204 protein-coding genes, 4 tRNA genes, 3 rRNA genes, 9 pseudogenes and 1 riboswitch (2 of these 221 cut by a window edge) are annotated in these 230,686 nt (G+C 52.5%); of the genes and pseudogenes, 130 read left to right on the top strand and 90 right to left on the bottom strand.

The annotated features are described in order from the left end of the window. Nucleotides 1-543, bottom strand: partial view of a ribulokinase gene (araB, locus tag QEN31_RS19320; RefSeq protein WP_000951802.1) — the 5' end (the start) only. It extends 1,167 nt beyond the left edge of the window; only the first 543 of its 1,710 coding nucleotides appear in the window; it begins with the start codon at nucleotides 541-543; its stop codon lies beyond the left edge, outside the window. A gap of 340 nt (nucleotides 544-883) precedes the next feature. Here araB and araC point away from each other — a divergent pair, with 340 nt between their 5' ends. After that, nucleotides 884-1,729: an arabinose operon transcriptional regulator AraC gene (gene araC, locus QEN31_RS19315; RefSeq protein ID WP_000852387.1), complete on the top strand. Its 846-nt coding sequence runs from the start codon at nucleotides 884-886 to the stop codon at nucleotides 1,727-1,729. A gap of 118 nt (nucleotides 1,730-1,847) precedes the next feature. Then, entirely contained in the window at nucleotides 1,848-2,615 is a 768-nt protein-coding gene (locus QEN31_RS19310) for a DedA family protein (protein WP_001148369.1), read from the top strand. Nucleotides 2,616-2,653: 38 nt separating this feature from the next. Here QEN31_RS19310 and thiQ read toward each other — a convergent pair whose 3' ends face one another. The 4 genes from thiQ to sgrR form a co-directional block, all read right to left on the bottom strand. Then, a complete protein-coding gene (gene thiQ / locus QEN31_RS19305) occupies nucleotides 2,654-3,361 on the bottom strand; it encodes a thiamine ABC transporter ATP-binding protein ThiQ (protein WP_000915965.1) in 708 nt (235 codons plus the stop codon). After that, on the bottom strand, nucleotides 3,345-4,955 hold the full coding sequence (thiP, locus tag QEN31_RS19300) for a thiamine/thiamine pyrophosphate ABC transporter permease ThiP (protein ID WP_000235634.1): 1,611 nt from the start codon (nucleotides 4,953-4,955) through the stop codon (nucleotides 3,345-3,347). The genes thiQ and thiP overlap by 17 nt, the downstream gene beginning before the upstream one ends. Beyond that, a complete protein-coding gene (gene thiB, locus QEN31_RS19295) occupies nucleotides 4,931-5,914 on the bottom strand; it encodes a thiamine ABC transporter substrate binding subunit (RefSeq protein ID WP_000915326.1) in 984 nt (327 codons plus the stop codon). Before thiB ends, thiP begins: the two co-directional genes overlap by 25 nt. 31 nt (nucleotides 5,915-5,945) lie before the next feature. Continuing rightward, nucleotides 5,946-6,045: riboswitch (TPP riboswitch) on the bottom strand. 46 nt (nucleotides 6,046-6,091) lie between these two features. After that, entirely contained in the window at nucleotides 6,092-7,750 is a 1,659-nt protein-coding gene (gene sgrR / locus QEN31_RS19290; protein WP_001139040.1) for an HTH-type transcriptional regulator SgrR, read from the bottom strand. Nucleotides 7,751-7,842: 92 nt separating this feature from the next. Here sgrR and sgrT point away from each other — a divergent pair, with 92 nt between their 5' ends. Next, nucleotides 7,843-7,965 (top strand): glucose uptake inhibitor SgrT, encoded by a 123-nt coding sequence (gene sgrT, locus QEN31_RS19285; RefSeq protein ID WP_001248755.1) that lies wholly within the window; start codon nucleotides 7,843-7,845, stop codon nucleotides 7,963-7,965. A gap of 335 nt (nucleotides 7,966-8,300) precedes the next feature. Here the strand turns inward: sgrT and leuD are convergent, their stop codons facing one another. From leuD to leuL, 5 genes are all read right to left on the bottom strand, one after another. Next, nucleotides 8,301-8,906 (bottom strand): 3-isopropylmalate dehydratase small subunit, encoded by a 606-nt coding sequence (gene leuD / locus QEN31_RS19280; protein WP_000818267.1) that lies wholly within the window; start codon nucleotides 8,904-8,906, stop codon nucleotides 8,301-8,303. Nucleotides 8,907-8,916: 10 nt separating this feature from the next. Continuing rightward, nucleotides 8,917-10,317: a 3-isopropylmalate dehydratase large subunit gene (gene leuC / locus QEN31_RS19275; protein ID WP_001140629.1), complete on the bottom strand. Its 1,401-nt coding sequence runs from the start codon at nucleotides 10,315-10,317 to the stop codon at nucleotides 8,917-8,919. Between the two features lie 2 nt (nucleotides 10,318-10,319). Continuing rightward, nucleotides 10,320-11,411, bottom strand: coding sequence for a 3-isopropylmalate dehydrogenase (gene leuB / locus QEN31_RS19270; RefSeq protein WP_000042325.1), 1,092 nt, complete (start codon nucleotides 11,409-11,411; stop codon nucleotides 10,320-10,322). Continuing rightward, on the bottom strand, nucleotides 11,411-12,982 hold the full coding sequence (leuA, locus tag QEN31_RS19265; protein WP_000082819.1) for a 2-isopropylmalate synthase: 1,572 nt from the start codon (nucleotides 12,980-12,982) through the stop codon (nucleotides 11,411-11,413). Before leuA ends, leuB begins: the two co-directional genes overlap by 1 nt. 87 nt (nucleotides 12,983-13,069) lie before the next feature. Next, a complete protein-coding gene (gene leuL, locus QEN31_RS19260; RefSeq protein WP_001575587.1) occupies nucleotides 13,070-13,156 on the bottom strand; it encodes a leu operon leader peptide in 87 nt (28 codons plus the stop codon). A gap of 656 nt (nucleotides 13,157-13,812) precedes the next feature. On the opposite strand from leuL, the gene leuO reads away from it, so the two are divergent. The 23 genes from leuO to mutT all read left to right on the top strand — a co-directional run bounded on the left by leuO (nucleotide 13,813) and on the right by mutT (nucleotide 41,186). Continuing rightward, nucleotides 13,813-14,757, top strand: a complete 945-nt coding sequence (gene leuO, locus QEN31_RS19255; RefSeq protein WP_001115420.1) for a transcriptional regulator LeuO — start codon at nucleotides 13,813-13,815, stop codon at nucleotides 14,755-14,757. 321 nt (nucleotides 14,758-15,078) lie between these two features. Next, on the top strand, nucleotides 15,079-16,803 hold the full coding sequence (gene ilvI, locus QEN31_RS19250; RefSeq protein ID WP_000425604.1) for an acetolactate synthase 3 large subunit: 1,725 nt from the start codon (nucleotides 15,079-15,081) through the stop codon (nucleotides 16,801-16,803). Between the two features lie 2 nt (nucleotides 16,804-16,805). After that, the gene (gene ilvN, locus QEN31_RS19245) at nucleotides 16,806-17,297 is read left to right on the top strand and encodes an acetolactate synthase small subunit (RefSeq protein ID WP_001563086.1); all 492 of its coding nucleotides are present in this window, start codon (nucleotides 16,806-16,808) and stop codon (nucleotides 17,295-17,297) included. 283 nt (nucleotides 17,298-17,580) lie between these two features. Further along, complete coding sequence (gene cra, locus QEN31_RS19240) at nucleotides 17,581-18,585, top strand: catabolite repressor/activator (RefSeq protein ID WP_000762406.1); 1,005 nt, start codon at nucleotides 17,581-17,583, stop codon at nucleotides 18,583-18,585. Between the two features lie 605 nt (nucleotides 18,586-19,190). Then, nucleotides 19,191-19,649, top strand: coding sequence for a division/cell wall cluster transcriptional repressor MraZ (mraZ, locus tag QEN31_RS19235; protein WP_000488294.1), 459 nt, complete (start codon nucleotides 19,191-19,193; stop codon nucleotides 19,647-19,649). Nucleotide 19,650: 1 nt separating this feature from the next. Beyond that, nucleotides 19,651-20,592: a 16S rRNA (cytosine(1402)-N(4))-methyltransferase RsmH gene (gene rsmH, locus QEN31_RS19230; protein WP_000970444.1), complete on the top strand. Its 942-nt coding sequence runs from the start codon at nucleotides 19,651-19,653 to the stop codon at nucleotides 20,590-20,592. After that, nucleotides 20,589-20,954 (top strand): cell division protein FtsL, encoded by a 366-nt coding sequence (gene ftsL, locus QEN31_RS19225; protein ID WP_000625651.1) that lies wholly within the window; start codon nucleotides 20,589-20,591, stop codon nucleotides 20,952-20,954. Before rsmH ends, ftsL begins: the two co-directional genes overlap by 4 nt. Before the next feature lie 15 nt (nucleotides 20,955-20,969). Beyond that, nucleotides 20,970-22,736 carry a peptidoglycan glycosyltransferase FtsI gene (gene ftsI, locus QEN31_RS19220; protein WP_000642235.1) on the top strand — a complete coding sequence of 589 codons (1,767 nt, stop codon included), beginning with the start codon at nucleotides 20,970-20,972 and terminating at the stop codon, nucleotides 22,734-22,736. Next, nucleotides 22,723-24,210, top strand: a complete 1,488-nt coding sequence (gene murE, locus QEN31_RS19215; protein WP_099949716.1) for a UDP-N-acetylmuramoyl-L-alanyl-D-glutamate--2,6-diaminopimelate ligase — start codon at nucleotides 22,723-22,725, stop codon at nucleotides 24,208-24,210. Before ftsI ends, murE begins: the two co-directional genes overlap by 14 nt. Beyond that, nucleotides 24,207-25,565: a UDP-N-acetylmuramoyl-tripeptide--D-alanyl-D-alanine ligase gene (gene murF / locus QEN31_RS19210; protein ID WP_000626630.1), complete on the top strand. Its 1,359-nt coding sequence runs from the start codon at nucleotides 24,207-24,209 to the stop codon at nucleotides 25,563-25,565. Before murE ends, murF begins: the two co-directional genes overlap by 4 nt. Continuing rightward, nucleotides 25,559-26,641 (top strand): phospho-N-acetylmuramoyl-pentapeptide-transferase, encoded by a 1,083-nt coding sequence (gene mraY, locus QEN31_RS19205; protein WP_000964141.1) that lies wholly within the window; start codon nucleotides 25,559-25,561, stop codon nucleotides 26,639-26,641. The genes murF and mraY overlap by 7 nt, the downstream gene beginning before the upstream one ends. Nucleotides 26,642-26,643: 2 nt before the next feature. Further along, nucleotides 26,644-27,960 carry a UDP-N-acetylmuramoyl-L-alanine--D-glutamate ligase gene (murD, locus tag QEN31_RS19200; protein ID WP_000796445.1) on the top strand — a complete coding sequence of 439 codons (1,317 nt, stop codon included), beginning with the start codon at nucleotides 26,644-26,646 and terminating at the stop codon, nucleotides 27,958-27,960. Next, on the top strand, nucleotides 27,960-29,204 hold the full coding sequence (gene ftsW, locus QEN31_RS19195; RefSeq protein WP_001239803.1) for a cell division protein FtsW: 1,245 nt from the start codon (nucleotides 27,960-27,962) through the stop codon (nucleotides 29,202-29,204). Before murD ends, ftsW begins: the two co-directional genes overlap by 1 nt. After that, nucleotides 29,201-30,268, top strand: a complete 1,068-nt coding sequence (gene murG / locus QEN31_RS19190; protein ID WP_000016613.1) for an undecaprenyldiphospho-muramoylpentapeptide beta-N-acetylglucosaminyltransferase — start codon at nucleotides 29,201-29,203, stop codon at nucleotides 30,266-30,268. The genes ftsW and murG overlap by 4 nt, the downstream gene beginning before the upstream one ends. Before the next feature lie 118 nt (nucleotides 30,269-30,386). Then, a complete protein-coding gene (gene murC, locus QEN31_RS19185) occupies nucleotides 30,387-31,862 on the top strand; it encodes a UDP-N-acetylmuramate--L-alanine ligase (protein WP_001096070.1) in 1,476 nt (491 codons plus the stop codon). Further along, on the top strand, nucleotides 31,855-32,775 hold the full coding sequence (locus tag QEN31_RS19180) for a D-alanine--D-alanine ligase (protein ID WP_000763905.1): 921 nt from the start codon (nucleotides 31,855-31,857) through the stop codon (nucleotides 32,773-32,775). Before murC ends, QEN31_RS19180 begins: the two co-directional genes overlap by 8 nt. Before the next feature lies 1 nt (nucleotide 32,776). Further along, nucleotides 32,777-33,607: a cell division protein FtsQ gene (gene ftsQ / locus QEN31_RS19175; protein ID WP_000075728.1), complete on the top strand. Its 831-nt coding sequence runs from the start codon at nucleotides 32,777-32,779 to the stop codon at nucleotides 33,605-33,607. Beyond that, the gene (gene ftsA / locus QEN31_RS19170) at nucleotides 33,604-34,866 is read left to right on the top strand and encodes a cell division protein FtsA (protein ID WP_000588463.1); all 1,263 of its coding nucleotides are present in this window, start codon (nucleotides 33,604-33,606) and stop codon (nucleotides 34,864-34,866) included. The genes ftsQ and ftsA overlap by 4 nt, the downstream gene beginning before the upstream one ends. 60 nt (nucleotides 34,867-34,926) lie before the next feature. Next, nucleotides 34,927-36,078 carry a cell division protein FtsZ gene (ftsZ, locus tag QEN31_RS19165; RefSeq protein ID WP_000462785.1) on the top strand — a complete coding sequence of 384 codons (1,152 nt, stop codon included), beginning with the start codon at nucleotides 34,927-34,929 and terminating at the stop codon, nucleotides 36,076-36,078. Between the two features lie 100 nt (nucleotides 36,079-36,178). Further along, complete coding sequence (gene lpxC / locus QEN31_RS19160; protein WP_000595487.1) at nucleotides 36,179-37,096, top strand: UDP-3-O-acyl-N-acetylglucosamine deacetylase; 918 nt, start codon at nucleotides 36,179-36,181, stop codon at nucleotides 37,094-37,096. A 278-nt stretch (nucleotides 37,097-37,374) separates the two neighbouring features. Next, the gene (gene secM / locus QEN31_RS19155) at nucleotides 37,375-37,872 is read left to right on the top strand and encodes a secA translation cis-regulator SecM (protein ID WP_000014333.1); all 498 of its coding nucleotides are present in this window, start codon (nucleotides 37,375-37,377) and stop codon (nucleotides 37,870-37,872) included. Between the two features lie 61 nt (nucleotides 37,873-37,933). Then, nucleotides 37,934-40,639 (top strand): preprotein translocase subunit SecA, encoded by a 2,706-nt coding sequence (gene secA, locus QEN31_RS19150; protein ID WP_000905756.1) that lies wholly within the window; start codon nucleotides 37,934-37,936, stop codon nucleotides 40,637-40,639. 151 nt (nucleotides 40,640-40,790) lie between these two features. Next, nucleotides 40,791-41,186, top strand: a complete 396-nt coding sequence (gene mutT / locus QEN31_RS19145; RefSeq protein WP_099949715.1) for an 8-oxo-dGTP diphosphatase MutT — start codon at nucleotides 40,791-40,793, stop codon at nucleotides 41,184-41,186. Nucleotides 41,187-41,219: 33 nt separating this feature from the next. On the opposite strand, the pseudogene QEN31_RS19140 reads toward mutT, so the two are convergent. Beyond that, nucleotides 41,220-41,372: pseudogene (locus tag QEN31_RS19140) on the bottom strand (aldo/keto reductase); the annotation flags it as partial. Nucleotides 41,373-41,400: 28 nt separating this feature from the next. Between QEN31_RS19140 and QEN31_RS19135 the strand changes: the two are divergent. Beyond that, nucleotides 41,401-41,511 (top strand): annotated as a pseudogene (locus QEN31_RS19135) (LysR family transcriptional regulator); the annotation flags it as partial. On the opposite strand, the gene yacG reads toward QEN31_RS19135, so the two are convergent. Genes yacG through coaE form a run of 3 tightly spaced genes read right to left on the bottom strand, consistent with a single transcriptional unit; the run spans nucleotide 41,508 to nucleotide 43,072 of the window. After that, nucleotides 41,508-41,699: a DNA gyrase inhibitor YacG gene (gene yacG, locus QEN31_RS19130; RefSeq protein WP_001286419.1), complete on the bottom strand. Its 192-nt coding sequence runs from the start codon at nucleotides 41,697-41,699 to the stop codon at nucleotides 41,508-41,510. The pseudogene QEN31_RS19135 and the gene yacG sit on opposite strands and share 4 nt — an antisense overlap. A 9-nt stretch (nucleotides 41,700-41,708) precedes the next feature. Continuing rightward, complete coding sequence (zapD, locus tag QEN31_RS19125) at nucleotides 41,709-42,452, bottom strand: cell division protein ZapD (protein ID WP_000557441.1); 744 nt, start codon at nucleotides 42,450-42,452, stop codon at nucleotides 41,709-41,711. Next, nucleotides 42,452-43,072, bottom strand: coding sequence for a dephospho-CoA kinase (coaE, locus tag QEN31_RS19120; RefSeq protein WP_001270913.1), 621 nt, complete (start codon nucleotides 43,070-43,072; stop codon nucleotides 42,452-42,454). Before coaE ends, zapD begins: the two co-directional genes overlap by 1 nt. A 225-nt stretch (nucleotides 43,073-43,297) precedes the next feature. On the opposite strand from coaE, the gene QEN31_RS19115 reads away from it, so the two are divergent. Then, nucleotides 43,298-44,341, top strand: coding sequence for a GMP reductase (locus tag QEN31_RS19115; protein WP_001217365.1), 1,044 nt, complete (start codon nucleotides 43,298-43,300; stop codon nucleotides 44,339-44,341). A gap of 30 nt (nucleotides 44,342-44,371) precedes the next feature. Here QEN31_RS19115 and hofC read toward each other — a convergent pair whose 3' ends face one another. From hofC to nadC, 4 genes are all read right to left on the bottom strand, one after another. Further along, a complete protein-coding gene (gene hofC / locus QEN31_RS19110) occupies nucleotides 44,372-45,574 on the bottom strand; it encodes a protein transport protein HofC (RefSeq protein ID WP_000114087.1) in 1,203 nt (400 codons plus the stop codon). Next, the gene (gspE, locus tag QEN31_RS19105; RefSeq protein WP_000650592.1) at nucleotides 45,564-46,949 is read right to left on the bottom strand and encodes a type II secretion system protein GspE; all 1,386 of its coding nucleotides are present in this window, start codon (nucleotides 46,947-46,949) and stop codon (nucleotides 45,564-45,566) included. The genes hofC and gspE overlap by 11 nt, the downstream gene beginning before the upstream one ends. A 9-nt stretch (nucleotides 46,950-46,958) precedes the next feature. Further along, nucleotides 46,959-47,396, bottom strand: coding sequence for a prepilin peptidase-dependent pilin (gene ppdD / locus QEN31_RS19100; protein WP_000414989.1), 438 nt, complete (start codon nucleotides 47,394-47,396; stop codon nucleotides 46,959-46,961). Between the two features lie 221 nt (nucleotides 47,397-47,617). After that, nucleotides 47,618-48,511, bottom strand: coding sequence for a carboxylating nicotinate-nucleotide diphosphorylase (gene nadC / locus QEN31_RS19095; protein ID WP_001135135.1), 894 nt, complete (start codon nucleotides 48,509-48,511; stop codon nucleotides 47,618-47,620). Nucleotides 48,512-48,598: 87 nt separating this feature from the next. Between nadC and ampD the strand changes: the two genes are divergently transcribed. Both ampD and ampE read left to right on the top strand, forming a co-directional pair. Further along, nucleotides 48,599-49,162, top strand: a complete 564-nt coding sequence (gene ampD / locus QEN31_RS19090) for a 1,6-anhydro-N-acetylmuramyl-L-alanine amidase AmpD (protein WP_000936329.1) — start codon at nucleotides 48,599-48,601, stop codon at nucleotides 49,160-49,162. After that, nucleotides 49,159-50,013, top strand: coding sequence for a beta-lactamase regulator AmpE (gene ampE / locus QEN31_RS19085; RefSeq protein WP_000172039.1), 855 nt, complete (start codon nucleotides 49,159-49,161; stop codon nucleotides 50,011-50,013). The genes ampD and ampE overlap by 4 nt, the downstream gene beginning before the upstream one ends. A gap of 91 nt (nucleotides 50,014-50,104) precedes the next feature. Here ampE and QEN31_RS19080 read toward each other — a convergent pair whose 3' ends face one another. From QEN31_RS19080 to aroP, 3 genes are all read right to left on the bottom strand, one after another. Next, nucleotides 50,105-51,055 carry a glycoside hydrolase family 43 protein gene (locus tag QEN31_RS19080; RefSeq protein WP_000024779.1) on the bottom strand — a complete coding sequence of 317 codons (951 nt, stop codon included), beginning with the start codon at nucleotides 51,053-51,055 and terminating at the stop codon, nucleotides 50,105-50,107. Beyond that, nucleotides 51,055-52,461 (bottom strand): glycoside-pentoside-hexuronide (GPH):cation symporter, encoded by a 1,407-nt coding sequence (locus tag QEN31_RS19075; protein WP_000357540.1) that lies wholly within the window; start codon nucleotides 52,459-52,461, stop codon nucleotides 51,055-51,057. Before QEN31_RS19075 ends, QEN31_RS19080 begins: the two co-directional genes overlap by 1 nt. Nucleotides 52,462-52,624: 163 nt before the next feature. Beyond that, nucleotides 52,625-53,998, bottom strand: coding sequence for an aromatic amino acid transporter AroP (gene aroP / locus QEN31_RS19070; RefSeq protein WP_000969487.1), 1,374 nt, complete (start codon nucleotides 53,996-53,998; stop codon nucleotides 52,625-52,627). Nucleotides 53,999-54,560: 562 nt separating this feature from the next. Between aroP and pdhR the strand changes: the two genes are divergently transcribed. From pdhR to QEN31_RS19045, 5 genes are all read left to right on the top strand, one after another. Further along, nucleotides 54,561-55,325: a pyruvate dehydrogenase complex transcriptional repressor PdhR gene (gene pdhR / locus QEN31_RS19065; RefSeq protein ID WP_000331771.1), complete on the top strand. Its 765-nt coding sequence runs from the start codon at nucleotides 54,561-54,563 to the stop codon at nucleotides 55,323-55,325. Between the two features lie 159 nt (nucleotides 55,326-55,484). Then, the gene (gene aceE / locus QEN31_RS19060) at nucleotides 55,485-58,148 is read left to right on the top strand and encodes a pyruvate dehydrogenase (acetyl-transferring), homodimeric type (protein WP_000003852.1); all 2,664 of its coding nucleotides are present in this window, start codon (nucleotides 55,485-55,487) and stop codon (nucleotides 58,146-58,148) included. Nucleotides 58,149-58,162: 14 nt separating this feature from the next. Further along, entirely contained in the window at nucleotides 58,163-60,052 is a 1,890-nt protein-coding gene (aceF, locus tag QEN31_RS19055; protein ID WP_000963612.1) for a pyruvate dehydrogenase complex dihydrolipoyllysine-residue acetyltransferase, read from the top strand. A gap of 199 nt (nucleotides 60,053-60,251) precedes the next feature. Continuing rightward, nucleotides 60,252-61,676, top strand: a complete 1,425-nt coding sequence (gene lpdA / locus QEN31_RS19050; protein WP_001519338.1) for a dihydrolipoyl dehydrogenase — start codon at nucleotides 60,252-60,254, stop codon at nucleotides 61,674-61,676. A 288-nt stretch (nucleotides 61,677-61,964) separates the two neighbouring features. Beyond that, the gene (locus QEN31_RS19045) at nucleotides 61,965-62,249 is read left to right on the top strand and encodes an outer membrane protein (protein ID WP_000765363.1); all 285 of its coding nucleotides are present in this window, start codon (nucleotides 61,965-61,967) and stop codon (nucleotides 62,247-62,249) included. A gap of 37 nt (nucleotides 62,250-62,286) precedes the next feature. Here the strand turns inward: QEN31_RS19045 and QEN31_RS19040 are convergent, their stop codons facing one another. Both QEN31_RS19040 and QEN31_RS19035 read right to left on the bottom strand, forming a co-directional pair. Beyond that, nucleotides 62,287-63,078 carry a DUF2950 family protein gene (locus QEN31_RS19040; protein ID WP_000757452.1) on the bottom strand — a complete coding sequence of 264 codons (792 nt, stop codon included), beginning with the start codon at nucleotides 63,076-63,078 and terminating at the stop codon, nucleotides 62,287-62,289. A 12-nt stretch (nucleotides 63,079-63,090) separates the two neighbouring features. Continuing rightward, entirely contained in the window at nucleotides 63,091-64,713 is a 1,623-nt protein-coding gene (locus QEN31_RS19035; protein ID WP_000174517.1) for a DUF3300 domain-containing protein, read from the bottom strand. Nucleotides 64,714-65,101: 388 nt separating this feature from the next. On the opposite strand from QEN31_RS19035, the gene acnB reads away from it, so the two are divergent. Continuing rightward, nucleotides 65,102-67,699: a bifunctional aconitate hydratase 2/2-methylisocitrate dehydratase gene (acnB, locus tag QEN31_RS19030; RefSeq protein WP_000888962.1), complete on the top strand. Its 2,598-nt coding sequence runs from the start codon at nucleotides 65,102-65,104 to the stop codon at nucleotides 67,697-67,699. 60 nt (nucleotides 67,700-67,759) lie between these two features. Here acnB and QEN31_RS19025 read toward each other — a convergent pair whose 3' ends face one another. Next, on the bottom strand, nucleotides 67,760-68,602 hold the full coding sequence (locus QEN31_RS19025; RefSeq protein ID WP_000536990.1) for an HNH endonuclease: 843 nt from the start codon (nucleotides 68,600-68,602) through the stop codon (nucleotides 67,760-67,762). A 245-nt stretch (nucleotides 68,603-68,847) separates the two neighbouring features. Between QEN31_RS19025 and yacL the strand changes: the two genes are divergently transcribed. The 5 genes from yacL to QEN31_RS19000 all read left to right on the top strand — a co-directional run bounded on the left by yacL (nucleotide 68,848) and on the right by QEN31_RS19000 (nucleotide 73,416). Beyond that, nucleotides 68,848-69,210: a protein YacL gene (yacL, locus tag QEN31_RS19020; protein WP_000384308.1), complete on the top strand. Its 363-nt coding sequence runs from the start codon at nucleotides 68,848-68,850 to the stop codon at nucleotides 69,208-69,210. Nucleotides 69,211-69,444: 234 nt separating this feature from the next. Next, nucleotides 69,445-70,398 carry a 2-keto-3-deoxygluconate permease 1 gene (locus tag QEN31_RS19015; protein ID WP_001022089.1) on the top strand — a complete coding sequence of 318 codons (954 nt, stop codon included), beginning with the start codon at nucleotides 69,445-69,447 and terminating at the stop codon, nucleotides 70,396-70,398. After that, nucleotides 70,395-71,666 carry a D-threonate kinase gene (gene dtnK / locus QEN31_RS19010; RefSeq protein WP_000782192.1) on the top strand — a complete coding sequence of 424 codons (1,272 nt, stop codon included), beginning with the start codon at nucleotides 70,395-70,397 and terminating at the stop codon, nucleotides 71,664-71,666. Before QEN31_RS19015 ends, dtnK begins: the two co-directional genes overlap by 4 nt. Then, complete coding sequence (locus QEN31_RS19005; protein WP_000448745.1) at nucleotides 71,656-72,639, top strand: D-threonate 4-phosphate dehydrogenase; 984 nt, start codon at nucleotides 71,656-71,658, stop codon at nucleotides 72,637-72,639. The genes dtnK and QEN31_RS19005 overlap by 11 nt, the downstream gene beginning before the upstream one ends. A gap of 9 nt (nucleotides 72,640-72,648) precedes the next feature. Continuing rightward, nucleotides 72,649-73,416 carry a DeoR/GlpR family DNA-binding transcription regulator gene (locus tag QEN31_RS19000; RefSeq protein WP_000678254.1) on the top strand — a complete coding sequence of 256 codons (768 nt, stop codon included), beginning with the start codon at nucleotides 72,649-72,651 and terminating at the stop codon, nucleotides 73,414-73,416. 29 nt (nucleotides 73,417-73,445) lie between these two features. Here the strand turns inward: QEN31_RS19000 and speD are convergent, their stop codons facing one another. The 3 genes from speD to QEN31_RS18985 all read right to left on the bottom strand — a co-directional run bounded on the left by speD (nucleotide 73,446) and on the right by QEN31_RS18985 (nucleotide 75,575). Further along, nucleotides 73,446-74,240 carry an adenosylmethionine decarboxylase gene (gene speD, locus QEN31_RS18995; RefSeq protein WP_000734276.1) on the bottom strand — a complete coding sequence of 265 codons (795 nt, stop codon included), beginning with the start codon at nucleotides 74,238-74,240 and terminating at the stop codon, nucleotides 73,446-73,448. Nucleotides 74,241-74,260: 20 nt separating this feature from the next. Next, nucleotides 74,261-75,121 carry a polyamine aminopropyltransferase gene (gene speE, locus QEN31_RS18990; protein ID WP_000829968.1) on the bottom strand — a complete coding sequence of 287 codons (861 nt, stop codon included), beginning with the start codon at nucleotides 75,119-75,121 and terminating at the stop codon, nucleotides 74,261-74,263. Between the two features lie 106 nt (nucleotides 75,122-75,227). Continuing rightward, a complete protein-coding gene (locus QEN31_RS18985) occupies nucleotides 75,228-75,575 on the bottom strand; it encodes a YacC family pilotin-like protein (protein ID WP_000846613.1) in 348 nt (115 codons plus the stop codon). A 201-nt stretch (nucleotides 75,576-75,776) separates the two neighbouring features. On the opposite strand from QEN31_RS18985, the gene cueO reads away from it, so the two are divergent. Further along, the gene (gene cueO / locus QEN31_RS18980) at nucleotides 75,777-77,387 is read left to right on the top strand and encodes a multicopper oxidase CueO (protein WP_099949713.1); all 1,611 of its coding nucleotides are present in this window, start codon (nucleotides 75,777-75,779) and stop codon (nucleotides 77,385-77,387) included. Between the two features lie 77 nt (nucleotides 77,388-77,464). Here cueO and QEN31_RS18975 read toward each other — a convergent pair whose 3' ends face one another. Further along, nucleotides 77,465-79,855 (bottom strand): glucose/quinate/shikimate family membrane-bound PQQ-dependent dehydrogenase, encoded by a 2,391-nt coding sequence (locus tag QEN31_RS18975; protein ID WP_000829731.1) that lies wholly within the window; start codon nucleotides 79,853-79,855, stop codon nucleotides 77,465-77,467. A gap of 205 nt (nucleotides 79,856-80,060) precedes the next feature. Here QEN31_RS18975 and hpt point away from each other — a divergent pair, with 205 nt between their 5' ends. Next, entirely contained in the window at nucleotides 80,061-80,597 is a 537-nt protein-coding gene (gene hpt, locus QEN31_RS18970) for a hypoxanthine phosphoribosyltransferase (RefSeq protein ID WP_000683342.1), read from the top strand. A 57-nt stretch (nucleotides 80,598-80,654) separates the two neighbouring features. Here the strand turns inward: hpt and can are convergent, their stop codons facing one another. Continuing rightward, on the bottom strand, nucleotides 80,655-81,317 hold the full coding sequence (can, locus tag QEN31_RS18965) for a carbonate dehydratase (protein WP_000651591.1): 663 nt from the start codon (nucleotides 81,315-81,317) through the stop codon (nucleotides 80,655-80,657). Nucleotides 81,318-81,425: 108 nt separating this feature from the next. Between can and QEN31_RS18960 the strand changes: the two genes are divergently transcribed. Then, complete coding sequence (locus QEN31_RS18960) at nucleotides 81,426-82,352, top strand: ABC transporter ATP-binding protein (RefSeq protein ID WP_000150619.1); 927 nt, start codon at nucleotides 81,426-81,428, stop codon at nucleotides 82,350-82,352. Then, complete coding sequence (locus QEN31_RS18955) at nucleotides 82,349-83,119, top strand: ABC transporter permease (protein WP_000983418.1); 771 nt, start codon at nucleotides 82,349-82,351, stop codon at nucleotides 83,117-83,119. The genes QEN31_RS18960 and QEN31_RS18955 overlap by 4 nt, the downstream gene beginning before the upstream one ends. A 116-nt stretch (nucleotides 83,120-83,235) precedes the next feature. On the opposite strand, the gene QEN31_RS18950 is transcribed toward QEN31_RS18955, so the two are convergent. The 4 genes from QEN31_RS18950 to stiA are packed head-to-tail and all read right to left on the bottom strand — an operon-like array spanning nucleotide 83,236 to nucleotide 88,167. Continuing rightward, the gene (locus QEN31_RS18950; protein WP_000794043.1) at nucleotides 83,236-84,315 is read right to left on the bottom strand and encodes a fimbrial protein; all 1,080 of its coding nucleotides are present in this window, start codon (nucleotides 84,313-84,315) and stop codon (nucleotides 83,236-83,238) included. A gap of 8 nt (nucleotides 84,316-84,323) precedes the next feature. Further along, nucleotides 84,324-86,870: a fimbrial outer membrane usher protein gene (locus QEN31_RS18945; RefSeq protein WP_001231776.1), complete on the bottom strand. Its 2,547-nt coding sequence runs from the start codon at nucleotides 86,868-86,870 to the stop codon at nucleotides 84,324-84,326. Nucleotides 86,871-86,896: 26 nt separating this feature from the next. After that, nucleotides 86,897-87,580 carry a fimbrial biogenesis chaperone StiB gene (gene stiB / locus QEN31_RS18940; protein WP_001086408.1) on the bottom strand — a complete coding sequence of 228 codons (684 nt, stop codon included), beginning with the start codon at nucleotides 87,578-87,580 and terminating at the stop codon, nucleotides 86,897-86,899. A gap of 47 nt (nucleotides 87,581-87,627) precedes the next feature. Beyond that, nucleotides 87,628-88,167 (bottom strand): Sti fimbria major subunit StiA, encoded by a 540-nt coding sequence (gene stiA / locus QEN31_RS18935; RefSeq protein ID WP_000777532.1) that lies wholly within the window; start codon nucleotides 88,165-88,167, stop codon nucleotides 87,628-87,630. Nucleotides 88,168-88,536: 369 nt separating this feature from the next. Here stiA and QEN31_RS18930 point away from each other — a divergent pair, with 369 nt between their 5' ends. Together QEN31_RS18930 and QEN31_RS18925 are read left to right on the top strand one after the other, a co-directional pair. Beyond that, nucleotides 88,537-88,977 (top strand): PTS sugar transporter subunit IIA, encoded by a 441-nt coding sequence (locus QEN31_RS18930; protein WP_000901960.1) that lies wholly within the window; start codon nucleotides 88,537-88,539, stop codon nucleotides 88,975-88,977. Nucleotides 88,978-89,038: 61 nt separating this feature from the next. Then, nucleotides 89,039-90,268, top strand: a complete 1,230-nt coding sequence (locus QEN31_RS18925) for a polysaccharide deacetylase family protein (protein WP_000245304.1) — start codon at nucleotides 89,039-89,041, stop codon at nucleotides 90,266-90,268. Between the two features lie 6 nt (nucleotides 90,269-90,274). Here the strand turns inward: QEN31_RS18925 and panD are convergent, their stop codons facing one another. From panD to thpR, 9 genes are all read right to left on the bottom strand, one after another. Next, nucleotides 90,275-90,655, bottom strand: a complete 381-nt coding sequence (panD, locus tag QEN31_RS18920) for an aspartate 1-decarboxylase (RefSeq protein ID WP_000621526.1) — start codon at nucleotides 90,653-90,655, stop codon at nucleotides 90,275-90,277. Nucleotides 90,656-90,749: 94 nt separating this feature from the next. Beyond that, nucleotides 90,750-91,604 carry a pantoate--beta-alanine ligase gene (gene panC, locus QEN31_RS18915; RefSeq protein ID WP_000905344.1) on the bottom strand — a complete coding sequence of 285 codons (855 nt, stop codon included), beginning with the start codon at nucleotides 91,602-91,604 and terminating at the stop codon, nucleotides 90,750-90,752. 125 nt (nucleotides 91,605-91,729) lie between these two features. Then, nucleotides 91,730-92,521 carry a 3-methyl-2-oxobutanoate hydroxymethyltransferase gene (gene panB / locus QEN31_RS18910; protein WP_000805487.1) on the bottom strand — a complete coding sequence of 264 codons (792 nt, stop codon included), beginning with the start codon at nucleotides 92,519-92,521 and terminating at the stop codon, nucleotides 91,730-91,732. A gap of 120 nt (nucleotides 92,522-92,641) precedes the next feature. Next, nucleotides 92,642-93,121 carry a 2-amino-4-hydroxy-6-hydroxymethyldihydropteridine diphosphokinase gene (gene folK / locus QEN31_RS18905; protein WP_000150773.1) on the bottom strand — a complete coding sequence of 160 codons (480 nt, stop codon included), beginning with the start codon at nucleotides 93,119-93,121 and terminating at the stop codon, nucleotides 92,642-92,644. Beyond that, nucleotides 93,118-94,515 carry a polynucleotide adenylyltransferase PcnB gene (pcnB, locus tag QEN31_RS18900; RefSeq protein WP_203422695.1) on the bottom strand — a complete coding sequence of 466 codons (1,398 nt, stop codon included), beginning with the start codon at nucleotides 94,513-94,515 and terminating at the stop codon, nucleotides 93,118-93,120. Before pcnB ends, folK begins: the two co-directional genes overlap by 4 nt. Nucleotides 94,516-94,676: 161 nt before the next feature. After that, nucleotides 94,677-95,573, bottom strand: coding sequence for a tRNA glutamyl-Q(34) synthetase GluQRS (gene gluQRS, locus QEN31_RS18895; protein WP_000132295.1), 897 nt, complete (start codon nucleotides 95,571-95,573; stop codon nucleotides 94,677-94,679). Between the two features lie 68 nt (nucleotides 95,574-95,641). After that, a complete protein-coding gene (dksA, locus tag QEN31_RS18890) occupies nucleotides 95,642-96,097 on the bottom strand; it encodes an RNA polymerase-binding protein DksA (RefSeq protein WP_001155232.1) in 456 nt (151 codons plus the stop codon). A 176-nt stretch (nucleotides 96,098-96,273) separates the two neighbouring features. Further along, nucleotides 96,274-96,978, bottom strand: coding sequence for a DNA/RNA nuclease SfsA (gene sfsA, locus QEN31_RS18885; RefSeq protein WP_000899412.1), 705 nt, complete (start codon nucleotides 96,976-96,978; stop codon nucleotides 96,274-96,276). A 16-nt stretch (nucleotides 96,979-96,994) separates the two neighbouring features. Next, nucleotides 96,995-97,525: an RNA 2',3'-cyclic phosphodiesterase gene (gene thpR, locus QEN31_RS18880; RefSeq protein ID WP_001294178.1), complete on the bottom strand. Its 531-nt coding sequence runs from the start codon at nucleotides 97,523-97,525 to the stop codon at nucleotides 96,995-96,997. Nucleotides 97,526-97,597: 72 nt separating this feature from the next. Here thpR and hrpB point away from each other — a divergent pair, with 72 nt between their 5' ends. The 13 genes from hrpB to stfH all read left to right on the top strand — a co-directional run bounded on the left by hrpB (nucleotide 97,598) and on the right by stfH (nucleotide 116,354). Next, on the top strand, nucleotides 97,598-100,027 hold the full coding sequence (gene hrpB / locus QEN31_RS18875) for an ATP-dependent helicase HrpB (protein ID WP_174221833.1): 2,430 nt from the start codon (nucleotides 97,598-97,600) through the stop codon (nucleotides 100,025-100,027). A gap of 140 nt (nucleotides 100,028-100,167) precedes the next feature. Beyond that, a complete protein-coding gene (gene mrcB, locus QEN31_RS18870) occupies nucleotides 100,168-102,690 on the top strand; it encodes a bifunctional glycosyl transferase/transpeptidase (RefSeq protein ID WP_000918127.1) in 2,523 nt (840 codons plus the stop codon). A 292-nt stretch (nucleotides 102,691-102,982) separates the two neighbouring features. Beyond that, nucleotides 102,983-105,172, top strand: coding sequence for a ferrichrome porin FhuA (fhuA, locus tag QEN31_RS18865; protein WP_000113219.1), 2,190 nt, complete (start codon nucleotides 102,983-102,985; stop codon nucleotides 105,170-105,172). A gap of 48 nt (nucleotides 105,173-105,220) precedes the next feature. Next, nucleotides 105,221-106,018, top strand: coding sequence for a Fe3+-hydroxamate ABC transporter ATP-binding protein FhuC (gene fhuC, locus QEN31_RS18860; RefSeq protein ID WP_001157206.1), 798 nt, complete (start codon nucleotides 105,221-105,223; stop codon nucleotides 106,016-106,018). Continuing rightward, a complete protein-coding gene (fhuD, locus tag QEN31_RS18855) occupies nucleotides 106,018-106,908 on the top strand; it encodes a Fe(3+)-hydroxamate ABC transporter substrate-binding protein FhuD (protein WP_001205361.1) in 891 nt (296 codons plus the stop codon). The genes fhuC and fhuD overlap by 1 nt, the downstream gene beginning before the upstream one ends. A gap of 14 nt (nucleotides 106,909-106,922) precedes the next feature. Further along, nucleotides 106,923-108,962 carry a Fe(3+)-hydroxamate ABC transporter permease FhuB gene (gene fhuB / locus QEN31_RS18850; RefSeq protein ID WP_023196610.1) on the top strand — a complete coding sequence of 680 codons (2,040 nt, stop codon included), beginning with the start codon at nucleotides 106,923-106,925 and terminating at the stop codon, nucleotides 108,960-108,962. A gap of 939 nt (nucleotides 108,963-109,901) precedes the next feature. Next, nucleotides 109,902-110,462 (top strand): fimbrial major subunit StfA, encoded by a 561-nt coding sequence (gene stfA, locus QEN31_RS18845; protein WP_001090554.1) that lies wholly within the window; start codon nucleotides 109,902-109,904, stop codon nucleotides 110,460-110,462. An 85-nt stretch (nucleotides 110,463-110,547) separates the two neighbouring features. After that, nucleotides 110,548-113,205: a fimbrial biogenesis outer membrane usher protein gene (locus QEN31_RS18840; RefSeq protein ID WP_000951671.1), complete on the top strand. Its 2,658-nt coding sequence runs from the start codon at nucleotides 110,548-110,550 to the stop codon at nucleotides 113,203-113,205. Between the two features lie 17 nt (nucleotides 113,206-113,222). Next, complete coding sequence (stfD, locus tag QEN31_RS18835; RefSeq protein ID WP_000982721.1) at nucleotides 113,223-113,975, top strand: fimbrial chaperone StfD; 753 nt, start codon at nucleotides 113,223-113,225, stop codon at nucleotides 113,973-113,975. A gap of 18 nt (nucleotides 113,976-113,993) precedes the next feature. Beyond that, nucleotides 113,994-114,506, top strand: a complete 513-nt coding sequence (locus tag QEN31_RS18830) for a fimbrial protein (protein WP_001250320.1) — start codon at nucleotides 113,994-113,996, stop codon at nucleotides 114,504-114,506. Further along, nucleotides 114,503-114,979, top strand: coding sequence for a fimbrial minor subunit StfF (stfF, locus tag QEN31_RS18825; protein ID WP_000737997.1), 477 nt, complete (start codon nucleotides 114,503-114,505; stop codon nucleotides 114,977-114,979). The genes QEN31_RS18830 and stfF overlap by 4 nt, the downstream gene beginning before the upstream one ends. After that, nucleotides 114,979-115,509 carry a fimbrial protein gene (locus tag QEN31_RS18820; protein ID WP_000239534.1) on the top strand — a complete coding sequence of 177 codons (531 nt, stop codon included), beginning with the start codon at nucleotides 114,979-114,981 and terminating at the stop codon, nucleotides 115,507-115,509. Before stfF ends, QEN31_RS18820 begins: the two co-directional genes overlap by 1 nt. Further along, nucleotides 115,509-116,354, top strand: a complete 846-nt coding sequence (gene stfH, locus QEN31_RS18815; protein WP_023193152.1) for a fimbrial adhesin StfH — start codon at nucleotides 115,509-115,511, stop codon at nucleotides 116,352-116,354. The genes QEN31_RS18820 and stfH overlap by 1 nt, the downstream gene beginning before the upstream one ends. A gap of 107 nt (nucleotides 116,355-116,461) precedes the next feature. Here the strand turns inward: stfH and hemL are convergent, their stop codons facing one another. Further along, a complete protein-coding gene (gene hemL, locus QEN31_RS18810; RefSeq protein WP_000045259.1) occupies nucleotides 116,462-117,742 on the bottom strand; it encodes a glutamate-1-semialdehyde 2,1-aminomutase in 1,281 nt (426 codons plus the stop codon). A 169-nt stretch (nucleotides 117,743-117,911) separates the two neighbouring features. Here hemL and clcA point away from each other — a divergent pair, with 169 nt between their 5' ends. Next, nucleotides 117,912-119,333, top strand: a complete 1,422-nt coding sequence (clcA, locus tag QEN31_RS18805; RefSeq protein ID WP_000845428.1) for a H(+)/Cl(-) exchange transporter ClcA — start codon at nucleotides 117,912-117,914, stop codon at nucleotides 119,331-119,333. A gap of 81 nt (nucleotides 119,334-119,414) precedes the next feature. Continuing rightward, nucleotides 119,415-119,759 carry an iron-sulfur cluster insertion protein ErpA gene (gene erpA / locus QEN31_RS18800; RefSeq protein WP_001278668.1) on the top strand — a complete coding sequence of 115 codons (345 nt, stop codon included), beginning with the start codon at nucleotides 119,415-119,417 and terminating at the stop codon, nucleotides 119,757-119,759. Nucleotides 119,760-119,859: 100 nt separating this feature from the next. On the opposite strand, the gene QEN31_RS18795 is transcribed toward erpA, so the two are convergent. Genes QEN31_RS18795 through mtnN form a run of 3 tightly spaced genes read right to left on the bottom strand, consistent with a single transcriptional unit; the run spans nucleotide 119,860 to nucleotide 122,011 of the window. Beyond that, nucleotides 119,860-120,483, bottom strand: coding sequence for a TRIC cation channel family protein (locus tag QEN31_RS18795; RefSeq protein WP_000964234.1), 624 nt, complete (start codon nucleotides 120,481-120,483; stop codon nucleotides 119,860-119,862). Nucleotides 120,484-120,519: 36 nt separating this feature from the next. Continuing rightward, on the bottom strand, nucleotides 120,520-121,320 hold the full coding sequence (gene btuF / locus QEN31_RS18790; protein WP_001118838.1) for a vitamin B12 ABC transporter substrate-binding protein BtuF: 801 nt from the start codon (nucleotides 121,318-121,320) through the stop codon (nucleotides 120,520-120,522). Further along, a complete protein-coding gene (gene mtnN, locus QEN31_RS18785) occupies nucleotides 121,313-122,011 on the bottom strand; it encodes a 5'-methylthioadenosine/S-adenosylhomocysteine nucleosidase (RefSeq protein ID WP_099949711.1) in 699 nt (232 codons plus the stop codon). Before mtnN ends, btuF begins: the two co-directional genes overlap by 8 nt. A gap of 84 nt (nucleotides 122,012-122,095) precedes the next feature. Between mtnN and dgt the strand changes: the two genes are divergently transcribed. From dgt to cdaR, 3 genes are all read left to right on the top strand, one after another. After that, a complete protein-coding gene (gene dgt, locus QEN31_RS18780) occupies nucleotides 122,096-123,613 on the top strand; it encodes a dGTPase (RefSeq protein WP_000146457.1) in 1,518 nt (505 codons plus the stop codon). Between the two features lie 129 nt (nucleotides 123,614-123,742). After that, nucleotides 123,743-125,170 carry a serine endoprotease DegP gene (gene degP, locus QEN31_RS18775; protein WP_000753958.1) on the top strand — a complete coding sequence of 476 codons (1,428 nt, stop codon included), beginning with the start codon at nucleotides 123,743-123,745 and terminating at the stop codon, nucleotides 125,168-125,170. Nucleotides 125,171-125,322: 152 nt separating this feature from the next. Then, entirely contained in the window at nucleotides 125,323-126,480 is a 1,158-nt protein-coding gene (gene cdaR / locus QEN31_RS18770) for a DNA-binding transcriptional regulator CdaR (protein ID WP_000929458.1), read from the top strand. Nucleotides 126,481-126,568: 88 nt separating this feature from the next. Here cdaR and QEN31_RS18765 read toward each other — a convergent pair whose 3' ends face one another. Beyond that, the gene (locus tag QEN31_RS18765) at nucleotides 126,569-126,955 is read right to left on the bottom strand and encodes a DUF3461 family protein (protein ID WP_000272193.1); all 387 of its coding nucleotides are present in this window, start codon (nucleotides 126,953-126,955) and stop codon (nucleotides 126,569-126,571) included. Nucleotides 126,956-127,201: 246 nt separating this feature from the next. Here QEN31_RS18765 and QEN31_RS18760 point away from each other — a divergent pair, with 246 nt between their 5' ends. Then, nucleotides 127,202-128,503 (top strand): MFS transporter, encoded by a 1,302-nt coding sequence (locus QEN31_RS18760; RefSeq protein WP_000017181.1) that lies wholly within the window; start codon nucleotides 127,202-127,204, stop codon nucleotides 128,501-128,503. A 36-nt stretch (nucleotides 128,504-128,539) separates the two neighbouring features. Here the strand turns inward: QEN31_RS18760 and dapD are convergent, their stop codons facing one another. The 3 genes from dapD to map form a co-directional block, all read right to left on the bottom strand. Further along, complete coding sequence (gene dapD / locus QEN31_RS18755) at nucleotides 128,540-129,364, bottom strand: 2,3,4,5-tetrahydropyridine-2,6-dicarboxylate N-succinyltransferase (protein ID WP_001186670.1); 825 nt, start codon at nucleotides 129,362-129,364, stop codon at nucleotides 128,540-128,542. Nucleotides 129,365-129,393: 29 nt separating this feature from the next. Further along, nucleotides 129,394-132,066: a bifunctional uridylyltransferase/uridylyl-removing protein GlnD gene (gene glnD, locus QEN31_RS18750; protein WP_001094520.1), complete on the bottom strand. Its 2,673-nt coding sequence runs from the start codon at nucleotides 132,064-132,066 to the stop codon at nucleotides 129,394-129,396. A 237-nt stretch (nucleotides 132,067-132,303) separates the two neighbouring features. After that, complete coding sequence (map, locus tag QEN31_RS18745) at nucleotides 132,304-133,098, bottom strand: type I methionyl aminopeptidase (protein WP_001018211.1); 795 nt, start codon at nucleotides 133,096-133,098, stop codon at nucleotides 132,304-132,306. 450 nt (nucleotides 133,099-133,548) lie between these two features. On the opposite strand from map, the gene rpsB reads away from it, so the two are divergent. The 21 genes from rpsB to tilS all read left to right on the top strand — a co-directional run bounded on the left by rpsB (nucleotide 133,549) and on the right by tilS (nucleotide 159,216). Continuing rightward, the gene (gene rpsB, locus QEN31_RS18740; RefSeq protein WP_000246886.1) at nucleotides 133,549-134,274 is read left to right on the top strand and encodes a 30S ribosomal protein S2; all 726 of its coding nucleotides are present in this window, start codon (nucleotides 133,549-133,551) and stop codon (nucleotides 134,272-134,274) included. A gap of 257 nt (nucleotides 134,275-134,531) precedes the next feature. After that, on the top strand, nucleotides 134,532-135,383 hold the full coding sequence (gene tsf / locus QEN31_RS18735; protein ID WP_000808106.1) for a translation elongation factor Ts: 852 nt from the start codon (nucleotides 134,532-134,534) through the stop codon (nucleotides 135,381-135,383). 144 nt (nucleotides 135,384-135,527) lie between these two features. Next, on the top strand, nucleotides 135,528-136,253 hold the full coding sequence (pyrH, locus tag QEN31_RS18730) for a UMP kinase (protein WP_000224567.1): 726 nt from the start codon (nucleotides 135,528-135,530) through the stop codon (nucleotides 136,251-136,253). Nucleotides 136,254-136,399: 146 nt separating this feature from the next. After that, the gene (frr, locus tag QEN31_RS18725; protein WP_000622423.1) at nucleotides 136,400-136,957 is read left to right on the top strand and encodes a ribosome recycling factor; all 558 of its coding nucleotides are present in this window, start codon (nucleotides 136,400-136,402) and stop codon (nucleotides 136,955-136,957) included. A gap of 141 nt (nucleotides 136,958-137,098) precedes the next feature. Beyond that, nucleotides 137,099-138,295 carry a 1-deoxy-D-xylulose-5-phosphate reductoisomerase gene (gene ispC, locus QEN31_RS18720; RefSeq protein ID WP_000811898.1) on the top strand — a complete coding sequence of 399 codons (1,197 nt, stop codon included), beginning with the start codon at nucleotides 137,099-137,101 and terminating at the stop codon, nucleotides 138,293-138,295. A gap of 312 nt (nucleotides 138,296-138,607) precedes the next feature. Then, a complete protein-coding gene (gene ispU, locus QEN31_RS18715; RefSeq protein WP_000947413.1) occupies nucleotides 138,608-139,366 on the top strand; it encodes a (2E,6E)-farnesyl-diphosphate-specific ditrans,polycis-undecaprenyl-diphosphate synthase in 759 nt (252 codons plus the stop codon). 12 nt (nucleotides 139,367-139,378) lie between these two features. Continuing rightward, nucleotides 139,379-140,236: a phosphatidate cytidylyltransferase gene (gene cdsA, locus QEN31_RS18710; RefSeq protein WP_000922421.1), complete on the top strand. Its 858-nt coding sequence runs from the start codon at nucleotides 139,379-139,381 to the stop codon at nucleotides 140,234-140,236. Nucleotides 140,237-140,247: 11 nt separating this feature from the next. Further along, nucleotides 140,248-141,600 carry a sigma E protease regulator RseP gene (rseP, locus tag QEN31_RS18705; protein ID WP_000949017.1) on the top strand — a complete coding sequence of 451 codons (1,353 nt, stop codon included), beginning with the start codon at nucleotides 140,248-140,250 and terminating at the stop codon, nucleotides 141,598-141,600. Between the two features lie 31 nt (nucleotides 141,601-141,631). Continuing rightward, nucleotides 141,632-144,046, top strand: a complete 2,415-nt coding sequence (gene bamA, locus QEN31_RS18700) for an outer membrane protein assembly factor BamA (protein ID WP_001240929.1) — start codon at nucleotides 141,632-141,634, stop codon at nucleotides 144,044-144,046. 122 nt (nucleotides 144,047-144,168) lie between these two features. Next, entirely contained in the window at nucleotides 144,169-144,654 is a 486-nt protein-coding gene (gene skp, locus QEN31_RS18695) for a molecular chaperone Skp (protein ID WP_000758966.1), read from the top strand. Nucleotides 144,655-144,657: 3 nt separating this feature from the next. Next, entirely contained in the window at nucleotides 144,658-145,683 is a 1,026-nt protein-coding gene (gene lpxD / locus QEN31_RS18690; RefSeq protein WP_001139265.1) for a UDP-3-O-(3-hydroxymyristoyl)glucosamine N-acyltransferase, read from the top strand. 105 nt (nucleotides 145,684-145,788) lie between these two features. Further along, nucleotides 145,789-146,244, top strand: a complete 456-nt coding sequence (gene fabZ / locus QEN31_RS18685; RefSeq protein WP_000210741.1) for a 3-hydroxyacyl-ACP dehydratase FabZ — start codon at nucleotides 145,789-145,791, stop codon at nucleotides 146,242-146,244. A 3-nt stretch (nucleotides 146,245-146,247) separates the two neighbouring features. Continuing rightward, nucleotides 146,248-147,036: an acyl-ACP--UDP-N-acetylglucosamine O-acyltransferase gene (gene lpxA / locus QEN31_RS18680; RefSeq protein WP_000565950.1), complete on the top strand. Its 789-nt coding sequence runs from the start codon at nucleotides 146,248-146,250 to the stop codon at nucleotides 147,034-147,036. Then, entirely contained in the window at nucleotides 147,036-148,184 is a 1,149-nt protein-coding gene (gene lpxB / locus QEN31_RS18675) for a lipid-A-disaccharide synthase (RefSeq protein WP_000741217.1), read from the top strand. The genes lpxA and lpxB overlap by 1 nt, the downstream gene beginning before the upstream one ends. Beyond that, complete coding sequence (gene rnhB, locus QEN31_RS18670) at nucleotides 148,181-148,777, top strand: ribonuclease HII (protein WP_000569411.1); 597 nt, start codon at nucleotides 148,181-148,183, stop codon at nucleotides 148,775-148,777. Before lpxB ends, rnhB begins: the two co-directional genes overlap by 4 nt. A 23-nt stretch (nucleotides 148,778-148,800) precedes the next feature. Beyond that, nucleotides 148,801-152,283: a DNA polymerase III subunit alpha gene (gene dnaE / locus QEN31_RS18665; RefSeq protein WP_001294820.1), complete on the top strand. Its 3,483-nt coding sequence runs from the start codon at nucleotides 148,801-148,803 to the stop codon at nucleotides 152,281-152,283. 12 nt (nucleotides 152,284-152,295) lie between these two features. Then, nucleotides 152,296-153,255 carry an acetyl-CoA carboxylase carboxyl transferase subunit alpha gene (gene accA / locus QEN31_RS18660; protein ID WP_000055753.1) on the top strand — a complete coding sequence of 320 codons (960 nt, stop codon included), beginning with the start codon at nucleotides 152,296-152,298 and terminating at the stop codon, nucleotides 153,253-153,255. A gap of 179 nt (nucleotides 153,256-153,434) precedes the next feature. After that, nucleotides 153,435-155,198 carry a chitinase gene (locus QEN31_RS18655; RefSeq protein WP_000524169.1) on the top strand — a complete coding sequence of 588 codons (1,764 nt, stop codon included), beginning with the start codon at nucleotides 153,435-153,437 and terminating at the stop codon, nucleotides 155,196-155,198. A gap of 75 nt (nucleotides 155,199-155,273) precedes the next feature. Beyond that, a complete protein-coding gene (ldcC, locus tag QEN31_RS18650; protein WP_001021052.1) occupies nucleotides 155,274-157,415 on the top strand; it encodes a lysine decarboxylase LdcC in 2,142 nt (713 codons plus the stop codon). A 55-nt stretch (nucleotides 157,416-157,470) separates the two neighbouring features. Continuing rightward, nucleotides 157,471-157,860 (top strand): VOC family protein, encoded by a 390-nt coding sequence (locus tag QEN31_RS18645; RefSeq protein ID WP_000901086.1) that lies wholly within the window; start codon nucleotides 157,471-157,473, stop codon nucleotides 157,858-157,860. A gap of 63 nt (nucleotides 157,861-157,923) precedes the next feature. Then, nucleotides 157,924-159,216, top strand: coding sequence for a tRNA lysidine(34) synthetase TilS (gene tilS / locus QEN31_RS18640; RefSeq protein ID WP_000210058.1), 1,293 nt, complete (start codon nucleotides 157,924-157,926; stop codon nucleotides 159,214-159,216). Between the two features lie 83 nt (nucleotides 159,217-159,299). Here tilS and rof read toward each other — a convergent pair whose 3' ends face one another. Further along, the gene (gene rof, locus QEN31_RS18635; RefSeq protein WP_000062330.1) at nucleotides 159,300-159,560 is read right to left on the bottom strand and encodes a Rho-binding antiterminator; all 261 of its coding nucleotides are present in this window, start codon (nucleotides 159,558-159,560) and stop codon (nucleotides 159,300-159,302) included. Next, nucleotides 159,547-159,747: a YaeP family protein gene (locus QEN31_RS18630; protein WP_001518678.1), complete on the bottom strand. Its 201-nt coding sequence runs from the start codon at nucleotides 159,745-159,747 to the stop codon at nucleotides 159,547-159,549. The genes rof and QEN31_RS18630 overlap by 14 nt, the downstream gene beginning before the upstream one ends. 197 nt (nucleotides 159,748-159,944) lie before the next feature. Between QEN31_RS18630 and QEN31_RS18625 the strand changes: the two genes are divergently transcribed. Genes QEN31_RS18625 through nlpE form a run of 3 tightly spaced genes read left to right on the top strand, consistent with a single transcriptional unit; the run spans nucleotide 159,945 to nucleotide 161,642 of the window. Next, nucleotides 159,945-160,490 (top strand): YaeQ family protein, encoded by a 546-nt coding sequence (locus QEN31_RS18625; RefSeq protein ID WP_001185319.1) that lies wholly within the window; start codon nucleotides 159,945-159,947, stop codon nucleotides 160,488-160,490. Continuing rightward, nucleotides 160,487-160,909 (top strand): alternative ribosome rescue aminoacyl-tRNA hydrolase ArfB, encoded by a 423-nt coding sequence (gene arfB / locus QEN31_RS18620; protein ID WP_000560527.1) that lies wholly within the window; start codon nucleotides 160,487-160,489, stop codon nucleotides 160,907-160,909. The genes QEN31_RS18625 and arfB overlap by 4 nt, the downstream gene beginning before the upstream one ends. A gap of 31 nt (nucleotides 160,910-160,940) precedes the next feature. After that, nucleotides 160,941-161,642, top strand: a complete 702-nt coding sequence (gene nlpE, locus QEN31_RS18615; RefSeq protein WP_099949709.1) for an envelope stress response activation lipoprotein NlpE — start codon at nucleotides 160,941-160,943, stop codon at nucleotides 161,640-161,642. Nucleotides 161,643-161,715: 73 nt separating this feature from the next. Here nlpE and proS read toward each other — a convergent pair whose 3' ends face one another. From proS to metN, 6 genes are all read right to left on the bottom strand, one after another. Then, entirely contained in the window at nucleotides 161,716-163,434 is a 1,719-nt protein-coding gene (gene proS / locus QEN31_RS18610) for a proline--tRNA ligase (RefSeq protein WP_001260683.1), read from the bottom strand. Between the two features lie 110 nt (nucleotides 163,435-163,544). Continuing rightward, a complete protein-coding gene (gene tsaA / locus QEN31_RS18605; protein WP_000093986.1) occupies nucleotides 163,545-164,252 on the bottom strand; it encodes a tRNA (N6-threonylcarbamoyladenosine(37)-N6)-methyltransferase TrmO in 708 nt (235 codons plus the stop codon). Next, nucleotides 164,249-164,653 (bottom strand): Rcs stress response system protein RcsF, encoded by a 405-nt coding sequence (gene rcsF / locus QEN31_RS18600; RefSeq protein ID WP_001202315.1) that lies wholly within the window; start codon nucleotides 164,651-164,653, stop codon nucleotides 164,249-164,251. The genes tsaA and rcsF overlap by 4 nt, the downstream gene beginning before the upstream one ends. Nucleotides 164,654-164,771: 118 nt before the next feature. Continuing rightward, nucleotides 164,772-165,587: a methionine ABC transporter substrate-binding lipoprotein MetQ gene (gene metQ / locus QEN31_RS18595; protein ID WP_000874215.1), complete on the bottom strand. Its 816-nt coding sequence runs from the start codon at nucleotides 165,585-165,587 to the stop codon at nucleotides 164,772-164,774. Between the two features lie 38 nt (nucleotides 165,588-165,625). After that, nucleotides 165,626-166,279, bottom strand: coding sequence for a methionine ABC transporter permease MetI (locus tag QEN31_RS18590; RefSeq protein WP_001287486.1), 654 nt, complete (start codon nucleotides 166,277-166,279; stop codon nucleotides 165,626-165,628). Beyond that, a complete protein-coding gene (gene metN, locus QEN31_RS18585; RefSeq protein WP_000594017.1) occupies nucleotides 166,272-167,303 on the bottom strand; it encodes a methionine ABC transporter ATP-binding protein MetN in 1,032 nt (343 codons plus the stop codon). The genes QEN31_RS18590 and metN overlap by 8 nt, the downstream gene beginning before the upstream one ends. A 189-nt stretch (nucleotides 167,304-167,492) precedes the next feature. Between metN and gmhB the strand changes: the two genes are divergently transcribed. The 8 genes from gmhB (at nucleotide 167,493) to dkgB (ending at nucleotide 174,939) form a co-directional block, all read left to right on the top strand. Continuing rightward, on the top strand, nucleotides 167,493-168,059 hold the full coding sequence (gene gmhB / locus QEN31_RS18580) for a D-glycero-beta-D-manno-heptose 1,7-bisphosphate 7-phosphatase (protein WP_001140158.1): 567 nt from the start codon (nucleotides 167,493-167,495) through the stop codon (nucleotides 168,057-168,059). Nucleotides 168,060-168,430: 371 nt separating this feature from the next. Further along, nucleotides 168,431-169,972: ribosomal RNA gene (locus tag QEN31_RS18575) — 16S ribosomal RNA — on the top strand. Nucleotides 169,973-170,041: 69 nt separating this feature from the next. Next, nucleotides 170,042-170,118 (top strand) — tRNA-Ile (locus QEN31_RS18570). Nucleotides 170,119-170,229: 111 nt separating this feature from the next. Next, nucleotides 170,230-170,305 (top strand) — tRNA-Ala (locus QEN31_RS18565). Between the two features lie 179 nt (nucleotides 170,306-170,484). After that, nucleotides 170,485-173,391: ribosomal RNA gene (locus QEN31_RS18560) — 23S ribosomal RNA — on the top strand. Between the two features lie 196 nt (nucleotides 173,392-173,587). After that, nucleotides 173,588-173,703, top strand: a 5S ribosomal RNA gene (gene rrf, locus QEN31_RS18555). Together the 16S, 23S and 5S rRNA genes with 3 tRNA genes alongside form the textbook arrangement of a ribosomal RNA operon. Nucleotides 173,704-173,894: 191 nt before the next feature. Continuing rightward, nucleotides 173,895-173,971, top strand: a tRNA-Asp gene (locus QEN31_RS18550). Between the two features lie 164 nt (nucleotides 173,972-174,135). Then, nucleotides 174,136-174,939: a 2,5-didehydrogluconate reductase DkgB gene (dkgB, locus tag QEN31_RS18545; protein ID WP_000154881.1), complete on the top strand. Its 804-nt coding sequence runs from the start codon at nucleotides 174,136-174,138 to the stop codon at nucleotides 174,937-174,939. A 20-nt stretch (nucleotides 174,940-174,959) separates the two neighbouring features. On the opposite strand, the gene yafC is transcribed toward dkgB, so the two are convergent. Then, entirely contained in the window at nucleotides 174,960-175,874 is a 915-nt protein-coding gene (gene yafC, locus QEN31_RS18540; protein WP_000648540.1) for a DNA-binding transcriptional regulator YafC, read from the bottom strand. A 104-nt stretch (nucleotides 175,875-175,978) separates the two neighbouring features. Here yafC and QEN31_RS18535 point away from each other — a divergent pair, with 104 nt between their 5' ends. The 3 genes from QEN31_RS18535 to QEN31_RS18525 all read left to right on the top strand — a co-directional run bounded on the left by QEN31_RS18535 (nucleotide 175,979) and on the right by QEN31_RS18525 (nucleotide 178,934). Then, nucleotides 175,979-177,154: an MFS transporter gene (locus QEN31_RS18535; protein WP_001127537.1), complete on the top strand. Its 1,176-nt coding sequence runs from the start codon at nucleotides 175,979-175,981 to the stop codon at nucleotides 177,152-177,154. Nucleotides 177,155-177,285: 131 nt separating this feature from the next. Beyond that, nucleotides 177,286-178,086 carry an endonuclease/exonuclease/phosphatase family protein gene (locus QEN31_RS18530; protein ID WP_001230970.1) on the top strand — a complete coding sequence of 267 codons (801 nt, stop codon included), beginning with the start codon at nucleotides 177,286-177,288 and terminating at the stop codon, nucleotides 178,084-178,086. A 77-nt stretch (nucleotides 178,087-178,163) separates the two neighbouring features. Then, the gene (locus tag QEN31_RS18525; RefSeq protein WP_000207216.1) at nucleotides 178,164-178,934 is read left to right on the top strand and encodes a class I SAM-dependent methyltransferase; all 771 of its coding nucleotides are present in this window, start codon (nucleotides 178,164-178,166) and stop codon (nucleotides 178,932-178,934) included. Nucleotides 178,935-178,989: 55 nt separating this feature from the next. On the opposite strand, the gene mltD is transcribed toward QEN31_RS18525, so the two are convergent. Together mltD and gloB are read right to left on the bottom strand one after the other, a co-directional pair. Next, complete coding sequence (mltD, locus tag QEN31_RS18520; protein WP_000644706.1) at nucleotides 178,990-180,357, bottom strand: murein transglycosylase D; 1,368 nt, start codon at nucleotides 180,355-180,357, stop codon at nucleotides 178,990-178,992. 71 nt (nucleotides 180,358-180,428) lie between these two features. Beyond that, a complete protein-coding gene (gloB, locus tag QEN31_RS18515) occupies nucleotides 180,429-181,184 on the bottom strand; it encodes a hydroxyacylglutathione hydrolase (RefSeq protein ID WP_001052773.1) in 756 nt (251 codons plus the stop codon). A gap of 34 nt (nucleotides 181,185-181,218) precedes the next feature. Between gloB and QEN31_RS18510 the strand changes: the two genes are divergently transcribed. Continuing rightward, entirely contained in the window at nucleotides 181,219-181,941 is a 723-nt protein-coding gene (locus tag QEN31_RS18510) for a class I SAM-dependent methyltransferase (RefSeq protein ID WP_000801243.1), read from the top strand. Here QEN31_RS18510 and rnhA read toward each other — a convergent pair. Beyond that, the gene (rnhA, locus tag QEN31_RS18505; RefSeq protein ID WP_000917872.1) at nucleotides 181,938-182,405 is read right to left on the bottom strand and encodes a ribonuclease HI; all 468 of its coding nucleotides are present in this window, start codon (nucleotides 182,403-182,405) and stop codon (nucleotides 181,938-181,940) included. The two genes, QEN31_RS18510 and rnhA, sit on opposite strands and share 4 nt — an antisense overlap. 63 nt (nucleotides 182,406-182,468) lie before the next feature. Between rnhA and dnaQ the strand changes: the two genes are divergently transcribed. Beyond that, complete coding sequence (dnaQ, locus tag QEN31_RS18500) at nucleotides 182,469-183,200, top strand: DNA polymerase III subunit epsilon (RefSeq protein WP_077905586.1); 732 nt, start codon at nucleotides 182,469-182,471, stop codon at nucleotides 183,198-183,200. A gap of 133 nt (nucleotides 183,201-183,333) precedes the next feature. Beyond that, nucleotides 183,334-183,410 (top strand) — tRNA-Asp (locus tag QEN31_RS18495). A 139-nt stretch (nucleotides 183,411-183,549) separates the two neighbouring features. Here the strand turns inward: QEN31_RS18495 and QEN31_RS18490 are convergent. From QEN31_RS18490 to QEN31_RS18395, 20 genes and pseudogenes are all read right to left on the bottom strand, one after another. Further along, complete coding sequence (locus tag QEN31_RS18490; RefSeq protein WP_001289298.1) at nucleotides 183,550-184,395, bottom strand: DUF4942 domain-containing protein; 846 nt, start codon at nucleotides 184,393-184,395, stop codon at nucleotides 183,550-183,552. 77 nt (nucleotides 184,396-184,472) lie between these two features. Continuing rightward, complete coding sequence (locus tag QEN31_RS18485; RefSeq protein ID WP_001537473.1) at nucleotides 184,473-184,667, bottom strand: DUF957 domain-containing protein; 195 nt, start codon at nucleotides 184,665-184,667, stop codon at nucleotides 184,473-184,475. 25 nt (nucleotides 184,668-184,692) lie between these two features. After that, nucleotides 184,693-185,184, bottom strand: coding sequence for a DUF5983 family protein (locus tag QEN31_RS18480; protein ID WP_000777708.1), 492 nt, complete (start codon nucleotides 185,182-185,184; stop codon nucleotides 184,693-184,695). Further along, complete coding sequence (locus tag QEN31_RS18475; protein ID WP_099949708.1) at nucleotides 185,181-185,558, bottom strand: TA system toxin CbtA family protein; 378 nt, start codon at nucleotides 185,556-185,558, stop codon at nucleotides 185,181-185,183. The genes QEN31_RS18480 and QEN31_RS18475 overlap by 4 nt, the downstream gene beginning before the upstream one ends. A gap of 58 nt (nucleotides 185,559-185,616) precedes the next feature. Beyond that, the gene (locus QEN31_RS18470) at nucleotides 185,617-186,261 is read right to left on the bottom strand and encodes a hypothetical protein (protein ID WP_000091992.1); all 645 of its coding nucleotides are present in this window, start codon (nucleotides 186,259-186,261) and stop codon (nucleotides 185,617-185,619) included. Beyond that, nucleotides 186,258-186,629 carry a type IV toxin-antitoxin system YeeU family antitoxin gene (locus QEN31_RS18465; RefSeq protein WP_000169463.1) on the bottom strand — a complete coding sequence of 124 codons (372 nt, stop codon included), beginning with the start codon at nucleotides 186,627-186,629 and terminating at the stop codon, nucleotides 186,258-186,260. Before QEN31_RS18465 ends, QEN31_RS18470 begins: the two co-directional genes overlap by 4 nt. After that, the gene (locus QEN31_RS18460; RefSeq protein WP_001282845.1) at nucleotides 186,601-186,969 is read right to left on the bottom strand and encodes a type IV toxin-antitoxin system YeeU family antitoxin; all 369 of its coding nucleotides are present in this window, start codon (nucleotides 186,967-186,969) and stop codon (nucleotides 186,601-186,603) included. Before QEN31_RS18460 ends, QEN31_RS18465 begins: the two co-directional genes overlap by 29 nt. 17 nt (nucleotides 186,970-186,986) lie before the next feature. Beyond that, nucleotides 186,987-187,208 (bottom strand): DUF987 family protein, encoded by a 222-nt coding sequence (locus QEN31_RS18455; RefSeq protein ID WP_000691989.1) that lies wholly within the window; start codon nucleotides 187,206-187,208, stop codon nucleotides 186,987-186,989. Further along, entirely contained in the window at nucleotides 187,205-187,495 is a 291-nt protein-coding gene (locus QEN31_RS18450; protein ID WP_001243218.1) for a hypothetical protein, read from the bottom strand. The genes QEN31_RS18455 and QEN31_RS18450 overlap by 4 nt, the downstream gene beginning before the upstream one ends. Nucleotides 187,496-187,510: 15 nt before the next feature. Continuing rightward, on the bottom strand, nucleotides 187,511-187,990 hold the full coding sequence (radC, locus tag QEN31_RS18445) for a RadC family protein (RefSeq protein WP_001249724.1): 480 nt from the start codon (nucleotides 187,988-187,990) through the stop codon (nucleotides 187,511-187,513). 10 nt (nucleotides 187,991-188,000) lie between these two features. Further along, on the bottom strand, nucleotides 188,001-188,459 hold the full coding sequence (locus QEN31_RS18440; protein WP_099949745.1) for an antirestriction protein: 459 nt from the start codon (nucleotides 188,457-188,459) through the stop codon (nucleotides 188,001-188,003). A gap of 117 nt (nucleotides 188,460-188,576) precedes the next feature. Continuing rightward, nucleotides 188,577-188,888: pseudogene (locus QEN31_RS18435) on the bottom strand (DUF932 domain-containing protein); the annotation flags it as partial. Between the two features lie 105 nt (nucleotides 188,889-188,993). Next, complete coding sequence (locus QEN31_RS18430; protein ID WP_001112363.1) at nucleotides 188,994-189,233, bottom strand: DUF905 family protein; 240 nt, start codon at nucleotides 189,231-189,233, stop codon at nucleotides 188,994-188,996. A gap of 105 nt (nucleotides 189,234-189,338) precedes the next feature. Beyond that, a complete protein-coding gene (locus QEN31_RS18425) occupies nucleotides 189,339-189,752 on the bottom strand; it encodes a hypothetical protein (RefSeq protein ID WP_000789537.1) in 414 nt (137 codons plus the stop codon). A gap of 273 nt (nucleotides 189,753-190,025) precedes the next feature. Next, complete coding sequence (locus QEN31_RS18420; RefSeq protein WP_001104019.1) at nucleotides 190,026-190,565, bottom strand: DUF4339 domain-containing protein; 540 nt, start codon at nucleotides 190,563-190,565, stop codon at nucleotides 190,026-190,028. A gap of 62 nt (nucleotides 190,566-190,627) precedes the next feature. After that, nucleotides 190,628-191,080: a hypothetical protein gene (locus QEN31_RS18415; protein ID WP_000734137.1), complete on the bottom strand. Its 453-nt coding sequence runs from the start codon at nucleotides 191,078-191,080 to the stop codon at nucleotides 190,628-190,630. Beyond that, nucleotides 191,077-191,529: a YfjS/YafY family lipoprotein gene (locus tag QEN31_RS18410; protein WP_001020194.1), complete on the bottom strand. Its 453-nt coding sequence runs from the start codon at nucleotides 191,527-191,529 to the stop codon at nucleotides 191,077-191,079. Before QEN31_RS18410 ends, QEN31_RS18415 begins: the two co-directional genes overlap by 4 nt. 36 nt (nucleotides 191,530-191,565) lie before the next feature. After that, the gene (locus QEN31_RS18405; RefSeq protein ID WP_000765650.1) at nucleotides 191,566-192,132 is read right to left on the bottom strand and encodes a hypothetical protein; all 567 of its coding nucleotides are present in this window, start codon (nucleotides 192,130-192,132) and stop codon (nucleotides 191,566-191,568) included. Beyond that, nucleotides 192,129-192,842, bottom strand: coding sequence for a WYL domain-containing protein (locus QEN31_RS18400; RefSeq protein ID WP_000075762.1), 714 nt, complete (start codon nucleotides 192,840-192,842; stop codon nucleotides 192,129-192,131). The genes QEN31_RS18405 and QEN31_RS18400 overlap by 4 nt, the downstream gene beginning before the upstream one ends. A gap of 260 nt (nucleotides 192,843-193,102) precedes the next feature. Then, on the bottom strand, nucleotides 193,103-193,978 hold the full coding sequence (locus tag QEN31_RS18395) for a GTPase family protein (RefSeq protein WP_099949707.1): 876 nt from the start codon (nucleotides 193,976-193,978) through the stop codon (nucleotides 193,103-193,105). A gap of 537 nt (nucleotides 193,979-194,515) precedes the next feature. On the opposite strand from QEN31_RS18395, the gene QEN31_RS18390 reads away from it, so the two are divergent. The 4 genes from QEN31_RS18390 (at nucleotide 194,516) to QEN31_RS18375 (ending at nucleotide 201,521) form a co-directional block, all read left to right on the top strand. Continuing rightward, the gene (locus QEN31_RS18390) at nucleotides 194,516-194,752 is read left to right on the top strand and encodes a hypothetical protein (RefSeq protein ID WP_000366610.1); all 237 of its coding nucleotides are present in this window, start codon (nucleotides 194,516-194,518) and stop codon (nucleotides 194,750-194,752) included. Nucleotides 194,753-195,115: 363 nt separating this feature from the next. Continuing rightward, the gene (locus tag QEN31_RS18385) at nucleotides 195,116-197,734 is read left to right on the top strand and encodes a protein kinase domain-containing protein (RefSeq protein ID WP_099949706.1); all 2,619 of its coding nucleotides are present in this window, start codon (nucleotides 195,116-195,118) and stop codon (nucleotides 197,732-197,734) included. A 107-nt stretch (nucleotides 197,735-197,841) separates the two neighbouring features. Then, nucleotides 197,842-200,001 (top strand): DEAD/DEAH box helicase, encoded by a 2,160-nt coding sequence (locus QEN31_RS18380; RefSeq protein ID WP_071822256.1) that lies wholly within the window; start codon nucleotides 197,842-197,844, stop codon nucleotides 199,999-200,001. Continuing rightward, nucleotides 199,998-201,521, top strand: coding sequence for a hypothetical protein (locus QEN31_RS18375; RefSeq protein ID WP_000631140.1), 1,524 nt, complete (start codon nucleotides 199,998-200,000; stop codon nucleotides 201,519-201,521). The genes QEN31_RS18380 and QEN31_RS18375 overlap by 4 nt, the downstream gene beginning before the upstream one ends. A 317-nt stretch (nucleotides 201,522-201,838) precedes the next feature. On the opposite strand, the gene QEN31_RS18370 is transcribed toward QEN31_RS18375, so the two are convergent. Continuing rightward, nucleotides 201,839-203,689: a hypothetical protein gene (locus QEN31_RS18370; RefSeq protein ID WP_000556733.1), complete on the bottom strand. Its 1,851-nt coding sequence runs from the start codon at nucleotides 203,687-203,689 to the stop codon at nucleotides 201,839-201,841. A 103-nt stretch (nucleotides 203,690-203,792) separates the two neighbouring features. Here QEN31_RS18370 and QEN31_RS18365 point away from each other — a divergent pair, with 103 nt between their 5' ends. The 5 genes and pseudogenes from QEN31_RS18365 to QEN31_RS25460 all read left to right on the top strand — a co-directional run. Next, entirely contained in the window at nucleotides 203,793-203,972 is a 180-nt protein-coding gene (locus tag QEN31_RS18365) for a helix-turn-helix transcriptional regulator (RefSeq protein WP_071530570.1), read from the top strand. 69 nt (nucleotides 203,973-204,041) lie between these two features. Continuing rightward, a pseudogene (locus tag QEN31_RS18360) lies at nucleotides 204,042-204,986 on the top strand (DUF3987 domain-containing protein). Next, on the top strand, nucleotides 204,983-205,567 hold the full coding sequence (locus QEN31_RS18355) for a DUF3987 domain-containing protein (RefSeq protein WP_252311930.1): 585 nt from the start codon (nucleotides 204,983-204,985) through the stop codon (nucleotides 205,565-205,567). Before QEN31_RS18360 ends, QEN31_RS18355 begins: the two are co-directional and overlap by 4 nt. Before the next feature lie 325 nt (nucleotides 205,568-205,892). Beyond that, complete coding sequence (locus tag QEN31_RS25465) at nucleotides 205,893-206,165, top strand: hypothetical protein (protein ID WP_418895953.1); 273 nt, start codon at nucleotides 205,893-205,895, stop codon at nucleotides 206,163-206,165. Nucleotides 206,166-206,207: 42 nt separating this feature from the next. After that, nucleotides 206,208-206,438: pseudogene (locus QEN31_RS25460) on the top strand (YagK/YfjJ domain-containing protein); the annotation flags it as partial. A 35-nt stretch (nucleotides 206,439-206,473) separates the two neighbouring features. Here QEN31_RS25460 and tagK read toward each other — a convergent pair. Then, a pseudogene (gene tagK, locus QEN31_RS18345) lies at nucleotides 206,474-207,237 on the bottom strand (type VI secretion system-associated protein TagK). Between the two features lie 367 nt (nucleotides 207,238-207,604). Between tagK and QEN31_RS18340 the strand changes: the two are divergent. The 10 genes and pseudogenes from QEN31_RS18340 to QEN31_RS18295 form a co-directional block, all read left to right on the top strand. Continuing rightward, nucleotides 207,605-207,745, top strand: a pseudogene (locus QEN31_RS18340) (Clp protease ClpB); the annotation flags it as partial. Next, nucleotides 207,744-208,028: pseudogene (locus QEN31_RS18335) on the top strand (integrase core domain-containing protein); the annotation flags it as partial. The pseudogenes QEN31_RS18340 and QEN31_RS18335, both read left to right, overlap by 2 nt. A gap of 763 nt (nucleotides 208,029-208,791) precedes the next feature. Next, nucleotides 208,792-209,289 carry a pilus assembly protein gene (locus QEN31_RS18330; RefSeq protein WP_099949705.1) on the top strand — a complete coding sequence of 166 codons (498 nt, stop codon included), beginning with the start codon at nucleotides 208,792-208,794 and terminating at the stop codon, nucleotides 209,287-209,289. A 107-nt stretch (nucleotides 209,290-209,396) separates the two neighbouring features. Further along, complete coding sequence (gene safB, locus QEN31_RS18325) at nucleotides 209,397-210,110, top strand: pili assembly chaperone SafB (RefSeq protein WP_000257365.1); 714 nt, start codon at nucleotides 209,397-209,399, stop codon at nucleotides 210,108-210,110. Between the two features lie 23 nt (nucleotides 210,111-210,133). Then, complete coding sequence (locus QEN31_RS18320) at nucleotides 210,134-212,644, top strand: fimbrial biogenesis outer membrane usher protein (RefSeq protein ID WP_000669614.1); 2,511 nt, start codon at nucleotides 210,134-210,136, stop codon at nucleotides 212,642-212,644. 21 nt (nucleotides 212,645-212,665) lie between these two features. Then, on the top strand, nucleotides 212,666-213,136 hold the full coding sequence (gene afaD, locus QEN31_RS18315; protein WP_000266934.1) for an AfaD family invasin: 471 nt from the start codon (nucleotides 212,666-212,668) through the stop codon (nucleotides 213,134-213,136). A 407-nt stretch (nucleotides 213,137-213,543) separates the two neighbouring features. Beyond that, a complete protein-coding gene (locus QEN31_RS18310; RefSeq protein ID WP_000119391.1) occupies nucleotides 213,544-214,365 on the top strand; it encodes a polysaccharide deacetylase family protein in 822 nt (273 codons plus the stop codon). A gap of 82 nt (nucleotides 214,366-214,447) precedes the next feature. Continuing rightward, nucleotides 214,448-214,685 (top strand): annotated as a pseudogene (locus tag QEN31_RS18305) (PerC family transcriptional regulator); the annotation flags it as partial. A gap of 494 nt (nucleotides 214,686-215,179) precedes the next feature. Further along, entirely contained in the window at nucleotides 215,180-216,127 is a 948-nt protein-coding gene (locus QEN31_RS18300) for a LysR family transcriptional regulator (protein WP_000970301.1), read from the top strand. Nucleotides 216,128-216,246: 119 nt separating this feature from the next. Beyond that, entirely contained in the window at nucleotides 216,247-216,462 is a 216-nt protein-coding gene (locus QEN31_RS18295) for a hypothetical protein (protein WP_001521596.1), read from the top strand. A 3-nt stretch (nucleotides 216,463-216,465) separates the two neighbouring features. Here QEN31_RS18295 and pagN read toward each other — a convergent pair whose 3' ends face one another. The 4 genes from pagN to fadE form a co-directional block, all read right to left on the bottom strand. Next, nucleotides 216,466-217,185, bottom strand: a complete 720-nt coding sequence (gene pagN / locus QEN31_RS18290) for an adhesin/invasin protein PagN (RefSeq protein WP_000787608.1) — start codon at nucleotides 217,183-217,185, stop codon at nucleotides 216,466-216,468. Between the two features lie 345 nt (nucleotides 217,186-217,530). Next, a complete protein-coding gene (locus QEN31_RS18285) occupies nucleotides 217,531-217,938 on the bottom strand; it encodes a Spy/CpxP family protein refolding chaperone (RefSeq protein ID WP_000788200.1) in 408 nt (135 codons plus the stop codon). Nucleotides 217,939-218,247: 309 nt separating this feature from the next. Beyond that, nucleotides 218,248-219,015, bottom strand: coding sequence for an amidohydrolase (locus QEN31_RS18280; RefSeq protein ID WP_000015789.1), 768 nt, complete (start codon nucleotides 219,013-219,015; stop codon nucleotides 218,248-218,250). 108 nt (nucleotides 219,016-219,123) lie between these two features. Then, nucleotides 219,124-221,568, bottom strand: a complete 2,445-nt coding sequence (gene fadE, locus QEN31_RS18275; protein WP_000973041.1) for an acyl-CoA dehydrogenase FadE — start codon at nucleotides 221,566-221,568, stop codon at nucleotides 219,124-219,126. 239 nt (nucleotides 221,569-221,807) lie between these two features. On the opposite strand from fadE, the gene lpcA reads away from it, so the two are divergent. Both lpcA and QEN31_RS18265 read left to right on the top strand, forming a co-directional pair. Next, entirely contained in the window at nucleotides 221,808-222,386 is a 579-nt protein-coding gene (gene lpcA / locus QEN31_RS18270) for a D-sedoheptulose 7-phosphate isomerase (RefSeq protein ID WP_000284051.1), read from the top strand. A gap of 212 nt (nucleotides 222,387-222,598) precedes the next feature. Beyond that, nucleotides 222,599-223,366: a class II glutamine amidotransferase gene (locus tag QEN31_RS18265; protein WP_000333391.1), complete on the top strand. Its 768-nt coding sequence runs from the start codon at nucleotides 222,599-222,601 to the stop codon at nucleotides 223,364-223,366. On the opposite strand, the gene dpaA is transcribed toward QEN31_RS18265, so the two are convergent. Continuing rightward, nucleotides 223,337-224,077, bottom strand: a complete 741-nt coding sequence (dpaA, locus tag QEN31_RS18260; protein ID WP_001225658.1) for a peptidoglycan meso-diaminopimelic acid protein amidase — start codon at nucleotides 224,075-224,077, stop codon at nucleotides 223,337-223,339. The two genes, QEN31_RS18265 and dpaA, sit on opposite strands and share 30 nt — an antisense overlap. 249 nt (nucleotides 224,078-224,326) lie before the next feature. On the opposite strand from dpaA, the gene dinB reads away from it, so the two are divergent. The 3 genes from dinB to prfH all read left to right on the top strand — a co-directional run bounded on the left by dinB (nucleotide 224,327) and on the right by prfH (nucleotide 227,351). Continuing rightward, nucleotides 224,327-225,382, top strand: a complete 1,056-nt coding sequence (gene dinB, locus QEN31_RS18255; protein ID WP_001226198.1) for a DNA polymerase IV — start codon at nucleotides 224,327-224,329, stop codon at nucleotides 225,380-225,382. Nucleotides 225,383-225,600: 218 nt separating this feature from the next. Continuing rightward, entirely contained in the window at nucleotides 225,601-226,740 is a 1,140-nt protein-coding gene (locus tag QEN31_RS18250) for an RNA ligase RtcB family protein (protein WP_000528883.1), read from the top strand. Further along, nucleotides 226,737-227,351, top strand: a complete 615-nt coding sequence (gene prfH / locus QEN31_RS18245) for a peptide chain release factor H (RefSeq protein ID WP_000602086.1) — start codon at nucleotides 226,737-226,739, stop codon at nucleotides 227,349-227,351. The genes QEN31_RS18250 and prfH overlap by 4 nt, the downstream gene beginning before the upstream one ends. 154 nt (nucleotides 227,352-227,505) lie before the next feature. On the opposite strand, the gene pepD is transcribed toward prfH, so the two are convergent. Then, nucleotides 227,506-228,963, bottom strand: a complete 1,458-nt coding sequence (pepD, locus tag QEN31_RS18240) for a cytosol nonspecific dipeptidase (RefSeq protein ID WP_001292977.1) — start codon at nucleotides 228,961-228,963, stop codon at nucleotides 227,506-227,508. 248 nt (nucleotides 228,964-229,211) lie between these two features. On the opposite strand from pepD, the gene gpt reads away from it, so the two are divergent. Together gpt and frsA are read left to right on the top strand one after the other, a co-directional pair. Next, nucleotides 229,212-229,670, top strand: coding sequence for a xanthine phosphoribosyltransferase (gene gpt, locus QEN31_RS18235; protein ID WP_001292018.1), 459 nt, complete (start codon nucleotides 229,212-229,214; stop codon nucleotides 229,668-229,670). An 88-nt stretch (nucleotides 229,671-229,758) separates the two neighbouring features. Next, on the top strand, nucleotides 229,759-230,686 hold the 5' portion of the coding sequence (gene frsA / locus QEN31_RS18230) for an esterase FrsA (protein ID WP_000189588.1). 317 nt of this gene lie beyond the right edge of the window; 928 of the gene's 1,245 nt are visible here — the first part of the coding sequence; it begins with the start codon at nucleotides 229,759-229,761; its stop codon lies beyond the right edge, outside the window.

Here is a 230,686-nt window from a genome sequence, read left to right as displayed (position 1 = left end):
GCACAGCTCAATCCACGAGACGGCGGCCTGCGCGACGGCGCTATCCTGCCGGGTGACGTGCAGAATCTTCGCCCAGAACCATTCGCTGGAGTAAATGCCGCCAATATAGCGGGAGTAGTCGACCTTGCCTGGCTTATGGCACAGACGAGTGATTTCGTCGGCCTCTTCCACGGCGGTGTGATCTTTCCACAGCACAAACATCGCATTCGGGTTCTCGGCGAACTCTGGACGCAGCGCCAGGACGTTACCGTCGGCGTCAATCGGCGCTGGCGTAGAGCCGGTGCTGTCAACGCCAATGCCAACGACATTTGCGCGTTGCGCGGCGCTTAATTGTGCCAGAACGGCTTTCAGCGCGGCCTCCATTGACTCCATGTAGTCGCGCGGATGATGACGGAACTGGTTGTTCGGGCCGTCGCAATAACGGCCTTCTTGCCAGCGCGGATACCACTCTATGCTGGTGGCGATCTCGTCGCCGGTGGCGCAGTCCACTGCCAGAGCGCGCACTGAATCACTGCCAAAATCGAGGCCAATTGCAATTGCCATCGTCTTACTCCATCCAGAAAAACAGGTATGGAGAAACAGTAGAGAGTCGCGGCAAAAACCGTCAGGCAGGATCCGCTAATCTTATGGACAAAAATGCTAATGCTTTGCAAAGTGTGACGCTGTGCAAATATTCAATGTGGACATTCCAGCCATAGTTATAGACACTTCTGTTACTTAATTTTATCGCCTGAACTGTACGCTTTTGTTACAAAGCGCTTTTCACAAGCGGGGTTGATACGTGCTTTCATCAAGCGCAAAGTCTTGCGGAGACGGAAGCTCTGTCGTCCTGGTCGATATGGACAATTTGTTTCTTCTCTGAACATCGGGGGGTAGAGAAATCATGGCTGAAACGCAAAATGATCCGCTATTGCCGGGATATTCATTTAATGCCCATCTGGTCGCCGGGCTGACGCCAATTGAAGCGAATGGATATCTGGATTTTTTTATCGATCGTCCGTTGGGCATGAAGGGATATATTCTTAACCTGACCATCCGCGGAGAGGGCGTCATTAATAATAATGGCGAGCAGTTTGTCTGTCGGCCTGGCGATATATTATTGTTTCCGCCGGGCGAGATTCATCACTATGGACGGCATCCGGACGCCAGCGAGTGGTATCACCAGTGGGTTTATTTCCGGCCTCGCGCCTACTGGCAGGAGTGGCTGACCTGGCCGACAATCTTTGCCCAGACAGGATTTTTCCGCCCGGACGAGGCGCGCCAGCCGCATTTCAGCGAACTGTTCGGGCAGATCATCAGCGCCGGGCAAGGGGAAGGTCGCTATTCTGAGCTACTGGCGATCAATCTGCTGGAGCAGTTGTTGCTCAGACGTATGGCGGTAATTAATGAGTCGTTGCACCCGCCGATGGATAGCCGTGTGCGCGATGCCTGCCAGTATATCAGCGACCATCTGGCGGACAGCCATTTTGATATCGCCAGCGTCGCCCAGCATGTCTGCCTGTCGCCCTCCCGGTTATCACATCTGTTCCGCCAGCAGTTAGGCATTAGCGTATTGAGCTGGCGCGAAGATCAGCGTATCAGCCAGGCGAAACTTCTGCTTAGCACTACGCGAATGCCGATAGCGACCGTTGGGCGCAATGTTGGATTTGACGATCAGCTCTATTTTTCGCGGGTATTTAAAAAATGCACCGGGGCAAGTCCTAGCGAGTTCAGGGCCGGATGTGAATAAAAAGTGAATGATGTGTCCACAAAGATGTCATAAGCCGTAACTATTCGGATAATTGACGGCTTGACGAAGGGGGACGGGGTAAGCAGAATCCCTGCTTCATCACGCTGACGGACACACTATGCAAGCACTGCTGGAACACTTTATCACCCAATCCACTCTGTATTCGCTCATCGCCGTGTTGCTGGTCGCCTTCCTGGAATCGCTGGCGCTGGTGGGGTTGATTTTACCCGGCACGGTACTGATGGCGGGGCTGGGCGCGCTTATCGGCAGCGGCGAGCTCAATTTTTGGCATGCCTGGCTGGTGGGTATTATCGGCTGTCTGATGGGCGACTGGATTTCGTTCTGGCTGGGGTGGCGCTTTAAAAAGCCGCTACACCGCTGGTCTTTTATGAAAAAGAACAAGTCGCTGCTGGATAAAACCGAACACGCGCTGCATCAGCACAGTATGTTCACGATCCTGGTCGGACGTTTTGTCGGTCCGACGAGGCCGCTGGTGCCGATGGTGGCAGGGATGCTGGATCTTCCCGTGGCGAAATTTATTGGGCCGAACTTGATTGGCTGTTTGCTGTGGCCGCCGTTTTATTTCCTGCCGGGCATTCTGGCGGGAGCGGCAATCGATATTCCTTCCGATATGCAGAGCGGAGATTTCAAATGGCTGCTGCTGGCGACGGCGTTGCTGCTGTGGGTCGGAGGCTGGCTATGCTGGCGGCTGTGGCGCAGCGGCAAAGCGGCAGTCGATCGTTTAACCGCGTATTTCCCCCGCAGCCGTTTGCTGTATCTGGCGCCGTTGACGCTCGGGATCGGCGTGGTCGCGCTGGTGGTGCTGGTTCGCCACCCGCTGATGCCGGTATATATCGATATTCTGCGCAAAGTTGTGGGTTACTAACGATTCCTTTGCCGGATGGCAGCTTCGCCTTATCCGGCCTACAAAATATGGGATTTGATGCCCAATAGCGCTGAGGCGCTGGCTTGACCGCTTAGTAGCTCGTCTGTTTTGCCTTGCCACGCGATACGCCCGTCGGCCACGACGATTGACCGGGGCGCAATTCGCGCCGCATCTTCCACGCTGTGCGAGACCATCAACAGCGTGAGCTGTCGCTCGCGGCAGATATCGCTGACCAACGTCAGCATCTCCTGGCGCAGCGCGGGATCGAGCGCGGAGAACGGTTCATCCAGCAGCAGTACCGGCTGTTCGCGTACCAGGCAGCGCGCCAGCGCTACCCGCTGACGCTGGCCGCCGGACAGTTCGCCCGGTAAACGCGTCATCAGACTCTCAATGCCCATCTGATGTGCGATAGCGTCCCGTTTTTCCCGCTGGCTGGCGTTGAGCGTTAACCCAGGGTTTAGCCCCAGACCGATATTTTGCTGCACATTCAGGTGGCTGAATAAATTATTCTCCTGAAACAGCATTGAGACCGGACGGCGTGAGGGCGGCGTAAGCGTATGATCGTCGCCGGCAATCAGTAGCGTACCGCTGGCAGGCGCAAGAAAACCGGCAATTAAATTCAACAACGTGCTTTTCCCCGCGCCGCTGGGGCCAAGAATCGCCACCTGCTCGCCGCGTTCTACCGCCAGCGTAAAACGCATCGGCAAATGATGGTAAAGCCAGGTGATATCAATCAGTTTTAGCATGTCGGCCCGGTAGTTTCTCTATGAGGGTAAATAACGTAAAGCAGAGCAGCAGCAGTATCAGCGCGGTCACTGCGCCGTCCTGGCTGCGGTAGGAGCCGATCTGCTGATACAGATAAAACGGCAGCGTGCGGAAATTGTCATTGCCGAAAAGCGCGACGACGCCAAAATCACCGATAGAAAGTACGCAGGCAAACGCCAGCGCCTGCGCCAGCGGACGTTTCAGCGCCCGCAGTTCCACGATCTTTAACCGCGACCAGCCTTCAATTCCTAATGACTGGCACAGCATTCCATAACGGGCGGTAATATCGCGCATTGGGTTTTCCAGGACTTTTAGCGCGTAGGGGATTGCCATCAGCGCATTGGTGAAAATCACGATGCCGTCGGCGGATTCCGGTAAGCCAACGCTGTTATTGAGCAGTAAAAAGAAGCCTGTCGCCAGCACGATCCCCGGCATCGCGAGGATCAACATTCCGCTGAGTTCCAGCGTTTGTCCGGCGAATAGTTGCTGGCGTTGGCGTAGCTCGCGGCTACTCCACAGCAGCATCATGGTCAGCACCACACACAGAACGCCCGCCGCCAGCGCAATGCGTAGCGATGTCCAGACAGCCTGCCACAGAATGGGTTGCGCCAGCACCTCCGGCAGGCTGCGGTTGACGCCATCGACCACCACGGCGACCAGCGGCGGAAGCAGCAGCAGCAGCGCCAGCACGATTAATAAGGCGTCCGTCAGACGGCTGTGGAGACGATCGTCAGGATCGCGCCAGCCCTGCGTCAGCGTCATCCCCGGCGCAATCGCTTTGCTCAACCGTTGGCTTAGCAGTACCAGCGCCAGGCAGCAGACCATCTGGATTAATGCCAGCATCGCCGCGCGGGCGGGATCGTAGTCATAACTGAGCGCCTGAAAGATAGCCAGTTCGATAGTGGTGGCCTGCGGGCCGCCGCCGAGCGACAGAACCGTTGCGAAACTGGCGAAGCAGAGCATAAAAATCAGCGCCGCGACAGGCGGAATTTGGCGGCGCAGCCACGGCCATTCGACAAAACGGAAAAAATGCCAGCCGCGCATACCGAGCTGGGCGGCGAGCTGGCGCTGCTCGCCGGGAATGCTTTCCAAAGATTGCAGCAACAAACGGCTCGCCATTGGCAGGTTAAAAAAGACGTGCGCCAGTAAAATGCCCTGCAAGCCGTAGGGGGAGAATGTCCACTGAAGCCCCAGCATCTGCCACAGCGAGGCCAGCCAGCCCTGACGGCCATACACGCTAAGAATGCCGAACACGGCAACCAGTACCGGCAGAATCAGCGTCATGGCGCACAGACGCAGCAGCGCCAGACGTCCAGGAAAACGGCGTCGATAAAGCGCGCGGGCGAGAAAAACCGCCGGGACCACAGACAGCACTGCGGACAGAAACGCCTGCCAGAATGAGAAGCGCACCACATGCCACAGGTAGCTATCCCGCCAGATTGTCGACCACGCGCCCGACGGCGCATTCAGCCAAAGCGCCAGAAAGGCCGCCAGCGAGACGGTTATCATCAGCGCGGCGGCGCACAGCCCCGGAATCAGCCAGCCGGGAATTAACGGCTGACGGCGCGTTGCCATTCGCTAATCCATGCCTGGCGTTGTGCTGCCACTTGTTGCGGCGTGAATTCCAGCGTTGTGGCGGGTTTGGCCAATGATTCAAACCCTGCGGGTAAGGCGACGTCCGCTACCGGGTACATCCAGTTGCCGGTGGGTATGGCGTTCTGAAACGCCGGAGAAACCATAAATTTGAGGAATTTCTCCGCCAGTTCCGGCTGCTTACTGGCGACGGTACGCGCCGCGACTTCTACCTGTAAGTAATGGCCTTCGCTGAAGTTCGCGGCGGCGTAATTGTCCTTCTTCTCTTCAATAATGTGATACGCCGGAGAGGTGGTGTAACTGAGCACCAAATCGCTTTCACCTTTCAGAAATAAACCGTAGGCCTCGCTCCAGCCTTTCGTCACCGTCACCGTTTTGGCCGCCAGTTTTTGCCAGGCCTGCGGCGCGTTATCGCCATAGACTTTGCGCATCCACAGTAACAGCCCCAGCCCTGGCGTACTGGTACGTGGGTCCTGATAAATCACCCGCCATTTTTGATCGCTCTCGACCAGTTCTTTCAGGCTTTTCGGCGGATTTTTCAGCTTGCTTTTATCGTAGACAAAGGCGAAATAGCCGTAATCGAATGGCACAAATGTGTCGTTTTTCCAGCCGCCGGGCACCTTGACCGCTTCATTCGCCACGCCGCTTTTGGCAAAGAGTTTAGTTTGCGTGGCCGCTTCCAGCAGATTGTTGTCCAGCCCCAACACCACATCGGCTTTGCTGTTCTTCCCCTCCATCCGCAGGCGGTTGAGCAGCGAAACGCCATCCTCCAGCGCCACCAGTTTCAGCTCGCAGTTGCAATCGGCTTCAAACGCTTTTTTCACCGCCGGGCCTGGCCCCCAGTCGGCGGCGAACGAGTCGTAGGTATAGACGGTGAGAACGGGTTTGGCGAAAGCAGGCGCCGCGCACAGGAGTAAAAGTGGAAGATATTTTTTTAACACTTTGCACCTCAGTTAAAGAGTGGCAAAGGACTTGAGAGGTAGCCTCAAATCCCTTCGCCGGCATTATCCGGATCAGGTTCGACGGGTATTTTCTCAGCGCGCGCATGAGCGCGGCACCCCGTTGAGTTCGGCGTTAGTGTAGTGATTTTGTTGCCGGGCAGCAATCAAGAGCTGGCGTTAAGGATCTGGCGGCGCAAACCACGCCGATTTAAAATCAAACCAGCCGAGGGTATTCATGCGCAGCCCGCGCATACTGCGCTGTCCCTGGATAATCAGCCAGTGGTGGATCAACGGCACAATCGCTTTGTTGGCCAGCAGTTGCTGGCACCAGTTCGCCAGGTTCATCTCGCCAGCGCGCCACTGCGCGGCGTCGCCCTGCCAGTCGCGCGGAATGCAGTTCTGCAAGAGCGGTACTTCGCACAAGTGCGCGAACAGCGAGAAATCCAGCGGCAGCGTAAAGTTAGCGCTATTGAGCCAGATATCGCTTTCGATCTCGCCGGCGTGCCATTGATCGTAGTCGATCTCCTGAATATGCAGATGCACCTGATGTTCAGCCAGAAGCGCGCTCATGATACGGGCGATAACCCGGTGCTCAATGTGTTCGCGATAGAAGGTCAGCGTGAGGGTTTCCAGCCCGGCGGGTTTTTCGCCCGGGCCTGGACGGGCGTGATGCCAGCGCGGTAAAAGCCCATAGGCCGGGAACCAGAGCTGCTGTAGCGGTTCATCGGCATGATAGAGTAAATTGGTGGGGGAGAGGACGTGGCTTACCCATTCTCTGACCTGCGGATGTGCGCCGCGCGGCGTTCTGGCGTCGAATAGCAGGTAATAGCACCCCTCTTCCAGTCGGCTTTCTATCGCTTTTTCACCGCCTTGTATCGGCCCTTCCAGCATCAAGCCGCAGGCCGGTTCTTCACTGATATCCGGCAGTACCCAGACGTTCACTTCGTCTATCAACGCCCGATAGCCGAAGTAATCATCAAAGGCGAGTATCTTGAGCTGGTTTGGCGTATTACGCCGCACGGCATAAGGCCCGGTGCCGATAGGGTGGCTGGCGAAATTAGCCAGCGTTTCCCACTCCCGCGGCAAAATCATCGCCGGGACCTGGCCCAGCAGCCACGGCAACCAGCGATCCGGCTGGGAAAGATGAATATCCAGCGTCCACGCGGTAGGGGAGTCTATCTTTGTGATGTGCGAGTAAAGCGGAAGCGTATTGATACGCGTCAGCGAGGAGATGACATCTTCCATCTCCAGCTCGCGGCCATGATGAAAATGAATGCCGGGGCGCAGGTAGAAGCGCCACAGTAAAGGGGAAATTTGCTGCCAGTGGTGCGCAATGTCCGCTTCCAGTTCCCCGTTTTCCTCATTTACCCGCGTGAGCGAACTGAAAATTTGCCGGGCAATATGAGTTTCCGAGCGACGTAATGCGGTTCCCGGCAGAAGATTGTGCATCGGACGATAGTAAAGAACCCGCAGAATATGCCGCCCCTGGCGGAAGCTGCGTCCCAGATGGGAAATCAGCATTTGCCTGACAGCGCTTTTATCGCCGACCAGTTGTACCAGTTGATCGATTCGATCTTGTTCCAGCAGGTCTTCCGCCCGCTGCTGTTGCAGCGCCAGTCCGGTATACAGGAACGTCAGACGCGAACGCTTTCCGCGTCCAACCTCGGCTTCCCATGTTAGCCAACCGCGCGCCTGCATCGTATTTAGCAGCGTACGCATATGGCGACGCGAACAGTTCAGCAGATCCGCCAGCTCATTAAGCGTGGTGTCTTGCGTTTTACCGTCACAACATTGCCAGAGACGGATAAATTGTTGTTGCAGGCGACCTGAGGGCATAAAAGGGGAACTCCGATGAAAAACTCAGCAATTTTATTATCCCTATATTAGGCCAATAATATCTTTCGATGAAGCAAGAGGAAGAGGTCACTATGCGCCAGTTCTGGTTGAGATATTTTGCCGCGACGGAAAAAACGTCCTGGCTGGCTTGCCTGAGCGCACCGCAGCGCTTAAAAATGCTCGCGGAACTGATGCAGTGGGAGGCGACCGATTGAAGCCAATTGCAGACATCATGTGTGACTGAGTATTGGTGTAGGCGATAGCCTAAAATCACCCGCCAGCAGATAATATCTGCTGGCTTTTTTTATTTCGGCTGTTTCTGGATGACGATGATGGGACGGCGTTTCAACGGGATTTATACGGCGGTTTCTGTGGTCACGCAGGTGGTGACCGGGCGAGTAAAAATCGTATAAAAAATGCCGGAATATCCCCGGCATGAGCGACTGATGAGTAACCCGGAGCTTGATGGCGCTACGCTTATCAGGCCTACAGAATATAATGGCAACCGGGTGATATTGCATAACCTGTAGGCCCGGTAAGGCGTCAAGGGTTACCGCATAAATGCCGGTTGTTTATTTTCGTAGGCGGCAATCGCGTCTTCGTGCTGCAGCGTCAGCCCAATGCTGTCCAGACCGTTCAACATGCAGTGGCGGCGGAAGTCGTCGATTTTAAAGCTGTAGGTTTTATCGCCTGCTTTCACCACCTGTGCTTCCAGATCCACTTCAAATTTAATGCCCGGATTGGCTTTCACCAGGGCAAACAGCTCATCGACCTGTGCGTCGCTCAGGGTTACCGGCAGCAGTTGATTATTGAAACTGTTGCCGTAGAAGATGTCGGCGAAGCTTGGCGCGATCACCACTTTAAAGCCGTAATCGGTCAACGCCCACGGCGCGTGCTCGCGTGACGAGCCGCAGCCAAAGTTTTCCCGCGCCAACAGTATCGACGCGCCTTGATATTCCGGAAAGTTCAACACGAATTCCGGATTTGGCTGTTGGCCCTTTTCGTCCAGGAAACGCCAGTCGTTAAACAGATGGGCGCCAAAACCGGTGCGCGTAACCTTCTGCAAAAACTGTTTAGGGATAATTGCATCGGTATCGACGTTGGCGGCATCCAGTGGGACAACCAGGCCGGTATGCTGGGTAAATTTCTCTGCCATGGTAGTTTCCTTATTTGATGCTGCGAATGTCGGCGAAGTGGCCGGTAACGGCGGCAGCGGCGGCCATCGCCGGGCTGACTAAATGCGTGCGACCCCCGCGGCCCTGACGACCTTCAAAGTTACGGTTGCTGGTGGAGGCGCAGCGCTCGCCCGGGTTCAGGCGGTCGTTATTCATGGCCAGGCACATGGAACAGCCCGGTAAGCGCCATTCAAATCCTGCTTCGATAAAGATCTTGTCCAGACCTTCCGCTTCCGCCTGCGCTTTCACCGGACCTGAACCCGGCACCACCAGCGCCTGCACGCCCGGCGCAACTTTGCGCCCTTTGGCGACTTCCGCCGCCGCGCGCAAATCTTCAATGCGTGAATTGGTACAAGAGCCGATAAAGACTTTATCGATAGCAACGTCCGTTAACGGTACGCCCGGCTGTAAGCCCATATAAGCCAGCGCTTTTTCGGCGCTGGCGCGCTCAACCGGATCGCTAAAGGAGGCGGGATCGGGGATGATGTCGGTGACGGAAATCACCTGGCCCGGATTCGTGCCCCAGGTCACCTGCGGCGCGATCTCTTCTGCTCGCAGGGCGACGACAGTATCAAAGGTCGCGCCGTCATCGGTTTTCAGCGTTTTCCAGTACTCGACGGCTTCGTCAAAATCGCGGCCCTTCGGCGCGTGCAAACGCCCTTTTACGTAGTTGAAAGTGGTTTCATCCGGGGCGACCAGACCGGCTTTGGCGCCCATCTCAATCGCCATATTGCACAGCGTCATGCGGCCTTCCATACTCAGCGCGCGGATAGCGTCGCCGCAAAATTCAACCACGTGTCCGGTGCCGCCGGCGCTACCGGTTTTACCGATGATCGCCAGCACGATGTCTTTGGCGGTAATGCCCGGCGCGGCGTTGCCCGTGACTTCAATCTTCATGGTTTTAGCGCGTCCCTGTTTCAGGGTTTGCGTCGCCAGTACATGTTCTACCTCAGAAGTGCCGATGCCGAAGGCCAGCGCACCAAACGCGCCGTGGGTGGCGGTGTGGGAGTCGCCGCAGACGATGGTCATGCCCGGCAGGGTGACGCCCTGTTCCGGCCCCATCACATGGACGATGCCCTGATATGGGTGATTCAGGTCATACAGCTCGACGCCGAACTCGTTACAGTTCTTAATCAGCTCCTGCATCTGGATACGCGCCATTTCACCGGAAGCATTAATGTCTTTAGTCTGCGTCGAGACGTTGTGATCCATCGTAGCGAAGGTTTTCCCTGGCTGACGTACCGGACGATGGTGCGCGCGCAGACCGTCAAACGCCTGCGGAGAGGTGACTTCATGCACCAGGTGGCGGTCGATGTACAGCAGCGGCGTTTCGTTTGGCGCCTCAAAGACCACGTGGGCATCAAATAATTTTTCGTATAACGTTTTGGCCATGATTACACCCCTTCTGCGACATAGCGGGCGATAATATCGCCCATCTCATCGGTACTGACTGCGGCAGCGCCCCTGGCTAAATCGCCGGTGCGAACGCCCTCTTCTAATGCGCGATTGATCGCCTGTTCAATGGCCGTTGCCGCATCGTTGGCATCCAGGCTGTAGCGCAGCAGCAGCGCCAGTGACAGGATCTGCGCAATTGGGTTGGCGATATTTTTCCCGGCGATATCCGGCGCGGAGCCGCCAGCCGGTTCATACAGGCCAAACCCTTGCTCGTTCAGGCTGGCGGAGGGCAACATCCCCATTGAGCCGGTGATCATGGCGCATTCGTCGGACAGAATGTCGCCGAACAGGTTAGAGCACAGCAGTACGTCAAACTGCGACGGGTCTTTAATCAACTGCATGGTGGCGTTATCGATATACATGTGCGCGAGTTCCACATCGGGATACGTTTTCGCGACATCATTGACGATTTCACGCCACAGGATAGAGCTTTGCAGTACGTTGGCTTTATCAATAGAGGTGACTTTACGGCGGCGTTTACGCGCCGATTCAAAGGCGATACGGGCAATGCGCTCGATCTCAAAGCGGTGATAAACTTCGGTATCAAAGGCTTTTTCGTACTGACCGCTGCCTTCACGGCCTTTTGGCTGTCCGAAATAGATCCCGCCGGTCAGCTCGCGCACGCACAGGATATCGAAACCGTTAGCGGCGATATCGGCGCGCAACGGGCAAAATGCTTCCAGTCCCTGATACAGTTTCGCCGGACGCAGGTTACTGAATAATTTGAAATGTTTGCGCAGCGGCAGCAGGGCGCCGCGCTCCGGCTGGCTTTCCGGGGGCAAATTTTCCCATTTCGGGCCGCCGACGGAGCCAAACAGAATGGCATCCGCCTGCTCGCACCCTTCAACGGTGGCTTTCGGCAGTGGATGACCATGATTGTCGATAGCAATACCGCCGACGTCATAGTGGCTGGTGGTTATACGCATATCAAAACGGCTGCGTACCGCATCCATAACTTTCAGGGCTTGCGCCATGACTTCCGGGCCGATACCGTCGCCCGGCAGTACGGCAATATGATAGTTCTTCGACATTACACGGTTTCCTTGTTGTTCTCTTTATTTTGAGCTTTGCGTTGCAATTCTTTTTCAACTTCGGCGGCGCGCCAGATATTGTTCAGTACGTGCACCATCGCTTTGGCGGAGGATTCGACGATATCCGTCGCCAGCCCGACGCCGTGGAAGCGGCGACCATGATGGTTCACGACGATATCGACCTGACCCAGCGCGTCTTTGCCCTGGCCTTTGGCGTTCAGGTCGTATTTAACCAACTCAACGTCGTAGCCAGTGATGCGGTTAATCGCCTGATAGATGGCGTCGACCGGACCGTTGCCGTTCGCCGCTTCGGCCTTGATCTCTTCACCACAGGCCAGCTTCACGGAAGCGGTGGCGATATCGCTGGAGCCGGACTGCACGCTGAAGTAATCCAGACGGAAATGCTCTGGTTCTTCTTGCTGTTTATTAATAAACGCCAGCGCTTCCAGGTCATAGTCGAACACCTGGCCTTTTTTATCCGCCAGCTTCAGGAACGCGTCGTACAGGTGGTCCATGTTGTAGTCTGTGTCCTTGTAACCCATCTCTTCCATGCGATGTTTCACGGCGGCACGGCCAGAGCGGGAGGTCAGGTTCAGCTGTATCTGGTTCAGACCGATGGACTCTGGCGTCATGATTTCATAGTTTTCGCGGTTCTTGAGGACGCCATCCTGGTGGATGCCGGAAGAGTGGGCGAAAGCGCCGCTGCCGACAATCGCTTTGTTGGCTGGGATCGGCATGTTACAGATCTGGCTGACGGTCTGGCTGGTGCGCCAGATTTCGTGGTGATTGATGTTGGTGTGTACGTTCATGATGTCTTTGCGCACTTTAATCGCCATGATCACTTCTTCCAGTGCGCAGTTACCGGCACGTTCTCCGATACCGTTCATCGCGCCTTCAACCTGACGCGCGCCCGCATGTACTGCCGCCAGCGAGTTGCCTACTGCTATCCCTAAATCGTCGTGGGTATGAACGGAGATGATAGCTTTGTCGATATTGGGGACACGTTCATACAGGCCGGAAATGATTCCCGCAAACTCAAACGGCATGGTATAGCCCACGGTATCGGGAATATTAATGGTTCTCGCGCCGGCGTTTATAGCGGCTTCCACCACGCGCGCCAGATCGTCAACAGGCGTCCGGCCAGCATCTTCGCAGGAGAACTCTACGTCATCAGTGTAATTACGCGCCCGCTTAACCATGTATACCGCGCGTTCGATAACCTCATCCAGCGTGCTGCGCAGCTTGGTGGCGATGTGCATTGGCGAGGTGGCGATAAAAGTATGGATGCGAAACGCGTCGGCGACCTTCAGCGCCTGTGCCGCGACGTCGATGTCTTTTTCTACACAACGCGCCAGGGCGCAAACGCGGCTGTTTTTAATGGTGCGGGCGATGGTTTGGACGGATTCAAAATCACCCGGAGAAGAGACCGGGAAGCCTACTTCCATGACATCAACACCCATGCGCTCAAGGGCCAGGGCAATCTGCAGCTTCTCTTTCGCGCTCAGGCTGGCCTGTAACGCTTGTTCGCCGTCGCGTAAGGTCGTATCAAAAATAATGACTTGCTGGCTCATGATGTGGTCCTTGTCTCCAGGGGCGCCTTGCGTCAGGCATAAAAAAACCCGCGCAACGGCGCGGGTTTTGTTTGACTTCGAGCTGACTTAATGTTGAATGCCGCCCACCGGTCTACCGCGCACAATAAATGCGTTGAGTAGTAGTAGCCCAGTGAAACGAACGATATGTGACATTAATTCAGCTCCAGCGAATGCGTTATGCTTTTAGTGGTACTGGATATGCCGTTTAATGTCAACTCTATTTTCTGTCGCCATTGCATTTTGTTGACGATATCCGGATACGTACTTTAGCTAATTGTGCTGGGCTGCGCGTCCAATAAAGGATAAAAGAACGAGTGGACATTCATACTTTTCATTGTTTGAAATATTTAGGCATTTTTGTTTGCAAATTGGTTAGGGGAATGGCCTGTTAAAGGTATGCTAAAGGTTTGGTTTATCTTTTTGATTTGTTTTATATTTTAACAAATAACCTTGTTTGCTTAATGGATAAGGATAAAGTTATTGATAAATTAATGTTAACTTTTTAGCTATTAATAATATAAACATTTAATTGAAACTTAAATGATCATTCACTTGGTGTATGATTGTGTATTCGCCATAGTTATGGTTATATTGCTTGCGTAATTTAAACATTATGAATCGCAATGGTGTGACTCAGGACACATTACGCTTGCGCTGGCATTCTATTTGTCTCTGTCAGCGTCTTTATGTTTTCCGAATTTTAACGCTTTCCCTTTTTCTTATTTTATATGCATGGTAAATCATATTTTCAGGAATTATTTCTGCCTTCAGCCAGAAAAAGGGAGTTAAGCGTGACAGTGGAGTTAAATATGCCAGAGGTCAAAACCGAAAAGCCGCATCTTTTAGATATGGGCAAACCACAGCTTCGCATGGTTGATTTGAACCTATTGACCGTGTTCGATGCGGTAATGCAAGAGCAGAATATTACGCGCGCCGCCCACACGCTGGGAATGTCGCAGCCTGCGGTCAGTAACGCCGTAGCGCGTCTGAAGGTTATGTTTAATGACGAACTTTTTGTTCGATATGGACGAGGAATTCAGCCGACTGCCCGTGCATTTCAGTTATTTGGTTCAGTCCGTCAGGCGTTGCAATTGGTGCAAAATGAATTGCCGGGATCGGGGTTTGAGCCGACCAGCAGCGAACGTGTATTCAATCTTTGCGTGTGCAGTCCGCTGGATAATATCCTGACGTCACAGATTTATAATCGTGTAGAAAAAATTGCGCCAAATATTCATGTCGTTTTTAAAGCGTCGTTGAATCAGAATACTGAGCATCAGTTACGCTATCAGGAAACCGAGTTCGTTATTAGTTATGAAGAATTCCGTCGTCCTGAGTTTACCAGCGTACCGCTATTTAAAGATGAAATGGTTTTAGTCGCCAGCCGAAAACACCCGCGTATTAGCGGCCCGCTACTGGAAGGCGATGTTTATAATGAACAACATGCGGTTGTTTCCCTCGATCGTTATGCGTCATTTAGTCAGCCGTGGTATGACACGCCGGATAAACAGTCGAGCGTGGCTTATCAGGGCATGGCGCTTATCAGCGTTCTGAACGTGGTTTCGCAGACGCATTTGGTCGCTATTGCCCCGCGCTGGCTGGCGGAAGAGTTTGCGGAATCGCTGGATCTGCAAATATTGCCGTTGCCTTTAAAACTGAATAGCCGGACATGCTACCTTTCCTGGCATGAAGCGGCTGGGCGTGATAAAGGGCATCAATGGATGGAAGATTTATTAGTCTCTGTTTGTAAGCGATAAAACCGGGCAGAATAAATCAGAAACAAATTCTGGTTTATTCTGCTTTTTAGCGTATATCAAAAATTTTATGCTGAATTAACGGTGAGCGATGCTTTTCGTCGCTGTGAAAAATAGATGAATTGCTGTAAGTCTGCATTTATAAGCGATTATTTATTACCAGGTGTGATTCAGACGGAGTATTTCTCCATTTCTTCTCTTCTTGCCTCCTGATTATTCTAACCTTCCCCATCTTTACGTCATTCCACCCAATTGCCAGGCGTGATAGCGAGCGGTTAAGGTGTCCGTCAAACCGTGATGACAGGTATAAAGTGGAGGCAAGCCGTGGAAATGTTGTCTGGAGCCGAGATGGTCGTCCGATCGCTTATCGATCAAGGCGTAAAGCAGGTGTTCGGCTATCCTGGAGGCGCAGTGCTTGATATTTATGATGCGCTACATACCGTTGGAGGGATCGATCATGTGCTGGTGCGTCATGAGCAGGCCGCGGTGCATATGGCGGATGGCCTGGCGCGAGCCACTGGCGACGTTGGCGTGGTGCTGGTGACTTCCGGACCGGGAGCGACCAATGCGATTACCGGGATTGCTACGGCCTATATGGATTCCATTCCGCTGGTGATTCTTTCCGGCCAGGTCGCCACCTCATTGATTGGCTATGATGCCTTTCAGGAGTGCGACATGGTGGGGATTTCCCGACCGGTGGTCAAACATAGCTTCCTGGTCAAACAGACGGAAGATATTCCCCTGGTGCTTAAAAAGGCCTTCTGGCTGGCGGCAAGCGGACGTCCTGGGCCGGTGGTCGTGGATTTGCCGAAAGATATTTTGAATCCGGCGAAAAAAATGCCGTATGCCTGGCCGGAGACGGTCAGTATGCGCTCTTACAATCCCACAACATCAGGACATAAAGGACAAATTAAGCGTGCCTTGCAAACGCTGGCGTCGGCAAAAAAGCCGGTGGTCTACGTTGGGGGAGGGGCGATAAGCGCGGCCTGCTATGCGCCGTTGCGCCACATCATTGAAACCTTTAACCTGCCGGTGGTCTCTTCATTAATGGGACTGGGCGCGTTTCCTGCTACTCATCGCCAGTCGTTAGGAATGCTGGGAATGCATGGCACTTATGAAGCCAATATGACCATGCATAACGCCGACGTGATTTTCGCTGTTGGCGTACGATTTGACGACCGCACGACGAATAATCTCGCTAAATATTGTCCGAACGCGACGGTATTACACATCGACATTGACCCGACGTCCATATCCAAAACGGTTAACGCTGATATCCCGGTGGTGGGCGATGCCCGCCTGGTACTGGAACAAATGCTGGAGCTACTGGCGCAGGATGCGCCGTCTCAGCCGCAGGATGATATTCGCGACTGGTGGCAGCAGATAGAGAGCTGGCGCGCCCGTCAGTGCCTGAAATATGACGCGGAAAGCGAAAGCATTAAACCCCAGGCGGTGATTGAAACCCTCTGGCGTCTGACGAAGGGCGATGCGTACGTGACGTCCGATGTAGGACAACACCAGATGTTTGCCGCCCTCTATTACCCGTTCGATAAGCCACGTCGCTGGATTAATTCCGGCGGGCTCGGCACGATGGGTTTTGGCCTACCGGCTGCGCTGGGCGTTAAAATGGCCCTGCCGAAAGAAATGGTGGTCTGCGTGACCGGCGATGGCAGTATACAGATGAACATTCAGGAGCTGTCGACAGCCTTACAGTATGAACTGCCGGTACTGGTTTTGAACCTGAACAACCGTTATCTGGGGATGGTGAAACAGTGGCAGGATATGATCTATTCCGGTCGCCATTCTCAGTCTTATATGCAGTCGTTACCGGATTTTGTGCGCCTGGCGGAAGCATATGGCCATGTCGGGCTGCAGATTAACCGTCCGGATGAGCTGGAAAGTAAACTCAGCGAAGCCCTTGAGCATGTGCGTAATAACCGACTGGTGTTCGTCGATGTCACCGTTGATGGCAGCGAGCATGTCTATCCGATGCAGATTCGCGGGGGCGGGATGGACGAAATGTGGTTAAGCAAAACGGAGAGGACCTGATGATGCGCCGGATTTTATCGGTATTACTGGAAAACGAATCTGGGGCGTTATCGCGGGTTATCGGCCTCTTTTCGCAACGCGGATATAATATTGAAAGCCTGACCGTCGCGCCGACAGACGATCCGACGTTGTCGCGCATGACTATCCAGACGGTAGGCGATGAAAAAGTGCTTGAGCAAATTGAAAAGCAACTGCACAAGCTGGTTGATGTGCTGCGCGTCAGCGAGCTGGGACAGGGAGCGCACGTTGAGCGGGAAATCATGCTGGTGAAAATCCAGGCCAGCGGCTACGGACGGGAAGAGGTGAAGCGTAATACGGAAATTTTCCGTGGTCAGATTATTGACGTTACGCCAACGCTGTATACCGTTCAACTGGCGGGCACCAGCGATAAACTGGATGCTTTTCTGGCCTCGCTGCGCGACGTGGCGAAAATTGTTGAAGTGGCGCGTTCAGGCGTCGTCGGGCTTTCGCGCGGCGATAAGATTATGCGCTGAGCAGATTCGCCGGATGACGACGCGCGTGCGTTTTATCCGGTCTACTGGCTGATATCTGGCCCAGGTCCGATAAGCGTAGCGCCATCAGGCAGGTTTGCCGGATATCAGCCAACAGGAATTATCGCCCAACCCAATATCATCGGTTGGGCTTTTTTTTGCGAAATCCGTGGTAACCCGGAATAAAAGCGGTTGCCGGAGTGATCAAACTGCGCTTAGATGTTAACGATTTTAACCCATGCCGACATAAAGGTTATGGTTTGTACAATTTACACAAGGGGCAATTGTGAAACTGGATGAAATCGCTCGGCTGGCCGGTGTCTCGCGCACAACTGCAAGCTACGTTATAAACGGTAAAGCAAAGCAATACCGCGTGAGCGACAAAACCGTAGAAAAAGTCATGGCGGTAGTGCGTGAGCACAATTACCATCCTAACGCTGTGGCTGCCGGGCTGCGTGCTGGACGCACACGTTCCATTGGTCTGGTGATCCCGGACCTTGAAAACACGAGCTACACCCGTATCGCAAACTATCTTGAGCGCCAGGCACGCCAGCGTGGCTACCAACTGCTGATCGCCTGTTCTGAAGATCAGCCGGATAACGAAATGCGCTGCATTGAGCACCTTTTGCAACGCCAGGTGGATGCAATCATTGTTTCAACTTCGTTACCGCCGGAGCATCCCTTCTATCAGCGCTGGGCCAACGATCCGTTCCCCATCGTCGCGCTCGACCGCGCGCTGGATCGCGAACATTTCACCAGCGTGGTCGGCGCCGATCAGGATGATGCCGAGATGTTGGCGGAAGAGCTGCGTAAATTCCCGGCGGAAACGGTGCTTTATTTGGGCGCGCTGCCGGAGTTGTCCGTCAGTTTCCTGCGCGAGCAGGGGTTCCGCACCGCATGGAAAGACGATCCGCGGGAGGTGAATTTCTTATATGCCAACAGCTATGAGCGCGAAGCCGCCGCGCAGTTGTTTGAGAAATGGCTGGAAACGCATCCTATGCCGCAGGCGCTCTTTACGACATCGTTCGCGCTATTACAGGGCGTGATGGACGTAACGCTGCGGCGCGATGGAAAACTGCCTTCGGATTTAGCGATTGCGACCTTCGGCGATCATGAGCTGCTGGATTTTCTGCAATGCCCGGTACTGGCGGTGGCGCAGCGTCATCGTGATGTCGCGGAACGCGTGCTGGAGATTGTGCTGGCAAGTCTTGATGAACCGCGTAAACCGAAACCCGGCTTAACGCGTATTCGGCGAAACCTTTATCGTCGCGGCATTCTGAGCCGTAGCTAAAGGACCGGCGGTAAAAGACTCTCTCTTCTGCCGCCGTCAAACAAATGCGTATCAGTAAAAATATCCCTTAAATAATTAAGATTATTCCTTAAAATTATCCGAAAATTCTTTTTTATTACCTTTCTTTTGTCCGAAATCGTCCACATTCCACTAATTAAGACGTAACGAGTCTTTTCCTTTGTATTGTTTTGTTACAAGCAGGCAAGAAATCGTCGAATTAACAGCCACTTTTTGTCTTTGGCGCGACAGTCGCTCGTAGGCGCTGGTATAGCAGGCACCGCACACGTTAAACAGGCACTGTTAACACGGTGCAATATGTCCTAAAATGCCGCTCGCGTCGCAAACTGACACTTTATATTTTTCTCGGATTATATTGAGTCCGTTTTAAACGGCGGTGGGCCTTTGGTTTTTTTCTTACAAATATTCATAACGTTAATTTGGCTTGCACGCTGGGCGGAAATTAATCAACGCAGATATTCGCCGTAAACATTGGCTTTTTTACTTAGGTAAGCGTTGTGACTTGCTTGACAAGCTTTTCCTCCGCTCCGTAAACTCCTTCGAGTGGGAATTTGTGGGATAAAGTGGTAAGAAGGGGTGAGACTGGCATGTTCCGGGGGGCAACGTTAGTCAATCTCGACAGTAAAGGGCGCCTGACCGTGCCGACCCGTTATCGGGAGCAACTGATCGAGAGCGCTACCGGTCAAATGGTATGTACCATTGACATCCATCACCCATGCCTGCTGCTTTACCCCCTGCCTGAATGGGAAATTATTGAGCAAAAGTTATCTCGTCTGTCGAGCATGAACCCGGTAGAACGTCGCGTACAGCGTTTACTGTTGGGCCATGCCAGCGAATGTCAGATGGATGGTGCAGGTCGATTACTGATCGCGCCAGTTCTGCGGCAACATGCCGGACTGACGAAAGAAGTGATGCTGGTTGGACAGTTCAACAAATTTGAGCTGTGGGATGAAACGACCTGGTATCAACAGGTCAAGGAAGATATCGACGCTGAACAGTCAGCTACCGAAACGTTATCGGAGCGGCTGCAGGACTTGTCTCTATAAGATGATGGAAAATTTTAAACACACTACGGTACTGTTGGATGAAGCCGTTAATGGGCTGAATATTCGTCCGGATGGTATCTATATTGATGGCACATTTGGTCGCGGCGGCCACTCGCGCCTGATCCTCTCGCAACTGGGCGAAGAGGGGCGCTTGCTGGCGATCGATCGCGATCCGCAGGCGATCGCCGTTGCGCAGACCATTAATGATCCTCGCTTCTCCATCATTCATGGACCTTTTTCCGCGCTGGCTGATTATGTAGCCGAGCGCGAGCTTACCGGCAAGATTGACGGGATCCTTCTCGATCTTGGCGTCTCTTCTCCGCAGCTTGACGATGCGGAGCGCGGTTTTTCATTTATGCGCGACGGTCCGCTGGATATGCGAATGGACCCGACGCGCGGCCAGTCTGCCGCCGAGTGGTTACAAACGGCGGAGGAAGCGGATATCGCCTGGGTGCTGAAAACATTCGGCGAGGAGCGTTTTGCCAAACGTATTGCTCGCGCCATTGTTGAGCGCAATCGCGAACAGCCGATGACCCGCACCAAAGAGCTGGCGGAAGTGGTTGCGGCGGCGACCCCGGTAAAAGACAAATTCAAACATCCCGCGACCCGTACCTTCCAGGCGGTGCGCATCTGGGTAAACAGTGAACTGGAGGAGATAGAGCAGGCGCTAAAAAGCTCGCTCAGCGTACTGGCCCCAGGCGGGCGGCTTTCAATCATCAGTTTCCACTCGCTGGAAGACCGTATTGTGAAACGCTTTATGCGTGAGCAAAGCCGCGGTCCGCAGGTACCGGCGGGATTACCGATGACGGAAGCGCAGCTCAAAAAACTGGGCGGTCGTGAGTTACGAGCGTTAGGCAAGTTGATGCCGGGTGAAAAAGAGGTAGCTGAAAATCCTCGGGCCCGTAGTTCAGTTCTGCGTATCGCAGAGAGGACGAACGCATGATCAGCAGAGTGACAGAAGCCCTAAGCAAAGTGAAGGGATCGATAGGAAGCAACGAGCGCCATGCCTTGCCTGGCGTGATCGGTGACGATCTTTTGCGGTTCGGGAAGCTGCCACTCTGCTTGTTCATTTGCATCATTTTAACGGCGGTGACGGTGGTCACGACGGCGCACCATACTCGTTTACTCACCGCGCAGCGTGAACAATTGGTTCTGGAGCGCGATGCATTGGACATTGAATGGCGCAACCTGATCCTTGAAGAAAATGCGCTCGGCGATCACAGCCGGGTGGAGCGGATCGCAACGGAAAAGCTGCAAATGCAGCATGTTGATCCGTCCCAAGAAAATATTGTAGTGCAAAAATAAGGATAAACGCGACGCATGAAAGCAGCGGCAAAAACGCAAAAATCGAAACGCCAGGAAGAACAGACCAACTTCATCAGTTGGCGTTTTGCGTTGCTGTGCGGCTGTATTTTACTGGCGCTGGTTTTTTTACTTGGACGCGCGGCGTGGCTACAGATTATCGCCCCGGATATGCTGGTGCGTCAGGGCGATATGCGTTCGCTGCGTGTTCAGGAAGTCTCCACCTCACGCGGTATGATTACCGACCGTTCCGGGCGTCCACTGGCGGTCAGCGTACCGGTTAAGGCGATCTGGGCCGACCCGAAAGAAGTTCATGACGCCGGCGGCATCAGCGTTGGCGATCGCTGGAAAGCGCTTTCTACTGCGCTCAATATTCCACTCGATCAGCTCTCCGCCCGTATCAACGCCAACCCGAAAGGGCGTTTTATTTATCTGGCGCGCCAGGTAAATCCTGACATGGCGGACTACATCAAAAAACTCAAACTGCCGGGGATTCATTTGCGTGAAGAGTCCCGCCGCTACTACCCGTCAGGAGAAGTAACCGCTCACCTCATCGGTTTTACCAACGTCGACAGTCAGGGGATTGAAGGCGTTGAAAAGAGCTTTGATAAGTGGCTTACCGGTCAGCCTGGCGAGCGAATCGTGCGTAAAGACCGCTATGGCCGCGTGATTGAGGATATCTCCTCCACTGACAGTCAGGCAGCGCACAATCTGGCGTTAAGCATTGATGAACGCTTACAGGCGCTGGTTTACCGCGAACTGAACAACGCGGTGGCGTTTAACAAGGCGGAATCCGGTAGCGCGGTGCTGGTCGATGTCAATACCGGTGAAGTACTGGCGATGGCGAATAGCCCTTCCTATAACCCCAACAACCTTGCCGGTACGCCGAAAGACGCGATGCGTAACCGTACCATCACCGACGTGTTTGAACCGGGTTCTACGGTTAAGCCGATGGTGGTGATGACTGCGCTTCAGCGCGGTATCGTCAACGAAAATACGGTGTTGAATACCGTTCCATACCGAATTAACGGCCACGAAATTAAAGACGTGGCGCGCTACAGCGAATTAACCCTGACCGGGGTTCTACAGAAGTCGAGTAACGTCGGTGTATCCAAACTGGCGTTAGCGATGCCGTCCTCAGCGTTAGTAGATACTTACTCACGTTTTGGGCTAGGAAAGGCGACCAATTTGGGGTTGGTCGGAGAACGCAGTGGCTTATATCCTCAAAAACAACGGTGGTCCGACATAGAGAGGGCCACCTTCTCTTTCGGCTACGGGCTAATGGTAACGCCGTTACAGTTAGCGCGAGTCTATGCAACCATCGGCAGCTATGGCATTTATCGCCCGCTGTCGATTACCAAAGTTGATCCGCCTGTACCCGGCGAACGCATCTTCCCTGAATCCACCGTACGCACCGTGGTGCATATGATGGAAAGCGTGGCGCTGCCGGGCGGCGGCGGCGTGAAGGCAGCGATTAAAGGCTACCGTATCGCGATTAAAACCGGTACGGCGAAAAAAGTGGGGCCGGACGGTCGCTACATCAACAAATACATTGCTTACACCGCAGGCGTCGCGCCTGCGAGTCAGCCGCGCTTCGCGCTGGTGGTTGTCATCAACGATCCGCAGGCGGGTAAATACTACGGCGGCGCCGTTTCCGCGCCGGTATTTGGTGCCATCATGGGCGGTGTTCTGCGCACCATGAACATCGAACCGGACGCGCTGGCAACGGGCGAAAAAAATGAATTCGTAATTAATCAAGGCGAGGGAACAGGTGGCAGATCGTAATTTGCGCGACCTTCTTGCTCCGTGGGTGGCTGGACTACCCGCGCGAGAACTGCGAGAGATGACGCTCGACAGCCGTGTGGCTGCGGCGGGCGATCTCTTTGTGGCAGTGGTGGGTCATCAGGCGGACGGGCGTCGATATATCCCGCAGGCGATAGCGCAAGGCGTAGCTGCCATTATTGCAGAGGCGAAAGACGAGGCGAGCGACGGTGAGATTCGCGAAATGCACGGCGTACCAGTCGTCTATCTCAGCCAGCTCAATGAGCGTTTATCTGCGCTGGCGGGCCGCTTTTACCATGAGCCATCTGAAAACATGCGTCTGGTGGCGGTGACCGGCACCAATGGCAAGACCACCACCACCCAACTACTGGCGCAGTGGAGCCAGTTGCTCGGCGAAACCAGCGCAGTGATGGGAACGGTAGGCAACGGACTGTTGGGTAAAGTGATCCCGACGGAGAACACAACCGGTTCCGCTGTGGATGTTCAGCATGTGCTGGCCAGTCTGGTTGCGCAGGGCGCGACCTTCGGCGCGATGGAAGTCTCTTCTCACGGCCTGGTGCAGCATCGCGTGGCGGCGTTGAAATTTGCCGCCTCCGTGTTTACTAATTTGAGCCACGACCATCTCGACTATCATGGCGATATGGCGCATTACGAGGCGGCAAAATGGATGCTTTATTCCACCCACCATCATGGTCAGGCAATCGTCAACGCCGATGATGAAGTTGGACGCCGCTGGCTGGCGTCGCTACCCGATGCGGTCGCGGTATCAATGGAAGGGCATATCAACCCTAACTGTCACGGTCGTTGGCTGAAAGCGGAGGCGGTGGAGTACCACGACCGCGGAGCGACGATTCGTTTTGCTTCAAGCTGGGGTGAAGGCGAAATCGAAAGCCGCTTGATGGGCGCGTTTAACGTCAGCAACTTACTGCTGGCATTGGCGACGCTACTGGCGCTGGGCTATCCGTTAACGGATTTGCTGAAAACCGCCGCGCGTTTGCAGCCGGTTTGCGGGCGTATGGAAGTGTTCACTGCGCCAGGCAAACCGACGGTGGTGGTGGATTACGCGCACACGCCGGATGCGCTGGAAAAAGCGTTGCAGGCGGCGCGTCTGCATTGCGCCGGAAAATTGTGGTGCGTCTTTGGCTGTGGCGGGGATCGTGACAAAGGTAAGCGCCCACTCATGGGGGCCATTGCCGAAGAATTCGCGGATATCGTCGTGGTGACTGACGATAACCCGCGTACCGAGGAGCCGCGCGCCATTATCAACGATATTCTGGCCGGAATGCTGGACGCCGGGCAGGTCAGGGTAATGGAAGGCCGCGCTGAGGCGGTAACCAATGCCATTATGCAGGCAAAAGACAATGACGTCGTGCTGATTGCAGGTAAAGGGCACGAGGATTACCAGATTGTCGGCACGCAGCGTCTTGATTATTCAGACCGCGTGACCGCAGCGCGTTTGCTGGGGGTGATCGCATGATTAGCGTAACGCTCAGCAAAATTGCCGATGTCCTTGGCGCCGAACACCGCGGGGCGGATCTCACGCTCGATACGGTCATTACCGACACACGGAAAGTGACGCCGGGATGCCTGTTCGTGGCGCTGAAAGGGGAACGCTTTGATGCGCATGATTTTGCTGATAAAGCAAAAGCGAACGGCGCTGGCGCCCTGCTGGTCAGTCGTCCTCTGGATATCGATCTCCCGCAGGTGATTGTAAAAGACACGCGTCAGGCATTTGGCCAACTGGCCGCCTGGGTACGTATGCAGGTACCGGCGCGGGTGGTGGCGTTAACCGGTTCGTCCGGCAAAACCTCGGTCAAAGAGATGACCGCCGCGATTCTTAGCCAGTGCGGAAATACTCTGTATACCGCAGGCAATTTTAACAACGACATCGGCGTGCCGATAACGCTGCTGCGCTTAAACCATGATTATGACTATGCGGTAATCGAGTTAGGCGCTAATCACCAGGGAGAAATCGCCTGGACCGTTAGCCTGACGCGCCCGGAAGCGGCGCTGGTCAATAACCTGGCGGCGGCGCATCTGGAAGGCTTCGGCTCGTTGGCCGGCGTGGCGAAAGCGAAAGGCGAAATCTATACCGGTTTGCCTGAGAACGGTATCGCGATTATGAATGCCGATAATAATGACTGGCTGAACTGGCAAAGCATTATTGGCGATCGTCTGGTGTGGCGCTTTTCGCCGAATGCGGCAAACAGCGACTTTACCGCTGCGAATATCCACGTGACGTCACACGGTACCGAATTTACCCTGCAAACGCCGATGGGCAGCATTGATGTGCTGCTGCCGTTGCCGGGGCGGCACAATATTGCCAACGCGCTGGCGGCCGCTGCTTTATCAATGGCGGTGGGGGCTACGCTGACGGCGATTAAAGCAGGGCTGGCGGCGTTAAAAGCCGTACCCGGGCGTCTGTTCCCGATTCAGCTAAGTGAAAACCAACTGGTACTGGATGACGCTTATAACGCCAACGTTGGTTCGATGACCGCCGCAGTGCAGGTCCTTTCTGAAATGCCCGGCTACCGCGTGCTGGTGGTAGGCGATATGGCCGAGCTGGGCGCAGAAAGCGAAGCGTGCCACCTCCAGGTTGGTGAGGCCGCAAAAGCGGCGGGTATTGATCGCGTGTTAAGCACCGGAAAACTCAGTCAGGCTATCAGCCACGCCAGCGGCGTCGGCGAACATTTTGCCGATAAAGCCGCGCTCATTGCGCGTTTACACGCTCTGCTTCAGGAGCAACCAATGATGACTATTTTAGTGAAAGGATCACGCAGCGCCGCGATGGAAGATGTGGTTCATGCGTTACAGGAGAAAGGTTCATGTTAGTTTGGCTGGCCGAGCATTTGGTCAAATATTATTCCGGCTTTAACGTCTTTTCTTATCTGACGTTTCGCGCCATCGTCAGCCTGTTGACCGCGCTGTTCATCTCTTTATGGATGGGCCCGCGTATGATCGCTCGTCTGCAAAAACTCTCTTTTGGCCAGGTGGTACGTAACGATGGCCCGGAATCGCACTTCAGTAAACGCGGTACGCCGACGATGGGCGGCATCATGATCCTGACGTCGATTGTGATTTCCGTTCTGTTATGGGCTTACCCGTCTAACCCGTACGTCTGGTGCGTGCTGGTGGTATTGATCGGCTACGGCATTATCGGTTTTGTCGATGACTACCGCAAAGTGGTGCGGAAAGATACCAAAGGGCTGATTGCGCGCTGGAAATATTTCTGGATGTCGGTTATCGCGCTCGGCGTGGCCTTTGCGCTTTATCTCGTCGGGAAAGACACGCCCGCGACCCAACTGGTGGTGCCGTTCTTTAAAGATGTTATGCCGCAATTGGGGCTGTTTTACATTCTGCTGTCCTACTTTGTCATCGTCGGTACGGGTAACGCCGTGAACCTGACCGACGGGCTTGATGGTCTGGCGATTATGCCGACTGTCTTCGTTGCCGCCGGCTTTGCGCTGGTGGCCTGGGCGACCGGGAACATGAACTTCGCCAATTACCTGCATATTCCGTATTTACGCCATGCGGGCGAGCTGGTGATTGTCTGTACGGCGATTGTCGGCGCGGGATTAGGATTCTTGTGGTTTAACACCTATCCGGCGCAGGTTTTTATGGGCGATGTCGGATCGCTGGCGTTGGGCGGTGCGTTGGGCATTATCGCCGTGCTGCTGCGTCAGGAATTTCTGCTGGTGATCATGGGCGGCGTCTTTGTGGTGGAAACTCTGTCGGTCATCCTGCAGGTGGGTTCCTTTAAACTACGCGGACAGCGTATTTTCCGTATGGCGCCTATCCATCACCACTATGAACTGAAAGGCTGGCCGGAACCGCGCGTGATTGTGCGCTTCTGGATTATTTCGCTGATGCTGGTGCTGATTGGCCTGGCAACGCTGAAGGTACGTTAATCATGGCTGATTACCAGGACAAAAACGTCGTCATTATTGGTCTGGGCTTAACCGGACTCTCTTGCGTGGACTTTTTTCTCGCCCGCGGCGTGACGCCGCGGGTGATGGATACTCGCGTGACGCCGCCGGGTCTGGATAAGCTGCCGCAAGAGGTTGAGCGTCACGTTGGCGGCCTGAACGACGAGTGGCTCTTAGCGGCGGATTTAATCGTCGCCAGCCCTGGTATTGCTCTGGCGCATCCCTCTCTTAGCGCTGCCGCCAGCGCTGGAGTGGAAATTGTCGGCGATATCGAACTGTTTTGCCGCGAAGCGCAAGCGCCGATTGTGGCCATCACCGGCTCGAACGGCAAAAGCACCGTGACCACCTTAGTGGGCGAGATGGCGAAAGCGGCGGGCGTCAATGTCGGCGTTGGCGGCAATATCGGTCTTCCGGCGCTGATGCTGCTGGATGCCGATCGCGAATTGTACGTGCTGGAATTATCCAGTTTCCAACTGGAAACTACCTCAAGTTTGCAAGCGGCGGCGGCAACGGTGCTCAACGTCACTGAAGATCATATGGACCGGTATCCGTTTGGTTTGCAACAGTACCGGGCGGCGAAACTGCGCGTCTACGAGAAGGCGAAAGTGTGCGTAGTGAATGCCGATGACGCGTTGACGATGCCGGTACGCGGGGCCGATGAACGCTGCGTTAGCTTTGGCGTCAATATGGGCGATTATCACCTTAATCGTCAGCAGGGCGAAACCTGGCTGCGAGTCAAAGGCGAGAAGGTGCTGAACGTGAAAGAGATGAAGCTTTCCGGTCAGCATAACTATACCAATGCGTTAGCGGCGCTGGCGCTGGCGGATGCCGTAGGTCTGCCGCGCGCCAGCAGTTTGAAGGCGTTGACGACATTTACCGGTCTGGCGCATCGCTTCCAGCTGGCGTTGGAGCATAACGGCGTACGTTGGATCAACGACTCGAAAGCGACCAACGTCGGCAGTACCGAAGCGGCGCTAAACGGTTTGCATGTGGACGGTACGCTACATCTGCTGCTGGGCGGCGACGGTAAGTCGGCAGACTTTTCTCCGCTGACACGCTATCTGACCGGCGATCGTATCCGCCTGTATTGCTTTGGGCGCGATGGCGCGCAGCTTGCCGCACTGCGTCCGGAAATCGCCCAACAGACTGAGACGATGGAAGAGGCGATGCGTTTGCTGGCGCCGCGCGTTCAGCCGGGTGATATGGTGCTGCTGTCGCCCGCTTGCGCTAGCCTCGATCAGTTTAAAAATTTTGAGCAACGGGGCGATGTCTTTACCCGTCTGGCGAAGGAGTTAGGTTGATGCGTTTATCTCTCCCCCGTCTGAGAATGCCGCGCGTACCAGGCTTTGGCCTCCTGGCCTGGCTGTTTGCGGCGCTTAAAGGCTGGGTGATGGCTTCGCGCGATAAAGACGCCGACAGTCTGATCATGTATGACCGCACGCTGCTATGGCTGACCTTCGGGCTGGCGGCGATTGGTTTTGTCATGGTGACGTCGGCCTCCATGCCAGTCGGGCAGCGCCTGGCGAACGATCCGTTTTTGTTTGCCAAACGTGATGCGCTCTATATCTTCCTGGCATTTTGTCTGGCGATGGTCACGCTACGTTTGCCCATGACCTTCTGGCAAAAATACAGCACGACGATGCTGATTGCGTCGATCATTATGCTGCTTATCGTGTTGGTCGTCGGGAGCTCGGTTAACGGGGCGTCGCGCTGGATTGCGCTGGGGCCGCTGCGTATTCAGCCTGCGGAGTTTACCAAGCTGTCGCTGTTCTGCTACCTCGCGAACTATCTGGTGCGTAAGGTTGATGAGGTGCGAAATAACCTGCGCGGCTTTTTAAAACCAATGGGCGTGATTCTGGTGCTGGCGGTGTTACTGCTGGCGCAGCCTGACCTCGGGACGGTGGTCGTACTGTTTGTCACCACGCTGGCGATGCTGTTTCTCGCCGGGGCGAAATTATGGCAGTTCATCGCCATTATCGGGATGGGCATCTCGGCGGTGATTCTGTTAATCCTCGCCGAACCGTATCGTATTCGTCGCGTTACTTCGTTCTGGAACCCCTGGGAAGATCCGTTCGGCAGCGGTTATCAGCTGACGCAGTCGCTGATGGCTTTTGGTCGCGGTGAGATATGGGGGCAAGGGCTGGGGAATTCGGTGCAGAAACTGGAGTATTTGCCGGAGGCGCACACCGATTTCATCTTCGCCATTATTGGGGAAGAACTGGGTTATATCGGTGTGGTATTGGCGCTTTTAATGGTATTCTTCGTCGCTTTTCGCGCGATGTCGATTGGCCGTAAGGCATTGGAGATTGACCACCGTTTTTCCGGATTTTTAGCGTGTTCTATCGGTATCTGGTTTAGTTTCCAGGCGCTGGTAAACGTTGGCGCGGCCGCGGGGATGCTGCCGACCAAAGGTCTTACGCTGCCGCTGATCAGTTATGGCGGGTCGAGTCTGTTGATTATGTCGACGGCCATTATGTTTTTATTACGTATTGATTATGAAACGCGTCTGGAAAAAGCGCAGGCGTTTACACGAGGTTCTCGATGAGTGGTCAACCGAAGCGGTTAATGGTGATGGCGGGCGGTACCGGCGGGCACGTGTTCCCGGGACTGGCCGTTGCGCATCATTTAATGGCCCAGGGCTGGCAGGTTCGCTGGCTGGGTACCGCCGATCGTATGGAAGCGGATTTAGTGCCGAAGCATGGCATCGACATTGACTTTATTCGGATCTCCGGTCTACGCGGTAAAGGCGTAAAAGCGCTTCTGGCGGCGCCGCTGCGGATTTTTAACGCCTGGCGGCAGGCGCGGGCGATCATGAAGCGGTTTAAGCCGGATGTCGTGCTGGGAATGGGCGGTTATGTTTCCGGCCCCGGCGGTCTTGCCGCATGGTCATTGGGTATTCCGGTCGTCTTGCATGAGCAAAACGGTATCGCCGGGCTAACCAATCAGTGGCTGGCCAAAATCGCGACCACAGTGATGCAGGCGTTTCCCGGTGCGTTTCCGAACGCGGAAGTGGTGGGTAACCCGGTGCGTACCGACGTACTGGCGTTGCCGTTGCCGCAGGTGCGTCTGGCCGGTCGTGACGGCCCGATTCGCGTGTTGGTGGTCGGCGGTTCTCAGGGGGCGCGAGTCCTGAACCAGACGATGCCGCAGGTTGCCGCCAGACTGGGCGATACGGTTACAATCTGGCATCAAAGCGGAAAAGGCGCGCAGCTCACGGTAGAGCAGGCATATGCCGGGGCGGGACAACCGCAGCATAAGGTAACGGAATTTATCGATGACATGGCCGCCGCCTATGCGTGGGCGGATGTAGTGGTATGTCGTTCCGGCGCTTTAACGGTGAGCGAGATCGCCGCCGCCGGGTTACCGGCGATATTCGTGCCGTTTCAGCATAAAGACAGGCAGCAGTACTGGAATGCGCTGCCGTTAGAAAACGCCGGCGCAGCTAAGATTTTTGAGCAGCCGCAGTTTACTGTAGAGGCTGTCGCCGACACCCTGGCGGGGTGGTCGCGCGAGGCGTTGTTAACCATGGCGGAGCGTGCCCGCGCGGTATCCATTCCGGATGCTACCGAGCGCGTCGCCAGTGAAGTTAGCCGGGTTGCCCGGACATAATTTGTGGCGGTGCCTTTTGCATCGCAGGGTTTTTCTACCCTCAATAATTTGGGTTGCAGGCAAGCCAACGCATCTGCAATTTGAAGTATGGCGGGTATTGGAGTTAATGGCGTAAAGAATGAATACACAACAACTGGCAAAACTGCGTTCCATCGTGCCCGAAATGCGTCGCGTTCGGCACATTCACTTTGTCGGCATCGGTGGTGCTGGTATGGGCGGTATTGCCGAAGTTCTGGCCAATGAAGGGTATCAGATCAGTGGTTCCGATTTAGCGCCGAATCCGGTGACCCAGCAGTTGACGAGCCTGGGGGCGACGATTTTCTTTAACCATCGTCCGGAAAATGTGCGTGATGCCAGCGTGGTCGTCGTTTCCAGCGCAATTTCCGCGGATAACCCGGAAATTGTCGCGGCGCATGAAGCGCGTATTCCGGTTATTCGCCGTGCGGAAATGCTGGCGGAACTGATGCGTTTTCGCCACGGCATCGCCATTGCCGGGACGCACGGAAAAACCACAACGACCGCGATGGTGTCCAGTATTTATGCCGAAGCGGGGCTGGACCCGACTTTCGTGAATGGCGGACTGGTGAAAGCCGCAGGCGTTCATGCGCGTCTGGGCCATAGTCGTTACCTGATTGCCGAGGCAGATGAGAGCGACGCGTCCTTCCTGCATTTGCAGCCGATGGTCGCGATCGTCACCAACATCGAAGCCGACCATATGGATACCTATCATGGCGACTTTGAAAATTTAAAGCAGACGTTTATTAACTTCCTGCATAACCTGCCGTTCTACGGTCGCGCGGTAATGTGCGTCGATGATCCGGTCATCCGCGAGTTGCTGCCGCGGGTGGGGCGTCAGACCACGACGTATGGCTTTAGCGAGGATGCTGACGTCCGCGTAGAAGATTATCAGCAGATAGGGCCGCAGGGGCACTTTACGCTGTTGCGCCAGGGAATGCCGGATCTGCATGTCACGTTGAATGCGCCGGGTCGCCACAATGCCCTGAATGCCGCGGCGGCAGTGGCGGTAGCGACCGAAGAAGGCATCGCCGATGACGCTATCCTGCGCGCGCTGGAAAGCTTCCAGGGGACCGGGCGTCGTTTTGACTTCCTCGGCGAGTTCCCGCTTGAGCCGGTGAATGGTAAAGCCGGGACGGCGATGCTGGTGGATGACTATGGTCATCATCCGACTGAAGTAGATGCCACCATTAAAGCTGCGCGAGCAGGGTGGCCGGATAAAAACCTGGTGATGCTGTTTCAGCCGCACCGTTACACGCGCACGCGCGATCTGTATGACGATTTCGCCAATGTGCTGACCCAGGTCGATGCGCTGCTGATGCTGGACGTTTACCCGGCGGGTGAAGCGCCGATTCCGGGCGCGGATAGCCGTTCTTTATGTCGTACGATTCGTAATCGGGGAAAAATTGACCCGATTCTGGTTTCCGATCCGGCTCAGGTTGCGACAATGTTAGCGCCGGTGCTGACGGGTAACGACTTGATATTAGTGCAAGGCGCAGGAAATGTTGGCAAAATTGCGCGTTACTTATCTGAAATCAAGCTGAAGCCGCAAATCCAGGAGGAAGAGCAACATGGCTGATAAAATCGCGGTCCTGTTGGGCGGAACCTCTGCGGAGCGGGACGTTTCGTTAAATTCCGGCGCGGCAGTGTTGGCCGGGCTACGTGAAGGCGGCATTAATGCGCATCCCGTCGATCCGCAAGAGGTCGATGTCGCGCAGCTTAAAGCAATGGGCTTTCAGAAGGTCTTTATTGCGTTGCATGGCCGTGGCGGTGAAGATGGCACCTTACAGGGAATGCTTGAACTGCTCGGCCTGCCTTATACCGGTAGCGGCGTGATGGCCTCGGCGCTTTCCATGGATAAACTGCGCAGTAAATTGCTGTGGCAGGGCGCAGGCTTACCGGTTGCGCCGTGGGTCGCGCTGACGCGCGCTGAGTTTGAAAAAGGTCTTAGCGAAGAACAAAAAGCGCGAATTTCGGCGCTGGGTTTACCGCTGATCGTCAAACCCAGCCGTGAAGGCTCCAGCGTCGGTATGACGAAAGTAGTAGAAGAAAATGCTTTACAGGGTGCGTTATCATTGGCTTTTCAGCATGATGACGAAATACTGATTGAGAAATGGCTGTGCGGTCCGGAATTTACAGTGGCGATAGTTGGCGAAGAAATTTTACCGTCAATTCGTATCCAACCGGCAGGAACCTTCTATGATTATGAGGCGAAGTATCTCTCTGATGAGACTCAGTATTTCTGCCCTGCCGGTTTAGATGCGTCCCAGGAAGCCGCGCTACAGTCTCTCGTCCTGCAGGCATGGAAAGCTTTAGGCTGCACGGGATGGGGGCGTATTGACGTCATGCTGGACAGCGATGGTCAGTTTTATCTGCTGGAAGCCAATACTTCTCCGGGGATGACCAGCCATAGTCTGGTGCCGATGGCGGCGCGTCAGGCGGGAATGAGCTTCTCGCAGTTAGTGGTACGAATTCTGGAGTTGGCGGACTGATATGTCGCAGGCTGCGCTGAACACGCGAAACAGTGATGAAGAGACGCCTTCTTCACGCCGCAATAATGGAACGCGTCTTGCAGGAATTTTATTCCTGCTGACGGTACTGTGCACCGTGTTTGTTAGCGGGTGGGTCGTGTTAGGGTGGATGGAAGATGCGCAGCGTTTACCGTTATCAAAGCTGGTATTAACCGGCGAGCGTCACTACACGCGTAACGATGATATCCGTCAGGCGATACTGGCTCTGGGCGCGCCGGGAACCTTCATGACGCAGGATGTGAACATTATCCAGAGCCAGATTGAGCGTTTGCCGTGGATTAAACAGGCCAGCGTCAGAAAACAGTGGCCTGATGAATTGAAGATTCATCTGGTTGAATATGTGCCGATTGCGCGTTGGAATGATCAACATATGGTCGATGCTGAAGGGAACACCTTCAGCGTGCCGTCAGACCGCATCGGCAAACAGGTTTTACCCATGTTGTATGGCCCGGAAGGCAGCGCGAGTGAAGTGTTGCAGGGATACCGCGAGATGGGGCAGGTGCTGGCTAAGGATAAATTCACTCTAAAGGAAGCGGCGATGACCGCACGTCGCTCCTGGCAATTGACGCTTAATAACGGCATTAAGCTCAATCTCGGCAGGGGCGATACGATGAAAAGGTTGGCTCGCTTTGTAGAACTCTATCCGGTTTTACAGCAGCAGGCGCAAACCGATGGCAAACGGATTAGCTACGTTGATTTGCGTTATGACTCAGGTGCGGCAGTTGGCTGGGCGCCGCTCCCCCCTGAGGAATCTAATCAGCAACAGAATCAGGCACAGGCAGAACAACAATGATCAAGGCGACGGACAGAAAACTGGTAGTAGGACTGGAGATTGGCACCGCGAAGGTTGCCGCTTTAGTAGGGGAAGTTCTGCCCGACGGTATGGTCAATATCATTGGCGTGGGCAGTTGCCCATCGCGGGGTATGGATAAAGGCGGGGTGAATGACCTTGAGTCAGTGGTGAAATGCGTTCAGCGCGCCATTGACCAGGCGGAATTGATGGCCGATTGCCAGATCTCCTCGGTATATCTGGCGCTTTCCGGCAAACATATTAGCTGTCAGAATGAAATTGGTATGGTGCCCATTTCCGAAGAGGAAGTGACGCAAGAAGATGTGGAAAACGTCGTGCATACTGCGAAGTCAGTGCGCGTGCGCGATGAACATCGCGTGCTGCATGTGATTCCTCAGGAGTACGCCATTGACTACCAGGAAGGCATTAAAAATCCGGTCGGTCTTTCCGGCGTGCGTATGCAGGCGAAAGTACATTTGATTACCTGCCACAACGATATGGCAAAAAACATTGTCAAAGCTGTTGAACGTTGTGGTCTGAAAGTTGACCAACTGATATTTGCCGGACTGGCGGCCAGTTATTCCGTGTTAACGGAAGATGAACGTGAACTGGGCGTCTGTGTCGTGGATATCGGCGGTGGTACAATGGATATCGCCGTTTATACTGGCGGCGCGCTGCGTCATACCAAAGTGATCCCTTACGCGGGGAACGTGGTGACCAGCGATATCGCTTATGCCTTTGGTACGCCGCCGAGCGATGCTGAAGCCATTAAAGTTCGCCACGGTTGCGCGCTGGGTTCCATTGTCGGTAAAGACGAGAGCGTTGAAGTACCGAGCGTAGGCGGGCGTCCGCCGCGCAGCCTGCAACGCCAGACGCTGGCGGAAGTGATTGAGCCGCGTTACACCGAGCTGCTCAATCTGGTCAACGAAGAGATATTGCAATTACAGGAACAGCTTCGCCAACAAGGGGTAAAACATCACCTGGCGGCGGGGATTGTGTTAACCGGCGGCGCGGCGCAAATCGAAGGGCTTGCTGCTTGCGCTCAGCGCGTGTTTCATACGCAGGTGCGTATCGGCGCGCCGCTGAATATCACCGGTCTGACGGATTATGCCCAGGAGCCGTATTACTCAACGGCGGTGGGATTGCTTCACTACGGGAAAGAGTCCCACTTAAACGGTGAAGCAGAAGTGGAAAAACGTGTTACGGCATCAGTTGGCTCGTGGATCAAGCGACTTAATAGCTGGCTGCGAAAAGAGTTTTAATTTTTATGAGGCCGCCAGATATTACGGCCTCAGGCGACAGGCACATGACGGAGAGAGATTATGTTTGAACCTATGGAACTAACCAACGACGCGGTGATTAAAGTCATCGGCGTCGGTGGTGGCGGCGGTAACGCTGTTGAACACATGGTGCGCGAGCGCATCGAAGGTGTTGAATTCTTCGCGGTGAATACCGACGCTCAGGCGTTGCGTAAAACGGCGGTTGGCCAGACCATTCAAATTGGTAGCGGCATTACCAAAGGTCTGGGCGCTGGCGCTAACCCGGAAGTCGGTCGTAACGCGGCGGACGAAGACCGTGAAGCGCTGCGTGCGGCGCTTGAAGGCGCAGACATGGTATTTATCGCGGCAGGCATGGGCGGCGGTACCGGAACCGGCGCGGCGCCAGTGGTTGCTGAAGTGGCAAAAGATTTAGGTATTCTGACCGTTGCCGTGGTGACTAAGCCTTTCAATTTTGAAGGCAAAAAGCGCATGGCATTTGCGGAGCAGGGTATCACCGAGCTGTCCAAGCATGTGGACTCGTTGATCACCATCCCGAACGACAAGCTGCTGAAAGTGCTGGGCCGTGGTATCTCCCTGCTCGACGCGTTCGGCGCGGCTAACGACGTGCTGAAAGGCGCGGTTCAGGGCATCGCAGAGCTGATCACCCGCCCGGGTCTGATGAACGTCGACTTTGCTGACGTGCGTACCGTGATGTCTGAAATGGGCTACGCAATGATGGGCTCCGGCGTGGCGAGCGGTGAAGACCGTGCGGAAGAAGCGGCTGAAATGGCTATTTCTTCTCCGCTGCTGGAAGATATCGACCTGTCCGGCGCGCGCGGCGTGTTGGTCAACATTACTGCGGGCTTCGACCTGCGTCTGGATGAGTTCGAAACCGTCGGTAACACCATCCGTGCCTTTGCATCGGATAACGCCACCGTGGTTATCGGTACTTCTCTGGACCCGGATATGAACGACGAACTGCGCGTGACCGTTGTTGCCACTGGAATTGGTATGGACAAGCGTCCTGAAATCACTCTGGTCACCAATAAACAGGTGCAGCAGCCGGTGTTGGATCGTTATCAGCAGCACGGTATGGCGCCGCTGACGCAGGAGCAAAAAACGGTCGCGAAAGTGGTTAACGACAATACACCACAGGCGGCGAAAGAGCCGGATTATCTGGATATCCCCGCATTCCTGCGTAAGCAAGCTGATTAAGAATTAGCTGGAATTTGGGATTCTGGGCTCTTTGTGCTAAACTGGCCCGCCGAATGTATAGTACACTTCGGTTGGATAGGTAATTTGGCGAGATTATACGATGATCAAACAAAGGACACTTAAACGTATCGTTCAGGCGACTGGCGTCGGTTTACACACCGGCAAAAAAGTCACCCTGACATTACGCCCTGCGCCGGCCAATACCGGGGTCATCTATCGTCGCACCGACTTGAATCCACCGGTAGATTTCCCGGCCGATGCCAAATCTGTGCGTGATACCATGCTCTGTACGTGTCTGGTGAATGAGCATGATGTACGGATTTCAACCGTTGAGCACCTGAATGCTGCTCTGGCGGGCTTAGGTATCGATAACATCGTTATTGAGGTTAATGCCCCGGAAATCCCGATCATGGATGGCAGTGCCGCTCCGTTTGTCTACCTGCTGCTTGATGCCGGTATTGATGAACTGAACTGCGCCAAAAAATTCGTACGCATCAAAGAGACTGTTCGGGTTGAAGATGGCGATAAATGGGCTGAATTCAGACCGTACAATGGTTTTACGTTGGATTTCACCATCGACTTTAACCATCCGGCGATCGATTCCAGCAGCCAGCGCTACGCGATGAACTTCTCTGCGGATGCGTTCATGCGCCAGATCAGCCGTGCGCGTACCTTCGGTTTTATGCGTGATATCGAATATCTGCAGTCCCGCGGCCTGTGCCTGGGCGGCAGCTTCGATTGTGCCATCGTTGTTGACGATTATCGCGTATTGAACGAAGACGGCCTGCGTTTTGAAGATGAATTCGTTCGTCACAAAATGCTTGACGCGATCGGTGACTTGTTCATGTGTGGTCACAATATTATTGGTGCGTTTACCGCGTATAAATCCGGTCACGCATTGAATAATAAATTGTTACAGGCAGTCCTGGCAAAACAGGAAGCCTGGGAATTTGTGACCTTCCAGGACGACGCAGAACTGCCGTTGGCTTTCAAAGCGCCTTCGACGGTACTGGCATAACGACATACGCTGTCGTATAAAATTCGACTGGTTAACCTGGCACTCTCTCCGGCCAGGCGAGCCAGTCGTTTTTTTTACTATCCTTTATCTGCGCTTTCCTTAATACAGCCATTTTGACAGGGTTAAATGGAAACACGGCGCGTTCGCTGTTTTCTTAGCCGATTTTCACCTTAGCTTCTCGTCATTACTGCTGTAGCGCGTACGCTTTAATGATAAGATTTGTGCGCAAATTGTTTTGATTCCGTAAGCCCATGAGGGGCATATCAGGTGGCAATGACGTGAGTGGAATACTGACGCGCTGGCGACAGTTAGGCAGACGATACTTCTGGCCGCATCTCTTATTAGGGATGGTCGCGGCGAGTTTTGGTTTGCCCGCGCTCAGTAACGCCGCTGAAACCAATACGCCTGCAAGGACGACCGCCAGCACCGCGTCTAAAGTTAACTTTAGCCATTTTGCGCTGTTAGAAGCCTCTAACCGTCGTCCCAATTTCACCGTAGATTACTGGCATCAGCACGCTATTCGCACGGTGATTCGCCACCTTTCTTTTGCAATGGCGCCGCAAACGCTGCCCGTTGCCGACGCGCCGTCGCCATTACAGGCGCATCATATCGCCTTACTGAATACGCTCAGCGCGATGCTCACGCAGGAGGGCACGCCGCCGGCGATTGTTCGTCGCCTCTCCCTGGCGTATTTTGCGCCACAAACCGCATTTAGCATCCCGGCCTGGATAAGTCAGGCGCAGGGTATCCGCGCCGGTCCGCAACGTCTCAGCTAACGAAAAAAGACCCTTTTACTTTATTTGTAGCTCCGCGGCGCGGGGCATTTGAGACTTTATTATGCTAATCAAATTATTAACCAAAGTATTCGGTAGCCGTAACGATCGTACGCTGCGTCGTATGCGTAAGGCCGTCAGCCTTATTAATGCGATGGAACCGGAGATGGAAAAACTCTCCGATGACGAACTGAAAGCGAAAACCAACGAATTTCGCGCCCGTATTGAAAAAGGCGAAAGCGTAGAGAGCCTGATTCCGGAAGCGTTCGCGGTGGTGCGTGAAGCCAGTAAACGCGTCTTTGGGATGCGTCACTTCGACGTTCAGCTATTGGGTGGTATGGTGCTCAACGATCGTTGTATCGCCGAAATGCGTACTGGTGAAGGTAAGACGCTGACCGCAACGCTGCCAGCCTACCTGAACGCGCTGTCCGGCAAAGGCGTTCATGTGGTAACCGTGAACGACTATTTGGCGCAGCGTGACGCCGAAAACAACCGTCCGCTATTCGAATTCCTCGGTATGTCCGTTGGTATCAACCTGCCAGGTATGCCTGCGCCAGCCAAACGTGAAGCTTACGCTGCCGACATCACTTACGGCACTAACAACGAATACGGTTTTGACTACCTGCGCGACAACATGGCGTTCAGCCCGGAAGAGCGCGTGCAGCGTAAACTGCATTATGCGCTGGTGGATGAGGTCGACTCCATCCTGATCGATGAAGCGCGTACGCCGCTGATCATTTCCGGCCCGGCGGAAGATAGCTCGGAAATGTACAAAAAAGTGAACAAAATCATTCCGCACCTGATTCGTCAGGAGAAAGAAGATTCTGACACTTTCCAGGGCGAAGGCCACTTCTCCGTTGATGAGAAAGCGCGCCAGGTTAACCTGACCGAACGCGGTCTGGTGCTGATTGAAGAGCTACTGGTGCAAGAAGGCATTATGGATGAGGGCGAGTCGCTCTACTCGCCTGGCAATATTATGCTGATGCATCACGTCACCGCCGCGCTGCGCGCGCACGCGCTGTTTACCCGTGACGTGGATTACATTGTGAAAGACGGCGAAGTCATCATTGTTGATGAACATACCGGTCGTACCATGCAGGGGCGTCGCTGGTCTGACGGTCTGCACCAGGCGGTAGAAGCGAAAGAAGGCGTTGAAATTCAGAATGAAAACCAGACGCTGGCGTCTATCACCTTCCAGAACTACTTCCGTCTGTATGAAAAGCTGGCCGGTATGACCGGTACGGCGGATACTGAAGCCTTCGAATTTAGCTCTATCTATAAGCTGGACACCGTCGTTGTTCCGACCAACCGTCCGATGATCCGTAAAGATTTGCCGGATCTGGTCTACATGACCGAAGCGGAAAAAATCCAGGCCATTATCGAAGATATTAAAGAACGTACCGCGAACGGTCAGCCAGTGCTGGTCGGGACGATTTCTATCGAGAAATCTGAAGTGGTCTCCAGAGAGCTGACCAAAGCGGGCATCAAACATAACGTACTGAACGCAAAATTCCACGCCAACGAAGCAGGCATCGTTGCGCAGGCTGGTTATCCAGCGGCGGTCACTATCGCTACCAACATGGCGGGTCGTGGTACTGATATTATGCTGGGCGGTAGCTGGCAGGCGGAAGTCGCCGCGCTGGAAGCGCCGACGGAAGAACAGATTGCGCAGATTAAAGCGGACTGGCAGGTACGCCATGACGCGGTTCTGGCTGCCGGCGGTCTGCATATCATTGGCACCGAGCGCCATGAATCCCGCCGTATCGACAACCAGCTGCGTGGCCGTTCCGGTCGCCAGGGCGATCCGGGTTCTTCCCGTTTCTACCTGTCGATGGAAGATGCGCTGATGCGTATTTTCGCCTCCGATCGTGTCTCCGGTATGATGCGTAAACTGGGAATGAAGCCGGGCGAAGCGATTGAGCACCCGTGGGTGACGAAAGCTATCGCTAACGCGCAGCGTAAAGTAGAAAGCCGTAACTTCGATATTCGTAAGCAACTGCTGGAATATGATGATGTGGCGAACGATCAGCGCCGTGCAATTTATACCCAGCGTAACGAACTGCTGGATGTGTCTGACGTGAGCGACACCATTAACAGCATTCGCGAAGATGTCTTTAAGGCGACTATCGACGCCTACATTCCGCCGCAGTCGCTGGAAGAGATGTGGGACATCCCGGGTTTGCAGGAACGCCTGAAAAACGACTTCGACCTGGAGATGCCGATTGCCGAATGGCTGGATAAAGAGCCGGAGCTGCATGAGGAGACGCTGCGTGAGCGCATCCTGGCGCAGTCCATCGAGGTGTATCAGCGTAAAGAAGAGGTGGTTGGCGCTGAAATGATGCGTCATTTCGAAAAAGGCGTGATGCTGCAAACGCTCGATTCCCTGTGGAAAGAGCATCTGGCGGCGATGGATTACCTGCGTCAGGGTATTCATCTGCGTGGCTATGCGCAAAAAGATCCGAAGCAGGAATACAAGCGCGAATCCTTCGCTATGTTCGCCGCGATGCTGGAATCGCTGAAATATGAAGTAATCAGTACCCTGAGCAAAGTCCAGGTACGTATGCCGGAAGAGGTCGAAGCGATGGAAATGCAGCGTCGCGAAGAGGCGGAGCGCCTGGCGCAGATGCAGCAGCTAAGCCATCAGGATGACGATGCCGCCGTGGCTGCCGATCTGGCCGCCCAAACCGGCGAACGTAAGATTGGACGTAACGATCCTTGCCCTTGCGGTTCTGGTAAGAAATACAAACAGTGTCACGGTCGCCTGAGCTAATGCGATAAACTTACCGGCCTGATAAGACATAATGTGTTGCCATCAGGTCAGTACTGGCATTATTGCCGAAGGGCGCTACGCTTATTCGGCCTGGCATTGAACACAGATAAAAAGGCGCAGGCGACTGCGCCTTTTTTATGGATGCAACAAGATGAAAAAACTGCAAATCGCGGTTGGGATTATCCGCAACCCGAACGACGAAATTTTTACTACCCAACGCGCCGCTGATGCGCATATGGCGAACAAGCTGGAATTTCCCGGCGGAAAAATTGAAGCCGGCGAAACACCAGAGCAGGCGTTGATCCGGGAGCTACAGGAAGAGGTGGGGATTACGCCAACACAGGTGACACTATTCGACACTCTGGAATATCAATTCCCGGATAGACACATTACGCTGTGGTTTTGGCTGGTTGAACGCTGGGAGGGCGAACCGTGGGGGAAAGAAGGACAGCCGGGACGGTGGATCGCGCAGAACGCGTTGAGTACGGACGATTTTCCGCCGGCCAATGAACCGATTATTCGTAAATTACGCCAATTTGCGCTTTAGTGGGGGATCGCAACACGATCCCCATCGATCTTATTAGCGATTTAATGTCGACATAATTTCCGGCCAGTAGCGGGGGCCGGCCGCGGCGTCGTGAGGAAAAACCGCCTCAATTGCCGTCAGCTCCTGCGGGCTTAGGGTCAGTGATAACGCGCCGAGGTTTTCATCCACCCTGGCGCAGTGGCGGCTACGTTTCTGTTATAGCCTAATCTCGCCGGTTTATTTGTATTATCCCGGCCGCGCGCATATGGCACCAAAACTACGCGTATTTATTGATTATTTTTGTCATAAGGCGATATTGCCGTCTCAACAGAGCCATCACCGTTAGCGCTCTTCGCTCCAGTCGTCGCTATCAGACTGATCGCCGCTGCTGGCGATTCGTTTCTCTTCGGCGGCCCATTCGCCCAAATCAATTAACTGACAGCGTTTAGAACAAAATGGGCGGAAGGGGCTAATTTCCCCCCAGACGACCGGTTTACCGCAGGTCGGACAGTTTACGACGGTCACGTCAGACATTTTTACTCCTTAGCAACAGGCCAGTTCAAAATCAAGACGCTCCGGCACCAGACCATTTTCACTATCCAGCGGCATAAAGCGAATGGCAAAACGGCTCTTATGGCCGGAAATTTGCGGATAAAGTTGTGAATCGAGCGTCAGCATAAGACGCAGCAAATCGGCGTCGTCCCCGTTATCCTGATAAAAACCGTTCAGGCTGGTTTGCTTACGGAAAGGCGCTGAATTACGGATCAGATCAAGCACCAGCGTCAGCGCCTGGGTGAGGGGATTCAGGCTGGCAAGCCAGCTTTCAATCTGGGCATCGCGCTGCGCCTGTTGTAGGTGCAACCAGATATGCAGAGTGGGTAAATCGAAACTGCAACAGCCGCCAGGAATACTTAAGCGTTGACGCACAAGAGCAATCAAGCGATCTTCGCGTAGCTGCTGGCCAATCCTCGGGGCGGAGATCAGCACGCTGCCCGCCGATTTTAACTGCTGGCGCAGGGCTTCAATACGGTCTTGATCGACGCCGGGAACCTCAACCCAGGCCTGTAATTTACGCTGCTGGCGCTCCAGTTCTTTCAGCAGTTCGGTACGGACTTCGCCCCGTTCGAACACATCCAGTAGATCGCTGATATTACGGAAAAAATGCAGTGCGCCAGCATGGTCTGCAATTGGCAGGTTGATGGAGAGCTGTTGGATCAAAAACTCTATGCGCAGCCACGTACGCATCTTCTCATTGAGAGGGTGTTCAAATAGGACCTGGGTGTGCATTACGGTTTTTCCTGTGAGACAAACTGCGACGCGAGCTTAAGATAACTGGCGTGCAGGCGGGCCACATCTGATGCGATAGCATCCGGTGCGCCGTTATTATCAATAACATCGTCCGCCACGGCAAGGCGCGCTTCACGCGTCGCCTGCGCAGCGAGAATGTGTTCAACATGCTCGCGCGTAACATCATCACGCTGCATTGTGCGTATGAGCTGCGTTTCGGGCGTCACGTCAACCACCAGTACGCGGTTGGCTTTTTGATACAGCCTGTTTTCAACCAGCAGAGGCACAACCCATAACACATAGGGCGACGTAGCCTGCTGAAACTGTCGTTGGGTTTCCTGCTGAATTAAGGGATGAAGCAGAGCGTTAAGCCAGGCTTTTTCTTCCGGATGCGAAAAAATACGCTCACGCAGCGCCCGGCGACGTAACGTGCCGTCGGCGGCGATAAGTTCAGAACCAAAATGTTCCGCTATTGCGTTCAGGGCGGGCTGCCCTGGCTCAACCATCTGGCGCGCGATAATATCCGCGTCGATGACGGTTATTCCGAGGTCAGCGAAGGCATCAGCGACGGTACTTTTACCGCTGCCAATACCGCCGGTTAAGGCTACGGTATACCTCATATCTCCAGCTTCCGGAATTTTAGTTTGATAATCAAAAGGTTAAATTTTAAACATACAAAGACGATACGCTCTGAGCATTAACCTACTATTCGCCAGGTAAATTTATGGGATTGTAACGTAAAAAAAGAGAATTTCGCAGTCTTGTACGGCCATGATTAGTGCGTATGATAGCGTCACTGGAGTTGTGAGTTTCGATTTTTCGCCATTAACCCCAGGAATCCGTACATGCGTATTGAAGAAGATCTGAAGTTAGGTTTCAAAGACGTTCTTATCCGTCCTAAGCGTTCTACCCTCAAAAGCCGTTCCGATGTCGAACTGGAACGTCAATTCACCTTTAAACACTCAGGTCAGACCTGGTCTGGCGTACCGATTATCGCGGCCAATATGGATACCGTCGGGACGTTTGAAATGGCGCAAGCATTGGCCGGGTTTGATATTCTGACTGCTGTACATAAACATTATACCGTTGAAGAATGGGCAGCTTTTATCAACACGGCCTCGGCTGATGTTCTGAAGCATGTGATGGTTTCCACCGGGACCTCTGATGCTGATTTCGAAAAAACCGTGCAGATTCTGGCGCTGAATCCTGCGCTGAACTTTGTCTGTATTGATGTGGCCAATGGCTATTCAGAACATTTTGTGCAGTTCGTCGCAAAAGCGCGTGAAGCATGGCCGACAAAAACAATCTGCGCAGGCAATGTGGTAACGGGCGAGATGTGCGAAGAGCTTATCCTCTCCGGCGCCGATATCGTGAAAGTGGGAATTGGTCCCGGCTCCGTATGCACGACGCGTGTAAAAACCGGCGTTGGTTATCCGCAACTGTCGGCGGTTATCGAATGTGCTGACGCGGCGCATGGCCTGGGCGGTATGATCGTCAGCGATGGCGGCTGCACCATGCCAGGCGACGTAGCAAAAGCCTTTGGCGGCGGCGCGGATTTCGTTATGTTGGGCGGCATGCTGGCGGGGCACGAAGAGAGCGGCGGCAGCGTGGTAGAAGAGAACGGCGAGAAATTTATGCTGTTCTACGGCATGAGTTCGGAATCTGCGATGAACCGTCATGTCGGCGGCGTTGCGAAATACCGCGCGGCAGAAGGTAAAACGGTTAAATTGCCGCTGCGTGGGCCGGTGGGCAATACTGCCCGCGATATCCTGGGCGGTCTACGCTCAGCCTGCACTTATGTCGGCGCGTCTCGCCTGAAAGAGTTGACCAAACGCACCACCTTTATTCGGGTGCAGGAACAAGAAAACCGCATTTTCAATAGCCTCTAATATTCTGGCTGGCGTAAATGTGCGCCAGCCTTATCCCATCCCGCTCATCGCGTCTCCCAGATGAAAAATCGGCAAATACATCGCCACTACCAGCGTACCGATAATTAAGCCGGTGATGATCAATAACGCCGGTTCCAACAGCGACGCCAGATTATCGGCCAGCGCCAGCGTAGTTTCACTGTGGTGACGGGCAAGGTTATGCAGCATGATATCGAGTGAACCGGACGCTTCGCCCGTTCTGACCAGTTGCAGGCATAGCGGACTAAATTCCTGGGTATTTTTTAGCGCCAACCAGACCGGATTGCCCGCGGCGATCTCCTGATGTACCTGCGTTAAACGCTGTGACCAGTAAGGGCAGCCGAGACTATCGATAGCGCTTTCCAGTCCCTGAAGAAAAGGAATACCTGCGCTTTGGGTTAATGCCAGTACGGTGAATATTTGCGCTAGTTTCTGGCCTCTTATCAGGCGACCCATAACGGGAAGCCGTAGCAGAAGACGCTGCCGCTGCGCTTGCCAGGACGGCTTTTGTTTTACCCTGCGGTGAGCGATAGCAACGAGCATCGTCAGGAACAAGATGAGCCAACCCCATGCCGACCCCCATTGCGCTATCGCAATAATACCGCGTGTCAGAAGAGGAAGCGGGGTATTGAAGCTACGGTAAATGGCGGCAAATTCCGGCAGGACAAAGTGCAGCATGGCGAAAACGACCAGGGCGGCCATTGTTAGAATAATGGCGGGATAGCGCAGCGCCTTTTTCACGCTAACCGTAATCTGCCGTTGCGCTTTTTGCTGACGGGCCAGTTCAAAGCAGCATTCGGCCAGTTTGCCGGTCAGTTCTCCGGTGCGGATCATCGTCTGGTAGAGCGGCGGAAATACCTGCGGCCAGGAGACTAATGCGCTGGAAAAAGGGACGCCCTGTTCAAGCTCGTGAGCCAGCGTGCGCAACAGCGCTTGCCATTGTCGGTGGGGATGCTGTTTCGCAAGGAGTTCCAGCCCTTCTGAAAGCGTCAGCCCGGCATGAATGAGCGTGGCCAACTGATGAATAATTTCAGCGCTTTGCTCTTCTTTCCACAGTGCGGCGTTAACGCCCATGCGCTTGATGCGAAGCGGCATAATGCGCTGATGTTGCAGGGTGATGATCAGCGCCAGACGATTGTCCGCCCATACAACGTCTTGTTCCAGTTGACCTTTATCGTTAACGCCTTGCCAGCGCCAGAGCTGTTTAACGCTCATGGGGCATTCCCAGAACGCGCAGTATCTCTTCAAAGGACGTCATGCCTTGCTCAACGGCGCGACAGCCATTTTCAAAAAGCGTCCCTGTACCGGTCTGTTGGAGGTGGGCTTCCAGTGCTTGCGCCGATGCGCCGCTCGCAATTAACTGACGTAATGCCGGGGTAACGGTTAACACTTCGAATAACGCGGTTCGGCCATAAAAGCCGTGGTAGCAATGCTGACAGCCGCTTGCCTGCCAGCGCGGTATCGCGCTGGGCCAAAGATTGGGCGATAGCACCACGGGATCGCTCAGACGCTGTTTGCAGTGCGGGCAAAGCTTCCTTACCAGGCGTTGCGCTACCACCAGCGTAAGCGCCGATGAGATCATCCAGCGTGCTACGCCCATTTGCTGCAAACGTATCAGGGTTTCGCTGGTGGAGTTCGTATGGAGCGTTGAAAGTACCAGATGGCCCGTTTGTGCCGCCTTAATGGCGATTTCTGCGGTGTCGCCGTCACGAATTTCACCTACCATGATGATGTCAGGGTCCTGGCGTAAAAGCGCGCGCAGCACATTTTGAAAGGTGAGCCCGGCGCGGGGATGGATCTGCGTCTGGTTAATCCCATCCAGTGGAATTTCTATCGGATCCTCAACGCTACAGAGGTTGATACCCGGCGTATTCCGGGTTTGTAGCGCGCTGTATAGCGTGACCGTTTTTCCGCTACCGGTGGGGCCAGTCACCAGTACCAGCCCCTGAGGTTGCTGTAGGGCTTGTCTAAAAGCGGTAAGTTGTGCCCCGTACATGCCCAGCGTGTCCAGATCCAGCGTTTGTTCAACCTGATGCAACAACCGTAAGACGACTTTTTCGCCTTCTTTACAGGGAAGCGTGGCGATACGAAAAGAGATGCTGTCGCCCGCCAGGTCAACGGTAAATTGCCCGTCCTGCGGCAGTCGATGTTCAGCGATGTCCAAATTTCCCAGGACTTTCAATCTGGCCGTCAGCGCAAGCCCCGTCTCTTTGGCGATGTCCTGCAGAATATGAAGAACGCCGTCGATGCGGAGTCTTATTCGGTAGCGGCTGGCGCCGGGTTCGAGATGGATATCAGAGGCGCGTTTCGCCATCGCCGAGCGTAATGTCTGATTGAGAAGCTGGGCTGCGGTTTCTCCGCCTTTCGCGGCGTTTGCCGAGGGTGCCTGATCCGGCTTATGCCGATGATTTTCCATTTGCTGGCGAGTCCAGCACACAATATCAATCTGTTTTTGCGTGGCGAAATGCAGAGCGTCCAGTAACGCATGAGAGGGCGCGTCGACCACCGCAACAGTGATACTGTTGCTGGCGCTATTGATCAGTACAGCCTGATGACGTTGACACAAGGTGTTGAGCTGAGCGTCTTTCATCTTGTCTCCTTAGTTGGCGTCAAAACGGAAGACATCTTCACAAGCCTGTTGTAACGCGCTGTCGCTTTGAATATTGCAGTTACGCGTCCAGCCAGTAATGCCGTTAGCATTGTCCCAGGCGGGCGTCATGATGACGCTAAGCCCGCTCAGACTCTCCTGGCCGGTAAGCGTGATGACGCCTTTTTCCACGCTCATGCCCGAAACATAACGGGTGATGACGGGCGAGGGGATACCGTTGACGCCCGCATCGCATGTGCTCGTCCCACCATGTTCCAGAGCGCAGAGTTCGACGGCAGTACGGTAGGGGACAAACGTTTGCAACATATCCGTCAGCGCCGCTTTACGCAGATAGTTCTGGTAAGCCGGAATGCCAATGGCGCTTAAAATGGCGATGATGCCAATAACGACCATCAGTTCGATAAGCGTGAAACCGCGTTGTTTTTCCATTGTTCGCTCCTTGAGTTAGCTGGCGCTACTGTGGCAAACGCGGGAAGAGCGGGCGAGCGGCAAAAGGTAAAACGGGAAGGCGGATTCTGAAGATTTTCGCTGCGTTACATGACACGGCAACGTTATTGCGAGGCGCTACGAATATTTTACCGAATAATGACGCGGATCTACGGACAGGTGATTTATAGACCCGACGGCGCAGCGCCATCGGGTGGAGAGGATCAGCAAAAACGCATGGAGAGATCGAGCGCGCGCACGTGCTTGGTCAGCGCGCCAACGGAGATGAAATCCACCCCGGTTTCAGCAAATTCGCGTAAGGTTTCCGCGGTGACGTTGCCGGATACTTCCAGCCGCGCCTGGCCGTTGACGCGTTTCACCGCCTCGCGCATCTGGTCGGTGTTGAAATTATCCAGCATGATAATATCCGCGCCTGCTTTCAGCGCATCGTCCAGTTCATCCAGATTTTCGACCTCGACTTCTACCGGCACGTCCGGATGTAGCCAGAACGCTTTTTCCACCGCCTGACGAACCGAACCGGAGGCGATAATATGGTTTTCTTTAATCAGGAACGCGTCAGTGAGGCCCAGACGATGATTGGCGCCGCCGCCGCATAAAACCGCATATTTGAGCGCGGTGCGCAGACCCGGCAGCGTTTTACGCGTGTCGAGCAACTGGGTTTGGGTGCCAGCCAACAGTCCAACGTAGCGGCGTACTTCACTGGCGACGCCGGAAAGGGTCTGGACAAAGTTTAGCGCCGTGCGCTCGCCGGTCAGCAATACGCGAGCCGGGCCGTTCAGTTCAAACACTGTTTGGTTGGCGTGAATGGCGTCGCCGTCATCGACATGCCAGGTGAGGCGCACATCATCGCCCGCCAGTTGGATGAAGACCTCTTCAACCCAGCGCTTGCCGCAGAAAACGCCGTCTTCACGAGTGATCACCGTGGCATGGGCTTGCGTATCTGCCGGCAAAAGTTGCGCGGTGATATCGTTGCCAGCATCGACTTCTCCACCTAAATCTTCACGCAGCGCCTGAGCAACGGCGGCAGGGATATCGAGATTAATGCGTTCCAGTAGCGCGTCACGTCGGTCGTCTGGGTTATAACGGCGAGGCGGCATGATAAAACTCCAAATTGCTAACGAATCATAAGGTAGAAACATGCTACTCTGAAGCAGCTATAAGCACCACTCAAAAGGAGACTCCGCATGTTGCCAGATAAGGGTTGGTTGGTAGAGGCGCGACGCGTCCCTTCTCCGCATTATGATTGCCGTCCGGATGACGAAAAACCGTCCTTGCTGGTGGTGCATAATATTAGCCTGCCCCCCGGCGAGTTTGGCGGTCCGTGGATCGATGCATTATTCACCGGAACGATAGATCCAGACGCCCATCCTTTTTTTGCAGAAATCGCTCATCTTCGTGTTTCGGCCCATTGTCTGATTCGTCGCGACGGTGAAATCGTCCAGTATGTGCCTTTTGATAAGCGTGCGTGGCATGCGGGCGTGTCAAACTATCAGGGGCGGGAACGTTGTAATGATTTCTCCATTGGTATTGAGCTGGAGGGGACGGATACGCTGGCTTATACCGATGCGCAGTATCAGCAGCTAGCCGCCGTGACGCGCACGCTTATCGCTAGCTATCCGGCGATCGCCGACAATATGACCGGACACTGCAACATTGCGCCTGACCGCAAAACGGACCCTGGCCCTGCCTTTGACTGGCCGCGCTTTCGCGCTTTGGTAGCCCTCTCGTCGCACAAGGAGATGACATGACGCTGTTTACGACATTACTGGTGCTGATTGTCGAGCGCCTGTTTAAGCTGGGCGAGCACTGGCAGCTCGATCATCGGCTGGAGGCGCTATTCCGTCGGATTACGCATTTTTCGATGTTGCGCACGATGGGAATGACGGCGATCGCGATGGTGGTGACTTTTCTACTGCTCCAGGCGTTAAAAGGGCTGCTATTTAACGTGCCGACGCTGGTGGTGTGGATTCTCCTGGGCGTGCTGTGTATCGGCGCGGGCAAAGTGCGAGTACATTATCACGCCTGGCTGAAAGCGGCGTCCCGTAACGATCCGCATCCTTGCGAGGCGATGGCCAGCGAGCTTACGCTGATTCACGGCGTGCCGCCGGATTGTAATGAGCGTGAATTTTTGCGTGAGCTGCAAAATGCGTTGTTATGGATAAATTTCCGTTTTTACCTCGCACCGCTATTTTGGTTTATCGTTGGCGGTCCGTGGGGGCCGGTAACGCTGGTGGGCTATGCGTTTTTACGGGCCTGGCAGACCTGGCTGGCGCGCTATCAGACGCCGCACCAACGTTTGCAATCCGGCATTGACGCTATTCTTCATGTGCTGGACTGGATTCCGGTACGTCTGGCGGGCGTAGTGTATGCATTACTGGGGCATGGCGAGAAAGCGTTGCCGGCCTGGTTTGCCTCGCTGGCGGATCTGCATACTTCGCAATATCAGGTGCTCACACGTCTGGCGCAGTTCTCACTGGCGCGCGAACCGCATACTGACAAAGTAGAAACCCCCAAAGCGGCGGTGTCGATGGCGAAGAAGGCCTCGTTTGTGGTGGTGGTGATTATTGCGTTGCTCACCATTTATGGGGCATTAGTGTAGCGTTGTGCCGATGGCGCTAACGCTTATGCTGCCTACAATGGAAAAATCTGTAGGCCCGGTAAGCGTTAGCGCCACCGGGCAGTGCAACGGCTTAGATCGTATCGGCTGGCGGCACGCCAAAATCAGGCATCCCGTTTTCGTCCCAGCGCACCCGTTTCAGACGCGTATGGCGGTTGGGATCGTACAACGGATCGCCTTCAATTTCGGTGTAATTTCTCGCGTGGTACACCAGTACATTTTCACCTTCCGGCGTTTGCGTAAAGCTGTTGTGTCCCGGTCCATACTGGCGATTCTCATAGCTGGTGGTAAAGACCGGGCGCGGTGATTTATGCCAGTTGGCCGGATCGCGCGGATCGTCGTTTACGTTAATCCACAGTAATCCCATACAGTAGTTTTCATCGGTGGCGCTGGCCGAATAGCTGATAAACAGCTTGTCGCCATGCACCACGACGGCCGGACCTTCGTTAACCCAAAAACCCCGACACTCCCAGTCGTACTCTGGCTTACTGAGTCTTACCGGCTCGCCTTTAATCGTCCACGGATTTTCCAGTTCAGCCAGATAAATATTTGAGTTACCGGCAATATCCGGCGCTTTTTGCGCCCACAGATACCACTGCTTTCCCTGATGATAAAAAGTGGTGGCATCGAGGGCGAAGGTATCAAACGGTGTTTTAATTTGACCTTTCTCCGTCCACTTGCCGGTGAGTGGGTCGGCATCGGCGCACTCCAGGGCAAACATGCGATGCTGGAACATTCCCAGCTTATCAAGCGCTTGAGTATGGGTAGCGGCAAAATAGATGTACCACTTGCCGTTGATGCGGTGCATTTCCGGTGCCCAGATGAGCTGGCTCATCGGGCCGCTTTCCGGTTTACGCCAGACGACAACGGGGTCGGCGGCGCGCAACCCTTCCAGCGAATTAGCCCGGCGGATTTCCAGCCTGTCATATTCCGGTACGGAGGCAATAAAGTAGTAATCGCTGCCGTCGCGTAAAATAAACGGATCGGCACGTTGTTCAATAAACGGGTTTGGCCAGTTTGCCATCAGGCTTTCCTTACGCTTTCAGCGGCGTTGAGCTCCTGCAACTCACTCAATTCGCGGTAATTAGTGCGACGTTTTTCCAAATCGTCCTGGATTTTTTTCATCAGTTCACGGTCAACTTTCAGCAGACGTACCACGCCTGCGGTAATCAGATAGCCAACGCCGGGGATAACGGTAAACAACAGCATAATACCGTTCATCGCCGAGGCGCTTTGCGCTTTGGCGCTGGCGTCATAACCGTACCAGGAGAGCAAAAAGCCGACCATCGCCCCGGCAATCGCCAGGCCCAGTTTCAGGAAGAACAGGTTACCGGAGAAGCTGATACCGGTAATGCGTTTGCCGGTTTTCCATTCGCCGTAATCATCGACGTCCGCCATCAGCGACCAGTGCAGCGGGGAAGGGATCTGATGCAGAATATTGAGCAGGAAGTAGAGCGCCACTATCATCACGGTGGCTTTCGGATCAAAGAAATAGAACGCGCAGGAGAAAATCGCCAGCGCAATATTGGTCCAGAAAAATACCTTCAATTTACACCAGCGATCGGTTAAGACTTTTGCCAGCATACTGCCGATCATCATACCGACCACGCCAAGACTAATAAAAAGCGTAGCGAAATGGGTGCTTTGTCCCATCACCCAGGTGACGTAATACATGGTCGCCGCCATACGGATAAACCCCGGGCAGACGTTACATAAGGTCAATAGCAGAATGCGTACCCATTGATCGTTTTTCCACACATCTTTGAAATCATTCTTCATATCATCGTGCGTCGGAACGGCAGGGCGGACGCGTTCGCGGACGCTGGCAAAGCAGAACAGAAACATACCCATGCCGATAATCGCCAGCACGGTCATCGCCAACTGATAGCCTTTGGCTTTGTCGCCGCCGCCAAACCAGTCCACCATCGGCAATAGCGTTAACGATAGCAACAGCGTCGCGATGCCGACTAATACGAAGCGATAAGCCTGACAGGCCACGCGCTCTTTTGGATCGTTAGTGATCACGCCGCCCAGTGAGCAATAGGGAATATTGATGGCGGTGTAGGTCACGGAAAGCAGAAAATAGGTGACGAAAGCATAGACAACTTTGCTGTTATAGCCCCAGTCCGGCGTCGTGAACATCAGAACGCTGAACAGCGCGTAGGGAAATGCAATCCACAGTAGCCAGGGGCGGAAACGACCATATTTACTTTGGGTACGATCGGCAAGCGCGCCCATCACCGGATCGGTAACGGCATCGATAACGCGTACTGAAAGGAGTAAAACACCGACTAACGCCGGGGCAAGACCAAAAATATCCGTATAAAAGTAATTAACAAACAGCATGATAGCGCCAAAAATAATGTTACATCCGGCGTCACCCATGCCATACCCGATTTTCTCTCTTACCGAAAGTCTGCCCTTATCCATTGAGACTTCTCCCCATCAGATGATGGCGGTAATTATTCGCCTGCGAGCTTTTTTTTGCGTAGCAGGATCACGCCGCTGATATGGATAAAATGGTTATACGTGGGAAACTGTGAGGCAGATAACACCCTCCCCGGACGGGGAGGGCGGAAAAGTAACGCCACGATCAGTGGGCTTTCACCGTTTTTGCCGTTTTTTCTTTACACAGGTAGCCGACGCCCAGGATGAGCAGCCATACCGGAATCAGCCACACGGAGATCGCCATACCTGGCGTCATCAGCATAATGATCAATACCGCCGCCATAAACAGCAGGCAGAGAACATTGCCGAACGGATAAAACAGGGCCGGGAAGCGGGTTTTCACGCCCTGCTGCTGTTTCGCGCGACGGAACATCATATGGGCAAGGCTAATCATCGCCCAGTTAATGACCAGCGCGGAGACCACCAGCGCCATCAGCAGTCCGAATGCGGACTCTGGGGCCAGGTAGTTGAGCAGCACGCACAACGCAGTCACGACGGCGGAAACCAAAATGGAGCTCACCGGCACGCCGCGTTTGTCGACGTTCAGCAGCGCTTTCGGCGCATTTCCCTGCTGGGCCAGACCGAACAGCATACGGCTGTTGCAGTAAACGCAGCTGTTATAAACCGATAGCGCGGCGGTGAGAACCACGATATTCAGCGCATTGGCGACAAACGTATCGCCCAGCTCATGGAAGATAAGGACAAATGGGCTGGTATCGGCGGTGACGCGAGTCCATGGCAGCAGCGAAAGCAGAACCGCCAGCGAGCCGATATAAAAAATCAGGATGCGATAGATAACCTGATTAGTGGCTTTGGGGATGCTCTGTTCCGGGTTATCGGCTTCAGCGGCGGTGATCCCTACCAGCTCCAGTCCGCCGAACGAAAACATAATAATGGCCATCATCATCACCAGCCCGGTCCAGCCATGCGGCAGAAAGCCGCCCTGTTCCCACAGGTTGCGCACGGTGGCCTGCGGACCAGCGGTATCGCTGAAGAGTAACCACGCGCCGAACAGAATCATAGCGATGACGGCGATCACTTTAATAATGGCGAACCAAAACTCCATCTCACCGAACACTTTAACGTTGGTCAGGTTGATGGCGTTGATAATCACAAAGAAGGCTGCCGCAGAAGCCCAGGTGGGGATCTCCGGATACCAGAACTGGATATATTTACCCACTGCGGTCAGTTCCGCCATGGCAACTAATACGTACAGCACCCAGTAGTTCCAGCCGGAAGCGAATCCGGCAAAGCCGCCCCAGTATTTATAGGCGAAGTGGCTAAAAGAGCCGGCGACCGGTTCTTCAACCACCATCTCCCCCAGCTGGCGCATAATCAGAAAGGCAATAAAGCCTGCAATCGCATAGCCCAGGATAATTCCTGGCCCCGCCGACTGAATAACGGAGGCGCTTCCCAGGAACAAGCCTGTCCCTATCGCGCCGCCCAATGCGATAAGCTGAATATGGCGGTTTTTCAGGCCGCGCTTGAGCTGCTCGCCGTGCTGCTGACTGTCCATCATAAAACCTCGTGTATCGGGCGCGGTTTATTCATAACGCGCTTATTTTGAACGATGCAGTAGTGCGTGTGTAAGTTTGCAATTCCGCTTTTTGTATTGATTTATTTACAAGCTCGTTTTTTAAAATGTCACTTCAACTCTTTCGTCTTGATCAGAATAATGGTATGTGGCCGCGAATGCACCTGCTTTGTGCAGGGGTGATGACGAGTTGCGTAAAAAGAAAGCACTTGTAAATACCTCCTTTTATTTTCCCTTACAGATGTTAATTTGTTTTTATTCATTATTTATGCATAAAAATGCATTTAATCTACTGTTGAATCGGTTCAGATGAGATTTTTTATCGTTTCAAATACGTTAAATCTACCTCCTGGTGGGTAAATTTAACATTTGTGCACAGTTACAGTTTTGAAACATGATTTCTGTAAAATTGTTAAAATGTGCCTCCTTTACTGATTTCAATCAAAACCTGTATGGACAGAAGGTGAATACTTTGTTACTTTAGCGTCACAGACATGAAATTGGTAAGACCAATTGACTCCGGGCAAATGGCTTAAGACAGGAAATCATGGCCTACAGCAAAATCCGCCAACCAAAACTCTCCGATGTGATCGAGCAGCAGCTGGAGTTTTTAATCCTTGAGGGAACATTGCGTCCCGGAGAAAAACTCCCACCGGAACGTGAACTGGCAAAACAGTTCGACGTCTCCCGTCCCTCCTTGCGCGAGGCGATTCAACGTCTCGAAGCGAAGGGATTGTTGCTTCGTCGTCAGGGCGGCGGAACCTTCGTGCAGAGCAGCCTGTGGCAGAGCTTTAGCGACCCGCTGGTGGAACTGCTCTCCGATCACCCTGAATCCCAGTTTGACCTGCTCGAAACGCGCCATGCGCTGGAAGGCATTGCGGCTTATTACGCGGCGCTGCGCAGCACCGACGAAGATAAAGACCGTATTCGCGAGCTGCACCATGCTATTGAGCTGGCGCAAGAGTCCGGCGATCTGGATGCCGAGTCCGAAGCCGTGCTCCAGTATCAAATCGCCGTCACCGAAGCGGCGCACAACGTGGTATTGCTTCATCTGCTAAGGTGTATGGAGCCGATGCTGGCGCAAAACGTGCGGCAGAACTTCGAATTGCTGTATGCGCGTCGGGAGATGCTGCCGCTGGTGAGTACGCATCGCACCCGTATATTTGAAGCCATTATGGCCGGAAAACCAGAAGAAGCGCGTGAAGCGTCACACCGACATCTGGCGTTTATCGAAGAGATTATGCTGGACAGAAGCCGTGAGGAGAGCCGTCGTGAACGCGCTTTACGCCGCCTGGAACAGCGCAAGAATTAGTTTTTTCTGGCAGAACGTTAACCAGAAGATGTTGTGAATAACGCGCAAAAATGTGCGCGGCAACTAAACGCAGAACCTGTCTTATTAAGCTTTCTCACGAAAGTTTAATGGGACAGGTTCCAGATAACTCAACGTATTAGATAGATAAGGAATACCCCCATGTCAGAACGTTTCCAAAATGACGTGGATCCGATCGAAACTCGCGACTGGCTACAGGCGATCGAATCGGTCATCCGTGAAGAAGGTGTTGAGCGCGCTCAGTATCTGATTGACCAACTGCTTTCTGAAGCTCGTAAAGGCGGCGTGAAAGTCGCGGCAGGCGCAGGGGCCAGTAATTACATCAACACTATTGCCGTTGAAGACGAACCGGAATACCCGGGTAATCTGGAGCTGGAACGTCGCATTCGTTCTGCGATCCGCTGGAACGCCATCATGACCGTGCTGCGCGCGTCTAAAAAAGACCTTGAGTTGGGCGGCCACATGGCGTCCTTCCAGTCTTCCGCCACGATCTATGATGTCTGTTTTAACCATTTCTTCCGTGCGCGCAACGAACAGGATGGCGGCGACCTGGTGTACTTCCAGGGCCACATCTCTCCGGGCATCTACGCTCGCGCGTTCCTGGAAGGTCGTCTGACCCAGGAACAGATGGATAACTTCCGTCAGGAAGTTCACGGCAATGGCCTCTCTTCCTATCCGCACCCGAAACTGATGCCGGAATTCTGGCAGTTCCCGACCGTCTCTATGGGTCTGGGCCCAATCGGTGCTATCTACCAGGCGAAATTCCTGAAATATCTGGAACACCGCGGCCTGAAAGATACCTCTAAACAAACCGTTTACGCCTTCCTCGGCGACGGCGAGATGGATGAGCCGGAATCCAAAGGCGCGATCACCATCGCCACCCGTGAAAAACTGGACAACCTGGTCTTTGTTATCAACTGTAACCTGCAGCGTCTTGACGGCCCGGTCACCGGTAACGGCAAGATTGTTAACGAACTGGAAGGCATCTTTGCAGGTGCTGGCTGGAACGTTATCAAAGTCATGTGGGGCGGTCGTTGGGATGAACTGCTGCGTAAAGACACCAGCGGTAAGCTTATCCAGCTGATGAACGAAACCGTTGACGGCGACTACCAGACCTTCAAATCCAAAGACGGCGCTTACGTGCGTGAGCACTTCTTCGGTAAATACCCGGAAACCGCAGCCCTGGTGGCCGACTGGACCGATGAGCAGATTTGGGCGCTGAACCGCGGTGGTCACGATCCGAAGAAAGTCTATGCTGCACTGAAAAAAGCGCAGGAAACCAAAGGCAAAGCGACCGTAATCCTGGCCCATACCATTAAAGGTTACGGCATGGGCGACACCGCGGAAGGCAAAAACATCGCTCACCAGGTGAAGAAAATGAACATGGACGGCGTGCGTTACGTCCGCGATCGTTTCAACGTGCCGGTTGCCGATGCTGATCTCGAAAAACTGCCGTACATTACCTTCCCGGAAGGTTCTGAAGAACACAAATACCTGCATGAACGCCGTCAGGCGCTGCATGGCTACCTGCCAAGCCGTCAGCCGAACTTCACCGAGAAGTTAGAGCTGCCTCAACTTTCAGATTTCGGCGCGCTGCTGGAAGAGCAAAGTAAAGAGATTTCCACTACGATCGCTTTCGTGCGTGCCCTGAACGTGATGCTGAAGAACAAGTCGATCAAAGATCGTCTGGTTCCGATCATCGCCGACGAAGCGCGTACTTTCGGTATGGAAGGTCTGTTCCGTCAGATTGGTATCTACAGCCCGAACGGCCAGCAGTACACCCCGCAGGACCGTGAGCAGGTTGCTTACTACAAAGAAGACGAGAAAGGCCAGATTCTGCAGGAAGGTATCAACGAGCTGGGCGCAGGCGCATCCTGGCTGGCTGCGGCGACCTCTTACAGCACCAACGATCTGCCGATGATCCCGTTCTACATCTACTACTCTATGTTCGGGTTCCAGCGTATCGGCGACCTGTGCTGGCAGGCTGGCGACCAGCAGGCTCGCGGCTTCCTGATCGGCGGGACTTCCGGTCGTACTACGCTGAACGGCGAAGGTCTGCAGCACGAAGATGGTCACAGCCACATTCAGTCGCTGACTATCCCGAACTGTATCTCTTACGACCCGGCTTACGCTTACGAAGTGGCTGTCATCATGCATGATGGTCTGGAGCGTATGTACGGTGAGAAACAAGAGAACGTTTACTACTACATCACCACGCTGAACGAAAACTACCACATGCCGGCCATGCCAGCAGGTGCCGAGGAAGGTATCCGTAAAGGTATCTACAAACTCGAAACCCTCGAAGGTAGCAAAGGTAAAGTTCAGCTGCTGGGCTCCGGTTCTATCCTGCGTCACGTGCGTGAAGCAGCACAGATCCTGGCGAAAGATTACGGCGTAGGTTCTGACGTATATAGCGTGACCTCCTTCACCGAACTGGCGCGTGATGGTCAGGATTGTGAACGCTGGAACATGCTGCACCCGCTGGAAACCCCGCGCGTTCCGTACATCGCTCAGGTGATGAACGACGCTCCGGCTGTAGCATCTACTGACTATATGAAACTGTTCGCCGAGCAGGTTCGTACTTACGTACCGGCTGACGACTATCGCGTACTGGGTACGGATGGCTTCGGCCGTTCCGACAGCCGTGAGAACCTGCGTCACCACTTCGAAGTTGATGCTTCTTATGTGGTTGTTGCAGCGCTGGGCGAACTGGCTAAACGTGGCGAAATCGACAAGAAAGTGGTAGCGGATGCGATTACCAAATTCAACATCGATGCAGATAAAGTTAACCCGCGTCTGGCGTAAGAGGTAAAAGAATAATGGCTATCGAAATCAAAGTACCGGACATCGGGACAGATGAAGTTGAAATCACCGAGATTCTGGTCAAAGTGGGCGACAAAGTGGAAGCTGAACAGTCGCTGATCACCGTAGAAGGCGACAAAGCCTCTATGGAAGTCCCGTCTCCGCAGGCTGGCGTCGTGAAAGAGATCAAAGTCTCTGTCGGCGACAAAACCGAGACCGGTGCACTTATCATGATTTTCGATTCCGCCGAAGGTGCAGCCGACGCTGCACCTGCTAAGGCAGAAGAGAAGAAAGAAGCGGCGCCGGCAGCAGCACCTGCTGCGGCAGCGGCGAAAGACGTTCACGTTCCGGATATCGGCAGTGACGAAGTTGAAGTGACTGAAGTGATGGTGAAAGTGGGCGACACCGTAGAAGCTGAACAGTCGCTGATCACCGTCGAAGGCGACAAGGCCTCTATGGAAGTTCCTGCTCCGTTTGCAGGCACCGTGAAAGAGATCAAAGTGAACACCGGTGATAAAGTCTCTACCGGCTCTCTGATTATGGTCTTCGAAGTGGCGGGTGAAGCAGGCGCAGCAGCACCAGCGAAAGCGGAAGCCGCTCCGGCTGCGGCTGCTCCAGCAGCAGCGACGGGCGTGAAAGACGTTAACGTACCGGACATCGGCGGCGACGAAGTTGAAGTCACCGAAGTGATGGTCAAAGTCGGCGATAAAGTTACCGCTGAACAGTCGCTGATCACCGTAGAAGGCGACAAAGCCTCTATGGAAGTTCCGGCTCCGTTCGCGGGTACCGTGAAAGAAATCAAGATCAGCACCGGCGATAAAGTGAAAACCGGTTCTCTGATTATGGTCTTCGAAGTAGAAGGCGCAGCGCCTGCGGCCGCTCCGGCTAAACAGGAAGCGGCGGCGCCGGCTCCGGCGGCGAAAGCTGAGAAGCCTGCTGCCCCGGCTGCAAAAGCGGAAGGCAAATCTGAGTTCGCTGAAAACGACGCGTACGTTCACGCTACTCCGCTGATTCGCCGTCTGGCGCGCGAGTTTGGCGTCAACCTGGCGAAAGTGAAAGGCACCGGTCGTAAAGGCCGTATTCTGCGCGAAGACGTTCAGGCTTACGTGAAAGACGCTATCAAACGCGCGGAAGCTGCGCCGGCTGCTGCGGGCGGCGGTATCCCGGGTATGCTGCCGTGGCCGAAAGTGGACTTCAGCAAGTTTGGTGAAGTTGAAGAAGTGGAACTGGGCCGTATCCAGAAAATCTCTGGCGCGAACCTGAGCCGTAACTGGGTGATGATCCCGCACGTTACGCACTTCGACAAAACCGATATCACCGATCTGGAAGCGTTCCGTAAACAGCAGAACGCCGAAGCTGAGAAGCGCAAACTGGATGTGAAATACACGCCAGTGGTCTTCATCATGAAAGCGGTTGCCGCTGCTCTGGAACAGATGCCGCGCTTCAACAGCTCTCTGTCCGAAGACGGTCAGCGTCTGACCCTGAAGAAATACATCAACATCGGCGTGGCGGTTGATACCCCGAATGGCCTGGTGGTTCCGGTCTTTAAAGACGTGAATAAGAAGAGCGTGACCGAGCTGTCTCGTGAACTGACCACCATCTCCAAAAAAGCGCGTGATGGTAAGCTGACCGCTGGCGAAATGCAGGGTGGTTGCTTCACTATCTCCAGCATCGGCGGCCTGGGAACTACCCACTTCGCGCCGATTGTTAACGCGCCGGAAGTGGCTATCCTCGGCGTTTCTAAGTCGGCGATGGAACCGGTGTGGAATGGGAAAGAGTTTGTGCCGCGTCTGATGATGCCTATCTCTCTTTCCTTCGACCACCGTGTGATCGATGGTGCTGATGGTGCGCGTTTCATTACCATTATCAACAATATGTTGTCTGACATTCGCCGTCTGGTGATGTAAGCGAAAAGCCGGCCCGACGGCCGGCTTTTTTTGATAATCTCATGGAGTTTGTGAGGTTATTAGCGAAAGCGATAATTCGTGATCCGTTTGTTGTTTCAAAATTGTTAACAATTTTGTAAGATACGGGCGGATAGAACGACCCGGTGGATGATGGGCGATCAAGTACCCCGGACCGCCGGATACAAATAAAGAGGTCATGATGAGTACTGAAATCAAAACTCAGGTCGTGGTACTTGGGGCGGGCCCGGCAGGCTATTCTGCCGCTTTCCGTTGCGCTGATTTAGGTCTGGAAACCGTAATTGTAGAACGCTACAACACCCTTGGCGGTGTTTGTCTGAACGTCGGCTGTATCCCTTCTAAAGCGCTGCTGCACGTAGCAAAAGTTATCGAAGAAGCCAAAGCGCTGGCTGAACACGGTATCGTCTTCGGTGAGCCGAAAACCGATATCGACAAGATTCGTACCTGGAAAGAGAAAGTGATCACGCAGCTGACCGGCGGTCTGGCGGGTATGGCCAAAGGCCGTAAAGTGAAAGTGGTCAACGGTCTGGGTAAATTCACCGGGGCGAACACCCTGGAAGTGGAAGGCGAAAACGGCAAAACCGTGATCAACTTCGACAACGCGATCATCGCGGCAGGTTCTCGTCCGATCCAATTACCGTTTATTCCGCATGAAGACCCGCGCGTATGGGATTCTACCGACGCTCTGGAACTGAAAGAAGTGCCGAAGCGTATGCTGGTCATGGGCGGCGGTATCATCGGTCTGGAAATGGGTACCGTATACCACGCGCTGGGTTCAGAGATTGACGTGGTTGAAATGTTCGACCAGGTTATCCCGGCGGCTGATAAAGACATCGTTAAAGTCTTCACCAAGCGCATCAGCAAGAAATTCAACCTGATGCTGGAAACCAAAGTGACTGCCGTTGAAGCGAAAGAAGACGGTATCTACGTTTCGATGGAAGGCAAAAAAGCCCCGGCTGAAGCGCAGCGTTATGATGCGGTTCTGGTGGCGATTGGTCGTGTGCCGAACGGTAAAAACCTCGACGCGGGCAAAGCTGGCGTGGAAGTTGACGACCGTGGCTTTATCCGCGTGGACAAACAGCTGCGCACCAACGTGCCGCACATCTTCGCTATCGGCGATATCGTCGGTCAGCCGATGCTGGCGCATAAAGGCGTTCACGAAGGCCACGTTGCCGCTGAAGTTATCGCCGGGAAGAAACACTACTTCGATCCGAAAGTTATCCCGTCTATCGCGTACACCGAGCCAGAAGTGGCATGGGTTGGCCTGACCGAGAAAGAAGCGAAAGAAAAAGGCATCAGCTATGAAACCGCCACCTTCCCGTGGGCAGCTTCTGGCCGTGCTATCGCTTCTGACTGTGCAGACGGTATGACCAAACTGATTTTCGACAAAGAATCTCACCGCGTGATCGGCGGGGCGATTGTCGGTACCAACGGCGGCGAGCTGCTGGGTGAAATCGGTCTGGCGATCGAAATGGGCTGTGACGCGGAAGACATCGCGCTGACCATTCATGCGCACCCGACTCTGCACGAGTCCGTCGGTCTGGCTGCTGAAGTGTTCGAAGGTAGTATTACCGACCTGCCGAACCCGAAAGCGAAGAAGAAATAATCTTCTGTAGGTGGCAATGCGCCACCCGATACAAAAAAGCGGCTTTACAGCCGCTTTTTTTATGCATGGCAAATCAGATGTGTCAAATGATGGCGAAGGATAACGAAACCGCAAAATTTATCGTTTCCGCAGCAGTACGTTTTTCAAAGCTTATGCCGTCGGTAGTGCCTTTGTCTGTCATTTTCGACCAACTAATTGTTTCATAAGAAATACCTCTCCTTACTTTGTCATCATCCTGAAATTGGTAACGCTATAAAATAATAGCGAGCTAATTATGAGGTTTGATATATGAAACTTTTTCTGACAACAGCAGCGCTAACTGCGACCTTGATTTCCGGCATGGCATTTGCCAGCGATCCCGTCATCCCCTGGGCGACTAACAGCGGCGGTACGGAAAGCACGCATATTGCGGCAATGGGCGAGGATTTGAATGCGCAGCATCAGCAGATCACCCACACGCATGAAGGCGTATGGGCGGCTAATTCCGGCAGCATTCAGGCTGATGAAGCTGCGCTGACCAGCAACAAGCCGCCGGTACAAGGCCATCCGGAATTAATGCCGCATCAGGGCTAATGATCATGGCCTGGCGATAACGCCAGGCGCTTACGGGTTATTCGGCGACCTGCCACTGTGCGTCTGGCGCAAAACGCGTGATAGCCTGAACTTTACTCTCCGTCTCCTTGCCTAAATCCGCCTGATAAATACGATCGTCCTGGTTGACCATAAAACTCATCACCCCGGTTTCGCCGTAATGCATCGGCCAGGCCAGAAGCGCCGCGCCGTGACCGTCGTTATCGCTGATAATACGGAAATGGTAGCCGTGGTAACCCTCGTCTGGCGCTGCGGGACTAAAGTTTGGGCCTAACGGACTGGGGACGTCGCCTGCTTTGGTTGGCCAGTACAGGCCATCTTTTTGGCCTTCGCTACTGATTATCCTGTGCGCCCAGCGATGGTTTTGTAAGTAATAATCCTGCTGCGCATCAACGTAAGCATGCATGGCCTGTAAGGTAGAAAGTTCATTTCGCCCAATAGTACGGGTGAGGATCTCATTCCCGGCTGCCGCCATATCAAAGCGCCAGCCGCCAGTCTCTTTCACCATGGGCACCGGGAGCTGCCAGTCTTCTCGTCCGACATTCAGGTGCGCCGTATTGTCTTTTTGTACAATGCGATGGCCTTCGCGCCAGTCACGATTGAAGCGGGCCACGGCCTCGGGATCGGCACCTTCCGGCGGCAGAAATTGCCGCCAGTCATCGCCCAGTAGCGCGGTAAGCTGCGTTTCGTTTTTTCCGGCTACCGCCGCGGCGAAGGCGCTGGCGGCCGCTTCCGGGGAGGGGAACCGTTCCTGCGCGTAGCCCAGCAAGGGTAACGACAGTAACAGAGCGCTTAACATAACCTTTTTCATTATCTGCTCCGGTTAACGGCGATGAAATTCATGATGTTCAGAAAAATGTTCCCGCGCGGCGGCGCGTTGCTCGGTGTTTAAGTGACTGCCGCGACGGCTTTCCAGGCCGCGTAGCTGTTGCGATTGCCATGACGGCGATCGACTGTCGTTCCCGCTAAACACATTGGCGTGCATATTCTGGCGAAATGCCTGACGCTGCTGCGGCGTAGAGGATTCAATACGCTGGCGGGCGGTGTCTCTCTGCTGTTGTGAAACAGGGTGCTGCTGGGCTTTAGCCTTCAGCTCGGAACGATGCTGCTGCGTGGTGGATTTATTCAGTGTCTGCTGCGCCGCCTCGCGACGACTGCTGTTTTGTGTTCCGTCATAGCCACGGTAATTATTACGCTGGGCAATTTGATTTAACTGCTGCGATGCCGCCTTACGCTGGGCATCGCGGGTGCCTGGCGCTGGCAAAGAAGCGTTGGCCGTATGGCTGCGCTGTTGAAATTGCGTCATGGCCGCCTGGCGCTGACTGTCGCGAGACACTGGCGCTTGCTGCGTTGCGCTTAACCCGCCGCTAACATTGGTGGGATGGAACCGTTGCGCAACGGTATTATTCGGATAGGGGACGCCATTGCGCCAGGCGGGATTATGCTGCCAGCCCATCGTTTGGCCCGGCAGGTTTTGCCCGGATATCCGGTTGAAATTATTGACATTGATGTTGATATTATCGCCATTATGTTGATAACCGTTACCACCATGATGGTAATCATCATCATGGTGGTCGTCGTCATGGTGGTGATGATCGTCATCATCCCAGTCTATGCTGCTGAACAACGCATAGGTGGTGGCGACGCCCAGACTATAACCAAAACCTTTAACAAAACTGTCGGCAAACTGCTGCCCCGGAGGGGGCGGTAAATACACCGGCGGATAAGCGGTATTGGGCCAGGCGCCATACACCGTCGCGGGGTTATAGTTCGGCACGTACACCACCTGCGGATTCGCGGGTTCAATTTTTATAACGGTCGACGGTGTCGCTGGCGTACTGGCGGATGTGGTGGTTGTCGTCGTGACGGCGGTAGAAGCGCTGGACTTCGGCACGCTGGTGACGGTTTGCTGTGGCGTGGATTTTAGCGAACCGGTTTGTTGAGCGAGCAGACGCAGCCTTTGCACCGCATCCATCACATCCTGTGGCTGGGCTAAGAACGCATCGCCCAGGTTTTGCACCCATTGCGGATTCTCGCCCATAAGCGCCATCAACTGGGGAAAGGCGACCAGTGATTTGACGCTGGGGTCCCACGGTTGGCTGGCCACCGCCTGAATAGCGGCATCGCCCTGCAGCGTAGGGTTATCGCGCGACCACTGGACGGCCTGAACTACGTTCGCCGGGTAGGTGGAGGCCATGAGCACCTGCGAAAGCAGGGCATCGGGATAAAGCGCGACAGGCGCGACCCATTGATCAATTTGCGCAGTGGTAAAGGTCGTTTTCGCGACAGGCGCGGGCACAGCGGTCTGCGTTGGCTCAGAGGCGGGAGCTGCCGCCTGCGCGGGCGCTTCGGGAGCGCGGCTTTTAACATACAGTACGCCCGAAGCGGCAAATAACCCGGCACTGCACACAAGGGCAATGAGATGGGGTTTAAAGGGCAACGTCATTTTATCTCTCCCGATTCCAGAGAATCGCTATGGTCATTATGCCTGCCGCCGACGGGGTGCAGTTTGGCGTGAGTATAAAGGGACGATAGTTTAATTTTTAGCTAATGTTGGGATCGGTAACGTTACGTGACGATCAAAGCACGAAATGAGGTAAGCATTTATGGCTGCAGCTCCCGTCTCAGTAGAGCATTAGACCATCCTTAACGATTCAGCCACTTTTTTATGTTGCTTTTTTGTAAACAGATTAACACTTAAAGAAAATCCTGTTATTGTGCCTTATGCGGTACCGGGCATTTACCCTACTAACTACTGTCTCACAGGAGCGTGAAGAGAATCGCCCATCAACAAAAGCGCCGCATTATGACAATGAGAGCGAGGAGATATCGTCGTGCTAGAAGAATACCGTAAGCACGTAGCTGAGCGTGCTGCCCAGGGGATTGTGCCAAAACCTTTAGACGCAACCCAAATGGCTGCGCTTGTCGAGCTGCTGAAGACCCCGCCTGTGGGCGAAGAAGAATTCCTGTTAGACCTGTTGATCAACCGCGTTCCTCCTGGCGTAGATGAAGCCGCTTATGTTAAAGCCGGTTTTCTCGCTGCTGTCGCGAAAGGCGACACCACCTCCCCGCTGGTCTCCCCAGAAAAAGCCATTGAACTGCTGGGCACCATGCAGGGTGGTTACAACATTCATCCGCTGATTGATGCGCTGGACGATGCGAAACTGGCGCCGATTGCTGCCAAAGCACTGTCCCACACCCTGCTGATGTTCGATAACTTCTACGACGTAGAAGAGAAAGCCAAAGCGGGCAATGAATATGCCAAACAGGTGATGCAATCCTGGGCCGACGCCGAATGGTTCCTGAGCCGTCCGCCGCTGGCGGAAAAAATCACCGTCACCGTTTTCAAAGTGACCGGCGAAACGAATACCGACGATCTCTCTCCGGCGCCGGATGCGTGGTCGAGACCGGATATCCCGTTACATGCGCAGGCGATGCTGAAAAACGCCCGTGAAGGCATTGAGCCGGATCAGCCAGGCGTTGTCGGCCCGATCAAACAAATCGAAGCATTGCAGAAAAAAGGCTACCCGCTGGCTTACGTGGGTGACGTGGTGGGCACCGGTTCTTCCCGTAAATCCGCGACCAACTCCGTGCTGTGGTTCATGGGCGATGACATCCCGAACGTGCCGAATAAGCGCGGCGGCGGTCTGTGCCTCGGCGGCAAAATTGCGCCTATCTTCTTTAACACTATGGAAGATGCGGGCGCGCTGCCGATTGAAGTTGACGTTTCTAACCTGAATATGGGCGATGTGATTGACGTCTACCCGTACAAAGGCGAAGTACGCAATCATGAAACCGGCGAGCTACTGGCAACCTTCGAACTGAAAACCGACGTGCTGATTGACGAAGTGCGTGCCGGTGGTCGTATTCCGCTGATTATCGGCCGTGGCCTGACCACCAAAGCGCGTGAAGCGCTGGGGCTGCCGCACTCAGACGTTTTCCGTCAGGCAAAAGACGTGGCGGAAAGCAGCCGTGGCTTCTCGCTGGCACAGAAAATGGTCGGTCGCGCCTGTGGTGTGAAAGGTATCCGTCCGGGCGCGTACTGCGAACCGAAAATGACCTCCGTCGGTTCTCAGGATACTACCGGCCCGATGACCCGCGACGAGCTGAAAGACCTGGCCTGTCTGGGATTCTCCGCCGATCTGGTCATGCAGTCGTTCTGTCACACCGCAGCCTATCCGAAGCCGGTTGACGTCACCACGCACCACACGCTGCCAGACTTCATTATGAACCGTGGCGGTGTCTCTCTGCGTCCGGGCGACGGCGTGATTCACTCCTGGCTGAACCGTATGCTGCTGCCGGATACCGTCGGTACCGGCGGTGACTCCCATACCCGTTTCCCGATTGGTATCTCTTTCCCGGCGGGTTCTGGTCTGGTGGCGTTTGCCGCCGCGACCGGCGTGATGCCGCTGGATATGCCGGAATCCGTGCTGGTGCGCTTCAAAGGCAAAATGCAGCCGGGCATCACCCTGCGCGATCTGGTACACGCCATCCCGCTGTACGCCATCAAACAGGGCCTGCTGACCGTTGAGAAGAAAGGCAAGAAAAACATCTTCTCTGGCCGCATCCTGGAAATCGAAGGTCTGCCGGATCTGAAAGTCGAGCAGGCGTTTGAGCTGACCGATGCTTCCGCCGAGCGTTCCGCTGCCGGTTGTACCATCAAGCTGAACAAAGAGCCGATTGTTGAATACCTGACCTCCAACATCGTCCTGCTGAAGTGGATGATCGCCGAAGGCTACGGCGACCGCCGTACGCTGGAACGTCGTATCCAGGGCATGGAAAAATGGCTGGCGGACCCGCAGCTGCTGGAAGCCGATGCTGACGCAGAGTACGCGGCGGTGATCGACATCGATCTGGCGGATATCAAAGAGCCAATCCTCTGTGCGCCGAACGATCCGGACGACGCGCGTCTGCTGTCTGACGTGCAGGGCGAGAAGATCGACGAAGTGTTCATCGGCTCCTGCATGACTAACATCGGCCACTTCCGTGCAGCCGGCAAGCTGCTGGACAACCATAAAGGCCAACTGCCGACTCGCCTGTGGGTGGCGCCGCCAACCCGTATGGACGCCGCGCAGCTGACCGAAGAAGGTTACTACAGCGTGTTCGGTAAGAGCGGTGCGCGTATTGAGATCCCTGGCTGTTCCCTGTGTATGGGTAACCAGGCGCGTGTGGCTGACGGTGCGACGGTGGTTTCCACTTCTACCCGTAACTTCCCGAACCGTTTAGGTACCGGTGCGAACGTCTTCCTGGCTTCTGCGGAGCTGGCGGCGGTTGCGGCGCTGATCGGCAAACTGCCGACGCCGGAAGAGTACCAGACCTACGTGGCACAGGTGGATAAGACGGCGGTGGATACTTACCGTTACCTGAACTTTGACCAGCTTTCTCAGTACACCGAGAAAGCAGATGGCGTGATTTTCCAGACTGCGGTTTAATTTACATTTTAAGGGGGCTAATTGCCCCCTTTTTATTCATATTATATGTTTCTGTATTTTCTATCTTTTTAAGATGTTGCGTATTTTTATTTTAGCTTCTTCATATTGTAGGTTTTCCTCTCTTAAGTATATATGAACAGCTTTGTGACAATTTGGGCAAAGTAATGCAAAGTCAGTTTTCAATATTCTGTGCTCACCGGTAAAAGTATGTATTGGTATTTTGTGGTGGGCCTCAATATAGTTTTTACCATATTTATCTAAGAATTTAATCTCACAAATATCACAAACCCATTGCGAGTTATCTTTTATTTCATCTATTATTTTTCTATTCCGCTCAGATAACATATGAGTTATGTATTTAATTTTTCCTTCAGTGTGCTCGTTTTTATACAAAATGACGTCATCATTGTCACTATTCTTATCATTTAGACTTGGGAAACTTATCATTTTTTCTAAGATGACTGCTTTTTCTAGTATGTCTATGATTTTAAAGCATCCCTGAAATTCCCATTTGTTAGATGAATCAGTAAATAACAAAATTGGATAGTTGCTTATCGGTTGGTTAATTAGAACCCGGTTCGCAGAATCATTAAAGTTAATGATGCCTTTTGCTGCTTTAAATGAGTAAGAGTATATGGTTTTTTCATTATTTTTCCAGCCATCATCAGCGTAAGAACCATCCTTTGTTTTTATTATTACTGCTTTGATATTGGGATGTTCTCCTATCCAATTTATTCCTTGTTGAGGTGTGTTTTTAATTATCCAATCCTTGCCTTCCCAATTTTCACTGTCATCTTTTTTAGATTTTTGGATGAGCTGGGATAAATTTTGTTTGTTAATTATATCTGAGATAGTTAATGAAAGAAGTTGAGATGGATATTGAATAAGCTTTAAGGTTCCCATTATATTCCTATACTATAAAGTGTATAATAATTATCATTATACATGCTAGCAGTGTAAATTTACTACATTCATAATGATAGCATGGGACGATGCTACTTGTGGAACCAGAATGCAGATAACCCGATCTTCTTATTGATAAATTTACGACAATTAGACGTATCCACTTTTTTTCCTCTACATAGCTGCGATAATTACCCATAGGTACAATGCAGCGGTGACGCATTGCCTTTGTAGAGGAACAGATCATGGATTACGAATTTCTGCGCGACGTTACCGGAGGGGTAAAAGTACGAATGTCGATGGGCCACGAGGTGGTCGGTCACTGGTTTAATGAAGAGGTTAAAGACAACCTCTCGCTACTGGATGAAGTAGAACAAGCCGCGCGTACGGTCAAAGGCAGCGAACGCTCCTGGCAACGAGCAGGGCATGAATACACGATCTGGATGGACGGCGAAGAAGTGATGATTCGCGCCAATCAACTGGATTTTTCCGGCGATGAGATGGAAGAGGGGATGAGTTATTACGATGAAGAGAGTTTATCCCTGTGCGGCATGGAGGATTTTCTGCGGGTCGTCGCCGCGTATCGGGAATTCGTCAGTAAAGCCTGACCCTCTCTTCGTTATTGTCCCACAACGCCAGTCGACGGACAGTTGGGGGCGGTAGTGGAAACGAAGTCGCCAAACATTCCAGCCGGGAGTATCCCGGCTTTTTTATAGCAGAATGATTTTTTGATTTTTATTAATCATTTTAAAACTGTGATCTGACGCGTTTGTGATCTTAATTTGATTGAATATAATCGTTATGATTTTATTCAATCACAACAAGCAACAGGCGGTAAGACCATGAACATCAAAAAAGCAATAGAGCGCGTACCCGGCGGCATGATGGTCGTACCGCTCGTTATTGGCGCAGTCATTAACACCTTCGCCCCGCAGGCGCTTGAGATCGGCGGTTTTACCACTGCCTTATTTAAAAACGGCGCGGCACCGCTGATTGGCGCTTTTCTGCTGTGTATGGGAGCCGGTATCAGTGTGAAAGCCGCGCCCCAGGCGTTATTGCAGGGCGGGACGATTACGCTCACTAAGTTGCTTGTCGCCATCGGCATTGGTCTGGGCGTGGAGCATCTTTTCGGCGCGGAGGGTATTTTTGGCCTGAGCGGCGTGGCGATTATCGCGGCGATGAGCAATTCAAATGGCGGACTTTATGCTGCGCTGGTAGGCGAATTCGGCAATGAGCGCGACGTCGGCGCTATCTCTATTTTGTCTCTTAATGATGGCCCTTTCTTTACGATGATTGCGCTGGGCGCGGCAGGGATGGCGAACATTCCCATTATGGCGCTGGTGGCGGTGCTGGTTCCGCTGGTTGTCGGCATGATCCTCGGCAATCTTGATCCTCATATGCGCGATTTTTTGACCAAAGGCGGCCCGCTGCTCATTCCTTTCTTTGCTTTTGCGCTGGGGGCGGGCATCAATCTGGAAATGTTACTGCAAGGCGGACTTGCCGGAATTCTGCTCGGCGTGCTGACAACGTTCGTTGGCGGTTTCTTTAATATTCGCGCAGATCGTCTGGTTGGCGGAACTGGCATTGCCGGGGCGGCGGCCTCCAGCACCGCGGGTAATGCCGTTGCGACGCCGCTGGCTATTGCGCAGGCCGACCCTTCGCTCGCCGAGGTGGCCGCTGCTGCCGCTCCGCTGATTGCCGCCTCGGTGATCACCACGGCAATCCTGACGCCAGTGTTGACCTCCTGGGTTGCGAAAAAACAGGCGCGTCAGGCTTCTTTGGAGAAAAACGCATGAAAATGATAGTTATCGCCGATGATTTTACCGGATCGAATGATACCGGCGTCCAGTTGGCGAAGAAGGGGGCGAGAACGGAAGTCATGTTGAGCGCGTCGCAAAAACCGTCCCGCCGCGCCGATGTGTTAGTCATTAACACCGAAAGCCGGGCGATGCCCGCAGATCAGGCGGCATCTGCCGTTTATGCCGCGCTTTCGCCGTGGTGTGAGACATCGCCAGCGCCGCTGGTGTACAAAAAAATCGACTCCACATTTCGCGGCAATATCGGCGCCGAAGTGACGGCGGCCATGCGCGCCAGTCAGCGAAAACTGGCCGTTATCGCCGCCGCGATCCCTGCGGCCGGACGCACGACGCTTGAAGGAAAATGTCTGGTTAATGGCGTCCCGCTACTGGAAACCGAATTTGCCAGCGATCCGAAAACGCCCATTGTCTCTTCCCGTATTGCCGAGATAGTGGCGTTGCAAAGTGAGATCCCTGTGTATGAAGTCTTTTTGCAGGATGTCCGACGCGGCGGGTTAAGCGCCTTACTTACGGCTTATGCGGCTGAGGGCGAAGGGATTATCGTCGTGGATGCGGTGGAAGAGCGGGACCTGACGTTGATTGCGCAAGCGGCGTGTGAACAACCGTCGATGCCGCTGCTCGTCGGCGCAGCGGGTCTGGCGAATGCGTTGCCGGTTGAACTTTTTATGCAAGACCGGCAGCGGCTGCCGGTGCTGGTGGTGGCCGGTTCGATGAGCGAAGCCACGCGACGTCAGGTGGATAATGCGCTGTGCCGGGGACGTGCGGAGGTCGTGGATATCGATGCCGCGCGCATGGTGTCGGATAGCGCGGAACAGGAAATCGCGTCTGTCGTAGAGCAGGCCTGCGCGCTGTTAAGTCAGCATCGACATACGATTTTACGCACCAGCCGTCGCGCAGAAGATCGACAGTTAATCGACGCGTTGTGCGAAAAATCCGCGATGAGCCGTCAGCAATTGGGCGAGCGACTGAGCCAGCGGCTTGGCGTCGTCACGTTAAACATTATCGAGCAGGCGCGGATTGGCGGGCTGTTTCTGACCGGCGGCGATATCGCTACCGCCGTCGCCGGCGCGCTTGGCGCTGAAGGTTATCGCATTCAGAGCGAGGTGGCGCCCTGTATTCCCTGTGGAACGTTTGTAAACAGCGAAATTGACGATCTGCCGGTCATTACCAAAGCGGGCGGATTCGGTTCAGACAGTACGTTGTGTGACGCGCTTTATTATATTGAGGAGATGTATTGTGGAGACTAAAACCGTTGCCATTACCATGGGCGATCCAGCGGGCATTGGGCCGGAAATTATTGTTAAAGCGCTAAGCGAAGACGGTCTCAACGGCGCGCCGCTGGTGGTTATTGGATGCCTCGCAACGTTGAAACGTTTACAGGCGAAGGGCATCACGCCGAACGTCGAGTTACGGGCCATTGAACGGGTCGCCGAAGCGCGTTTTGCGCCCGGCATCATTCATGTGATTGATGAGCCGCTGGCGCAGCCGGAGGCGCTGGAGGCCGGGAAAGTTCAGGCGCAGGCGGGGGATTTAGCGTATCGCTGCGTGAAGCGCGCCACCGAGTTAGCGTTACGGGGCGACGTACAGGCTATCGCTACCGCGCCGCTGAATAAAGAGGCGCTGCACCTGGCGGGGCACAACTATCCGGGCCATACCGAGCTGCTCGCGACCCTGACCCATAGCCGCGATTACGCGATGGTACTTTACACCGATAAACTAAAAGTGATTCACGTTTCAACGCATATCGCGCTGCGTAAATTCCTTGATACGTTAAGTACCGCGCGTGTCGAAACGGTGATTGGCATTGCTGATACTTTCCTCAAGCGTGTGGGTTACGTTAAACCGCGTATCGCCGTGGCAGGCGTGAATCCTCATGCGGGCGAGAATGGCCTGTTTGGCGATGAAGAGACGCGTATCCTGACGCCAGCCATTACCGATGCCCGCGCAAAAGGTATGGACGTTTATGGGCCGTGCCCGCCGGATACTGTATTTCTCCAGGCTTATGAGGGGCAGTATGATATGGTGGTGGCGATGTATCATGACCAGGGGCATATCCCGTTGAAATTGCTTGGCTTTTATGATGGCGTGAATATCACCGCGGGGCTGCCGTTTATTCGGACCTCTGCTGATCATGGCACCGCATTTGATATCGCCTGGACGGGAAAAGCAAAATCTGAGAGCATGGCCGTATCGATCAAACTGGCAATGCAACTGGCATAATTCCCTGTTATGAAAGGACAACACCGTCTGGATCTCATTGTGGCGTATCTGAAAAACCATACGCTGGTTACGGTAGAACAGCTGGTTGAGGCGGTTGACGCATCGCCAGCCACTATCCGTCGCGATTTGATCAAGCTGGATGAGCAGGGCGTGATCAGCCGTAGTCATGGCGGTGTGGCGCTGCGACGTTTTGAACCCGCCCAGCCCACCACCAATGAAAAACAACTGCGATCGCCCGCTGAAAAACGGGCGATCGCACGCGTTGCCGCATCGCTGGTCAATGCTGGCGATGCCGTCGTGCTGGATGCCGGTACGACAATGATGGAACTGGCGAAATGCTTAACCCATCTTCCGCTGCGGGTCATCACCGTCGATCTGCATATTGCGCTGTTTTTAGCTGAGTTCCGGCAAATTGAAGTGACGATTGTCGGCGGTCGTATCGATGACAGCAGTCAGTCCTGTATCGGTGAGCATGGGCGCAAGCTGTTGCGCAGCGTTTACCCGAACATCGCGTTTATGAGCTGTAATTCATGGGGGGTAAAAACGGGCGTGACGACCCCAACGGAAGATAAGGCCGGGCTTAAACAGGAGATTATTGCTAATGCGCAGCGCAAAGTGTTGCTGGCGGACAGCAGTAAGTATGGCGCGCATTCGCTCTTTAATGTGGTGCCGCTTGAGCGCTTTAATGACGTGATTACCGACGTCAATCTGCCGCCGTCAGCGCAGGTTGAACTGAAAGGGCGCGCTTTTGCGCTAACGCTGGTGCAGCCGGAGTGACAGCGCCGTCAGGCGCTGCCAGTGGTGAATCAGACCGCAGAAATATTGCGGCCGTAGTAAATCTCGCGCATCTCTTTCCACAGCGCGGCGGTGATCTCCTGGCGTTCGGTTTCAGTGAGATCTTCCGGTTTGGTGTGAAACATGTAGTGCTTAAGATCGAACTCTTTAAGCAGCATCTTGGTATGGAAAATATTTTCCTGATACACGTTTACATCCACCATGTCATACAGCGACTTCATATCTTCCGACATAAAATTCTGAATAGAATTAATCTCATGATCGATAAAGTGCTTCATACCGTTGACGTCGCGTGTAAAGCCGCGCACGCGGTAATCGATGGTGACGATATCGGACTCTAGCTGGTGGATCAGGTAATTGAGCGCTTTTAGCGGTGAAATCACCCCGCAGGTTGACACTTCGATGTCGGCGCGAAAGGTGCATAGCCCGCCTTCCGGATGGCTTTCCGGATAGGTATGCACGCAGATATGGCTCTTATCGAGGTGCGCCACCACGGTTTCCGGCAGCGGGCCGGGATGTTCGGTTTGATCGATAAGTTTCGGGTCGATCGGCTCTTCGCTCACCAGAATCGTGACGCTGGCACCCTGGGGTTCATAATCCTGACGGGCGATGTTCAGGATGTTTGCGCCGATAATGGAGCAGGTCTCCGACAGGATCTCGGTCAGTCGGTTGGCGTTATAGAGTTCATCGATATAGGCGATATAGCCATCGCGCTCTTCTGCGGTTTTGGCGTAGCAGATATCGTAAATACAAAAACTCAGGCTTTTCGTCAGATTGTTAAAGCCATGCAGTTTCAGCTTTTTCAATTTTTATCACCTCCTTAACGTCACTGTGCGGACAGTGCGTCATGTAGATATTGCGGTAGCGCAAATGCAGCGGCATGAATAGCCGGGTTGTAATAGCGACATTTGAGGCCGGCGGCATGAAAACGTGCCTGAATAATTTCGCTCGACAGGTGGCGAAGAGCGTCGTTGTCCGTCGCCCAGGCGAAGGTCATAATGCCGCCGTAATAGGTCGGAATCGCCGCCTGGTAGAAGCCGACATCGCTGAAGTAATGACTCAGCTTGCGGTGGCTGTCGAGCGCTTCATCCTGCTGCAGGAAGCACACGCCGTTCTGGGCGACAAAAATGCCGCCCGGATTCAGGCAACGCTTACAGCCTTCATAAAAGGCGGAGGTAAACAGGCTTTCGCCGGGGCCTATCGGATCGGTACAGTCGGAAATGATCACATCAAAGGTCTGATGGGTTTGATTGACGAAATTCACGCCGTCGTCGATTACCAGCGTAAAGCGCGGATCGTCGTAGCTGCCGGCATTGTGGTTGGGTAAATACTGGCGGCAAAACGAGACTACGCCAGCGTCTATCTCTACCATGGTGATGGTTTCGACGTTTTTATGCCGGGTAACTTCACGTAGCATTGCGCCGTCGCCGCCGCCGATAATCAGAACGTGTTTCGCATGACCGTGCGCCAGCAGCGGGACATGGGTCATCATTTCATGATAAATAAACTCGTCGCGTTCGGTGGTCTGTACCACGCCGTCCAGCGCCATCACGCGGCCAAAAGCGGCGTTTTCAAAGATGATTAAATCCTGGTGATCGGTTTTTTCATGATACAGAACGTTGTCTACGGCAAAGTACTGACCAAACTGGTCGTGTAGCGTTTCATGCCACATCGTATTTTCGGCCATTGGCTGATACCTCCATTGTTAACACCCGTAAAAAAAGGGCGCAACATCATAGCTAACAATGACCGTGGATGCACGGTCATTATTTCAGCAATAGGATCACGGAGGATTATTTAACGTAGGCTAACAGGCTCAGAGAATCGCGGGCCAGAGCTTTGCATTTTTTAGCGACCGGAATACCGATGCCGCTAAGATCGCGGTAGCTGTCTTCGCCCAACGATTTCATATCGAAGGTGTCGTAGTTACTCAGGTCCCACTGATTTTGCTGGGCAAAAAAGACCAGCGCACGGCGAATCTGGCTGTTGGGTAAATTTTGGTAACCACAGTCATTTTTCAGAAAAACGAAAACTGCCGTTAAATCGGCCATATCTTCAGCTTCGGATTCAGTAAGCGCATAGCTATTTGCGCATAAGGCCATCAGGCTGCCAAACAACACGGGTCTGAAAAACGTCTTCATTGCTTCTACCACGGCATCAGGGAAAGTCAACGTTAGCATACTGAGAACGTAGCGACGACTTTTATTATCAGGATTGGTCGCGGCGTTTTCATTCTTATTGTATTGCTGTCAGGAATGGTAAAGACGTGTTGCTGGCTTGACCTTCCCGTTAGGGCAGGGTCTAAGCTTAGACACCCGCCTGTTCATTATAAGGAAATGATTATGTTACGCCGTGATTTCTTAAAATATTCAGTGGCGCTGGGGGTTGCATCAGCGCTGCCGCTGTGGAGCCGCGCCGCTTTTGCCGCCGAACGTCCCGCGTTGCCTATTCCTGACCTGTTAACGGCAGATGCGAGCAACCGTATGCAGTTAATTGTTAAAGCCGGACAGTCGACATTCGCCGGTAAGAACGCGACAACCTGGGGCTACAACGGTAATTTGCTGGGGCCAGCGGTACAGCTTCACAAAGGAAAAAGCGTGACCGTTGATATCCATAACCAACTGGCCGAAGACACGACGCTTCACTGGCATGGTCTGGAGATTCCGGGCATCGTCGACGGCGGCCCGCAGGGGATTATTCCCGCAGGCGGAACCCGCACGGTGACGTTTACGCCGGAGCAACGCGCCGCGACCTGCTGGATTCATCCGCACAAACACGGCAAAACCGGGCGCCAGGTGGCGATGGGCCTTGCCGGGCTGGTGCTGATTGAAGATGACGAGATTCGCAAATTGCGCCTGCCGAAACAGTGGGGCATCGACGATGTGCCGGTGATCATTCAGGACAAACGCTTCTCCGCCGATGGCCAGATTGATTATCAACTGGATATTATGACCGCCGCCGTCGGCTGGTTTGGCGATACGCTGCTGACCAATGGCGCTATCTATCCGCAGCATTCCGCGCCGAAAGGCTGGCTACGTCTGCGCTTGCTAAATGGCTGTAATGCGCGCTCGCTGAATATCGCCGCCAGCGATAATCGCCCGCTTTATGTGATCGCCAGCGACGGCGGCCTGCTGGCGGAGCCGGTGAAAGTCACCGAACTGCCGTTATTAATGGGCGAGCGTTTTGAAGTGCTGGTGGATATCAGCGACGGGAAAGCCTTTGATCTGGTGACCCTGCCGGTCAGCCAGATGGGAATGGCGATCGCTCCGTTTGATAAACCGCATCCGGTGATGCGTATCCAGCCGCTGCGGATTACCGCCTCCGGTACGCTGCCGGATACGTTGACGACGATGCCGGCGCTGCCGTCGCTGGAAGGGCTGACGGTGCGCAACCTGAAACTGTCGATGGACCCGCGCCTTGATATGATGGGGATGCAAATGCTGATGAAGAAATATGGCGCTCAGGCGATGAGCGGCATGGATCATGACAGCATGAACGCGCATATGCAGGGCGGCAATATGGGGAATGGCGAGATGGATCATGGCAACATGGATCACAGCGGGATGAATCATGGCGCGATGGGCAATATGAATCACGGCGGAAAATTCGACTTCCATAACGCTAACTTTATCAACGGCCAGGTCTTCGATATGAACAAACCGATGTTCGCGGCGCAAAAAGGCCGACATGAACGTTGGGTGATTTCCGGCGTGGGTGACATGATGCTGCATCCTTTCCATATTCATGGCACCCAGTTCCGTATTTTGTCAGAGAACGGCAAAGCGCCAGCGGCGCACAGAACGGGCTGGAAGGATACGGTACGCGTTGAGGGCGGTATCAGCGAAGTGCTGGTCAAGTTCGATCACGACGCGCCGAAGGAACATGCCTATATGGCGCACTGTCATCTGTTAGAACATGAAGATACGGGAATGATGTTAGGATTTACGGTCTGACCGATGTCTGTGACGCAGGCCGGGTAAGGCGAAGCCGCCACCCGGCACAATGCCCGGCATACGCCGGGCATTAATGGTTATTTCGCGTCGTCAGGCAAAGCATAGGCCACGATATAGTCGCCCATCTTCGTACCAAACGAACCGTGGCCTCCGGCAGAAACGACCACGTACTGCTTACCGTTTACCTCATAGGTCATAGGCGTTGCCTGGCCTCCGGCGGGTAAACGTCCCTGCCACAGTTTTTCCCCGTTGCTCATGTTATAAGCGCGCAGGTAGTTGTCGGCGGTCGCGGCAATGAACAGCACATTACCGGCGGTTGAGATTGGCCCGCCCAGCATGGGCATCCCCATGTTGAACGGCACCGGAACCGGCATCGGGAACGGCATACTGTCGCGCGGCGTCCCTATACGTTTCTTCCACACGATTTCATTGGTCTTCAGATCCAACGCGGAAATATAGCCCCAGGCCGGTTGTTTACACGGCAGGCCAAACGGCGAAAGGAACGGATTCAGCGTGACGCCGAATGGTACGCCGTACTGTGGCTGAATACCCGCTTCTGTACCGGTACCTTTCGCGTCTTTCGGCGGCTCCATTGGATTACCCGGGCCGCGTGGGATCAGCTTCGAGACAAACGGCAGCGCCATCGGGTTAGCGATAGCGACCTGACGGTCTGGATCGACGGAAATACCGCCCCATTCAAACATCCCCAGGTTGCCAGGGAATACCAATGTCCCCTGCTCGGACGGCGGGGTGAAGATACCTTCATAGCGCAACTGGTGGAACATGACGCGGCACACCAGTTGGTCGAACATGGTCGCGCCCCACATATCCGCGCCGGAGAGATCTTTTTTCGGGCGGAAGGTTAAATCAGAGAACGGCTGAGTTTTGGCGACGTAATCGCCTTTTGCCGCGCCCTGCGGGACCGGTTTTTCCGGGGCGGGCACGACCAGCTCGCCATTACGTCTGTCCAGCACAAAGATATTACCGGTTTTCGCTGGCGCATAGATAACCGGAACGGTAGTACCGTCAACGGTAATATCCGCCAGCGTCGGCTGTGCCGGCAGGTCCATATCCCACAGATCGTGATGGACGGTCTGATAACTCCAGGCCAGTTTCCCGGTGGTGGCATTCAGCGCCAGGATGGAGCTGGCATAACGCTCCTGCTCCGGCGTGCGGTTACCGCCCCAGATATCCGGCGTGGTCACGCCCATCGGCAGATAGACCAGATCCAGTTTCGCATCATAGGCGGCAGGCGCCCAGGAGTTCGGCGAGTTAAAGGTAAAAGCGTGCTCATCGGCTGGAATCGCGTTCGGATCTTTCGCCCCCGGATCGAAGGCCCACATGAGTTTACCGCTATTAACATCAAAACCTCGGATAACGCCGGACGTTTCGCGGGTAGAGAAGTTATCCGTGACCGAACCGGCAATGACAATTGTTTTATCGGTGATAATCGGCGGCGACGTCGGTTCATACAGTCCCGGTGTGGTATCCGGCATATTGGTTTGCAGATTCAGGACGCCTTTGTTGGCGAAGGTTTCACACAGCTTGCCGGTTTCGGCATTCACCGCGAAAAGGCGACCGTCGTTGACCGGGAGGATAATACGGCGCGGACAGTCGGCGATGACCTCCGGCGAGGCGGTATCCGCTTTGGCCTCATGATAAGAGACGCCGCGGCAGGTCACATGCTGGAAAGACGAATCGGTCTTCAACTGAGGATCAAAATGCCACTTCTCTTTACCGCTGGCGGCGTCCAGCGCGAACAGACGCTGGTGAGCTGTACACAGATAAAGCGTATCGCCGACTTTTATCGGGGTCACTTCGTTGGTGATTTCACCCGGATCGTTGGGTTGTTTCAGATCGCCGGTGCGGAAGACCCACGCTTCTTTCAGTTGGTGAACGTTATCCGCAGTGATCTGTTTCAGCGGCGAATAGCGTTGGCCTTCCTGATTGCGCCCATAGGCCGGCCAGTCTTCGTCGGCGATCGACGAACTTGTTGCGGCGGGCGTGGCGTCGGCGCGAAGCGTACCGTTGATCTCCTGCGGGTCGTTGAAGCCGGCCCAGGTCAGAATGCCGCCGCTAATCAGCAACGCCACGACCAGCGCCGCCACTGCGCCACTGGAAGGAACCACCAGCCGATGCCAGACAAACGGTAATATTAGCCAGATGCCGAAAAACACCAGGATATCGCTACGCGGCGTGAGCGCCCAGAAGTCGAACCCGACTTCCCACACGCCCCAAATCATTGTCGCCAGCAGCAGGGCGGCATACAGCCACAGTGCGGCACGTTTACTGCGCCATAGCAATCCGGCCACAACCAGCATCACGAGGCCCGCGATGGGGTAGTACCAGGAACCGCCAATAGCAACCAGCCAGACACCTCCGATAAGAAGATACAGCCCACAAAGTGCTGCAAAGAGGGCCGTCAGCGTCACGAGTAATCGTGGCGATCGTGCGTTATTTTCTGCCATAAAAAGACACCATCCCAAATTGTTAATTTTTTAGTAGCAATTAAGTATAGGAATTAACATGTGTGATCGTCATCACAAAATGAGCTTTCTTATCAAATGCCGCGAATGAATACGTTTGCTGTTATACTGCGTGCCTTGCGCGTCAATGCGGCGTTATTAGTCACCGGCATTGAGTGATTTGTTTTTAAATCATATGGTTATAAATATGAAACATACTGTTGAAGTCATGATCCCCGAAGCGGAGATCAAAGCACGTATTGCCGAGTTGGGTCGTCAGATTACCGAACGTTATAAAGACAGCGGCAGTGAAATGGTGCTGGTAGGTCTGTTGCGTGGCTCATTTATGTTTATGGCGGACCTGTGCCGTGAAGTCCAGGTTCCTCATGAAGTCGATTTTATGACCGCCTCCAGTTATGGTAGCGGCATGTCCACCACCCGCGACGTGAAAATCCTCAAAGATCTGGATGAAGATATTCGTGGTAAAGACGTGCTGATTGTCGAAGACATTATTGATTCCGGTAATACGCTGTCGAAGGTCCGTGAAATCCTGGGCCTGCGCGAGCCGAAATCGCTGGCGATTTGTACGCTGCTGGATAAACCTTCTCGCCGCGAAGTGGACGTGCCGGTTGAGTTCGTTGGCTTTTCGATTCCGGACGAATTTGTAGTCGGTTACGGTATCGACTACGCTCAGCGTTATCGCCATCTACCGTATGTTGGTAAAGTGGTGCTGCTGGACGAGTAAGCGCAGAAATGCCGGATGGCGTCGCTAAAGCGACTTATCCGGCCTATAGCTAATGGCTTATTGGTGGGGAATGTATTTCAGACTTAGGGCGGAAATACCCTTATGATAGCCGTTCTCCAGCGTTTCTCTGTTGGTGGCGGTGACGTCAAGATCGCGCAGCAGGCCATCATTGATACTGTACGCCCAGCCGTGAATGGTCACATTCTGACCGCGTTTCCACGCTGACTGCATAATGGTGGAATGCCCCAGGTTATAGACCTGTTCCATGACGTTCAATTCATAGAGCGCGTCCAGACGTTGCTCTTCGGGCATTTTTCCCAACAGCGAGCTATGTTTAAGCCAGATGTCGCGGATATGCAGCAGCCAGTTATTAATCAAGCCCAGCTCAGGGTTTTCTACCGCAGCCTTGATACCGCCGCAACCGGAGTGGCCGCAAATGATAATATGCTCAACTTCCAGAACATCTACCGCATACTGAACCACGGAGAGACAGTTCAGATCGGTGTGAATAACCAGGTTAGCCACATTACGGTGAACAAACAATTCGCCCGGTTCAAGCCCGGTTAAACGCTCTGCGGGAACGCGGCTGTCGGAACATCCAATCCATAGAAAGCGCGGTTTTTGCGCTTGCGCCAGTTTCTCAAAAAATCCGGGGTCCTCTTCCACCAGCATTTTTGACCATAGTGCATTGTTGCTGATGAGTGTATCTATGTCTTTCATGGAAGTTAACGACCTGTAACCAAATAAGTGCGTTGGGCTAATATAGGGCAACTCCGTAATTATTTAAACCATATATAAAGTGTAAGAACGTAAAGTAAGTGAGAATTTATGACCATTGCGCTGGAACTTCAACAACTTAAAAAAACCTATCCCGGCGGCGTTCAGGCGTTGCGCGGCATAGATTTGCAGGTCGAAGCGGGGGATTTTTACGCGCTTCTGGGGCCAAATGGAGCAGGGAAATCGACCACCATCGGTATTATCAGCTCATTGGTTAATAAAACGTCCGGGCGCGTTAACGTTTTTGGTTACGACCTGGAAAAAGACGTGGTTAACGCCAAGCGACAGCTTGGACTGGTGCCACAGGAGTTTAACTTTAACCCGTTTGAAACGGTGCAACAGATCGTAGTGAATCAGGCGGGTTATTACGGCGTGGAACATAAAGAGGCGGTTTTACGTAGCGAAAAGTATTTAAAACAGCTCGATCTGTGGGAAAAACGTCATGAACGCGCGCGGATGCTCTCCGGTGGGATGAAGCGCCGCCTGATGATCGCCCGCGCGCTGATGCATGAGCCTAAACTATTGATTCTCGATGAGCCGACGGCGGGCGTCGATATCGAATTGCGTCGCTCGATGTGGGGATTCCTGAAAGATTTAAACGCCAAAGGCACCACGATTATTCTTACCACCCACTATCTGGAAGAGGCAGAAATGCTGTGCCGCAATATCGGTATTATTCAGCACGGCGAGCTGGTGGAAAATACCTCCATGAAAAATCTGCTTTCAAAGCTGAAATCGGAGACGTTTATTCTGGATTTAGCGCCAAAAAGCCCGCTACCTAAGCTTACGGGTTATCAATATCGTCTGGTGGATACCTCGACTCTGGAGGTGGAAGTGTTACGCGAGCAGGGGGTTAACAGTGTCTTTAGCCAACTGAGCGAGCAGGGGGTTCAGGTATTAAGTATGCGTAATAAAGCCAACCGTCTGGAAGAACTGTTTGTGTCGCTGGTGCATGAAAAACAAGGAGATCGCGCATGATGCAGCTTTACTGGGTTGCCCTTAAAAGCATCTGGGCGAAAGAGATCCACCGCTTTATGCGGATCTGGGTGCAAACGCTGGTGCCGCCCGTCATCACCATGACGCTCTATTTTATTATTTTCGGTAACCTGATTGGTTCGCGCATCGGCGAAATGCATGGTTTTAGCTATATGCAATTTATTGTGCCGGGCCTGATTATGATGGCGGTCATTACTAACTCCTACGCGAATGTCGCGTCGTCATTTTTTAGCGCCAAGTTTCAGCGCAATATTGAGGAACTGCTGGTCGCGCCGGTACCAACGCACGTGATCATCGCCGGATTTGTCGGCGGCGGCGTAGCGCGCGGGCTGTGCGTAGGGATTCTGGTGACGGCGATTTCGCTCTTTTTCGTGCCTTTCCAGGTGCATTCCTGGGTATTTGTCGCGCTAACGCTGATTCTGACCGCGATTCTGTTCTCGCTGGCCGGACTGCTGAACGCCGTGTTTGCGAAAACCTTTGACGATATCAGTCTGATCCCGACCTTTGTGCTGACGCCGCTGACCTACCTCGGCGGGGTATTTTACTCGCTGACGCTGCTGCCGCCGTTCTGGCAAGGGCTGTCGCACCTGAACCCGATCGTCTACATGATCAGCGGTTTCCGTTATGGTTTTCTGGGTATCCATGATGTGCCGCTGGTGACGACGTTTGGCGTACTGGTGATCTTTATCGCTGCTTTCTATCTGCTGTGTTGGTCGCTGATCCAGCGCGGGCGCGGGTTGCGCAGTTAAGCGCTGACTGGGGAGATGGGGCGTTGGGTTGCGCTTCGCTTCACTTCATCTACGGGTCCGTAATATCAATGGGTTACGGGTCGGTAGGTGAGGCTTGTCGAAACCCAACGCTTCTCTCAGCGAATCTGAATCTCCAGCGTGGCGGTGGCCTGGTATTCTCCGGTGTGGGGAACATGTCCGGTGGTATTGACCGGCGCGGCGGTGAACTCGGTGCTGCCTCTACCGTCAGTGTAATCTTCAATCGGCAATTCGGCGCTGCCGCCGGGAACGATGGTATTATCGTATTTATCGGAAATCCGTATCCCCAAATTCTCATTGTCAGTTTTCAGGTAGTCCGGGTTGTGCGGATCGGTTGCGCCATTTAATGACATTGACAGGTTGGTGCCGTCCGCCACGTTGCTACAGGTAAAGTTTACCTGAGTGGTGACGTGCGAGTTCTGCGGGCTGTCGCCGAGGTGACGAATATCTTTGCCCTCAATATCCGGTAGCCTGACCTCGATAACCTGCCCGGCGTTGATGGAGCAGGACTGCGGCACGGTAATGGTCCCGGACATGGTGACGTGCGCCATCGGTGGAACGGAAGGGGGAATATTATCTCCGCTGCTGCCCGGCGTTTTTGACAAATAGAGATTCATAATCGTCGTCTCAGGAATGGTGATTTCACCTACCAATGGGTGAGTAATATAAATACGCACGTTACCCTTATTCCCTGCGGACATTTTGTTTATGTCCGCGCCCGTACACCCGCCTGCGGTGGGGTCCTGATTACTGATCGCTGAAAAGGGAACGGGGATATACTGTTTCAGGTTACCGACGATGTAGGTTTCCGTACCAATCTCCAGCTTACCCGCGACCAGAACATAAAAATCCATCTGTTGCCCATTGCTACCCGCTTCGCTGTACGTTCCTTTTTGTGTTAAATCGCCGGTCGTGGCGGTGAAATAGTTAACGCCCTGATAATCTTTATTATCGCAGTCGCACCTGGCGCTGTATTCGCCGCCGACCGACCAACTCTCTTTGACTATTTTCCCTGCCTGGTTCTCATCCGTATCGGTAATGGTCTGGTCAAGGGGAAAAAAGAAATTATGCGTGCCGCTGGTGGGTTGACACCAGCCGCTTCCGTTGCCCATCGTTCCGTCTGCCAGCGCATGGCCTGAAAATAGCGATAGCGCCAGCAGCATCCATAAATTCTTCATTGTGTTCCTCACTGGCAGACGGCGTTCGCCATCACTATGCCGTTCATATTTTTGCTGATATCCAGGCGGTAATCCGCGCGGCAAGAGGCGCTTCCCCAGTTCACCAGCAGCAGGCCCTCTTCCGGCAGGCCGCTGAGGAAGACCTGGCCTTTATCGCCGACGATACTGGCCAGGTTCGCATCCTGCCCATCGACGCTTGCCGTCGCGCCAAAGGGCACGGGCTCGCCATTGCTGCGCGTCAGCGTTAACAACACGCGATAGCCCTTATGCGTGTCATACGCCGCGCGCACCACCGCATTACGCGTCGGGTAGACGGTCTGGTTGTTGAGCGGAATATCCACGTTGTCAGCAAACGTGCTGCTGTCGAGCGAGATATCGTAGCGATAATACGGCGTGACGTTGGGGATCACCGTATAACCCCGGAAGTCGGTGGCGACGCCGGTCTGGTTTTCAACCGAAACGCCGCTGGCGCCGGGCGCTTTAATTAAAATCGCCGCGCCGGTAATCGGCTGGCTCAGGGTAATACCGTTTTCGTGCGCCAGAATGCCGCCGCTGATGCCGTAGCTGACTTGTTGGCTATCTGGCGACTGATTGTAACCGGCGTTGAGGTTGGCATAAGTGCCTTTATAGCTGGCGTTTACCCCGCCGGAATCACCGTCTTGTGTGCTGTGGCTTTGCTGTAACGACCAGTTCAGGTTTCTGTCACGCAGCGCGGTGCCGCTAAGGGTGGTGCTGTTCACCGTGGCATCGTGCTTACGCGTGTTCAGCATATAGCTGGCGTATAGCCTGGAATCGAACACCGTAAACGGAACGTGCAGCGACAGCGTGAACAGCCGATCGTTCTGGTTATAACGATCGTCGTCGTTGTCATCATCGTCATTGTCCGAACGGTACTGGTAGGTGTTTTTGTTATAGCTGTAGCTCAGCGTATAGCTCACCGGACCCCAGCTATTGTTGTAGCTGGCGCTCAGGGATTCCATCTGCTGCGCGCTGTGCCAGTAATCTTCTTTGACCCAACTTAGCGTTAAGGAACCGAGCGTATTGCTAATTTGCTGGTTGACCGAAGCTTCGAAACGATTATGGCGCTTGCCGTAGTTATCATAAAAATCGTCGTCCGGGTTGATCACCTCGCTCAGCGAATTGTAGTTTTCGCTGGCGTAACGATAGCCGGCCAGCGAAAACGTGGTGCCCGTACTGACGACGCCCTTGCTGTAGCGGACGTGCCAGGATTGCCCGATTTCTTTGCGGCCATCGTCAAATTTGGCGTGCGACCAGATGCCGTCCAGGGAAATGGCCCCCAGCATCTGCATATTTTGCCCGACGCCGAAGGCGACGGACTGGTATTTATCGCCGGCAATCTGGCTGCCGCCGTACAGGGTGATGCCCCACGGCAGGCCGTACAGCAGGGTCGCCTGGCCGAAGTCGTCCAGCGCGTGGTTGTTATAATCGCGATATTTACCCACGGTCACGCTGTATTTTGCCCGTCCGGTGCGCTGCAGAATCGGCAGCGAAGAGTAGGGCACGATAAAATGCTGTTCGCTGCCGTCGGCTTCTTTTACCGTCACGTCATAGTCGCCGTTGCTGCCGGTGGGAAACATATCGTTGATTTCAAATTCGCCCGGCGAAACGGCGGTCTGATAGGCGATATAGCCGTTTTGCCGCACGATAACCTGCGCGTTTGAGCGGGCGATGCCGCGAATCGTCGGGGCGTAACCACGCTGGCTGTTGGGCTGCATTTGATCGTCAGAGGTGAGCTGGAGGCCGCGAAAAGGTACGCTGTCGAACACGTCGGATGGCGTATTGCTGTCTCCGGCGGTGAACTGGCTTTTCAGCGCGATAATGTCGCGCTGTAAATAGTTATAAACGCTGTTCCAGCTACCGTTCTCGCCGTTATTTGAACTCCAGTTACTGTAGTTGCGAAAACGCCACGGCCCGAGGTTAAAACCCGGCTGGAGAGCGAGATACTTCGATTCCGCATCGTCGGAATCCTCACTGGAACCGTACTCTTTATAGCCGCTGAAGCTGTAGTTCAGCATCAGCGCGGTAATCCCCTCCTGCCACTTTTCCGGCGGTACGTAGCCGCGTGCGTTATTGGCGATGTAGAGTTGCGGGATGCTTACTGATAATGCCTGTTGCTGAAAATCAAACCGCTGGCTGGCGCCGGGGATAACGCTGAGATCGACGCAGCCTTTTTCACTCTCCAGCGTTGGAAAAAGGTCGGTTTTGACGCCGTTATCTTTTAGTTCCTGGAGCCGTAAACAGCCCTGTAATGCCTGTTGACCGTCACTGAGCGTCGCGAGTTGAAAATCAACGTTTCGTGCGCCGATTTCTGTTTTATTGATATTGATAGTGACGTAATAGGTGCCAGGCAGCTGGCTTTTGTCGTTATCAAATGTCGACAGATCGACGCTTGTGCGATTCGCCTGCCCATGGTTTTCAATAAATGCCGGATTGAAATAGTCGCGCGCCCATGCAACGTGTGTGAACGTGCTGCCCAGCGCGATACACACAGCGCAGCGCGATAAATAAAATACCCGGTGTTGCCTTTTGCGCATCGGCACTCTCATCCCTGTCACTCTTCTCAAGGCGTTTGTTTATGTTCGGGGCCAGTACCGCCAAAATCGTTGATGATAGACCAGACAATCGGGCCGCTGGCGGCGGCAGGCAGCGTGTACTGCGCGTTGCCGAAAGGCGCCACATAGCGCGGGGCTTTCACTTTTTGACTGCCAACGGAAAGGGTGGCGAAGTTCATATAATAGGGCGTGGGGTTCTTCACGGTGAGCGTGCGACCCTGACGCGACCACGTTAACCGATCGGCAACCTCTTCTGGTTTTTGGGTTAACGCTTTTGGCCGGTAAATCAGCTTAAATTCCGCTTTAACGGCCAGCATGAGTGTGTTGTGTTTATTGTCCGGATTGCTGCTGGGAATCGATTTAATATCCAGCCAGTACAGCGACTCGCGATCTTCCGGCAAATTGCCGCCGGTACGGATAATTCGTAGTACGTTCTTTTGCCCGCCATTAAGGCGAAAAAGCGGCGGGGTGACCATAAACGGCGCATCACCGCTCGCCCCGGTTTCACTGATCGATTGCGCCCAGGACTGAATTAAATAGGGAACGTTGTCGCTATTGCTTATCGATATGGACGCATCTTTGGCATCGCCGTGAAAAATAACCCGCGTTGTGCCGATGTTTATCCCTGCGGCATGCGCCAGCGAACCGCACAACAGGCAACAAAGCAACCCTGCTTTAGCCAATGAATTCATTGATGACCTCAATAAACAAAGGGGCCAGCCGACGCTGGCCACCAGGATCAGTTATATTGCAGATAGAATGTTGCGGTTGCATCGACCGTTCCCGACTTAACGGGAACCGCGGTGGCGATATAGCGGGCGGTGAAAGGCATTGAGAGTTCCGTCACCCCCTCTGCTGTAGGGAGGTTGACTGGGGCAGACCATGCCTGAAGATCGTTAAAGGTCATAGGGGTGCTAGTTTTATCAAGAATTTGCACGCCAATATTCTCAGCATCATCCTCATTTTTCAGGATGGTCGCATCGGTTCCGTCGAGTGTGCCTTCAAAGCGCGCCTGTACACTGCTGTAGACGTTTGCGTCGCAGTTTTCGAGTTCGATGGTGAAGTCTGTATCCCCTGCCGTCTGCCCTGCGGCAGTGAAAAGAGAGGCAAATTCTTCCTGTAATGTCACCTCTACTGAATCCGTTTTTACCGTACAGGCGTTTTGCTTAATGAGGCCGGTGATATGTACGGTGCCGTCTTTGGCGGTGTCTGCCAGCGCGGCGGGGGAGAGGGTGATGGCGGCCAGTGCCACAGTGAGTGTTTTTAAGGAGAGTTTCATTATCTTTGATCCTTTAAGATATTATAAATATTGACATAGTAACAATATCTATAGTGTGGAAAGTTATTGTTCTTTTTATTCCCGAATGAGTAAATATAATGTCCGATGATTTTTACGGCGCGAAGAAAAATTCAGAATACATAAATATGAAATATTTATAATATATATTTAATCAATTATTTTGGTGAGTGTTTGTTTAATTGAATCGCCGTGATTACCCTTTAATGGGCCAGATTCTATGAAGGCTGCTAACAATTTTAAAAATAATGCAAATTTTTTTGAATAAAAAATGATCGTGGTCATAGTGTGTTGTCGGCCAAAAAAACATGCTGACATCATGCAGGATTGGAGCTCAATGGAGGAGAAGTTATGCTGGGATGGGTCATTTCCTGTCATGACGATCGGGCGCAGGAAATGCTCGAAGGTCTTGAAAAGAAGTATGGGCCGTTGGCGCAGTGTCGGGCGGTCAATTTCTGGCGTGGGTTAAGCGTAAATATGCTCAGCCGCATGATGTGTGACGCCCTCCATGCCACCGACTCCGGTGAAGGCGTGATATTTTTAACCGACATTTCCGGCGCGGCGCCTTATCGTGTAGCGTCGCTGATGAGCCATAAACATTCTCAATGTGAAGTTATTTCCGGTGTCAGCTATTCATTGATGGAGGAAATGATTACCTGGCGAGAGTCAATGAGCAGTTCAGCATTTCGCGACCAGATTGTCGCGCTTGGCGCGCCGGATGTCACCAGTCTCTGGCATCAGCAGCAGAAAAATCCGCCTTTTGTATTGCTGCATGATTCGTATGAGTTTTGATCAATACCATTGACGACGCTTTTGCTACAATGACGGCGTTTTTTCGCCTCGGTTATGATATATGGTTATGCGCGTTGTTCTTATCTTGCTGTTCTTTTTCGCCGGTAATGTGTTGGCTGCCTTGCCCGCTCGTTATATGCAAACGACGAAAGATGCCGCCATCTGGTCGCAGATTGGCGACAAAATGGTGACCGTAGGGAATATCCGCGCCGGACAAATTCTTTCCGTAACGCCTGTTGCGGCTGATTATTATGCCTTTAAATTCGGCTTCGGTGTGGGCTTTATCGATAAAGGCCATCTGGAATCCGTGCAGGGAAAACAAAAAGTGGAAGATGGCCTGGGCGATCTTAACAAGCCGCTCAGCAATCAGAATCTGGTGACCTGGAAGGACACGCCGGTGTATAACGCGCCGGACATCAGTAGCGCCCCGTTTGGCGTATTGGTGGATAATTTGCGTTACCCCATTATTAGCAAGCTGAAAGGCCGGCTACATCAAACCTGGTATCAGATCCGTATTGGCGACAGGCTGGCTTATGTCAACGCCATGGATGCGCAGGAAGACAACGGCATTCCGATTTTGACCTATCATCACATTTTACGTGATGAAGAGAATACCCGTTTTCGCCATACCTCCACCACGACTTCGGTTCGGGCATTCAGCAACCAAATGACCTGGCTTCGCGATCGCGGCTATGCCACGTTGACGATGTACCAACTGGAGGATTACATCTATAACCGCGCTAATTTCCCGGCGCGCGCGGTGGCTATCACCTTTGATGATGGCCTTAAATCGGTGAGTCGCTATGCGTATCCGGTATTAAAGCAGTACGATATGAAAGCGACGGCATTTATTATCTCATCGCGTATTAAGCGCCATCCGCAAAAATGGAATCCCAGGTCGCTGCAATTTATGAGCGTGTCCGAATTGCGCAAGATAAGCGATGTTTTTGATTTTCAGTCGCATACCCATTTTTTACACCGGGTAGACGGGCATCGCCGCCCGATTTTATATAGCCGCAGCTACCATAATATTCTGTTTGATTTTGAACGCTCGCGGCGGGCGCTCGCACAGTTTACTCCGCACGTATTTTATCTTTCTTATCCCTTTGGCGGTTATAACGCGACCGCGATCAAAGCAGCAAAAGACGCCGGTTTCCATCTGGCGGTAACCACGGTGAGAGGGAAGGTGAAGCCGGGAGATAATCCGATGCTGCTCAAAAGGCTGTATATTCTGCGCACGGATTCGCTGGAAACCATGTCGCGGCTGATCAGCAACCAGCCGCAGGGATAAGGACTATCAGGCAACCTGTACCGGAATAGCTTTCGCGGTGCGCTTCATTTCGTTGTCGCCTTCAAAATAGGCCACTTTCGGACGCCATGTACGCGCTTCTTCATCAGACATGGTGACGAAGCTGGCGATAATCACAATGTCGCCAACTTCAGCGCAGTGCGCCGCCGCACCGTTCACCGAGATGATTCTGGAGCCGCGTTCAGCCGCAATCGCATAGGTTGAGAAACGTTTCCCATTGGTCACGTTCCAGATATCAATCGCTTCGTTTTCCAGAATACCGGAGGCATCAAGGAAATCCTGGTCAATGGCACAGGAACCTTCGTAGTGCAGGTCCGCCTGCGTGACTTTTACGCGGTGGAGCTTGCCTTGCAGCATGGTGCGAATCATAACTTCTTTACCCTGTCGTTTACCTTGGCTAAGCAGGCGCTTGTGGCCTGCTTTGGAAATTCTCAGGCAGTATTGCCCGATTTTTAACCCCTGTCTACTGGGCTAATGTAACGCTTTGATTATCGATCAGACGCGCCTGACCCAGCCAGGCGGCAGCCAGAATCACTGCGCGTTTGCTGGTTTCCGTCAGCTCCAGCAGCGTGTCGGCATCACGGATTTGAATGTCGTCGGCACGGAAGCCTTTTTCATTCAGTTCCTGTTCGGCAATGGCAATAATCTCTTGCAGCTCACGATTACCCGCAATCAGTTTTTCAGCGATGCTATTCATCACGTTGTATAGACCCGGCGCAATTTTGCGCTGCTCTGCGGTCAGATAAGCGTTACGTGAGCTGAGCGCCAGACCGTCTTTAGCGCGAATAATCGGCACGCCGACGATCTCAATGTCATAACTCATATCCGCCACCATTTTGCGGATCAGCGCCAGTTGCTGGAAATCCTTCTCGCCAAAGCAGGCGATATCCGGCTGGATCAGGTTGAACAGCTTGCTGACGATAGTCGAGACGCCGCGGAAATGACCTGGACGGCTGGCGCCTTCCAGCATGGTAGAGAGGCCGGGAACATCAACGTACGTCTGGCCTTCCAGCCCATGCGGGTAGATTTCCTCAACGGCTGGCGCAAAGACATAATCGACTTTGCGTTTGTTCAGCTTTTCACAATCTTCCTGCAGCGTGCGCGGATAACGCACCAGATCGTCCGGCCGATCAAACTGCATCGGATTGACGAAAATGCTGACGATCACCACATCAGCCCGGGCTTTTGCCTCATCGACCAGCTTCATATGGCCGTCGTGCAGGTTGCCCATGGTGGGAACCAGTGCGACGCGTTTACCTTCCTGACGCAGACGACGAATATGCTGGCGCAGCAGCGGCAGGGTTTCAATGATTAGCACAACAAAACTCCTTGAGTTGCTTGATGATCCTGCCCGATGGCGCTGCGCTTATCAGGCCTACATCCGTTGAGGATCTGTAGGCCGGATAAGACGCGTCGCGTCGCCATCCGGCACGGTCAGAAAAATTAGTGAAAGCTGTGTTCTTCGCCCGGATAAACGCCGGACTCCACTTCAGCCATATACTGCTGTACGGCGGCGCGCATGTCGCCCGCTTCGGCGAGGAAATTTTTCGCGAATTTTGGAATATGACCGCCGGTGATGCCAAACGCATCGTGCATCACCAGGATCTGACCGTCGGTGACGTTGCCCGCGCCGATGCCGATCACCGGAATCGACAGCGCTTCCGTGACGCGCTTCGCCAGCTCAACCGGCACGCACTCCAGCACCAGCAGTTGAGCGCCAGCGGCTTCTAAAGCCAGCGCGTCATCCAGCAGCACTTGTCCTGCATCTCCACGGCCCTGAATTTTATAGCCGCCGAAGATATTCACCGACTGGGGCGTTAACCCCAGATGACCACAAACCGGCACGGCGCGTTCGGTGAGCATTTTCACCGTATCAACCAGCCAGGCGCCGCCTTCAATTTTGACCATATTGGCCCCCGCACGCATCACGATAGCCGCGTTTTCACATGCCTGTTCCGGGGTGGCGTAAGCCATAAACGGCAGGTCGGAGAGCAATAGACAGTTGGGCGCGCCGCGGCGTACCGCGCGGGTGTGGTAGGCGATATCTTCCACGGTGACAGGCAGGGTGGAGTCGTGCCCCTGAATTGTCATGCCCAGAGAGTCGCCAACCAGCATCACATTGATACCTTCGTCGGCAAATAACTTAGCGAAGCTGTAGTCGTAGGCGGTAATTGTCGCGAAGCGTTTTTTCTCTTGCTTGCATTTCTGCAGCAGTGAAATGGTGGTGGGTTTCATAACGTTTCCTGATGGTAAAAGTTATATTTCCCGGCATTCTAACAGTCATATTCAGGGGGGCAATTGATTTAAGCAATCGTTTGGCGCTAAAGCAGTAAACGCTAAAGGGGAGGCGATGTTTTACCAGTGGGCGGGTTTTGCAGCACCAAGATGGGTGAGATGCTGATGCAGGCTGATACCATCCGGAAAGATCAGATCAGGAGCGATTTCGAATAACGGCCACAGCATAAAACCGCGGTTTTTCATGTCGTAGTGCGGCACGGTCAGACGGTCGGTGTTAATGACTTCATCGCCAAACAGCATAATGTCGAGATCCAGCGTGCGCGGCCCCCAGCGTTCGGCTTTGCGCACCCGGCCCTGTTGCAGCTCAATGCGCTGGGTATGGTTAAGCAATTCTTCGGGGGCGAGAGCGGTATCCAGCGCCACCGCAGCGTTCAGGTAATCGGGCTGATCCTGTGGGCCAAGCGGCGGCGTGCGGTAAAACGAAGAAACCGCGACGATACGGCTATCGGGAATGTCGGCGATAGCCTTCAGGGCGGCATTGACCTGCTCCAGCGGAGAGGCCAGATTACTGCCAAGCGCGATATACGCGATCGTCATACGGTGCCCTCGCGGCGCGGCGCGCGTTTGCGCGGACGTGAACGACGGCGGCGTGGAGCAGGATCGTCGTCCAGCTCGTTGAGCATCCCTTTTTGTTCCGGCGGCGCGGAAGCCTGAAACTCGGCCCACCACTGCGCCAGACGTTGCAGTTCAGTATTATTTTCCACCTGAGCGCGCAGCTCCAGTAAATCAAACGCGGCGCGGAATTTGGGATGTTCCATCAGTTTCCAGGCGCGTTTGCCCTGACGTCGCGACATGCGTAACTGAAGCTGCCAAATATCACGGGTAAGCGTGGTAAGGCGTTTCGGGATCGCCAGTGAACGGCAGGCCTCATCCAGCACATCATTCATGGCCAGCGCGAAAGCGTCGTAATAGGCCAGACCGCTCTCCTGAGCGATTTTTTGCGCCATCTCCAGCAGCGGATACCAGAACATGGCGGCAAACAAAAATGCCGGATTAACGCGCATCTCGTTACGGATGCGGTTATCCGTATTCTTCAACACCTGCGCAATGATGCGTTCCATTGCGCTGTCGCCGTTTTCGGTGAAATAACGCGTAATGGTAGGAAACAACGGCTGGAAGAGGTGGTATTCCCGCAGTTGTTGATAGGTTTCGTAACCGTTCCCCGCCTGCAACAGCTTCAGCGACTCTTCGAACAGGCGCGCGGGAGGAATGTCGTTTAGCAAGGTTGCCAGACGCGGGATTGGCTCAGCCGTTTCAGGGCTGATATGCATATTGAGCTTCGCAGCGAAACGCACGGCGCGCAGCATTCGAACCGGATCTTCGCGGTAGCGCGTTTCCGGATTGCCGATCAGGCGAATCACGCCTTCTTGCAGATCCTGCATCCCGCCGACGTAATCGCGCACGGTAAAATCCGCCACGCTGTAGTAAAGGCTGTTGATGGTGAAATCGCGGCGCTGGGCATCTTCTTCGATAGAGCCGAAGATGTTGTCGCGCAGCAGCATACCGTTTTGCCCACGCTGGGAGGTCGTACGGTCGCTTTCACTGCCTTCATGATGACCACGAAACGTTGCCACTTCGATAATTTCCGGGCCAAACATCACGTGAGCCAGGCGGAAACGACGTCCCACCAGACGGCAATTGCGGAATAATTTCCGTACCTGATCCGGTGTTGCGTTGGTAGTCACGTCGAAATCCTTCGGCTTTTTGCCGAGCAGGAGATCGCGGACGCCGCCGCCGACCAGGTAGGCTTCATAGCCCGCTTTGTTCAGCCTGTACAGTACCTTGAGGGCATTTTCACTGATATCTTTGCGGGAGATAGCGTGCTGTTCACGCGGGATAATCGTCATATGTGGACGGGCGACGGCTTGTTCTGCCTCGCTCTCCTCGCGGCTTAACACCTTACGGCAAAAATTAGCGACTCGGGTAAAAATAGCGCACCTCGGTAGTGTCATACATTAATAAGATCAACTTACTCTATGTCTTTCGCATTACGGCAGACGGGCGTAAGAGAGCAACGCGACCTGGGCTGTAAGCATCATTAACGCCGCAGCAATGCGAAAGACGATGAGCAAAAATAGCGGCTAATCATAGCTCAGCGAGACGCATTTGAGAATGCCGGATTTACATTAGCCGATGTGGGTACGGCTGTAAGCCTCCAGTGCGCCACTGCAAAGCGCAGCAACTCCTCAACAGACATCTCCTGCCACGCTACGACGTCGCGTTGGCCTAAAAAGCGCAATGCCTGGACCAGTACCGGGCGCGGATCGCCTGTCGCAAGCGCAGGGGCATGATTTTGCTTGGAAAGTTTAGCGCCTTGTTCGTTGAGCGCCAGCGGAAGGTGCACGTAGCCTGGCGCACGCCAGCCAAACTGTTTATACAGCGAAAGTTGTCGGACAGTGGGTTCGATTAAATCTGCGCCGCGGACGATCTCCGTCACCCCCTGAAAATGATCGTCGACCACCACGGCCAGATTATAAGCAAACAGTCCGTCGCGGCGGTGGATAATAAAATCTTCGCTCGCCAGCTGTGGGTCAGCCTGGATGTCGCCGCGCAAGGCATCATGGAAATGCATCACCGGATGCTGCTGTTTAATTCTGACGGCGGCATTCTCCGGCCCGTGGCATAACGTCCGACAATGGCCGTCGTAAATACCGCCCAGACGTTGAATGCGCGAGCGGGGGCAAGTGCAGTAGTAGCTCAGTCCCTGCTCGTGAAGCCAGGCCAGCGCCTCGCGATAAGCCTCATGACGCTGTGATTGCCATAAGACCTCGCCATCCCAGTGCAGGCCGTAATGTTCCAGCTGGCGCAGAATGGTCGCTGCGGCACCGGGAACTTCACGTGGGGGGTCGATATCCTCGATGCGAACGCGCCAAATTCCGCGTTGCGCACGGGCTTGTAGATAGCTGCCGAGGGCGGCGATTAACGAGCCGAAATGCAGTTCGCCGGATGGCGACGGCGCGAAACGGCCAATATAGTGTGAGTCAGTCATGCTGCGGGCAATAAAGAATAAGGCGGGAAAACTCCCGCCTGTCATAAATAGGGTAGAAACGAACGGGATTAACCCGCCATCTGTTTTTCGCGAATTTCAGCCAGCGTTTTGCAGTCGATGCACAGATCGGCTGTTGGACGCGCTTCCAGGCGGCGGATACCAATCTCCACCCCGCAGGACTCGCAATAACCGAAGTCTTCATCTTCCACTTTCTTCAGCGTCTTCTCGATCTTTTTGATCAGTTTGCGCTCACGGTCACGATTACGTAACTCCAGGCTAAACTCCTCTTCCTGCGCGGCGCGATCGACCGGATCGGGGAAGTTGGCGGCTTCGTCCTGCATGTGCGTCACAGTGCGATCGACTTCATCCCGGAGTTGATTACGCCATGCTTCAAGAATACGCTTGAAGTGCGATAGCTGGGCTTCGTTCATATACTCTTCGCCCGGTTTCTCCTGGTACGGCTCCACCCCAGCGATGGCGAGAATACTCAGGGACGATGTTTTACGGTTTTGCCCTTCTTGCATGTTGCTTCTCCTTAACACGCACTATCGATCCCCATGTTCGGGGGAAAATCAGGTCGCTATAAATAGCAGATGCTTTTCCGGATAGCAATTATCTAAACGTAACACTTGACAACCCTGTGAGGAAAAGCGTATTTACGCACGCGGCCAGAATACTTAATAATCAGGCTGTTATTCCACTACAACGTTATGGGTACTGGTTCGTTCAGTTCCATTTTTTGGGCTGAAAGTTCTGCTTTATAAGCTAAAACTTCCACGCCTTTATTCTGAGCCTCGCTCAATAGCTGCGCGTATTTTATATCGATATGACGTGCGGGGGAAAAACGTGTAATGGCGGAGTGCAGCACCGCGAACACCACCACTGCGCGATGACCTGCCGCCGCAACGCCCATCAATTCCCGAAGATGTTTTTGCCCTCGTTCGGTGATGGCGTCGGGAAAATAACCGTTTTCTTTTTCCGCTAACGTGACCGATTTCACTTCAATATAGCAGTCCGGGCGGAAATCTGCCTGTAACATAAAATCTATACGGCTGCGCTCGGCGCCATATTTGACTTCACTTTTCAGAATATTGTACCCCGCCAGCGCCGGCAGGCGATTCTCCTGAATCGCTTCTTTCGTTAGCTGGTTCGCCCGCAGCGTATTCACGCAAATGAATGCGCCGGATTGCGTTTCAGTCAATTCCCAGGTATGCGGATATTTGCGTTTAGTATTTTCTGATGTCGAATACCAGACGGTATCGCCAGGCGTGGCGCAGCCGGTCATCGCGCCGGTATTAGGACAGTGCAGCGTAAGCGTCGTACCGTCAGGGGTGATCACATCGGCTAAAAAACGTTTATAGCGCTGAATCAGCGTAGCGCGTTGTAAAGGGGGTGAAAATAGCATCGACATTCCTTCATTATTATTCGCCCAGCGTCCAGCGCTGCAGCTCGGCATAGCGGGTACGGCCTTGCCCATACGAAGAGGCGTAAAGCGCAAACGACGTGACCGGAAATGACCAGCAAAAGCCCGGCGGCGGGATAGCCACCGTATGGCTGGCGTCGCGCAGCAGCGTAATATGCGGGTGAAAAGGCTGCGGGCTTTGGTAACAACCGCTGCGGGCGGCCTGCGCGCGCAGCATATTAGCCAACTGCAACAACCCGCGCGGCGGCTGGCGCATCCCCAGCCACACCACGCGCGAACGCAGCCACTGACCGGCGTCATCCAGATGTAGCGTAAAGCCCGGCTGTCGAATTCGTCCGGCCAGTTGCGCAAGCGCGCGCTGCTTATCGCTACTGACGTCGCCTAAAAAGGCCAGCGTCAGGTGCAGGTTCGCCGCTGCCACGGGGCGTCCGTCTTCAGACGCAAAATGGGCGGCGCGCCAGGCGATAATTTGCGCGCGCGCGTCGTCGGGTAAGTCAATCGCAAAAAACAGCCGTTTTGGCTCAGACATAGGGATACTCGGTTATGGATTAACACGATGCTACAATGCGGCGCAAAGAAAGTTAACCCCGTGGAGCCGTTTGTGACGTCATTGCCCGTTGCCGCCGTATTGCCTGAATTGTTGACAGCCCTAAAAATCGCGCCGCAGGTTTTGTTGTCCGCGCCTACCGGGGCGGGGAAATCCACCTGGCTGCCGTTGCAACTCCTGCAACAGGGGCCGGTTGCTGGAAAAATCCTCCTGCTTGAACCGCGTCGTCTGGCGGCGCGTAATGTCGCACAGCGTCTGGCGGAAGCGTTGAATGAAAAGCCTGGCGAAACGGTAGGTTACCGGATGCGCGCGCAAAGCTGCGTGGGGCCGCGTACCCGGCTGGAAGTGGTGACCGAAGGCGTATTGACCAGAATGATTCAGCGCGATCCCGAATTACGCGGCGTGGGGCTGGTGATACTGGATGAATTTCATGAGCGCAGTTTACAGGCGGATTTAGCGTTGGCGCTGTTGCTGGATATCCAGCAAGGGCTCCGTGACGATCTCAGGCTGTTAATCATGTCTGCGACGCTGGATAACGACAGGCTTTGTCAGCGACTGCCTGATGCGCCGACGATCGTCTCGGAGGGGCGCGCGTTCCCGGTGGAGCGACGTTATCAGCCGCTTGCGGCGCATTTGCGTTTTGATGAAGCCGTCGCGATGGCGACAGCGGAACTGCTGCGCAATGAAAACGGTTCGCTGCTGCTATTTTTACCCGGCGTAGGCGAAATACAGCGCGTTCATGAACATCTGGCGTCGCGGGTAGGGAGCGATGTCCTGCTTTGTCCGCTGTATGGCGCATTGTCTCTGGAAGCGCAACGCAAAGCGATTGTTCCGGCACCCGCCGGGATGCGTAAAGTGGTGTTGGCGACTAACATTGCCGAAACCAGTTTGACGATTGAAGGGATTCGTCTGGTCGTCGATAGCGCTCAGGAGCGCGTGGCGCGATTTGACGCGCGAACGGGACTGACGCGGCTGGTTACGCAGCGTATCAGTCAGGCATCAATGACGCAGCGCGCGGGGCGCGCCGGACGACTGGCGCCGGGTATCTGTTTACATCTGCTGGCCAAAGAACAGGCGGAGCGGGCGGCGGCGCAAAGCGATCCGGAAATCTTACACAGCGACCTTTCCGGTTTATTTATGGAGGTGTTGCAGTGGGGATGTCACGATCCGGCATCGCTTTTCTGGCTGGACAGGCCGCCGGAGGTGAATCTTCAGGCCGCCCGCCGTTTATTATTGATGTTAGGCGCGCTGGAGGGCGAGCGGTTAAGCGCGCGGGGCCGGAAAATGGCGGCAATGGGTAACGATCCGCGCCTGGCGGCGATGTTAGTCAACGCCGGCGAGGGCGATAGCGCCGCCACTGCCGCCATGCTCGCGGCCATCCTTGAGGACCCGCCGCGCGGCGGCGGTACGGATTTAAGCGTAGTATTTTCGCGGCGACAGCCGGGCTGGCAGCAGCGTAGCCAGCAGCTTTTAAAACGGCTGCAGGTGCGTAATGGCGAGCCGGATAGCGCGCTTATTATGCCGCTGTTGGCCAGAGCGTTTAGCGACCGCATCGCGCGGCGTCGTGGTCAGGAAGGGCGCTATCAGTTAGCCAATGGTATGGGCGCGATGTTAGATGCGGATGACGCGTTGGGACGTCATGAATGGCTGATCGCGCCGCTGTTACTGCAAGGTAGCGCCTCGCCGGACGCCCGAATATTGTTGGCGCAGCCGCTGGATATTGCCTCGCTGATTCAGGCGTGTCCTGATTTACTGCGCCAGTCCGACACGGTTGAATGGGACGAGGCGCAGGGAACGTTGAAAGCATGGCGCAGAATGCGTATTGGACAGTTGACGGTTAGCGTTCAGCCACTGGCGAAGCCGTCTGAAGAGGAGCTTCATCAGGCGATGCTGAACGGCATCCGCGATAAAGGTCTGTCCGTCCTTAACTGGACGCCGGAAGCGGAGCAGTTCCGTCTGCGTCTGCACTGTGCGGCGAAATGGCTGCCGGAATATGACTGGCCTGCCGTGGATGAGGCGTCGCTGCTGGCGACTCTGGAAAATTGGTTGCTGCCGCACATGACAGGCGTACAGTCGTTACGAGGGCTAAAATCCCTGAACGTTAATCAGGCGTTACGGGGACTGCTTGACTATGCCATGCTGCAACGTCTGGATAGTGAACTGCCTGGGCATTACACTGTGCCGACGGGAAGCCGAATAACGATTCGTTATCATGAAGATAACCCGCCCGCGCTGGCGGTCAGAATGCAGGAAATGTTTGGCGAAGCGAAGACCCCAACCATCGCTCAGGGCCGCGTGCCGCTGGTGCTGGAACTGCTTTCGCCAGCGCAGCGACCGCTACAGATTACGCGCGATTTAAGCGCTTTCTGGCAGGGGGCGTATCGCGAAGTGCAAAAAGAGATGAAGGGCCGTTACCCCAAACATGTCTGGCCGGACGATCCGGCGAATACGGCCCCAACGCGGCGCACGAAGAAGTATTCGTGACGTGTTATACGTTGCCTCCAGGCCAGATAAGGCGTTAATCGCCATCCGGCAAAAGAGTAAATTGAGAGATTTCTTCTTCTGTCGTCTGGCGGAAGAATAGAGAATCGGGCCTTTGCGCCTGTATGTTGCGGAGAAAAAGCATGGCGGGGAATGACCGCGAGCCGATTGGACGTAAGGGGAAACCGTCACGTCCTGTGAAACAAAAGGTGAGCCGTCGTCGGCAGCATGACGACGATTATGATGATGACTATGAGGATGAAGAACCGATGCCGCGTAAAGGTAAGGGCAAAGGGCGTAAGCCTCGTGGCAAGCGCGGCTGGCTGTGGCTATTGCTAAAACTGTTTATCGTTTTTGTGGTGCTGTTCGCCATTTACGGCGTCTATCTGGATCAAAAAATCCGCAGCCGTATCGATGGCAAGGTCTGGCAGCTTCCGGCGGCGGTATATGGCCGGATGGTGAACCTTGAGCCAGACATGCCTGTCAGCAAAAACGAGATGGTGAAATTGCTGGAAGCGACGCAGTATCGTCTGGTGACGAAGATGACCCGTCCCGGCGAATTTACCGTGCAGGCCAATAGCATTGAGATGATCCGTCGTCCGTTTGACTTCCCGGACAGCAAAGAAGGGCAGGTGCGCGCGCGGCTGACGTTCAGTGACGGGCGTCTGGAAACCATCGTCAATCTGGATAACAACCGCCAGTTTGGCTTCTTCCGTCTCGATCCGCGGCTTATCACCATGCTTTCTTCGCCAAATGGCGAGCAGCGTTTATTCGTCCCGCGCAGCGGTTTCCCGGATCTGCTGGTCGATACGCTGTTGGCGACGGAAGACCGTCATTTCTATGAGCATGATGGCATTAGTCTTTACTCTATCGGGCGTGCGGTGCTGGCCAACCTGACGGCGGGACGCACGGTGCAGGGGGCCAGTACGCTGACCCAGCAGCTGGTGAAGAACCTGTTCCTCTCCAGCGAAAGATCATACTGGCGTAAAGCGAATGAAGCCTACATGGCGCTGATCATGGATGCCCGTTACAGTAAAGATCGTATTCTTGAGCTGTACATGAACGAGGTCTACCTCGGTCAAAGCGGGGACAATGAAATTCGCGGTTTTCCGCTGGCGAGCCTGTATTACTTTGGTCGTCCGGTAGAGGAACTGAGCCTCGATCAGCAGGCGTTACTGGTGGGGATGGTAAAAGGGGCGTCGATTTATAACCCGTGGCGTAACCCGAAACTGGCGTTGGAGCGTCGTAACCTGGTGTTACGCCTGTTACAGCAGCAGAAAATCATCGATCAGGAACTCTATGACATGCTGAGCGCGCGTCCGCTTGGCGTACAGCCGCGCGGCGGCGTTATTTCACCGCAGCCAGCGTTTATGCAGATGGTTCGTCAGGAACTGCAGGCGAAGCTGGGGGATAAAATTAAAGATCTCTCCGGCGTGAAGATCTTCACCACCTTTGACTCCGTGGCGCAGGATGCCGCAGAAAAAGCCGTTGTCGAAGGTATTCCGGCGTTGAAGAAGCAGCGTAAATTGAGCGATCTGGAAACCGCGATGGTGGTAGTGGATCGCTTTAGCGGCGAGGTGCGCGCGATGGTTGGCGGGGCGGAGCCGCAGTATGCCGGCTATAACCGTGCCATGCAGGCGCGCCGTTCCATCGGGTCGCTGGCGAAACCGGCGACCTATCTGACCGCGTTAAGTCAGCCGAACTTATACCGTCTGAACACCTGGATTGCCGATGCGCCGATTTCTCTGCGCCAGCCGAATGGTCAGGTCTGGTCGCCGCAGAACGACGATCGTCGCTACAGCGAAAGCGGGAAAGTGATGCTGGTGGATGCGTTAACTCGCTCAATGAACGTACCGACGGTCAATCTGGGGATGGCGTTAGGTCTACCGGCAGTAACCGATACCTGGACGAAGCTCGGCGTGCCGAAAGATCAGCTCAATCCGGTTCCGGCGATGCTGTTAGGGGCGCTGAACCTGACGCCGATCGAAGTGGCGCAGGCGTTCCAGACTATCGCCAGCGGCGGAAATCGCGCGCCGTTATCAGCGCTGCGTTCGGTTATTGCGGAAGATGGTAAGGTGCTGTACCAAAGTTATCCGCAAGCTGAACGCGCCGTACCGGCACAGGCGGCTTACCTGACGCTCTGGACAATGCAGCAGGTCGTCCAGCGTGGTACGGGGCGTCAGCTTGGCGCGAAATATCCGGGTCTGCATCTGGCGGGTAAAACCGGGACGACAAACAACAATGTCGATACCTGGTTTGCCGGTATCGACGGCAGCCAGGTGACTATCACCTGGGTAGGCCGTGATAACAACCAGCCGACGAAATTGTACGGCGCCAGCGGCGCGATGGCGATTTACCAGCGCTATCTGGCGAACCAGACGCCGACGCCTTTAGTTCTGACGCCGCCGGAAGATGTGGTGGATATGGGCGTTGATTACGACGGTAATTTTGTCTGTAGCGGCGGTATGCGCACTCTGCCGGTCTGGACGGACGATCCAAATACGCTGTGCCAGCAGGGCGAGATGATGCAGCAACAGCAGCAGCCGTCAGGCAATCCGTTCGATCAGTCGTCTCAGCCGCAGCAGCCTGCGCAGCAACAGCCGCCGAAAGAAGAGAAGAGCGACGGCGTTGCCGGCTGGATTAAGGAGATGTTCGGCGGCAATTAATCACGGTAATAGTGCCGGGTGGCGCTGTGCTTACCCGGTCTACACCGTTACGACTCCATTATGTGCGACGTAGGCCGAATAAGACGCTTACGTCGCCATCCGGCAAATCCTCCATAAATAACATTTCAGTCTAATTTATTAACCCTTCCTTTTCATCTGGTTGTTTCTTAACCCCTTAGTTTTCGTAGGGCCGCGTATCGCTTGCCATTGCGACGATATTTCGCCTATCATGCTGCGGTTATAATAATAATTATCGTTTACGTTATCATTCACTTTCATCAGAGATATACCAATGGCGCGTCTTAAAACTGCTCAGCCAAACTCCTCACTGCGTAAAATCGCAGTTGTAGTAGCCACAGCGGTTAGCGGCATGTCTGTCTATGCACAGGCGGCGGTTCAACCGAAAGAAGAAACCATTACCGTAACCGCAGCGCCTGCCGCGCAGGAAAGTGCCTGGGGACCGGCTCCGACCATCGCCGCGAAGCGTTCCGCCACCACCACCAAAACTGATACACCTATCGAAAAAACGCCACAGTCGGTTTCGGTGGTCACTAACGAAGAGATGCAGATGCATCAATTCCAGTCAGTAAAAGAAGCGTTGGGTTACACGCCGGGTGTAACGGTAAGCAGCCGCGGCGCTTCCAATACCTATGACTTCGTGATTATCCGTGGCTTCTCTTCCGTCGGCCTGAGCCAGAACAACTATCTGGATGGCCTGAAATTGCAGGGGAACTTCTACAACGATGCGGTTATTGATCCCTACATGCTTGAGCGTGTTGAGTTGATGCGTGGCCCAACGTCCGTCCTCTACGGTAAGAGCAACCCGGGCGGTATCATTTCGATGGTTAGCAAGCGGCCGACTACTGAGCCGCTGAAAGAAATTCAATTCAAAATGGGGACGGACAATTTGTTCCAGACCGGTTTTGATTTTAGTGATTCCCTGGATGACAACGGTGAGTTCTCATATCGTCTGACGGGACTGGCGCGTTCGACAAATGAGCAGCAAAAGAGTTCTGAGTCGCAGCGCTATGCGATTGCGCCCTCTTTTACCTGGCGTCCTGATGAGAAAACGAATTTTACGTTCCTTTCTTATTTCCAGAACGAACCAGAGACCGGCTACTACGGCTGGCTGCCGAAAGAAGGAACGGTTGAACCGTTACCGAATGGTAAACGCTTGCCAACAGATTTTAATGAAGGGGCGTCAAACAACACCTATTCTCGTAACGAGAAAATGGTGGGATACAGTTTCGAGCATGGCTTCAACGACACCTTTACCGTGCGCCAGAATTTACGTTTTGTCGAAATGAAAACCGCGCAAAAAAGCGTCTATGGCACGGGGATTGCGGCGGACGGACATACGCTTAACCGCGGTACTATCGTTGACAACGAGCGTTTACAGAATTTCAGCGTAGATACACAACTGGAAAGTAAATTCGCGACCGGCGATATTGATCATACGTTGCTGACGGGTGTCGATTTCATGCGTATGCGTAATGATATTAACGCGACGTTTGGTAGCGCGCCGTCAATCGATCTCTATAACAATTACCATCCTGAATACTTTGCTTTCGGCGGCGCTGAGCCGTACCAGATGAACGAAAGTAAACAAACAGGCCTCTATGTTCAGGATCAGGCGGAATGGAATAAGTGGGTATTTACTCTCGGCGGCCGCTATGACTGGTCTAAACAAGCGACAACGGTGCGTCAGAATTCCACTACGCCGACAGAAGGATATATTGAACGTAATGACCACCAGTTCACCTGGCGCGGTGGCGTAAACTACGTATTCGATAATGGAATTTCACCTTACTTCAGCTATAGCCAATCTTTCGAGCCAAGCGCCTTCGATTTGTGGAGCACCCCACGCGTTTCTTACAAGCCGTCAAAAGGCGAGCAATATGAAGCAGGGGTGAAATATGTACCGAAAGACATGCCGGTTGTTGTTACGGGTGCCGTTTATCAGCTGACCAAAACCAATAACCTGACCGCCGATCCAACCAACCCATTAGCGCAGGTGCCGGCAGGCGAAATTCGTGCGCGAGGTGTAGAGCTGGAAGCCAAAGCAGCATTGACGGCTAACATCAATATGACGGCGTCTTACACTTATACTGATGCTGAATACACGAAAGACACTAATCTGAAAGGGAATACGCCAGAGCAGGTGCCTGAACACATGGCGTCGTTGTGGGGCGATTACACCTTCAACGACGGTCCGTTGTCAGGTTTAACGCTGGGAACAGGCGGTCGTTTTATTGGTTCCAGTTACGGCGATCCGGCTAATAGCTTCAAGGTAGGCAGCGCAGCGGTGATGGATGCGGTCGTCAAGTACGATCTGGCGCGTTTTGGTATGGCGGGCTCCAGCATTGCGGTTAACGTTAATAATCTGCTCGACCGCGAATACGTCGCCAGCTGCTTCCAGACCTACGGCTGTTTCTGGGGCGCAGAACGTCAGGTCGTTGCAACGGCAACCTTCCGTTTCTAATTTCTTTTTGGGCACGGCTTGCCGTGCCCGTTTTACAAGTTGGCTGCGATGCAGGAAAACCACATTCATTCCGATACCACCTTTGCGCTGCGAAGCGTCGCCTTTCGTGTGCCGGGCCGCACGCTTTTACACCCTCTCTCGTTAACGTTTCCCGCAGGTCGCGTCACCGGACTTATCGGTCATAATGGTTCCGGTAAATCCACGCTGTTAAAAATGCTGGGCCGCCATCAGCCGCCTTCCGAAGGGGATATTCTGCTCGACAATCAGCCGCTGGCGAGCTGGAGCAGCAAGGCGTTTGCCCGCAAAGTTGCCTATCTGCCTCAACAATTGCCGCAGGCGGAAGGAATGACGGTGCGCGAACTGGTGGCGATTGGCCGCTATCCGTGGCACGGCGCGCTGGGACGCTTTGGCGTCGCGGACCGGGAAAAAGTAGACGAGGCGATTACGCTGGTCGGCTTAAAACCGCTGGCGCATCGTCTGGTAGACAGCCTTTCCGGCGGCGAGCGCCAGCGCGCGTGGATTGCCATGCTGGTCGCGCAGGACAGCCGTTGTCTGCTGCTGGATGAGCCGACGTCAGCGCTGGATATCGCCCATCAGGTGGACGTGCTGGCGCTGGTGCATCGTTTAAGCCAGCAGCGCGGGCTGACGGTGGTTGCGGTGCTGCACGATATCAACATGGCGGCCCGCTACTGTGATTATTTAGTCGCGCTACGCGGCGGTGAAATGATTGCGCAAGGAACGCCTGCGGAACTGATGCGCAGTGACACGCTGGAACGGATTTACGGTATCCCGATGGGTATCCTTCCGCATCCGGCGGGCGCGGCACCTGTGAGTTTTGTGTATTAATGCGTGATTTATATCCTCTGACTCGCCGCCGTTTATTAACGGCGATGGCGCTCTCGCCGCTGCTGTGGCAAATGAATACGGCGCAGGCTGCCGCTATCGATCCCCGCCGGATTGTGGCGCTGGAGTGGCTGCCGGTTGAGCTGCTGCTGGCGCTCGGTATTACGCCTTATGGCGTGGCGGACGTGCCAAATTATAAGCTGTGGGTTAGCGAACCGCCGTTGCCGGATTCGGTGATTGATGTGGGTCTTCGCACTGAACCCAATCTCGAACTACTGACGGAGATGAAGCCGTCGTTTATGGTCTGGTCGGCAGGTTACGGTCCCTCGCCGGAAAAACTGGCGCGGATCGCGCCGGGGCGCGGGTTCGATTTTAGCGACGGCAAAAAGCCGCTGGCGGTAGCCCGACGCTCGCTGGTTGAACTGGCGCAGACGCTGAATCTGGAAGCTGCGGCAGAAAAACATCTGGCGCAATACGATCGCTTCATCGCCAGCCAGAAGCCGCATTTTATCCGCCGCGGGGGGCGTCCGTTACTGATGACGACGCTTATCGATCCGCGGCATATGCTGGTGCTCGGCCCGAATTGCCTGTTCCAGGAGGTGCTGGACGAGTATAGCATTGTCAATGCCTGGCAGGGTGAAACCAACTTTTGGGGCAGTACGGCGGTTAGCATCGATCGGCTGGCGATGTATAAAGAAGCGGATGTGATCTGCTTCGATCACGGGAATAGCACCGATATGAACGCGCTGATGGCAACGCCGCTGTGGCAGGCCATGCCGTTTGTCCGCGCCGGGCGCTTTCACCGGGTGCCCGCCGTTTGGTTCTATGGCGCGACCCTCTCCACGATGCATTTTGTCCGCATCCTGAATAACGTGTTGGGAGGCAAAGCGTGAGCAGAAAACGTGAAATGCCGGATGGCGGCGTGAAAAACGCCTTATCCGACCTACGGTTCGGGCGCTTTGTAGGCCGGATAAGGCGAAGCCGCCATCCGGCGTTGCTGTTATTGGCGCTGTTTGTTGCCGCCTGCTGGCTGACATGGGTTAACTTCTCCGTTGCGCTACCGCGCAGCCAGTGGCAACAGGCTATCTGGTCACCGGATATCGACATCATTGAGCAGATGATTTTTCATTACAGCCTGTTGCCAAGACTGGCGATTTCGCTGCTGGTGGGCGCGGGGCTTGGGCTGGTAGGCGTCCTGTTCCAGCAAGTATTGCGTAACCCGCTGGCGGAACCGACCACGCTGGGCGTGGCGACCGGCGCGCAATTGGGGATCACGGTGACTACGCTTTGGGCGATTCCCGGCGCGCTGGCGACGCAGTTTGCCGCCCTGACGGGAGCCTGCATCGTCGGCGCGCTGGTGTTTGGCGTAGCGTGGGGCAAACGCCTGTCGCCAGTGACCCTGATCCTCGCCGGGCTGGTGGTCAGCCTTTACTGTGGCGCAATCAACCAGTTACTGGTGATTTTCCACCACGATCAGTTGCAAAGCATGTTTTTATGGAGCACCGGAACGCTAACGCAAACCGACTGGAGCGGCGTGCAGCGTCTGTGGCCGCAGTTGCTGGGCGGTGTGATGCTCACGTTATTGTTGTTACGTCCGATGACGCTGATGGGGCTGGATGACGGCGTTGCGCGTAATCTGGGTCTGGCGCTGTCGTTAGCGCGTCTGGCGGCGCTGTCGCTGGCGATTGTGTTGAGCGCTCTGCTGGTCAACGCGGTGGGCATTATCGGTTTTATCGGCCTGTTTGCGCCGCTGCTGGCGAAAATGCTTGGCGCAAGACGTCTGCTGGCGCGCCTGATGCTGGCGCCGCTCATTGGGGCGCTTATTTTGTGGCTATCCGATCAGATTATCCTTTGGCTAACCCGCGTATGGATGGAGGTTTCCACCGGGTCAGTGACGGCGTTAATCGGCGCGCCGCTGCTCCTGTGGCTGCTGCCGCGGCTTAAAAGCATGAGCGCGCCGGATATGAACGCCAGCGATCGTGTGGCGGCGGAACGTCGGCACGTTCTTGCTTTTGCCGTTGCCGGTGGCGCGCTCCTGCTGCTGGCAACATGGGGCGCGCTCTCTTTTGGTCGCGACGCGCACGGCTGGACGTGGGCGAGCGGAACGCTGCTTGAAGAACTGATGCCGTGGCGCTGGCCGCGGATACTGGCGGCGTTAATGGCGGGCGTCATGCTGGCGGTGGCGGGCTGCATTATTCAGCGTCTGACCGGTAATCCAATGGCCAGTCCGGAAGTGCTGGGGATCAGTTCCGGAGCCGCGTTTGGCGTGGTGTTGATGCTGTTTTTGGTGCCGGGGAATGCTTTCGGTTGGCTACTGCCTGCCGGAAGCCTGGGCGCGGCGGCGACACTGCTGATTATTATGTTAGCCGCCGGGCGCGGCGGTTTCTCGCCGCAACGGATGTTGCTGGCGGGGATGGCGCTCAGCACCGCGTTTACCATGCTGCTAATGATGCTCCAGGCGAGCGGCGACCCGCGGATGGCGGAAGTGTTGACCTGGATCGCAGGATCTACCTATAACGCCACTGGCGGGCAGGTTACGCGAACCGCGATCGTGATGGTGATTTTGCTGGCCATTGTGCCGTTGTGTCGCCGCTGGTTAACGATTTTGCCCCTGGGCGGCGATGCCGCGCGCGCGGTGGGCATGGCGCTTACGCCGTCGCGTATCGCGCTGCTGGCGCTGGCGGCGTGTTTGACGGCAACCGCGACGATGACCATTGGGCCGCTGAGTTTCGTTGGACTGATGGCGCCGCATATTGCGCGGATGCTCGGTTTTCGCCGGACGATGCCGCATATGGTCATCTCGGCGCTGGCAGGGGGCGTTTTACTGGTCTTTGCCGACTGGTGCGGCAGGATGGCGCTATTTCCGTATCAGATCCCGGCGGGACTGCTTTCAAGCTTTATTGGCGCGCCGTATTTTATCTATTTGCTACGTAAACAGAGCCGGTAAAAAAAGGCTGTGCCACATTTATGTCGGGTGGCAGCCATGCTCAACCCGACCTACAAATTACACAATATCAATATGTTGTGGCAATATTTTGTAGACCTAAAAATAGCTGAACGCTATCAGGTGCGAGAGCTGTCCTGTCACGTTTTATCGAGGGAATTCTGCTTTTATTTTCAGCAAGAAGCAGGTGTTATTTCTGTATCGATAAGTCATGTGCTATTTCAGTGGCGCGCTGCTGTCTTCTGAACAGGGTGACTAATTTCAACATATCCAGGCCCGAAACGTTGATGATAAATTGCGGCATGATCTATTCAATAATAAGAATTACCGGTTTCGGTATTAAGCCTTTTTAAATATTAAGATGTGGATGCCGCATCTTTAATGCATCTCGTAAATCAATTTTAATTTAATAATAAATTTTCATTATAAAACTTCGATAATAAAATATTATTTTTTTATCGAAGTAATAAAAAACAACTCTATTAAAATAAATTAATTGCCACGAGTAAACAAAAAAAATGTAATTTAGCATTTTTTGTTTTTTTTAATGAAATTTATACCAAAAATAAATGTTACGCGTCATTGCTATATATTCAGTACTGTAATTCTGATCTTTTTTTATTCATTTTGACATGTTTATTGCTTTTTTGGCTCTCCCGTCTTGCTTGCTTTGTTTGTTTTTTGAACGGTAAAAATATTTATTATTTAATTCTGATAATCCTTTAAATAAAAAACACTTGTCTTTGGGTTTTTAATGGAAAATACTTCACCGCGCCTAAGGGATGTTATTTATTAACGTGTTGTTTGCTTCTTTTGAATGTTGCATCGGCAATTTCATAACTCGTCATATAATATATATCTACTAATATAAACATGGGGTATTGAGTATAACTCCGTGTGAATAGCGTAAAAATACTCACCAACTTTTAATAAGGATGAAAAATGAATACAGCAGTAAAAGCTGCGGTTGCTGCCGCACTGGTTATGGGTGTTTCCAGCTTTGCCAATGCTGCAGGCAGTAATACTGGTACGGTGACTTTTACCGGTACTATTGAAGATTCACCGTGTTCAATCGTGGTTGGCGACGAACACCAGACCGTTAACCTGGGCCATATCGGTACCGGTTCTCTGATGGGCGGTAAAGAATCTTCAAAAGTCGATTTCCATATCGGTCTGGAAAACTGCGCATTCACCACTGAGAAAGAAGCGTCTACCGTTTTCTCTGCCATCGGTAACGAATCCAGCGCTAATCCGGGTAGCGTTGCGCTGATGCGTATCGGCGGCGGCGAAATGGCGGGTTCCAGCATTGTCATCGGCAACCACCTGGGTTCCGCGATCAAATTGGGCGACGCTTACAGCGAAAATCTGACGATGAACGGCAGCGTTGCGGCGGCGAAACAGACTCTTAACTTCAAAGCCTGGGTGAAAGGCGATTCCGCTGCCACCACTATCGATACCGGCGAATTCAGCAGCACCGTAAACTTCACGATCAGCTATCTGTAAGTGAAATATCATCCTGCGGCAGTCTGCCGCAGGATAATGCTTAAAGTAAAAAAATAGATTATATATTTCAGGGATAGATTGTCTGATGGCTCACTATAAAAAATTTCGTCTGAGCACGCTTGCGGCCGTGGTGGGTATTGTTCTGGCTGTCGGTCCGGAAAATAGCTATGCGGAAGCGCCCATTCAATTTAATACCCGATTTCTTGATGTTAAAGATGATGCCAGCCTGGATCTCTCCCGTTTTTCCCGTAAAGGCTACATTATGCCGGGGAGCTATCATCTCCAGGTGTTGGTCAACCAGAGTCAAATTGCCCAGGATAATGTTATTACGTATTCCGTTGATAATAACGATCCTGATAACACCTATCCCTGTTTATCGCCTGAACTGGTATCGCTGCTGGGGTTAAAACCTGAAATAGCAGATAAAATGATCTGGATAAATGCCGGTCAGTGTCTGCAACCAGATCAACTGGAAGGGATGGAAACCCAAACGGATTTAAGCCAGTCAACGCTGACGGTGATTATTCCGCAGGCCTATCTGGAATACAGCGATGAAGAGTGGGATCCACCTTCCCGCTGGGATGAAGGGATTCCCGGCGTATTATTTGACTACAACGTTAACAGCCAGTGGCGACATGCTGAACATGATGACGGCGATGAATATGACATCAGCGGCAACGGCACGGTGGGTGCCAACCTCGGCGCGTGGCGTCTGCGCGCGGACTGGCAGGCTAACTATCGTCACGAAAATGACAGCGAAGATAAAGACAACTTTGGCTCCAGTTCCGAACAGAACTGGGACTGGAACCGCTATTACGCCTGGCGGGCTATCCCGCAACTTCAGGCGCAGCTAACGCTGGGCGAAGGATCGCTGGAATCCGATATTTTCGACGGCTTTAACTATGTCGGCGGCAGCCTTATCACCGACGATCAGATGTTACCGCCTAATCTGCGCGGCTACGCCCCGGATATATCAGGCGTGGCGCGCACCAACGCCAAAGTTACCGTGACCCAGCGCGGGCGGGTGATTTATGAGTCGCAGGTCCCGGCGGGGCCGTTTCGCATTCAGGACATTAATGAAACGGTATCCGGCGATCTACACGTCAAAATTGAAGAACAAAGCGGTCAGGTACAGGAATATGACGTCAGCACCGCCTCCATTCCGTTTCTGACCCGTCCCGGCCAGGTGCGCTACAAGTTGGCCGCCGGGCGACCGCAGGACTGGGATCACAATATGGAAGGCGGCTTTTTCACTTCAGCCGAAGCCTCCTGGGGGATTGCTAACGGCTGGTCGCTGTACGGCGGCGCCATCGGCGAGCAGGATTATCAGGCGCTGGCGTTAGGACTGGGGCGCGATCTGGCGCTGCTGGGCGCGTTTTCCGTCGATGTCACCCATTCCCGTGCGACGCTGCCAGAGGGTAGCGCCTACGGCGACGGCACCATTCAGGGTAACTCGTTCCGTGCCAGCTACGCTAAAGATTTTGATGATATAGACAGCCGTCTGACGTTTGCTGGTTATCGCTTTTCCGAAGAAAACTACATGACGATGGACGAGTTTATCGATACGCATAATGACGATAACGATCGTCAGCGCACCGGCCACGATAAAGAGATGTATACCCTGACGTACAGCCAGAACTTTTCGGCAATAAACGTTAACGCCTATATCAACTACACCCATCGCACCTACTGGAATCAACCCAACCAGGACAGCTATAACCTGACGCTGTCGCACTATTTCGATGTCGGTGAAGTGCGCGGGATCAGTCTGTCGGTGAACGGTTTTCGCAATGAATATGATGATGAGCGAGATGACGGCGTGTACGTCTCGCTCAGTATTCCGTGGGGCAACAACCGCACGCTGAGCTACAACGGCTCCTTTAGCGATGACAACAACAGTAATCAGGTCGGCTATTACGAGCGCATTGACGATCGCAATAACTACCAGATCAACGCTGGCCGCGCGGATAACGGTGCGACTCTCGACGGCTATTACCGTCATCAAGCGAGCTATGCCGACATTGACGTCAGTGCAAACTATCAGGAAGGCGACTATACCTCCGGCGGGCTGAACATCCAGGGCGGCGCGACGCTGACTGCTAAAGGCGGGGCGCTGCACCGCACCAGCGTCAACGGCGGCTCGCGGCTGCTGGTGGATGTCGGCGATGAAGCGAACGTACCCATCTCCGGCTACAGCACGCCGGTATATACCAACGCGTTTGGTAAAGCCGTCATTGTCGACGTCAACGACTACTACCGCAACCAGGTGAAAATCGACATTACCCAGTTGCCGGAAGACGCGGAAGCAATCCTCTCCATCGCTCAGGCGACCCTGACGGAAGGGGCGATCGGTTATCGCCGCATGGAGGTGCTCAGCGGTAAAAAAGCCATGGCCAGTATCCGCCTGCGCGATGGCGGCACGCCGCCCTTCGGCGCAGAGGTTTACAACAGCCGCCAGCAACAGTTAGGGATCGTCGGCGAAGGCGGCAGCGTTTATCTGATCGGCATTAACCCCGGCGAGCGGTTGCAGGTGACATGGGAAGGTAAAACGCAGTGTGAAGCGGCGTTGCCCGATCCGCTGCCGGGCGATCTGTTTAGCGGCCTGTTGCTGCCGTGCATCGGCGACGCTTCATCACCTGAGGCAACGCAGCCCGAAGAGAAACCATTACTCCAGCTTCATACGCAGCGGCGGACGTCTTCGACGCAACCCGAAGCGCTCTCTTCTCGTTATCCAACACATTGATTCAGGAAACCGCATTCATGATGCCATTAAAACGTTATAACCTGGCCGCTGTTTTGCTGCTTTTGCTGGGCGGCTACGGTAGCGCCCAGGCTGCCATCGCGCCCGATCGCACCCGCCTGGTGTTTCGCGGCGAAGATAAATCGATAAGCGTCGATCTGAAAAACGCCAACAGCAAACTGCCCTATCTGGCGCAGTCCTGGGTGGAAGATGAGAAGGGCGTCAAAATCACCTCGCCTTTAATCGTCGTCCCACCGGTCCAGCGCATTGAGCCGTCGGCAATCGGACAGGTCAAAATTCAGGGGATGCCGGCGCTGGCGTCGCTCCCTAAGGATCGGGAAACCCTTTTTTATTACAACGTGCGCGAAATTCCGCCGCAAAGCGACAAGCCCAATACGCTGCAAATCGCCCTGCAAACGCGCATCAAAGTTTTTTACCGCCCGCAGGCGCTATCGAAAATCGATATGCAGCATCCCTGGCAATACAAGATCACCCTTCAGCGTCAGGGCAATGGCTATCAGGTGAGCAATCCGACCGGTTACTACGTGGTGTTAAGCAACGCCAGCAACCGCATGGACGGCACACCAGCCAGAGGCTTTAGCCCTTTAGTGATTGCACCAAAAAGCAACGTGACGCTGGGAGGGGACGCCAGTGAATTAGGTCACTCGCCTGTGCTGACTTACGTCAACGATTATGGTGCGCGGTTACCGCTGATTTTTAACTGTACTGACAACAGTTGTGCGGTAGATGAAGCAAAAAGCAGAAAGTCGTAACCGACAAGGAGACGCAAGATGAGGCAATGGCGGTTACGGCTGGGCACGGTAACGTGTGCGGCCATGCTGAGTGCGGTCAGTATGCCGCTGGCAGCGGGAAGTAAGACGGTCAACATGACGCTGACGATAGTCGTTAATGCCGCGCCGCCCTGTACTGTGACTGGCGGTGAGGTGGAATTTGGCAATGTGTTGACGACGAAAGTGGATGGGGTGAATTATCGGCAGGCGGTGGGCTATAGCCTGAGCTGTAACGGCAGAGTGAGTGATTACCTGAAGTTACAGATTCAGGGGAATGCGGTGACTATCAATGGTGAGCCGGTATTGCAAACCGATGTCGATGGATTGGGTATCCGTCTGCAAACCGCCACGGATGGCGAGCTGATTTCACCCGGCAATACGCAATGGTTGTCATTTCAATACAGCGGTGGCAGCGGTCCGGCCATCGAGGCGATTCCTGTCAAAGATAATGGCGTAACGTTAACAGGTGGCGCGTTTAACGCAGGCGCTACGCTGGTGGTGGATTACCAATGAAAAAAATGGCTTTGATGGTGTTAATAAGCAGCAGTTTTGCCGCGCAGTCGGCTGAGAATCTTAAGTTTCACGGTACGTTAATATCACCGCCGAATTGCACGATTAGCCATAATCAGACGATCGAAGTTAAGTTCGGTAACATGCTGATTAGTAAAATAGATGGTACGCGTTACGCACAGAATGTTCCGTATGAGATCACCTGTGATTCAGCGGTGCGCGACGATACGATGACAATGACCCTGACACTAAGCGGCTCTGTGACTGATTTTAATCAGGCGGCGATAAACACCAGCGTGGCGGGGCTGGGGATTGAACTCAGGCAGAACGACCAACCGTTTACGTTGGGGTCCACCATTACTGTAAATGAGCAGTCGGCACCTGTTCTGAAAGCCATACCGGTTAAAAAGAGCGGAGCCTCGCTGACAGAAGGCGACTTCGATGCGACGGCAACATTACAGGTGGATTATCAGTAATGGTTAAAAAACAGACGTTATTACACGGCGTGGCCTTCATCCTCTGGGGAACGCTGATATTGCCGGTCTCAGCGGCAGATAATCTGCATTTTTCCGGTAGTCTGGTCGCCAGTCCGTGTACCTTAACAATGCAGGGAGCCGATATTGCTGAAGTCGATTTTTCATCGCTTGATGCTTCTGACTTTATTCCCGGCGGCCAGTCTGCCCGCAAACCTGTGGTGTTTGAACTAACGGATTGCGATTCGGCGCTGAGTAACGGAGTGCAGGTAATTTTCACTGGAACCGAAGCGACCGGAATGCGCGGTATCCTGGCCATCGATAGCTATTCAGGCGCTTCCGGGATCGGGATTGGCATTGAAACGCTATCCGGCGTTCCCGTGGGCATGAACGATAAAGAGGGTGCGATATTCACGCTGGTGACGGGGAATAACGCGCTAAACCTGAATGCCTGGGTACAACGCCTTCCTGGCGAGGACCTGGTTCCGGGAACGTTCTTCGCAAGCGCACTAGTTACCTTTGAGTATTTATGATGAAAATAATACGGACTTTATTTTTGCTGCTGATTGCCGTTTATGGTGGTTCGGTATCGGCCAGACCCATGCTGAAAGCGACGTTTGGGAGCACCACGCTATATTATGGTATTGGCCCTAGTTATGCGGATAGAGCGGTTATACTGAACTCTACAGTAACCACGCCTGATGGCGTGTACTATGGTTCCTGGAAATTCTCAGGAATGGCAAGAAAAGGAGCTACTGCGACCTTACTCTCCTGGACCGGGCCTGACCCCGCACCGACTATTGTTCTGCGGGATTTTGATAACAGCATTTCGAAATCCAACTGTAAAAACCTCCCCTCAAGTTGGAATGGCTGCGGTTATTATACCGTTGATATTACCGTACAAAGCGACAATTATGGTTGCCCGTGGCTGGCCGCCACTCATAGCACCGCTGAGGATCTGGTTTCTGGGGAAACCTATAGCGCGCCGGATACGCGCAGCTCAGTTTGCCCGAAAGTTCCCGTTGATACTTTTGATATCTCCTGGGATGCAAACGTTTCGAAACAGAAAACAACCCTCATGCTTGATGCCACCGGTGGCACGGTGAATCGCACGTTACATACCTATTTGATGGAGGGGGGGAAACTGTGCGATGGCAGCAAATTTGACAACCGTGGCGCTTATTGCCGTTTTGTCTCATCGGGTATTACGCTCAATGTGCTGGGCTGCGACCAGTCGAGCGTCACGACCAGCGCCGTTGATCATCCGATAACCGATGTTGAGCTTCATGACATTAATGTAGCGGTGAACACCCGCAACATTGGCTCCGGGCAGTTCACGTCGACCTGTAGCTTCCAGTATATTATTGATGAGATTTAGGTTGTCTGGGTGTTTGGCGAAGATTCACGCTAACCTGGTATGAACCAAAAAAAAGCCGGGTGGCGGCTTCGCCTTACCCGGCCTACGTTGTTTCTGGACGTTCTCTTTTACAGTTTCGCAAACACCCGACGCGCGGCGTCGATGGTGTTATTGATATCTTCTTCACTGTGCGCCACGGACATAAAGCCTGCTTCGAACGCGGACGGCGCCAGATATACGCCTTCCTCCAGCATCAGGTGGAAGAAACGCTTAAAGCGTTCCACGTCGCACGCCATCACGTCCTGATAGCAGGTTACGCTCTCAGCGTCGGTGAAGAAAATCCCGAACATCCCGCCGACATGGTTGACGACCAGTGGGATCCCCACCTCCTGCGCCGCTTCGCACAGCCCTTCCGCCAGGCGGGTGGTGAGCTCATCCAGCGTTTCATGAATGCCGGGCTGGGCGACTTCATTCAGGCAGGCGAAACCGGCCGCCATCGCAATCGGGTTGCCGGAAAGGGTGCCCGCCTGGTAAACCGGGCCCGTCGGCGCCAGCGCATCCATTACATCGCGACGACCGCCAAACGCGCCTACCGGCATCCCGCCGCCGATGATTTTACCCAGACAGGTCAGGTCAGGCACGACGCCGTAGTAATCCTGGGCTCCGGCCAGCGCTACGCGAAAACCGGTCATCACTTCGTCGATAATCAGCAGCGCGCCGAACTCATCGCACAAGGCGCGCAGACCTGGCAGAAATTCCGGCAGCGGCGGGACGCAGTTCATATTGCCCGCTACGGGTTCGACGATGATACAGGCGATTTCCTGCGGATATTGTTCAAACGCCGCGCGCACTGACGTCAGATCGTTATAAGTGCAGGTCAGCGTATGTTTCGCGAAATCCGCCGGCACGCCCGGCGAGTTCGGCTGACCGAGCGTCAGCGCGCCAGAACCGGCTTTGACCAGCAGACAGTCTGCGTGGCCGTGGTAGCAGCCTTCGAATTTGATAATCTTATCGCGGCCAGTAAAACCACGCGCCAGGCGAATAGCGCTCATCGTCGCTTCGGTGCCGGAGTTCACCATGCGCACCATGTCCATGGTCGGCACCAGGTTGGTCACCAGTTCCGCCATTTTTACTTCCATTTCGGTTGGCGCGCCGAAGCTTAAACCGCGCTCCGCAGCTTCGATCACCGCATTGCGGATAGCCGGATGGTTATGCCCCAGTACCATTGGCCCCCAGGAACCGACATAGTCGATATACGCTTTGCCATCGACATCATAAAGATAAGCGCCGTCCGCTTTTTCGATAAACAGCGGAGTACCGCCTACGCCAGTGAAGGCGCGAACAGGGGAGTTCACGCCGCCGGGGATCAGCTCGCGGGCCGCGCTATAGAGATTTTCAGACTTACTCATGGAAAGATTCCTGGTTCGTAGAAAAAGTGAATACCCGCTATTCTAAGTTATTCAGAGAAGGTTATGAAAGTTTTACGCATTTGAAACAATACGATTTGCAGGGGATTTTCGCGGCGTTGGCGAGTAGAATGCCGACTTTAGATTTGTATTACCAATTAATGATCTTCTGATGAAAACAGACACTTCCACCTTTTTAGCTCAGCAAATTGTGCGCTTACGGCGCAGAGATCAGATTCGCCGGTTAATGCAGCGGGATAAAACGCCGCTGGCCATCCTGTTCATGGCGGCCGTTGTCGGCACGCTTACCGGACTGGTTGGCGTCGCCTTTGAAAAGGCGGTTTCCTGGGTACAAAACATGCGCATTGGCGCGCTGGTTCAGGTCGCGGACCATGCGTTTTTGCTTTGGCCGCTGGCCTTTATCCTTTCGGCGTTACTGGCGATGGTCGGCTACTTTTTGGTGCGAAAATTTGCGCCGGAAGCCGGCGGCTCGGGTATCCCGGAAATTGAAGGCGCGCTGGAGGAGCTACGTCCGGTGCGCTGGTGGCGCGTGTTGCCGGTGAAGTTTATCGGCGGGATGGGAACGTTGGGCGCAGGAATGGTATTAGGGCGCGAAGGGCCAACGGTGCAAATCGGGGGCAACCTGGGGCGCATGGTGCTGGATGTTTTTCGTATGCGCAGCGCCGAAGCGCGGCATACGTTGCTGGCGACCGGCGCGGCGGCGGGGCTCTCTGCGGCGTTTAACGCGCCGCTGGCGGGTATCCTGTTCATTATTGAAGAGATGCGCCCGCAGTTTCGCTACAACCTGATTTCGATTAAAGCGGTGTTTACCGGCGTCATCATGTCGAGCATTGTGTTCCGCATATTTAACGGCGAAGCGCCGATTATTGAAGTCGGCAAACTGTCTGATGCGCCGGTTAATACACTGTGGTTATACCTTATCCTCGGCATTATTTTTGGCTGCGTCGGGCCGGTATTTAATTCGTTGGTGCTGCGTACCCAGGATATGTTTCAGCGCTTTCATGGCGGCGAAATTAAAAAATGGGTGCTTATGGGCGGCGCGATCGGCGGCCTGTGCGGTATTCTGGGGTTGATTGAGCCGGAAGCGGCAGGCGGCGGATTTAACCTTATTCCTATCGCCGCGGCAGGTAATTTTAGCGTCGGGCTACTGCTGTTCATCTTTATTGCCCGGGTTGTCACGACGCTGCTTTGCTTTTCTTCCGGCGCGCCGGGGGGCATTTTCGCCCCGATGCTGGCGCTGGGAACGCTGCTTGGTACGGCCTTCGGTATGGCGGCGGCAGTGCTTTTCCCGCAGTATCACCTGGAGGCCGGTACCTTTGCGATTGCCGGGATGGGGGCGCTGATGGCGGCGTCGGTGCGCGCCCCGTTGACAGGGATTGTGCTGGTGCTGGAGATGACCGATAACTATCAGCTCATTTTGCCAATGATTATCACCTGTCTTGGCGCGACACTATTAGCCCAGTTTTTGGGCGGGAAACCGTTATACTCAACCATCCTGGCGCGCACTCTGGCGAAGCAGGATGCGGAACAGGCGGCGAAAAACCAGAATGCGCCTGCGGGCGAGAATACTTGAACGAATTACCAGGGTATTAGATAATGACTGCCAATATTGGGTGAAAATTTATCCAATTACCGATGTCGTTTGGAGCAAAATATGAGTGATGACGTAGCGCTGCCGCTGCAGTTTACCGACGCAGCAGCGAATAAAGTAAAAAGTCTTATCGCTGACGAAGATAACCCGAATCTGAAACTGCGCGTGTATATCACCGGCGGTGGTTGCAGCGGCTTCCAGTATGGTTTTACCTTTGACGATCAGGTTAACGAAGGGGATATGACCATCGAAAAACAGGGCGTTGGCCTGGTGGTTGACCCGATGAGTTTGCAGTATCTGGTGGGTGGTTCGGTCGATTATACCGAAGGCCTGGAAGGTTCCCGCTTCATTGTAACCAACCCGAATGCGAAAAGTACCTGCGGGTGTGGCTCTTCCTTCAGCATTTGATTGCTGTTCGTTGTGCCGGATGGCGACGCGAGCGTCTTATCCGGCCTACAGGAAAGATGTTCCAGGCCCGATAAGCGTAGCGCCATCGGGCAAAACAATATCAACGTCCGTTTTCATCCAGGGCAAACGTCGGCAATTTCAAATGCCAGCGAATGGCCGCCAGCCGAATGAACAGCGTGACCACCATGCCCATCATGCTGGCGCTTTCCAGCGGTACTGAAAACGTATAAAACGCGGTGGCGTGAACAATCCCGCCGATAATACAGGCCGTGGCATAGATTTCGGTGCGTAGGATCATGGGGATCTCGCGTGCCAGAACATCGCGAATAATCCCGCCGCCGACGCCGGTAATCACGCCCATACAGACAGCCACTAATGGCCCCGTTTCAGCGAGGAAGGCTTTATTCACCCCAATGCCGACAAACACCGCCAGCCCGACCGCATCCAGTACCGGCAACATCCATTTCGGTAGACGTCTTGGTTGGCGAACCAGTAGGATGGTCAGCATACTGGTGACCATGGCGACGACCAGGTCGGTAGGATCTTTAACCCAGAATACCGGGCCGTTATCCAGCGCCATATCGCGGATTGTCCCGCCGCCGACGGCAGTAACGACGCCGAGCACCAGGACGCCGAACGGATCCATACGTAATTTCCCGGCCAGCAACACGCCAGAGATAGCAAATACAGCCGTGCCTACAATATCCAGCCAATAGACGAGCATTGTCGAATCCCCACTGGGAGCCTGGTAAGACAGGCTCTAATTCACCTGTGAAAGCGCATTACAGAGTTGTTTTGCGGCGAGGATAATACGCGGGCTTGCGCGTTCAAACCAGTCGCTGTTAAGCGGAATAACCGGAATTTTTAACAGGTTTCCCCAGTATTGTTCAATTTTGAGAATTTCGCCCGCTTTTCCGGCCACGATAATGGCCTGAGGATGCCTTGCCAGCACCTGCTCACGGCTGACTTGCGGCCACGGCACGCGGCTGTCAGCAAAGACGTTTTCTCCGCCGCAGGTCGTCAAAACCTGATGTTGAATAGACCCTTTACCACTGGTAAACAGAGGATTCATGCCAAACTGAAGAAAGACGCGCTTTTTAGCTTTACCGGCATACTCGGCGTTGAGCGCGGCGTACTCGTTTAGCAATGTCTGCGCTGCCTGCTGAGCCTTTTCCGGCTGCGGGCTCCAGGCGGCCAGTTGACGGAGCGTGTCGGCGATCTGTTCGATGCTTACCGCGTCCACCCACATGACCTTAATACCTAATGACGTCAGTTGGTTTACCTGGCGTTCCGCATTACCGCCGCGCCAGGCGACGACCAGATCCGGCTTCAGCGCCACAATGCGTTCCAGATTCATTCCCTGCCAGGTAGAGACCTGTTCTATTTTTTGCGCTTCGGGCGGGTAGTCGGAATAGCTGCTGACGCCAACGGGCGTAATCCCGGCGGCAAAAGCGAGCTCCGTATTGGCGGGAGAGAGGGTAATGACGCGCGGCGCAGCGTAAAGCCACACCGGGAGCGTAAGCAGCAGGGCGACCAGCGCCCTGAACATTTGCTTAGCCATGCGCCAGTTTCTGTACCAGCGTTTCGACCATCAGAGTCGACTGTTTCGCCGCCACCGCGAGGAATTCGTCAAAGCTGAGGTGCGATTGCTGATCGGCCACGTCAGAGATAGCGCGTACCACCACGAACGGCACGTTGAAGTTATGGCAGACGTGGGCGATAGCGGTGGCTTCCATCTCTACGGCGACCGCGTCGGGGAAGTTATGCCGGATTTTCGCCAGCCCGACGGAGCCGTTAATAAACGCGTCGCCGCTAACAATAAGGCCGCATACCGCGTTCAGATTCAGCTCTCTGATGCAGGATTCCGCGGCGGCGATCAGTTTGTCATCGGCCTTAAATCCGGCCGGACAGCCCGGTAATTGCCCGTATTCATAGCCGAAAGCGGTCACATCAGCGTCGTGGTAACGCGCTTCGTCAGAGACGACGATATCGCCGACCTTCAGCGTGGACGCCAGACCGCCTGCGGAACCGGTATTGATGATCACGTCCGGCTTGCAGTGCTCCAGAAGCAACGTTGCGCCCAGCGCCGCCGCGACTTTACCGATACCGGATTTCAGCAACGCCACTTCGGTGCCGTTCAACTGGCCAGTGTAAATTTCGCAGCCGCCCAGCGTAATCGTCTGACGGTTGTCAATTTTGTCACGCAGCAGCGTAACTTCTTCTTCCATTGCGCCAATGATGCCGATTTTCATAGATTTACTCGCGATAAGTCAGTTTTGGGGGCATAGTTTATCATGCGCTTATGGGGAAGCGCATTTCTCAGGCGGGGAGAGGATATGGCATCGATCGATTTCCGAAATAAAATTAACTGGCATCGTCGTTATCGTTCACCGCAGGGCGTAAAGACGGAACATGAGATCCTGCGGATTTTTGAAAGCGATCGCGGGCGGATTATCAACTCTCCGGCTATACGCCGTTTGCAGCAAAAAACGCAGGTTTTCCCGCTGGAGCGCAATGCCGCGGTGCGTACTCGTCTGACGCATTCGATGGAGGTGCAGCAGGTGGGGCGTTATATCGCGAAAGAGGTTTTAAGCCGCCTGAAAGAGCAAAACCGACTGGAGGAGTACGGTCTGGATGCGCTGACCGGTCCCTTTGAAAGTATTGTGGAAATGGCCTGCCTGATGCACGACATCGGTAATCCGCCGTTCGGTCATTTTGGCGAGGCGGCGATCAATGACTGGTTTCGTCAGCGGCTGCATCCGGAAGATGCGGAAAGTCAGCCGCTCACGCATGATCGCTGTGTGGTTTCCTCGCTACGGCTACAGGAAGGCGAAGAAAATCTGAACGATATTCGCCGCAAGGTACGTCAGGATATCTGCCATTTTGAAGGCAATGCACAGGGAATTCGTCTGGTACATACGCTCATGCGGATGAATCTTACCTGGGCGCAGGTTGGCGGAATTTTAAAATATACCCGTCCGGCATGGTGGCGAGGGCCGGTGCCGGATTCCCATCGCTATTTAATGAAGAAACCGGGCTATTATCTTTCTGAAGAGAAGTATATTGCGAGGTTACGTAAAGAACTGCAGTTAGCGCCTTACAGTCGCTTTCCATTAACGTGGATTATGGAAGCCGCAGATGATATTTCTTATTGTGTCGCCGATCTTGAAGACGCGGTAGAGAAAAGAATCTTTAGCGTTGAGCAGCTTTATCACCATTTATATCACGCGTGGGGCCACCATGAGAAGGATTCGCTGTTTGAGCTGGTGGTAGGAAATGCGTGGGAAAAATCACGCGCCAATACATTAAGCCGCAGTACCGAAGATCAGTTTTTTATGTATTTACGGGTAAATACATTAAATAAACTGGTGCCCTATGCCGCTCAGCGTTTTATTGATAATTTGCCGCAGATTTTTGCCGGTACCTTCAATCAGGCGCTGCTGGAAGATGCCAGCGGTTTTAGCCGCCTGCTTGAACTCTATAAGAATGTGGCGGTTGAACATGTGTTTAGCCATCCGGATGTAGAACAGCTTGAACTACAGGGATACCGGGTGATCAGCGGGTTATTAGATATCTATCAGCCGCTATTAAGCTTGTCGCTTAACGACTTTCGCGAGCTGGTGGAAAAAGAACGGTTGAAACGCTTCCCTATAGAATCGCGCTTATTTCAGAAACTTTCTACGCGCCATCGTTTGGCCTACGTGGAAGTCGTCAGTAAATTACCCACGGATTCGGCGGAGTACCCGGTACTGGAATATTATTATCGCTGTCGGTTGATTCAGGATTATATCAGCGGGATGACTGACCTTTACGCATGGGATGAATATCGGCGTTTGATGGCGGTCGAACAGTAAATGGACTTTTGTAAAGATGGACAATAAATTTTTACTTTTTCCAGAAACTTTGTTCCGGAACTTCGCGTTATAAAATGAATCTGACGTACACAGCAATTTTGCGTTACCTGTTAATCGAGATTGAAACACATGAAAAAAACCACATTAGCAATGAGTGCACTGGCTCTGAGTTTAGGTTTGGCATTGTCGCCTCTGTCTGCCACGGCGGCTGAAACGTCCTCTTCAGCAATGACTGCCCAGCAGATGCCAAGCCTGGCACCGATGCTCGAAAAAGTGATGCCATCGGTGGTCAGTATTAATGTAGAAGGTAGCACCACGGTGAATACGCCGCGTATGCCGCGTAATTTCCAGCAGTTCTTTGGCGATGACTCCCCGTTCTGCCAGGACGGTTCTCCGTTCCAGAATTCTCCGTTCTGCCAGGGCGGCGGTAACGGCGGCAACGGCGGTCAACAACAGAAATTCATGGCGCTGGGCTCCGGCGTAATTATTGACGCCGCGAAGGGCTACGTCGTCACCAACAACCACGTGGTTGATAACGCCAGCGTGATTAAAGTACAGCTTAGCGATGGGCGTAAATTCGATGCTAAAGTGGTAGGCAAAGATCCGCGTTCTGATATCGCGCTGATTCAAATTCAGAATCCGAAGAACCTGACGGCGATTAAGCTGGCGGACTCCGACGCGCTGCGCGTGGGGGATTATACCGTCGCTATTGGTAACCCGTTTGGTCTGGGCGAAACGGTGACGTCAGGTATCGTTTCGGCGCTGGGGCGTAGCGGCCTGAACGTAGAAAATTATGAGAACTTTATTCAGACCGACGCCGCGATTAACCGCGGTAACTCCGGCGGCGCGCTGGTGAACCTGAACGGTGAGCTGATCGGTATTAACACCGCGATTCTGGCGCCGGACGGCGGCAACATCGGTATTGGCTTCGCTATCCCCAGTAACATGGTGAAAAACCTGACGTCGCAGATGGTGGAATACGGCCAGGTGAAACGCGGCGAACTGGGGATCATGGGGACTGAGCTGAATTCCGAATTGGCGAAAGCGATGAAAGTCGATGCCCAGCGTGGCGCGTTCGTCAGCCAGGTGATGCCGAATTCGTCCGCGGCGAAAGCGGGTATCAAAGCCGGGGATGTCATTACCTCGCTGAACGGTAAACCGATCAGCAGCTTTGCGGCGCTGCGCGCTCAGGTTGGCACTATGCCGGTCGGCAGCAAAATCAGCCTCGGTCTGCTGCGTGAAGGTAAAGCGATTACGGTTAATCTGGAACTGCAGCAGAGCAGCCAGAGTCAGGTTGATTCCAGCACCATCTTCAGCGGGATTGAAGGCGCTGAAATGAGCAATAAAGGCCAGGATAAAGGCGTTGTGGTGAGCAGCGTGAAAGCGAACTCACCCGCCGCGCAAATTGGCCTCAAAAAAGGTGATGTGATTATCGGCGCTAACCAGCAGCCGGTGAAAAATATCGCCGAACTGCGTAAGATTCTCGACAGCAAGCCGTCGGTTCTGGCTCTGAATATTCAGCGTGGTGATAGTTCTATTTATTTGCTGATGCAGTAATCACCTTTGTCCCCCTTCCGCCATGGAAGGGGGCAACACTTTTCTGTGAAACCCCCCACAACTCCATACTTATTTGCACCGTTTTGTGCATTTGCACAATGTCGAGACCTGTTATCTTCCTTATGCTTGTGCTCTGCTCACAGGAGGGATTTATGGCTGGCTGGCATCTTGATACCAAAATGGCGCAGGATATCGTGGCGCGCACTATGCGCATCATCGATACCAATATCAACGTAATGGATGCCCGCGGGCGTATTATCGGCAGCGGCGATCGGGAACGTATTGGTGAATTGCACGAAGGCGCGCTGTTAGTGCTGTCGCAGGGCCGGGTTGTGGATATTGACAACGCCGTGGCGCGACACCTGCACGGGGTGCGTCAGGGGATTAATCTTCCCTTACGTCTTGAGGGCGAAATTGTCGGCGTGATCGGCCTCACCGGCGAACCAGAGCATCTGCGTAAATATGGCGAGCTGGTGTGTATGACTGCCGAAATGATGCTGGAGCAGTCGCGGTTAATGCACCTTTTGGCGCAGGATAGCCGTTTGCGCGAAGAGCTGGTGATGAACCTGATTCAGGCCGAAGAAAATACGCCGGCGCTGGTGGAATGGGCGCAGCGTTTGGGGATCGATTTGAACCAGCCGCGTGTGGCGGCGGTGGTGGAAGTCGACAGCGGCCAGCTTGGCGTCGATAGCGCAATGGCGGAACTTCAGCAGTTGCAGAATGCGCTTACCACGCCGGAGCGTAACAACCTGATAGCCATTGTTTCTCTCACCGAGATGGTGGTGCTCAAACCCGCCTTAAACTCGTTTGGTCGCTGGGATGCTGAAGATCATCGTAAGCGCGTAGAGCAGCTTATCTCGCGAATGAAAGAGAATGGTCAGCTACGTTTTCGCGTGGCGCTGGGCAATTACTTTACCGGGCCGGGCAGTATTGCACGTTCATACCGCACGGCGCGCACTACGATGATGGTCGGCAAACAGCGGATGCCAGAAAGCCGCAGCTATTTTTATCAGGATTTGATGCTGCCGGTTCTGTTAGATAGCCTGCGTGGCGGCTGGCAGGCCAATGAGCTGGCGCGCCCGCTGGTAAAACTCAAAGCGATGGATAACAACGGGTTATTACGTCGGACGCTGACGGCGTGGTTTCGCCATAATGTCCAGCCGCTGGCGACCTCTAAGGCGCTGTTTATTCATCGTAACACGCTGGAATATCGGCTAAATCGTATTTCGGAACTGACCGGGCTGGATTTGGGAAATTTTGACGATCGGCTGTTGCTGTATGTGGCGCTACAACTGGATGAACAGCGTTAAGCCCGGCGGCGCTACGCTTATCAGGCCTACGGGGATATATCTGTAGGCCGGATAAGGCGTAACACGTCGCCATCCGGCAACACACAGCTTACTTACGGGTAAGCTTGTCCAGATCGGCTTCGATTTCACTGATCTTATTCGCGACGACGCTTTCCAGGTGGCGCAAGTCGTCGAGGATCTTACGTTTGAGATCGAGTTCTGAGCGGTCGCGCTGGCAGATTTGGTCCAGCTCGTCAATCACATAGCGTAGGTTAGGGCTAATCTCCTGTACTTCTTTATAACCCTGACCGATGCCATCGGCCACCACCGTTTTACGCTGGCGTGGATACTTAAACTTCACGCTTTTAGCAAAGAATTCACCTCTATCCTTTTGAAAATAGATTTTCAGGATATCGTTATTGGCTTCTTGCCGCAGGCTGTAACGATCGATTTCCTCAGGATTGGTAATGCCCAGACTTTTTAGATTGTCATACATAGCGGTATCCTTCATCACACTATAACTTTTGAATAATTAACGAAAAATTGGTTTTTCGCCACCAGTGTTTACAAAAAAAGCGCGGTTGATCGCAGAAGACGTCTCGGCAACGTCATGAGCAAAAGGGCGGCGGTTATTGATAGCTTAAGTAATTCAACGCGATATTCCGTTTATAGAGAAAGCGTTTGAGGTCAGTGTGGGAAATTGACCGGATGCAGTGGTCGATAACCTTGAGAGGCGGAATCTATGTCCGGAACGTATAATGCCACTATTCGCCGGGTGGTGATTTCCGCCTGGATAGGAAACTCCATTGAATATTATGATTTTCTATTATATGGCCTGGCAAGCGCGCTGGTATTTGGCCCGCTTTTTTTCCCTGGCGCCAGCCCATTGACTGCAACGTTATCTTCTTTTGCCAGTTTCGGCGTGGGATTTATTTCCCGACCGCTGGGCGCGCTATTTTTTGGCAACAGGGGGGATACGCTTGGGCGTAAAAACACGTTATTAATCACGTTAGGCGGGATGGGCGCGGTCACGTTTCTCATCGGTTGCCTGCCTTCTTACGCCAGTATCGGCGCGCTGGCGCCTGCTTTACTGGTTATTCTGCGTTTTCTACAGGGATTTATGGTTGGAGGCGAATGGGGAGGCGCCATGTTGATGGTCGTGGAATATGCTGCTGGAAAGCACCGGGGGCGGTTAAGCGCGCTATCGCAAACAGGAGGACTCACGGGACAATTATTGGCGACAGGCGTATTTATAGTCGTGACCCAATTACCGAAGGAGGCGTTGTTATCGTGGGGATGGCGTATTCCTTTTCTGCTCAGTGCGCTTTTGGTGTTGCCTGGATTATATATGCGTCATCGTCTGGATGAGACGCCTGTCTTCCGTGCGTTTAAAAAGCAGCAGGCCATTAATCATAGGCAGCAAAGAGAAGAAAGGCCGGTGGTCAAAGTAGTACGAGAACAATGGCGCAGCATTTTGCTGATTATAATTCTGCGTTTTGCGGAAAGCGTTCCCTTTTTTCTTGCTACCGTCTTCGCGGTTTCCTGGGCGACGACGCAGCTTGGGATTGCCAGCCTGACTATTCTGTACATTGTAATGTTCACCTGTCTGCTGGCGTATCCCATGCACGTGCTATTTGGCATCATGTCGGATCGGCGTGGCTGCCGTCAGGTGTATATTTTCGGCGCGCTTTTTGTCGCGGCAATGGCTTTTCCCTTTTTCTGGCTGCTGGAAAGCCGTTCGCTCATACTGATGACAATGGGCTACGTTTTGCTTATTAACATTGGTCATAATTCACTGAATGCCGTGCAACCTTCTTTTTTCGCCGGACTGTTTCATCCGCCTGTACGCTACAGCGGTTCATCAATTGGCGCTCAGTTGGGGGCGGTTGTGGCAGGGGGATTCACGCCGTTTATCGCTAAAGCGTTAAGCGCAGTCTATGATAACAGTTGGACTTTGGTTGCCGGTTATGTCGTTTTGACTGCGCTGGCTTCGGCGTTTGCGGCAAAGATTGCGCCGGAAACCGTGTTACCGCATTCGCCGTAATGCAAAGGGGGGCTGTCGCCCCCGCTTTTCACTCGCTTAATCAATAGTGCGCAATAATTCGTTAATGCCCACTTTACCACGCGTTTTGGCGTCGACTTTTTTCACGATCACCGCGCAGTACAAACTGTACTTACCGTCTTTTGACGGCAGGTTGCCGGAAACGACCACGGAGCCCGCCGGTACGCGGCCATAGTGAACTTCACCGGTTTCGCGATCGTATATTTTGGTGCTCTGGCCGAGGTATACGCCCATGGAAATGACGGAACCTTCTTCGACAATGACGCCTTCCACGACTTCAGAACGCGCGCCAATAAAGCAGTTGTCTTCAATGATGGTCGGGTTAGCCTGCAGCGGCTCCAGTACGCCGCCGATACCCACGCCGCCGGAAAGGTGAACATTTTTACCAATCTGCGCACAGGAACCCACCGTCGCCCAGGTGTCAACCATGGTGCCTTCGTCAACGTAGGCGCCGATGTTAACGTAAGACGGCATCAGCACGGTGTTGCGGGCGATAAATGCGCCCTGACGAACGGCCGCAGGCGGAACGACGCGGAAGCCTTCTTTCTGAAAACGCGCTTCGTCGTAATCAGCGAATTTCATCGGGACTTTATCGAAGTAGCGGCTTTCCGCACCGTCGATAACCTGGTTATCGTTAATACGGAAAGAGAGCAGAACCGCTTTCTTCAACCACTGGTGAGTGACCCACTGACCGTCGATTTTTTCTGCGACACGCAGCGCGCCGGAATCAAGTAGAGAAATGACCTGTTTTACCGCCTCTCGGGTCACGGTATCTACATTAGCCGGCGTAATATCGGCGCGGCGCTCAAAAGCGGTCTCAATAACGTTCTGTAACTGCTGCATTGTTAAACTCTTTCATATAAATAAACACACTACCCTTTATCGTTTGGATTGAGGGCCGCTGTCAACCGTTGTTGCACCTCAAGTTGCAGCACATTATTAAGTGCGCGCCGATCCGCTGTGGCGATTATGAATAAATCTTCTACTCGTTCACCAATGGTTGTAATTCGGGCGCCATGAAGCGAAATTCCCAGATCGGCAAAAATTTGTCCGACCCTGGCCAGCAGACCAGGCTGATCGAGCGCGATCAATTCCATGAATGATTTTCTGTCGGTATGGGTGGGCAAAAAATTGACTTCCGTTTCGACCGTAAAGTGCCGTAACTTTGCCGGTTGCCGACGCGGCTGCGGCGGCTGCCAGCTACGCTGCGTAATGGTCTGTTCAAGACCGGTGCGAATGACTTCATGGCGATCCGCCGCCAGCGGGCTGCCGTCTGGTTCCAGAACGATAAACGTATCCATTGCCATGCCGTCGCGAGTGGTAAAGATCTGCGCGTCATGGACGCTTAAATTACGCCTGTCCAGCTCGGCGCAGACGGCGGCAAACAGATAGGGTCTGTCCGGACTCCAGATAAAAATTTCGGTTCCGCCGCGCGTGGCCTGCGGACTAAGCAACACTAACGGTTGGCGCAGATCGTGCTGCAATAAATGGCGTGCGTGCCAGGCGAGCTGATTTGGACTATGACGAACAAAATAGTTAGCGCGACAGCGGGTCCAGATTTTGTGCAGCGCGGCTTCATCAATATTGTCCATTCGCAGCAGCGCCAGCGCCTGAAGCTGATGGTGACGCACGCGCTCACGCATATCCGGCGTATTTTGCATTCCGCGCCTGAGCTGTTTTTCCGTGGCGAAGTACAGCTCGCGTAGCAGGCTCTGCTTCCAGCTATTCCACAAGGTTTCGTTGGTCGCGCAGATGTCCGCGACGGTCAGGCAGACCAGAAAACGCAGCCGTGTTTCGGTTTGCACCTCTTCGGCAAACTGCTTAATGACTTCCGGATCCTGGATGTCGCGGCGCTGGGCGGTGACTGACATTAGCAGGTGTTGGCGCACCAGCCAGGCGACCAGTTGCGTTTCGCGTGAGTTCAAACCGTGCAGTTCGGCGAAGGTGAGTACATCCTGCGCGCCCAGTACCGAATGGTCGCCGCCGCGACCTTTCGCAATATCGTGGAACAGCGCGGCGATCAGGATCAGTTCCGGATGGGGAAGCCGCGGCCAGAGATCGACGCATAGCGGATGGCGCTGGCGCGTCTCTTCTTTCGCAAAGCTCTCCAGTTTGAGCATTACGCGGATGGTGTGTTCATCCACCGTGTATGCGTGGAACAGGTCAAACTGCATTTGTCCGACGATGTGCGACCACTGCGGCATATAAGCCCACAGTACGCTGTGGCGATGCATGGGCAGCAGGCCGCGGCTGACCGCGCCGGGATGGCGCAGCATACTAAGAAACAGAGTGCGCGCCTCCGGGATGTAACACAGCGGTTGGCTCAGGTGGCGGCGGGCGTGGCGCAAGTGGCGTAACGTCGTAGAGTAAATGCCGGTGATCGCGCTATTGCGCACCATCATATAAAACATGCGCAGGATCGCTTGCGGTTCGCGGATAAACAGCGTGTCGTCACGCAGATCAATAAGCGTGCCGCGCAGTTGAAACTCATCGTCAACAGGACGTGGTTTTTCATCCGCAGGCAGCGCCAGAATCGCCTCGTCAAATAGCTGAAGCAGCATCTGATTGAGTTCGCTCACCCGGCGCGTAACCCGGAAGTAGTCTTTCATCATCCGCTCAACCGGATCATTGCCCTCGCCGCTGTAGTTAAGGCGTTGAGCGACGCTTAACTGGCGGTCGAACAGCAGGCGGTTATCGTAGCGGCTGACCACCAGATGTAGCGCAAAGCGAATGCGCCACAGGATATGCAGGCACTCGTTGAGCTCCGCGCGCTCAGCGGGGGTTAAAAAGCCGAATCCCACCATCTCATCGAGCGAGGTAGCGCCGAAGTGACGTCGGGCGACCCACTGTAACGTATGGATATCGCGCAGGCCGCCGGGGCTGCTTTTAATATCCGGCTCCAGATTATAGCTGGTACCGTGATAGCGCTGGTGGCGCTGGTTCTGCTCTTCTACTTTGGCGGCGTAAAATTTGTCGGACGGCCAAAAACCTTCGCTGAAAATATGTTTTTGTAGTGCCAGAAACAGAGCGACATCACCGATCAGCAGGCGCGTTTCGATGAGGTTTGTCGCAACGGTTAAATCAGACAGACCTTCCAGCAGACACTCTTCCAGCGTACGTACGCTATGCCCGACATCCAGCTTGACGTCCCAAAGTAAAGTCAGCAGCTCGCCGACCTTTTGCGCCTGTTCATCGGGCAGCTTTTTGCGGCTTAAAATGAGCAGATCAATATCGGAAAGCGGATGCAGTTCGCCGCGTCCATAGCCGCCGACGGCGACCAGCGCCAGATCGGCAATCTGACCGAAACCGGCCTCAATCCACAGGCGTTGCAACAACTGGTCGATAAATTCGGTACGAGCTTCAATAAGCTGTTCAGCACAAATGCCGCTGTCAAATGCCTCTCCCAGCCAGTGTTGAAAGATGTCGATGCGGGCTTTGATACCGGCGACGGTCAGTTCAGCGCGCGGCCAGACGCCAGGGTTTTGCGGCTGGTCCGGGAGGGTGGGGAGTGCGGTATTCGCGTGCTGTTCAGGAAGAGTATTCATATGCGCCACCCATTAAAAAGCCGGATGGTGGCGTGAACGCCTTATCCGGCCTACGTATTTACTCTTCATCCTTCAAGTTGCTTCTACGTTGGCTGCGCTCGTTCACTCCAGTCACGTACTTATGTACGCTCCTGAAGATTCACTCTCTTGCCGCCTTGAGGCAACTCGAATGATTTTGAGTAAAGGTGTAATTTGTAGGCCTGATAAGATGCGAAGGCATCGCCATCAGGCAAAACATTATTCGTCGTGTGTGATGATCGCCGGGATGGTGTCATCTTTACGCAGCGTCAGAATTTCACAGCCGTTTTCCGTTACCACAATAGTATGCTCGTACTGAGCAGACAAGCTGCGGTCTTTGGTTTTTACCGTCCAGCCGTCTTTCATGGTGCGGATACGGTAATCCCCGGCGTTCAGCATCGGTTCAATGGTAAAGGCCATGCCAGGCTGCAACACGACGCCGCCATCGTCTGCATCATAATGCAGCACCTGCGGTTCTTCATGGAAGCCGCGACCAATACCGTGTCCGCAGTATTCACGTACCACGGAGAAACCTTCGCCTTCGGCATATTTCTGGATGGCGGCGCCAATGGTGCGCAGGCGGATGCCCGGTTTCACCATTTTGATGCCCAGATACAGGCTCTCTTGCGTGACGCGGCACAGACGCTCGCCCAGAATGGTCGGTTTGCCGACGATAAACATCTTCGAGGTATCGCCGTGGAATTCATCTTTAATCACGGTCACGTCGATGTTGACGATATCACCATCTTTCAGATGTTTAGCGTCATCCGGAATGCCGTGGCACACCACTTCATTAATAGAGATACAGACGGATTTCGGATAGCCGTGGTAGCCGAGGCAGGCGGAGATCGCGTGTTGTTCGTTAACGATGTAATCGTTACAGATACGGTCCAGTTCGCCGGTGGTGACGCCCGGTTTGATATACGGTTCGATCATTTCCAGCACTTCGGCTGCCAGACGGCCCGCGACGCGCATTTTTTCGATGTCTTCAGATGTCTTGATAGAGATAGCCATGAATTCTGTCCATCAGTGCCGATGATTTCGGCAATAATTGTGTAAGTGCTGACAATGGTATCAGTCAGGGGTGTGCCCTGCCAAATTGAGAATCATTCTGAACTTCGCCTTTCGTGCCACAGGTGCGTTGGCGACATTTTTTCACCCCAGTCACTGACTGGCCGTAAGCTCTCGGGGATGCAAAAATTTGCCGCCTGCCTGTAACACGAAATTCATCGTTCAATTCAGCACTGAGTGCCAACAATTATTGGTGTCGGTGGCGTATTTGTGGTATAAAGCGCGCCGGACTTCCGATCCATTCGAAGACTACACACGATGGACGGGAGCGACAAATCTCACTTTGTGTAACAACACACACGTATCGGCACATATTCCGGGGTGCCCTTTGGGGTCGGTAATATGGGATACGTGGAGGCATAACCCCAACTTAATCTATAGAGGTTTTAAATCATGGCAACTGTTTCCATGCGCGACATGCTCAAGGCTGGTGTTCACTTTGGTCACCAGACCCGTTACTGGAACCCGAAAATGAAGCCTTTCATCTTCGGCGCGCGTAACAAAGTTCACATCATCAACCTTGAGAAAACTGTACCGATGTTCAACGAAGCTCTGGCTGAACTGAACAAGATCTCTGCTCGTAAAGGTAAAATCCTTTTCGTTGGTACTAAACGCGCTGCAAGCGAAGCGGTGAAAGAAGCTGCTAACAGCTGCGACCAGTTCTTCGTGAACCATCGCTGGCTGGGCGGTATGCTGACTAACTGGAAAACAGTTCGTCAGTCCATCAAACGTCTGAAAGACCTGGAAACTCAGTCTCAGGACGGTACTTTCGAAAAGCTGACCAAGAAAGAAGCGCTGATGCGTACTCGTGAGCTTGAGAAACTGGAAAACAGCCTGGGCGGTATCAAAGACATGGGCGGTCTGCCGGACGCTCTGTTCGTTATCGATGCTGACCACGAGCACATTGCTATCAAAGAAGCGAACAACCTGGGTATCCCGGTATTTGCTATCGTTGATACCAACTCTGATCCGGACGGCGTTGACTTCGTTATCCCGGGTAACGATGACGCAATCCGTGCTGTTAGCCTGTACCTGGGCGCTGTCGCTGCAACCGTTCGTGAAGGCCGTTCTCAGGATCTGGCTTCCCAGGCGGAAGAAAGCTTCGTAGAAGCCGAGTAATAAGGCTTGATAACTCCCTAAAATAGTTCGAGTTGCAGGAAGGCGGCAAGCTCGAGAATTCCCGGGAGCTTACATCAGTAAGTGACCGGGATGAGCGAGTGAAGGCAACGCGCCTGCGGCTCGAAATATGAAGGGGAGAGCCCTTATAGACCAGGTAGTATCACGTTTGGTTAGGGGGCCTGTATATGGCCCCCTTTTTCACTTTTATATCTGTGCGGTTTGATGCCGGGCAGATCAAATCTTTCGAGGATTTTAGAATGGCTGAAATTACCGCATCCCTGGTAAAAGAGCTGCGTGAGCGTACCGGCGCAGGCATGATGGATTGCAAAAAAGCGCTGACTGAAGCGAATGGCGACATTGAGCTGGCAATCGAAAACATGCGTAAGTCCGGCGCTATCAAAGCGGCGAAAAAAGCAGGCAACGTGGCTGCTGACGGCGTAATCAAAACCAAAATCGACGGCAACGTCGCTTTCATTCTGGAAGTTAACTGCCAGACTGACTTCGTGGCTAAAGATGCTGGCTTCCAGGCATTTGCTGACAAAGTGCTGGACGCCGCTGTTGCTGGCAAAATCACTGACGTAGAAGTTCTGAAAGCACAGTTCGAAGAAGAGCGCGTTGCTCTGGTAGCGAAAATCGGCGAGAACATCAACATTCGTCGCGTCGCTTCCCTGGAAGGCGACGTTCTGGGTTCTTACCAGCACGGTGCGCGCATCGGCGTTCTGGTTGCCGCTAAAGGCGCTGACGAAGAGCTGGTTAAGCAGCTGGCGATGCACGTTGCGGCAAGCAAGCCGGAATTCGTTAAGCCGGAAGACGTGTCTGCTGACGTGGTAGAGAAAGAGTACCAGGTACAGCTGGACATCGCGATGCAGTCCGGTAAGCCGAAAGAAATCGCAGAGAAAATGGTTGAAGGCCGCATGAAGAAATTCACCGGCGAAGTTTCTCTGACTGGTCAGCCTTTCGTCATGGAACCGAGCAAATCTGTTGGCCAACTGCTGAAAGAGCACAACGCTGACGTGACTGGCTTCATCCGCTTTGAAGTGGGCGAAGGCATTGAGAAAGTCGAGACTGACTTTGCAGCAGAAGTTGCTGCGATGTCTAAGCAGTCCTGATTTTCCTGAGGAGCCGCCTGAGGGCGGCTTCTTTTTGCGCCTCTCTTGTAAAATCAGCCGACGCCTGGCGTCTGCGCTGAAATGCGACGTACAATGTCGCCGGAATTAACTCATATCAATCGTTGACAGTCTCAGGAAAGAAACATGGCTACCAATGCAAAACCCGTCTATAAACGCATTCTGCTTAAATTAAGCGGCGAAGCTCTGCAGGGTACGGAAGGCTTCGGTATTGATGCAAGCATACTGGATCGTATGGCTCAGGAGATCAAAGAACTGGTTGAACTGGGTATTCAGGTTGGTGTGGTGATTGGCGGTGGTAACCTGTTCCGTGGCGCGGGTCTGGCAAAAGCGGGGATGAACCGCGTTGTGGGCGACCACATGGGCATGTTGGCCACCGTCATGAACGGCCTGGCAATGCGTGATGCGCTTCACCGCGCCTATGTGAACGCCCGCCTGATGTCGGCAATTCCTTTAAACGGCGTGTGCGACAACTACAGTTGGGCCGAGGCGATTAGCCTGCTGCGTAATAACCGTGTTGTGATTCTGTCTGCAGGTACGGGTAACCCGTTCTTCACTACCGACTCTGCGGCCTGTCTGCGCGGGATCGAAATTGAAGCGGATGTCGTACTGAAAGCGACCAAAGTGGATGGCGTATTCACTGCCGATCCGGCAAAAGATCCTTCCGCGACCATGTACGATCAGCTGACCTACAGCGAAGTGCTGGATAAAGAGCTGAAAGTGATGGATCTGGCGGCGTTCACGCTGGCTCGTGACCACAAACTGCCGATTCGTGTTTTCAACATGAACAAACCAGGCGCGCTGCGTCGTGTGGTGATGGGCGAAAAAGAAGGGACGTTAATCACGGAATAATTCCCGTGAGCGCCAAATACGGGTAAGATTCTGTTCTATTGACGGGTCTTATTACCTGGCAGAAATTAAACGAGACTATACTTAGCACATCTTTGTATTGTGTGACCGTCTGGTCTGACTGAGACTAGTTTTCAAGGATTCGTAACGTGATTAGCGATATCAGAAAAGATGCTGAAGTACGCATGGAAAAATGCGTTGAAGCGTTCAAAACCCAAATCAGCAAAGTGCGCACGGGTCGTGCTTCTCCCAGCCTGCTGGATGGTATTGTCGTAGAATACTATGGCACTCCGACCCCGCTGCGCCAGTTGGCAAGCGTAACGGTAGAAGACTCCCGTACCTTAAAAATTAACGTGTTTGACCGTTCTATGGGGCCAGCCGTTGAAAAAGCGATCATGGCGTCAGACCTCGGTTTGAATCCAAGCTCTGCGGGCACCGACATTCGCGTTCCGCTGCCGCCGCTGACCGAAGAACGTCGTAAAGATCTGACGAAAATTGTCCGTGGCGAAGCGGAGCAGGCGCGTGTCGCCGTTCGTAACGTCCGCCGTGATGCGAACGATAAAGTAAAAGCTCTGCTGAAAGATAAAGCGATCAGTGAAGATGACGATCGTCGCTCTCAGGAAGAAGTACAGAAAATGACCGACGCGGCAATTAAGAAAGTGGATGCGGCGTTGGCAGATAAAGAAGCAGAACTGATGCAGTTCTGATTGATCTGTACGCAGATATAAACTCATTCCACCGCTAAACCTGGCGGATGAGTGGTGTACAAAGCGCCGCGCAGAAGACATTATCAGGTCTCCTGTGCGGCGTTTTGCTTTTTATTCCGTTTCAACACTTCTGGACGTTTCATGAAGCAATTAACCATTCTGGGCTCGACCGGCTCTATTGGTTGCAGCACACTGGACGTGGTGCGCCATAATCCTGATAGCTTCCGCGTTATCGCGCTGGTGGCGGGTAAAAATGTCGCCCGCATGGCGGAGCAGTGCCTGGAGTTCTCGCCGCGTTATGCCGTGATGGACGATACGTCGAGCGCAGAACAGCTCAAAATAATGCTTCAGCAGCATGGCAGCCGCACCGAGGTTCTGAGCGGTCAGCAGGCTGCCTGTGAGATGGCGGCGCTTGATGAGGTCGGGCATGTGATGGCGGCCATTGTGGGCGCGGCTGGTTTACTGCCGACCCTGGCGGCGATTCGCGCAGGGAAGACGATTCTGCTGGCGAATAAAGAATCGCTGGTGACCTGCGGGCGGCTGTTTATGGACGAAGTAAAACGCAGCAACGCCCGGCTTTTACCCGTCGATAGCGAACATAACGCGATTTTTCAGAGTTTGCCGCAATCTATTCAGCATAATCTGGGATACGCTGACCTTGAGCAAAATGGCGTAACGTCGATTTTGCTTACCGGGTCTGGTGGCCCGTTTCGTGAAACGCCAATGTGCGATCTGGCAGCGATGACGCCGGATCAGGCATGTCGTCATCCGAACTGGTCGATGGGGCGAAAAATCTCCGTCGACTCCGCCACCATGATGAATAAAGGTCTGGAATACATTGAAGCGCGTTGGTTATTTAATGCCAGCGCACGTCAGATGGAAGTGTTGATCCATCCGCAATCGGTCATTCATTCGATGGTGCGTTATCAGGACGGCAGCGTCCTGGCGCAGCTTGGAGAACCTGACATGCGTACGCCTATTGCGCATACGATGGCATGGCCGAATCGCGCCACGTCCGGCGCGCAGCCGCTTGATTTTTGCAAACTCAGCGCGCTGACGTTTAGCGCGCCAGATTATCAGCGTTATCCGTGCCTGAAGCTGGCGATGGAGGCGTTTGAGCAAGGTCAGGCGGCAACGACGGCGCTCAATGCGGCAAACGAAATCACCGTTGCCGCGTTTCTGGCGCAACAGATTCGTTTTACCGATATCGCCGGGCTCAATTTAGCGGTGCTGGAGAGGATGGATTTACAGGAACCGGCAAGCGTTGAGGACGTATTGCAGGTTGACGCCATCGCGCGTGAAGTAGCCAGAAAACAAGTGATACGGCTCTCACGCTGACGATTATCCCGCGACAGAAGATCGTGCTATTTGTTAGCGTTGGGCTTCGGTGATATAGTCTGCGCCACCTGATCGCAGGTTTTTGGCTTTTTTCGGTCAGGTTAGCCGTGGTTTTACACGGCTTTTTTGTGGATACACAAAATCATTCAGGACGCATCGGGACGGCAGGCGAGTACGTTCCCGGCGTGCGCAGACAGCGCACGACAGGGGCGATGACGCGCGGTCATCCGCGAAGCGAACCGAAGAGAATGTGTATAAAGGCTTCAGTATTCCTGAGTACCGCTAAATCCTTTCAGGGACAAAAAACGCGTTATGTTGTCTGCAACTCAACCAGTAAGCGAAAATTTGCCAGCGCATGGCTGCCGTCATGTTGCAATAATTATGGATGGCAATGGTCGCTGGGCGAAAAAGCAAGGGAAGATCCGGGCCTTTGGGCATAAAGCCGGGGCGAAGTCCGTCCGGCGAGCGGTCTCTTTTGCTGCCAATAACGGTATTGATGCGTTAACGCTGTATGCCTTTAGTAGTGAAAACTGGAACCGACCGGCGCAGGAAGTGAGCGCGTTAATGGAGCTGTTTGTGTGGGCGCTGGATAGCGAAGTCAAAAGCCTGCACCGCCATAACGTTCGCCTGCGTATTATCGGCGATATCAGTCGATTCAACTCACGTTTACAAGAACGTATTCGCAAATCAGAAGCGCTTACCGCCCATAATACGGGTCTAACGCTGAATATCGCTGCGAATTACGGCGGACGTTGGGATATTGTCCAGGGAGTCCGACAACTGGCGGAACAGGTGCAGGCTGGAGTGCTGCGCCCCGATCAGATTGATGAAGAGAGACTAGGCCAGCAAATCTGTATGCATGAGCTGGCGCCTGTGGATTTAGTAATTAGGACTGGGGGAGAGCATCGCATTAGTAACTTTTTGCTTTGGCAAATTGCCTATGCCGAACTTTACTTTACGGATGTTCTTTGGCCCGATTTCGATGAACAAGACTTTGAAGGTGCGCTGCATGCCTTTGCTAATCGAGAGCGTCGTTTCGGCGGTACCGAGCCTGGTGATGACAAAGCCTGATGGGGGTTGCTTTTGCTGAAGTATCGCCTGATTTCTGCTTTTGTGTTAATACCCGCGGTCATCGCTGCGCTTTTTTTATTGCCGCCGGTGGGGTTCGCCATTATTACGCTGGTTGTCTGTATGCTGGCCGCGTGGGAATGGGGACAGTTAAGCGGTTTCGCCGCGCGTTCACAGCGGGTTTGGCTGGCGGTGCTGTGTGGTCTGTTATTGGCGCTGATGCTATTTTTGTTGCCTGAGTATCATCACAACATTCGTCAACCGCTGGTTGAGATGTCGCTTTGGGCATCGTTAGGATGGTGGGTTGTCGCGCTACTGCTGGTGCTATTTTATCCCGGTTCGGCGGCAATCTGGCGCAACTCAAAAACATTGCGTCTCATTTTCGGTTTGTTAACTATTGTGCCATTTTTCTGGGGCATGCTGGCGCTGCGCGCCTGGCACTATGACGAGAATCATTACAGTGGCGCAATATGGCTACTCTATGTCATGATCCTGGTCTGGGGAGCGGACTCTGGCGCGTATATGTTTGGTAAATTGTTTGGCAAACATAAGCTGGCGCCGAAGGTTTCCCCGGGTAAAACCTGGCAAGGGTTTATCGGCGGGCTTGCTACAGCTGCCGTGATCTCATGGGGTTACGGTATGTGGGCGAATCTGGATGTTGCGCCTGTTATCTTGCTGATTTGCTCTGTGGTGGCGGCTCTGGCTTCTGTACTGGGCGACCTCACCGAGAGTATGTTTAAGCGCGAAGCAGGAATTAAGGATAGCGGCCACTTGATTCCAGGCCATGGCGGCATTCTGGACCGAATTGACAGCCTGACGGCTGCCGTACCGGTCTTTGCTTGCCTGTTGTTACTGGTGTTCAGGACGCTCTAACGGAAGGTTTTATGCTGAGTATTCTCTGGAATCTGGCTGCATTCATCATCGCACTGGGCGTGCTGATCACTGTGCATGAATTTGGTCATTTCTGGGTTGCCCGGCGCTGCGGTGTGCGAGTTGAGCGCTTTTCCATCGGTTTTGGCAAAGCGCTCTGGCGTCGTACCGATCGGTACGGCACCGAGTATGTCATCGCCCTGATCCCGCTGGGCGGCTACGTCAAAATGCTGGATGAGCGCGCCGAACCGGTAGCGCCGGAATTGCGTCGTCACGCCTTCAATAACAAAACGGTGGGCCAGCGCGCCGCAATTATTGCCGCAGGTCCGGTTGCGAACTTCATTTTTGCTATCTTTGCTTACTGGCTGGTCTTTATCATCGGCGTCCCTGGCGTTCGTCCGGTCATTGGCGAAATAACGCCCAACTCGATTGCTGCGCAGGCGCAAATTGCGCCTGGTACGGAACTTAAAGCCGTTGATGGTATCGAAACCCCTGATTGGGATGCCGTGCGTTTACAACTGGTGTCCAAAATTGGCGATCAGCAGACGACGGTGAGCGTCGCGCCGTTTGGTAGCGACCAGCGGCAGGATAAAACGCTTGATTTACGTCACTGGGCATTTGAGCCTGATAAGCAAGATCCTGTATCTTCTTTAGGGATTCGGCCCCGCGGGCCACAGATTGAACCGGTACTGTCAGAAGTGCAGGCGAATTCCGCAGCCAGTAAAGCGGGTTTGCAAGCGGGCGACAGGATCGTTAAAGTCGATGGTCAGCCGTTAACGCAGTGGATGAAATTCGTGACGTTTGTACGCGATAATCCCGGTAAGCCGTTAGCGTTAGAGATTGAAAGGCAGGGGAGCGCCTTGTCGTTGACGTTAACGCCGGATACGAAATCGGTTAACGGAAAGGCGGAAGGGTTTGCAGGCGTGGTGCCTAAAATTATTCCTCTGCCGGAAGAGTACAAGACTATACGCCAGTATGGGCCTTTTAGCGCCATCCTCGAAGCCACGGATAAGACGTGGCAGTTGATGAAGCTGACGGTCAGTATGCTGGGTAAATTGATAACCGGTGATGTGAAACTGAACAACCTCAGTGGGCCGATTTCTATCGCTCAGGGGGCTGGGATGTCAGCGGAGTTCGGGGTGATTTATTACCTGATGTTCCTTGCGCTAATCAGCGTGAACTTAGGGATAATTAACCTGTTTCCGCTGCCCGTTCTTGACGGGGGTCATCTGCTGTTCCTGGCGATTGAAAAGCTTAAGGGCGGGCCGGTATCCGAGCGGGTTCAAGACTTTAGTTATCGCATTGGCTCGATTTTGCTGGTGTTGTTAATGGGGCTTGCACTTTTCAATGATTTCTCTCGGTTGTAAGAGAGTTAGTTAGGAAGAACGCATAATAACGATGGCGATGAAAAAGTTGCTCATAGCGTCGCTGCTGTTCAGCAGCGCCACCGTATACGGTGCTGAAGGGTTCGTAGTGAAGGACATTCATTTCGAAGGCCTGCAGCGAGTCGCCGTTGGTGCGGCTCTCCTCAGTATGCCGGTGCGCACAGGCGACACGGTTAATGATGAAGATATCAGTAACACCATTCGCGCTCTGTTCGCCACCGGCAACTTTGAGGACGTCCGCGTCCTGCGCGATGGTAATACCCTTCTGGTTCAGGTAAAAGAACGTCCGACCATTGCCAGCATCACTTTCTCCGGGAACAAGTCGGTGAAAGATGACATGCTCAAGCAAAACCTCGAAGCGTCTGGCGTACGTGTTGGCGAGTCTCTGGATCGCACCACGTTGTCTGATATCGAAAAAGGTCTGGAAGACTTTTACTATAGCGTAGGTAAATACAGCGCCAGCGTTAAGGCGGTCGTCACGCCGCTACCGCGCAACCGTGTTGATCTTAAACTGGTGTTCCAGGAGGGCGTATCGGCGAAGATCCAACAGATCAACATCGTCGGTAACCATGCCTTTAGCACCGAAGAACTCATTTCTCATTTCCAGTTGCGTGACGAAGTGCCGTGGTGGAACGTCGTCGGCGATCGTAAATACCAGAAACAGAAGCTGGCGGGCGACCTTGAAACCTTGCGCAGCTACTATCTGGATCGCGGCTACGCGCGTTTCAATATTGACTCCACGCAAGTGAGTCTGACGCCGGATAAGAAAGGGATCTACATCACCGTCAATATCACCGAAGGCGATCAGTACAAGCTTTCCGGGGTTCAGGTGAGCGGTAACCTGGCCGGACATTCCGCTGAAATTGAGAAACTGACGAAAATTGAACCGGGCGAGCTCTATAACGGCACCAAAGTGACCAAAATGGAAGATGACATCAAAAAGCTTCTGGGTCGCTATGGTTACGCCTATCCGCGCGTGCAGTCACAGCCTGAAATTAACGATGCTGACAAAACCGTAAAACTGCGCGTGAACGTCGATGCGGGCAACCGTTTCTACGTGCGTAAGATCCGCTTTGAAGGCAACGATACCTCAAAAGATTCCGTTCTGCGCCGTGAAATGCGCCAGATGGAAGGGGCGTGGCTGGGCAGCGACCTGGTTGACCAGGGGAAAGAGCGTCTGAACCGTCTCGGCTTCTTTGAAACCGTCGACACCGACACGCAGCGCGTTCCGGGTAGCCCGGATCAGGTTGATGTGGTGTACAAGGTGAAAGAGCGCAACACCGGTAGCTTTAACTTCGGTATCGGTTACGGTACAGAAAGCGGCGTTAGCTTCCAGGCCGGCGTTCAGCAGGACAACTGGTTAGGTACCGGTTATTCCGTGGGGATTAACGGCACCAAAAACGACTACCAGACCTACAGCGAACTGTCCGTTACTAACCCATACTTTACCGTTGACGGCGTGAGCCTCGGTGGTCGTATCTTCTATAACGACTTCCAGGCGGACGACGCGGATCTATCCGACTATACCAACAAGAGTTACGGTACGGATGTGACGCTTGGCTTCCCCATCAACGAGTACAACACGTTGCGTGCTGGTCTGGGTTATGTCCATAACAAACTGTCCAACATGCAGCCGCAGATCGCGATGGATCGTTATCTTGAGTCGATGGGACAATCTGCTGATACCAGCAGTTTTGCCGCTGATGACTTCACCTTTAACTACGGCTGGACCTATAACAAGCTTGACCGTGGTTATTTCCCGACGGACGGTTCGCGCGTCAATCTGACGGGGAAAGTGACGATTCCAGGTTCCGACAACGAATACTACAAAGTGTCGCTGGATACCGCGACCTATGTGCCTATTGATAACGATCACAAGTGGGTGGTTCTGGGGCGTACTCGCTGGGGTTACGGCGATGGTTTAGGCGGCAAGGAAATGCCGTTCTATGAGAACTTCTATGCCGGTGGTTCCAGTACCGTGCGTGGTTTCCAGTCGAATACTATCGGCCCGAAAGCGGTCTATAAAAATGGCGCCCACACTAGTTGGGACGATAATGATGATTACGAAGACTGTACTCAGGAATCAGGCTGTAAATCAGATGATGCGGTAGGTGGTAATGCCATGGCTGTCGCCAGCCTGGAATTTATTACCCCGACGCCGTTCATCAGCGAAAAGTATGCCAACTCGGTTCGTACCTCCTTCTTCTGGGATATGGGTACCGTTTGGGATACGAACTGGGATCCGTCATCTGCGCCGTCAGATGTACCGGATTACAGCGATCCAGGCAACATCCGTATGTCCGCGGGTATCGCATTACAATGGATGTCCCCATTGGGGCCGTTGGTCTTCTCCTACGCCCAGCCGTTTAAAAAGTACGATGGAGACAAAGCCGAGCAGTTCCAGTTTAACATTGGTAAAACCTGGTAATTGTTCACTGCAAAGGAATGCATTGGTAGTGTAGCGATGACTTTTGGCGATGCCCCCAGGGATCGCCAGGCCACGCAAAGAGCTGTACCTTCGGGTGCAAATGGGATGGTAAGGAGTTTATTGTGAAAAAGTGGTTATTAGCTGCAGGTCTTGGTTTGGCGATGGTAACGTCCGCACAGGCTGCTGACAAAATTGCAATCGTCAACATGGGTAATCTGTTCCAACAGGTTGCGCAGAAGACGGGTGTATCCAATACACTGGAAAACGAATTTAAAGGCCGTGCGGCTGAACTGCAAAAAATGGAAACCGATCTGCAATCTAAAATGCAGCGTCTGCAATCCATGAAAGCAGGTAGCGATCGTACTAAGCTGGAAAAAGACGTGATGTCTCAGCGCCAGACTTTCGCACAAAAAGCGCAGGCTTTTGAGAAAGATCGCGCTCGTCGTTCCAACGAAGAACGCAACAAACTGGTGACTCGTATCCAGACTGCGGTGAAAAAAGTGGCTAACGACCAGAGTATCGATCTGGTGGTAGACGCAAACACCGTTGCTTACAACAGCAGCGATGTGAAAGACATCACCGCTGACGTACTGAAACAGGTTAAATAAGTAATGCCTTCAATTCGACTGGCTGACTTAGCAGAACAGTTGGATGCAGAATTACACGGTGATGGCGATATCGTCATCACCGGCGTTGCGTCCATGCAATCTGCAACAACAGGCCACATTACGTTTATGGTAAATCCTAAGTACCGTGAACACTTAGGTTTATGCCAGGCTTCTGCGGTTGTCATGACGCAGGACGATCTTCCTTTTGCCAAGAGCGCGGCGCTGGTAGTTAAAAATCCCTACCTGACCTACGCGCGCATGGCACAAATTTTAGATACTACGCCGCAACCCGCTCAGAATATCGCACCAAGCGCCGTGATTGATGCGACGGCAACGCTGGGTAGCAATGTTTCAGTCGGCGCGAATGCGGTGATTGAATCTGGCGTACAACTGGGCGATAACGTGGTTATCGGCGCAGGCTGTTTCGTCGGAAAAAATAGCAAAATCGGGGCGGGTTCACGCTTGTGGGCGAACGTAACGATTTACCACGACATTCAGATCGGTGAGAATTGCCTGATCCAGTCCAGTACGGTGATCGGCGCGGACGGTTTTGGCTACGCTAACGATCGTGGCAACTGGGTGAAGATCCCACAACTGGGCCGGGTCATTATTGGCGATCGTGTCGAGATCGGCGCTTGTACCACCATTGACCGTGGCGCGTTGGATGATACTGTTATTGGCAATGGCGTGATTATTGATAATCAGTGCCAGATTGCACATAACGTCGTGATTGGCGACAATACGGCAGTTGCCGGTGGCGTCATTATGGCGGGTAGCCTGAAGATTGGCCGTTACTGCATGATTGGCGGCGCCAGCGTGATCAATGGGCATATGGAAATATGCGACAAAGTCACGGTAACTGGCATGGGTATGGTGATGCGTCCCATCACGGAACCGGGCGTCTACTCCTCAGGCATTCCGCTGCAACCCAACAAAGTATGGCGTAAAACTGCTGCACTGGTGATGAACATTGATGATATGAGCAAGCGTCTCAAAGCGATTGAGCGCAAGGTTAATCAACAAGACTAACGTTCCGCCTTGTAGTTGCCATTCTTTTCCGGCCTGTCACATTCATACGATTGCGGCAGGCCGTGTTATTATTGCCTTTTTGTATATTTGGACAGGAAGAGTATTTTGACTACTAACACTCATACTCTGCAGATTGAAGAGATTTTAGAGCTTCTGCCGCACCGTTTTCCGTTTTTACTGGTCGATCGCGTGCTGGACTTTGAAGAAGGTCGTTTTCTGCGTGCGGTGAAAAATGTCTCCGTCAACGAGCCGTTTTTCCAGGGGCATTTCCCGGGCAAACCGATTTTGCCAGGCGTGCTGATTCTGGAAGCGATGGCGCAGGCAACCGGTATTCTGGCGTTTAAAAGCGTTGGTAAACTGGAACCTGGCGAACTGTATTATTTCGCGGGTATTGATGAAGCGCGCTTTAAGCGTCCGGTGGTGCCAGGCGATCAGATGATCATGGAAGTCACTTTCGAGAAAACGCGCCGTGGCCTGACCCGCTTTAAAGGGGTTGCGCTGGTCGACGGTAAAGTCGTGTGCGAAGCAACCATGATGTGTGCTCGTAGCCGGGAGGCCTGATTCGTGATTGATAAATCCGCCTTTATTCATCCTACCGCCATTGTGGAAGACGGCGCTGTAATTGGCGCTAATGCCCACATTGGTCCCTTTTGTATTGTTGGGCCGCAGGTCGAAATTGGTGAGGGAACCGTACTGAAGTCTCATGTGGTCGTGAATGGTCAAACCAAAATCGGCCGCGACAACGAGATTTATCAGTTTGCCTCCATCGGTGAAGTGAACCAGGATCTGAAATATGCGGGTGAGCCGACCCGTGTGGAAATTGGCGATCGTAACCGCATCCGCGAAAGCGTCACCATTCATCGTGGTACAGTGCAGGGCGGTGGGTTGACGAAGGTGGGTAGCGATAACCTGCTGATGATCAATGCGCATGTCGCACATGATTGTACGGTAGGTAATCGCTGTATCCTCGCCAACAACGCCACGCTGGCGGGGCACGTATCAGTCGATGATTTTGCGATCATCGGCGGTATGACGGCAGTTCATCAATTCTGCATTATCGGTGCGCATGTGATGGTCGGCGGCTGCTCCGGCGTGGCGCAGGATGTCCCGCCGTATGTGATTGCGCAGGGTAACCATGCGACGCCGTTCGGGGTAAATATCGAAGGGCTGAAGCGTCGCGGCTTTAGCCGTGAAGGGCTGGTGGCGATTCGTAATGCCTACAAACTGTTGTACCGCAGTGGTAAAACGCTCGACGAAGCGAAGCTGGAAATCGCTGAACTTGCTGAAAAGCATCCGGAAGTGAAGGCGTTTACCGAGTTCTTTGAGCGTTCAACGCGCGGTCCGATTCGTTAATGGCGGCACAGCGTCCTTTAACGATTGCCCTGGTCGCCGGTGAAACGTCCGGCGATATTCTTGGCGCAGGCTTAATTCGTGCGCTGAAAGCGCGCGTACCCAACGCCCGCTTTGTGGGCGTTGCGGGGCCGCGTATGCAGGCCGAAGGGTGTGAAGCCTGGTACGAAATGGAAGAGCTGGCGGTCATGGGCATTGTTGAAGTGCTCGGACGTTTACGCCGTTTGTTGCATATCCGCGCCGATCTGACCCGCCGTTTTACCGAACTCAAGCCCGATGTCTTTGTCGGGATTGACGCCCCTGATTTCAATATTACCCTCGAAGGTAATCTGAAAAAGCAAGGGATTAAGACCATTCATTATGTCAGCCCGTCCGTTTGGGCCTGGCGACAGAAACGCGTTTTCAAAATAGGCAGATCCACCCATATGGTGCTGGCTTTTCTGCCTTTCGAAAAAGCGTTTTACGATAAATTTAACGTCCCGTGCCGCTTTATCGGTCACACCATGGCGGATGCCATGCCGCTGGACCCGGATAAAAATGCGGCGCGCGATGTGCTGGGTATCCCGCATGACGCCCATTGTCTGGCGCTACTGCCAGGCAGCCGTGGTGCGGAAGTGGAAATGCTCAGCGCCGATTTCCTGAAAACCGCACAATTGCTGCGACAGCGCTATCCCGATCTGGAAGTGGTAGTGCCGCTGGTGAACGCGAAACGCCGCGAGCAGTTTGAAAAAATTAAAGCGGAGGTTGCGCCGGATCTCGCCGTTCATTTGCTGGACGGCATGGCGCGCGAGGCGATGATCGCCAGCGACGCGGCGTTGCTGGCCTCGGGTACGGCGGCGCTGGAGTGTATGCTGGCAAAATGCCCGATGGTCGTGGGGTATCGTATGAAGCCCTTCACTTTCTGGCTGGCGAAACGTCTGGTGAAAACGGAGTATGTGTCTTTGCCTAACCTGCTGGCGGGAAGAGAATTAGTCAAAGAGCTGTTGCAGGAAGAGTGCGAACCGCAAAAACTCGCCGAAGCGCTGTTGCCGCTACTGGCGAACGGTAAAACTAGCCATGCGATGCACGACACCTTCCGTGAACTGCATCAGCAGATCCGCTGTAATGCCGATGAGCAGGCGGCAAATGCCGTCCTGGAGTTAGCACAATGATCGAATTTGTTTATCCACACACCCATTTAGTGGCGGGTGTGGATGAAGTGGGCCGTGGCCCGCTGGTGGGTGCCGTAGTGACCGCCGCCGTGATCCTCGATCCGGCTCGCCCGATCGTCGGTCTGAATGATTCCAAAAAATTGTCTGAAAAGCGTCGTCTGTCATTGTATGACGAGATTAAAGAAAAGGCGTTAAGCTGGAGTCTGGGACGCGCGGAAGCGCATGAAATTGATGAGCTGAATATTTTGCACGCCACCATGCTCGCCATGCAGCGCGCTGTCGCTGGACTGCATATTGCGCCAGAATATGTGCTGATCGACGGCAATCGCTGTCCGGCGCTGCCTGTGCCGTCAATGGCCGTGGTGAAAGGCGACAGCCGCGTGGCGGAGATTAGCGCGGCGTCTATTCTGGCGAAAGTCACCCGCGACGCAGAAATGGCGGCGCTGGATATCGTTTTTCCTCAGTATGGCTTTGCGCAGCACAAAGGCTATCCAACCGCTTTTCATCTGGAAAAGTTGGCACAGTATGGCGCGACGGCGCACCACCGACGCAGTTTTGCGCCTGTTAAACGCGCTCTGGGACTTGTGTCCTGATTCTTGTATCGAGAAATCTGAAGATGTCTGAACCACGTTTCGTTCACCTGCGGGTGCACAGCGACTACTCTATGATCGATGGGCTGGCGAAGACCGGGCCGCTGGTGAAAAAGGCGGCCTCATTAGGTATGCCTGCGCTGGCGATCACCGATTTTACCAACCTCTGCGGTCTGGTGAAGTTCTACGGAGCGGGTCATGGCGCGGGCATTAAACCCATCGTCGGGGCGGACTTTAACGTTCACAACGAACTGCTGGGAGATGAGCTGACTCATCTGACGGTACTGGCGGCGAATAATACGGGATACCAGAACTTGACGTTGCTGATCTCGAAAGCGTATCAGCGCGGCTACGGCGCGGCAGGCCCGATTATCGAGCGCGACTGGTTGGTAGAGCTTAAAGAAGGTTTGATTCTGATTTCCGGCGGACGCATGGGCGACGTAGGCCGCTGTCTGCTACGCGGCAACCAGGCGCTGGTGGAGGAGTGCGTTGCTTTCTATGAAACGCATTTTCCCGATCGCTACTTCCTGGAACTGATCCGTACCGGCAGACAGGACGAAGAGACCTATCTCCATGCTGCGGTTGAACTGGCTGAGGCACGTGGTTTGCCGGTTGTCGCGACAAACGATGTCCGTTTCCTTGAAAGCGATGATTTTGACGCCCATGAGATTCGTGTCGCGATCCACGACGGTTTCACGCTCGACGATCCTAAACGTCCACGCAATTATTCACCGCAGCAGTATATGCGCAGTGAAGAAGAAATGTGCGAGCTGTTCTCCGATATTCCGGAGGCGCTGGAAAATACGGTGGAGATTGCCAAACGCTGCAACGTAACGGTGCGTCTGGGTGAATATTTCCTGCCGCAGTTCCCGACCGGCGATATGACCACCGAAGATTATCTGGTCAAAAAATCGAAAGAGGGGCTGGAAGAGCGTCTGGCTTTCCTGTTTCCGGACGAAGAAGAGCGCAAAAAGCGTCGCCCGGAATATGACGAGCGTCTGGATATTGAACTACAGGTTATCAACCAGATGGGGTTCCCTGGCTACTTCCTCATCGTGATGGAGTTTATCCAGTGGTCAAAAGATAACGGCGTGCCGGTAGGGCCGGGACGTGGTTCCGGGGCTGGTTCGCTGGTGGCCTACGCGCTGAAAATTACCGACCTTGATCCGCTGGAATTTGACCTGCTGTTCGAACGTTTCCTGAACCCGGAACGTGTCTCGATGCCTGACTTCGACGTTGACTTCTGTATGGAGAAACGCGACCAGGTGATTGAGCACGTCGCAGACATGTACGGGCGTGATGCGGTATCGCAGATTATCACCTTCGGTACGATGGCGGCGAAAGCCGTTATCCGCGATGTGGGCCGCGTGCTGGGGCATCCGTACGGTTTTGTCGATCGTATCTCGAAGCTGGTGCCGCCCGATCCGGGCATGACGCTGGCAAAAGCCTTTGAAGCGGAACCGCAACTGCCGGAAATTTACGAGGCGGATGAAGAGGTCAGAGCGCTGATCGATATGGCGCGTAAGCTCGAAGGCGTCACGCGTAACGCCGGTAAGCACGCTGGCGGCGTGGTCATCGCGCCGACCAAAATTACCGACTTTGCGCCGCTGTACTGCGATGAAGAGGGCAAGCATCCGGTTACCCAGTTTGATAAAAGCGACGTGGAATATGCCGGGCTGGTGAAGTTCGACTTCCTCGGTTTGCGTACGCTGACTATCATCAACTGGGCGCTGGAGATGATCAACAAGCGGCGGGCGAAGAATGGCGAGCCACCGCTGGATATCGCTGCCATTCCGCTGGACGATAAAAAAAGCTTCGACATGCTGCAGCGCTCGGAAACCACGGCGGTCTTCCAGCTTGAATCGCGCGGCATGAAAGATCTGATCAAACGTCTGCAGCCGGACTGCTTTGAAGATATGATCGCGCTGGTGGCCCTGTTCCGTCCCGGCCCGTTGCAGTCAGGGATGGTAGATAACTTCATCGACCGTAAGCACGGTCGTGAAGAACTCTCTTACCCGGACGTTCAGTGGCAGCATGAAAGCCTGAAGCCGGTACTGGAGCCGACCTACGGCATCATTCTGTATCAGGAACAGGTGATGCAGATTGCCCAGGTACTTTCCGGGTATACTCTCGGCGGCGCGGATATGCTGCGTCGTGCGATGGGTAAGAAAAAGCCGGAGGAGATGGCCAAACAGCGTTCCGTTTTTGAAGAAGGCGCGAAAAAGAACGGTATCGACGGCGAACTGGCGATGAAAATCTTTGACCTGGTGGAGAAATTCGCCGGTTACGGGTTTAACAAATCGCACTCCGCCGCTTATGCGCTGGTTTCTTACCAGACGCTATGGCTAAAGGCGCACTATCCGGCAGAGTTTATGGCGGCGGTGATGACTGCCGATATGGACAACACCGAGAAGGTCGTCGGCCTGGTGGACGAGTGCTGGCGGATGGGACTGAAAATTCTGCCGCCGGATATTAACTCCGGGTTGTACCATTTCCACGTTAATGATGAGGGCGAGATCGTCTACGGCATCGGCGCGATCAAAGGCGTCGGCGAAGGGCCGATCGAAGCGATCATCGACGCGCGTAATCAGGGCGGCTATTTCCGCGAGCTGTTTGATCTGTGCGCGCGGACCGACACCAAAAAGCTCAACCGCCGGGTGCTGGAAAAGCTGATCATGTCCGGGGCGTTCGACCGCCTGGGGCCGCACCGCGCCGCGCTGATGAACTCATTGGGCGATGCGCTGAAAGCCGCCGACCAGCACGCCAAAGCGGAAGCTATCGGTCAGGCGGATATGTTCGGCGTACTGGCGGAAGAGCCGGAGCAAATCGAGCAATCCTATGCCAGCTGCCAGCCGTGGCCGGAGCAGGTGGTGTTAGATGGGGAACGTGAAACGTTGGGGCTGTACCTGACGGGCCACCCCATCAATCAGTATTTAAAAGAAATTGAGCGCTATGTCGGCGGGGTAAGGCTCAAAGACATGCATCCGACAGAACGTGGTAAAGTCACCACGGCTGCGGGGCTCGTGATTGCCGCAAGGGTTATGGTCACCAAGCGCGGCAATCGTATCGGCATCTGTACGCTGGATGACCGTTCCGGGCGTCTGGAAGTGATGTTATTTACCGACGCGCTGGATAAATACCAGCAGTTGCTGGAAAAAGACCGCATACTTATCGTCAGCGGACAGGTCAGCTTTGATGACTTCAGCGGGGGGCTTAAAATGACCGCCCGCGAAGTGATGGATATTGACGAAGCTCGCGAAAAATACGCTCGCGGGCTTGCTATCTCGCTGACGGACAGGCAAATTGATGACCAGCTTTTAAACCGACTCCGTCAGTCTCTGGAACCCCACCGCTCGGGGACCATTCCAGTACATCTCTACTATCAGAGGGCGGATGCGCGTGCGCGGCTGCGTTTTGGCGCAACGTGGCGTGTCTCTCCGAGCGATCGTTTACTTAACGATCTGCGTGGCCTCATTGGTTCGGAGCAGGTGGAACTGGAGTTTGACTAATACAGGAATACTATGAGTCTGAATTTCCTTGATTTTGAACAGCCGATAGCAGAGCTGGAAGCGAAAATCGATTCTCTGACTGCGGTAAGCCGCCAGGATGAGAAACTGGATATTAATATCGATGAAGAAGTCCATCGCCTGCGCGAAAAAAGCGTAGAACTGACGCGCAAAATCTTCGCCGATCTCGGCGCATGGCAGGTAGCCCAACTGGCGCGCCATCCGCAGCGTCCGTACACCCTGGATTATGTCCGTCTGGCGTTTGATGAGTTTGATGAGCTGGCGGGCGATCGCGCCTATGCTGATGACAAAGCCATCGTCGGCGGTATCGCGCGTCTGGAAGGGCGACCGGTGATGATCATTGGTCATCAGAAAGGTCGTGAAACCAAAGAAAAAATTCGTCGTAACTTTGGCATGCCAGCGCCGGAAGGCTACCGCAAAGCGCTGCGCCTGATGGAAATGGCTGAACGCTTCAACATGCCGATTATCACCTTCATCGACACCCCGGGCGCTTACCCTGGCGTGGGCGCGGAAGAGCGTGGTCAGTCTGAAGCCATCGCCCGCAACCTGCGTGAGATGTCTCGTCTGAACGTACCGGTCATCTGCACCGTGATTGGCGAAGGCGGCTCCGGCGGCGCATTGGCGATTGGCGTGGGTGATAAAGTGAATATGCTGCAATACAGCACCTATTCCGTTATCTCCCCGGAAGGTTGCGCCTCTATTTTGTGGAAGAGCGCCGACAAAGCGCCATTGGCTGCTGAAGCAATGGGCATCATCGCGCCGCGTCTGAAAGAGCTGAAGCTAATCGATTCCATCATTCCGGAGCCGCTGGGCGGCGCGCACCGTAATCCGGAAGCGATGGCGGCATCGCTAAAAGCGCAGCTGCTGGAAGATTTAGCCGATCTCGATGTGTTAAGCACCGATGATTTAAAAAACCGTCGTTACCAGCGTTTGATGAGCTACGGTTACGCCTAATCATTTACCTCATTTTTCCCAGGAGGCCGGATAATCCGGCCTCTTTTTTTTGGACGAGGAAAAATGAGACGCCGATGAGTTGATGTGATTAAACGCAACGGCATGTTCTCCCTGACACTGTAGCAACTGCCAGGCGTGTGGCCAGGGCAGGCAGTGAACTACCCTTCAAGGAGAAAATTATGGGATTGCAAAAAACACTGGCGCTCAGCGCCGTGGCGGCAGGAATCATGTTGAGCTTATCCGGTGCGCAGGCCGCGCCGCTGCTTAGCAGTAGTGAGCCAATGACCATCAACGCCAGCGATCTGGCGGCGAAAGAGAAAGCGCTAACGGATTTTCCGTTAATGGAGGCCGTGAAATCCTCTATCCAGACGTTGGATAACAGCGCGGTCGAACAAATCGAACCGGGGCGCGCCGCTAACCCGGCAAACGTAAAACGCGTTGAAAGTATTCTGAAAGAGGCCGACTGGGATTATCTGTTCCCGATGCGCGCGCCGGAATACACTTACTCTAACTTCCTGAAAGCGATAGGTAAATTCCCGGCGGTTTGTGGTACCTACACCGATGGACGCGATAGCGACGCTATCTGCCGTAAAACCCTGGCTACTATGTTTGCGCATTTTGCCCAGGAGACGGGCGGTCACGAAAGCTGGCGTGACATTCCGGAATGGCGTCAGGCGCTGGTCTATCTGCGCGAAGTCGGCTGGACAGAAGGGCAGAAAGGCGGCTACAACGGCGAATGTAACCCGGATGTATGGCAGGGCCAGACCTGGCCGTGCGGTAAAGATAAGGACGGCGATTTCCTCAGCTATTTTGGTCGCGGGGCAAAACAGCTTTCTTATAACTACAACTATGGGCCTTTCTCTGACGCGATGTATGGCGACGTTCGCCCTCTGCTGGATAAACCCGAGCTGGTGGCGGATACCTGGATGAACCTGGCGAGCGCCGTCTTCTTCTTTGTGTATCCGCAGCCGCCGAAGCCGTCTATGCTACATGTGATTGACGGTACCTGGCAGCCAAACGATCGCGATAAAGCAAACGGCCTGGTATCAGGTTTCGGCGTCACCATTCAGATCATCAATGGCGGCGTGGAGTGCGGCGGCGCAGATGAGAATGCGCAGTCGCTTAACCGTATCGCCTACTACAAAGAGTTTGCCAACTACCTGAAAGTGCCGGTGCCGGCTGACGAAGTGTTGGGCTGTAAAAAGATGAAGCAGTTCGATGAAGGCGGCGCTGGCGCGTTACCGATCTATTGGGAACAAGACTGGGGCTGGAGCGCCGATACTGCGGACGGTAAAACCTATTCCTGCCAGTTAGTGGGATATCAGACGCCGTATACCGCCTTTAAAGAGGGCGACTACACGAAATGTGTACAACATTATTTCAACGTTAATGTCGTCGATGATAACGGAACCACTGAACCTGATGTCACGCCAACTCCGGCGCCAGTGACGGATGAAAACGTGGCGCCAGTCGCGCGCATTGCCGGGCCGGTCGGGGCGGTGGAAGCCGGTAGCCAGGTTTCACTCAGCGCGGAAGGATCGACCGACGCGAATGGCGACAAGCTCACCTATACCTGGATGTCGCAGGATGGCAAAACGCTGAGCGGCCAGGATAAAGCCGTTGTGATTTTCAACGCGCCGGATGTCACTCAGAACACCCAGTATGTGGTGAATCTGACCGTTAGCGACGGTACGCTCTCCAGTACAGCGGTTTATACGCTGAATGTGAAAGCGAAGGCCGCCGCTGCGGATGACGAAGATAAGACCACCAGCTACCCTGCCTGGAGCAGCAGCCAGAAATGGAATCCGGGCGACATCGTCAACAGTAATGGCGCATTGTACCAGTGCAAACCGTTCCCGGAAGGCTCATGGTGTAATGTTGCGCCTGCCTACTATGAGCCCGGCGTAGGGATTGCCTGGGCCGATGCATGGAACGCATTGTAATAAGATAAATCCTGTCGGTGCTTTGCATCGGCAGGATTGTTACTATGCTTATCTCAGGTTTTTTCAGGAGAAAGCATGAACATCATCGCCATTATGGGGCCGCACGGGGTTTACTATAAAGATGAACCCATCAAGGAGCTTGAGCGTGCATTACAATCCCTGGGATTTCAAATTATCTGGCCGCAAAATAGCGTTGACTTGTTGAAGTTTATTGAACATAACCCGCGCATCTGCGGCGTTATTTTTGACTGGGATGAATACAGTCTCGACCTTTGTAGCGAAATCAACCAGCTAAATGAATACCTTCCTCTCTACGCCTTTATCAATACCAACTCCACGCTGGACGTTAGCGTTCACGATATGCGCATGGCGCTGTGGTTTTTTGAGTATGCATTAGGGCTGGCTGAAGATATCGCGACGCGCATTCATCAATATACAAACGAATATCTCGATAATATTACGCCGCCGTTTACCAAAGCGCTGTTTACCTACGCTAAAGAAGGAAAATATACCTTTTGTACGCCGGGTCATATGGCGGGAACGGCGTATCAGAAAAGCCCGCCAGGCTGCCTGTTTTATGACTTTTTTGGCGGCAATACCTTAAAAGCTGATGTGTCGATTTCGGTGACTGAACTGGGATCGCTGCTGGATCACACCGGGCCGCATCTGGAAGCGGAAGAGTATATCGCCCGTACTTTTGGCGCCGAGCAGAGCTATATGGTGACGAACGGTACGTCGACCTCGAATAAAATTGTCGGTATGTATGCCGCGCCTGCGGGAAGTACGCTACTTATTGATCGTAATTGTCATAAATCGCTGGCGCATTTGCTGATGATGAGCGATGTGGTGCCTCTCTGGTTGAAGCCGACGCGCAATGCGCTCGGCATTCTCGGCGGTATTCCCCGAAGGGAATTTACCCGTGCAAGCATCGAAAGCAAGATAGAGGAGACCCCTCAGGCGCAATGGCCGGTGCATGCGGTTATCACCAATTCGACTTACGATGGTCTGCTGTATAACACTAACTGGATCAAGCAGATGCTGGACGTTCCCTCGATCCATTTTGATTCCGCCTGGGTACCCTATACCCATTTCCATCCGATCTACCAGGGGAAAAGCGGGATGAGCGGCGATCGGGTGCCCGGAAAAGTGATTTTCGAAACGCAATCCACCCATAAAATGCTGGCGGCTTTTTCGCAGGCGTCGCTTATTCATATCAAAGGGGAATATGACGAAGAGACGTTTAACGAAGCGTTTATGATGCACACTTCCACATCGCCGAGCTATCCCATTGTCGCCTCTATCGAGACCGCGGCGGCGATGCTGCGCGGCAATCCAGGGAAAAGATTGATTAATCGTTCGGTGGAGCGGGCGCTCCATTTTCGTAAAGAGGTACAGCGGCTACGTGAAGAGTCCGATAGCTGGTTCTTTGATATCTGGCAGCCGGAAGAGGTTGATGAGGCCGAATGCTGGCCGGTCACGCCGGGAGAAACCTGGCATGGCTTCGCCGATGCCGATGACGATCATATGTTCCTCGATCCGGTTAAGGTGACAATCCTGACGCCGGGGATGGATGAACAGGGCAACATGAGCGAAGAGGGGATACCCGCCGCGCTGGTGGCGAAGTTCCTCGATGAGCGAGGCGTAGTGGTGGAAAAAACCGGGCCGTATAATCTGCTGTTTTTGTTCAGCATAGGGATTGATAAGACCCGTGCGATGGGGCTGCTGCGCGGACTGACGGAATTTAAACGCGCCTACGATCTTAACCTGCGCGTCAAAAATATGTTGCCGGATCTGTATGCGGAAGATCCGGATTTTTATCGCAATATGCGCATTCAGGATCTGGCGCAGGGGATCCATAAACTGATCCGCCAGCACGATCTTCCGGGGCTGATGCTGCGGGCGTTCGAGGTTTTACCGGAGATGATTATGACCCCGCACCAGGCCTGGCAGCGTCAGATCAAAGGCGAGGTGGAAACCGTGGCGCTCGATCAACTGCCAGGGCGCGTTTCCGCGAATATGATCCTGCCTTATCCGCCAGGCGTTCCGCTGTTGATGCCCGGCGAGAGGATCACGCAACAGAGTCGGGCCGTGCTCGATTTTCTGCTGATGCTCTGCTCGATTGGCCAGCATTATCCCGGTTTTGAAACGGATATTCACGGCGCGAAACGGAATGAAGACGGGGTGTACCAGGTACGAGTCTTAAAACACGCCTGTTAGCTTGCCTGACGGGAATGTGACGAGTAACGTACTGATAATCAATAAAGGAGACGCTATGCTGGGATTAAAACAGGTTCATCACATCGCGATCATTGCGACAGACTATGCGGTGAGCAAGGCGTTTTACTGCGATATTCTGGGGTTCGATCTGCTAAGCGAAGCCTGGCGGGAAGAGCGTGACTCGTGGAAGGGCGATTTGGCGCTAAACGGGCAGTATGTGATTGAGCTTTTCTCTTTTCCCTTCCCTCCGGCGCGTCCAAGCCGACCTGAAGCCTGTGGCCTGCGCCATCTGGCTTTCAGCGTGGAAAATGTGGAAAACGCCGTTGCGCATCTGGAAAAGCATCAGGTTAAGTGCGAACCGATACGCATCGATCCGTATACCGGGAAGCGCTTTACTTTTTTCAACGATCCGGACGGTTTACCGCTTGAGCTGTATGAGCAGTAAGGCTTGTCATTAAGACGCTCGCCAGGTAACGTTAGCCGGGCTAAGTCACTATAAGCATGGATCATGACCACTCTCACGTTGAATACCTCGTTACTCTCTTCTCGCCGTATTCTGGCTGCCTTTAGCGGCGGCCTGGATTCTACGGTGCTGTTGCATCAACTGGTGTTGTGGCGAGAACGCCATCCTGACGTCACGCTGCGTGCTATCCATATTCATCACGGTTTAAGCCCTCATGCTGATAGCTGGGTGCGGCATTGCGAAACCGTATGCGAACGCTGGCAGGTTCCGCTGGTAGTGGAGCGGGTGACGCTGGCGGATAATGGCCTGGGTATCGAGGCCCATGCGCGTGAAGCGCGCTACCGGGCGTTCGCACAGACGCTATTGCCTGGCGAAGTGCTGGCAACCGCGCAGCACCTTGACGATCAGTGTGAAACGTTTCTGCTGGCGTTAAAGCGCGGCAGCGGTCCGGCCGGACTTTCCGCGATGGGAGAACGCTCGCCTTTTGCCGGAACTCTGCTTCTTCGCCCGCTGTTGAGAGAAACGCGGAAGACGCTGGAACAGTGGGCTGTGCGTCATGGCTTATGCTGGATTGAAGATGAAAGCAATCAGGATGACGCCTACGATCGCAATTTTTTACGCCTGCGCGCGCTTCCGCTCTTACAGCAGCGCTGGCCGCATTTTCCTGCGGCGGTAGCCCGTAGTGCGACGCTCTGCGCCGAGCAAGAAAGGCTGCTGGACGAGCTTCTGGCCAGCGATCTTACTGACTGTATCACGGCGGAGGGAACATTGCGGCTCTCTCCATTAATGTCGATGAGCGATGTACGGCGGGCGGCGATTTTGCGTCGCTGGCTGGCGATGCGTAATGCGCCGATGCCCTCTCGCGACGCGCTGGAACGTATCTGGCAGGAGGTGGCGCTGGCGCGCGACGATGCCTCTCCCTGTTTACGTTTTGGCGATCGCGAGATTCGCCGTTATCAGTCGCAACTGTGGTGGATTAAATCCGTGGCCGGACAACACGAAACGACGGTTGCCTGGCCCGTCTGGCAAACACCGCTGGCGCTGCCTGCCGGCTTAGGGACGGTACAGCTCGTTCCTGGCGGCGAACTGCGCCGACCGCGAGAGGAAGAATCCGTCAGCATTCGTTTTAAAGCGCCAGGCGTACTACATATTGTCGGGCGTAACGGCGGACGTAAATTAAAGAAAATCTGGCAGGAGCAGGGGATCCCGCCCTGGCGACGAGACACCACGCCGCTGTTGTTTTACGGCGAAACGCTGATTGCGGCTGCGGGTGTTTTTGTGACGCGTGAGGGAGCAGCAGAAGATAAAGAAGGGGTGAGTCTGGTTTGGCATGCCTGATGGCGCTGCGCTTATCAGGCCTACGTATCGCATGGAACGTAGGCCGGATAAGGTGCTTGCACCACCATCCGGCAACAAAATACTCAGGATTCGCTAACTACCACGGTACCAATTTCCGGGTGGCTGAAACTGGCGATTTTATCGAGACGAAGCTCACAAGACTCGCCGGAAACCTCGGCAAGCAGATATTCTACGTTTTTACGTAAGATCAAATCGTTCGCTTTTGCCTGCAAAACCTCGCCATCTTTTAACGTTAGCGTCAGTATTAAATGATGCATGCAGGCAAGCTCAAGACTATCGTAGTCATCGCAATTAATGGGTTGATACGTTTCATTCATTGACATAATCGCTCACCAGTAAGTTCGCGGCAGCATAAGCTGCCTTTTCCCTGACCGACTCTGAAAGGGCGCTATCTGCCGCCACTTCATTAAGCACTTTCAATACACAACCCAGCGCATCCGGGACATACCCTAAGTCTCCGCTGGCGATTTCCGCATACCGCTTGCGTACTAACTCACAATATTTTTCCACATGCCCTCCTGTCAGCATTCTGACTTAACCGTGGATGCAAGTCTAAGCCTACGAAGTTAAATCTTGTTTAGCAAGGTGACTATACCATACTCATTTGCGCAATATCAGCGCCTGACGCGAGTGGGTAAAAGATTCGTTAACAGCCTTTTAGCGCGGTTTTCGCTACAATGGGCGCCTGATTCGAAAGGAGTTTTCTCATGGCGCTTAAAGCGACAATTTATAAAGCCGTCGTCAATGTGGCTGACCTTGATCGCAACCGATTTCTGGATGCGGCATTGACGCTGGCGCGTCACCCTTCTGAAACGCAGGAGCGCATGATGCTGCGCCTGTTGGCATGGATAAAATATGCTGATGAGCGGTTGCAGTTTACACGCGGGCTCAGCGCGGAAGATGAGCCGGAGGCCTGGCTGCGCAACGATCATCTGGGCATCGATCTCTGGATAGAGCTGGGGCTGCCGGATGAGCGCCGTATTAAGAAAGCCTGTACTCAGGCGAGCGACGTCGCGCTCTTTGCTTATAACTCCCGGGCGGCGCAAATCTGGTGGCAGCAGCATCAAAGCAAGTGCGCGCAGTTCGCTAACCTGTCCGTCTGGTATCTGGATGACGGGCAACTGGCGCAGCTCAGTGAATTTGCCGATCGTACCATGACGCTACAGGCGACGATTCAGGACGGCGCAATCTGGCTTTCTGATGCTCGGAATAATCTGGAAATACAGCTAACCGCCTGGCAACAGCCCTCATGATTGCCATCTCCCGGACGGTCTCCATAGCCGATAATGAGCTGGAAATTACGGCCATTCGCGCGCAGGGCGCGGGTGGTCAGCACGTAAATAAGACCTCTAGCGCAATTCATTTGCGCTTTGACATTCGGGCCTCTGGCCTGCCAGAGTATTATAAACAGCGTTTGCTGACGGCCAGCCACCATCTGATAAGCGATGATGGCGTCATTATCATTAAGGCGCAGGAGTTCCGGAGCCAGGAGCTCAACCGGGAAGCGGCTATCGCCAGGCTGGTTGCCGTCATAAAAGAATTAACCGCGGAGCAGAAAAGCCGTCGCGCAACCCGTCCGACGCGTGCCTCGAAAGAGCGCCGTTTGTCCTCAAAGGCGCAAAAATCTTCTGTAAAGGCGCTTCGCGGCAAAGTTCGTCGTCCACTGGATTGACGGGCAGGAATAGCAATTTCATAAGGATTTTATGGTGAGAACAGCAATATTGTCAGTAGCGGCAGCCTGTACGCTATTTGCATTGATAGGGTGTAATAACCGTGCGGAAGTTGACGCCCTGCAACCTGCGCAGGCGGCGGAATTAAAACCCATGCAGCAAAGCTGGCGCGGCGTGCTGCCCTGTGCGGATTGTGAAGGTATTGAAACGTCACTATTTCTGGAAAAAGACGGCACATGGGTGATGAACGAGCGCTATCAGGGCGTGCGCGAAGAACCTTCCTCTTTTGCGTCATACGGTACCAGGGCGCGGACGGCGGATAAACTGGTGTTAACCGACAGCAATGGCGAGAAATCGTATTATCGCGCGAAGGGCAATGCGCTGGAGATGCTCGACAGAGAAGGCAATCCGGTGGCTTCGCAGCTTAATTATACGCTGGTGCCTGTTACCGCCAGCCTGCCGGTAACGCCAATGCCGCTGCGTGGTATGTATGTATACAGGGCCGATGCGGCGACCTTTACCGATTGCGCGACCGGAAAACGGCTGCCGGTCGCCAGTAACGCCCAGCTTGAGCGCGGCTATCTGGCGGCGAAAGGTGAAGCGGAAAAACCGGTGCTGCTGACGGTAGAAGGGCATTTTGTGTTTGCCGCGAACCCGGACACGGGCGAGCCGGTAAAAACGCTAATAGCCGATAAAAATGCGAAGTTTGCGCCGGGTAAAGATTGCACTCACTAATAAAAGGCCTCGCAGGGTGCGAGGCCTTTACATATCTGCCGGATGGCGCCGGGCAACCCCAACAAAATGTCGTTTAGCCTTTAATCGCCTTGACCAGATAATCAACGATATCGCCGGTTTTAATCAGCGATTTTTCACCGCTACGACGGTATTTATACTCAATATCGTCGTTATCCAGGTTGCGATCGCCAATCACGATAGTATGTGGAATACCAATCAGCTCCATATCGGCAAACATCACGCCCGGGCGCTCTTTACGGTCGTCCATCAGCACTTCAATGCCCTGCGCGCGCAATTCGCTGTACAGCTTTTCCGCCAGCTCCTGCACACGGAAGGATTTGTGCATATTCATCGGCAGAATAGCGACCTGGAAAGGCGCAATGGCGTCAGGCCATACAATGCCGCGCTCGTCAAAGTTCTGCTCGATAGCAGCGGCAACGACACGTGTTACGCCGATACCGTAGCAGCCCATTGTCAGGATCTGGTTACGGCCATCTTCACCCTGAACGGAGGCTTTCAGCGCTTCTGAGTACTTGGTACCTAACTGGAAGATGTGACCCACTTCGATACCGCGTTTGATAAGCAACGTTCCCTGACCATCCGGACTCGGATCGCCGGCGACTACGTTACGGATGTCGGCAACAACAGGCGTCGCCACATCGCGATCCCAGTTAATACCAAAGTAGTGTTTACCGTCGATGTTGGCGCCAGCGGCAAAATCGCTCATGGCGGCAACGGTGCGATCGATGATGACCGGAATCGGCATATTGACCGGGCCGAGGGAGCCAGGGCCGGCATTAATCACGGCGCGAATCTCTTCTTCGGTAGCGAAGGTCAGCGGGCTGGCAACGTGCGGCAGTTTTTCCGCTTTAACTTCATTCAGTTCATGATCGCCGCGAACCAGCAGAGCCACCAGCGGAGACTTGCTGTCTTTCACCGCTTTCACCAGCAGCGTTTTTACCGTTTTTTCAATTGGCAGGTTGAATTGTTCCACCAGCTCCGCGATGGTTTTGGCATTTGGCGTATCGACCAGAGTCATTTCCTGCGTCGCCGCTGCGCGCGGCGTTTGCGGCGCGATAGCTTCTGCCAGTTCAATGTTAGCCGCGTAATCAGAAACATCAGAGAAAACGATATCGTCTTCGCCGCTTTGCGCCAGCACCTGGAATTCATGCGAGGCGTTGCCGCCGATAGAACCGGTATCGGCCTGTACCGCGCGGAAATCCAGCCCCATACGGCTGAAGATACGGCTATACGCGGCGTACATGGCGTCATAGGTTTCCTGCAACGACTCCTGAGAGGTGTGGAAAGAGTAAGCATCTTTCATCAGGAATTCGCGCGAACGCATCACGCCAAAGCGCGGACGCACTTCATCACGGAATTTGGTCTGGATTTGGAAGAAGTTCAGCGGCAACTGCTTATAAGAGCTGAGTTCATTACGCACCAGATCGGTGATAACTTCTTCGTGGGTCGGGCCGAGTACGAACGGACGCTCGCCACGGTCGACAAAACGCAGCAGTTCCGGACCGTACTGTTCCCAACGACCACTCTCTTGCCACAGGTCGGCTGGCTGAACGACTGGCATCGACACCTCGATAGCACCGGCGTTGTTCATCTCTTCACGCACGATGTTTTCGACTTTTTTCAGGACGCGCAGGCCGGTCGGCAGCCAGGTATATAACCCGGAGGCGAGCTTGCGGATCATCCCGGCGCGCAGCATCAGCTGGTGGCTGATAACCTCGGCGTCGGCAGGTGTCTCCTTCAGAGTGGAGAGCAGGTATTGGCTAGTACGCATGTTGTTACGGTTCCAGTTGAACGATCGAACAGGCTCAATGTGAGCCTGATACAAAAAAAGTGATTTAGTTTACCAGCGTGCAAGAGATGTCAAAAGAGAAGGGCGTGAAATTACCGTGGTTCCAGCGCAAACACTTCAAATCCCGAGTTAACCACACGCCAGCGCACGTTAAAATCATGCAGCCAGACGGCATAGGTTTTGCCCGTCTCTTCACCCTTACGATAAGCCGGGCGAGGATCTTGCGCCAGCACATCGCAAATAAATGTCCGTAGCTGCGGATAACGCCTTTCCAGCGTCGTAAGCTGTTGAGCCACCTCAGCGGTAAAACTCACGGGCATTTCAGCTATCGGCGCCTGTTGCGCATAGCTGGCGGCGGCGTCCGGTAAGGCCTCGGCAAACGGTAAATACGGTTTAATATCCACGACCGGCGTGCCATCCACCAGATCCAGACTGCCTAATTTCAGAATTACGCTCTCTTTCCGGCACTCGATACCTTTTAGCGCAACGAGCGACATGCCAATCGGATTGGGGCGGAACGTGGAGCGCGTGGCAAAAACGCCCATTCTGGCGTTACCGCCAAGACGGGGCGGACGAACTGTTGGCCGCCAGCCGCCGTCCATCGTCTGATGAAAAACGAAAAGTACCCACAAATGGCTGAACGCCTCCAGGCCGCGAACGGCATCGGCCTGGTTGTAAGGCGCTATCAGATGCAGTTCGCCGCAGGCGCTTTTGACCAGACCAGGCTGGCGCGGAACGGCGAATTTTTCTTTATAGGGGGAGCGAATAACGCCGATTTGTTCAAACTGAAAGCTGCTCATTTCGCCGAAATATTCAGGGCGGACCCGATACAAACCGCCTGACGGTAGCAGCCTGGCGTGCCGCTGGTAATTTCACAGCTGTGCAGCAGGACGGCGTTGGCTTTCATTTTAGAGGCATTAATCTGCATACGCTTGCGCGCAGTTGGAATGTTAGGCGGAGAGTCTTGATTTGTCGCCTGGCAGGATTCGCCGCTAACTTCGCCAAGATCGCGGAAAGGTTTGCCGACTAAGTCTTCAGCATTGGTGTAAATCCTGACGGGAGCGGCACGCGGCGCTTTAGGTTTCTCCGGCTCCGCTTTTGGCGGGGTTGCGGTGCTTTGAACGGGTTCAACAGGGGATCTGCTTAGCATGGAACAACCGCCCAGCATGAGTGCCAATAAACAGATCGGTAAAGCACGCATAATATTTCCTCAATGAATGTTCTAATTGCCAGATATTGAATCAGGAGCTTGCATAAATGACAAGACGGGCAATAGCCCGTCCTGAATAATATTACAGATTGTGGAATCAGCCTAAAACTTACCAGCCTTTCACCGCGCCGCCATTAAAAACTTTATTTGCGGCTTCGTACACTTCATCAGACTGGTAAGCCTGAACGAATTTTTTCACATTCTCGGCGTCTTTGTTATCTTCACGCGTCACGATCAGGTTAACGTACGGAGAATCTTTATCTTCAACGAAGATACCGTCTTTCGCTGGCGTCAGGCCAATCTGGCTGGCGTAAGTCGTATTGATGACCGCTAACGCGATCTGCGCGTCATCCAGCGAACGCGGCAACTGCGGCGCTTCCAGCTCAACAATTTTCAGATTTTTCGGGTTTTCCACGATATCCAGCGAGGTAGGAAGCAGACCGACGCCGTCTTTCAGTTTAATCAGCCCTACTTTTTGCAGCAGCAACAGGGAACGACCAAGGTTGGTCGGGTCGTTAGGCACAGCGACCTGGGAACCGTCCTTGAGCTCATCCAGAGATTTGATTTTTTTGGAATATCCTGCAATGGGATAGACAAAAGTCTTACCAACGGAAACCAGTTTGTAACCGCGATCTTTGATTTGCTGATCCAGATACGGTTTGTGCTGGAAGGCATTGGCATCGATATCGCCTTTGCTTAGCGCTTCATTAGGCAGAACATAATCATTAAAGGTCACCAATTCCACGTCCAGGCCGTATTTTTCTTTCGCGACTTTCTGCGCGACTTCGGCAACTTGCTGCTCTGCGCCAACGATTACGCCGACTTTAATATGATTCGGATCTTTTTCATCCTGACCGCAACCCGCAAGTGCCAGAGAACCAATCAGAGCACCCACTGCCGCAAAGGTTTTGAATTTGAACGCCATGCTTATTTCCTTAATGAGTATTTGTGTTGTGTTTAACGTTACTTATGCGTGACAGCCCTGACGATGCGATCGCCGGATAACTGAATTAAATAAACCAGAACGACAAGTAATACCAGCACCGTATTCATCACGGTAGCATTGTATCCAATATAACCGTACTGATAGCCGATTTGACCGAGGCCGCCTGCGCCGACGGCGCCGCCCATTGCGGAGTAACCGACCAGGGTGATCAGTGTAATGGTTGCCGCATTCACCAGACCAGGCAGCGCTTCCGGTAAAAGGATTTTACGTACAATTTGCAGCGGCGTGGCGCCCATCGCTCGCGAGGCTTCAATCAGCCCGGCAGGGATCTCTAACAACGCATTTTCCACCATACGGGCGATAAAAGGCGCGGCGCCGACGGTCAGCGGTACAATCGCGGCCTGCAAACCAATGGAGGTGCCGACAATTATTCGGGTAAAAGGAATCATCCACACCAACAGGATGATAAAGGGAATCGAGCGGAAAATATTGACCACCGCAGAGAGGGAGCGATACAGCCTGGCGTTCTCCATAATCTGCCCCGGGCGCGTAACATACAGCAATACGCCAACCGGCAGGCCAATCACGAAACCGAAGAAACCGGAGACAAAGGTCATCGCCAGCGTTTCCCAGACGCCACGAACCAGTAACCACATCATTGCCTCAGACATAACCCAGTACCTCTACTTTCACATGGTGATCCTGCAGCCAGGCAATTGCGGCTTGCGTCTCTTCTTGTGTGCCGTGCATTTCCGTTAGCATAATGCCGAACTTCACACCGCCCGCGTAATCCATCTGCGCGCTGATAATATTATTGTTCACGTTGAAACGACGCGCGGTTTCAGAAAGCAGTGGGGCATCCACAGACTGCCCGGTGAACTCCATGCGCAGCATCGGCACGCTGTCAGTTTCCGGCGACGCTTTCAAACGCGCCTGGTAATCTTCCGGAATGTCCAGGTGCAGAGTGGACTGAATAAACTTCTGCGCCAGCGGCGTTTTAGGATGCGAGAAGACTTCGCTGACCGTATCCTGCTCAATAAGCTCGCCATTACTGATGACGGCAACGCAGTCGCAGATACGTTTTACGACATCCATTTCATGAGTGATAAGCAGAATCGTCAACCCCAGACGACGGTTGATATCTTTCAGCAATTCCAGAATCGAACGGGTCGTTGCGGGATCAAGCGCGCTGGTGGCTTCATCGCACAGCAACACTTTTGGATTACTGGCTAACGCGCGGGCAATCGCGACACGCTGTTTCTGACCGCCGGAAAGATTTGCCGGATAGCTGTCGTGCTTGTCGCCAAGACCGACTAAATCCAGCAGCTCTGTGACACGGCGTTTGATCTCTTCCTTTGGTGTGTTATCCAGTTCCAGCGGCAACGCGACGTTGCCAAATACGGTACGGGAAGAGAGCAGGTTAAAATGTTGGAAAATCATGCCGATTTGACGGCGAGCTTTGGTCAACTCAGACTCTGAAAGCGTTGTCAGCTCCTGACCACCGACCTGAACGCTACCTTCGGTTGGACGTTCAAGTAAGTTTACGCAGCGAATGAGCGTACTTTTACCGGCGCCGGAGGCGCCGATGACGCCGTAAATTTGTCCGGCAGGGACATGCAGGCTGACATTGTTCAGCGCCTGAATGGTGCGCGCCCCCTGCTGGAACACTTTGGTAATATTCGAAAGTTTAATCATTGATTCTTTATTATCGTAATGAAATGAGCGGAGGCATTTTCGTCTGCCTAATACGGTCAACGCCGTCAACAGAATGGATGTTAAGGCATCCAGACGTCTAAATCAATCAGGCTTTATACGATGAGCACTTTCTTGCCTGCTGAAACATGCGATACTAGCGCCACTTGCTTTACTCAGGAGCTATAAAAGGTGGCAAAGTCTGTACCCGCAATTTTTCTCGACCGTGACGGCACCATTAATGTGGATCACGGCTACGTACATGAAATCGATGCATTCGAGTTTATAGACGGTGTTATTGACGCGATGCGCGAGCTAAAAAAAATGGGCTATGCGTTGGTGGTGGTGACGAACCAGTCCGGAATCGCGCGCGGCAAATTCACTGAGGCGCAGTTTGAAACGTTAACCGAATGGATGGACTGGTCGTTGGCGGATCGCGATGTTGATTTGGACGGCATCTATTATTGTCCTCACCATCCGCAGGGCAGTATAGAAGAGTTCCGTCAGGTATGTGATTGCCGCAAGCCGCATCCAGGAATGCTTATCTCGGCGCGTGATTTCCTGCATATCGATATGGCGGCTTCTTATATGGTGGGAGACAAGCTGGAAGATATGCAGGCGGCTGCGGCGGCAAATGTCGGGACAAAAGTGCTGGTGCGTACGGGCAAACCGGTCACGGCAGAAGCAGAAAACGCGGCGGACTGGGTGTTAAACAGCCTTGCCGATCTGCCATCGGCGATAAAAAAGCAGCAAAAATAAGCGTTATGGATAAAAGATGAGCGGTTAAAACAAAAATGCATTTTTCCGCTTGTCTTCCTGAACCGACTCCCTATAATGCGCCTCCATCGACACGGCGGATGTGAATCACTTCACACAAACAGCCGGTCGGTTGAAGAGAAAAATCCTGAAATTCAGGGTTGACTCTGAAAGAGGAAAGCGTAATATACGCCACCTCGCGACGGTGAGCTGCAGGCCGCGTCGCATCTGCTCTTTAACAATTTATCAGACAATCTGTGTGGGCACTCGAAGATACGGATTCTTAACGTCCTCGGACGAAAAATGAATACCAAGTCTCAACGAGTGAACACGTAATTCATTACGAAGTTTAATTCATTGAGCATCAAACTTTTAAATTGAAGAGTTTGATCATGGCTCAGATTGAACGCTGGCGGCAGGCCTAACACATGCAAGTCGAACGGTAACAGGAAGCAGCTTGCTGCTTCGCTGACGAGTGGCGGACGGGTGAGTAATGTCTGGGAAACTGCCTGATGGAGGGGGATAACTACTGGAAACGGTGGCTAATACCGCATAACGTCGCAAGACCAAAGAGGGGGACCTTAGGGCCTCTTGCCATCAGATGTGCCCAGATGGGATTAGCTTGTTGGTGAGGTAACGGCTCACCAAGGCGACGATCCCTAGCTGGTCTGAGAGGATGACCAGCCACACTGGAACTGAGACACGGTCCAGACTCCTACGGGAGGCAGCAGTGGGGAATATTGCACAATGGGCGCAAGCCTGATGCAGCCATGCCGCGTGTATGAAGAAGGCCTTCGGGTTGTAAAGTACTTTCAGCGGGGAGGAAGGTGTTGTGGTTAATAACCGCAGCAATTGACGTTACCCGCAGAAGAAGCACCGGCTAACTCCGTGCCAGCAGCCGCGGTAATACGGAGGGTGCAAGCGTTAATCGGAATTACTGGGCGTAAAGCGCACGCAGGCGGTCTGTCAAGTCGGATGTGAAATCCCCGGGCTCAACCTGGGAACTGCATTCGAAACTGGCAGGCTTGAGTCTTGTAGAGGGGGGTAGAATTCCAGGTGTAGCGGTGAAATGCGTAGAGATCTGGAGGAATACCGGTGGCGAAGGCGGCCCCCTGGACAAAGACTGACGCTCAGGTGCGAAAGCGTGGGGAGCAAACAGGATTAGATACCCTGGTAGTCCACGCCGTAAACGATGTCTACTTGGAGGTTGTGCCCTTGAGGCGTGGCTTCCGGAGCTAACGCGTTAAGTAGACCGCCTGGGGAGTACGGCCGCAAGGTTAAAACTCAAATGAATTGACGGGGGCCCGCACAAGCGGTGGAGCATGTGGTTTAATTCGATGCAACGCGAAGAACCTTACCTGGTCTTGACATCCACAGAACTTTCCAGAGATGGATTGGTGCCTTCGGGAACTGTGAGACAGGTGCTGCATGGCTGTCGTCAGCTCGTGTTGTGAAATGTTGGGTTAAGTCCCGCAACGAGCGCAACCCTTATCCTTTGTTGCCAGCGATTAGGTCGGGAACTCAAAGGAGACTGCCAGTGATAAACTGGAGGAAGGTGGGGATGACGTCAAGTCATCATGGCCCTTACGACCAGGGCTACACACGTGCTACAATGGCGCATACAAAGAGAAGCGACCTCGCGAGAGCAAGCGGACCTCATAAAGTGCGTCGTAGTCCGGATTGGAGTCTGCAACTCGACTCCATGAAGTCGGAATCGCTAGTAATCGTGGATCAGAATGCCACGGTGAATACGTTCCCGGGCCTTGTACACACCGCCCGTCACACCATGGGAGTGGGTTGCAAAAGAAGTAGGTAGCTTAACCTTCGGGAGGGCGCTTACCACTTTGTGATTCATGACTGGGGTGAAGTCGTAACAAGGTAACCGTAGGGGAACCTGCGGTTGGATCACCTCCTTACCTTAAAGAACTGTTCTTTGCAGTGCTCACACAGATTGTCTGATGAAAAACGAGCAGTAAAACCTCTACAGGCTTGTAGCTCAGGTGGTTAGAGCGCACCCCTGATAAGGGTGAGGTCGGTGGTTCAAGTCCACTCAGGCCTACCAAATTTTCCCTGAATACTGCGTTGTGAAATAACTCACATACTGATGTATGCTTCGTTATTCCACGCCTTGTCTCAGGAAAAATTATCGGTAAAGAGGTTCTGACTACACGATGGGGCTATAGCTCAGCTGGGAGAGCGCCTGCTTTGCACGCAGGAGGTCTGCGGTTCGATCCCGCATAGCTCCACCATCTCGTGAGTGTTTACAAAAAATACTTCAGAGTGTACCTGAAAGGGTTCACTGCGAAGTTTTGCTCTTTAAAAATCTGGATCAAGCTGAAAATTGAAACACAGAACAACGAAAGTTGTTCGTGAGTCTCTCAAATTTTCGCGACACGAGAATGTTTTACGAAACATCTTCGGGTTGTGAGGTTAAGCGACTAAGCGTACACGGTGGATGCCCTGGCAGTCAGAGGCGATGAAGGGCGTGCTAATCTGCGATAAGCGCCGGTAAGGTGATATGAACCGTTATAACCGGCGATACCCGAATGGGGAAACCCAGTGTGACTCGTCACACTATCATTAACTGAATCCATAGGTTAATGAGGCGAACCGGGGGAACTGAAACATCTAAGTACCCCGAGGAAAAGAAATCAACCGAGATTCCCCCAGTAGCGGCGAGCGAACGGGGAGGAGCCCAGAGCCTGAATCAGCATGTGTGTTAGTGGAAGCGTCTGGAAAGGCGCGCGATACAGGGTGACAGCCCCGTACACAAAAGCGCATGTGCTGTGAGCTCGATGAGTAGGGCGGGACACGTGGTATCCTGTCTGAATATGGGGGGACCATCCTCCAAGGCTAAATACTCCTGACTGACCGATAGTGAACCAGTACCGTGAGGGAAAGGCGAAAAGAACCCCGGCGAGGGGAGTGAAAAAGAACCTGAAACCGTGTACGTACAAGCAGTGGGAGCACAGGTTTACCTGTGTGACTGCGTACCTTTTGTATAATGGGTCAGCGACTTATATTCTGTAGCAAGGTTAACCGTATAGGGGAGCCGGAGGGAAACCGAGTCTTAATTGGGCGTTAAGTTGCAGGGTATAGACCCGAAACCCGGTGATCTAGCCATGGGCAGGTTGAAGGTTGGGTAACACTAACTGGAGGACCGAACCGACTAATGTTGAAAAATTAGCGGATGACCTGTGGCTGGGGGTGAAAGGCCAATCAAACCGGGAGATAGCTGGTTCTCCCCGAAAGCTATTTAGGTAGCGCCTCGTGAATTCATCTCCGGGGGTAGAGCACTGTTTCGGCTAGGGGGCCATCCCGGCTTACCAACCCGATGCAAACTGCGAATACCGGAGAATGTTATCACGGGAGACACACGGCGGGTGCTAACGTCCGTCGTGAAGAGGGAAACAACCCAGACCGCCAGCTAAGGTCCCAAAGTCATGGTTAAGTGGGAAACGATGTGGGAAGGCCCAGACAGCCAGGATGTTGGCTTAGAAGCAGCCATCATTTAAAGAAAGCGTAATAGCTCACTGGTCGAGTCGGCCTGCGCGGAAGATGTAACGGGGCTAAACCATGCACCGAAGCTGCGGCAGCGACACTGTGTGTTGTTGGGTAGGGGAGCGTTCTGTAAGCCTGTGAAGGTGTGTCGTGAGGCATGCTGGAGGTATCAGAAGTGCGAATGCTGACATAAGTAACGATAAAGCGGGTGAAAAGCCCGCTCGCCGGAAGACCAAGGGTTCCTGTCCAACGTTAATCGGGGCAGGGTGAGTCGACCCCTAAGGCGAGGCCGAAAGGCGTAGTCGATGGGAAACGGGTTAATATTCCCGTACTTGGTGTTACTGCGAAGGGGGGACGGAGAAGGCTATGTTGGCCGGGCGACGGTTGTCCCGGTTTAAGCGTGTAGGTGTGTGTTCCAGGTAAATCCGGTTCACTTTAACACTGAGGCGTGACGACGAGGCACTACGGTGCTGAAGCAACAAATGCCCTGCTTCCAGGAAAAGCCTCTAAGCATCAGGTAACATCAAATCGTACCCCAAACCGACACAGGTGGTCAGGTAGAGAATACCAAGGCGCTTGAGAGAACTCGGGTGAAGGAACTAGGCAAAATGGTGCCGTAACTTCGGGAGAAGGCACGCTGACACGTAGGTGAAGTGATTTACTCATGGAGCTGAAGTCAGTCGAAGATACCAGCTGGCTGCAACTGTTTATTAAAAACACAGCACTGTGCAAACACGAAAGTGGACGTATACGGTGTGACGCCTGCCCGGTGCCGGAAGGTTAATTGATGGGGTCAGCGCAAGCGAAGCTCCTGATCGAAGCCCCGGTAAACGGCGGCCGTAACTATAACGGTCCTAAGGTAGCGAAATTCCTTGTCGGGTAAGTTCCGACCTGCACGAATGGCGTAATGATGGCCAGGCTGTCTCCACCCGAGACTCAGTGAAATTGAACTCGCTGTGAAGATGCAGTGTACCCGCGGCAAGACGGAAAGACCCCGTGAACCTTTACTATAGCTTGACACTGAACATTGAGCCTTGATGTGTAGGATAGGTGGGAGGCTTTGAAGCGTGGACGCCAGTCTGCGTGGAGCCGACCTTGAAATACCACCCTTTAATGTTTGATGTTCTAACGTGGACCCGTGATCCGGGTTGCGGACAGTGTCTGGTGGGTAGTTTGACTGGGGCGGTCTCCTCCTAAAGAGTAACGGAGGAGCACGAAGGTTGGCTAATCCTGGTCGGACATCAGGAGGTTAGTGCAATGGCATAAGCCAGCTTGACTGCGAGCGTGACGGCGCGAGCAGGTGCGAAAGCAGGTCATAGTGATCCGGTGGTTCTGAATGGAAGGGCCATCGCTCAACGGATAAAAGGTACTCCGGGGATAACAGGCTGATACCGCCCAAGAGTTCATATCGACGGCGGTGTTTGGCACCTCGATGTCGGCTCATCACATCCTGGGGCTGAAGTAGGTCCCAAGGGTATGGCTGTTCGCCATTTAAAGTGGTACGCGAGCTGGGTTTAGAACGTCGTGAGACAGTTCGGTCCCTATCTGCCGTGGGCGCTGGAGAACTGAGGGGGGCTGCTCCTAGTACGAGAGGACCGGAGTGGACGCATCACTGGTGTTCGGGTTGTCATGCCAATGGCACTGCCCGGTAGCTAAATGCGGAAGAGATAAGTGCTGAAAGCATCTAAGCACGAAACTTGCCCCGAGATGAGTTCTCCCTGAGACTTAAAGTCTCCTGAAGGAACGTTGAAGACGACGACGTTGATAGGCCGGGTGTGTAAGCGCAGCGATGCGTTGAGCTAACCGGTACTAATGAACCGTGAGGCTTAACCTTACAACGCCGAAGATGTTTTGGCGGATGAGAGACGATTTTCAGCACTGATTCAGAGTTGAGTACGCAATAATTTGCGCAGCAGCAAGGCGGCAAGCGAAGGAAAGGAAGGAGCATACAGAAGTATGTGACTGAGTTTACGAGCGCAGGCAACGCCGCTGATGCGATAAAGAATTGCGTACAGAGCACAAAGAATTTGCCTGGCGGCACTAGCGCGGTGGTCCCACCTGACCCCATGCCGAACTCAGAAGTGAAACGCCGTAGCGCCGATGGTAGTGTGGGGTCTCCCCATGCGAGAGTAGGGAACTGCCAGGCATCAAATTAGAAGTATGGCATTAACTTTCGGGGCAGTTCACTACTCGACAGAGAGTAGGACAAAAGCGAAAGCTTTTGAACGTTGCGAAGCAACGGCCCGAAGGGTGAATCACGAAGTGATTCATAAACTGCCAGGCATCAAATTGCAGTAAACCGGGATGAAAATCCGGGTTGTGACAAAGAAATTCGGTGGAGCGGTAGTTCAGTTGGTTAGAATACCTGCCTGTCACGCAGGGGGTCGCGGGTTCGAGTCCCGTCCGTTCCGCCACTTATTAAGAGCCCTGAGCATTAGCTCAGGGCTTTTTCTTTTCCTGTCATTTAATTATTGCTCAATTCGCAAAAATCCTCTGCATTTCTCGCTCTTTTTCTGCAAAGCGCTGAAGGTCATAATTCCCTCAGTTAACGAACATAGTGATTAAAAAGAGGAATTCTATGACTATCCCTGCATTCGGTTTAGGTACTTTTCGCCTGAAAGACGACGTGGTTATCGCTTCTGTTAAAACGGCGCTTGAACTGGGCTACCGTGCTGTCGACACTGCGCAAATCTATGATAATGAAGCGGCTGTTGGACAGGCGATTGCTGAGAGCGGCGTACCGCGTAGCGAGCTGTACATCACCACCAAGATCTGGATTGAAAACCTTAGCAAAGACAAGCTAATCCCAAGCCTGAAAGAGAGCCTGAAAAAACTGCGTACCGATTATGTCGATCTGACGCTGATCCACTGGCCATCTCCGGGTGATGCCGTGTCTGTCGAAGAATTTATGCAGGCATTGCTTGAAGCTAAAAAACAAGGGCTGACTCGCGAAATTGGCATTTCAAACTTCACCATTCCGTTGATGGAAAAGGCTATTGCCGCGGTGGGCGCACACAATATCGCCACCAACCAGATTGAGCTATCTCCGTATCTGCAGAATCGTAAGGTGGTTGACTGGGCGAAAGCGCACGGTATCCATATCACCTCTTATATGACGCTGGCATACGGTAAAGCGCTGAAAGATGAAGTGATTGCACGCATTGCGGCTAAACATAATGCGACCCCGGCGCAGGTTATTCTGGCATGGGCAATGGGTGAAGGTTACTCGGTGATCCCTTCATCCACCAGGCGTGAAAACCTGGCAAGCAACCTGCTGGCACTGGACCTGCATCTGGATGTCGAAGATAAAAATGCGATCGCGGCACTGGACTGCAACGATCGTCTGGTTAGCCCGGAAGGACTGGCTCCTGCCTGGGATTAATTACCCGCTCCTTTGTACCTTTACCCCTCTTTCACAGCTCCTGCGGGAGCTGTTCTTATATATTCGCTCAAAAAGTCGATAAATGCCCGAATACGTGTGCTGACGGCGCGATCGCTGTAGTAAACGGCGCTGAAAGGCATTTCTACCGGCAGACGTTTATCGGCCAGCAGTTCCACCAGTTCTCCCCGCGCGATCTCTTTATCAATCATATAATCTGAAAGACATGCAATGCCGTTACCGTTCAGGCAAAGTTGTTTTAACGTTTCCCCGCTGTTGGAAGAAATCCCACATTCGATCTCATGGAGCTGCCCATCGCTACAGGCTATTGGCCAGGTATTGAGCGAGATGGGTTCAGAGAACCCCAGGCACAGATGCCGTTTTAACTCTTCAACGCTCTCAGGCTTGCCAAAGCGGGCAATATAGTCAGGTGAAGCGATAATCTTGCGATAGCTGGTAAATAACGGGCGCGCGCGCAGACTTGAATCTGTCAACGTGCCTGCGCGTATCGCAACATCCACTTTTCGTTCAATAAGATTGATGAACGTTTCTGAGGAGACAAGAGACAACGTCATTTCCGGATACCGTTCACGAAAAGGTTTAATCAGCGGCATCAGGAAATGCAGCATTACCGGCGTTGCCGCATCGATACGCAGTAAGCCGCGCGGGGTATTACGCGACTCCATGATTTCCGTTTCTGCGGCGGCCATTTCTTGCAGTATCTGCTGCACGCGCCTGAAGTATCGCTCTCCTTCTTCAGTCAGGCTCAGCTGTCGGGTCGTACGATTAAGCAGACTGACGCCGAGCTTCATCTCCAGCTTTTTAACTGCCCGGCTGACAGCGGAATTGGCCTGTCCAAGCTGCTCTGCCGCCCGGCTGAAGCTGCCGCTTTCCACGACAGCGACAAAAATTGCGAGTTCTTCGGAGGTGGCTTTCATCTTTGCTCCTGAAGCAAAATTAAATTGATATTTTGGCTATTTTTGTCATTAAAACATCCAGGCATACTGCGTGTCATCTGATTACTGCTGTTATGGAGTTATGTATGCCTCTCGCTTTATTTGCACTGACAATAAGTGCTTTCGCTATCGGTACGACTGAGTTTGTGATTGTCGGCCTGGTGCCGACCATTGCTCAACAACTGGCTATCTCGTTACCTTCCGCCGGAATGCTGGTTTCAATCTATGCGCTGGGTGTGGCTATTGGCGCGCCGGTGCTAACCGCGCTGACCGGACGCCTGCCGCGTAAACAGTTACTGGTCGCGCTGATGGTCTTGTTTACGGCGGGGAATTTGCTGGCATGGCAGGCACCGGGCTATATGACATTAATCGTCGCCCGTCTGCTGACGGGCCTGGCGCACGGCGTGTTCTTCTCGATTGGATCTACCATCGCGACAAGTCTGGTGCCAAAAGAGAAAGCGGCTTCTGCGATCGCTATTATGTTTGGTGGTTTAACGGTAGCTCTGGTCACGGGCGTGCCGCTGGGAACATTTATCGGTCAGCATTTTGGCTGGCGTGAGACCTTCCTTGCGGTATCACTGTTAGGCGTGATTGCGCTGATGAGCAGTCAACTGCTGATCCCGGCCAACATTCCCGGTCGGGCGGCCGCCAGCATTCGTGACCAGGTGAAAGTACTGACTCATCCTCGTCTGTTGCTGATTTACGCCGTTACGGCGCTTGGCTACGGCGGGGTATTCACGGCATTCACCTTCCTGGCGCCGATGATGCAGGATCTGGCGGGATTCTCCCCGGCAGCAGTAAGCTGGATCCTACTGGGTTATGGCGTATCTGTGGCTATCGGCAATATCTGGGGCGGTAAACTGGCGGATAAGCATGGCGCCGTGCCGGCGCTGAAATTCATTTTCGCCGCGCTGTTTGTTCTGCTGATGGTCTTCCAGGTGACGGCCTCCACGCAGTATGCCGCGCTGGCTACCATTCTGGTGATGGGGATCTTTGCCTTCGGTAACGTACCGGGTTTGCAGGTCTACGTGGTACAGAAAGCGGAACAATTCACGCCTAATGCGGTAGATGTGGCGTCAGGTCTGAACATTGCGGCGTTTAACATTGGTATTGCGCTGGGCTCCGTGATTGGCGGGCAAACGGTGGAGCATTACGGTTTGGCGCAGACGCCGTGGATTGGCGCCCTCATTGTTCTGGTGGCTTTCCTGCTGGTGGGCGTCAGCGGACGTCTTGATAAACCTGTACGCATTGCTCTGGAGTAAATTATTGATGTAAGCGCCTACTTACAAAACAAACTGCAATTGTTCGTTGAAAGTGAGTGCTAAAATCCCTATAACAGAAGAACCAGTCCGGTTGAGGACTGGTTGACGTTACAGAGGTTTGAAAGTCAAAAGTGCGAAAAAACACCTATGCGATGCGCTATGTTGCCGGACAGCCCGCCGAGCGGATTTTGCCGCCAGGGTCGTTTGCGAGCATTGGCCAGGCATTGCCCGCCGGGGAACCGCTAAGCAGTGAAGAGCGGATCCGTATCCTCGTGTGGAATATATTCAAGCAGCAGCGAGCCGAATGGTTATCGGTGCTGAAGAACTACGGCAAAGATGCGCATCTGGTCCTGTTGCAGGAGGCACAGACGACGCCTGAACTGGTACAGTTTGCCACCGCTAACTATCTTGCCGCCGACCAGGTTCCCGCTTTTGTATTACCTCAGCATCCGTCTGGCGTCATGACGCTTTCTGCCGCCCATCCTGTTTACTGCTGCCCTTTACGGGAAAGAGAACCAATTTTACGTTTGGCGAAATCAGCCCTGGTGACGGTATATCCCTTGCCGGATACCCGTTTATTAATGGTAGTAAATGTTCATGCGGTAAATTTTAGTCTGGGCGTGGACGTATACAGTAAGCAGTTACTTCCGATCGGCGACCAGATTGCGCACCATAGCGGCCCTGTCATTATGGCGGGTGATTTTAATGCCTGGAGCCGCCCACGTATGAATGCGTTGTACCGCTTTGCACGTGAGATGTCGTTGCGCCAGGTGCGTTTCACTGACGATCAGCGCCGTCGTGCGTTTGGACGACCGCTGGATTTTGTTTTTTATCGTGGTTTAAACGTGAATGAAGCCTCCGTACTGGTGACGCGCGCTTCCGATCACAATCCGCTACTCGTTGAATTCAGTCCCGGCAAACCTGAGCAATAAAGGTGCGTCAGGTCTGCCGTGGGGCAGGCCTCTGCGGGTGCTGCCCTTTACTTTTCTCATAACAGAAGGGCACTACCATGACAACGCATTCCCACCATGACAATGTTGAAAAGCAGTTTGGTTCACAGGCGAACGCCTATTTACATAGCGCCGTTCACGCAGCGGGTCGTGACTTAGCGCGGCTGGCGCAAAGGCTGTCTGATTTTTCCCACGCGAACGTACTGGATATGGGATGTGGAGCTGGACACGCGAGTTTTGTCGCTGCGCAACATGCCAATTCGGTCGTGGCATACGATTTATCAGCCAGCATGCTTGAGGTTGTCGCTGGAGCGGCGGAAGAAAGACATTTAAGTAATATTACTCTCCGGCAAGGCTATGCCGAAAAACTGCCCTTTGAAGATGCATCGTTTGAGATGGTGATTAGCCGCTATTCCGCGCATCACTGGCACGACGTTGGTCAGGCATTGCGTGAGGTTAATCGTGTATTAAAGCCCGGTGGCGTGCTGATTATCATGGATGTCATGTCGCCTGGACATCCTGTACGCGATATCTGGCTGCAAACGGTGGAGGCGTTACGCGACACGTCGCATGTCCGTAACTATTCCAGTGGCGAATGGCTGGCGATGGTCAATAACGCGATGCTGGTAACGAATACCGTGATAACAGATCGTTTATCGCTGGAGTTTCGCTCATGGGTAACGCGGATGCGTACGTCAGCGCCGTTGGTTGAGGCGATTCGATTATATCAGGCGAGCGCCCCGGTAGAGGTGAAGCGTTATTTTGAGTTGCAGGATGACGGCTCGTTTAGCAGCGATACTATCATGCTGGAAGCGCATAAAGCGGTATAGCAATTTAAAAGGCGCCGGGGGAAGCGGCGCCTTTTGGCTTTTTCGTCGGACAATATCAGGAGTCTGGCGTGCTATTGTCCTTCACAAACAACGTAAGCTGATCGCCCGGTTGTAGATTATCCGTATCATGGTTCCAACGCATCACATCTTTGATATTCACCCCGTGACGTCTGGCGATACTGGAAAGCGAATCGCCTTTACGGACACGATAGGTAATGCTATCGCTATTGTTTGCCAGTCGTTGCGCGCTGCTGCCAGCGCCCACGGTCAGGCTTTGCCCGATTTTCAGGCGCGAACCACGCAGGTTGTTCCACTGCTGCAAGTCCTTCGTGCTTACGCCAAGCCGCGAAGCAATACCGGAAAGCGTATCGCCAGAGCGCACCTTATAGCTACGGCTATTCAACGGCGTATTGTCGGCGATCAGTTGGGACTGAACGGCGTCAATCTCACCGGAAGCCAGCGACTCACGCAACTGCTCGGCATGCTTTTTGGGCACCATAACATATTGCGGACCGCTTACGCCTAAGGTAGACCCTTTTACACCGGCATTAAACGTCTTCAGCTTGCTGATAGACATGCCCGCCATATCCGCAACCTGGGCCATTTCAACTGGACTGTTTAAACGAACTCGTGCCAGCGCTCGGCTTTCATCTGTTGTTGGCAGACGTACGCCGTAGCGTTTGCTGTTTTTGAGAATTTCACTCAATGCCAGCATTTTAGGTACGTAGAGTTTTGTTTCTCTGGGCAAAGAAAGCGACCAGAAATCCGTCGGTTTTCCACGCGCTTTGTTTGCTTTAATTGCCCGCATAACACGGCCTTCGCCGCTGTTATACGCTGCAACGGTTAACAGCCAGTCGCCGTCAAACATTTTGTTCAGACGCTGCATCATGTCTAACGCGGCGGTCGTAGAGGCTACAACATCGCGACGCGCGTCATAATTACGGGTCTGCTTTAAACCATAATTGCGCCCTGTGCTCGGTATGATCTGCCAGATGCCTGCGGCATTGGCGCCAGACGTTGCGTGAGGATCAAAAGCGCTCTCCACTATGGGTAGTAGTACCAGCTCCATAGGCATGTTACGTTTCTTAACCTGCCCCGCTATCCAGTACATATACGGCTCTGCCCGTAAAGTTACATCGTGGAGATAGCTCTTATTGCGTAAATACTTCTGTTTCTGTTCGCGAATCCGGCTGTTTTCCGGAATTCCCATCTTTAGCTCGTCGCCAATGAAAGCCCACAAGTCCTGATCTGGCGCGATAGACGTTCCGTCGTCCATCCATCGTGCCTGACTCGTAAACTTTCCTGCTTCCCCTTGACCAGCTGCAGAAAGGCTCTGTGCGTGCTGTTGGACGTTGCCAGTGTTCTGAGACGTCTGGCACCCCACAAGCAGGACAGAGGCGAGTAATATCGCTTTTGCCTTCATGTGTGTGTCAATAGTTGCTTAAAAGACGACCGATCATAACGGCGAAGTTAGCGAATGACAAGTAAGAATTATCAGAACGTGTCTTTCTTTGACCTTAACCATGCAAAACGCGCTTCTGGTTGTTGCAATATTGTTTCTTTGTTTATTTCGTTAATTAAATCAATATCTTCAGTTCTTAAAAAAAGATTAATCTTACGCTCATTTTTAAGAATAACGGGTAATGTCATTTGTTTTTTTACACGTAACTCTTTAACTTTACGATAATATTCATTTATGAACGAATCGTGCGGAAGTATGCTCAATGCGAACTTAATGTTAGCTAAAGTGTATTCGTGAGCGCAGCAAATGAGAGTGTCGTCAGGCAGAGAGTTAATTTTCATAAGTGACTGATACATCTGTGATGGCGTGCCTTCAAACAGTCGACCACAGCCGCCAGAAAACAGCGTGTCGCCGCAGAATAAGTAAGGGTGGCTAAAGTAACAGACGTGTCCTAACGTGTGGCCCGGCGTGGCAAAAAGAGTAAATTTCTCGCCTAAAACGCGAATAGTATCGCCATCGCCAACAAGATGGGTTGCTCCCTTGTCTTGCGTTTCCGCCGGTCCATAAACCGTCATTTGCGGGAAGTGTTGCAACAGCTCTTTGACTCCGCCAACATGGTCGTGATGGTGATGCGTCAGAAAAATCGCCTCCGGCATCCACTTATGTTCAGCAATGGCCTTTAAGACGGGGGCCGCTTCGCCGGGATCAACAATCACACAGCGGCCTTCATCATTGGTCAGCACCCAGATGTAATTGTCCTGAAACGCGGGAATACTGTTAAGATTCATATATTACCTCTCAAATAATTAGCGGAAGGTTGCGATGAAACCGGCAAGGCTCTCTCAAACTGTCGTTGCGCCCGGATGTTGGGGTGAGTTGCCCTGGGGCAATTACTACCGTGAGGCGCTGGAACAGCAGCTAAATCCGTGGCTTGCAAAAATGTATGGTTTCCATTTGCTTAAAATCGGTAATTTAAGCGCAGAAATCAATTCCGAAGCGTGCGCGGTCTCCCATCAGGTGAATGTTTCATCGCAGGGCTCACCGATGCAGGTTCTGGCCGATCCGCTACACCTTCCTTTTGCGGGTAAATCCGTCGATGTTTGTCTGCTGGCGCATACTTTGCCGTGGTGTACCGACCCGCACCGTTTATTGCGGGAAGCCGACCGCGTATTGATTGATGACGGTTGGCTGGTCATCAGTGGATTTAACCCGCTGAGTTTGATGGGGTTACGTAAACTGGTACCCGTTTTACGTAAAACACCGCCCTATAATAGTCGGATGTTTACCCTTATGCGGCAACTGGACTGGCTGTCTTTACTCAATTTCGAAGTGCTACATTATAGCCGTTTTCATGTCTTACCCTGGAAAAAGCAGGGAGGGCGGCTTTTAAATACGCATATCCCGGCGCTGGGCTGTTTACAGCTTATTGTGGCCCGTAAGCGGACCATTCCGCTTACGCTTAATCCGCTGCGACATAATAAAAGTAAAACCCCTATCCGCCAGACCGTTGGCGCCACCCGGCAATATCGCAAACCGGATGGCTAAGCTTCTGCCTGGTAGCCACTATCTTCCTGCGTGGGATTCATTGCCGCGGCGCGCGCCAGTTCATCACAACGCTCGTTTTCGGGATGGCCTGCATGGCCTTTGACCCATACCCATTTGATCTGATGCTGACCTAACGCAGCATCGAGACGTTTCCAGAGATCGACATTTTTTACGGGTTTCTTTTCCGCTGTTTTCCAGCCGCGTTTCTTCCAGTTATGAATCCATTGGGTAATTCCTTGCCGCACATATTGGCTGTCGGTGCTCAATGTTACTTCGCAATGTTCTTTTAACGCTTCAAGCGCGACGATCGCCGCCATCAGTTCCATACGGTTATTGGTGGTCAGCGTGTAACCTTCACTAAACGTTTTTTCATGACCACGATAGCGTAAGATAGCGCCATAACCACCAGGCCCTGGATTCCCCAGGCAAGAGCCATCGGTGAAAATTTCTACCTGTTTAAGCATCTCTGGTAGACTTCCTGTAATTGAAATCGATAACAAAACGCAAGTCTGACATAAATGACCGATATGAGCACTGCAATTACACGACAGATTGTCCTCGATACCGAAACCACCGGTATGAACCAGATAGGCGCGCACTATGAAGGTCACAAGATTATTGAGATCGGTGCGGTTGAGGTGATAAACCGTCGTCTGACCGGCAACAATTTTCATGTTTACCTGAAGCCCGATCGCCTTGTCGATCCAGAGGCTTTTGGCGTACACGGTATTGCCGATGAGTTTCTGCTGGATAAGCCGGTTTTTGCTGATGTGGTCGATGAGTTTCTTGATTATATCCGCGACGCGGAGCTGGTCATCCATAACGCATCGTTCGATATCGGCTTTATGGATTATGAGTTTGGTCTGCTTAAACGCGATATTCCTAAAACCAATACTTTCTGCAAAGTTACCGACAGCCTGGCGTTGGCGCGGAAAATGTTCCCCGGCAAGCGTAACAGCCTTGATGCACTGTGTTCGCGTTATGAGATAGATAATAGCAAACGTACTTTGCACGGCGCATTGCTCGATGCCCAGATCCTTGCTGAAGTGTATCTGGCGATGACGGGCGGACAAACGTCCATGACGTTTGCGATGGAAGGAGAGACGCAACGGCAGCAAGGTGAAGCGACCATTCAGCGAATCGTTCGCCAGGCCAGCCGGTTACGGGTCGTTTTTGCCTCTGAGGAAGAGCTGGCTGCGCATGAATCGCGGCTTGATCTGGTGCAGAAAAAGGGCGGAAGTTGCCTTTGGCGGGCGTAATTTATTCCTTTTTAGGCTATAAAAATCATCCTTCGGGCGATTTTTGCAGCAACTGATTCAAAAGGTGAGAAAAAGCGTTGACGGGCGACACCGCAAACCGTAATATTCGCCTCGTTCCCAGCGGGAACATCACGGAGCGGTAGTTCAGTTGGTTAGAATACCTGCCTGTCACGCAGGGGGTCGCGGGTTCGAGTCCCGTCCGTTCCGCCACTATTCGAGGCCATGCTATTGATTAGCATGGCCTTTTTCTTTTCCTGTTTTTTCTGGTGTGCCATTCAGTATGCCATCAGCGTCCGGCTTGCATCGGTGTAAATCAGCCTGTACCGGACATCAGCGTGTCGATTGACCCTCATCCTGCCGCCACTCTCCCCGGGTAGTGTCTGGCGATGATGTCGTTCAGTTTATCCACCAGTTCCGGTCGTTTGAAAGTAATATGGGCAGTTCCCTTCTGAAAATATTTGATTTTAAACATCTCGTCCTCGTAACTGTTACTCCCTCTGTTATCGTGAATGTGATCGCCTAGGCGTCGGGTCACATCAGCACGGTTATCAGGAGCGGGTTTCCCATCCAGCAGCATAAGCATACGTTCCAGGTCAGCGAGCCGATCACGCTGCCAGCCCCAGTTCAGTCCAAATCCCCATCTGTCGCATTTTACCAGACCGTTCACGATAATTTTTTTCCCGAATTTACACGGCGAATTTGACTTAAAATCCCAGCTAAGGCTTTTGAACACATTAATCACACCGCGTTCAAACACCTCGTCTTTGCTCTGGTGCAGTTGCTCAAAGGTACTGAGTATATTCGCTTCACTGATGGCTGGAATATCATCACCTTCAAGGTTTCTGTACCACTGGTCACGGGCCTGAGCGTCCATCAGACTCAGCATTCCGGACTTCTTCATCAGGTCCCGCCATATGCTGCGATTGAGATTACGGGTAATAGCTTTCATTGCCGCTTCTGGTTTCTCCATCAGCCAGCAGCCGCAGCGAAAATCCTGCTTCATGCCCCAGTCCAGGGCGGCTTTACCGCCGATGCTTCTGGTCAGCGCCGATATTTCTGCAATCCGCTCAGTCACGGTTCTGATCTGTTCAAGTGCAGCGTTGCGTCCGGTGACGATACGTTCAATGCTGGTGGAGCAAATCATATCGGTATGGTCAGTTAAGACTTCGGGGTCGGCATTAGTGTGTTCTGACATTATTTTCTTTCCTTTATATAAGCACAAAACGCCGGTCTGTGAGGACCGGCGCTTATGCGAGTGTCAGTAAGGTGGTGTTACTGCGGAGAAAGTAAAAGCCGGAGGTAGTGTATCATCCGGACCTCGTTCAGGGCCTGTTCAACAGAGGGCAGGAGTGCTGCTGAACCGGTGAGAGTATCGTCGTTATCGAAGATGATCTCTGTACCACAGTCGATATTGTCCTGCAGCCAGCAGATCAGGATCTGCAGCCCTTCTTCAGTGGTTAATGGCATGTGTTTACCTCAGTGGGGAAGTGGGTTACCAGTCGAAGGTGGCAAAGCCTGGCAGGAGTTCGCCGAAAGCATCCAGGTGGAGAATACCAGCGGCGTAACGGCGTATCAGCGTCACCACTAACCGTCGACAGGCTTTCGACAGCCCCAGCCGTTTAAGCCGCAGAACCGGAAATGACCATGCCTCCAGGTGGAGTAAGTAGCCGGAGCCGGTATACAAAATCCACTCCGACTCGCCAAAGTCTTCATACTGGTGTGAAAGGGTAAACAGCAGAGCATTGTCTTTCTCCGTGATATGTGCGGTGCTGCACTGAATGCCGTTAACGCGGGCGACGGGCGGAAGCGGATCTTCAACAATCAGCTTTCCGGGCTCGTCAGCAACGCGAAGTGAATATCCGTTATCACAGACCACATCGATCAGGCTGGCGAGTTCAATACCGTCGATATCCACGACGATCCGGCCCCCATTAAGGGCCCGGACGTTGATTGTATCGGCTTCCACGGTCATGGACAGCTTCATCGTGCCACCCCGCTGTATCTGCCGGTGGTGATGTCGGTAACGGCCCGGTAGCCACGACGTTTCATCAGGCCACAGGCTTTTCTGGCGCGGAGAATATCGATACGGGTAATGAACGGAGACTGCACTGCAATACTGAATCCCGGGCGGTCGGTCCGGACCAGGTCATATTTTTCAACAATACCGTTCAGCGCATCGCACAGGGAGATGCCGGCGTTGATATGCTGCTCAATGACGCCGTCGTTAGCAAACGGGGTGTCGTTCAGCATCAGACCGTAGTGTTGCAGCAGCAGATGCGACAGCAGGGTCTGCCAGATGCCGACAGGCGTGGGGTGTGACGAAGTCGCCCCGGGCGGGAGTGAGGGTAAAATCTGCATAATGTGTTCTCTGTTGGTGGAAGGTAAGAAATGAACCGGAAGGGAGTGACGAAAAAGTTTAACCGAAGCGCTGGCCGGTTTCGGTGAAGGTGTAACCGCCGGCGATAAGCGCCTCATCCACGGCCTCCGGTGAGGTCAGCCAGTCGTATTGCGTTTCAAGTTGCTGATATAACCAGCGGGCCAGATCGCGTAACGCGTCACCCAGGACACCGTCTGCGTCATCGGTGGCTTCCTGACCGGTGGGGGAGTCCCGCTCAACAGTAATGTGCATACTGTATTCATGGTAATAGCGCCCCTGATGCTGAATATCAGCCTGAAGCTGCCAGAGGTTACGCTGCTGGATTGCCTGCAGCTCATCAGCAATACGGTGAAGCGCTTCGTCCTGAGGCGCATGCTTTCTGATGTGTTGTGCGGCACCGGGCTGATAGTGGTACAGCCCCTCAAAGCAGGCTCCGTCCCCCTGACAGCAGAAACCGGAAAACCAGATACAGGCTTTTTCGTAGGATCTGCCGCCGGTGGTGGTGAAGATACGTGTTTTGAGTCTCACGCCCAGGATGTTGCAAATCAGGGTGAAATCCTCATAAACAGCGTCGTACCACTCATACTCCAGCCCCCCTTCGCAGTACCAGGCGCGGGCCTTCTTGCGGGCTGACTCTGAGAGTTCATCAGACAGATACACCGTGGTGGAAATGACCCGGCTCATCGTGCCATACCTCCGGTTTCAGGCGGTTCTCCGGGGTAAATGGCGAGATAAATGTAGCCGCACGACCCGAGTGAGTCGGCCTCGCATACCAGTCCCTTTGCGTACAGGGTGACGCAGTGCTGATGGCGGGGATTAAGCTCACCGGAAAGTAACATCAGCTCCAGTTGTTTCAGTAGTACCGGAAAGGCCTGGTCCAGGTGACGTAAATCCGCGTCGCTGAACTGTCCGGTAATGCCGGCGCGGTCAGCCAGGTAATGCAGGCGGTTGCCCTCCTGAACCAGCCGTGCGCCAAAACATGGTGACACATTGCGGCGGAGTCCCCACCAGGGAGACGTGAGGTCATGTACGGTGGTTGTGGTCTTCGTCATTTAAGGGTTCCTCTGACAAGGGGGATTCATCAGATTTCGGGTAAATCATCAGGCTGACAGCGCCCTGTGGACCGGGTTCTGATCCACAGGTCAGCCCGTTGTGGTGAAAGACATGCGGCGTCTGTGCCTCCGGTGAGCCGGGGGACGCCATCGTGACCATCTGCTGTAATATCAGCGGGAAGGCCTGCTCCAGCCAGCGGGCCTCCTCCTCCGTGAATGCCGCCCTGATATCGTCCCTGCTGGTCTGTAAACGGAACAGACAGCCGTCCTGCAGCAGACGGCCCCGGATGCAGGGGACTGAATGATTATCCGGTTGTTTGCGGTCGGGGTTATCTGACATCGGTTTTCCTCCGTGGGTTAATTCAGGGTGACGCACATCAGGCGGGTGTACGGGCCGTGGCGGTCCCGGCGTCGTTCAGCGTACACGGCCAGTACGCCACTGATATCCTGTACGTCCCGGTCGTACCAGTGACAGACGCTGCCGGACCACGGATATTTCCCGGTACAGAAGCGAAACAGACGGGACTGCGGGTGCCGGCGGTATATCGCCATTGCCCGGCGTTTGCTGATAATTTTCATACGGCAGTCCCGCCTGAGCTGGTGTTTTTCAGCAGGGCATCAACAATATCATTCCAGCACCACTCCTCATCCTCCGGGACAGGTAGCGTTATCTGTCTGAACGGTATCTTCAGGAGCCCGGCGAGGCGTGCTGCAATATCCGTGAGAGGTTTGTCGCCCTGCGCGATATCAGCACACTCCAGGAAGAGACCGTGTACATAAACCGCTTCATCCCCGTTCTCCAGACGAAGAACGGTCACGCCACTGAAAATATCAGCGGGTATAACCTGCGTTTCATCGTTTCTCATGGTGTCATTACCTTTTTAAAGCCAGCCGCGTTCAGCGAACGAGACAATCTCCATGCCGCCAACCACCAGGTGATCCAGCAGACGGATATCCACTAGGTCCAGGGCCTGTCTGAGCCGCTCTGTTATCTGACGGTCCGCCAGGCTGGGATCGGCAAGCCCCGACGGATGACAATGCGCCACAATGACAGCGGCGGCGTTATGTTTCAGACCGGATTTCACCACTTCGCGGGGATGGACCTGAGTATGGTTGATAGTGCCGCTGAAGAGCGTTTCGTGAGCAATAAGGCGATGCTGGTTATCGAGGAAGAGCGCAACAAATTCTTCCCGCTCTGGCGCGGAGAGTTGCAGGCGTAGCCAGTCCCGGACAGCATGGCTGGAGGTAAATGCCGCCCCGGGTTCGCGTAACTGGCTCTCCAGCAGGGTTAAGGCTTCCCGGATGATTTGTTGTGCGGATGCCGGTAATGTGGCGGCAAACAGCGGTAACTGTTGTCTCATGTCGGTATCCTCAGTCGGTGATATGCATGATGGCGCTGCATTCAGGATGGTTAAGGGTATAATCCAGCAGGTGGAGGTAATGCGCGGTCATCAGGTCGCTGCCGGTACGGCAGGCATGGTGGCTGTACTCCAGCAGGCAGGCGGTGATCCCGACCGCCTCAGGGCTCATGTCCGCGCTGTTGCCGTTCATGGCGTTGAACAGTGACCAGGTGTCGTCCCCGTCATCCGCCTCCGGGGCCATAAATGCGCCACCGTTGCTCAGCGTGTAAAACTGCCAGATACCGCCGCTGTAGTCCGCGCACAGGCGGTCCGTCCAGGCGAAGATACGGGGCTCCAGTAATATCCACTGCGGAACGCCCCGGAAGTGGCGGGGCCAGAAGTCAGGGCGGTCCTCATCCGGTACGGGCGTGGCGGTGATGAGGGTTTCATCAGGCGCAGGGATAAGTTCAGGGTTAATTGCTGTGGTCATTATGGTTTCCTTAACAGACTGAAATATAACCGGTTCGGGGATATCCGGAACCGGCTTCGTGCATACGCTGCGGAAAATTCCCGGCAATAACTGAAAACTGAACTCACCACTGTGCGAATTCAGGATGATGATTTCCGGCACCTGCTGACCGTGTATCTGACCGGTGCGACGCAGGCGGAGCATGTGCTTCGTATATTCCCGACGAGCAGGGTCACGAACCCGTGACTGACAAGCGAAGAACGGCTGGAACCCTTCCCGTTGAAGGTTTTCCAGGATGGTGATGGTCGGTATGCAGGTGTAGCGTTCACTGCGGGACGCATGTTTGTCCTCACCAAAAACGCTGGGGACCACCTGTATTAATTCTTCACGGGTTAAGGGACGGTCGCGGCGTATCTGGTTAATCCGTCCAAAGCGGCTGGCTAAGCGCATTGTTAATTTCCTTCGTGGGTTGATTTAACTGCATAAACAAAAAGCCATGCTCCTGTGGGAACATGGCCTGTTGGCGTGGTTGCTGGTGGGGTGAGCAGCGGTGAGTCAGTGTCGGGGTATTCCGTGGCTGAGCAGATAGCGGTTCAGCCAGTACCAGGCACGGGCTTCAAAATTCCATGCCCACCAGAGCAACTGATTATAACTGTCGCGTATGACCAGCCGGAAATGTGTGCCCTGGTCATCTTCAATAAACACATTGCGGTAAGCTGTTGTGACGGCAATCGCCTGCGTGCGTGAGAAAGGGCCTTCGCCTTCAGGCAATAAAAGTGATGTACAGTCTGGCATATCTGTTACTTTATAGTAAAAAGCGCCTGTCATCATGGCAGGCGCTGTATTAATTACTAATATTAATAAATTAATAACACACAGATCAGGCGCATGATTTATTCCTTAGATTTTAATTTGGTCAAGTCCGACAACTTCGTGAATTGTGTTGTCGTAAAGTTTAACGCCCAGTTTACCGTTTTTCAGCGTAACGAAACTGGCTTTGATATCGCCTTCACAACTTTGATTGTCGTTGTATTTGATGGTCTGAGCTTTGCCGGTGTAAAAGTTAATCACGCCGTAGAAACCATCCCAACACGCCGTACCGCCCATAGCGTGTACCAGACCGTATTGCATGTCTTTGGATGTACCCAGGTATTTACATCTTCCATCAGTGGTATCGGTCCCCTGACACCAGAACTCCGTACCGTCAGTGACGTCAGTAAGGTTGTGCGGTAAAGGTACAGCCGTGTTTGCAGATACATTACCGGTAAAGAAACTGATAACTGCAACCATTAAAATGGTGATAATATTTTTCATGATAAATACTCCAGTGTTTCTGATGTTAAATAAAAATATAAGCCCCCTGTTTCCGCAACACTTATAACTCCCCCCGAGAGGCCGAAATTAAAGTCCGGCCTGTTTATTAAACACATGCCCGAAGTATGCACTTCAACGGGAGAATATTTTATATTGTGACTTTGACTGTCCTCTGAATCAAATAAGACACAGCTGCTCCAAGGCGATTTACATCATTTACTTGTTAATTACACTAATGACCTGATTATTTAGTAAACTCTGTGATAAAGAATATCAGGCAGTTAATAACACCAGTATTAACATAACCAACCAGACCCAGAAATAAGCCGGTTTCTGACCGAGGGCTTTAGCCCTGCGCCACAGATAAAACGGAACCAGCCAGGCCAGCCAGCCAAAGGCAGCGGTATCAACGCCGGATTTACGGAGCCGTCGTTCATCCAGATACCCCAGCGCAATATTCAGTATCAGTGTGATAAACCAGTATTGCCCCTCCGTCACGGCGGCATACGCCTCTTCAAATTCCATTCCGCTCAGCCCGGCCGTCCACATCTCCAGGGCATACCCAATCAGGGGCGCAAAGGCCAGCGTCCAGACCACGCCTCCGGGGATACGATTGCCGGGCAGTGCGGGGGGAACCGCACATTGTTTCAGGACATCTGCCAGCGGCGTGACTGACAGCGGCTGCCATTCCGTCATTCCCTGTTGCCATACCAGCGTTGAGGCATTCAGCTCCCCGCGCTGAATACGTTCGGTTATGTCGGCTTCGGTCACATTGTCGTGACGCACGCCATTTTTCTCATAATGCCAGTTCATTCTTTTCCTTTATTTTTAATGTGTTAAATGAATATGGGAAGCTTCCCCCTGAGGCAGGGAGTTCACTCTTCAATGTATTCGAAAGAACCGACTGGCTTGCCGTTGTAGTACATCACGACGTCGGCCAGTGATTTCCTGTTCTGTGGTTTGACAAAACCTGCACTGAATGCCTTGCTGCAGTACTGCTCCAGGGACATTTTCGCCGTCGGAATCAACTCCATGGCGTCACCATTAGAACGGTCAACCACCCCCCAGATACCGTTGGGGCATTTCCAGTCGGTGGGGACCATTCTGACAATGGCAACGCGCCCGTTTTCCGATTGCGAAACCACTTCACACATCTTTCTCACCAGTTTGTACTGGTTACACCAGAAGGGTTTGTTATGCTGCATATCGCGGGTGTAGGCCGGAATGCCGCCTTTGATGGCACCCTGAAAACCGCCATCAGCATGGGCCGGTGTCAGCAAATACAGACTCAGGACTGCAGCAGAGATAACACCTTTCAGCTTCTTCATGGATGGTTCTCCTGGTTATCCGGCAGATAGAGTTTCCCCATTTCCTTGCCATCGTGCGAATACACCACTGATTTTTCACCCGTATAGCTGTCAGTCTCGATCCGGAAGCTCAGAGTAATATTGCCCGCGAGACACAGGGCGGCTATCAGCGGCTGCACCGTTTTCTGCTGCATATCAGCAATGTAGTAATAATTACCGGACTCACAGCCTTCCGGCGACTGGCGGGTTTTCATTACCGTGTATAGCGGTGTGCCGAAGGCATCCTTTTTTACCCATTCCTGCACGACATCGGATTTGTGAGACACCACGTCGCTGAACGGCGGCGGAGTCAGGTCCTTAAACCGGGCAATCGCCTTCACGCCAGCATCTTCCTTGCTGTCGCAGCCGGATGCCAGCAGAGTGCCGATAACCACCAGAAAGGTCGTCAGACGCGTATTGAATATATTCATGGTAAAACTCCCTGTTATGGTTGTTTTTCAGCGGGTTCAGCAGTTGCCTGTACGACGACATAATTCTGCCAGGCTCTGCTGCGCCACCCATTGCTGCAGTTTCCTGTCGGCTTCAGAGCTTCTGGCCGCCAGGGCCGCCTGTTGTTTTTTGTTGACGCAATTTTCCGGGAAGGCGGCCAGCACCTGATTGCTGTGAGGTTCTTCGGCCAGCTCCAGTTGATATTGCGTATCGATAATGGTGAAATAACAGCCTTTCCCCTGGTCTTCGCCCTGGTACACCGAAGTCAGGTCAGAGGTGTAGCCGCTGGCCGGTTTCAGATTTAGCCTGCGTACCGTGTGCGTTTTCTTGTCGGCAAGGTAATAGGCACCGCCGCCACGAATACGCAGCAGAAACTGTTTCGTCCAGGGATAATTGCCTATTACATCAGCCTGATAAAGGGCGTTATGCAGTGTGTTGTTATCCGTACCGTCGGCCGATTTCCAGCCGTCGGCCTGCATGTACTGCCAGGACCTGACGGAGCCCATGATGTCATCTGCGAGGACCGGAGGCACAGAGGTAATGCAGAGGCTGGCGGCCAGCGCCGCCGTGGTGAATAATTTCATACCTGTTCCTTATGGGTAAGTTGCCCGTAACTGTCGTCAGCGAGCAGTGAATGTAAAATATGAAAATGAGGTAACGCCTGTAAAAAGTCCGGGCGGGACAGAATGCGGGTGAAATGTCCGTCTGGTGTGAAGGTTTCCGGGTGAAACGTCACGGAGTGAACGGTGTGCAGCGCAAAAACGGTTATCCGGCCGAGATGTTCTCCCGCCAGAAACCACTCACCGGTGCTGAAAATCAGCCGATATGGGGCAAGGCTGTCACAACGACTCCCGTCAGTAAGCAGGGTTACCTTCTGGTGTTCTGATACCGCCCTGACCAGTCGTGTGAAGATGCCCGGTCGGGAAAGTGGTATGGTTGCCCCCTGATGCCAGATAAGGCATGGCGAGGAGTCCTGGCTACTCAGCAACGAACTGACCAGATGGTGGTCCATATCAGGAAACAATGTGCCAGTGCCTGACTGACGGGCGAACTGCATTGCTGCCTCCTCCCGAATCTCCTGACGGCCCCCGGTCAGCAGACGGCAGCAGCCATCCTGATACTCGATGTCGAGGTAAATCAGACGCTCGCGGAAATCACGATGCAGGGTGCGAACCGACACGCCAAACTCAGCGGCCAGTTTGCGCATATTCAGCGTTTCACCCGCGAGCAGACGGCTGATAATCAGCGATAGCCGGACAGACAAGCGGTCATAACGACGCTCAGCCTGAGACATGCATTATCTCCGTGTTTAATAACTGGTTAATTAAGATGGTATTACTGTAAAGGATGGGACTGACGGGTTGTGTCCGTCATACGTAGCGAAACGCCTGGTGCAAGAAGACTGTGTGGATGCAACGTCGGCAGTGGTGACGCGCTTACGACTGGTGGTATCTTTTGCTGGTCAGGACAGGTTATGTCTGCCTGGAAATAATCATCTACCAGGCGGTGAATAAACAGAGTCATTCACTACAGTCCTGATGACCTTTTACTCATTCAGAAGAAAATCCAGTCCCAGACCGCGCGGGCCACGGACACCACCGCATCACGCACGGTACGTATCACAGTCTTCAGCGGCGCAGGCAGAAACGACGATGATTCTGCCGTATCGAACACCCGCCCCACGGCCTCACCGAAGCTATCACGGGCCTGTGACCTGACCGGCCCGGTGCAGAGCCTCCCGTGCAGTTGTGTCGCCACCGGGCTGGTGGCATGGTCCGGCAGACAGCGCATCATGGTTGCCACCATCGCTTCCACGCCCCAACCGGTCAACGCTGACACCATGCAGACCGGATGACGGGGAGTGAATATCGTGGTAATGGCGGCCTGTTTCGCCTTCAGGTTAGTCTGCTGCTGTGGCGAGGGGGTACTGGTGCGGATATCCCATTCGTGGCAGGGTTCGATTTTGTCAGCCTGGTTCAGCACAAACAGCACCTGCTGCTGGTAAGGTTGCATCACCCCATGCCAGAACTGCTCGTCTACTGACAGCGCCCGGTCGTCGGCTTTAATGACCCACAGCACCAGGTCCAGCTCCGGCAGCATACGCCGGTACAGGACACGGTATTCCTGGTCCCGCAGCCCGTTTTCTCCCACACCCGGTAAATCAACAATCATCAGACTGTGACGACCGCTGCGCAACCGGAAGCGCAGCACGTCACGGGTACAGGCGTTCACATCACTGATGGGGGAGACCTCACCCCGGAAGAGTTCATTACAGAGCGAAGACTTACCCGCACCGCTCTTGCCCATGATGCCAATCACCGGCTCGTAGTGGGTGAGGTTCTGAATACGTTCAAGAATAAGCTGACGAAGCGTATCGGGAAGCGCCGACAGCGGTTGTTCCAGGGCCTGAAGGCCGTGAGGTTTAGTCATACAGGGTTCTCAGCGTGAAAAAATAAAAATCCCCGCACTCCGGTTAAAGAGGCGGGGGATTCACTTTGATGATATCTATCTGAAATTATTTGGGATTGTCTGATGATACTGATCGAGGGAATCGAGCTGCAAACATGCTGGTAATAACCTGTACTTTCCTGTTTTAGGATCGCTGAAGTCGTTGATTAGTGTTAATATTACCGCCAATTTTTCAGCGTTCTGATTCCGACAAAAAAATCAATACATTGAGCTCGCCTCAGAGAAAAACGTTCAGAACCTGCAATGCTCAGAATTGATAAGGAATAAGGAATATATGTCCAGGCTGACTGATTTAATAGCTAAAGCAAAGGCCAAAGACCCGCAACTAGGCGCTGATCTTGATCGAGAAATCAAGATCCTGTCGTCACGTCTTCCCTTTGTCGTAATCCACAGTACACAGGGCAGTCGTCACTGGGAATCGCTTATGTTGAAGCTGAACAGTACAAGATTGTTCGTCCCGATTTCCTGTTCTTTGCCGAACAGGATGGCAAAATAGTTGTGGACCTGGTAGATCCACATGGCCTACATCTGGCTGATGCTTTGTCCAAACTGAAAGGACTTGCTCTATATGCCGAACATCATTCTGATGCTTACAGGCGAATCGAATCTGTCGCCGAAGTAAAGGGTAAATTACGAGTGTTAGATTTGAAACGGCAGGATGTGCAGGATGCTGTTGCTACCGCTGAAAATGCAGAAACGTTATTTAGTAGCGGACTTGCTGATGACTACCGGTAATCTATAGAAAATTGCGTAACGAAACTGTGCATTTCAGTAATTGGTTGATGCAATACAAATATGGCCTTCTCAGTGAGAAGGCCATTGTCGACTTACAGATCATGTGCACAGTTTGATAAATCAAACAATGGCAAGGAATATGTTTATAACTATTAACATTTTTAAAATCAATACGTTACATGTCATTATGTTGTGTGGTGAAAAATTCATCAATAATTGAATGCGGTATGTAGTACTGCTCCTGTTGAGTTAGTTCTGCATTTTGTCCTTGATTTCACGAGTTATCTGTCATTTTTTGTTTGCGTTTCCGTTAAGAGTCTTGCAAATCGTTAACATGACGGAACTCCTGATGAAAATATAAAAATGAAGATTGATATTCTAAGTAGTGACGGTATCCATGTCTCAGAAAAGGAAGCAATTAAGAGGATGGTAGAAGTTTTCAATGCATCTAGTTTTAGCCAAAAATGGCATGGCTATGCTGGTTTCATGATGATGGATACAACTTATAGAGATCGAGAGATTGATTTAGTTCTTCTGACGCATGATAGACTCCTAATCGTGGAGCTTAAAAAGTGGCGCGGAAAAATTGAACCAATGCATGATCATTGGTTATGTGATGGTGATGACATGGGACGTTCACCAGTTAAAGTCCTTGCCGATAAGTGGAAAATTTTATCATCAAAGATTAAAACTCGTCTAAGTGCGCCAGCAACAGAAGTATACATTGATTACAGAGTTGTCATGTGTGGGAGTGCTGACTTTTCTGAAATTCCAGAAGATGAAAAATCATTTGTATGTACACTTGAACAGTTTTTAAAAATTGCCAAATCTGGGGGGTACCAAGGCGAATTTGGTCCACAAAAAGCGCGTAAGCCTTGTGAATATTTGCAGGTGTTCACACCATTTTTTAGAGGTAAGGATTTCAAGCCTTCAAGTTTTTCATTCAATAATTTCCAAATTGTTGGAGAAGCAACTTTTCCTCATCCTGATGGATTGTACAAAGAATACAAATCTGTCAAAAAAGATGACCAACGACATGAAGCATTATTAAGGCGATGGGATTTCTCAGCATTATCTGGCATAGCCGATACTATTGATGAACGAGCCCGTATAGCATTGCGAGAGCATAAAGTTCTTGGTTTCATTCATGAGCAAAATGAACAACTTGATAGCGTAGTTTTGCAACCTCTATCGCATCCAACTCGAGATGATATAGATGCTGACTTCTGTGAACTATATAGACTACCGTCGAGACAATTAAGACTTAATGAATTCATTCAACGTTTTGGTGAAGATCTAGAGTTCTGTGAAAGGGTTAACTTTGTAAAGGTACTTTTATCCCACGCAGCCGATTTACATGACTTGGGCGTTGCTCATCGGGATATTAGCGATCATACTTTTTGGTTAGAACGGCCATCTAAAATATCTATATCAGGTTTCCTGACCGCATATTTTCCTGAATTAGGAACAGTTGGTTCTCTTCGTGATCAGCTTCGTGCAAGCAAAACTATTTTACCTGAGGATTCCGAAATTGGACAAGGTGAAGCGAGCGATCCATTCCGTAGAGATGTTTATTTATTGGCTGTAGTTATACATCATATTTTATTTTTACAAGCCCCCAAGCAAGAAGACTCTTTATTTGTTTGGAATAGTCCAACTGATTTTGAAGTTGATCCACAACTTAGCACTTGGTTTGAAACTGCTTTGGATTTAATTCCCGCAGGTCGATTTTCAGATGCGCGAACGATGCTTAATTCGTTTAATACCTTATCTTTAGGATATCCGGAAAAAACAGGTATTGACTTACGTAGATTCGAGCCTTATCGAAGTGAGTTGATTCCAATGGTTATTTATCCTATTGAGGAAAATATAAAGCAGGGCATAAGTCATTTATATAAATCGACTTTTTCTGGTGAGAGTGTTTCGGTTAAAGTATGGTATGGGCGGAAACCAGATATAAAGCGACCGGAAGAGGCTTTACAACTTCAGAATTTTCTCGATAAAGCTCGCCTAATAAAATCCCAGCCCTGTTCTTCTCTTGCTGAAGTTATTGATTTTGGTGTTTCAGATGCAGGAACCTATTTAGTCCAAAAATGGTTGAATGGGGAATTCCTAAATGACGCTGTCAAATCATGTCATGTTGGTCGTGAATTGATATTACTATGCAAAAAAATAGTTAGGGCAGTCTTACATTTACATGCTATGCAATTACAACATGGGGATCTGCACCCTAACAATATTCTAATAGAAGTGGGAGATGTTCGCTTCATTGATGCACTTGATATACCTTGTTCAGGTGAGAATATAATATTCACTCCTGCATATGTACCTACAGATTACGAATCTTTGCCTATGGAGGAACGTGATTGCTACGCTGTGGCCAAAGTGTGTAATGAGATTTTAGAACACGACGTTAACTGGGAAGGGATTGATCCATCAGCTTTACTTAATGAGATCAGAAGTTGTATGGGGCGGGATTTTAAAATTTATTCTCTTGACCGAATAAATGATGAAATAGAGATGTTAATCAACCCTCCACAAATAAATGAGGGAGTGAGGTTGTCAGTATTAATGAGGCAACTGACCTCCAGCCAGAAATTAATAAATGACAATGGTGTATACCATATCAGTATTAGTGAAGAACGAGTCCGTTCGCCAAAGCAGCAGCCTCATATTATCGTAGCTTTTGCCGGAGTACGTAAACAGTTACAAATCTATCTTAAAGCGACCCAATTAGATTTTGCATTTTTACGAACTAAAGATATAGCCCATAGCTTATTTGTACGAATGGCATCACAAGCCATTACACAACTCGAAGCTAATATACTATTCGAACCCTCATCCGCGGATGACCCTAGCAAGTTATTAGAACATGTAAAAAAATACCTGAGGTTATCTCTGCAATATCGAGAATTCAGAATAGAATTCTCGGTGGCGATTTTTCTTCTGATGAGGAAGAAATTGAGAACTCAGAAACTTTAACTGTTTCTCAAACAAGACCACATACAGCATCACTTTGGCGTGCAATTTTAGATGCAGAAGAAGATTCCTTACCTGAAATTGAAATCACCTCATCAGTTGTCAGGGATATGGATAAGCGTCATGAGAAATTGCGAATACCTTACAGAAAAGAGGGAGAGTCTTTAGACTATGAATCAGATGCAAAAGTTGAGGCATTACAAGAAATAAACGGTGAACTGATTCGTGTAGGGAATGTTGATATAAGAGAGACTACCCAATCTACTCTCGTACTTGAAAATCCAAAGATTCGCATTCAGACTAATATTGGCGACACTTTGAAATTACGAAGTCAACAAGATCTATCATCTTTTATTCGTAGGCGTCATGCAGTTACACGTATTTTAAATGCTGAATCGGCTATCCCCTCATTAATCAACTACTTTGAACCATTAACTTGCCCTCATCCACAATATCTACAACCAGAGCCAAATGATTCTGATCTTGATGCTTATAATCGATATGATAAAGATGGAGAGCTATCTTTTTCACTCAATCGACAGCAACGAGATGCCTTTTCTAAACTTTGGTCATACGGCCCATTGAGTCTTTTGCAAGGCCCTCCAGGCACTGGTAAAACTTCATTCATTGCTTCATTTATCCATTATGCTCTCTCACAAGGAGCCCAAAGTATACTTCTTGCAAGCCAGTCACATGAAGCAGTTAATAATGCTGCAGAAAAAGTAATTGAACTTTGTCAGCACAGCAATCTGCCCCTAGATGTTGTTAGGTTCGGTGCAGAAGGAATGGTCTCAGAAAAACTTCATCCATATCATTCATCTTCCATTTTGCAAAATTATCGAGACTTATTCCGCTCAGAAATGCGAGTTAGAATTTCAGCAATGAACCGAAATTTAGGTCTCCCTAACAAATTTGTAGAAAGATGGTTCGATATTGAATATCAACTTAAGCGTTTGAATCGTGAAATAGAAAGATTAACCACAAAACTAAATAAAAATGAAATATCAGAAGCTAATAATAATCCTCTGATAGCTCGAATAAATCAGCGACTTGAACGATTTAAAAAAATTGCATCTGAAAAGTTTGGTTATGCGGGGGAGGGAACTCCAGAGGAAGTGATTAATCAATTAAGCCGTGAGACAATGAATCAGTTTGGTGTAACTTCTTTAGATGCAGTGTCTAGACTGGAGCAAGTAATTGCAATGTCTCAAGAGTGGGTAGATCGCTTAGGCACTCTGAGAGGTAACTTTGAAGAATTTCTTGCGAAGACCCGATCACTTGTATGTGGGACTTGTGTGGGTCTAGGACGCTCACAATTTGGTGTAGCAAAAAATCGCTATGATTGGGTGATAGTCGACGAAGCTGCTCGTGCGACACCTGGCGAATTGGCTATAGCAATTCAGTCGGGTCGCAGGGTGTTACTGGTCGGCGATCATCGTCAATTGCCACCTTTGTATCCTGAACCAGTGGTGCGAAAAATATCGATAGAACTAAATTACTCTGATCGCGCGGTACTAACACGTAGTGATTTTGAACGTGCTTTCGAATCAGATTATGGTAAACAAGTCGGAGCAACATTACGTACTCAATATAGAATGGCCCCACCAATAGGTGAAATGGTTTCAGCTTGTTTTTATCCCAAACCGTTAGAACCTGGACGTGGAAATCCAGAACCTTGGTTTAATCAATTACCTAAAAGATTAAGTTCTATTATTACTTGGGTTGATACTTCCGATGCTGGGGGAGAATCTTATGAAAGAGCAAAACATCCTGGATTTGACAATCCTTATGAAGCTAGAGAAATTATTGATACGCTGCGTTCAATATGTACAGCAGAATCATTCATCAAATATTTAATTGATGAAACTTCAGATGAGGAAAAACCAATTGGTGTAATTTGCATGTATGCAAATCAAGAACGCCTATTGCAACGTTTACTTAGCGAACAAGATTGGGCTACTGGTTATAGACATCTTATTAAAATTGATACAGTTGATAGTTATCAAGGTAAGGAAAATCGGATCATTATCGTTGCAACGACGCGCAATAATAATCAGTGTATTCAAGGGTTCCTTAGCAGCTCGGAGCGAATAAATGTGGCGATTTCGCGTGCAATGGATAGATTAGTAATCATTGGGGCTGCTCGTATGTGGCGTGAGAGGCATCAAACTTCAGCGTTAGGCCGTGTATTAAACCACATTGAAACACATCGTGATGGGAATAACTTCAATTTGGTTCAGGCATTAGCCATTGAGGAGGGACAGAAATGATTACATTGGAAGAAAAAAAACTAAGAGAAATATTAGCTGTTGATGAAATTACTTTTGCAATTCCTGCACAAAGTTTCGCTATCGAATGCTCAATAAGTGCTGAGGAGGCATTGCCCGTTGTTACTGAGTTCGCGCTTCGCATCGCTTATGTTTGTGGTACATTGAGTCCTGTACAAATTCAGGATTTTTTTGGATTCACAAAAAAAGAAACTGATGCAATAATTCAGACATTACTTAACGAACGCCTCATTAAATGGAATGAAGATGAGCTGTTAGAGCTAACTTCTTATGCATTAACTCGTTTTCAAGATAGCTCAGATCATCTACCTCGGTTCTTTAAAATCCAAGAATGGAGTTCTGAAGTTATTTTTGATCTAATAAGTTTTAGTCCAGCAGGACGCCCCAACAGATTGAAACGTGTAAATTCATTAGTGGAGTTAGCAGCACGAAATATTGAGAGGCAATCTAAAACAATTCAATATGCAGAGCAAGCCTTTCAAGAGCACTTTCATAGTATTTGTAAGAAGAATAAAGCAGAGATCTATAAGATTAGTGCGGTAGATGCTGGCGAGCATTTTAGCATTCCACTGCCGTGTATGTTTTATCTGGATTTGGATGGCCAAGTTAATATTCGACGTGATATAGATAATGAAGCTTTTAATAATAGACTTGAAATATCAGAGGCTATTACTGATGCACTTTCAAAACAAGAACGTCCGCAAAACAATAGTTTTATGGATTTTATTCATTATTTTGATTATTCGCTATTTGAACGTTATGTTTCGAATGATGCTTTTGATTTGCGTCGATATGTTCAAGATGTTCATTTAACACGTATTGTTTGTTATGATAATAGACGTGTCACCCCATTACTTGGAGCATTTTATCTACAACATAACGCCGATTTAATTATCACTAGGCTTGGAGATGAGATACTAAAACAGGAGGAAATGTTAGTTAATAAGGAGGTTAGTTTAAAATCTGGTGAGGATGGTGAAAAAATAGATACCCTCCCTGTTTCAGAAAAAACTATCGTTCAAAGCGGGTTGTGGCTTGCCCCCCAACTATCCCTTTGGGCTAGAACTCGCGGGGCAAGAGAGTTTGTTCAGAAGATTGACCGTCTGTTGGATTCTAGGAATAAAAAAAAGAGCAATCCTGTTGGTACTTATGTAATGATCTCTGGTCGGAATAATGCAGCTAAAGATCGTGCATTTAAATATAGAGATCAGTTTCAATATTTATTTAATCTAGATATATGTCTTATGGATGGGAAATTAGAGTTGTTACTTATACCTGGTTTAATTGTATGTGTTCTTTTTCATTTCCATTTGGAACATCAGCCGGTTAGCATCCCAATAGGGTTTATCTCGTCTGAGGTGGAACATTTGAAAATAGCAAGTTCATTGATATCTGAATCAACGAGATCAAAACAAATATTTTCATCTATGTATGATAGTGAAAACGTTCCTGTTGCCTATCAAGGATTACAAAATTTGCTTGACATAATATCTACGGAATAACTGTATTATTGGGTTAGCAATTATTTGGATTCATATTAGTTATATTTGGTTCTTATTAGAGATTGATGTCTGAGTTTACAGGGCCTATTCTTAATGGATAAGCCCTTTTTAATAAAAAGACATACATCCAGGCCAAGTATCGTCTCTGCTAGACGTTACCTATTACTAGTTAGTGCGATTATTGAGCACCTCGATCACCCATAAGCCTTGATTCACCTGCTTTTTCTGATCAGTAAAATGTTACTTTCAATGTAAGCCCCCGGCTACAGTGGCTACACGTAGCCACTGTAGCCGGGGGGATATGTAAAAATATGCAATTATTTTCCACCCCCCTGTGTTTTCCCAGTCTGTATTTTTCTTTCTTCCTCCAGAATCGTCAGGGCTCCATATATCAAATCCCACAATTTTTTATCAACTGAAAGAATCATATTCCTTATTTCCTCCCCAGGGCAGCGAAGATATTTTATCAGACTCTCGATGTCCCGTACGCACGCCAAAAGAGGACAGTTAACCAGTATGCCTATAAGGCTATCATTCAGTTCACCTCGGGTCAGAATTTTATTATTTTTCAGGATGCAGGATAAATCTTGACTGGAAGTAATTTTTTCAGAAAAGATAATGTTGAGTATCTTACCCAGGATAGTGTCAACTTTATCCAGAAGCCCGTAAACAGACTCAGGATAAATGCCTTCCAGCTCAAGGTCATTCCAGTCACTTATTCTCCTGACCATGTTATTATACATCCTTACCGAACGGATGATGGTCAGATTGTTGGCATCTGATAAAATGGATTCAGAAAGGAGAGTACTTTTTATAACAGAGTCGTCACTGTGGGTTTCTGTATAAGTCTGACTGACGGGGATATAGTCAGTGTAAATCCCCTGATTTTCCAGGATGGATGTTACAGATAATGAGAAAACACCATTTTTAACGTTTTTCCTCTCAAATTTTATACGTAATGCAATATGGATAACTAAAAAAGCGGATGCCAGATATCCTGCAGGTAAATCGTCCAGAGAAATAGTTTTGACTTTCTCAAATGCTTCCTCTGTTTCGCCTTTACTGATTAAATCTATAACCTTCCAGAGTTCAATATACGGTTGAATAAACTGTTTATGGGGTTCTTTTTTTAATTTTACAGCGATGTCAGTTAACTGTGCTTCGGAGATAATGGTTTTATCATTGAAGTTGAAAATGATGTTTTTTAATGCGCTGATACTCTGTAAACATTCCTCGTTTATATTCAGGGAGAACGGTTTTATTACTCTCTCATGATAATAATCCGCAATTGAGTTAATCATGGTATCATGATGGATAAAATCATGGGGTTCTGGCTCATACAGTAGTCTGCATAACATTGCTGATATATTCCCGGGTTTTATTCCATTGTCTACATAGTTTCTGTAGTACCGTGATATGATGTTAATGACAGGGAGTTTTCGTTCGACATTAAGGAGTACGGTCAGGGAGTAATGGGCTTTTTTTATATTATCAAGACTGACTCTGACGCTGTTAAGCGTATCATCGTCAACAATACCAGAATACGCCTTAATGCAGTCTATAATTGATGCTTCCAGCGTGCTTTTTTTCTGTGTATTACCTGGGCGGATATTTTCAATTACTTTGAAAAGAGGCGCCAGGTTTTCTGAATCTGTATGAGAGAACTTTTGTTTTCTTGCTAAACTTTTCAGATACTTCTGGACAGCAGATAAACCCCCTTTCTTTTTATCCTGCCAGCATGGGCAATAATCTTTCAGCAAGAACTGGTGTATATGGTGATAAAAACAGTTTTTGTTTTCGTCTTTGTACGTTTTATATATGTCAAGTGCGATTAATCTGGGGATTATATGCAGAGCATATCGCTTTTTTATTTGTTCCCGGCTCAGTTCAGTAAAGACGGGGCGAGCCATCAGGGCATTATAAAGTTGCTCGTATTTGTAAAAAATCTCCCTTCGTTGAGTTGTGCTGAACACCTGTTCTGCATCAAGAACCCCGATGATTTCATCATAGTGTTTCTGTTCCTGATGTCTTTCATCCTCACGATTACCGAAAAAGCGCTGATGGCTGGAAAAGGTCGCAGCCCCCCGTATAGCAGCCCGCCTGCTCCCTTTACTGAATAAGCCAAAAGACCGATAAACATCGTACATCAGACTGGCAAAAGTGTGCATTGTCACTCCCTGCGGTTGGTTTTGTTTTTTTTACGGGGACAGTATTTCAGCTCCTGTGGAAAATTGCGACCACAGCCAGAGACATCCAACAGGAGAATCGAAAATGTCATCTGTTTACACCAGACAATCAGAGCCACAACAGCGCATTCTGCGCATGAGAGAACTGACGAAGATAGTCGGTCTGTCCCGGTCAACTATCTATGAAAAGCTAAATCCCGAATCCAGGTATTACGACGAAACGTTTCCAAAAACCGTGAGACTTGGTGCTGCTTCCGTTGGATGACGTTCCACTTCCGTTGATGAGTGGATCGCCTCCAGAAGCGTTTAATTTTTTCTCAAAAGAGACTATGCAATGAAGCTTACCCATAAAAAAACTCAAAATCATCATGTTAATCTGAACACCAGAGCAATTTTGACGTTTTTTCAACAAATCATATCTTTCATATATGGCAAAACCAGCGCGGCGGTTGAGCTTATCTTTGCAACCCTCCAGGGGAGCATGGCTCTGGCCTGCCAGGATATGTATGATGTTGAAATTGAAGATGATATTATCGTTCCTGTATCGCATTTTCACATAATACTGGCAAGGTCCGGAAGCAAAAAAACGACAGTATACAGGCTCATTATGGCGCAAATTCATCAGACTGAACGTGAGCTGGCAGAGGTGTTTTCAGTCAGACTGAAGTAGTATGAACGGCAACACGTGCTATGGGATGAAGAATGTAAGAGCCTTAAGAAATCGTTTCAGAAAGCTGTACGCCAGAAAGAGGGAGTGGAGACAGCCAGAAATGAACTGGATGAATGTCTCAGAAATGAACCGGTTAAGCCTGTAAGGGTGCATCTGACGGTAACGGATCCCACGCCGGAAGCCCTTCTGAAAGAGCTGGGGCAATACTCCAGTCTGGGTATCACCTCTGACGAGGGAAGTGCTCTGTATGAAAGCATCATGCGCCGTAAGATCGCAATTCATAATACGCTATGGTGTGGTGATGATTATCGGATCAGTCGTGCGTCAACGGGTATCACAGATATTAAAGATCCCCGGCTTGGTATGCTGTTGATGACACAGCCGGAGCCACATGACTGCACACTGAAATCACTGGGTAACGCAATACGAGCTACGGGAATTTATGCGCGTACGTTAACCATGGATCTTACGTTACTCACCAGACAGATTGATATTGATGAGCTGGTTTCTGGCGATGAGTCCGATCTGGAAAAGTTTTATGCCATTCAGAAAAAACATTTACTTGCCGGGATTGAACGCAGAAAAAAAATCAACCCCGAATCTGTATGACTTTTGCTCCTGACGCAAAGAAGCGGTTGCGTTATGTTGGCAGGGACGTAAAGCGTCTGATGCAGCAGGGGGGAAAGCTGTACCATTATAACGACTGGGCTGCGCGGTACTGCGAACATACCGCTAGGAGTGCTGCTGTGATGCAGTTGTTTATCACCCCTGACTCAACCGTTATTACGCTGGAAACACTGGAAGCTGCGTTGTTAATATCGGAATGGCACCTTAATCATTTTATTGTAAAAATGGATGTGGTCAGGGGACCTTCCCATTCTGAAAGAGTACTCAGTTGGCTTGAAAACCATCTTGTTAAAAATGGGTCTTATGATTTTTTAAGGCGTGAAATGATGCAAGAGATACATCGTTCACTCAGAAAAAAAGCTGATCTTGAGCCTGTTCTGGAACAGCTTGCTGAGGAGGGTAAAATCCAGTTGTGGGAGGACGAAAGTGGGACGCATTACATCAAATACCTGGCTTCCGAAATGGCACCTTCAGAACTGGATACAGAACACAAGGCTTTGAAAGGTATACCAGAATATCATGGGGGAGGTAGTGCTATCAGTAGCGTCCCGCTGAAAGGATAACTTCAGAGTGATTTTCATTCAATATCAGATGGTTATATTCCACGCATTCCCTGGCGTGTAGCGGGTTTCGCTGTTGTGAGTGGAATTATTATCCGTATTGATTAGTCGGTATATGTACTATATTTATCGTGGGTAGGTACTATATTTATCGTGGGTAGGTACTCTTACACTAATACGATAAGTATCGGTATGTATGCGCTAACGTAATAATAAAATCTGTATGTCTGCAGAGGTAACACATTCCTGCAGGGGAACCTGTATGCCTAATTGCATGGGTAGCTGCTTGCTACCCATTATCTAATGAATTTCGATAAAAGAGATTATTATGAAGTCACCTTATGATTTAGCTGAGAGAGAGTTTAAATTTCTGCTGCAGGAAGCTGAAGATAAATATGATTCGAGAATATCACGCCATATGCTTCGTCGATCGCTTGCTGTAATATCTAATTATCTGGAAAACTATAACCGGATATTCGCTCTGCGCGCTGACCTGAGGTTTGCTCTGTCCCATGTGCCAGGAGAGCCGGACTTGCCGATATGCTTTCAGAAGGATGATGAGAAAGCCATTACTCGGGCTATGGAATCCCTTAAAAGCTAGTTAAGGGAAGAACACAAGCGTTCTGGCAGACCTGGTGAGCCTGTGCCACTCGGCTATATCTGGGCCAGGGAACGGGTTACCGGGGAACATCCTCACTACCATCTGGTTCTGCTGTTTGACAGAGAGGCCTATGCCTATCTGGGAGATTATACAAAGCCTGACGCTGATAATATGGGGACCCGGATACAGAAAGCCTGGTGCAGCGCCATTGGTCTTGATTATCCTGAATATGCTTATCTCCCGCATTTTCCGAAGAATCACAGCGCGTGGTTCACTCGGGATGATGCGTTAACGTTAAGTGCTGATTATTATGACTTTCTGCTACGGGTATCGGGCATTGATTCCATCGCCAGCCAGTGCATTTCACCTTCACCGGTCGTGTCCAGCGTATCCAGAATGGCATCAATACCGGGCGCGCCTGCCACCATATCCTGTAACGTGTCGGTGTCGCCCTTTTTATCGTATAACGACGTCAAATCCTGGGTGACAGCGTCTTCATTTCGGGGAAACGGTTTAGCACGGAGGGGCTTTTCCTGCCCGGAGGGCCGCAATGCCTGCTGATATTCCTGGTAAAGCTGGTGTAGCGTGCTATCCGCTTCATGGCCAGTGTAAGAGGATGCGGTTTCCCGGACGGGAATAATATCGAACGGGTTCTGCGGATTGAGCTGTTGTTGTTTAAACCAGTCCAGATCCAGGTACTCAGCAACAGATTCAGATGACTGAACCAACTGAGGAAACGAAACATCGGGACGGGACTCATCATTGGTGCGGGCAAGGCACCAGGATGACAGACCCCATTCAATCGTATCTCCATCATTCAGCCGCATACGGTGATGAGGTTCCATCACCTGCTCATTGACGGCACAACACAGTTCATCAGAGTGATTAACAATCCACCACGCCTCTTCGTGGCGAACAAGACTGAGCGCGATATCGTCTTTCCCATGTTGCTCAAAAAGCGGAATGTAGGGGGGGCGGCAGTAAATACGATGTATGTCCCTGCGGGATACTGTGCGTTATCCGTTATACCCTGCGACTGTATTTTCCGTAATTCCCACATGTCTTGTTTCATTATGTCCCTTAAATGTATTTATTTTTCTGGAGGAAACGTTTAGGGAGTTTTAATTCATAAATAATTTTAACTAAATTCATAGGGAGTCATTATTGATGACACCCTTTTTATTATTTTCGTCGTGAATGCATTGTTGTATGCATAGATGTCTTTTTTGAAATATTATTTCTTTTAATTCTTCAATTGCGATTTTTATCTTGCTGTTCATTGATTATTTAATATTAACGGCTTGGTTGCTAATTAGTCCCTGATCTGTATCATTGTTTTGTTTCGATATTTTTTCGAGGCTATCAATAAAGAATTGTTTATATATTTATGTGCATTGATGCATTATTTTTATGAATTTTTATGTCACAAGGCATAACACATGGAAACTCCTGTTTCACGCAGTGCGTTGTATGGAAAACTGGCCGGCCCACTATTCCGGTCGCTGGAATCGGCAACGGCATTTTGCAAACTACGCTCTAATCCCTGGGTTGAGCTGACTCACTGGCTGCACCAGTTATCCGGCCATGCTGCGTATGGATAAGGGACCGGAATTTATCTCGCTGGCACTGGCTGAATGGGCAAAGAAACATGTAGTAAAGCTGGCGTTTATCCAGCCGGGTAAGCCGAAGAAAAACGTTTTCATCACGCGCTTTAACCGGACATACCGTACAGAAATACTCAATTCTTATCTGTTCAGAACGCTGAATGAGGTGCGGGAAATTGCGGATAAAGGGTTATCAGAATATAACTGCGAACGTCCATATGAATCGCGGAACAATATGATACCGAAGGAATACCACTAACAACATTATCTGGCCGGAATCTTAAAAATGCATGGAACTAAAACGGGTCTATTTACAGGGGCACCTGCGATGAATTTCGCTGTACTGAAAAGCGATACCGGATGAGAGCTGCTTCAAATTAATGTGCCATGTTCACGGGGAGGTGGTGCGACGTTTGCATAATCCAGCAAGAACTGAAAGGAAGGGGAGAGCTTTTTCATGCCTGTATAATCAGTCTGACCTGTGTCAGTCAGCTCTTAGTGTTGAGACTCTCGTTGGAGCGTTATAATTGCTTTTCCGTTTCGGAAAACAAGATTTTCCATTAAAGATCTTCCCTGCGAGGAAAAGTTAACTAATAATCTTACCGTCGAGTTAGGAGATGTATTTTTAAATATAAACAATGTTGCAACGATGCCTGATAATTATCCTCTCTTCGAAGATAAGTTTCCCACACCCAGTGTGGTGGGTGTCATTGTAATGTTATCACTTGAATGTAAATGGAAGGTATAATTGCTTTTTGACTAGTATTCTATTCCACCCTGACAACACGATGTTAACATCAACACTGTTTATATTGGCAATAACGCAATTTTTTTCAGATTAAGAGGTGCTCTGATATATAGATTTTTATGACATTACTTATTTGAATTGGTAACAAATACCAATAAGCACAAGCTGTTATTACCAGCCACGGATTTTTCCATACGGTAAGATTTGGTATGGTGTTATGTGTTCTGGATGTGCTGGATTATTTTAATTTGGTTAAAAAAAGGTGGTTATTCAAATGAAAAGCATAAAAAAATTGATTATCGCAAGTGCGTTGAGCATGATGGCTGCTAGTTGTTATGCTGGCTCATTTTTGCCGAACACAATGCAAGAGAAATCAGTGGATATTAACTTTGCCGCTCCCGAACATTTAACCGTATCGTTGGATCAAGTGCCGGGTTTAATTGCTGGGGATGAGCCTACAGGTACGGCTATTGCGAAGCTTACAGTTGATTCTACTTCTGTTAAAGAATTCGGGGCCAGGGGGGCTTCTGGCGTGATGATGGACAATGCTGGCATTGTATGGAGAATAGCTGGTAAAAATAGTGGCAACTCACTCACTGTGGGCTTATCACCTAAGGCTGTGACCAATAGTCATGGCAGGCAAACGTGGAATGGGAGAGAGTGGATCACCTTTGATACCAATGTCCCACTTTATATTACTACGGTGGGGGAGCAGAATATCTCACCTGATACGTACCCACTGACTTTAGATGTAGTGGGATATCAGGCGTAATAGTAAACAACTATTAGTGTATTGCGCCTTGTTTAAGGCGTAATACACATCAAATTTTTCGTTTTTCTTTTACAATTTTTGATATGAAAACAATTAATTTTGTTTTAATGGCGGTAGCTTTGTTCGCCTCTAATTCTATGGTTTCAGTATATGCCGCCAGGCAGCAATTAAATTCAGCCACTAAATCATTCAGCGTGAAGCTGGGAGCTACACGGGTGATTTATCACGCTGGTACACCCGGCGCGACGCTCTCGGTGAGCAACCCGCAGGATTACCCTATTTTGGTTCAGTCTTCAGTCAAAGCAGAAGACAAAAATTCGCCAGCCCCCTTTATGGTGATGCCGCCTCTATTTCGTTTAGAAGCGAACCAGCAGAGTCAACTGCGTATTATCCGTACTGGTGGTGACATGCCAACGGATCGTGAAACTTTACAGTGGGTCTGTATAAAGGCGGTACCACCCGAAAATGAACCGTCGGATACACAGGCTAAGGGCGCGACCCTTGACCTCAATTTGTCCATCAGCACCTGTGACAAGCTGATTTTCCGCCCGGATGCCGTGAAGGGGACGCCGGAAGATGTTGCAGGAAATTTAAGATGGGTGGAGACGGGCAACAAACTTAAGGTAGAGAACCCCACCCCGTTTTACATGAATTTAGCCTCTGTCACAGTAGGGGGAAAGCCCATTACAGGGCTTGAGTATATCCCCCCCTTTGCTGACAAAACACTAAATATGCCAGGTGGCACTCGTGGTGATGTCGAGTGGAAAATTATTACAGACTTAGGTGGTGAAAGTCATCCGTTCCACTACGTTTTTAAATAAGTTCAAGGAATTAGCGGCAGAAAATGAAGTTCAAACAACCTGCCTTGCTACTGTTCATCGCGGGAGTGGTTCATTGCGCAAATGCGCACGCTTACACATTCGATGCATCAATGTTGGGCGATGCAGCGAAAGGGGTTGATATGTCGCTCTTTAACCAGGGGGTACAACAGCCAGGGACTTATCGCGTGGACGTGATGGTGAATGGTAAACGTGTCGACACCCGTGATGTGGTGTTCAAATTGGAAAAGGATGGGCAAGGAACGCCTTTTCTGGCTCCTTGTTTGACGGTCAGTCAGCTTTCACGCTACGGCGTAAAAACGGAAGATTACCCTCAGTTGTGGAAAGCAGCAAAGACCCCAGATGAGTGTGCGGATCTGAGCGCCATTCCACAGGCTAAAGCGGTACTGGATATCAATAATCAGCAACTGCAACTGAGTATTCCTCAGGTGGCGTTGCGTACGAAATTTAAGGGGATCGCTCCTGAAGATCTCTGGGATGATGGTATTCCGGCGTTTCTGATGAACTACAGTGCGAGGACAACGCAGACGGATTACAAAATGGATATGGAGAGGCGTGACAACTCTTCCTGGGTACAACTGCAACCGGGAATCAATATAGGTGCGTGGCGTGTCCGCAATGCGACCAGCTGGCAGCGGAGTGGTCAACAGTCGGGGAAGTGGCAGGCAGCATATACCTATGCTGAGCGTGGACTGTACTCACTAAAAAGTCGTCTGACTCTGGGGCAAAAGACTTCGCAGGGGGAGATATTTGATAGTGTGCCATTTACCGGTGTGATGTTGGCATCGGATGACAACATGGTGCCCTACAGTGAGCGGCAGTTTGCTCCGGTAGTGCGTGGGATTGCCCGCACGCAGGCTCGGGTGGAGGTCAAACAGAATGGTTACACCATTTACAACACCACCGTGGCGCCCGGACCGTTTGCACTGCGGGATCTGTCGGTAACAGACAGTAGTGGTGATCTGCATGTCACCGTGTGGGAGGCCGATGGCAGTACACAAATGTTTGTGGTGCCGTATCAGACCCCGGCGATAGCACTGCACCAGGGATATTTGAAGTACAGCCTGTTGGCGGGCCGATACCGATCGTCAGACTCTGCAACGGATAAGGCGCAGATCGCGCAGGCTACGTTGATGTATGGTCTGCCGTGGAATCTCACTGCATACGGCGGTATACAGAGTGCAACGCACTATCAAGCTGCATTGCTTGGTTTGGGGGGATCTCTCGGGCGGTGGGGGAGTTTATCTGTCGATGGAAGCGACACACACAGTCAGCGTCAGGGGGAGGCGGTACAGCAAGGAGCCTCCTGGCGACTGCGTTACAGCAACCAGCTGACTGCGACGGGGACAAATTTTTTTCTGACGAGATGGCAGTATGCCTCGCAGGGCTATAACACCCTATCCGATGTGCTCGACAGTTATCGACATAATGGCAACCGTCTATGGTCGTGGCGGGAAAATTTGCAGCCGAGCTCGCGTACTACCCTGATGTTGAGTCAGTCATGGGGGAGGCATTTGGGCAATCTGAGTTTAACCGGTTCCCGTACCGACTGGCGTAATCGCCCCGGTCATGATGACAGCTACGGACTGAGTTGGGGAACCTCTATCGGAGGGGGCTCGCTGTCATTGAACTGGAATCAAAACAGGACGCTGTGGCGCAATGGCGCGCACCGTAAAGAGAACATAACCAGCCTGTGGTTCAGTATGCCATTAAGCCGCTGGACGGGGAATAATGTAAGTGCTAGTTGGCAGATGACTTCACCATCACACGGTGGTCAGACGCAACAAGTGGGGGTCAACGGAGAGGCATTCAGTCAGCAACTGGATTGGGAGGTGCGTCAGAGTTACCGTGCCGATGCCCCGCCAGGTGGTGGTAATAACAGCGCATTGCACTTGGCATGGAATGGGGCTTACGGCCTGTTAGGTGGTGACTATAGCTACAGCCGGGCGATGCGCCAGATGGGAGTCAATATCGCGGGAGGTATAGTTATCCACCATCATGGTGTGACGCTGGGGCAACCTTTGCAAGGCTCAGTGGCGCTGGTTGAAGCGCCAGGGGCCTCGGGGGTGCCAGTTGGCGGCTGGCCTGGCGTTAAGACGGATTTTCGTGGCGACACCACAGTGGGCAACCTGAACGTCTATCAGGAGAATACAGTCAGCCTCGATCCGTCGCGACTACCGGATGACGCAGAGGTCACACAAACCGATGTGCGCGTGGTGCCAACCGAAGGGGCGGTGGTGGAAGCGAAGTTTCACACTCACATCGGGGCCAGGGCACTGATGACGCTGAAACGGGAAGATGGTAGCGCCATTCCTTTCGGGGCGCAGGTTACAGTCAATGGGCAGGATGGCAGTGCTGCTCTGGTGGATACTGATAGCCAGGTTTATCTCACTGGTTTGGCGGATAAGGGCGAACTGACGGTGAAATGGGGAGCACAGCAATGTCGGGTTAACTACCAGCTACCTGCCCACAAGGGAATCGCGGGCTTGTATCAAATGAGCGGTCTCTGCAGATAGCCGATTCTGAAGGAGAGAATAATGTGGATGAAAATACAGCGAGTGAAAACGGTTATCTATAGCGTAAGCTTACTGGTCGCTGCCAGTAGCTTGATGCCGATAGCGAACGCCGCAGAAAAACTTCAGACAACGCTACGTGTAGGGACTTACTTTCGGGCTGGGCACGTGCCAGATGGGATGGTGCTTGCGCAAGGCTGGGTGACTTATCACGGCAGTCACAGCGGGTTTCGGGTATGGAGCGATGAGCAAAAGGCGGGTAACACGCCTGCCGTATTGCTGCTGAGCGGGCAACAGGATCCTCGCCATCACATTCAGGTTCGCCTGGAGGGTGAGGGGTGGCAACCAGATACAGTGAATGGTCGTGGCGCCATTTTAAGAACCGCTGCAGATAACGCCAGTTTCAGTGTGGTCGTTGATGGTAATCAGGAAGTGCCTGCGGACACCTGGACGCTGGATTTTAAGGCCTGTGCATTGGCGCAGGAGAATACGTAGACATCTGTTCCACTCATACTTCCTGTATCAGTGAATAAGGCGAATACTGTATATCAGGCTCGAGGATGTATTGAAAATTTACTCAAGGTAAATATGGTTAGCAATCTTCATTGCAGAAAAATCAATTGCTGATTCATTTTAAAATCTGAAATTCATCTTTTTTTGTAGGGAGAGGAATATTATGTTTCGTAAAATAATTTAACGGACACTGATGCCTTTATTATTTTCTGTTTTGTGGATTTGTTTGATTCACTCTTTTGTGAGCGGGGCTTTATAAGCCCCTGGTATAAGGTTTGTTTATCTGTCAGGTATTCATATGTGATATTTAAGATTTTATGTTTAGGGGGCTTTTTCTTGTCCCCTCAGGCGTAAAAATAATTTATTTTTTACATAAAGGAATAAAGCATATGTCTTATGCACGACATTTACCGGTATTAATGTATCACCATGTCAGTGATAAACCCGGACAGATAACCTTATCTCCCCGTACGTTCCGGGCGCAGATGAAATGGCTGGCTGAATCTGGCTGGAAGACCGTTACCGCTGCAGAGGTGGAAGCTTTTTATCATGGTGCAAGATTGCCTCGTAAAAGCGTCATGCTGACCTTTGATGGCGGCTGGCTGGATAACTGGTTGCAGGTTTTTCCGGTGCTGCAGGAGTTTAATCTGCATGCGCATCTCTTTCTTGTGACCAGTTTGATCAGTGACGGACCGGTCCGTATTCCTGCAGGCGAACCGGTGTACTCTCATGATGAGTGTCAGATGCTGGTTAAACAAGGCCGGGCTGATGAGGTCATGCTGCGCTGGTCAGAGGTCCGGGAGATGCACCTCAGTGGCCTTGTTGAGTTTCACTCGCACACGCACACCCACCGACGCTGGGACCAGAAACCTGTGTCCCGTAATCCGTCGGATTTGCTTCGTGTCGATATTCTTCTTAGTCGTAAGCGGATGAGGGAGATGCTGGGTTACTGCAGTCAGCATCTGTGCTGGCCTGAGGGCTGGTATTGTTCTGACTATATTCATGTGGCTGAAGAGCTGGGGTTCACATACCTGTATACCACAGAAAGGCGTATGAACAATCCAGTCATCGGTTCACAGCGTATTGGTCGTATTAACACAAAGGAGCGAAAGAATGTGGGCTGGCTGAAACGTCGTCTGTTTTATCACACCACGCCCGGATTTTCTTCGCTGCTGGCCCGGCATAAGGGGGCACGTCGGATAGCTGACTGAGCCGGAGACCAGGATGAAAGTGCTGCATACCGAATCCTCCCCCATCATCGGCGGGCAGGGGTTGTAGGCTATATCCCAAATGATGGTGCTGATTTTGAGCAGAAATAAGATAACACCGGAGGCCGTGATAGACCCGGTTGCGCAGAATCTGGAGGCAGCAGGTCACTGGCGCAGGGCTTCTACCCGCTGGCTTTTGGTCATGGGAGATTTTGAATGTACAGAGGCCCAGCGGGAGTGGTTGTTGTTGCGCCGGAATTATTGCCTTGCGCAGATATCTTCCCCTGGCGCCAGTAAAGCTGGATATCAGCGACGTGACGAAATGAGAGGAGCCTGCACATAGGTTTATGTTTTGAGTAAGCGTCTTATTTAAACCGTCTGTTCTGTTTCCTCCGCTTTCACAAATAATGTCGAGCCGGGTGGGGGACTCAAGTAAGAATAATCTGGCGATGTTTTGCTTGTTTCCACGGGATAATTTGTTAGGTGAACGATACAATTAATGCGCTCCAGACTGCGTCACAGAAAAGGAGAATGCCTTTGCAGAACGGGCGCATGACAATGAACCACTTTATTATTGGTATCTGGTTCGGCGACAACCTTGACGATCACGTCTGAGATAGGGTATTTACACTGAGTGGTAAACAGGTTCAATTAGTAACCGGAGATGGATGCAAAATCATGATCGATTCAGATGCTATTTTGCAGCCAATAGATTTTTTATTAAGATGATATCAAGGACATTGAGGCACACAATGACGTATCAGTAAGTCGTTGATAGCTCATTTGATATAAGAATTTCTTTTATCAACGGAAGATAATGATGGAACTGATCAATAATCGTGGTATGCGAGACTGGATGATATTTATTAAAGTGGCGGAAGTAGGGAATCTTTCCCGGGCTGCACGGGAATTAGATATTAGCATTTCTGCTGTCAGTAAATCGCTTAGCCGCCTTGAGAATTCTATTGAGGTTACTTTACTTCGGCGCGATTCACATCACTTAGAACTGACTGGAGCTGGTCAGACAGCCTATGCAAGCATGAAAAGGATAACATCTTCCTTTCAGTCCTTGCTGGATGAATTGCGAAATCCGGATAAAATTATCAGAGGGAGTATAAAATTTTCGGCTCCGGCTATTGTCTGTGAGTTTCTTGCCAATAAGTGGATATGGGAATTTACAGCTAGCTATCCGGATACAAAAATCTACCTGGATTCACGAGAGCGTAGCGATTTTTTTAGTAAATCCCTGGAGTTTGATGAGCTGGTTTTTAAAAGTGGCATAATCGAAAGTGAGGATCTCGTGTATCGAAAGATAAGCCCTTTAAAGTTGGTTCTTTGTGCGAGTCCGAAATATATCAGAAAATATGGCAGGATCTCACATCCTGGCGATTTGGAAAATCACATTATTATGGGTCTTCACAACCATGGTCTTTCCGGACCTCTTACTCTTTTCCGTCAAGATGAATCATACACTATTAGTGGCGCTGTTAATGTTCATTTATCTTCCAATAATCTTTTGAGTGTTCTTAATTTGGTTTTAGAAGGAAAGGGTATCAACCTCATGACTCCGGCCTGGCTTGCCACCAAATACTTAAAAAATAATGAACTTGAAATTATACTTCCTGAATGGAGGGTTCCAGATCTCCCCATTTATCTTGTATGGCGTCATCGTCAGTATTATTCTCCTTTATTTCAACGCTTTCTGTCTTTTATTGAAGATAAATGGAATAATCGCCCACAAATTGATTTTCTGAATGATGATTAACCCGTTTGGAATGGTTTTGACACGTTCCTGACTTAAACCCACATGATGATGACTGAATTGAGGCATCGAGATATGCGACTGGTCAGCCAGTCGTCTTTTGACGATGCCCAATACAAAACATGATGCCGACTGACGGAAATGATAATACCCGGAAACAGGACGGGACTGTTTTTGGGCAGCCGGAAGTTAAGCCCATACCAGAAACGTTGCAGTGTACTGAAAAATGGCGCCAGGTTGCACCTGTTCAACGATTTTCTGAAGGCGCAGGAGTATTCATTACTGATATCCTCCATTGCGCCTTCGGGAACCCACAGGACCAGCTATTTTACCGATAGTGTTTAAAAGGCGTAAGTAATGCCGAGCATGAAGTCATTGGAGGCAGCCTTTGTGTCTGCATCATAAGCGGTATGTTCATCACCAGCATAGTGATTTTTTGAAATGCTTACTTTGCCAGCATTAATGTATTTATAACTGGCGTCAATCATAATATTATCTGTTACAGCATATTTTGCACCGATACCTGCGCCCCAGGCAAAGTTATTTTTTGAAGCAGACAGAGTTTCATTAATACCAAAACCAACAGGAATGGTGTTATTACTTAGCTTCACATGAGCGAGGCCAACGCCTACGCTGATATAGGGAGTAAATGCCGTACTATTGTGAAAATCATAATAGCCATTAACCATGTAAGTGGTCATTCGGACCTGATTTTTTACATTTATGTGTACTGGATCACCAAATGCAATAATATCCTGCCCGCCTTTAGCATCCGTCTCACCTCTGAAAGTGGTATCCAGTTCTAAACGTACTGGAAGCTGGAATGGATCATAAAAGTTATAACCGATAGCAACCCCGCCGCCAAAAACGCCTTTGGTACGGTCAGGTAACGTTGCATGACCATTGACTATCTCATCCTGGCTGAAGGTTGAGTTGATTCCATAGACATTGACTACGGATGTCCCCGCTTTCCCGGTGATATAGATCCCTTCTTTTGCTGATGCAGTAGCGGACCAGGCTACCACAAGGGGAATGATGCAGACTGCGAAAAAGTTTTTCATTTCAGAACCTGCCTTAATATTGGGCTAAAAGACAAGTTTCACGGTATAGGGTGTGATATAACGATTACATAAACGAAGCCCAAAAAACGGTCTATTGTAACGCTGGGTTTTCTGTAAGCGGGTAAAAAATGAGATGAAGATTTTAAATAACAATACGATAATCGTCGGTATGGAAATCCATCTCCTCGCCAAATTGCCCAACGTATGCCAGCCCCACGTACGGTTTCACTTCTACGTTATGTAACGGGTAGTGTGAGATAGAGCGATGTTGTAAGAAAAAGATGAAGATGAATTTGTACCTGTCCTGGATAAAGCCCGTTATCCAGAAATAACGGGCAAAAATATTTACTCAAGTGCCTGGGCGAGATCTTGTTGTACCTGTTGACGCTGTTCTGGTGTTAAGACTTTGCTTAAATCAAAATAATATTTAACCCGATAATAGCGAGCCTGTTGTTCTATGTTACTGAAGGCTGCAAGCTGCTGTTTTACGGCGGCGTCATCCCATTTACCGGATTTAATCACCTCTATCAGCGCACCGTCTTTAATTCCCTTCATAGAAATCTGACTGACGTCGGTTTCCAGTTGTTGGTGAAGTTTTTTGATCCGGGTAATCTGATCGTTTGTCAGCTTCAGATGCTGGACAATAGGATCCTGGGCGGGCAGGGGAGGATTGGGGACAGCGGTGGCGAAAGCGCCAAAAGAAACGCCCGCCAGAGTCGCTGCCAGTAAAGTTGTGCGTACAAAGTTTTTCATGAAGATATCCTGATAAGGGAGTGATTAACCGTTTTTATTACCCACGAATGGCGAGCAATTATCTTAGAGCCTATCCCATTAGGCGTTATTGGCGCAGCCAGTTTGGACACGGACAGCGCGCAAAAACCGGAGCGTACACGTAGTACGTGAGGATTTTGAGCACTGCCTAGGTCCAAAATGGCAAGTAAAATAGCCCTAATGGGATAGGCTCTTAGTCAGAATACGTTGCCTGCCACATTACGCCACGCGAATTTGTTTTACGGAGAGTTACGGAGTGAAACAATCCCGCCGCGGTGAGCGGCAGGTTGCTTACAAGGTGAATGGATCGGCATCGCGCCAGGCTGGAAATTTTTCGCGATAGTCCTGCAAGGCGACGAGAGAAAGATCGGCATCAATACGTGTCGCTTGGTGTGGTTCGGCGGTGGCGATAATATCACCCTGGGGATTAATGATCCGGCTATCGCCGCGATAATGTAACCCATTGCCATCGGTGCCAACCCGGTTGCAGCCTGCGACATAAGCCTGATTTTCAATAGCGCGCGCTGTCAGTAATGTTTGCCAGTGTAGCGAGCGCGGCGCAGGCCAGTTCGCTACATACAGCGCCAGATCGTAATCATTGCGGTTGCGCGACCATATCGGAAAGCGCAGATCGTAACAGATCAGCGGCAGGATGCGCCAACCGCGCCACTGCACGATGATGCGTTTATCGCCTGCGGCATAATGTTGATGTTCATCCGCCATACGAAACAGATGGCGCTTATCATAGAGATGAACCTTGCCTTCCGGTTCAACCAGTAAGAAGCGATTTACGGCGCCGCGCTCAGTTTGTAGCGCCGCGCTGCCGGCAATCAGAGCGTCAGTTTGTCGGGCTTTGGCCTGCATCCACGTAATCACGCTATCTTGCGAAAGTGAGTTATTAGCGGCCTCCATCGCAAAGCCGGTGGTAAACATTTCAGGCAGAACAATCACATCCCGGCCAGATACGAGCTCTAGCTGTCTGTCAAAATGACGCAGGTTTGCCGGGCCGTCCATCCAGACTAAAGGTTGTTGCAACAGAGTAATTTTCAAACCAGACACGATCGGAGCTCCTCATTGAACAGCGTCTTTACACTGTAGCATGAGCAATAATAAAAAAGCGGCAAGAAAAAGCCCCGCGAAAGCGGGGCAGGAAAGAGGCGAGACTGATTATGCGGCTTCGACTTTACGCACTTTCTCCGGCAGCTTTACCGGTTTGGTCGCCAGCGCTTCAGGTTCAAAATCATCAACGTTGATACTGCGCAGGCGGCTCTCTTCCGCTTTCGCCAGGATGGCGGCTTCATCTTTATCTATAAGCCCTTTCGCCAGCGCATTGCGCGCCAGTTCATCCAGACGAGTAAACGGCAGATTTTTACCCAGTTCTTTGCAGATGCGCTGGTGGATAGGGTCGGCAGCGATGACATCACGCAGCGCTTCTTCCAGTAAACCGACCGGATTATGTTCGGCGGGCGTCAGATACTGTCCGCGCCCAATGCGTGAACGTGTGGCGTTCGGCACCTGCAGGATCTTCGCCACGGCGTGATCCAGCTTATCAGACGGCGCCAGATAATGACGGCCAGTCGGGAAGATCATCGCGGTGAGCAATCCGGCCACGACGCGGTTCGGGAAGTTCTGCAGCAGATCGTCCATCGCTTGTTCAGCACGATACAGCGCATCCTGTACGCCCCAGTGCACCAGCGGCAGGTCGGCTTCGTGGCGACCTTCGTCGTCGTAACGCTTCAGTACGGCTGAGGCCAGATAAAGCTGACTCAACACATCGCCCAGACGCGCGGAGATACGCTCGCGGCGTTTCAGGCTGCCGCCCAGTACCGCCATTGACACGTCAGACAGCAGCGCCAGATTTGCGCTCAGTCGGTTCAGATGCTGGTAATAACGCTTCGTGGCGTCGCCGGTTGGCGTATGGCTCGTTAATCCGCGGGTCAGGCCAAGCCAGAAACTGCGAACGGTATTGCTGCCGACATGGCCAATATGTTTAAACAACAGCTTATCAAAGGCATTGACATCATTATTCTGCGCTGCGGCCATCTCTTCCAGTACATAAGGATGGCAGCGAATGGCGCCCTGACCAAAGATCATCATGCTACGGGTCAGGATATTCGCGCCTTCCACGGTAATCGCGATAGGCGCGCCCTGGTAAGCACGCGCCAGGAAGTTGCTCTCGCCCAGCATAATGCCTTTACCCCCTGTGATATCCATCGCGTCGATAATTGACTGCTGGCCGCGGTGGGTGCAGTGGTACTTCACGATAGCCGACAGTACCGCCGGTTTTTCGCCCAGCATAATGCCGTAGGTGATTAACGATGCGGCGGCATCCATCACATAAGCGTTACCTGCAATACGCGCCAGCGGTTCTTCAATACCTTCCATCTTGCCGATAGAAATTTTGAACTGACGACGAATGTGAGCATAGGCGCCGGTTGCCAGCGCGACGGATTTCACCCCGCCAGTGGAGTTGGACGGCAGGGTAATACCGCGTCCTACCGACAAACACTCCACCAGCATACGCCAGCCCTGTCCGGCCATTTTGGGGCCGCCGATAATATAATCAATAGGCACGAAAATATCGTTACCGCGGGTTGGACCATTCTGGAACGGAACGTTAAGCGGGAAGTGGCGACGACCAATTTCCACACCCGGCGTTGAGGTGGGGATCAGGGCGCAGGTAATACCCAGCTCTTCTTCTCCGCCTAACAATCTATCCGGATCGGAAAGCTTAAACGCCAGACCCAACACGGTAGCTATCGGCGCCAGCGTAATGTAACGCTTGTTCCAGGTCAGGCGCATACCCAGCACCTGCTGGCCCTGCCATTCGCCCATGCAAACCACGCCGGTATCCGGAATGGCGCCTGCATCAGAACCTGCTTCCGGGCTGGTCAGCGCAAAGCAGGGGATCTCCTGGCCGCGCGCCAGTCGCGGCAGATAGTGATTCTTCTGCTCTTCCGTACCATAGTGCTGCAATAACTCGCCAGGGCCGAGTGAGTTTGGAACGCCGACGGTGATAGCCAGAATCCCGGAGACGCCGGACAGTTTTTGCAGTACACGGGACTGCGCATAAGCGGAGAACTCCAGCCCGCCGTACTCTTTTTTAATGATCATCGCAAAAAAACGATGCTCTTTCAGATAAGCCCACAGTTCCGGCGGCAGATCCGCCAGTTCATGGGTAATCTGGAAATCGTTCGCCATCCGGCACGCTTCTTCTACCGGGCCGTCGAGAAACGCTTGCTCTTCGGCAGTGAGTTGCGGTTGCGGATAGTTGTGCAGTTTTTTCCAGTCAGGCTTGCCCTGGAACAGATCGCCTTCCCACCAGGTTGTACCGGCATCAATCGCTTCTTTCTCAGTGCGCGACATCGGCGGCATGACCTTACGGAAGCCGCGGAACACCGGTGCGGAAATCATTGATTTTCGCATCGGTGTGAGGTTAAACGGCACGAGGATAATGGCCAGAGGAACCAACAGCCAGATGGACCACAGGCCAGCGACGCCAAGTGCGGCGGTCCAGGCGAGCAGAATCAGGCTGCTGAGAAATAAACTCACGCGGTGATAGAACAATGCGCCGAGCAGAACAACCGTAGCGATAATACTCAAAATCATCATAACGAAAAGCTCCCTTGCTTGTAGGAGGTCTGACCACTTGTGATGATTAGGTTGTAGTGGATGTAAAATCTTTTAGCAATGTGTTTACAAAATAATTACAACAAAGCTCACATTGTTGCCGTTTTTGGGGGCACGAAAAATCAAAAGCGTGAGGCGTTAATTCGGCTTATGCTTCTCGCCTGTACTGCTATCCGGTACACTGCATACTGTCATTTACATTCATGCTGAAGGATATCCTCATGTACCAGGATCTTATTCGTAACGAACTGAACGAAGCGGCGGAAACGCTGGCTAATTTTTTAAAAGATGACGCCAATATTCACGCCATTCAGCGCGCGGCGGTCCTGTTGGCTGACAGTTTTAAAGCGGGTGGTAAGGTACTTTCCTGCGGTAACGGCGGCTCCCATTGCGATGCGATGCACTTTGCTGAAGAGCTGACAGGTCGTTATCGTGAAAATCGTCCGGGCTACCCGGCAATTGCGATTTCTGATGTTAGCCATATATCCTGCGTCAGTAATGATTTTGGCTATGACTATATTTTCTCTCGTTACGTTGAAGCGGTAGGGCGCGAAGGCGATGTCCTGTTAGGGATCTCGACGTCGGGTAACTCTGGTAACGTGATTAAAGCGATTGCCGCGGCCCGTGAAAAAGGCATGAAAGTGATTACGTTGACCGGCAAAGACGGAGGCAAAATGGCGGGAACGGCGGATATTGAAATTCGCGTACCGCACTTCGGTTATGCCGATCGTATTCAGGAAATTCATATCAAAGTGATTCATATCCTGATTCAGTTGATCGAAAAAGAGATGGTTAAATAACTATACCCGTCATACTTCAAGCTGCAGGTGCGTTGGTTGCGCTCAGAAACCCCAGTCACATAGTTATCTATGTTCCTGGGGATTTCCTCCCTTACCGCCTTCCTGCAACTCGAATTATTTAGGGTATAGCATATTGTTTTCTTTGATATTTTTAGTTTTGATTGGCTGTAAAAATTACGCCTTCCCGCTTAAGGCGTTTGTGGAGGTGATGTATGTGCGAACTGCTTGGGATGAGCGCCAATGTGCCGACGGATATCTGCTTTAGCTTCACCGGACTGGTGCAGCGTGGCGGCGGAACCGGGCCGCATAAAGACGGCTGGGGAATTACCTTTTACGAAGGAAAGGGCTGTCGCACGTTTAAAGATCCGCAACCGAGCTACCATTCGCCGATTGCGAAGCTGGTACAGAATTACCCGATCAAGTCCTGCTCGGTTATCTCCCATATCCGTCAGGCTAATCGCGGTGAAGTGGCGCTGGAAAATACGCACCCTTTTACCCGGGAATTATGGGGACGCAACTGGACTTATGCTCATAACGGTCAGCTCAACGGTTATAAGTCGCTGGAAACCGGTAATTTTCGTCCGGTGGGGGAAACCGACAGCGAAAAAGCGTTTTGCTGGCTATTGCATAAATTAACGCAGCGTTATCCCCGCACGCCGGGCAACATGACAGCGGTATTTAAATATATTGCGACACTGGCGACGGTATTACGTGAAAAAGGCGTTTTTAACATGCTGCTGTCAGATGGGCGATATGTGATGGCGTTTTGCTCAACCCATTTGCACTGGATCACTCGCCGGGCGCCGTTTGGCGTAGCCACGCTGGTGGATCAGGATATGGAAATTGATTTCAGTTCACAGACCACGCCAAATGACGTGGTTACCGTGATTGCTACCCAGCCGCTAACGGGGAATGAAACCTGGCAAAAGATTATGCCAGGCGAATGGGCGTTATTTTGCCTCGGAGAGCGTATAATTTGAGGCCAGCTGTGGCTGAACGACTTCGTGACTCAACGGTTTGCTCACGACGTAACGTCCATCAACGATAGAAACAGTTGGCGGCTTATGCGTCTGTTCAAAATAATCGTAGCCGGGTTTTAGCTGCGCCCAGAAATCTTTGTAATAAGAATATTTATGACGCTGCATATTGGCGTCGGTCATCCGGAACGGATAAATACTCACCTGCACGCTCGGCTGACCAAAGACCAGCGCGGCGGTGACAAACTGGAAAATCTCATCAATGCCGCTGTCGGTCATGGCATAGCAGCCGACGGAAACACAGGCGCCGTGAATCATCAGATACTTACCATCATAGCCATGCGCGCGATCGTAGGCATTGGGAAAACCAATGTTGATGGCCTTATAAAAACGGCTGTCTGGCTTGAGTTGATTACGCTGAACGCTGTAAAACCCTTCCGGACTTTTAAAATCGCCCTGACGGCGTTTCGGGCCTAACCCGCCGGAATAGTTGCAAATTTTGTAGCTATCAAGCAACTGGTATTGCTCACCCATTTTGACGTAGAGATCAAGAGTGCGCTCTTCTTTAAAAATCTGAATATAGACCGGTGAGCCCATTAACTGCTGCTTATACTCTTTACTGACCGGCGTGACGGGGCTGCTGCTGCTCAGCAAACCGGCAAATGAGACGCACGGCATCAGAAGCATCGCAAGAAAAAATGCGATTTTACGCATACTGCTTGTTCCTTGATAAAACGGTTACACACGCCAGAACGGCAAAAGAGTCCCCAAATCGGAGTAATCTGGATTTGGAGCGCTCACATTAGCACCACGGCAGTTTTTCGCAAGTCCCCGTGTGTACGTTTACAATTTTCCCGCCGCTTTCGTCGTCATACCTTCGAATATGTCGCATTTTTAACGCGAATGTATCTTTGCGCGCAATAAAACATACTGTACACTTAAACAGTATTGTGGGGGCGAGCGATGCGCAAAATCATACATGTTGATATGGACTGTTTTTTTGCCGCGGTAGAGATGCGTGATAATCCGGCGTTACGCGATATTCCCATTGCCATTGGCGGGAGTCGTGAGCGAAGAGGCGTTATCAGTACCGCCAACTATCCTGCGCGCCAGTTTGGCGTACGCAGCGCGATGCCGACCGCCATGGCGCTAAAGCTGTGCCCCCATCTCACCCTATTGCCTGGCCGCTTTGACGCCTATAAAGAGGCTTCGCGGCATGTACGTGACATCTTTTCCCGCTACACTTCACTGATTGAACCGCTCTCGCTGGATGAAGCCTGGCTGGATGTGACTGACAGCCCGCACTGTTATGGATCGGCAACTCTGATCGCTAGGGAGATTCGTCAGACTATTTTCAATGAACTGCAACTCACCGCCTCCGCCGGCGTTGCGCCAGTGAAATTTCTGGCGAAGATCGCCTCCGATCTCAATAAACCGAACGGACAATATGTTATTACGCCAGCCGATGTACCCGACTTTCTTAAAACGTTGCCGTTAGCCAAAATTCCAGGCGTGGGGAAAGTTTCCGCCGCCAAACTGGAAAATATGGGGTTAAGAACCTGCGGGGATATTCAACAGTGCGATCTGGCGATGCTTCTCAAACGCTTTGGTAAATTTGGCCGGGTATTATGGGAGCGTAGTCAGGGTATTGACGAGCGTGATGTTAACAGCGAAAGGCTGCGTAAATCGGTAGGTGTTGAGCGTACTCTGGCGGAGGATATTCATGAATGGTCGGACTGCGAGGCCATTATTGAACATTTATATCCGGAACTGGAGCGTCGTCTGGCTATAGTAAAGCCCGATTTACTGATTGCCCGACAGGGCGTTAAATTAAAATTTAATGATTTTCAGCAAACCACTCAGGAACATGTCTGGCCGCAATTAAATAAAGAAGACTTAATTACCACCGCCCGTAAAACCTGGGACGAGCGTCGCGGCGAGCGCGGCGTACGGCTGGTGGGGCTACACGTAACGCTGCTCGACCCTCAACTGGAACGACAGTTGGTGTTAGGGTTATAAGTCAGGCCATTAATATTTTATCACTATTACGATTGCGCCATCTAAATTTCAGTATTACTATACCCGCGTTTTCTCATTCTCAATAACTGCAAAGGAGGTTCATCATGACACTTTATTCTCTGAACGCACTTTGCAGACCTTTCCAGGATTAATTTTCTTTTATTGCCCTGGATTAGTCTGCCATTTCCTGATTTTTTAATTCATATATGGAATGGTATATGGGCAATTATATTCGTCCTTTATCAGATGTGGTATTTTCTATCGCATCGGATAACCTGTGGATCGAAGATTCCGCGATCCAACAATTATATACGACGGCTAAGTTAACCGGTATGAAACGCGTTATCGGGATGCCAGATCTGCATCCGGGGCGCGGCTATCCTATTGGCGCAGCCTTTTTCTCGCGTGGACGTTTTTATCCGGCGCTGGTCGGCAACGATATCGGCTGCGGCATGGCGTTATGGCAAACGGATATTTTAGGGCGTAAATATAACGCCGATAAACTGGAGAAGCGGCTGGCGTCGCTGCCTGACGTGGCGGACGCGCAGTGGCTGGAGGAGAATGTCCCCGCCGCAATGCAGCATCATTCGTGGCGCTCTGCGCTGGGTTCCATTGGCGGCGGCAATCATTTTGCCGAGCTGCAGCAGGTCGATCGCATCGTCGATGCTGATTCGTTCGCTTTGTCGGGGTTGCAAAAAGCGCAGTTATTACTGCTGGTACACAGTGGTTCACGCGGTCTGGGGCAAGCTATCCTGCGTCGTCATGTGGAGGCGTTTTCGCATAACGGTTTGCCGGAAGATAGCGACGATGCGCGCCACTACCTTGCAGAACATGACGATGCGCTGGCATTTGCCCGCAGTAATCGCGCGCTGATTGCCCGCCGGATACTGCAACAGCTCAGGGCTGAGGGCGAGCCGCGGCTGGATGTGGCGCATAACTTCGTTGAACCCTGTACTGTCGCGGGTAAGGCGGGGTGGCTGCACCGTAAAGGCGCTACGCCAGATGGGCAGGGACTGGTGATTATCCCCGGCTCGCGCGGCGATTATAGCTGGCTGGTGAAACCCGTCGTCAGCGAGGAGAGCCTCTTCTCCCTGGCGCACGGTGCGGGGCGCAAATGGATGCGTACCGAGTGTAAAGACCGGTTATCGGCAAAATTTACCCCGCGACAGCTCTGCCGTACCGGGATGGGTAGCCGGGTGATTTGCCGCGATCGCCAGCTCATTTATGAAGAAGCGCCGCAGGCGTATAAATCCATCGATAGCGTTGTGGATTGTCTGGCAGACGCCGGACTGATTACGCCGGTTGCCTGCCTGCGTCCGGTGCTGACGCTGAAAACCTCAGGGGAGAAAAGCGCATGATCCTACTGCAACTTTCTTCCGCACAGGGACCGGACGAGTGTTGTCTGGCGGTAAAAAAAGCGCTGGACTGTCTGACGAAAGAAGCCGCCAGAGAAAAGGTATCGTTGACGCGACTTGAAACGGAGCCGGGACGATTACCAGACACGCTGCGTTCCGCGCTGGTCTCGCTGGACGGCGAAAAAGCTATGGCTTTCAGTGAACGTTGGTGCGGCACGTTACTGTGGATTTGTACCAGCCCGTATCGCCCGCACCATGGGCGAAAAAACTGGTACGTCGGCATTGGGCGCTTTTCCGCCGACGAACACATACAGTCTGATGAGATTCGTTTCGAGACTCTGCGCTCTTCCGGCCCGGGTGGGCAGCACGTTAATAAAACCGACTCGGCAGTGCGGGCCACGCACCTGGCGAGCGGGATTAGCGTGAAGGTTCAGTCGGAGCGCAGTCAACATGCGAATAAGCGTCTGGCCCGGCTGCTGATTGCCTGGCGGCTGGAACAGCAACGGCAAAATGAGTGTGCGGCGTTGAAGTCTGAAAGGCGTCTGTTCCATCATCAGATTGAGCGCGGCAATCCGCTGCGGATATTTAAAGGAATGGCGTTTACGCCACAATAATTCGGTGCTACCAGCGCTGTTATAGGGCTGTCTGGCTATTCGCGTGTAGCCGCAGCGCTATTCAGCGCATCCAGGAGAGCTTATCTGGCAATGGATACCCGATATTCCATATTGATAGCCCGTCCAGAAATGGGACGGGCATTTTAGCGCTTTCTTACTTCGCAGGAATCGCTTTCAGCAATTCGGTCAGCAGAGTCCAGTAGTGGCCGACGCTTTCGATATGTACCTGCTCATCCGGAGAGTGAGGTCCGGTAATGGTAGGCCCAATAGAAACCATGTCCATATCCGGATAGGGTTTCTTAAACAGACCGCATTCCAGGCCGGCGTGGATAATCTGGATGTTCGGTGTCTTGTTGAACAGACGCTGATAGGTTTCCCGCACCAGGTGCATGACCGGCGAGTTCGCATCGGGCTGCCAGCCAGGATAGCTGCCTTTTGCTTCGGTTTTCGCGCCAGCCAGCTTGCCCAGCGAATCCAGCATACTCACCACATAATCTTTACCGCTGTCGATAAGAGAGCGAATCAGGCAGTGAATTTCGACATTCGCATCAGACATTGTGACCACGCCAACGTTCAGCGATGTTTCCACTACGCCTTTCGCCACGTCTGAATTGCGGATCACGCCGTTCGGCGTTGCGTTCAGCAGGCGCACAAAGGTATCGCGTGACGGCGCGGTCAATGCGGCTTTATCACTGGCAACCTCATTGAGTTGCAGCGTCAGGTTTTTCTCTTTTTCCGCCAGTTCGTTTTTCAGAATATCCTGGTAAGCGTTCACTAATGTTTTCAGAGCGCCTACGTTGTCTGCGGCAACGGCGAGGGTAGCGAACGCTTCGCGCGGAATCGCGTTACGCAGCGTGCCGCCGTTGAAATCGATCAGACGCAGATCCAGTTCTTCTGCGTGCCCGGCCAGAAAACGCGCCAGCAATTTGTTGGCATTGCCAAGACCGAGGTGAATTTCACCACCGGAGTGGCCGCCTTTCAGGCCTTTCAGGGTTAGCTTAAAGCACGCAAATCCTGCGGGTACAGCTTCACGGGTCAACGGCAGATTAGAGGTAAAATCAATACCGCCTGCGCAGCCCATATAGATCTCACCTTCTTCTTCAGAGTCGGTGTTGATCAGGATGTCGGCCTGCAACCAGCCGGACTGGAGGCCGAACGCGCCATCCATGCCCGCTTCTTCGGTCATGGTCAGCAGCACTTCCAGCGGGCCATGGACGACATTATCATCAGCCAGTACCGCTAACGCAGAAGCCATTCCAATACCATTGTCGGCGCCGAGCGTAGTACCGCGCGCTTTAACCCATTCGCCATCAATATAAGGCTGGATAGGATCTGTAGTGAAGTCGTGAACGGTGTCGCTATTTTTTTGCGGCACCATATCCAGATGCGCCTGTAAAACGACCGGCTTGCGATTTTCCATACCTGCAGTGGCGGGCTTACGGATCAGAATATTACCGACCTGGTCGCGATCCACGTAAAGGCCTTTCTCTTTGGCCCAACTCACAATATGTTCCGCGAGTTGCTCTTCGTGATAGGACGGGTGAGGAATAGAACAGATTTTGGCAAAAATATCCCACAAAGGTTGTGGTGATAACTGAGACAGTTCAGACACGATAAGTCTCCTTGGCGGTGGTCTGAAAAACGTTCTTACAGGCCACAGGGTTAGCGGAATTGATAACTCTTACGAGATGCGACTGAGAATACCACTTTCTCCGCCTGCGGGTAGTATAAAGCATACAAAAAGAGGCGTGGATTCCGCTAAACACTGGTTTTTAGCGCGTCAGGTCTCTATAATCTCGCGCAACTATTTCCCCCTCGAACACTTTTTAAGCCGTAGATAAACAGGCTGGGACACTTCACATGAGCGAAAAATACGTCGTCACCTGGGACATGTTGCAGATTCACGCACGCAAACTGGCGAGCCGCCTCATGCCTTCAGAACAATGGAAAGGCATTATTGCCGTAAGTCGTGGCGGCCTTGTACCGGGCGCACTACTGGCGCGTGAATTGGGCATTCGTCATGTCGATACCGTATGCATCTCCAGCTACGATCACGATAACCAGCGCGAACTGAAAGTGCTGAAACGTGCAGAAGGCGACGGCGAAGGCTTTATCGTCATCGACGATCTGGTCGATACCGGCGGCACCGCCGTCGCGATTCGTGAAATGTACCCTAAAGCGCATTTCGTCACGATTTTCGCTAAACCGGCGGGCCGTCCGCTGGTTGATGATTATGTTATTGATATTCCTCAGAACACCTGGATTGAACAGCCCTGGGATATGGGTGTGGTATTTGTACCGCCGATTTCAGGTCGTTAATCAGCAGCTTTTCAGAGCGCCCGGCAATGCCGGGCGCTGTTTTATTGGTTACAATAAGCCTCTATGAGTATCCAAGGAGGCTGCACGAATGACACAGGCTAACCTCAGCGAAACCCTGTTCAAACCCCGCTTTAAACATACTGAAACGTCTACCCTTGTCCGTCGGTTCAATCGTGGGTCGCAGCCGCCCATGCAATCCGCGCTGGACGGTAAGAATGTCCCGCACTGGTATCGCATGATAAACCGCCTGATGTGGATTTGGCGCGGCGTTGATCCACGAGAAATCCTTGATGTGCAGGCGCGCATTGTGATGAGCGACGCAGAGCGAACGGATGATGATTTATACGATACGGTCATCGGTTACCGCGGCGGCAACTGGATTTATGAGTGGGCAAAGCAGGCGATGGACTGGCAGCAGAAAGCCTGTCAGGAACAGGACGCCATGCGCAGCGGACGCTACTGGCTTCATGCCTCAACGCTCTATAACATTGCCGCCTACCCGCATTTGAAGGGCGATGAGCTGGCGGAGCAGGCGCAGGCGCTGGCGAATCGCGCCTATGAAGAGGCCGCGCAGCGGTTGCCAGGCTCGTTACGTGAAATGGAATTTGCCGTTCCTGGCGGTTCGCCTGTCACCGCGTTTTTACATATGCCGAAAGGGGATGGCCCGTTTCCGACGGTGCTCATGTGCGGCGGCCTGGACGCCATGCAAACCGACTATTACACCCTGTATGAACGCTATTTCGCGCCGCGCGGTATCGCGATGTTAACGCTTGATATGCCTTCGGTTGGATTTTCATCAAAGTGGAAATTAACCCAGGATTCCAGCTTGCTCCATCAGCATGTGTTAAAAGCGCTTCCTAATGTCCCCTGGGTGGATCATACCCGTGTTGCGGCGTTTGGTTTCCGTTTTGGCGCCAACGTTGCGGTGCGTCTGGCCTATCTGGAAGCGCCGCGTTTGAAAGCGGTGGCTTGCCTGGGGCCGGTGGTCCATGCGCTACTTAGCGATCCGCAACGAC

Origin of the sequence: Salmonella sp. SA15303 (assembly GCF_029962125.1) — a bacterium.
GTDB classification, from domain to species: Bacteria; Pseudomonadota; Gammaproteobacteria; order Enterobacterales; family Enterobacteriaceae; genus Salmonella; species Salmonella enterica.
This window is presented reverse-complemented; position numbering and strand designations above follow the sequence as displayed.

Excerpts from the sequence above, each read along its gene's own strand:
- QEN31_RS18410 (WP_001020194.1), bottom strand. The coding sequence starts at position 191,529 with ATGAATATATTCAATACGCGTCTGACGACCTTTCTGGTGGTTATCGGC.
- mraY (WP_000964141.1), top strand. The coding sequence starts at position 25,559 with ATGTTAGTTTGGCTGGCCGAGCATTTGGTCAAATATTATTCCGGCTTT.
- lpcA (WP_000284051.1), top strand. The coding sequence starts at position 221,808 with ATGTACCAGGATCTTATTCGTAACGAACTGAACGAAGCGGCGGAAACG.
- leuD (WP_000818267.1), bottom strand. The coding sequence starts at position 8,906 with ATGGCAGAGAAATTTACCCAGCATACCGGCCTGGTTGTCCCACTGGAT.
- QEN31_RS19115 (WP_001217365.1), top strand. The coding sequence starts at position 43,298 with ATGCGTATTGAAGAAGATCTGAAGTTAGGTTTCAAAGACGTTCTTATC.
- rnhA (WP_000917872.1), bottom strand. The coding sequence starts at position 182,405 with ATGCTTAAACAGGTAGAAATTTTCACCGATGGCTCTTGCCTGGGGAAT.
- gluQRS (WP_000132295.1), bottom strand. The coding sequence starts at position 95,573 with ATGACTGACTCACACTATATTGGCCGTTTCGCGCCGTCGCCATCCGGC.
- aceF (WP_000963612.1), top strand. The coding sequence starts at position 58,163 with ATGGCTATCGAAATCAAAGTACCGGACATCGGGACAGATGAAGTTGAA.
- gspE (WP_000650592.1), bottom strand. The coding sequence starts at position 46,949 with ATGAAAGACGCTCAGCTCAACACCTTGTGTCAACGTCATCAGGCTGTA.
- bamA (WP_001240929.1), top strand. The coding sequence starts at position 141,632 with ATGGCGATGAAAAAGTTGCTCATAGCGTCGCTGCTGTTCAGCAGCGCC.
- QEN31_RS18480 (WP_000777708.1), bottom strand. The coding sequence starts at position 185,184 with ATGAAGCTGTCCATGACCGTGGAAGCCGATACAATCAACGTCCGGGCC.
- ftsL (WP_000625651.1), top strand. The coding sequence starts at position 20,589 with ATGATCAGCAGAGTGACAGAAGCCCTAAGCAAAGTGAAGGGATCGATA.
- secA (WP_000905756.1), top strand. The coding sequence starts at position 37,934 with ATGCTAATCAAATTATTAACCAAAGTATTCGGTAGCCGTAACGATCGT.
- zapD (WP_000557441.1), bottom strand. The coding sequence starts at position 42,452 with ATGCACACCCAGGTCCTATTTGAACACCCTCTCAATGAGAAGATGCGT.
- rpsB (WP_000246886.1), top strand. The coding sequence starts at position 133,549 with ATGGCAACTGTTTCCATGCGCGACATGCTCAAGGCTGGTGTTCACTTT.
- dnaQ (WP_077905586.1), top strand. The coding sequence starts at position 182,469 with ATGAGCACTGCAATTACACGACAGATTGTCCTCGATACCGAAACCACC.
- yacG (WP_001286419.1), bottom strand. The coding sequence starts at position 41,699 with ATGTCTGACGTGACCGTCGTAAACTGTCCGACCTGCGGTAAACCGGTC.
- fhuD (WP_001205361.1), top strand. The coding sequence starts at position 106,018 with ATGCGTGATTTATATCCTCTGACTCGCCGCCGTTTATTAACGGCGATG.
- QEN31_RS18475 (WP_099949708.1), bottom strand. The coding sequence starts at position 185,558 with ATGCAGATTTTACCCTCACTCCCGCCCGGGGCGACTTCGTCACACCCC.
- QEN31_RS18300 (WP_000970301.1), top strand. The coding sequence starts at position 215,180 with ATGATGGAACTGATCAATAATCGTGGTATGCGAGACTGGATGATATTT.
- QEN31_RS19045 (WP_000765363.1), top strand. The coding sequence starts at position 61,965 with ATGAAACTTTTTCTGACAACAGCAGCGCTAACTGCGACCTTGATTTCC.
- murC (WP_001096070.1), top strand. The coding sequence starts at position 30,387 with ATGAATACACAACAACTGGCAAAACTGCGTTCCATCGTGCCCGAAATG.
- QEN31_RS18250 (WP_000528883.1), top strand. The coding sequence starts at position 225,601 with ATGGGCAATTATATTCGTCCTTTATCAGATGTGGTATTTTCTATCGCA.
- prfH (WP_000602086.1), top strand. The coding sequence starts at position 226,737 with ATGATCCTACTGCAACTTTCTTCCGCACAGGGACCGGACGAGTGTTGT.
- QEN31_RS18760 (WP_000017181.1), top strand. The coding sequence starts at position 127,202 with ATGTCCGGAACGTATAATGCCACTATTCGCCGGGTGGTGATTTCCGCC.
- cdaR (WP_000929458.1), top strand. The coding sequence starts at position 125,323 with ATGGCTGGCTGGCATCTTGATACCAAAATGGCGCAGGATATCGTGGCG.
- QEN31_RS18525 (WP_000207216.1), top strand. The coding sequence starts at position 178,164 with ATGACAACGCATTCCCACCATGACAATGTTGAAAAGCAGTTTGGTTCA.
- dpaA (WP_001225658.1), bottom strand. The coding sequence starts at position 224,077 with ATGCGTAAAATCGCATTTTTTCTTGCGATGCTTCTGATGCCGTGCGTC.
- QEN31_RS19180 (WP_000763905.1), top strand. The coding sequence starts at position 31,855 with ATGGCTGATAAAATCGCGGTCCTGTTGGGCGGAACCTCTGCGGAGCGG.
- QEN31_RS18285 (WP_000788200.1), bottom strand. The coding sequence starts at position 217,938 with ATGAAAAACTTTGTACGCACAACTTTACTGGCAGCGACTCTGGCGGGC.
- QEN31_RS18925 (WP_000245304.1), top strand. The coding sequence starts at position 89,039 with ATGGTTATGCGCGTTGTTCTTATCTTGCTGTTCTTTTTCGCCGGTAAT.
- QEN31_RS18950 (WP_000794043.1), bottom strand. The coding sequence starts at position 84,315 with ATGAAGAATTTATGGATGCTGCTGGCGCTATCGCTATTTTCAGGCCAT.
- yafC (WP_000648540.1), bottom strand. The coding sequence starts at position 175,874 with ATGAAAGCCACCTCCGAAGAACTCGCAATTTTTGTCGCTGTCGTGGAA.
- lpxB (WP_000741217.1), top strand. The coding sequence starts at position 147,036 with ATGGCGGCACAGCGTCCTTTAACGATTGCCCTGGTCGCCGGTGAAACG.
- QEN31_RS18355 (WP_252311930.1), top strand. The coding sequence starts at position 204,983 with ATGACTTTTGCTCCTGACGCAAAGAAGCGGTTGCGTTATGTTGGCAGG.
- QEN31_RS19075 (WP_000357540.1), bottom strand. The coding sequence starts at position 52,461 with ATGGATAAGGGCAGACTTTCGGTAAGAGAGAAAATCGGGTATGGCATG.
- mltD (WP_000644706.1), bottom strand. The coding sequence starts at position 180,357 with ATGAAGGCAAAAGCGATATTACTCGCCTCTGTCCTGCTTGTGGGGTGC.
- QEN31_RS18820 (WP_000239534.1), top strand. The coding sequence starts at position 114,979 with ATGGTTAAAAAACAGACGTTATTACACGGCGTGGCCTTCATCCTCTGG.
- QEN31_RS18265 (WP_000333391.1), top strand. The coding sequence starts at position 222,599 with ATGTGCGAACTGCTTGGGATGAGCGCCAATGTGCCGACGGATATCTGC.
- ampD (WP_000936329.1), top strand. The coding sequence starts at position 48,599 with ATGTTGCCAGATAAGGGTTGGTTGGTAGAGGCGCGACGCGTCCCTTCT.
- QEN31_RS18625 (WP_001185319.1), top strand. The coding sequence starts at position 159,945 with ATGGCGCTTAAAGCGACAATTTATAAAGCCGTCGTCAATGTGGCTGAC.
- QEN31_RS18380 (WP_071822256.1), top strand. The coding sequence starts at position 197,842 with ATGGATAAGCGTCATGAGAAATTGCGAATACCTTACAGAAAAGAGGGA.
- dnaE (WP_001294820.1), top strand. The coding sequence starts at position 148,801 with ATGTCTGAACCACGTTTCGTTCACCTGCGGGTGCACAGCGACTACTCT.
- QEN31_RS18795 (WP_000964234.1), bottom strand. The coding sequence starts at position 120,483 with ATGCTCGTCTATTGGCTGGATATTGTAGGCACGGCTGTATTTGCTATC.
- dkgB (WP_000154881.1), top strand. The coding sequence starts at position 174,136 with ATGACTATCCCTGCATTCGGTTTAGGTACTTTTCGCCTGAAAGACGAC.
- murD (WP_000796445.1), top strand. The coding sequence starts at position 26,644 with ATGGCTGATTACCAGGACAAAAACGTCGTCATTATTGGTCTGGGCTTA.
- stfH (WP_023193152.1), top strand. The coding sequence starts at position 115,509 with ATGAAAATAATACGGACTTTATTTTTGCTGCTGATTGCCGTTTATGGT.
- ppdD (WP_000414989.1), bottom strand. The coding sequence starts at position 47,396 with ATGGAAAAACAACGCGGTTTCACGCTTATCGAACTGATGGTCGTTATT.
- ftsI (WP_000642235.1), top strand. The coding sequence starts at position 20,970 with ATGAAAGCAGCGGCAAAAACGCAAAAATCGAAACGCCAGGAAGAACAG.
- dinB (WP_001226198.1), top strand. The coding sequence starts at position 224,327 with ATGCGCAAAATCATACATGTTGATATGGACTGTTTTTTTGCCGCGGTA.
- rseP (WP_000949017.1), top strand. The coding sequence starts at position 140,248 with ATGCTGAGTATTCTCTGGAATCTGGCTGCATTCATCATCGCACTGGGC.
- QEN31_RS18485 (WP_001537473.1), bottom strand. The coding sequence starts at position 184,667 with ATGCCATTAACCACTGAAGAAGGGCTGCAGATCCTGATCTGCTGGCTG.
- nadC (WP_001135135.1), bottom strand. The coding sequence starts at position 48,511 with ATGCCGCCTCGCCGTTATAACCCAGACGACCGACGTGACGCGCTACTG.
- hemL (WP_000045259.1), bottom strand. The coding sequence starts at position 117,742 with ATGAGTAAGTCTGAAAATCTCTATAGCGCGGCCCGCGAGCTGATCCCC.
- dksA (WP_001155232.1), bottom strand. The coding sequence starts at position 96,097 with ATGCAAGAAGGGCAAAACCGTAAAACATCGTCCCTGAGTATTCTCGCC.
- stfF (WP_000737997.1), top strand. The coding sequence starts at position 114,503 with ATGAAAAAAATGGCTTTGATGGTGTTAATAAGCAGCAGTTTTGCCGCG.
- radC (WP_001249724.1), bottom strand. The coding sequence starts at position 187,990 with ATGAGACAACAGTTACCGCTGTTTGCCGCCACATTACCGGCATCCGCA.
- folK (WP_000150773.1), bottom strand. The coding sequence starts at position 93,121 with ATGACGATCGCGTATATCGCGCTTGGCAGTAATCTGGCCTCTCCGCTG.
- QEN31_RS19000 (WP_000678254.1), top strand. The coding sequence starts at position 72,649 with ATGAAAGGACAACACCGTCTGGATCTCATTGTGGCGTATCTGAAAAAC.
- glnD (WP_001094520.1), bottom strand. The coding sequence starts at position 132,066 with ATGAATACTCTTCCTGAACAGCACGCGAATACCGCACTCCCCACCCTC.
- QEN31_RS18765 (WP_000272193.1), bottom strand. The coding sequence starts at position 126,955 with ATGTATGACAATCTAAAAAGTCTGGGCATTACCAATCCTGAGGAAATC.
- QEN31_RS18955 (WP_000983418.1), top strand. The coding sequence starts at position 82,349 with ATGATGCAGCTTTACTGGGTTGCCCTTAAAAGCATCTGGGCGAAAGAG.
- metN (WP_000594017.1), bottom strand. The coding sequence starts at position 167,303 with ATGATTAAACTTTCGAATATTACCAAAGTGTTCCAGCAGGGGGCGCGC.
- tilS (WP_000210058.1), top strand. The coding sequence starts at position 157,924 with ATGACCACTCTCACGTTGAATACCTCGTTACTCTCTTCTCGCCGTATT.
- ftsQ (WP_000075728.1), top strand. The coding sequence starts at position 32,777 with ATGTCGCAGGCTGCGCTGAACACGCGAAACAGTGATGAAGAGACGCCT.
- pagN (WP_000787608.1), bottom strand. The coding sequence starts at position 217,185 with ATGAAAAACTTTTTCGCAGTCTGCATCATTCCCCTTGTGGTAGCCTGG.
- aroP (WP_000969487.1), bottom strand. The coding sequence starts at position 53,998 with ATGATGGACAGTCAGCAGCACGGCGAGCAGCTCAAGCGCGGCCTGAAA.
- cueO (WP_099949713.1), top strand. The coding sequence starts at position 75,777 with ATGTTACGCCGTGATTTCTTAAAATATTCAGTGGCGCTGGGGGTTGCA.
- hofC (WP_000114087.1), bottom strand. The coding sequence starts at position 45,574 with ATGAGCGTTAAACAGCTCTGGCGCTGGCAAGGCGTTAACGATAAAGGT.
- QEN31_RS19040 (WP_000757452.1), bottom strand. The coding sequence starts at position 63,078 with ATGAAAAAGGTTATGTTAAGCGCTCTGTTACTGTCGTTACCCTTGCTG.
- yacL (WP_000384308.1), top strand. The coding sequence starts at position 68,848 with ATGGATTACGAATTTCTGCGCGACGTTACCGGAGGGGTAAAAGTACGA.
- mtnN (WP_099949711.1), bottom strand. The coding sequence starts at position 122,011 with ATGAAAATCGGCATCATTGGCGCAATGGAAGAAGAAGTTACGCTGCTG.
- degP (WP_000753958.1), top strand. The coding sequence starts at position 123,743 with ATGAAAAAAACCACATTAGCAATGAGTGCACTGGCTCTGAGTTTAGGT.
- QEN31_RS18840 (WP_000951671.1), top strand. The coding sequence starts at position 110,548 with ATGGCTCACTATAAAAAATTTCGTCTGAGCACGCTTGCGGCCGTGGTG.
- ftsZ (WP_000462785.1), top strand. The coding sequence starts at position 34,927 with ATGTTTGAACCTATGGAACTAACCAACGACGCGGTGATTAAAGTCATC.
- stiA (WP_000777532.1), bottom strand. The coding sequence starts at position 88,167 with ATGAAACTCTCCTTAAAAACACTCACTGTGGCACTGGCCGCCATCACC.
- QEN31_RS18830 (WP_001250320.1), top strand. The coding sequence starts at position 113,994 with ATGAGGCAATGGCGGTTACGGCTGGGCACGGTAACGTGTGCGGCCATG.
- QEN31_RS18420 (WP_001104019.1), bottom strand. The coding sequence starts at position 190,565 with ATGAACTGGCATTATGAGAAAAATGGCGTGCGTCACGACAATGTGACC.
- proS (WP_001260683.1), bottom strand. The coding sequence starts at position 163,434 with ATGCGTACTAGCCAATACCTGCTCTCCACTCTGAAGGAGACACCTGCC.
- map (WP_001018211.1), bottom strand. The coding sequence starts at position 133,098 with ATGGCTATCTCTATCAAGACATCTGAAGACATCGAAAAAATGCGCGTC.
- QEN31_RS18470 (WP_000091992.1), bottom strand. The coding sequence starts at position 186,261 with ATGAGCCGGGTCATTTCCACCACGGTGTATCTGTCTGATGAACTCTCA.
- rof (WP_000062330.1), bottom strand. The coding sequence starts at position 159,560 with ATGTCAATGAATGAAACGTATCAACCCATTAATTGCGATGACTACGAT.
- gloB (WP_001052773.1), bottom strand. The coding sequence starts at position 181,184 with ATGAATCTTAACAGTATTCCCGCGTTTCAGGACAATTACATCTGGGTG.
- accA (WP_000055753.1), top strand. The coding sequence starts at position 152,296 with ATGAGTCTGAATTTCCTTGATTTTGAACAGCCGATAGCAGAGCTGGAA.
- ispU (WP_000947413.1), top strand. The coding sequence starts at position 138,608 with ATGTTGTCTGCAACTCAACCAGTAAGCGAAAATTTGCCAGCGCATGGC.
- araC (WP_000852387.1), top strand. The coding sequence starts at position 884 with ATGGCTGAAACGCAAAATGATCCGCTATTGCCGGGATATTCATTTAAT.
- QEN31_RS18590 (WP_001287486.1), bottom strand. The coding sequence starts at position 166,279 with ATGTCTGAGGCAATGATGTGGTTACTGGTTCGTGGCGTCTGGGAAACG.
- QEN31_RS18425 (WP_000789537.1), bottom strand. The coding sequence starts at position 189,752 with ATGAAAAATATTATCACCATTTTAATGGTTGCAGTTATCAGTTTCTTT.
- QEN31_RS18535 (WP_001127537.1), top strand. The coding sequence starts at position 175,979 with ATGCCTCTCGCTTTATTTGCACTGACAATAAGTGCTTTCGCTATCGGT.
- pyrH (WP_000224567.1), top strand. The coding sequence starts at position 135,528 with ATGGCTACCAATGCAAAACCCGTCTATAAACGCATTCTGCTTAAATTA.
- leuC (WP_001140629.1), bottom strand. The coding sequence starts at position 10,317 with ATGGCCAAAACGTTATACGAAAAATTATTTGATGCCCACGTGGTCTTT.
- dapD (WP_001186670.1), bottom strand. The coding sequence starts at position 129,364 with ATGCAGCAGTTACAGAACGTTATTGAGACCGCTTTTGAGCGCCGCGCC.
- sgrT (WP_001248755.1), top strand. The coding sequence starts at position 7,843 with ATGCGCCAGTTCTGGTTGAGATATTTTGCCGCGACGGAAAAAACGTCC.
- ftsA (WP_000588463.1), top strand. The coding sequence starts at position 33,604 with ATGATCAAGGCGACGGACAGAAAACTGGTAGTAGGACTGGAGATTGGC.
- QEN31_RS19015 (WP_001022089.1), top strand. The coding sequence starts at position 69,445 with ATGAACATCAAAAAAGCAATAGAGCGCGTACCCGGCGGCATGATGGTC.
- lpxD (WP_001139265.1), top strand. The coding sequence starts at position 144,658 with ATGCCTTCAATTCGACTGGCTGACTTAGCAGAACAGTTGGATGCAGAA.
- QEN31_RS18460 (WP_001282845.1), bottom strand. The coding sequence starts at position 186,969 with ATGTCAGATAACCCCGACCGCAAACAACCGGATAATCATTCAGTCCCC.
- QEN31_RS18370 (WP_000556733.1), bottom strand. The coding sequence starts at position 203,689 with ATGCACACTTTTGCCAGTCTGATGTACGATGTTTATCGGTCTTTTGGC.
- rcsF (WP_001202315.1), bottom strand. The coding sequence starts at position 164,653 with ATGCGTGCTTTACCGATCTGTTTATTGGCACTCATGCTGGGCGGTTGT.
- dgt (WP_000146457.1), top strand. The coding sequence starts at position 122,096 with ATGGCATCGATCGATTTCCGAAATAAAATTAACTGGCATCGTCGTTAT.
- sgrR (WP_001139040.1), bottom strand. The coding sequence starts at position 7,750 with ATGCCCTCAGGTCGCCTGCAACAACAATTTATCCGTCTCTGGCAATGT.
- QEN31_RS18320 (WP_000669614.1), top strand. The coding sequence starts at position 210,134 with ATGAAGTTCAAACAACCTGCCTTGCTACTGTTCATCGCGGGAGTGGTT.
- QEN31_RS19025 (WP_000536990.1), bottom strand. The coding sequence starts at position 68,602 with ATGGGAACCTTAAAGCTTATTCAATATCCATCTCAACTTCTTTCATTA.
- gpt (WP_001292018.1), top strand. The coding sequence starts at position 229,212 with ATGAGCGAAAAATACGTCGTCACCTGGGACATGTTGCAGATTCACGCA.
- QEN31_RS19310 (WP_001148369.1), top strand. The coding sequence starts at position 1,848 with ATGCAAGCACTGCTGGAACACTTTATCACCCAATCCACTCTGTATTCG.
- QEN31_RS18490 (WP_001289298.1), bottom strand. The coding sequence starts at position 184,395 with ATGTCAGAACACACTAATGCCGACCCCGAAGTCTTAACTGACCATACC.
- QEN31_RS18395 (WP_099949707.1), bottom strand. The coding sequence starts at position 193,978 with ATGACTAAACCTCACGGCCTTCAGGCCCTGGAACAACCGCTGTCGGCG.
- QEN31_RS18385 (WP_099949706.1), top strand. The coding sequence starts at position 195,116 with ATGAAGATTGATATTCTAAGTAGTGACGGTATCCATGTCTCAGAAAAG.
- can (WP_000651591.1), bottom strand. The coding sequence starts at position 81,317 with ATGAAAGACATAGATACACTCATCAGCAACAATGCACTATGGTCAAAA.
- aceE (WP_000003852.1), top strand. The coding sequence starts at position 55,485 with ATGTCAGAACGTTTCCAAAATGACGTGGATCCGATCGAAACTCGCGAC.
- QEN31_RS18450 (WP_001243218.1), bottom strand. The coding sequence starts at position 187,495 with ATGAGAAACGATGAAACGCAGGTTATACCCGCTGATATTTTCAGTGGC.
- thpR (WP_001294178.1), bottom strand. The coding sequence starts at position 97,525 with ATGTCTGAGCCAAAACGGCTGTTTTTTGCGATTGACTTACCCGACGAC.
- btuF (WP_001118838.1), bottom strand. The coding sequence starts at position 121,320 with ATGGCTAAGCAAATGTTCAGGGCGCTGGTCGCCCTGCTGCTTACGCTC.
- stfA (WP_001090554.1), top strand. The coding sequence starts at position 109,902 with ATGAATACAGCAGTAAAAGCTGCGGTTGCTGCCGCACTGGTTATGGGT.
- QEN31_RS18330 (WP_099949705.1), top strand. The coding sequence starts at position 208,792 with ATGAAAAGCATAAAAAAATTGATTATCGCAAGTGCGTTGAGCATGATG.
- QEN31_RS18930 (WP_000901960.1), top strand. The coding sequence starts at position 88,537 with ATGCTGGGATGGGTCATTTCCTGTCATGACGATCGGGCGCAGGAAATG.
- sfsA (WP_000899412.1), bottom strand. The coding sequence starts at position 96,978 with ATGCTATTTTCACCCCCTTTACAACGCGCTACGCTGATTCAGCGCTAT.
- mrcB (WP_000918127.1), top strand. The coding sequence starts at position 100,168 with ATGGCGGGGAATGACCGCGAGCCGATTGGACGTAAGGGGAAACCGTCA.
- fhuC (WP_001157206.1), top strand. The coding sequence starts at position 105,221 with ATGCAGGAAAACCACATTCATTCCGATACCACCTTTGCGCTGCGAAGC.
- QEN31_RS18415 (WP_000734137.1), bottom strand. The coding sequence starts at position 191,080 with ATGAAGAAGCTGAAAGGTGTTATCTCTGCTGCAGTCCTGAGTCTGTAT.
- leuB (WP_000042325.1), bottom strand. The coding sequence starts at position 11,411 with ATGTCGAAGAACTATCATATTGCCGTACTGCCGGGCGACGGTATCGGC.
- fhuB (WP_023196610.1), top strand. The coding sequence starts at position 106,923 with ATGCCGGATGGCGGCGTGAAAAACGCCTTATCCGACCTACGGTTCGGG.
- tsf (WP_000808106.1), top strand. The coding sequence starts at position 134,532 with ATGGCTGAAATTACCGCATCCCTGGTAAAAGAGCTGCGTGAGCGTACC.
- speE (WP_000829968.1), bottom strand. The coding sequence starts at position 75,121 with ATGGCCGAAAATACGATGTGGCATGAAACGCTACACGACCAGTTTGGT.
- ilvN (WP_001563086.1), top strand. The coding sequence starts at position 16,806 with ATGCGCCGGATTTTATCGGTATTACTGGAAAACGAATCTGGGGCGTTA.
- QEN31_RS18405 (WP_000765650.1), bottom strand. The coding sequence starts at position 192,132 with ATGAAATTATTCACCACGGCGGCGCTGGCCGCCAGCCTCTGCATTACC.
- QEN31_RS18645 (WP_000901086.1), top strand. The coding sequence starts at position 157,471 with ATGCTGGGATTAAAACAGGTTCATCACATCGCGATCATTGCGACAGAC.
- safB (WP_000257365.1), top strand. The coding sequence starts at position 209,397 with ATGGCGGTAGCTTTGTTCGCCTCTAATTCTATGGTTTCAGTATATGCC.
- afaD (WP_000266934.1), top strand. The coding sequence starts at position 212,666 with ATGTGGATGAAAATACAGCGAGTGAAAACGGTTATCTATAGCGTAAGC.
- QEN31_RS18400 (WP_000075762.1), bottom strand. The coding sequence starts at position 192,842 with ATGTCTCAGGCTGAGCGTCGTTATGACCGCTTGTCTGTCCGGCTATCG.
- dtnK (WP_000782192.1), top strand. The coding sequence starts at position 70,395 with ATGAAAATGATAGTTATCGCCGATGATTTTACCGGATCGAATGATACC.
- tsaA (WP_000093986.1), bottom strand. The coding sequence starts at position 164,252 with ATGAGCAGCTTTCAGTTTGAACAAATCGGCGTTATTCGCTCCCCCTAT.
- panD (WP_000621526.1), bottom strand. The coding sequence starts at position 90,655 with ATGATTCGCACCATGCTGCAAGGCAAGCTCCACCGCGTAAAAGTCACG.
- stfD (WP_000982721.1), top strand. The coding sequence starts at position 113,223 with ATGATGCCATTAAAACGTTATAACCTGGCCGCTGTTTTGCTGCTTTTG.
- QEN31_RS18375 (WP_000631140.1), top strand. The coding sequence starts at position 199,998 with ATGATTACATTGGAAGAAAAAAAACTAAGAGAAATATTAGCTGTTGAT.
- QEN31_RS18430 (WP_001112363.1), bottom strand. The coding sequence starts at position 189,233 with ATGCCAGACTGTACATCACTTTTATTGCCTGAAGGCGAAGGCCCTTTC.
- pdhR (WP_000331771.1), top strand. The coding sequence starts at position 54,561 with ATGGCCTACAGCAAAATCCGCCAACCAAAACTCTCCGATGTGATCGAG.
- murF (WP_000626630.1), top strand. The coding sequence starts at position 24,207 with ATGATTAGCGTAACGCTCAGCAAAATTGCCGATGTCCTTGGCGCCGAA.
- leuA (WP_000082819.1), bottom strand. The coding sequence starts at position 12,982 with ATGAGCCAGCAAGTCATTATTTTTGATACGACCTTACGCGACGGCGAA.
- lpdA (WP_001519338.1), top strand. The coding sequence starts at position 60,252 with ATGAGTACTGAAATCAAAACTCAGGTCGTGGTACTTGGGGCGGGCCCG.
- murG (WP_000016613.1), top strand. The coding sequence starts at position 29,201 with ATGAGTGGTCAACCGAAGCGGTTAATGGTGATGGCGGGCGGTACCGGC.
- clcA (WP_000845428.1), top strand. The coding sequence starts at position 117,912 with ATGAAAACAGACACTTCCACCTTTTTAGCTCAGCAAATTGTGCGCTTA.
- QEN31_RS18310 (WP_000119391.1), top strand. The coding sequence starts at position 213,544 with ATGTCTTATGCACGACATTTACCGGTATTAATGTATCACCATGTCAGT.
- panB (WP_000805487.1), bottom strand. The coding sequence starts at position 92,521 with ATGAAACCCACCACCATTTCACTGCTGCAGAAATGCAAGCAAGAGAAA.
- QEN31_RS18960 (WP_000150619.1), top strand. The coding sequence starts at position 81,426 with ATGACCATTGCGCTGGAACTTCAACAACTTAAAAAAACCTATCCCGGC.
- QEN31_RS18655 (WP_000524169.1), top strand. The coding sequence starts at position 153,435 with ATGGGATTGCAAAAAACACTGGCGCTCAGCGCCGTGGCGGCAGGAATC.
- coaE (WP_001270913.1), bottom strand. The coding sequence starts at position 43,072 with ATGAGGTATACCGTAGCCTTAACCGGCGGTATTGGCAGCGGTAAAAGT.
- fhuA (WP_000113219.1), top strand. The coding sequence starts at position 102,983 with ATGGCGCGTCTTAAAACTGCTCAGCCAAACTCCTCACTGCGTAAAATC.
- QEN31_RS18440 (WP_099949745.1), bottom strand. The coding sequence starts at position 188,459 with ATGACCACAGCAATTAACCCTGAACTTATCCCTGCGCCTGATGAAACC.
- QEN31_RS25465 (WP_418895953.1), top strand. The coding sequence starts at position 205,893 with ATGAAGTCACCTTATGATTTAGCTGAGAGAGAGTTTAAATTTCTGCTG.
- QEN31_RS19080 (WP_000024779.1), bottom strand. The coding sequence starts at position 51,055 with ATGGCAAACTGGCCAAACCCGTTTATTGAACAACGTGCCGATCCGTTT.
- leuO (WP_001115420.1), top strand. The coding sequence starts at position 13,813 with ATGCCAGAGGTCAAAACCGAAAAGCCGCATCTTTTAGATATGGGCAAA.
- lpxC (WP_000595487.1), top strand. The coding sequence starts at position 36,179 with ATGATCAAACAAAGGACACTTAAACGTATCGTTCAGGCGACTGGCGTC.
- QEN31_RS18365 (WP_071530570.1), top strand. The coding sequence starts at position 203,793 with ATGTCATCTGTTTACACCAGACAATCAGAGCCACAACAGCGCATTCTG.
- QEN31_RS18975 (WP_000829731.1), bottom strand. The coding sequence starts at position 79,855 with ATGGCAGAAAATAACGCACGATCGCCACGATTACTCGTGACGCTGACG.
- QEN31_RS18465 (WP_000169463.1), bottom strand. The coding sequence starts at position 186,629 with ATGACGAAGACCACAACCACCGTACATGACCTCACGTCTCCCTGGTGG.
- QEN31_RS18295 (WP_001521596.1), top strand. The coding sequence starts at position 216,247 with ATGATGCCGACTGACGGAAATGATAATACCCGGAAACAGGACGGGACT.
- erpA (WP_001278668.1), top strand. The coding sequence starts at position 119,415 with ATGAGTGATGACGTAGCGCTGCCGCTGCAGTTTACCGACGCAGCAGCG.
- thiP (WP_000235634.1), bottom strand. The coding sequence starts at position 4,955 with ATGGCAACGCGCCGTCAGCCGTTAATTCCCGGCTGGCTGATTCCGGGG.
- ispC (WP_000811898.1), top strand. The coding sequence starts at position 137,099 with ATGAAGCAATTAACCATTCTGGGCTCGACCGGCTCTATTGGTTGCAGC.
- QEN31_RS18985 (WP_000846613.1), bottom strand. The coding sequence starts at position 75,575 with ATGAAGACGTTTTTCAGACCCGTGTTGTTTGGCAGCCTGATGGCCTTA.
- ampE (WP_000172039.1), top strand. The coding sequence starts at position 49,159 with ATGACGCTGTTTACGACATTACTGGTGCTGATTGTCGAGCGCCTGTTT.
- QEN31_RS18455 (WP_000691989.1), bottom strand. The coding sequence starts at position 187,208 with ATGAAAATTATCAGCAAACGCCGGGCAATGGCGATATACCGCCGGCAC.
- mraZ (WP_000488294.1), top strand. The coding sequence starts at position 19,191 with ATGTTCCGGGGGGCAACGTTAGTCAATCTCGACAGTAAAGGGCGCCTG.
- QEN31_RS19035 (WP_000174517.1), bottom strand. The coding sequence starts at position 64,713 with ATGACGTTGCCCTTTAAACCCCATCTCATTGCCCTTGTGTGCAGTGCC.
- stiB (WP_001086408.1), bottom strand. The coding sequence starts at position 87,580 with ATGAATTCATTGGCTAAAGCAGGGTTGCTTTGTTGCCTGTTGTGCGGT.
- ftsW (WP_001239803.1), top strand. The coding sequence starts at position 27,960 with ATGCGTTTATCTCTCCCCCGTCTGAGAATGCCGCGCGTACCAGGCTTT.
- arfB (WP_000560527.1), top strand. The coding sequence starts at position 160,487 with ATGATTGCCATCTCCCGGACGGTCTCCATAGCCGATAATGAGCTGGAA.
- nlpE (WP_099949709.1), top strand. The coding sequence starts at position 160,941 with ATGGTGAGAACAGCAATATTGTCAGTAGCGGCAGCCTGTACGCTATTT.
- QEN31_RS18510 (WP_000801243.1), top strand. The coding sequence starts at position 181,219 with ATGAAACCGGCAAGGCTCTCTCAAACTGTCGTTGCGCCCGGATGTTGG.
- QEN31_RS18945 (WP_001231776.1), bottom strand. The coding sequence starts at position 86,870 with ATGCGCAAAAGGCAACACCGGGTATTTTATTTATCGCGCTGCGCTGTG.
- fadE (WP_000973041.1), bottom strand. The coding sequence starts at position 221,568 with ATGATGATTTTGAGTATTATCGCTACGGTTGTTCTGCTCGGCGCATTG.
- hpt (WP_000683342.1), top strand. The coding sequence starts at position 80,061 with ATGAAACATACTGTTGAAGTCATGATCCCCGAAGCGGAGATCAAAGCA.
- rnhB (WP_000569411.1), top strand. The coding sequence starts at position 148,181 with ATGATCGAATTTGTTTATCCACACACCCATTTAGTGGCGGGTGTGGAT.
- metQ (WP_000874215.1), bottom strand. The coding sequence starts at position 165,587 with ATGGCGTTCAAATTCAAAACCTTTGCGGCAGTGGGTGCTCTGATTGGT.
- leuL (WP_001575587.1), bottom strand. The coding sequence starts at position 13,156 with ATGTCACATATCGTTCGTTTCACTGGGCTACTACTACTCAACGCATTT.
- thiQ (WP_000915965.1), bottom strand. The coding sequence starts at position 3,361 with ATGCTAAAACTGATTGATATCACCTGGCTTTACCATCATTTGCCGATG.
- rsmH (WP_000970444.1), top strand. The coding sequence starts at position 19,651 with ATGATGGAAAATTTTAAACACACTACGGTACTGTTGGATGAAGCCGTT.
- ldcC (WP_001021052.1), top strand. The coding sequence starts at position 155,274 with ATGAACATCATCGCCATTATGGGGCCGCACGGGGTTTACTATAAAGAT.
- mutT (WP_099949715.1), top strand. The coding sequence starts at position 40,791 with ATGAAAAAACTGCAAATCGCGGTTGGGATTATCCGCAACCCGAACGAC.